This window comes from Methylophilus sp. QUAN (genome assembly GCF_015354445.1).
Classification (GTDB): Bacteria; Pseudomonadota; Gammaproteobacteria; order Burkholderiales; family Methylophilaceae; genus Methylophilus.
The window spans coordinates 115,343-346,028 of record NZ_JADKYT010000001.1; the positions used below are offsets into that span (position 1 = coordinate 115,343).

Genomic DNA, 230,686 nt, shown 5'->3' on the forward strand with positions numbered 1-230,686 from the left:
GTCCAGCTTGATGACGCCTGCATCTGCCATTTCGTGATAGAAGTCGTTACCTTCACGGGTACGCTCACCTACACCAGCAAATACGGACAAACCGGAGTGCTGTTTAGCGATGTTGTTAATCAGTTCCAGCATGTTAACGGTCTTGCCTACACCCGCACCGCCGAACAGACCCACTTTACCGCCTTTAGCAAACGGGCAAACCAGGTCAATCACCTTGATGCCAGTTTCCAACAGGTCAACAGATGGTGACAGCTCTTCGAAAGCGGGAGCTTTCTGGTGGATAGAACGGAATTCTGTAGAGTCGATAGGACCCACTTCATCGATTGGGCGACCCAATACGTCCATGATACGGCCCAAAGTACCTTCACCCACTGGTACAGAGATCGCTGCACCCGTGTTTTTGAATGTGGTACCACGTGCCAAACCGTCAGAAGAGCCCATGGCAATGGTACGGACCACGCCGTCGCCCAATTGCTGTTGCACTTCCAGTGTCAAACCGGCTTCTGCATTGCTGTCTTTTGCATCAATAATCAATGCATCGAATACTTTAGGCATTTGATCGCGTGGAAATTCCACGTCAACCACAGCGCCAATACACTGCACTACTTTACCTGTTACTGCTTGATTTGCCTTTGCCATTTTCTTTTCCTAACTGTATGAGTCAGATCTAATTGAATTCTTTCACGATGCTTTTAAAGCACGCGCCTTAGGAGGAAACCGCTGCCGCACCGCCGACGATTTCTGAAATCTCTTTGGTAATCGCTGCCTGACGGGCTTTGTTGTATACCAGTTTCAGCTCGCCAATCACGCTCTTCGCGTTATCGGAAGCAGACTTCATCGCCACCATACGGGCAGATTGCTCGGACGCCATGTTTTCGGCCACTGCGTTGTAAATCAGTGACTCGATATAACGCGTCATCAACTCATCTACCACTGGTTTTGCTTCAGGCTCATAGATGTAATCCCAATGGCCATTCGGGCTGCCCAGTTGCTCACCGGTCAATGGCAACAATTGTTGCATGGTCGGCTCTTGCTTCATGGTGTTGATGAACTTGGTATAGCAGATGTAAAGCTGATCAATTTCACCAGCGATGTACGCATCCAGCATGACCTTGATGGTACCGATCAACTTTTCCAGATGCGGAGTATCGCCCAAGCCAGTGATATGGGATTTCACTTGCGCGCCGATACGGTTCATAAAGCCGTAGCCTTTGTTACCGATTGCGCTAACGCTGATGCCTTTGCCTTCAGCTTCCCAGGCTTTCATCTGGTTCAGTGACAAACGCAATACGTTGGTATTCAAACCACCGCACAGGCCTTTGTCTGAACTGACCACAATCAGGCCGACATTTTTCACCACGTCACGTTTAATCAAAAACGGATGACGATACTCGGATTGTGCAAAGGAGAGGTGAGCCGCCACGTTACGGATTTTATCCGCGTAGGGGCGGGAAGCACGCATTCTGTCTTGCGCTTTACGCATTTTAGAAGCGGCTACCATCTCCATCGCCTTGGTGATCTTGCGTGTATTTTCTACACTCTTGATCTTGGTTCTAATCTCTTTACTACCTGCCATATTAGGTTCCTAAGTCGAAGTGTCAGAGATTAATAAGCGTTGGTTGCTTTGAAATCTTGAATCGCAGCTTCCAATGCTTTCTCGTTATCACCGCTCAGATCTTTGCTGGACTCGATAGCATCAATGATGTTCTTGTACTTGGAGTTCAGGAAACCATGCAATGCATTTTCAAATGCCAATACCTTGTTGGTTGGCACGTCATCAAAGAAACCTTTGTTCGCTGCAAACAAGCTTACGCCCATATTTGCCACGTTCAATGGCGCATATTGTGCCTGTTTCATCAACTCGGTAAACATACGACCGCGGTCCAGTTGTTTACGGGTAGCTTCGTCCAAGTCGGAAGCAAACTGCGCAAACGCAGCCAGTTCACGATATTGCGCCAAAGCCAGACGTACACCACCGCCCAGTTTTTTGATGATTTTAGTTTGTGCAGCACCACCCACGCGAGACACAGAAATACCGGCGTTGATCGCAGGACGAACACCCGCGTTAAACAAGTCAGTTTCCAGGAAAATCTGACCATCGGTAATTGAAATCACGTTGGTTGGAACGAATGCAGACACGTCACCGGCTTGAGTTTCAATCACTGGCAATGCAGTCAATGAACCTGTTTTACCTTTAACTTCACCGTTAGTGAATTTTTCAACATACTCTTCGTTCACGCGAGCAGCACGCTCCAACAAACGTGAGTGGATGTAGAACACGTCACCTGGGTAAGCTTCGCGGCCTGGTGGACGGCGCAGCAACAGGGAAATCTGACGGTAAGCAACCGCTTGTTTGGACAAGTCATCGTAAACGATCAATGCATCTTGGCCACGGTCACGGAAGTATTCACCCATAGTACAACCGGCATAAGGTGCCAGGAATTGCAGGGCAGCAGAGTCAGAAGCAGAAGCCGCAACGATAATGGTGTAAGCCATCGCGCCGTGCTCTTCCAGCTTACGTACCACGTTGGCAATGGTTGAAGCCTTTTGGCCAACCGCAACGTAGATACAAGTCATGTTCTGACCTTTTTGGTTGATGATTGCATCAACGGCAACAGCTGTTTTACCAGTCTGACGGTCACCAATGATCAATTCACGTTGGCCACGGCCAACTGGTACCATGGAGTCGATAGACTTCAGGCCAGTTTGCACTGGTTGTGACACAGATTTACGTGCAATCACGCCTGGCGCAATTTTTTCAATTTTGTCAGTCAGTTTGGCGTTAACCGGACCTTTGCCATCAATAGGCTGACCCAGCGCGTTCACTACGCGACCAATCAGTTCCGGACCGACTGGCACTTCCAGAATACGGCCTGTACATTTACAGGTATCACCTTCTGTAATGTGCTCGTAATCACCCAATACCACGGCACCTACGGAGTCACGCTCCAGGTTCAATGCCAGACCGAAAGTGTTGCCTGGAAACTCAATCATCTCGCCGGACATCACGTTAGACAGGCCATGGATACGCACAATGCCGTCTGTTACGGAAATCACGGTACCCTGAGTACGGGCTTCCGCAGAAGTAGAGAAGTTTTCCAAACGGCTCTTAATGAGCTCGCTAATCTCTGATGTAGATAACTGCATTTAATTCTCCTATGCCTTATGCTGTGAGCGTATAGGCTAAATTTTGTAACTGACCTTGGACAGACGCGTCGATAACGGTGTCGCCAACAATAATTTTGATGCCGCCGATGATTTCCGGATCTACGGAAACGCTTGCTTCAATTTTCTTGCCGAACTTGGCTTCCAGACGTTTTACCAAATCTTTAGTTTGCGTTGCCGTGATTTTGGCAGCGGCAATGATTTGTGCGTCCAAGGTGCCTTCATCTTGCGCTTTCAAAGCCTCAAAAGCTTCAGCAATGGCAGGCAATAAGGATAAACGGCCATATTCAACCAAGGTCTTGATCAAATTTTGACCATGCTCGGTAAGATTGTCGCCGCAAACCTTGAGGAATGCGGCTTCAATATCAGCGGCATTCAGCTTAGGGTCATCAATCAGGGTTTTCATTTGGTCATTTGCTGCGACTGCCGCGGCCAATGCCAACATTTCAGACCATTTTGCCAATGCTTTTTTCTCTTTGCCCAGCTTGTAGGCAGCGACAGCATAAGGCCTTGCAATGGTTGAGAGTTCAGCCATGTTTTATCCCTTTTACCTTAAAGTTCCGCAGCGAGTTTAGCCAACATTTCGCTGTGTGCTTTAGCGTCAATCTCTTTACGCAGGATTTTTTCAGCACCGGCTACGGCCAATGTGGAAACCTGTGCGCGCAAACCTTCTTTGGCACGGTTCACTTCCTGATCGATTTCAGCTTTGGCACCGGCAATAATGCGATCACCTTCAGCTTTGGCATTACCCTTAGCTTCATCAATGATTTGAGCGGCGCGTTTTTCGGCTTGCCCAATGATCTCAGTTGCCTTTTGTTTGGCCTCGTTCAGCGTGGTTTCAGATTTTTTGGCAGCCACTTCCAGGGCACTTTTGCCTTCCTGGGCAGCAGCCAAACCATCTGCGATCTCCTTTTGGCGCGCTTCGATCGCTGTTAACAGCGGCGGCCAAACGAATTTCACCGTGAACCAGATCAACACTGCAAATGCGATAGCTTGCGCGATGAGTGTGAAATTAATATTCATTTTGGATCCATCATACTGATTGGTTGAAAGGTTTAAGTCACACTTAAACCCTACCGGGCGGTATTTACCGAGTAAAAATTACTTAGCAACAACGCTCAACAATGGGTTTGCAAATGCAAACATCATTGCCAGACCAACACCAATAATGAAAGAAGCGTCGATCAGACCCAACAGCAGGAATACTTTACCTTGCAGGGCTGGGATCATTTCTGGTTGGCGAGCAGCGCCTTCCAGGAAACTTGCACACATGATACCAATACCGATACAAGCGCCAGCGGCACCCAAACCAATGATCAAACCGATACCAACGCCTGTGTAGGCTTGAATCAATGCTAATGCTTCCATTTAATACCCTCTCTTATAAAGAATTAAAAACAACTACAAAGTTAAAAACTAGTGTGACTCATGCGCCATGGCCAGGTAGACCACAGTCAGCATCATGAAAATAAACGCTTGCAATGCCACAATCAGGATGTGGAAGATAGACCAGCCAGCTCCCAGAATGGCACCAAACACGGTTCCGCTCAGGCCTGTGGCAGCCCACATACCCAACAGCAAGAAGATGATTTCACCGGCGTACATGTTACCGAACAGACGCAACGAGTGAGAAAGTGGTTTTGAAACGTATTCAATCAGGTTGAACAGGAAGTTGGCAGGCCATACCAGCGGATTGCTGCCGAATGGTGCACAGAATAGTTCGTGGATCCAGCCACCCAGGCCTTTAGCCTTGATGGAGAAGAAAATCATCAGGAACCAGACAGCCAATGCTAAAGCAAAGGTAGTATTGATATCGGAAGTAGGAACGATACGCCATTTTGCGTGTTCGCCACCGAAGAATGACACAATAGAAGCGACCCAGTCGACCGGCAGGAAGTCCATGGAGTTCATGGCCAGCACCCAGATAAACACGGTCAGGGCAGTTGGGGCAATAAAGGAATGACGGTCACCGTGGAAAATGTTTTTAACTTGATCATCGACAAAACCAAACACCAACTCAACAAAAGCCTGACGTTTGGTAGGCACGCCAGCGGTTGCACCACGTGCTACCCACCAGATCAAGCCCATGACCAGCAAGCCCAGCACAACTGAAGTCAACAAGGTGTCGTAGTGCAACACCCAGAAGCCTTCAGAGGCAGTGTTGCCGTTAACGCCCTGAGCATTAAAGCTCAAATGGTGCGCGATATATTCAGAAGGGGTGAGTTCTACGTTTTGTGCGTGTTCAGTTGTCATATCTTCAAACTATTTTTAAATTAACGTGTCTACACATCCACTTGTGATTTTGCCAGTGCCGCGCCAGAAAAAAGCGCCGCTGCCGCCAAGCCAGCAATGAGTGCGAAAGGCACCAATGCCTGATACAGCTTGAAAACCACAAACAGGATAATCGCGATGATCAATATTTTTACTGCTTCTGCCTTGAGTAAATTTAGCAACACAGCAGTGGGGTCTGTTTTTAAACGACCCTTTTCTGCAATTCTCGCTGCAAACCATGCACCGATGACCACAGAAACACCGCCCATAAATGCAGATAATGCAGCCGTTAAACCACCAACCGCATAGGCAATCAACGTGACAGCCGCCGTTGCCATGAGCTGCCAGCGCAGCACATTGCTATAGAGCGACATGCCAGCCGCAGTGTTTTGTTGACCACTCATGGGATGAGACCGCTAAAATTCAAGGCAAAATACTACAAAGACGCGAGATTTTGAATTATTCACTCGCCGAAGTCAAGCACCAAACAGGACTTAACTGTCTGAATGTTTGGGAAAAATCTGCTTTCGAATGGCTTATGTGCGATTTAACTTACGATTTCAGGCGATTATCGGTCAGTTTCGCTATCCAATCGTCCAGTTGATCAAGATTAGAAAAGCTCAACTTTAACACCCCAGCACCACTAGCTTTACTACTAATCACCACATCGGCACCCAATTGTTCGCTGAGTTGATTTTGCAAGGAAGCGACATCGGGATGCACGGCTGGCTTGGCCTTTTTACCTGTAGCGGGCTCTGATTGAATCAAGCGCTCCACCTCACGCACAGACAAACCATCCTGCACCACTTTATTGGCCAGCAAAATTTGTTGTGCTGGCTCACTACCTACCAACGCCCTGGCATGACCCATATCAATCTGGTTATCCAGCAGCATGTCTTGCACCATAGGCGTCAGTGTGAGCAGGCGCAGCAAATTAGACACCGCCACGCGTGAACGGCCCACAGCTTCTGCTGCCTTTTCATGCGTCATATCAAACTCATCAATCAGGCGCTTGATCCCCATGGCTTCCTCTAGGGGATTAAGGTCTTCACGCTGGATGTTTTCGATCAAGGCCATCGCCAGGGCGGCTTCGTCAGCGATCTCACGCACCAATACCGGCACTTCATTGAGCCCGGCTTTTTGCGAAGCACGCCAGCGACGCTCACCGGCAATAATTTCAAATTTCTCGGCCGCAATTTCGCGCACCAGGATAGGCTGCATGATGCCTTGTGCCGCGATCGAGTCTGCCAGTGTTTGCAATGCGTCCTCGTTCATATAAGAACGCGGCTGATACTTACCCGGCTGCAACTGACCAACGGGGAGGGTACGCAAAGTATCCGACTGGGCGATCGTTTCCGTATCACCTGACAACAATGCGTCGAGTCCGCGTCCAAGTCCTTTGGGCTTCACCATACTGCTACTTCCTCTTCAATGAGTCTCTAAAAACGTCGCTGATCGACAATTAATTCTTCTGGATGATTTCCTGCGCCAGCTCCAAATAAGCCTGCGCACCTTTGGAGGAGCGATCATACAGCAATACCGGCATGCCATAACTTGGCGCCTCCGCCAGCCGCACATTTCTCGGTACGATGGTTTGATATACCTTTTTACCAAAATGGCTGACCAGTTGTGCCGATACTTGCTGCGCCAGCATATTGCGGTTATCGAACATGGTCCGCAACAAACCTTCTATCTCCAGCACCGGATTTAAGTGAGCACGCACTTTCTTGACAGTATTGACCAGGTCTGACAAACCCTCAAGTGCGTAGTACTCGCACTGCATCGGAATCATCACCGAATGGGCGGCAGTTAAAGCATTCACCGTCACCAAATTCAGCGACGGCGGGCAATCAAGCAATACATAATCATAGGCATCATCGCCCAGTTTAAGGATGGCATTCTTCAAGCGTGTTTCACGCGCCATTTCATTCACCAACTCAACCTCAGCCCCTGCCAGGTCACGATTAGACGGGGCGACATCAAACTTGGCAGCCTCAGCATGCACGATTACCTCTTGCATGGTTTTATTGCCGATGAGCACCTGGTAAATACTGTCCTTTAAATGCGTTTTGTCAACGCCACTGCCTGTACTGGCATTGCCTTGCGGATCCAAATCAACCAACAATACTTTTTTACCATGCTCTGCCAGGCTGGCAGCCAGATTGACGCAAGTGGTCGTTTTACCAACGCCACCTTTTTGGTTGGTGATTGCGATTATTTTCATTATGTATTCTCAAACACAATTAAATGCCGTTCTGCCTGCAGGTTTGGCACCTGCAAACGGATGACCTCTGTGGGCAACACCGCAGCCTGTTGCAGCTCATCGGTTGGCACCACCCCCTTCATCGCCAACCAACGACCATGCGGCGCAATCAAATGCGTCGTCAACTGCTTAAACAAAGCAATATCGGAAAAAGCACGCGAGACAATCTGCGTAAAAGGCGAGGGTGGTTGATAAGCCTCCACCCGACCATGCACCACCTGCGCATTCGACAAACCCAACTCAGCCTTTACCTGACGCATGAAAATCGCTTTTTTCTGCACTGTATCGATAGTAGTCACCTCTACATCCGGTCGTGTAATCGCCACTACCAGCCCAGGTAAACCACCACCACTACCCACATCCAGCAGATTTCCCGGCTGAATATAAGGCAACACACTCAAACTATCCAGCAAATGCAACACCAGCATTTCTTGAGGATCGCGCACGGCTGTCAGGTTGTAGACTTTATTCCATTTTTGCAGCAACGCCAGATAAGCGAGACACTGCAGCTGCTTTTCCGGCGTCACTATAGATTGTAAACCAAGCGCCTCCACTCCGGCGGCTAATTGCGGCAACAAATCATCCATCATGCGGCTGCAATATCGCCAGACTGGCTTTGCTTTTTATGTTTACGCTTGAGATAAACCAGCAACAGTGAAATCGTCGCCGGCGTAATGCCTTGTATGCGGCTAGCCTGACCTATCGTTTCCGGTTTTTGTGCTAATAATTTCTGGCGCGCCTCATTACTCAGGCCATGCACATCGTTGTAATCGATCGCATCCCCCAGTTTGATATTCTCACTATTTTTCTGGCGCGAGATTTCTTCATTCTGCCTATCAATATAACCTTGATACTTGGCTGCGATTTCTACTTGCTCCAATACATCCTCAGCCAACACTTCTGGAGCAGGCACCAAGTCCAACAGTGACTGATAGGCAATTTCCGGCCGACGCAATAATTCGAACAATGAATACTCATGCTCCAAAGGCTTACCAAAAACAGCGACCTGTGTTTCACGTGAAACAATTGTATGTTGTCCTGCGGGTTGGCCATTATCCGGCTGCAAGAATGTACGTTTCAACCTGGCTTGTTCACGCGCAACCGCTTCCTGTTTTTTACAGAACGCTTCCCAACGCACATCATCGACCAAGCCAAGCTCGCGGCCTTTTTCCGTCAGACGCATATCGGCATTATCTTCACGCAACTGTAAACGATATTCTGCGCGGCTGGTAAACATACGGTAAGGCTCATTCACCCCAGTCGTAATCAAGTCATCCACCAGCACCCCAAGGTAAGCTTGTTCGCGCGAAGGGCACCAGCCTTCTTTGTCCTGCGCAAATAGTGCGGCATTTGCCCCTGCGAGCAAACCCTGCGCAGCAGCCTCTTCATAACCCGTAGTACCATTAATTTGCCCGGCAAAAAACAAGCCACGCACAGTTTTTGTTTCAAGAGTCGACTTCAAGCCTCTAGGGTCATAATAGTCGTATTCAATAGCGTATCCGGGGCGCAGGATGTGCGCATGTTCCAAACCGCGAATAGAACGCACCAACGCCAGTTGAATATCAAATGGCAGGCTGGTAGAAATACCATTAGGATAAATTTCGTGTGTGGTTAGGCCCTCAGGCTCCAGAAATACCTGGTGCGACTCTTTATCTGCAAAGCGATGAATTTTGTCTTCTACCGATGGACAATAACGCGGCCCCACACCCTCAATCACTCCGGTGTACATAGGCGAGCGGTCCAGACCACTGCGGATAATGTCATGCGTTTGTTGATTGGTATGGGTAATCCAGCAAGGTAATTGCTGCGGGTGTTGTGCTGCATTGCCTAAAAAAGAAAATACCGGTACTGGCGTATCACCAGGCTGCTCAGTCATGACACTATAATCAATGGAACGACCATCAATACGTGGAGGGGTGCCGGTTTTCAAGCGCCCGGCCGGGAGGCCAATTTCACGCAGGCGTGCAGCGAGCGAGATGGCTGGCGGATCTCCGGCGCGACCAGCACTGTAATTTTGTAAGCCCACATGCACCAAGCCGCCCAAAAACGTACCTGCCGTCAAGACAACGGATTTTGCGTAAAAACGCAGGCCAATTTGCGTAACGACACCGGCAGCACGATCACCTTCCAGAATAATGTCATCCACCGCTTGCTGGAACAGCCACAGGTTAGGTTGGTTTTCCAGGCGGTGGCGAATAGCGGCCTTATACAGGATACGATCAGCCTGGGCGCGCGTCGCGCGAACCGCCGGACCTTTGCTGGAGTTCAAGATACGGAACTGTATGCCACCCTCGTCAGTGGCCGCCGCCATGGCGCCACCAAGGGCATCAACCTCTTTCACCAGGTGACCTTTACCTATGCCGCCAATAGAAGGGTTACAGGACATTTGTCCCAATGTTTCAATGTTGTGGCTTAACAACAGCGTTTTCTGCCCCATACGGGCGGCCGCCAGCGCAGCCTCGGTACCGGCATGGCCGCCACCCACCACAATGACATCGAATCGATCAGGAAAGTCCATCATAAAGAATCTTGAACTGTTTGATTTAAAAAGAATTGTGATTTTAGCGTAAACTAATCAAATGGTCATTTAATTCGCTGCTTTGATACACTTGTTCCATGTTTTAATATGGATTGATACGGTCTTAATACAAAATTATTACGGTTTAATACAAATCAATTACAAGCAGGCCATATTTACTTAACATAAAAAGAATAGAATTTTTTAAAACAACCAAGGAGCTCTTACCATGAAAATCAAAACAATTATTGCTACATTCGGGGTCTTGTTTTCTGTACATGCAATGGCTGATGTGACCAATGCCGAAAAACTGGTATACAAGTACACCAACATTGCACACTCCGCTAATCCTATGTATGAAGCACCTTCTATTACAGACGGTAAAATTTTCTTCAACCGCAAGTTCAAAACACCTAGCGGTAAAGAAGCAGCTTGTGCATCCTGCCACACCAACAACCCAGCCAACGTGGGCAAAAACATTGTGACCAACAAAGAAATTCCACCATTGGCACCACGTGTTAACACCAAGCGCTTTACCGACATTGATAAAGTGGAAGATGAGTTCACCAAGCACTGTAACGACATTCTGGGTGCAGATTGCTCACCTTCAGAAAAAGCCAACTTTATCGCTTATCTGTTAACAGAAACTAAACCTAGCAAATAATCTAAATGCTACGGTATGTCTGGGATCCTTTCATTAGGATCTTCCACTGGTCTTTAGTGGCGGCGTTTGGGTATGCATTTTATACCCACGCCTCCATGTGGGACCGCCTACATCATGCTTATGCAGGGTATGTCGCTGGCACACTGATCGTCGCGCGTATTATCTGGGGATTGCTTGCTACCGGCTACGCCAGCTTTCGCAGCTTTCCACTGAACCCGGTGTGGGCAGTCAAACACCTATTCAAGCTACTCAAAGGCACCGCCCGGCACTACATTGGCCACAACCCAACAGGCTCAATTGCCATTTACGCCATGCTAGGCTTGGGTATCATCACTGTTGGCTCCGGTTGTATCGTTTACAACAATGGCTGGGGCATCATTGATGACGAGATGAGCCAGGTGCTACATCACTATGCCACTTGGACCTGGCTGGCAGTGGTGGTGGTGCATGTGTTCGGGGTTATTTTTGAAAGTTTTATTAATCACGACAACCTGATCTGGGCCATGATTACCGGCTGCAAGCGTGTGTGCAGCATTGATGAACGCTTTAATGAACGCAATACGCCATTCCCAAGAAAAAAAACCCGCTAATGCGGGTTTTTATTTGCCGATACAAAAACGACTGAAAATTTCCCCTAGTAAATCGTCGGGGGTGAACTCACCTGTAATGGTTCCCAGCGCCTCTTGCGCACAACGCAACTCTTCTGCCACCAACTCAGCCGCATGCATTTGCAACATGGCTTGGTCCAGATGCTGCTCAACTTCTTCTAGCGCTTGTAAATGACGCGCCCTGGCCATAAACACACCTTCGCCACCAGGCTGATAACCCACAATTTCCAGAAGCGTTTTTTGCAGGCTGGCAATACCATCACCTGTCTTGGCCGATAAAAACGCGTGTTGCTCATTTTCGTGTTTTTCAATGCGCGATGTTTCACGTGAAACATCTATCTTGTTATGCACCCAAACTTTTTTCACTTCTGGCGGCAGTTTGTGCAAAATGGCCTTTTCCTGCGCGCCAATGCCATGCTGGCTATCCACGAGCAACAACGCCACATGCGCAGTTTCTATCGCCTTCCAGGTGCGAGCAATGCCTACTTGTTCAACCGTGTCTTCAGTCTCGCGCAAGCCTGCAGTATCAATCACATGCAAAGGCACGCCTTCAATCTGGATCACGCTCTTAATGGTATCGCGCGTGGTCCCTGCAATCGGCGTCACAATAGCCACCTCTTCGCCAGATAGGGCGTTGAGCAAACTAGACTTACCCACATTAGGCTGCCCAATGAGCACAACATTAATGCCTTCGCGCAACAACACACCTTGCCTTGCCTGGTGAAAAATATGCTGCAAAGCGGCTTGATTAGCCTGCAACTTCTCAAGCACCCGGCCCTGGGTAATAAAATCAATCTCTTCTTCAGGGAAATCCAGGCAAGCTTCAACATACATACGCAAATCGACCAACTGTTGCAGCAAGGTCTGTATGGCATGTGAAAACTCACCAGAAAGAGAACGTACAGCACTGCGGGCGGCTTCTACCGTCGCCGCATTGATCAGGTCCGCAACCGCTTCTGCCTGCGCAAGGTCGAGTTTGTCATTTAAATATGCACGCTGGGTAAACTCACCAGCTTGCGCATGACGGGCACCGCATTCTATGCAACGTGCCAGCAATATTTGCATCAGCGCCGTACCGCCATGGGCTTGCAGCTCAAGCACATCTTCGCCGGTATAAGAGTGTGGGTTAGGGAAGTAAATGGCGATACCACGGTCAATTAACGTGGTATCCGCTTGCAAGAAAGGCAGGTAGGCCGCATGCCGCGGGGCAGGGCAGTGGCCCAGGATTTGTGTAGCGATATCTGCAGCCAACGGCCCAGATACCCGCACCACACCAATCCCGCCTGCGCCTGGTGCAGTCGCAATGGCGGCAATGGTGTCTGTAGTTAAAGCGACCTGATTATTTGCCATGCCCTTTTTTTGCCACAGCTTCAGCATGAATCATGCGGTTGATAGCCCATTGCTGCCAGATAGACAGAATGTTGTTCACCAACCAGTACAACACCAGGCCAGCAGGGAAGAAGAAGAAGAAAATACTGAATGCCACTGGCATGATTTTCATGACTTTGGCTTGAATCGGGTCGGTCGGTGGCGGATTCAAAAAGGTTTGAATAATCATGGTCGCGCCCATCAATACCGGCAACACAAAGTAGGGGTCAGTGGCTGACAAGTCTTGAATCCAGCCAAAAAATGGCGCATGGCGCAACTCAACTGAGCCCAGCAATACCCAATACAATGAAATGAACACTGGAATCTGCACCAGGATAGGCAAGCAACCCCCCATCGGGTTGATCTTCTCGGTGCGGTACATTTCCATCATGGCTTGCTGCAGTTTTTGCTTGTCATCGCCAAATTTGTCTTTCAGCGCTTGCATGCGTGGGGCAATTTCACGCAAATGCGCCATATTGCGGTAACCGGAAGCAGACAACTTGAAGAAGGCAGCCTTGATCAGAATGGTCAACACAATGATGGCAATACCCCAGTTTTTCACCAATTCGTGAATATGGGTCAACAACCACATCAATGGTTTGGCAATCACCGTCAGAATGCCGTAATCCACCACGTATTCCAGGCCAGGCGCAGCAGCTTCCAAATCCTCTTGGGCTTGTGGGCCACTAAACAGTTTTGCATCTACAGTTTTACTGTTACCCGCAGCAATTTCACCCACAGGCAAAATGGTACCGATAGAGAAATCATGTTCACTCAGCTTGGTCGTGTAGAACTTGCGCTCAGCTGTGGATTGCGGCACCCAGGCACTGACAAAATAATGTTGTACCAAGCCTACCCAGCCATCTTTGGCATTAATCGACACATCTTTTTTGGCCATTTCATCAAATTTGACCTTGTTATATTTATCCGCTTCGGTGAAATAAGCACCACCGGTAAACGTAGGCATCATTTTAGAGCCCTGGTTAGACTCATTATCATGAATAATCTGGTAATACACTGACGGTGAAATCGCTTTATCGCTGTTGTTTTTGATTTCATACTGCACATCGATCAGGTATTGGCCACGGTGGAAACGATACACCTTATCCACAGCCACACCATTGGTTTCTGGCGCAGTTAAACGCACTTCCAATGTGTCCTGGCCTTCTTGCAGGCTGTAATTGGTCTCAGCCGCAGTAAACGTTACATAATGCGTAGGTAAGCCATCACCTTTTAAACCGGTTTGCGCCACATACAACTTATCTGCACTGGCATCACTCATGAGCTCATAAGGGCCAGAGTTGTCATCTGCCTTATGCTCAAGCAAAGACAACTGACGCAGATCACCGCCCACCGTATCAATCACTGCCGCATAACGGTCTGTTTTCACCGCAATGCGTGAACCCTGGCTGAGTTTAAAACCATTTTCCTGTGGTTTGTCAGCAGGGGAAGTTTGCACCGCCTCTTGCTGTGCAACTGGCGCAGGCGCGTGTTGCTGCTGCCAGGCGTCCCATAGCAACATAATTGAGAAGGAAAAGATCACGAACAGAATTAAACGGCGAGTATCCATAAGGTTTCGTTTTTACAGGTCAGGGAAGGGGATCCACACCACCGGGATGCCATGGATGACAGCGGCCAATGCGGCGCAAAGCTAACAGGCTACCATGCCAGGCACCATAGCGCTGTAATGCCTCAATGGCGTAGTGTGAACAGGTTGGATGAAAACGACACTGACGGCCCAGCCAGGGGCTTAAGCCCCACTGGTAACATTTCACGAATGTAATCAGTATCGTTTTCATCAGTATCGTTAAGAAACGGGCGCAGTTTTTTTCAGTCTAGCCAGCAATTGTGACAAATCACGTTGTATGGCCGGAAAATCTTCGTGTTGAAAAGCCTTGCGTACTTGTAACACAACATCAAAGCCATGACCGGCCAGAGAGGGTTGTGCGCGCAACAATTCTCGCAAAACGCGCTTCATATAGTTGCGCTTGACCGCCAGTTTGGCGACTTTTTTCGACACGACCAAACCGTAGCGATGATGGTCTTGCTGGTTAGGCATGATGTTGGCAAACAGCCATTCACCATAAAACCGTTTCCTGAAACTAAAAACGGATGAAAATTCATCCGTTTTTTTTAGCTTGTACAATGTCATGCATTGAGTTTCAAGCAATGCATCCGTCAGGGATTACAGACCCAGACGTTTACGACCTTTAGCGCGACGAGCAGCAATCACTGCACGGCCACCTTTGGTTTTCATGCGTACCAGAAAGCCATGGGTACGTGCACGACGGGTTTTGGATGGTTGATAGGTACGTTTCATTATTAAACTCCTGCCAAAAGTGGCAATTAAACTCTAATCCGGCAACGCTGATTTAACAGTGAATATTTGCCGATTTCAAAAACCCTTAATTAAACAGCAAACCGCAACCTTATGTCAATGATTTTTTTTATTTTTTTATAGGCCATGGCTGTGGATAACTCAGGTCAAAACGTTTAGAATGTCTGCAACAGGTCAAGGTGATAATCGCCACACGGCCACGTCTTCTGCCACTCTTCCCGGCAATTATAACGAATAAACGCAAACAGCGCCTGAAACACGGAAACGGGCTGACTTTTTGCTGACACTTTTAAAAAGCACTGGAGCAATGGAAAATTTTTGGGCTTATTGTTTGCTCAAGTTCGAAAAAGAACTTTCGGCACAACAATACAATACCTGGATTAAACCCCTCAAAGCACGCGTCAATGGCGAGGCGGTGCAGATTGTCGCGCCTAATAAATTTGTCATGCAGTGGGTTAAAAGCAAGTTTTTTACCCGCATTGCCACCATTGCTACCGAATTATCTCCCACTGCCGTCGTTGAACTGATCGTAGATACCAGTGAGCAGGCTGCACCTGCACCAAGCACCCCTGCGGTTAAAGCTACCCCCTCCGCGCAATCTCCAGTAGAAGCAGTGGTAGCTGCTGCCACTCAAACCACCAGGGTTATTGATAAAAAACCGGTGAGCAACCGCGCGCCGGCCAAACACCTCAAATCAGAGAAAAGCAGTGGCTTGAATGACAGTTTCCTGTTTGATAACTACGTCACTGGCCGTGCCAACCAGTTGGCACGTGCTGCAGCGATTCAAGTAGCTGGCAATCCTGGTCAGGCGTATAACCCCTTATTTATTTATGGTGGCGTGGGCTTGGGCAAAACCCATTTATTGCAGGCGATTGGCAATGAGCTGAAAAAAGCCAAGCCGGAAGCCAATATACGCTACCTGCACGCTGAACGTTATGTGTCTGACGTGGTGAAAGCTTACGAAAATAAAGCGTTTGACGAGTTCAAGCAGCAATATCACTCTCTCGATTTATTACTGATTGATGATATTCAGTTCTTTGCCAAAAAAACCCGCACCCAGGAAGAGTTTTTCTACGCGTTTAACACGCTGATTGAAGAAAAAAAGCAAATTGTCATTACTTGCGATACTTATCCTAAAGAGATCGCAGACATGGATGAGCGCCTGCGCACGCGTTTTAGCTGGGGCCTGACCGTGGCCGTTGAACCGCCAGAGCTGGAAATGCGCGTTGCGATTTTGCGCAAAAAAGCCGAAAACCTCAAAATCAACCTGCATGAAGATGTGGCTTTCTTTGTTGCCAAACAGATTCGTTCCAGCGTACGTGAGCTTGAAGGTGCACTAAACCGTATTATTGCCATGGCCAACTTTACTGGCCACGCCATTGATGTGCACCTGGCCAAAGATGCTTTGCGCGACCTGATCGCTGTGCGCGGCCGCCAGATCACGATTGAAAACATCCAGAAAACCGTCGCTGACTACTATAAGATTAAAGTCAGCGACATGTTTAGCAAAAAACGTTCACGTAATGTGGCCAGGCCGCGCCAGGTTGCGATGTCACTGGCGCGTGAACTGACCAATCACAGCTTCCCGGAAATCGGGGAAGCATTTGGCGGGCGTCATCACACAACCGTGATGCATGCCTGTGAAGAAATTGAACAATTACGCTTAAATGACCAGACATTAGCGCGAGATATTGGTTTGTTGACACAGGTCATTCGTGACTAGCAAAAAAAATTTAACAAAATAAGCTGTGGATAAGTTGAGAATGACGTGTGTTTAAATATTGCGTATAGACTGGATAAAATCAGTTTACAATATCAGCCACAAATAATGCATGTTTAAACCGCAATTTATGCACAAGCTAAAATGTTTGTAAGTCTTTGAATTAAATTATTTTTTAGACTTACCCACAAAAAAGTTGCACATTACTATTAGTCTTATCTTTTATATATTGAAATAAAGTTATTAATCAGGTCAGGCCATGCAAATCAAAATCAACCGTGAGGTTTTGCTTAAACCCCTTAATAGTGTTACTGGCATCGTAGAGCGCAGACATACATTGCCTATCCTTTCTAATCTGCTGGTGAACATCAAGCAGCAGGAAATGCATCTGACAGCCACTGATCTGGAAATGCAGATTTCGCTGAAAGTGAATGGCGGGGTAGAGGGCGAATTAAGTACAACGATCTCTGCTAAAAAATTGCTAGATATTTGTCGCTCATTGCCAGATAGCGCATCTATTGAAATGAATAACCAGGACAACCGCATCACGCTCAAGGCAGGCAAGAGCCGCTTTAACCTGCAAACCTTGCCAGCCGCGGATTATCCTTTGATGAGTAAAGCCAGTGGCCAGAACATTAGTTTCAGCCTGGCGCAATCAGAGCTCAAGCGCTTGCTGAAACAGGTTGAATTTGCCATGGCGCAGCAAGATATCCGTTATTACCTCAACGGCTTACTGCTGGAAGTGAATGGCAACCAGTTGCACGTCGTGGGCACGGATGGCCATCGTTTGAGCTATACCAATACCACGCTGGATCAGAGCTTTGAAAAAACGGAAGTGATCCTGCCACGTAAAACTGTGCTGGAGCTGACCAAATTACTGGATGAGCAATCTGAAACACCAGTGGTGATTGATTTACTCAATGGCCAGGTCAGCTTTGAGTTTGGTGATATTCAACTGATCAGCAAAGTGATTGACGGCAAGTTCCCCGACTACAACAGAGTGATCCCAACTGGTCATCAAAATACATTTATGGTGAACCGTGTGGCAATTTTGAGTGCCTTACAACGGGCTTCGATTTTGTCCAATGAAAAATACCGCAGTATTCGCATGGTGATCACGCAAGGCCTGCTTAAGTTGATTAGTACTAACACTGAGCAGGAAGAAGCGGAAGAAGAACTGGAAATTGATTACAGCCAGGTTGCACTGGATATTGGTTTTAATGTCACTTACCTGATTGATGTGCTGAATAACCTTGGCGATGAGCAAATTGAGTTTGCGTTTGCCGATGCCAACAGTAGCTGCCTGATCACGGCGGCCAGCGATGCCAACTATAAATACGTTGTGATGCCAATGCGCATATAATGCCTGCACCCGTGTTTCACGTGAAACACGCCTGGCATGGATAATGTTGGACTTTTAAATCTCATTAAAGAAACTTTTGTTATGGCACAGCCACAAGAATATAACTCAGACAGTATCAAGATTTTGGAAGGTTTGGACGCAGTACGTAAACGTCCCGGCATGTACATCGGTGACACGTCAGATGGTTCTGGTTTGCACCATATGGTATTCGAAGTGCTCGATAATGCGATTGACGAAGCACTGGCAGGCCACTGTGACGATATTAAAGTGATTATCCATCCGGATAATTCCATCAGTATTTCTGATAACGGTCGCGGTATTCCTACCGATATCAAAGAAGACGACAAACACGAACCTAAACGCTCTGCGGCTGAAATCGTCATGACCGAGCTGCATGCCGGTGGTAAGTTTGACCAGAACTCTTACAAAGTCTCTGGTGGTTTGCACGGTGTGGGTGTCTCAGTAGTGAATGCCTTGTCTGACTGGCTGAGACTGAAAATTTACCGCAAGGGCCAAGTGCACCAGATGGAATTCCATCGCGGCGTGCCACAAGCCCCTTTAACCATCACTGGTACTACCGACAAAAAAGGCACGGAAGTCCATTTCCTGGCATCGGTTGAAACATTTACCCTGGTTGAATATCACTTTGAAATTCTGGCCAAGCGTATCCGTGAACTGTCTTTCCTGAATAATGGCGTGAAGATCGAGTTGATCGACCAACGCACAGGCAAGTCTGAAAATTTCGCCTTTAGTGGTGGTATCAAAGGTTTTGTGGAATACATGAACCGTACCAAAACGGTGCTGCATCCAAAAGTGTTTTATGCCGTCAGCGAAAAAGACAATATGACGGTTGAAGTGGCGATGCAATGGAACGACAGTTACTCTGAATCGGTACAGTGCTTTACCAACAACATTCCGCAACGTGACGGTGGCACCCACTTGACGGGTTTGCGTACCGCGATGACGCGTACCTTGAATCAATATATTGAACAAAACGAATTCGCTAAAAAAGCCAAGGTCGAGACTACTGGTGACGATATGCGCGAAGGCATTACCTGCGTGCTTTCCGTTAAAGTGCCTGATCCAAAATTCTCCTCACAAACCAAAGACAAACTGGTGTCTAGCGAAGTGCAGCCAGTGGTGTCCGAAATTGTGGCAGCCAAACTGGCAGAGTTTCTGGAAGAAAACCCGGTCGATGCCAAAATTGTTTGTGGCAAGATTGTAGAAGCGGCACGTGCGCGTGAAGCGGCACGTAAAGCGCGTGAAATCACCCGCCGTAAAGGCGTGATGGACACCATGGGCCTGCCAGGTAAACTGGCTGATTGCCAGGAAAAAAATCCGGCCTTGAGCGAACTCTACCTGGTCGAGGGTGACTCTGCGGGCGGTTCTGCCAAACAAGGGCGTGACCGTAAGTTCCAGGCGATTTTACCTTTGAAGGGTAAGATTCTTAACGTGGAAAAAGCGCGTTTTGACAAACTGCTGGGTTCACAAGAAATTGCCACGCTGATCACTGCCATGGGCACTGGCATCGGCAAAGACGACTTTAACCTGGAAAAACTGCGTTATCACCGCATTATCATCATGACCGATGCGGACGTCGACGGTGCCCACATCCGCACCTTGTTGCTGACGTTCTTCTACCGCCAAATGCCAGAGCTGGTTGAAAACGGCCATATTTACATTGCGCAACCACCGCTGTATAAAGTCAAACAAGGCCGCGACGAGCGCTACCTCAAAGATGAACACGAGCTGGATGAATACCTGCTTAACTCAGCCCTGCGTGATGCCGTGCTGGTGACCAAAGAAGGCGGCGACATCCTGAAGGACGACGCCCTGACCAGCATCGCCAAACAAATGGTGCTGACAGAAGCCGTGATCCGCCGCATCGCCAACCTGTATGACGAAAGCGTGTTACGCGCGATCCAGGATTTAGGTGACCTGGATTTGAGCACAGAGTCTGCAGCCAACACTGCCGCTGAAAAACTGCGTCCTATCCTGGGGGCGGTTGGTTCAGAAGTCATCGTGGCACAGGACACAGAAACCAGCGCCTACCGCCTGGAAGTGAACAAATACGTGCATGGCAACCTGCAAAGCTGCGTGATTGATGCCGAGTTTCTCAGCAGCGGCGATTACCGCCAGATCAACCGTACCTCAAACATGGTCAACAATCTGTTGGGCGAGGGCGCATTGATCAAGCGCGGCGAGAAAGAGCAAAAAGTCAGCACCTTCAAACAGGCACTGGACTGGTTGCTGGGCGAAGCCAAACATAACCTGAATATTCAGCGTTACAAAGGCTTGGGCGAGATGAACCCGGAGCAATTGTGGGAAACCACCATGGATCCAACCGTGCGCCGCCTGCTTAAAGTGCAAATTGAAGATGCCATCGGTGCCGATGAAATCTTCACGACACTGATGGGCGATAACGTGGAACCGCGCCGCGCGTTTATCGAAAGCAATGCGCTCAGTGTCAGCTCACTGGACGTTTAACGAAATCCGTTTTCACCTGGAATAAAAAAGCGCCCGAGGGCGCTTTTTTATTACTCACTTTAAAGCTTAAAAACATGCAAGACTCAAACCCGCGCTTCAATCATGCCACGCTAGTCGGTTGTTGCGCCGTGCTGATGTGGAGCGTGACTGTCGGCTTATTCAGGAGTGTGGCTGAAATTTTTGGCCCGATAGCGGGTGCGGCCATGATTTTTAGCGTTGCCGGGTTATTTGCCAATACGATTATCGGCGCGCCTAAGCTCAAAACGTTCCCCAGGCTATATCTATGGGTAGGCGGCGGCCTGTTCGTGCTCTACGAGGTCCTGCTGGCGCTTTCTATCGGCACTGCGACTGACAGATGGCAGGTACTTGAGCTGGGGATGATCAATTACCTGTGGCCCAGCCTGACCATTTTGTTTGCAGTGATAGCTCGTCAGCAACGCGGTCACTGGTTATTGCTACCGGCCATGGCGCTTTGTTTATTGGGTATTGCTTGGGTGATGAAAGGCGAAGGTGCCTGGTCACCCGCCACCTTCTTGCATAATGTCCAGCGTAATCCCATCGGCTATGGCATGGCATTGTTAGCTGCCATCATCTGGGCGGTGTATTCGGTATTTACCCGCCGCTTTGGCAAAGGTATCAACGGTGTGCCGCTATTTCTCGTCACCACGGCTGCGGTGCTATGGCTTGCTTACGGGCTTAGTGACGAAGTGACTTTGGTATTCAATCTGGCCGGGTTACTCCAGGTCTGTGTCATGGGCACGCTGATGGCCACCGCCTATTCGTGCTGGAACTACAGCATTCAGCACGGCAACCTGGCACTACTGGCAACGATGTCGTATTTCACCCCAGTATTATCGGTGTTACTGGCCTGCCTATGGTTAGGTGTCGCACCAGGCGCCGGATTTATGTACGGCGTGGGTTTGGTCACGCTGGGCTCATTACTCAGTGGCCGGGCCAGCCAGTAGTTCATGGTGACGACCCGGTAAATTGCCTGATTAACTGGCAAAGCGTGTCAAAAGCCGGGTGCTGCTGGTTGCTTACATTAAAAGCGCTGTCTTGCAGTCTTTGTACTTGTACCGGTACGCCCGCGAGCAGCAGTTTCGTGGCATAGGTTTCGGCTTCATCCCTGAGCGGGTTGCTGTCACTGCTGATGATCATCGCAGGGACCAGTCCGCCCAGCCGACAGGAATTCACTGGTGACACATACGGGTGCAAGGCATTACTCGCCACCTGCGTATAATCTGCCCAGGCCCGGCGGCACGCGCTATCTGCCACGGCTGTCAGTGACTTTGAGGTTTGTAGCGCGTCCAGCATGGGGTTGATCAGTATTTGCCCCTGAAGCGTGTTGCGGCAATTCAGGCCACGGTCGCGGAACAACATGGACACCACCGCAGCCAGGTTACCGCCAGCTTGCTCCCCGCCAACAAATATCCTTTTGGCATCTGCACCTATTGTTTTTGCGTGTGCGCACACCCACGCCAGCGCTTGGTAGGCGACCTCTATGGTGTCAGGAAACTGCATGGCAGGCGCCAAGGGATAAGCCACACACACCACTACCATGTGTTCAGAGAGTGCATGGGCCAAATCATATGCCGTTTCAATACTGCCGCAGTTAAACAAGCCGCCATGAAAATAAATCAGGGCAGCTTGCCTGCTTTTGGCATCGCCTTTGCCAAATACCTGCAAAGTAATTGGTGCGGCACTGGCCGGATATTCAAAGCTTGTGGTCCACATGGTTTAAAGTGTGGGCACCGCCATGCCCAGCTTCACTGCAGGGCGTTCGCCTATGCGCTTCAGCCAGCGTTGCAACGCCGGTTTAGTGTCAAACGAGCCTTTCAATGCCTCTTTAAAATAGACCGTGGCTGCTTGCACCCAAGGGTAACAGGCGATATCGGCGATGGAGTATTCTTCACCTGCCAGGTAAGCATGGCTTGCTAACTGCTTCTCCATCACGCTGAATAGCCTTTCTGCTTCTTCGATAAAGCGTGCGATGGCTAATGGCGATTTTTCCTGGCTACGCACCGCGAAAAAACCGAGCTGGCCCAGCATGGGCCCCAGCGCACTGGTTTGCCAGTGCAACCATTCCAGGGCGTTATAGCGCGCCTGCCCATGCGGTGCCAGAAACTGGCCGTACTTTTCGGCCAGGTAGGTCAAAATAGCGCCGCTCTCAAAAATCACGACCGGGTCACGATCTGGTTCGGTATCGATGATGGCCGGAATCTTGTTGTTAGGCGAAATCGCACTGAAGTGTGCAGAAAACTGCTCCAGCTTGCCCAGATCAACCGGGCTCACCGCATAGTCAAGTCCTAACTCCTCCAGCAGGATGGAGATCTTTCGACCATTTGGTGTGGCCCATGTGTATAAGTTGATCATCTGTTTGCTCTCTAAAATTAACGCAAGCCACCGCCTACCAGCAATTGCTCGCCAGTCAGCCAGTAAGAGTCTTCAGAGGCTAAAAAGGCCGCCACTGACGCAATATCATTCGGCTGGCCAGTGCGCCCCAGCGGTGTTTGTGCCACATAGCCACTCTCCATCTCTGAGCCAATCACGCCCGCCGTCTGTGTGCCTTCCGTGGCAACCAGGCCAGGGTTCAAGGCATTGACGCGAATCTTGCGTGGGCCCAGTTCTTTGGATAACGAACCGGTGATGGCATCTACCGCGCCTTTAGTGGCGGTGTATACCGCCGCGCCAGGAGGCGTTAAACGGCTGACCACAGAACCAATGTTGATAATGCTGCCACCTTCAGGCAGATATTTAACCGCCGCTTGCGTGGTGAGCAACAAGCCCAGCACGTTGATGTTGAATTGTTTGTGGAAGTGTTCAGGGGTGATTTCTTCGATGCTACCGAATTCATAAATTCCGGAGTTGTTGACCAAAATATCCAGCTTGCCAAAGTTGCTAATCGCCGCTTCGACAATCGCCTGTGCGTCTGCCGCTTCACTCACATTGCCACCCACGGCCACCGCCTTGCCACCCGCGGCTGTAATATCAGCCACCACTTTGTCGGCACCGGCCTTGCTGGATAAGTAATTGACGACAACGGCTGCGCCATCACGGGCAAAACGTTTAGCGATTTCAGCACCGATGCCTTTAGATGCACCAGTCACCACGGCTACTTTACCTTCAAGTTTCTTGCTCATAAAAATCTCCTAAATAAAAAGTAATGAAGTTGTTTGAAACTGGTGACCACTATAAATAAATAAAAAATACAGATAAATCACCTAAATATGCAATCACTGTGCTAATTTATTGGACAATAAGATTGAAAAGGGAGTGTATGGACCGCTTTGACTCCATGCTGGCGTTCACGCGAGTGGTAGAGCTGGAGAGCTTTACCAAAGCCGCCATGTCACTCAATTTGCCCAAAACTACCGTCTCGGCCCAGGTGCTGGCGCTGGAAAAACGTTTGCGCGTGAAGTTGCTGCATCGCACCACGCGCCGTATCAGCGTCACCACCGATGGCGCCGCCTATTACGAACGCGCCATCAGATTATTAAACGAGCTAGAAGAAACCGAAGCCGCCCTCAACCAGGCCACGGCCAGTGCAAAAGGGCGCCTGCGTGTAAATGTGCCCACGCCATTGGGGCGGTTAGTGATTATTCCGGCGCTGCCAGACTTTTTTAAAAAATACCCGGAGATACAACTCGAAATCGGCTGTGACGACAGGCCAATTGATTTGCTCGAAGAAGGCGTCGATTGCGTGATCCGCATCGGCAATTTGCTCGATTCCAGCCTGGTCGCCCGCCGTGTAGGCACCATGCAGTTTTTGCTCGTCGCCTCGCCAGACTACTTAAAAACCCACGGCACACCACAAACCCCAGACGACCTGCAACGCCACCAGGCTGTGCACTTCTTTTCCTCCAAAACCGGCAAAGTGCGCAACTTTATTCTTGAGCAAGATGGCGAAGTGCAGGAAATCCCCACCATACGTAAACTGGCCATTAATAATGGCGACGCAATTGTCGCCGCCGCGCTGGCAGGCATAGGCATCTGCCAGTTGCCCACGTTTATGGTACAAGGCTATTTAACAGAGGGTAAGTTAGATAAAGTGTTGGGCGACAACCCGGCAGGGAGTTTGCCGATTAACGCGCTCTATCCGCAAAACCGGCATTTATCCTCAAAAGTTCGGGCGTTTATTGAATGGGTGGCAGAGTTGTTTGCTGAGTGCGAGTTGCTGCAAAAGGTTGGCTAAAAAATTATTCTGGAATAATCTAGTTAAAAATATAATCGTCAACATAATTAAGAACAAACTCTATGATTGTTTATTCCGCTACTAAAAGAGAGTTTCTTGATGATGTCAGATCCAACAGAATTGCTGAAATCATCGAATCCGAGGTTTTAAGAAAACTCAATCGAAACTCACCAAGAAACGAAAAGCTTTCCTGGGAAAACTCCCTTCAGTATATGTCGCAGATTCTTTGGGATGAGGATATTCCTCCATCATCTCGGGTAGCGATTGAATATAACTTACCGATGACAAATCGGCGGGTGGATTTTATTCTTACTGGTAAGGATCAGGAGCACAATGACACCGCTATTATTGTCGAGCTTAAGCAGTGGCAAGAGGTTGAGAAAACAAATAAAGACGCTATCGTTAAAACATGGTTGCAGCGTGGCGAAGTAGAAACAAACCATCCCTCATATCAGGCGTGGTCATATGCTGCACTTATTGAAGATTATAACGAAACGGTTCGAAAAGAGTCCATTCGCTTGCAGCCTTGTGCTTATCTGCATAACCTAAAATCTAGATCGGTTATAGACGATCCTTTTTATGCAAGTCATACAGAAAAAGCTCCAGTATTTGTATCGCAAGACGCTATTAAGCTTTCCGAGTTTCTAAAGCAGCATGTGAAGTACGGTGATAGTAACAACGTCATGTATCGGATCGAACATGGTGTTATCAAACCATCAAAGAATTTGGCTGATGCTTTAGCTTCGATGTTGTCGGGTAACTCAGAGTTTTTGATGATTGATGAGCAAAAGTTGGTCTATGAAACTGCTCTGGATTTAGCGCACAAAGCTCAGCATGGTAAGAAACAAACGTTGATAGTAAAAGGCGGGCCAGGCACAGGTAAATCCGTGGTTGCTATCAATCTATTAGGCGAGCTCACAAATCGCGAAATGCTCGTGCAGTATGTTTCGAAAAATGCAGCGCCTCGAGCAGTGTTTAAGGAAAAGCTAACAGGTTCTAAAAAGAAAACTCACATTGACCAAATGTTTAAAGGGTCTGGCGCTTATATCGAAGTTGAGCCTAATCAGTTTGGAGCTTTAATTGTTGATGAGGCTCACCGACTGAATGAGAAATCTGGTCTTTACAGCAATCTTGGCGAAAACCAAATTAAAGAGCTGATAGCGGCATCAAGGTTTAATGTCTTTTTTATTGATGAAGCTCAACGAGTTACTTTAAGTGATATTGGAACTATCAATGAAATTACGCTTTGGGCAGACAAGCTTGGTTCCACGGTTACCGAGTTAGAACTAGTTTCACAATTTAGATGTAATGGTTCCGATGGTTATCTGGCATGGGTGGATAACAGCTTACAAATTCGCGAAACCGCTAATCCCACCCTTGAAGATATTGATTACGATGTCAAAATATTTGATGACCCGAATCAATTAAGAGCCGCCATAGTTGAGAAAAACAGAGTTTCAAATAAAGCGCGCTTAGTAGCCGGATATTGCTGGGATTGGGCTAGCAAAAAAGATAAATCAGCCTTCGATATCATTATCTCTGAGTTTAGTTTCAAAGCTCGATGGAATTTAGATGAAGATGGAAGTTTGTGGCTGATAGCTGCTCATTCAGTAGAGCAGATTGGATGCATCCACACCTGTCAGGGATTAGAGCTTGATTATGTCGGTGTGATTATTGGCGATGACTTTGTCATCCGTGATGGTGTTGCAATCACAGATGCCGGAAAACGTTCTTCAAACGATAAATCAATACGTGGCTATAAGACACTATTAAAAAATGAACCCTACAAAGCCAAACAACTAACTGGCGAAATTATCAAGAATACCTATCGAACATTAATGACTCGAGGGCAAAAGGGTTGTTATATCTTTTGTACCGACGAAGAAACAAGAAACTACTTTAAAAAGGTAGTAAGTTGCCAAGAGCAAGTCATAAATGATGTGACTACTGAGTATTCCGGTTTGGATTTAAACGTGGTTTCATTTGAGCAAGCAAAACCATATAAAACGCATGTACCAATTTACGATTTAAAAGCTGCGGCTGGTGGCTTTAGTGATTTTCAAATGATGGAAGAATATCAGTGGGTTGAATTACCTAGCCATATCAACGTCAGCGAAGGCATGTTCGTGATGCAGGTTGTTGGCGAGTCAATGAATCGTCGTATACCTAATGGATCATGGTGTTTATTTAAAGCTAATCCAGGCGGTACTCGCAATGGAAAAATTGTGCTTGTTCAGCATCGTGAAATTGAGGACCCTGATCACGGAGGCGAATACACAGTAAAGGTTTATAGCAGCCAAAAAACTTTTGTTGAAGATATCCCAAAAAACACAAAGATTGTCTTAAAACCAGACACTTCTGCATATGGATATAAGCCAATTGTTTTTGAAAATGATAATGAAAGTTTAGTCGTACTTGGTGAGTTTCTAACTGTTATTAATTGAAGGGGTAAAAATGTGTACTTCACAATATTTAGTATTCCCTAGCTTGAAAGTATAACAAGTACAATTTAAGCTGCAGGGGACTCCGCGGCGCACAACACGAAGTCCAGCTGGTTAGCACACAGTCTCATCGGTATCCCTCTCGGAGTGAATAGTTACTCCGACTGTGATACTTCGCTTCTCGCAATGATCCTATGAAGTCACTTCGTTAAGAATCCTTGTTAAAACATCCTCTTCTGGATTAGCTTGATCTGCAAGAATCTTATCTAGCATTTCAATCAAATCCGCATCCATTAGTGGGATGATCAAACCTTGACCAGCACCGTAAGCATCTCGACACCGCTTAATCAAAGTGTCTCTGTCTTGAACGGTTCTACATATAAGCATTCCAAACTTGCCACGATTGACATGAAATCTGCTTATCAGTTGGTCGACTTCAGGATTTGCAACATCATTTCTATAATTTTTACATTCAATCATGATGTAAGCACAAGGTATTTGATGGTGTGTTGATAGTCTCCAAAAAATTCCGCTTGATGCTGAATTGTCGAATGTAATGTCAATTCTTTTTCGCCCCTCATTAATTACTTTTTCAACCGTTAAACAAGTAAGTCTTGGATAAAAGAGCAGCTCAAGAATTGCGGCAACTGTTTTATGATATATGGAGGCATTTTCGCTACCAACTCCCAGTGAGGCTAATTGTTCCTTTAAATGTCTTACTAAATCATTAACTTCAGTTCGTGAATCGAGCTCATTATTGCCTAATGACTGCATGCCTTTAGCCTGATATTGTCTGAAGCGAGCAAAGACTTCTCTATGACTTTGAGTAAACTGTGACAAGAAATCTTTATCAAGGGGTGCCTCTGCTTCTTTGATGCTTTCTTTAGTTACCCATCTCCTAACCTCCCCATTTCTGTTTCTTTTGCTTTGTACCAAAGCTGAGTTCAATCTTAGATGCTCGCTTTGTTTGAAGTTAAGGACAAAGTGCTGATGAAATTGTTGATGTGTATATCTTTTCGCATAAGAGACAATGGCCTTAGGAACCAATAGAATTTTTCTCTCTTGAATTACAAGCATTTCTGTATGAGTTTGCTCCCAACGTCGAGTTTGTCTGTTCCAATACTCACCAGACGCTACTCCATTCTGTAAAGGAAAGCTCCACAATTTAGCTTGGCTTTGAGTGTATGCTATGAGCTGCTCTCGAATGATATTTGTTGTCATATCTGAAACCTTATCTTTATCGATATTTTCAACAAAAATTCTAAAATCTTCTAAATGTTCAAGTAACCCAGTTTGCAATGCTCTGCTCTGGCGAATGCTTTCAAATATTGCATCAGCATTTTGAGAGCCAATGCCATTACCCCTAGGTGTTCCAACAGATAACCCCAAACAAGTTTCATTAGGTTCATGTAGGTGATTGAATATCTCTCTTGCATTATTGATTTCACCTGCTTGCATCAAATCTATAAATGTTTGAAAAAAACTACCAATAGTTCTTGTAGCTTCTACACTGAATGAATCTGTCCGGTGACTAAGGAAGTATGGGTCAAGAAACAATCTTGTGTCTCGTTCAATGTCAATATCTATAAAATCCAGTTCGTATTGAGTTCTGTTGAGACCAAATATTTGGCTAATCTTCATTACTTTACCTCCCTGAAATTTTTTAGCACCCAAAGTTAATTGAAATTGTTTTGAAGTTGGTTAAATCTAATAAAGAGCTTAAATAGAATTACTTTCTATTGTTTTCACCTTCTATCAGTGCTTTTCTAAGCGTCTCAATTTGGGCTTTAATCCAGCTATCTTGCTGGTCAGTCATGGTGATGGTTTTGCGTACAGTTGCCATAATGGAGCCTTTAAAAATGACGCGTTGAACACGAGGGATGTGTTAATACTATGAAAATATCATACGCACGGCAAGCGGATGTACAGAGCTGCTGGCGAGAACCGTCAAAGTATCGGTATGATGTAGGAATACACTAAGAGTAAGTTGAAATCTTTGGCTATAAACCACTAGGCGTTTTTATACGGAGTATCGTTGGCGTGGATGTGAATGCAGCTTTGACGATGCTGATATGAAGAAGGTGATTCAGTTGGTGGGCGAGGTGAATGAGAATGCGTTGGTCAGGGTTGGATAGTTGGAAAAAATGACTCAGTTAATTCTATATACAAGTGAAGATGGTCAAGCCCAAGTGCAACTTAGAGCTGATCGGGGTACGGTCTGGCTGACTCAGAGGCAAATGGCAGAGTTGTTCGATGTTTCCACAGATAATGTAAGTCTTCATCTAAAGAATATTTACGAAGATAGTGAGTTAGTCTTGGAGGCAACTACCGAGGATTCCTCGGTAGTTCAAATTGAGGGTGGTCGTGAAGTGCGGCGAAACGTTTCGCTCTACAATCTTGATGCCATCTTGGCCGTAGGTTATCGCGTCCGTTCACCGAGGGGTGTGCAGTTTCGCCGCTGGGCCAGCACTGTTTTAGCTGAGTATTTGCGCAAAGGTTTCGTCATGGATGACGAACGCCTGAAAAACCCGGATGGTCGCCTGGATTATTTTGATGAAATGCTGGAGCGCATCCGGGATATCCGTGCTTCGGAAAAGCGTTTTTATCAGAAGGTACGTGACCTGTTTGCGTTAGCCAGTGACTATGACAAAACGGATCAGGCCACGCAGCAGTTTTTTGCTACTGTGCAAAACGTGTTGCTCTATGCCGTCACACAACATACTGCTGCTGAGATCATTCTTGCACGTGCAAACCCGGATGATCAGCATTTTGGGTTGTTGACCTGGAAAGGTTCGCAAGTACGCAAGCAGGATATTGTTGTGGCGAAAAATTACCTGACCGAAGACGAAGTTGATACGCTCAACCGCTTGGTGGTGATCTTTCTGGAAACTGCAGAATTACGCGCTAAACGCCAAACTATCACCACTATGGCTTTTTGGCAGCAGCATGTGGGGCAGATTATTACCAGCAATGGCTTTCCGTTGCTGAGTGGCGCTGGCAAGAAAACCCATGCATATATGGAGTCCAAGGTGGGTGAGTTGTTTGCTGATTATGATCAGCGCAGGAAATTGTACGAGGCTCAAGCTGCGGATCAGCAGGATGAGGCAGAGCTGAATGCTTTGGAAAAAAGGATCAAGAACCGTACGGGTAAGCCAGCATAAAAATAAACATTGGGCATTTAAAGGGTTTATTCAGCACTCGTACTTTCCATTTCCAGCAGGGTTTTCAGATCCTGGCGGCCTTGTTCCATGACGCTGGATAACGCTTTTCTGTCATGCCTGATTTTAAGTGTGACTTCCAGTTGTTCCAGGTCGTGTTTTTCAAATTGCTTGATGATTCTGGCCGCGGCGCTGGCGGTTTCGCCAATGGCGACCAGGGATTGTTTGGCGGCTTCTAGTGAGGAGTAAAACGTTTCCCGGATAGGGTGTAAATCGAGCTCGCGTAAATCAAAGGCTTCGGTTCTGCTTCTGGCCCTGGCGACAATGGCCACCTGCGGCCAGCGTTGTTTGACCAGTCTTGCCATCTCTAACGCCGCATGGGAGTCATTAACGGCGATCACCAGTAGTTTTGCTTGGGCAATGCCTGCTTCTTCCAGCAGGTCTAGTCTTGAGGCGTCGCCATAGTAACAGCGCCAGCCAAACTGGCGGGTTAAATCAACCTGGTTGGGGTCGTTATCAATCAGGGTGGGGGTGATGCCTTTGGCCATGAGGACGCGGCCGACGATTTGCCCAAAGCGGCCAAACCCGGCAATGATGACGGCGTTATTTTCGGGAATGGCGTCTTTGGGGCGTTCGCTGCATTGCAGGCCGACAAATGCGTCATACAGCAACAGCAATATCGGCGTGGTCAGCATGGAGACGGCGACCATGGCGTTGAGGATATTGTAGGTGTCGCGTGAAATGGAGTCTTGCGCGAGCGCCAGGCCAAAAATCACAAAGGCGAACTCGCCAATTTGTGACAGTGATGCGCCGAACAGCAGCTTGTCACGCAGCGGGTATTGAAACAGCCAGCCCAGGCCGACCAGCACCAATAGTTTGGTGAGTACGATAAGCAAGGCACCGCCAAAAATCAGCAGTGGCTGGTTGGCCACCAGGGCTAAATCGACGGTCATGCCCACGGCAATAAAAAACAGGCCGAGCAGCAAGCCTTTGACCGGTTCGATGTCTAACCTCAACTCATAGCGGTACTCAGAGTCGGCCAATAACACCCCGGCCAGGAACGTACCCAGCGCCATCGACAGGCCGACTGATTCCATGGCAAGCGATATACCAATCACCAGCAATAATGAAAAAGCGACAAAAATCTCGCGCACACCGGTTTGTGCGATCACGCGCATCATGGGGCGCAACACTGTGCGGCTGGCGAGGATAATGGCGACAATCACGGCAATCGCTTTAGCGACAGCCAACAGGTCAACGCTGGCGCCTGTATGGTTGGGTGCGATAAACGCCAGCAGCATAAACAGCGGAATCACCGATAAATCTTGGAACAGCAAGGTGGCAAACGCGGCCTGGCCGCCTGTGGTGTGCAACTGTTTTTTCTCAATCAGCGCGGTCAGCCCAATCGCGGTGGATGACATGGCGACACCCATGCCGATAATCAGTGCTTCAGGCCAGCTAAAATGCAGGCTATGTGCAATGATGGTGACCAGGCCTATGGTCAGCGTCACTTGCAAGCCCCCCAGCCCAAATAGCAGCTTGCGTAACTCCCATACTTTTTGTGACTCGAGTTCCAGGCCGATCAGGAACAACATCAGCACCACGCCAAACTCGGCAAAGTGCAGCACATGTTCTGGGTCGGCAATCAGTTTTAAGGCATAAGGGCCGATGAGAATGCCTGCAATTAAATAACCCAGCACCGAGCCTAGGCCCAGACGCTTGAATACGGGCACTAAAATGATGGCGGCAGACAGGTAGATTGCGGCCTGGACGAGAAAGCTGGAGGTATTCATTGGTGCCTTTATGCGTGCGTGATTTTCAGGCGAAATTATCACACTCGCCGGTGAGATGGAAGGTATGTGTATGGCCTGATTTAGCAGCCAAGCATGACAGATTCGCGTACGATAGTCATCAAGATGGAAAACTTAGAGCCTACACGCGAAGAAGTGAACACCCTCCCGGGCGCCACCATGCTGGAGTTTGGCGCCAGCTGGTGCGGCTATTGCCAGGCCGCGCAGCCGACAATTGTGTCTGGACTGGCCCAGTTTCCCCATGTCCGCCATATTAAAATTGAGGATGGCAAGGGCCGCAGGTTGGGGCGGTCGTTCCACGTGAAACTATGGCCTACGTTGGTTTTTATGAAAGACGGTGTTGAGTTCAAACGCCTGGTCAGGGACATTGACGCGAGCGAGTTGAGGTTGGCATTACAAGAGCTTTCAGCGTAGCTGGCGTTTATATAGCTTTATTTTCGTGAACAGCAGGCGCCCACGATGCCTGCATATCAATTTCATCAAACGGCTTGGGTTTACTATAGAAGTAGCCTTGCACCACTTTACAGTCACAGCTTTCTAAAAACTTGGCTTGTTCGGCCTTCTCCACGCCTTCTGCCACCAGTTCTTTACCCAAGCTTTTCGCCATGGAAATAATTGCCTGCACAATGAGCCGGTGATCATTGTTGTCTGCGATGCCTTGCACAAATGATTGGTCAATTTTGATTTCGCTGACGGGGAATTTGTTGAGATAACTCAGCGCTGAATAGCCAGTGCCGAAGTCATCCAGGGAGATTCTGAAGCCCAGGTTATCCAGGCTTTTTAGGGTTTTTCTAATATGCAGGCTGTCATTTAGCAGCAGGCTTTCCGTGATCTCTAAGGTGATCCAAGCCGGGTTGCAGTGGGTTTTCTTTAACAGGTGCTTGATGGAGTTGAGCAGGTTGTTATGGATAAACTGGCGGCTGGATAAATTGATGGCGACACTAATGGGGTCTTTGCAGCCAGTGTTCCAGCGGACGGCGTCTTTAAATGCCGTTTGCATGATCCATTCACCAATCTCGACAATCAAGCCTGAGTCTTCTGCAATGCTGATAAAGCGATTTGGCGGGATCATTTCGTTGTGGTTACGGTTCCATCTGAGTAGCGCTTCTACGCCGACGATTTTATCGGTCTCTAAATTCACTTGTGGCTGGTAGTGCAGCAAGAACTCGTCGTTTTGCAGGGCGGTGCGCAGTGAGCGCTCTATGTCTATGCGTTCAATCGTGGTTTGCGATAAGTCGGCGGAATAATATTGGTAGTTATTTCTGCCTTGTTTCTTGGCTTTGTACATGGCGATATCTGAATACTTCACAATATCGCTGACATCGCTACTGTGGTCGGGGCAAATCACGATGCCAATGCTGGCGGAAATAAACAGTTCTGTGCCACGGATTAAAATGGGTTGCTTGATGGATTCGAGAACTTTTTTTGCCACACCCCCGGCATTTTTGGGGTCTTTGACGTCTGACAGCACAATGGCGAATTCGTCGCCGCCCAGTCGGGCAACGGTATCGGTTGGCCTCACCGAGCGTTCAATGCGTCTTGCCATTTCATATAGCAACAAGTCACCTTCGGAGTGCCCAAGCAAGTCATTGACTGCCTTGAAGCCATCTAAATCCAGCATCAGAAATGCAAATGAACAGCCTGAGCGGTGCGATTTTTTGATGCATTGCTCCAGCACTTCCAGCAAAGAAATACGATTGGGCAGCTTGGTAATAGAGTCGAAATACGCCAGGTGATGGATGCGGTCCAGGTTTTCATATGACTGCGTCATGTCCTGGCCGATGGCGATGACGGCTTGTACTTCGTGGATGGCGTTAAATTCGGGAGTTAATACCGTGTGCATGATTTTGTGCTTGCCATGTTTGGTGGTCAGCTTGAATGCAACATGTTGATTTTCCCCGTTTTGAAATACTTCTTGTATGCTTTTCTCAAGGGCTTTGGCGGAGGTGCCACCGGGATATTGCGACGGCGTTTTGCCTATCAGGCTGGTGGAGTCGACTTCATAAAACGAGGAGTTGGCTTTGTTGAGAAAGATGCGCTCGCAATCGCGGTTGTATTTGGCGATGCAGTTCGATGAATTTTCTACAATGGATTTGTATTCGTTTTCTTTCTGGATGCTTTCGGTCACGTCTCTGGCGTAACCAAGCGAGCCGACCACTTTGCCGTCTACAATCACTGAGGATTTGTAAGATTCTATCCAGTAGTACTCGCCTTCTGCGTTTTTAATCGGCACCGTGACCGCGCTCGGCGTGGTACTCAGCATGGCTTTTTTATCACCATCGACATACTCTTGCGCTAAATCTGGCGGAAAAAAATCAAAGTCTGTCTTGCCAATCAGTTCAGTACTCGAGTGAACACCCACCATGTTGGCGTAGGCTGTATTCGCCACCAGGATGCGGCTGTTCACATCCTTGAGCCAGACCATGAATGGGAAGTTATCGATCAAGGTCTGGATGTATTGATTATTTTCAATATTCTGATTTTTAATATTTTTCATAAAATGAACGAATATTTCTAATATTGATTTATCTGACGCTTCCCATAATAAAATTAATTTACATTGTAATAAATTGTTTTCGGTAATATTTAAATTTTCTTAAATATCAAAATACCTAGCCGCCCATGAACGCGGTTTTTAAGGCCAGTACCCCTTTCTCTAACTCGGCGGTAGTGAGACTGCCAAATCCCAAGCGTATGGCATGCACGCTTTGCTCTGTCTCAGAAAACAAGGTGCCAGGCAAAATGCGCACATGATGTTTCAACGCCTGTCCGGCAACCTGTTCTACGTCGTAACCTTCTTTTAAACGTAGCCAAATGGCGAGCCCGCCATCGGGGGCGTCGAAGGTGACGTATTCTTTGAGTTCTTTTTTAATCAGCGCAATCAGCAGGTTTCTGCGCTCGTTATATATCTTGAACGTACGGCGGATATGGCGTTTGATTTCGCCGGAGTGCATGAGTTCGGCCACGGCGAGTTCGGTGATGGAGTTGCCCTGACGGTCTATGAGCATGACTTCTTGCGCACAGCGATCTATGAGGTTGGGGGTGGCGACCAGGTAGCCCACGCGCAAGCCGGGCGCGAGCACTTTGGAGAGCGAGCCAACATAGATCACGCGGCCGCCGTGGTTGGTGCTGGCCAGCGGGAACACCGGGTGATATGAAAAGTGGAACTCGTGGTCGTAGTCGTCTTCGACGATGGTGAAGTCGTATTGCTCGGCCAGCATCAGCAGTTTTAACCGCCGCTCGGCGGTCATGATGACGGTGGTGGGGAACTGGTGGTGCGGCGTGACATAAATGGCGCGGATAGGGTGCTGCTGGCAGAGTTTTTCCAGCGCAACGACATCGATGCCATGCTTGTCTTGTTTGACGGTGAGGATGTTGGCGCCGCAGGACCTGAAGGCTTCTTTGGCGGCCGGATAGCTGAGTTGTTCGACGACAATATTGTCGTTCGGGCGTGTCAATACACGTGCGGCCAGGAAGATGCCCATCTGGCTGCCACGCGCAATGCAGATCTGGTCGATATCCACACTCAGGCCTCTTTCCATATTGAGCATGGTAGCGATGGATTGGCGCAGGGCCAGCGTGCCGCGTGGGTCGCCATATCCTAGGCTTTTGCCTTTGCTGGAGCCGATCAAGGCATGGCGGAATGCCCGCGACAGGATATTGAACGGGATCAGCCGTGCATCGGGGATGCCGTCATTAAAATCAATCACGCCATCGACCGGCGATTGATAATTGAGTAGCGGGTGCGTCGGGCCTTCCACCACATTGGCGGGTTGATGACTACTTTTAGAGGTTTGCGCCTGAGTACTAAAGTTGGGCAGGTTGGCAGAGACAAACGAGCCTCGGCGTTGCTCAGACACCAGCCAGCCCTGCGCGATGAGTTCGTCATAAGCCAGGATCACTGTTTTGCGGTTTACATTGAGTTTCTCGGCCAGCTCCCGCGTGCCTGGCATGGCGGTGGAAGGCGCTAAGCGGCCACGCTGAATTTCCTCCATGATTTGCTGGGCAATTTGCAGGTACACCGGCAAGCCTGAGGTGTCGGTAATTGTGAGTTTAAGACTCCACGAACGTAGCATTGCGCTCTCCATCAGTCACACCAAAAACATGTCATGTCAGGAAGAAATCCCTTTCTTTTACGGGAAATCTGGATTACTCAATCGGCACTATATCGCAAAAATAACTGGACCAGTGAAGTTCTTGAAACTGGAGGATTGTGGACTAGTGTCACTCTGTTACATTTTTGAAACATTTTGTACGTTCAGATAAATCGTTCGGGGAGATCTTCTCCATGAGCGTATTTTTAACCGTGGTTAGAAAGGAAGAGTCATGTCACCTCCATTAGATATCCAACTGACAGATTGGCGCCATCATGCGCTGGAACTTGAAAAGCAGGTGAACCAGGTGATTGTCGGGCAGAGCAAAGCCATCCGCTTGATGAATATTGCGATTTTTGCCCGCGGCCATGTGTTGCTGGATGGTGGCGTAGGTGTGGGCAAAACCACCTTGCTGCAATCGATTGCGCGCGGCATTGGTGGCGCGTATGAGCGGATTGAAGGCACGGTTGACCTGATGCCGAACGACCTGATTTACCACACCTTTTTGGGGCCAGATGGCAGGCCGCAAATTGATGAGGGTCCGTTGTTGCGCGCCGGGGAAGATTTATCCGTGTTCTTTTTTAACGAGATCAACCGTGCGCGGCCGCAGGTGCATGCCCTGATGTTGCGGGTGATGGCGGAGCGCCATATCAGCGCGTTCAAAAAAGAATACCGCATGCCGCACATGATTGTGTTTGCTGACCGCAACCAGGTGGAGAAAAACGAGACGTTTGAGATTCCGTCTGCGGCGCGCGACCGCTTTATGATGGAGATTCCGATTGATATTCCGGCGGACCGAGAGTTGAAAAAGTCGCTGGTGTTCAATACCAAGTTCCAACACGCCGAAAAACTCACGCAACAGGTGGATAGCAGCATTTTGAAGTTTGACCAGTTAAATGCGTTTTCTGACCGACTGCAAAATCATATTCAATCCAGCGATGTGCTGGAGGAATACACCATGGATTTGTGGGAGGCCACACAGCATCCGGAGAAGTTTGGTGTGACCATGGAGAGTGTGGATGTTAGTCGTGTGATCCAGACTGGCGCCAGTCCACGCGGCATGGGTATGTTGATGAAAGCGGCGCGTGTGAATGCCTGGCTGAATGGCCGCGACAGTTTGTACCCGGAAGATATTCATGCCGTATTTCACGAGGTGATTTCACATCGCCTGGTGTTTAACGCGGCCTATGAAAACCGCAGGACAGCCTTGGCCAGGGAGCTGACGAGCAATATTATCCGCACGGTGGCGGTGCCTAGCCTGTCCTTTAGCAAAGCGGCTTAAGCATGCGTGCCACACTCAAAAACGCCTGGAAAAAAGCCGAGCAGAAAACGCCGCGGTATGACGAAGAGGCCGGTTACGCGCGGCCCTTTGAATATGTGGTTGGCTGGAAGTCTGACAGCATCCAGCTCGGTGATCATCCCGGCACCCAGCGCGGGATAGGCTCTGACTACCGTGGCACCATCAACCTGGTGGATTACCCGGATGCCAGGCGTATGGATTTGCGGCAGACGATACGCGACCCGTTTGAGCAGGTGCAGGTGCGGCAGTTTAACCAGGACAGCACAACGCCGATTTATGCCGTGTGTGATTTATCCGGGTCCATGCAGTTCAGGGGGAGCCAGCGTAAGCTGGATACTGCGGTAGAAATCGCCACGGCGGTGGCGAATTCGGCTTATAACATGGGCGATTTGTTTGGTTTTATTGGCTACAACCAGCAGGTGCTTGAGGATTTCACCTTGCCGCTGAGCCGAAATTATCACCAGAGCAAACAGACCATCGCCTTGCTGCATGAGTATCACTCGCTGCGTATCGGCATGGAGGGCGTCACCGACATGCCTAATTTTCTGGGGCAGACGCGCGCCCTGGTGTTCTGGATTTCGGATTTTCATATGCCCATGCAGGTGATCGAGAAAACCTTGCTGGCGATGTCTGCCCATAAGGTGGTGCCGATTGTGCTGTGGGACGATGAGGAATACAAAAAACTGCCCAAGTTTGGTTTTGGCACCATGATAGACCTGGAAACCGGGCGCAATCGCACGCTGTTTTTCCGCAGCGAAGTGAAAGCCAAATTCATTCACGCCTTTCATGCGCGCAGGCAGGCATTAGAAGCTTTATTCATGCGTTTTGAGAGTCCGGCGCTGTTTATGCATGGCGACTACAGGCCAGAGCTGATGACGCATTATTTTGAACAAGCAATGTGATGGTGAAAAAACAATCATGCTAAAACAGATTTCAAACATAACCGTTCGCAGGGGCATGCAATGCCTGTTACTGGCCGCCAGCGTATTGCTCACGGCCAATAGCAGCCTGGCAGCTGCCCCTACTTTAAGTGTGGTGAACCCACCCTCGACTTATGGGGTGCATATTGGGGATGTGCTGACCAGAACCCTAGTGGTTGAGGCTTCCGGCGGAGACACGCTGGCAAAAAACACCTTGCCTAAAAAGGGCCGCAAACAGAATGGCATCGAGCTGGTTGGTATCGCCGTACAAAGCCAGGCGCAGTCCGGGCATACCCGTTATACCGTGCAATTTGATTATCAGGTATTTGCGGCCAGTGCCACGCCCAGCGTGATGTATTTGCCCGCAGAAAAACTGACCGTTGCAGCCACTACAGTGGATATTCCCGCCTGGGGATTCTGGTTTTCACCACTGGTGACGGGCGGGACGACCACCGCCAGGAAGAATATCTTGCCCGAAGTGAAAACACCCCTGATTGACAGTCATGTGCATCAGCAAGGGTTGGTGGTCAGTCTGAGCATGACGGTGATCAGCTTGCTCGCCTTGCTGTATATCAATGCCGATGGCCAATGGTTGCCATTCATGGGGGGGGCATTTGCACGGGCGCACAGGCAACTCAAGCGCCTGGCAAAATCCGCCAAACCAAAAACTGCGGCAGAAGAGAAAAAAGCGCTGGTCTATTTGCATCAGGCCTTCAACCAGCATTATGGCGCGAATATTTTTGCGCGCGATGTGGATGAGTTTGTGCGCTTGCGACCAGGCTTTAAAGGCCTGCAGCAGGAGATTACGCAATTTTTTGAGGCGTCCAATCAATCGTTATACGACGTGAAAAACCGCGATAGCCGCCAGGTGATTGCGCAACTGGTGCAGCTCAGCAAGCGTTTGCGTGATTGTGAGCGGGGCGTGTCATGATCATTTTAAATCCATGGGCATTTGCCCTGTTGCCCATCGCGCTGCTGCCTTTCTGGTTAAAAGGCCATCAAGGCCAGCATTACAGCTGGCTGGAGCTGATGCCGGAAGACCTGTTTTCTGACCGGCTCAACCTGGCGGTGAAGGTCATTATGTCTTTGCTGTTGCTGAGTATCGTGATTGCACTGGCGGCCCCGCGAGGTTCAGATGAACAGGTACCACGCGTAGGCAAGGGTGCCCAAACGGTGATGGTGATAGACCGTAGCGTGAGTATGGACCACCCGTTTGCGGGCGATGCTACGGGGGGGCATGTGGCGGAAATCAAATCTGCCGCGGCGCGCCGTATCATCACGCAATTTATTGACTCACGTCCGAATGACATGATGGGGGTGGTGGGGTTTACCAACTCGGCGTTGTACGGCATCAAAATCACCACTAACCGTGATGCCATTCATGCAGCGATTCTTGCCGCCACCAGTCCTTCGCTCAACCAGACCAACATTGGCGCTGGGCTCACTGAGGCGGTTGGCTTGTTCGATAACATCCAGAGTTCAGGCTCACGCGCGGTGATTCTGCTTTCGGATGGCGCTGGCAAACTGAGCCCGCGCGTGAAGTATTTGCTCAGCGAGCGCCTGAAAAGCCGCAAGTTGAGTATTTACTGGATCATGCTGCGTGAACCAGGCGAGCCGAGTATTTTCTCCAAAGATGAATATGAAGAAGACCGCACGCCTAACTCCATCGTGCTGCACAAGTATTTCCAGTCACTGGGCCTGAAATACAAAGCCTATGAAGCCGATGACCCGGAAACCTTGCAGTCGGCGATTAACGATATCGACTCGCGGGAGAAAAAGGCCATTAAATACCACGAGACCATTGCCGGCTATGACTATTCCAAGGTGTTTATGGTCTCTGCGCTGGTGTTGGTGTTGCTGATTCTGGTGATTAAAAATGTAAGGGTATACGAATGAAAAACCATTTAACGCGCAAAAACCAGGTGCTGGGATTGCTCTTCATTGTCGGCGTGCTAGGGAGCGCGTATGAAGGCTATCAGGTGCATACCATCTCTGCGGCCAACGGCCTTTTACAGGCGGGTGAAGTGCTGGCAGGAGACCCGTTTCCTTTTCACCAGAAGTTTGCCGATGCATATCAGCAAGGCAAAACGGGTAACTACAAACATGCAATACAGAATTTTGGCCAATTGCTGGAGGCGCCGAAACAGCAGGATGCCTCGGTGTTTAAACCCAGCCAGGCATTAAAGTCGCAGATTCATTTTAATATTGGCAATCATTTGTTCCGCTCTGGTTTGCAGCGCCTGGTCGAGGCGGATGGCTCGATTCAGGAGCAAGCCAAGTTTGATTATTTACAGGCGCGTGCCGCGTATGAGCAGTCACTCAAGCTCGACCCTGGCAACCAGGCAGCCAAATTCAATTTGAGTTTATTGCACGGCGTGATTCCCAAACACATTAAAACCGTGCCGCAGGATCCTTCCGGCATGGAGATCAGCAATCTGCCACAGGGGTTACCATGAAACGCTTTTTTTCACTGCTTAAAGCACATTATGAAACCAGTTTATTGTTGGGCGCCATGCTGTTTCTGGTGCTGGCCATGGTCAAGCCGGAGATACAACTCAAACAAGAAGTGCATAACTATTTGTTGCTGGCAGATATTTCGCAAAGCATGAATGCCGAGGATATGCACGTTGCCAATAAACCGGCGACGCGCCTAGCCTACACACAGCATCTGATGCGGCAAGTGGTGAAAACATCGCCCTGCGGCACGTATGTGAGTGTGGGCGTATTTGCGGCTGAGAATGTCGCGTTATTGTTTATGCCATTAGAAGTGTGCGCTAACTTTGACATTATTAATGACAGCATTAATCACCTGGAATGGCGCATGGCCTGGAGTGGTAACAGCCGCATGACGTTTGGGGTGAAGGCCGCTGAAGCCACGTTTGATTACCTGAATATTCCGGCGCAAATGCTGTTTTTTACCGATGGTGACGAAGCGCCCAAAGCCAATGGCATTAACAAGCTGGATATCAGCGATGTGCGCATAGGCAAAAACGTGATTTTTGTGGGTGTCGGCGGTAAGGAGCCTGCACCAATCAAGCGCTTTAATGCGAATAACCGCTTTGTCGGCTATTGGGGCACCGATGCGGCGGCCGAAAGCGCTGGCGGCGGCGTCAATTACAGCGATGCCAGCAAGGATGATCCTGATCCACCGGTCGCGTATGCCGAGTTTGACCGCTATTTATCCAGCCAGGATGTGGACCATTTGAAAGACATGGCGACAGAGATCAAGGGCCAATATATCGAAGGCATAGACGAACCGGCATTTTATCAGTTTGTGCAGTCGCAAACGCCCGCTGCTAAGTTTGTCACCAGCTATTCGGTGAAGTGGCTGTTTTTAACCCTGGCGGCATTGATGGTGATTGCGACTTACTTGCCGGATGTATGGGCATACCGCCTGCGTGACCGCCAGACCGCCTAGGCTGTGTCAGTCTGGATGATGTGTGCTCAGCACAAATCATCCAGACTGGTCGGCTCATGCACCGGCGCGCCTGCGGGGGCCGCATTCAGGTTTCTGGACATTTCATAGCTCATTTTTCGCAGCCGCATGACCGAGCCTAGCGGCCGGTGCGATTGAATGCCATGCCATGGCGAGAACATCATGCCCTCATCAACGACATGCGAACGATAGGGACTCCAGGCGATTTGTGGTTTGGCCGTAATGCGGGCAATCGGGATATAAGGCGATACATCTGCCGACCAGATCACCGTCGAGTCCTCAATAGGCATTTGCTTGATGTCGGTGCACAGTTGCACGCGTAACTCCCAGACGGCAGTGTGGGCAATAAAGTAATCGACGATAGACTTCCTGAGACCATCGGAAGCGAGGGTATCAATCGGTTTGTTAGTGAGTGTGATCAGGTCAGGGGATATCGGTACAAAGGCGATTTTGGCCATGTAGTTGCCGTATAGAATCGGGTCCTGGCTAAAATAGGTTTCACCTAAGATATTGGTTTCTTGTGGCTGGTGCAGGTTTCTGATCAGGGTTTGCTGGCCACTTTTGAGCGATTCGACCAGCTTGGCCGTTGAGCGGAAAATTTGCGACAAAAAATGCCTGAATTCAGTGCTGGTTTCGGGCGTGGAGGCGATGTGTTTCAGGTTGGAGAGAAATACCTGTACGCTGGATGACAGGAAGCTGGCGCCGTTCACAAATAAAAAATCCTGCGTGATGGCTTTTTCGCTGCCAGGCAGCCGGTCGCCATCAACGCCAAGTACCTTGATGGCCAGGCTGCGCGGCGTGCAGGTTTTGTCGTGCAAAATATCACCCGGCACCGTTGAAAAGCGCATGACCAACGGCAAGGTTTGCGCTTTGGCAAACATGCCCTGGGCCAATGACGGGGGAAGGTTATCGTAAATCTCCATTTCGGCAGAGATCAGGCCATGACTTTTCACATGTACGCTACGGGCGCTGTAGGCGGCATGCCTGGCTGTGATTTCGGAGATTTTGCGCAGCGTATATTGCAGGTTTTCCCGGCTTTTGGTTTCGCTTTCGGCCAACACCTCATAGGCTGGTTGGTAGTTGAGTGGTGAAATTCCAATATCAGCAGTTTGTTGCATAATAACCCCCATTTTTTAAACAGGTCTGGCAGGGGCGTTATAGCAATGACCCCATCAAACCTGCATGGATCTTATTGAACATTGGTTGAACATGGCACTGTGTTGATGCATTAAGAACCGCGCGATTCAGGATGAGTTATCCTTGGTTTCACCCGCTTGTTTGCGTTGCTTGTTGACGATACGGGCGGCGACTTCTTCTTCGCGGCCGGGGTAGCGGTGGTCTTTCTTGAACTCGTGTTTGAGGGTTTCGTATTCTTGTTCGCGCTTCGGGTTGGATCCTCTAGGCATATGCATACTCCTTCATTCGTTGAGTACAAACGGCAGCCGTGAAGGCTGCCGTATTTGTCTTGTTATGAATGAAACTCGAAATGCATTCGACACTTCATTTCAAACGCGACAATTGCAGATTACGCTAATTGACCTGAATACTTAATAAGCAATGTTCCTATTGTTGTGTAGGAAATGCTTTATGGCGTGGCGCAAAGAAATGCCATGCAACTATTAGACAAAAAGTATCCAAAAAAAGTTCCGTGTAGTTCTGCAATTTGCCAATTTTTTACCTGGCTTGTTGCGCATTGAATGCAGTCATCAAGTTGCGGTAGTCTGGAATATGATTGGCGCACAGGGTACCCAGGCCTTCGATATCGTTGCGCCAATCGCGATGCAACTCGCAGGCCACGCCAAACCAGGTCATCATTTGTGCACCGGCTGCCTCCATGCGGCGCCAGGCGGCATCGCGCGTCAGTTCGTTAAAGGTGCCTGAGGCATCGCCCACCACAAACACTTCAAATCCTTCTTCAATCGCTGACAGGGCAGGGAAGGCTACACACACTTCGGTGACGACGCCAGCGATAATCAGTTGCTTTTTACCCGTGGCTTTAATGGCTTTGACGAAGTCTTCGTTATCCCAGGCGTTGATCTGGCCAGGACGCGCAATATAAGGCGCATCCGGAAACAGTGCTTTTAACTCTGGCATCAACGGGCCATTGGGGCCGGTTTCAAAGCTGGTGGTCAAAATCGTCGGCAGGTTAAAAAACTTGGCGGCATCGGCCAAGGCCAATACATTGTTCTTAAAACGGTCTGGCTCAATGTCGCGTACCAGCGATAACAGGCCAGCCTGGTGGTCTACCAGCAAAACGACAGCGTTGTCACGGTCCAGGCGTACATAAGGTTTGTTGTTCATGATGAATATCCTCTCAATGGATTTAGTCGGGTGGAGATCATGGCCGTCAGCGTAACGCGTGAATGCTGACGGCCGTGTTTCCTTTTTTTAAAATGTTGGACTACTTTACAAGCCGTTATGCGGTGACAAAACGGCCTTGGTTAAAGTCATTAATGGCCTGGTCAATTTCTTCCCAGCTATTCATGACAAACGGGCCATGACCCACCACAGGCTCATTCAGCGGCTCACCGTTGAGTAACAGCAACACGGTGTCTTGCTGTGCCTGCAATACCAGTTCATTGCCTTCGCGTTGCATCACCGCCAATTCAGCCGGGCGGATGGTATGCACTTCACCGGTTTTCACCGCGCCATGCAGCACAAAAATGGCGGTGGTGTAGCCTTCCGGCAAGGTGAAGGTGGTGCGTGTACCGGCATTCAGGCGCACATCCCACACATTCATCGGGCTAAATGTATTGGCTGGGCCTTTTTGGCCTGCATATTCACCGGCAATCACGCGTACTTTACCCGCCTCTTCCGGCAAAGCGACCTCCGGGATCTGCTCACGGGTAATGCCTTGATAGCCAGGTGCGGTCATTTTGTCCTTGGCCGGCAAGTTGACCCATAACTGGATCATTTCAAACGGGCCACCGCTGCGTGCATAGTCATCGCCGTGATATTCCTCATGAATAATGCCTTTGCCTGCGGTCATCCACTGCACTTCCCCTGGGCCGATAGTGCCACCGGCATTGGTCGAGTCGTGGTGTGAGACCTGGCCGTCATAGACAATGGTCACGGTTTCAAAACCACGGTGTGGGTGTTGCCCGACGCCGCGTCTGTGTGTGGTTGGCTCAAAGCTGGCAGGCCCGGCGTAATCCATCAACAAGAATGGTGAAATATCATTGGCAATGTCACGGTAAGAAAAAATACTTTGTACCGGAAAACCATCACCCACCCAGTGGTTGCCGTTGCTGCGTTTGATAAAAGCCAGTTTTTTCATGATGCTTCCCTTTCAGAAATGTTTGCGTGTTTGCATGGTTCACACTATAAACAGATGACTTTTAAGGTACTAGATGGTTAAATGTGAAATCACTTTTCAATTAAATGAATAATCATTCATTCAGCATGGACTTTAACGAAGCCGCAGTGTTTGTGAAGGTGGTGCAGGCGGGCAGTTTCAGTGCTGCCGCGCGCCAGCTTGGTTTACCCACGTCTACCATCAGTACACGTGTGGCCAGGTTGGAGCAGCGGCTGGGCGTCACCTTGTTGCAACGCACCACGCGCCGCTTAAACCTGACAGAGGCAGGTGCCATGTATTTTGAGCATGCGTCTACCGGCCTGGGCTACCTGCTTGAGGCAGAGGCCGCACTGGATGAAGCGCGCCAGCAACCGCAAGGTGTGCTCAAGGTCACGGCACCTGCTGACCTGGGTGATGCCTTGCTTGGGGGCGTGATGGCGCAGACACAGCTGACTTATCCAGCATTGTCGCTGGAGTTGATGCTCACTGAGCGCTATGTGGACCTGGTCGCGGAAGGCGTGGATGTGGCGATTCGGACCGGTGAATTGCGTGACTCGAGCTTGATTGCCAAATCGCTGGGCACCATACAATGGGCCTTATTTGCCAGTCCGCAGTATTTGCAGTCTGCCGGGCAGATTGAGACGCCGGTTGATCTCAGCCAGCATCAATGTGTGCAATTCACGCCTATGGGTCGCCACCAGTGGGATTTGCAACTAGGCACCACGGCCATACGAGTGCCGCTGGCTGCCCGCACCCTGGTGAACAGTATAGGCGTGGTGCGGGCGATGGCCGAAAATGGCCACGGTGTGGCCTTGCTGCCGACCTTTATTTGTCAGCCCACCGTGCAAGCGGGCGGCTTGCAACATGTATTACCCGAATGGCGCGGACGCGCCGATGCCGTGCACCTGGTTTACCCCAAGCAACGCTTTATGCCGCCCAAGCTGCGCGGTTTTATTGATCTGGCGGTGGCTGAGTTAAAACCCTTATTCAGTGCGTCATAATGGCAGGTGCAATGATGATTTTCTTTCCGGCAGGAGCCATGTCATGACTCAACAGGCATTATCCCCAGCGCTACAAGGTGCCAGCGTCGTGATTACCCATCACGTCAGCCCGGCCTTGCAGGCAGAATATGAAATCTGGCTACAGGAGATTGGCCCCTTATGCCGGGCGTCCGAAGGCCTGCTCGATTGGCATATTATCCGGCCTGTTGCAGGTTACACCGACACTTACTCCGTGATGATTCGCTATCAAACGGAACAGCACCTGACGCAATGGCTGGATTCGCCCGCCCGCAAAGCCTTGATCGCAAAAGCGGCTCATTTGCTGGCCGGGCAAGATGAATACCAGATCAGTAGTGGGCTGGACTTCCTGTTTGCACAAAGCAACCTGCCCGCAGCCAAGCCGCCGGTGCGCTGGAAACAGTTCTTGCTAACCTGGTCGGCGATTTTCCCGCTGGTAAGTGTGGTGCCCCTGCTGGTGGTTCCGCTGTTGGATGCCAGTGGCCTCCCGCAATCCCGTGTGTTACATACCTTCTTTGTGACGGGCGTGGTAGTGGCACTGATGGTGTATGTGGTTATGCCACGTTATAGCAAGCTCATGCGACACTGGTTGCACCGCTGACATTTCTTAGGTTATTTTTGCCATTCTTCGATGAGAAACAAGCCGTTGGATAGTGTTTTTTTTCAATTTTGAGCGCATGATAAGTGTGTAAACTTAAAGTATCAGCCTGACATAACCGTTGTTAAGAGATTAACAATAATATATATAGGGGATACGTGCGTTGAACACGACGGCGGAATCATCGGCATTGCACGCAGAAATTGTCGGCATGCTGTATGCAAACAATCGAAGATCATTGATGGCTGCCATCGTGGTCATGATTGCGCTTTTGCTAGTGCAATGGCACCTCATCGACCATGCTATCCTCGCCGTGTGGTCCAGCATTTTCTTGGTGGCTTATGGCATTCGTGCTTACCTGACCTATCAATACGAAAAAGACCAGCAACGTGAACTGCATAGCCGCCAATGGCTACAGTGGTTTCGCGCCAGCACCTGTTTTTGCGGCCTGGCCTGGGGCTTGGGTGGCATCCTTCTTTTCCCAGAAGCCGACACCGCACATCAGGCGTTTCTGATTTTCGCGCTGGTTGGGGTGTCTGGGGCGGGCATCATTATTTATTCAGTCGACACCTTAAGCACCAACCTGTTTAGCGGTGGCATCGTGTTATTCATGATTCCGCGCTTTTTGATTCATGGCAGCTCAGTCTCCCTGGCGCTCGCCGTGTTGTTTATGGTGTATGTGTTCTATGTGACGGTGGCAGGCCGCAGCCTGGCTAACAGCTTACGTGAAAATATCTCGTTGCGGATTGCCTCCAATCTGGATAACAAAAAGGTACATCAGCTGGCTTATTATGACTTTTTAACCGGCCTGCCAAACCGCCGTTTACTGACAGACCGCTTGAATCAGGCATTTGCCCGCTGTGTGCGCCATCAGAGCTATGGCGCCGTATTGTGCCTGGACCTGAATAATTTCAAAGGCCTGAACGACAGTAAAGGGCACCAGGCGGGAGATGAGTTGTTGCAACAAGTCGCTTTTAGGCTGCAACAATGCTTGCGTAAAAAAGACACCATTGCCCGCATGGGCGGCGATGAGTTTATTGCCGTGCTCGACGAGTTATCTACCGACAAGGCAGAAGCGATTACTGCTGCGCAGACCACTGCCGAAAAAATGATGGCAGTGTTTTCACAGCCTTTCGAGCTGCAAAACAGTAAATACCGTACCGCTCCCAGCATTGGTATTTGCCTGTTTCTGGGCGACTTGTTGAAAGAGGATGAAGTGTTACGGCGCGCCGATATTGCTATGTATCAGGCTAAAAAATCGGATAACCTCAACAGTATCCAAATGTATGACGAGGCCGTGCACCCGGCGGTAGAAATGCGTGCCACCTTGGAAAATGATCTGGCATTTGCCTTGCAGAGCAGGCAGTTCTTGTTGTATTACCAGGTGCAAGTCAATGAGTTACAACAGCCTACAGGCGCGGAAGTATTATTACGCTGGCAACATCCGACGCTGGGCATGATTCCGCCAGACCAGTTTATTCCGATTGCCGAAGAAACCGGTGAAATTGTCTCGATTGGGCAATGGGTGCTGGCGCAAGCTTGCCAGCAACTTAAGCACTGGTCACAGTCTGTGCATACTGCCCAGCTTAAATTGTCGGTCAATGTCAGTGCCATCCAATTCAGCCAGCCGGACTTTGTGCAGATGGTGAAAGAAACCGTGTTGGCGAGTGGTTGCAACGCAAGCTGTTTGCGGCTGGAGTTGACCGAAAGCCTGATTGTGAAAAATATCGATGAAGTGATCGAGAAAATCAATGCTTTAAAAGTGCTGGGCATCACTTTTTCGCTGGATGACTTCGGCATTGGCCAGTCTTCGTTGTCGGTCTTGAAGCGGCTGCCGCTGGACGAATTAAAAATAGATCGTAGCTTTATCAAGGACATCGTCCATAACAACTACGATTCATTTATTGTGCAAACCATCATCAACATGGGCAAAAACCTGAGCCACAGTGTGATTGCTGAAGGGGTGGAGATGCAGCAGCAAATGGTCATGCTGCAAAACATGGGTTGCCACGCCTTTCAAGGTTATTTGTTTAGCCGTCCGCTGCCTTTGCACGAGTTTGAGGCCAATTTGCAAGCGGCGCTGCATGGCGGCACCGTGTCATCTGCTACCAGTCAGCGTAAAGTATTACGTAGCCGACTCAGCTAGACCTTGATCCACTCTTCGCCCTGGCTTAACCAGCGCTGCAGGTGCGCAGCGACGGCAGCAGGGTCGCGTTTCAATAGTTGATCCGCCTGGATCTTGGCTGTCTCCAGTAATTGCATATCGCGTTCCAGATCGGCAATTTTAAGCATGGGTACACCACTCTGGCGCGTGCCCAGCAATTCGCCGGGGCCGCGGATATGTAAATCGGCCTGGGCAATTTGAAAACCATCGTTACTCTCAAAAATCACCTTCAATCGCTGCCGCCCAATTTGCGAACATTGCTGTTTGCTATAGAGCAAAATGCAGGTACTCTTGGCTGCGCCACGGCCGACGCGGCCACGTAGCTGGTGTAACTGGCTCAGGCCCATGCGCTCAGCATGTTCGATCACCATTAAACTCGCATTCGGTACATCGACACCGACTTCAATCACGGTGGTGGCGACCAGCAGGTGAATCTCATTGGCAGAAAAGGCCTGCATCACCGCCTGCTTTTCTGCCGATTTCATGCGGCCGTGCACCAGGCCGACTTTGAGTTCCGGGAATGCCTCTTGCATATAGGCAAAAGTGTCATTGGCGGTTTGCAGTTGCAGCGCTTCCGACTCTTCAATCAGCGGGCATACCCAGTAGGCCTGATGGCCTTGGGCGCAGGCATCATGGACGCGCTGCAAAATTTCATCGCGCCTGTCATCGGCCACCAGTTTGGTCACAATCGGTGTGCGGCCAGGGGGCAGTTCATCAATCACCGACACGTCGAGATCGGCGTAATAGCTCATGGATAAGGTACGCGGAATCGGCGTGGCCGACATCATGAGCTGGTGTGGTTCCAGTAATTGACCACGACCCTGACTGGCCGTGCCCTTTTTGCGCAGTGCCAGGCGTTGGCCGACACCAAAGCGGTGTTGTTCATCGACAATCGCTAACCCTAATTGTTTGAACTGCACCTCATCCTGAAACAGGGCATGGGTGCCGACGGCGAGCATGGCTTCTCCACTGGCAATGCGTGACAGTGATTGCTCACGTTCTTTTTTCGGCTGGCTGCCGGTGAGCCAGGCGATGGTGATGCCTAATGGTTGCAACCAGTCGCTGAGTTTTTTGTAATGTTGTTCGGCCAGAATTTCGGTGGGCGCCATCATGGCCACTTGCCAGCCGTGTTCTATGAGTTGCAAGGCTGCCAAGCAGGCAACAATGGTTTTACCACTGCCGACATCGCCTTGTAACAGGCGTTGCATGGGGTGTGGCTGGCTCAGGTCGTGTTCAATTTCTGCCACCACTTTTTGCTGGGCGGCCGTCAGTGTAAACGGCAGGCTGGCCAGCAGGCGGGCAACCAGTGTGTGTGAGGCAGAGATGGCAGGTGCGCGCGATTGCTTGCGACGCGCATAATGCTGGCGCATGGACAGCTGTTGTGCCAGCAGTTCGTCGTAAGCCAGGCGTTGCCAGGCCGGATGCGAGTGGTCCTCCAGTGTTGCCAGAGATATTTCTGCTTGGGGTTGGTGCAGCAACTGCAGGCTGCTGGCGAAGTCGGGCAATTGCATGGACTGGTATACCCAGCCTGGCAGGGTTTCTTGTAAATACTCTGCTTGTAATACACGGTTGACGGCTTTGCGTATGGTGGACTGGCTTAAGCCGGCGGTAGTTGGGTAGACGGGCGTCAGCGCACTGCTGACCGGGGTATCTTCACCGACTTTACGTTGAGTCGGATGCACCATTTCATAGCCGAAAAATCCCGGCCGCACTTCACCAAACACGCGCAAACGCTGGCCGGTTTGCATGGCGGCTATCTGGCTGGGATAAAAATGCAGAAAGCGCAGGTTGATGATGCCAGTGTCATCCTGCAACCTGACATTGAGCATTTTGCGTGGCTTGTAGGCCACTTCGTTGTGTACTACCACGCCTTCGATTTGCGTTTGCTCACCCAATCGTAAATCGCGGATGGCCGTGATGCGGGTTTCGTCCAGGTAGCGCAGCGGTAAATGCAGCAACAAGGCCTGCACTGAATGAATATGCAGTTTTGCCAGCTGGCTGCACACGGCGGGTGTGAAGCCTTTGATGTCGTTCAAGGGACGCATGCTGGCATCACCGCTGGTTTACTGGATACGTTGTTCCAGCTGGTTGCCTTTGACCCGGTTGATGCGCACGATTTGCTGAATTTTGCGCAGGTTGCGGATCAGGGTCGCCAGGTGCACACGGTTATGCACTTGCACCGTAAAGTTCACATTGGAGTACTGGCTGCCATCACTGGATTCAACACTGACATTATCAATGTTGGCATCTGCATTAGAGATGGTTGCCGCAATTTTGGCCAGCATGCCGCGCTCGTCGACCACCGTAATGCGCAGGTTGACGCTGAACAGTTTTTTCGGGTCGGCATCCCACTCCACATCCAGCCATTTTTCCGGATCCAGCCTGAACTTGCGGATGGCCGGGCAATCGTGGGTATGAATGACCAGGCCTTTGTCTTTATTAATAAAGCCCAGGATAGGGTCACCTGGAATCGGGCGGCAGCAGGGCGCAAACTGTACGGCCATGCCTTCCGAACCGCGGATGGTAATGGTATCCAGCACTTTGCCGGACTTCTCTTCTGCATCTGCCGGATGCGCCAGCAACTGGTGTGCCACCATCAGGCTGTTGCGCTTGCCGAGGCCGATGTCGGTCAAAATGGCCTGGCGGGTTTTGCTGCCATAGTCGTTCATGACTTTTTGCCACTGCTTGTCGGTAATTTCTGCCGGTTCGATATGCATGGCGCGTAAAGCCACATTTAGCATGCGTTCGCCTAGCTGTGCCGACTCCTCCACCTTCACCGTTTTGAGGTAATGGCGGATATGCGAGCGCGCCTTGCCGGTGACCACATAGTTGAGCCAGGCCGGATTGGGTTTCGCCAGCGGCGCGGTGATGATTTCGACATGATCCCCGTTGCGCATCTCGGTACGCAGCGGGGCCAGTTCATTATTGATTTTCACTGCGACACAACTGTTACCGACATCAGAGTGCACGGCGTAGGCAAAGTCGACCGCGGTCGAGCCGCGTGGCAAGGCCATGATGTTGCCTTTAGGCGTGAACACATAGACTTCGTCCGGGAACAGGTCGACTTTAAAGTTCTCCAGGAACTCGTGGCTGTCGTCACTCTCGGTCTGGATTTCAACCAGGCGTTGCAACCACTGGTGGGTTTGCTGTTGCAATTTGGTCAGGTGTGCATCGGTGGTTTTATATAGCCAGTGCGCGGCCACGCCAGCATCGGCAATGTTGTGCATTTCCTGGCTGCGGATTTGTACCTCGATGGGCGTACCGAAGGGGCCGAACAGCGTGGTATGCAGCGATTGGTAACCGTTGGCTTTAGGGATGGCAATATAGTCTTTGAAGCGGCCTGGAATCGGCTTATACAAGGCATGCAATGCGCCAAGCGCCAGATAGCAGGCGGCCGTGTCTTTAACGATGACGCGAAAACCGTAAATGTCGCCAATTTGCGACAATTTCATCGATTTCTCAGCCATTTTCTTATAAATGCTGTAAAGGTGCTTTTCGCGCCCCTGTACATCATATTCAATCTGGTATTGCGTCAGCTGGTTCTCAATAGCGTCCTGGATTTTGCTGATGACTTCTTTGCGGTTGCCGCGCGCCAGGCGAATCGCCTTATCAATCACCCGGTGGCGATTAGGGTACAGGTACTTGAGGCTAAGGTCTTCCAGCTCATGGTAAATCGGGTTCAGACCCAGCCGGTTGGCAATTGGCGCATAAATTTCCAGCGTTTCGCGCGCGATGCGTTTTTGTTTTTCCGGGCGCATCGCCTCCAGCGTTTGCATATTGTGCAAGCGGTCGGCCAGTTTGACCAAAATAACGCGCACATCCTGGCTCATGGCCAGCAGCATTTTGCGGAAATTTTCGGCTTGCGCCTGGGTGGCGGTTTGCAGTTCCACCTTGTCCAGCTTGGTCAGGCCGTCCACCAGGTCAGCCACCTGTTTGCCAAAGCGCTCGGCAATCGCCGCACTGTCGACCTCTGTATCTTCCACTACATCATGCAGCAAAGCCGCCAGCAGCGTGGGCAAGTCGAGATGCAGTTTGGCCAGGATGCAGGCCACAGAAATCGGGTGGGTAATGTAGGGTTCGCCGGTTTTGCGGGTTTGACCGGCATGCGCCTGCTCGGCATAGCGATACGCTTGCCAGACCAGTTGCACTTCTTCTTCATTGAGATACTTGCGGATCAGCTGGGTAAGGGGGGAATCCTCACGGTCAGCAGGGAGCAAGTCCACTTCCTCCAGAGGAGGCCTGGACTTGCGATGGGCAGCGTCGCCTTGGCTTTGCGGCATAACTGTTTATGCTTGGCCCTTTTTCTCTAACAGCTCTACGCCTACTTTACCGGCGGCGATTTCACGCAGTGCAATCACGGTTGGCTTGTCTTTTTGTGAATAACCGCTGACTAATGGGTCTGAGCCATTCGCCAATTGTCTGGCGCGGTAAGCGGCGACCAAAGTCAATTGAAAACGGTTAGAGATGTTGTCCAAGCAATCATCGACAGTAATACGAGCCATAAAAACCTCTTAATATATGAGCCTGCACACAGCGGCAGGCGCGCTGGGTCAGGTAAGTGATTGAATCAATGACGCGTGGCAGGCAACCTGGCGGTTTAACTGCAAGCGCTGGGCGCGAACAATCGCCATCAGATCCTGCAAGGCCACGTCAAAATTATCATTAATTGTAACATAATCAAACTCATGCACGTGACGCATCTCCTCACGTGCTGCGGCCAGGCGTTGCGTAATCACGGCTTCACTGTCCTGGCCACGATTGTTCAGGCGGTGCGCCAGCGCTTCAATCGAGGGCGGCAAAATAAAGATGGAGGTGACTTGCGGGAACAGTTTGCGTATCTGCTGTGCGCCTTGCCAGTCGATTTCAAGAATCACATCACGGCCGGATGCCAGTGCATTTTCCACTTCGCTTTGTGCCGTGCCATAGCGGGCACTGTGTACATGGGCGCTTTCGAGAAAGCCGCCGTTATCCAGAATGCCCAAAAACTCGGCTTCTGAGACAAAATGGTAATGGATGCCGTCTTCTTCGCCCGGGCGCGGGGTACGGGTGGTGTGTGATACCGACAGTTTTAGAATCGGGTCTTGCGCCAGCATGGCACGTACCAAGCTGGTTTTGCCAGCACCAGAGGCAGCGGAAATCACATATAAATGACCATGGCTCATGATGCACACCATTCCGGGTTAGGCAGTGAAGAAAAAACGGATTTCAGGCCTTCGCCCCAACCTTTGCGGATGCAGGCGTAATAAGGATCATCTTCCGTCAGGCGTTGCCGACAATCGGCGCTAAAGGTGTCAGTGCGGTATATCATCAAGTCAATCGGTAAAGCCACAGAAATATTGCTGCGGATGGTGGAGTCAAATGAAATCAGCACGCATTTTACCGCATCTGTGACATTGGTTTGATGTTTGATCACGCGGTCGATGATTGGCTTGCCATATTTGGTCTCGCCGATTTGCAGATAAGGCGTGTCCGAGGTGGCTTCAATAAAATTGCCTGCCGCATAGACATTAAACAGGCGCGGCTGCTCGCCTTTGATTTGCCCGGCTACCAGAATGCTGGCGCTAAAGTCTATGCTATGTTCCTTGAGGGCTTTGCCATCGCGCTGATGCACGGTGCGCATGGCTGCGCCGACGACACTGGCTGCTTCAAACAGCGACTGCACGTTATGCAGGTGGGCGTGTGGTTCAGGCGATTTGAGCTGTTCACGGCACAGGTTGACCACCGATTGGGTAATCGCCAGATTGCCCGCCGTCAGCAGTACAATCATGCGCTCGCCCGGCACTTCAAATAGGTGCATTTTGGGCGCAATCGCTACCTGGTCGACACCAGCGTTGGTGCGCGTATCAGAAGCCAATACCAGGCCTTGTTGCAGCAAAATACCGACACAATAAGTCATAAGAAAAGAAGAAGGTTAATGTTTAAAAGTCATCATAGCATGCACGGGCAAGCTACTGCTGCGCACTTTGTGCCTGCTGCCGTAGCTGTTGTTTATGCTGCTCGCGCTGTTTATCTGTCAGGCCAATGTGCTGGTTGACACTGACCATGCTCGCCATGCCCTCTGTGCCGCCACCGATACGCGAACCCGTGATCGGACTGGCGCTACGATAGTCCAGGCCAGAGGCCAATCTGACATGCGTTTCGTTTACCAATGTGCCGTTAGACACATCCAGCCCTAGCCATTGATCGTGTTGCCACACATCCACCCAGGCATGCGTTTGCATCAGGTTGCCGTTTTCGGTGAACAGATAACCGCTGACATACCGTGCGGGCAGCCCCAGGCTATGGCAACAGCCAATAAAAGCATGCGCATGGTCCTGGCAAACCCCTTTGCCAAGCCTGAAGGCCTCGGCTGCCGAGGTATCGACCTGGGTCGCGCCTGAGATGTATTGCATCTGCGCGCGCAGTGCCTGCATCATGTCTGTGAGTGGGGCATTGGCAAAACGCTGGGCAAACGTCGTCATGGCGGCATCGGCCTGGGTCAATGGCGTATCGCGCAGAAAAATCTCCACTGGCAATGGTTGGTGCGCGTCCATATCCGCCACGCCGGTTTCTACTTCGCCGCATACGGCGATGAGCAATTCATTATGCGGCTGGTCGATGACCAGGGTATGCGCCAGATTGCCAAAGGCATCCTCAAACGCAGCCAGCTGCCCATTGACCTTGATTTGCCAATGGTTGACTTGCTGGCCGTGACCATTGCGTGGTGTCAGGCGCAGTTGCTGAATGGTGTATTGCGCCATATCACTGAAAGCATAGTGGGTCTGGTGTTCAATATTGAGCAGCATGTGTGTGGTGTGCCAAAGTAAAAAAGCGCAGCGCTGTGTTAAACAGTCTGCGCATGAGGGGGTTCATGGCAATCTATTGTCGTTGTCAGGCCGTCGCACTTAAAAAATTGCGTTGTATTTCTTCACCCAGTTTGCGGTTGGCCAGAATAAACTCATCCAAAAAGTGGTGTACGCCATCTTTGACGATATCCAGCATGCGGCCGTAGTGCAGTTTGGCATGCATTTGTCCGGCCAGGCGCTCGGCCTCGGTTTGGCGGCTACCGGCCACCTGGCGCAAAATCGGCATGATTTCAGCGTAACAGGCGTGCAGTGAACGTGGCATGTCTTCACGCAAAATCAGTAGTTCAGACACTTTCATCGGCTCAATCGCATCGCGGTAGACTTTCTGGTAGGCCTGGAAGGCTGATACCGAGCGTAGCACGGCACTCCATTCGTAATAATCTACCGCGCCGTCATTGGCCTCCTGCATGGGGATTAAAAACTCATATTTCACATCGAGCAGGCGTGCGGTATTGTCAGCACGTTCCATAAAGGTGCCCAGGCGCACAAAGCTAAATGCTTCATCGCGCAGCATGGTGCCAAAGCACACGCCGCGGAACAAGTGCGAGCGGCTTTTGACCCATTCACAAAACTCGCTCAAGCCAGTCTGTGTCAGGTCCTGCTTGATATATTGGCCAAATTCCAGCCACAGCGTATTCATGTTTTCCCAGGTTTCTGTGGTCATGGCCACGCGTACGGCACGGGCATTTTCACGTGCGCTACGCAACGAGCTGTAGATGCTCGAAGGATTACTGCTATCCATCACCAGATGTTTAATCACATTGGCGGCATTAAGCTCTTTATAGGTTTTGTCATAAATGTCGCGAATACCTGCAATTTCCAATACCGTATCCCAGAGTTCTTCTTCGTTGCTGCTGTCAGAAGGCAGTAACGACATGTTGTAAGTCACATCCAGCACGCGTGCAACGTTTTCGGTGCGCTCGATATAACGCGCCATCCAATATAAATGATCTGCGGTACGACTTAACATATCACGGCCTCTTGATTCGCTTGTTGTGCAGCCATTTGCGACTGCATGGTTTCTACACTGACATCATCGCGTTCCAGCACCCAGGTATCTTTGGTGCCGCCGCCTTGTGAGGAGTTAACCACCAATGAGCCTTCCTTGAGCGCCACGCGCGAGAGGCCACCGGGCACCACACTGACGGTTTTGCCCGACAGCACAAAGGGGCGCAGGTCGACATGGCGCGGTGCAATGCCCTGGTCGACCAGCGTTGGGCAGGTAGACAGCGCCAGCGTAGGCTGTGCAATGTAATTGGACGGTTTGGAGACAATCCGTAAACGGAATTCTTCGATTTCCTGCTTGCTGGCAGTCGGGCCGACCAGCATGCCGTAGCCGCCGGAGCCTTGTACTTCTTTCACGACCAGCTCGGGCAGATGATCTAGCACGTAGGCCAGATCATCTTCCTTGCTGAGTTGATACGTAGGCACGTTCTGCAGGATGGGAGACTCACCCAGATAGAACTTAATCATCTCCGGCACGTAGACATACGTCGCCTTGTCATCAGCCACGCCGGTGCCTACGGCGTTAGCTAACGTGACGCCACCATTGCGGTAGACGGAGAGCAGACCTGGCACGCCCAACAGGGAGTCGGGCTTGAACACCAGAGGGTCAAGGAAGTCGTCGTCGATGCGGCGGTAAATCACATCCACCCTTTGCGGGCCTTGTGTGGTGCGCATGTAGACGGCGTTATTACGGACAAACAAATCTTGGCCTTCCACCAGCTCGATGCCCATTTGCTGGGCGAGGAAGGCATGTTCAAAGTAGGCGCTGTTATAAGCGCCTGGAGAAAGCAGGACCACTGTCGGGTCAGTGACACCGGTTTGCGCGACCGAGCGCAAATTGTTGAGTAACACGTGTGGGTAATGCTCGACCGGTGCAATCGGGTATTTTTTAAATAAATCCGGGAATAACCGCATCATCATTTTGCGGTCTTCCAGCATGTAAGAGACGCCTGAAGGCGTGCGCAAATTATCTTCCAGCACATAAAACTGCGATTCGCTGGTGCGCACCAGGTCGATACCGGCCACATGCGCATAGACCTGGTTAGGCACATTGACGCCCACCATTTCCGGGCGGTATTGCGAATTGCTTAAAATACTATTGGGGACGATGCCGGCTTTGATGATTTCCTGGTCATGATAAATATCATGCAGAAACATATTGAGTGCGCGCACGCGTTGCACGGCGCCTTTGGCCAGGTGTGCCCACTCACTGGCAGAAATCATGCGTGGAATCACGTCAAACGGAATCAAACGCTCGGCACCGTCTTCTTCACCATAAACGTTAAATGTAATGCCCACGCGGCGAAACAATACTTCAGCTTCGGCACGCTTGGCTGCCAGCTGTTGTGTGGGTACATCGCTTAACCAGCGGTTATACGCCTGGTAAATCGCCCGGACATTGCCCCCATAGCCCTGCATTTCATCGAAAAACTGTTTGGCCGATTGCGTCATGATGCTGGACCTTTGCCTTACTTGTAAAATTCAATTAAATAAGAGCAAGCCGTGTGCCAGCAAAGAATAGTGTTTTAAATCATATTGTTATTGATTATTCGCTGTTGCTAAAAAAGCAAAACGCACCATTTCGGTGCGTTTTGGTGTCACGATTTTGGTGCAGTGTGAGGTGTTTATTCAATGTTCTGGATTTGCTCGCGCATTTGTTCGATCAGCACTTTGAGCTGCATGGAAACTTGCGTGGTTTCAATCGCGACCGATTTTGACCCCAGCGTATTGGCTTCACGGTTCATTTCCTGCATTAAAAAGTCCAGTTTTTTGCCCATGGCCCCACCAGCACTGAGGATGCGGTCCATTTCAGTGATGTGAGATTGCAGGCGCGCCAGCTCTTCGTCTACATCAATACGTTGCGCGTAGAGTACGATTTCCTGGCGCACACGGTCGTCATCGGCTTGCATGGCTTCGCGCAGTTTGGCCGTGAGTTTTTCCTGGTATTGGCTCACCAGCGCTGGCAGCAGGGGTTTCACAATGCTGATTTGCTCACGCACGCCTTGCAGGCGGTCGAGTAATACCTGTTTGAGCTTTTCGCCTTCACGTGCGCGTGCAGCAATCAGTTCATCAATGCCGCGTGACAGGCCGGTTTGTACGCCTTGTGCCATGGCTTCGGCATCCACCGCTTCGGTTTGCAAGACGCCGGGCAGTTTGAACACGTCGACCAGGTTGATTGGTTGCGCCTGCGGAAAATGCTGTTGCAGCTCGCTGAGCGTTTGTGCAATTTGCGCCACCATAGCCGGGTTGAGCGCCAGTGTGGTGGCTGCGTTGTCACTCTTGAGGCTCATGCGGCATTCGATTTTGCCGCGACCGAGCCTTGTCTGTAATTGTTCGCGAATTTGCGCTTCGAACTGGCGCAGGCTGTCTTCAATTTTGACATTGAGTTCAAGGTAGCGATGATTCACTGCCCGCAATTCGATCAGCAGCAGGCCACCAGGAAAGCGGGCTTCACTTGCAGCAAAGCCGGTCATGCTTAAAATGGGCTGTGCGTTTTTGGTTTCTTTTTCTGTGGTTTTGTTGGCAGTCATTATCGCGCTCCGGGCAAACGGGACGATTGTATCAAATGCGCTATCGATATGCGAAAATAGCGCATAGATAAAAGAAACCTGCTTTTATGCGTGCCGGGCACGCGACTGAATGCAAGGTTTCCCTTAAAAAAGCCATGATTGTGACGTTAAAGCGTTAGTGAAGCTCTCTAATAAATTTGATTTTGCCTTGCCGGTAGGCACTGCGCTGCATGACTACACCATTACACGGGTGTTGAGTCTGGGCGGGTTTAGTTTCGTCTATCTGGCGCAAGATCCGCAAAAAAACACCGTTGCCATTAAAGAATATATGCCGGTGACGCTGGCAGAACGTGACGAACATACGCATATCCGCTCCAATGGTAAAAATGAAGCCGCCTACAAACATGGCATGAAGTGCTTTTTTGAGGAAGGCCTGGCGCTGGCCAATATCGAGCACAAGAATATCGTGCGAGTGAAAAACTTCTTCCGTGCCAACAATACCGTTTACATGGTCATGAAGTATGAGCGTGGCAAGTCGCTGCAAGATTACATCATGGCCTTGTCGCAGCCGGTGCCTGAGAGTTTCCTGATCCGCATGTTTGTTGAGTTGCTCAATGGCTTGCGCGAGGTGCATACACGCAAATTACTGCACCTGGATATCAAACCCGCCAATATTTATATCCGTCTCGATGGTTCGCCTATGTTGCTGGACTTCGGATCGGCACGCCAGGCCTTGTCTGAGGTGACATTGGCGCCGACTTACACACCGGGCTTTGCGCCGCCGGAACAATATATAGACCGTAAACACCTGGGCCCGTGGAGTGATATTTACAGCATAGGCGCCAGCATGTATGCCTGTTTGCAACGTGCATCGCCCATTTCGGCCAATGCGCGCCTGAAAGATGATACGCTGGTGCCTGCGACTGAGCTCGGTAAACAGATATACTCTGAGAAATTGCTGGCGATTATTGATGAATGCATGCAGCTGGACTACCTGTTACGGCCGCAAAGCGTGTTCTCATTACAGAAAAAAATGATCGGCATCCGCGTGGTAGAAGACCCTCGCGGTTCGCTGGTGGATAAAATCATCAAGGTATTGAATAAACCGCTATGAAATTCACCATTGCACAAGGTAGCCGCCAGGGGCCGCGGCCTTACAATCAGGATCGGCTGGCATATTCTTATCACAGGCACGCCATTTTTATGGTGTTGGCCGATGGTATGGGCGGCCACCAGCATGGCGATGTGGCCGCCGAAATCGCGGTGAAAACCATGATAGAGGCCTTCCAGCGTGAATCGCAGCCTTTAATTACCCAACCTGCACAATTTCTGCGTGAGCAAATTGCCCGTGCGCATGATGTGATCGAAAATGTGCGTTTGCAAAAACGTTTGCTGGAATCGCCACGCACCACCATTGTTGTCGCGCTGATCCAGCACAACAAACTGTTTTGCGCCCATGTGGGTGACTCCCGCTTATACCTGTATCGGAACGGCCTGGTCGAGCACCAGACCGAGGACCACTCAGTTGTGCAATCGTTATTGCGTGAGGGAAAAATCACGGTAGAGGAGATGGATCATCACCCGCACCGTAATAAAATTTATAATTGCGTGGGTGGAGAGCGTCCGCCCAAAGTAGAACTGGCGGCGCCGATTCCGCTGCGCGAAGGCGATGTCATTATGTTGTGCTCGGATGGCGTATGGAACACCGTGCCTGATATCAGCATGGCGCAGCATATGCTGGCAGCCGATATCAATGATGGCGTGAACCGTTTATTGGATGATGCCGATGCCGCCAGCATTACTGTCGGCGATAATATGAGCGCGATTGCCCTGCAATGGGGGCAACGTGTGACCAGTCCGTTGACGATTTCAACACTGGATTTACCAGTAGACGTCACCACCACCATGATGAACGAAACCACGGCCCCGCCCAGCCAATATGCGCTGGATCTGACCGATGACGAAATTGAAAAGGCGATTGCCGAAATACAGGAAGCGCTGGGCAGGACCCGGCAACATATTAAATAGCAGAAAGTTGTAAACCATGATCAGACCAAGCCAGCGTGCCAATGACCAATTGCGCGCCATCGAAATTATCCGCCATTACACCAAGCACGCCGAAGGCTCAGTGCTGGTGAAGTTTGGCGATACGCACGTGATTTGCACTGCCAGCGTAGAAGAAAAAGTGCCTGGTTTTTTGAAGGGCAAAGGCCAGGGTTGGGTGACGGCTGAATATGGCATGTTGCCACGTTCAACAGGTAGCCGCATGGACCGCGAAGCCGCACGTGGCAAGCAAAGCGGCCGTACACAAGAAATTCAGCGCCTGATTGGCCGTAGCCTGCGCGCGGTGATTGACCTGCAAAAGCTGGGAGAGCGCACCATCCATTTTGACTGTGACGTCATCCAGGCTGATGGCGGCACCCGTACTGCCAGCATCACCGGCGCTTATGTCGCCATGGTGGATGCAGTGGGCACCTTGCTGCAAAAAGGCCTGCTCACCGAAACGCCCATCAAAGACTCGGTGGCAGCAATCTCAGTCGGTGTCTATCAGGGCACGCCAGTGCTGGATCTCGACTATATCGAAGATTCAGACTGCGATACCGACATGAATGTGGTCATGACCGGCAACGGTGGCTTTGTTGAAATTCAGGGCACAGCCGAAGGTGAGCCATTTAGCCGCGATACTATGAACCAGATGCTGGACCTGGCTGCCAAAGGCATTCATGAGCTGGGCCAACTGCAAACCCTGGCATTGGCAAAATAACCATGGCCTTGCCATTTAATAAACTGGTCATTGCCTCTGGCAATAAAGGCAAAATCCGCGAGATTGCGCATGTGCTGGCGCCGCTGAATATCGACATCGTGTCGCAATCAGAATTTAATGTGCCGGAATGCCCCGAGCCCTACGGCACCTTTATTGAAAATGCCTTGGCCAAAGCGCGTCATGCCAGCCAGCACACAGGCTTGCCTGCGTTGGCCGATGATTCCGGCCTGTGTGTCGATGCTTTGCAAGGCGCGCCGGGTGTGATTTCGGCGCGCTATGCTGGGCCGCAACCGGCCAATAGCCTGCTCACGCAAGATGAACGAAACAACGATAAACTGCTCACAGTATTGTCACGTATCAGCGAGCGCCAGGCGTATTTTTACAGTGTGCTGGTGCTGGTGCGTTCGCCACAAGATCCGCAACCGATTATTGCCGATGGCCTGTGGCGTGGAGAAATTTTGCGCGAATTTCGCGGCACAGAAGGCTTCGGCTATGACCCGTTATTTATGGATCTTGAAACCCGTAAAACGGTTGCCGAATTACCATTGGAAGTGAAAAGCCGCATGAGCCATCGCGGTCAGGCTTTGGTAAAATTGCTGCAAGCCTTGGAAAGAGTCAGTGTATGAAAAACGAATGGCCAAAATGGGTACGCGATGACGGTTCGGTGGTCTCTTGCACCGAAAAGGTCAAAGTCATGGCCGAAAATTTTGATGAACTCAAGCAAATCGCGCAGGATGCAATGGAAGACGGTTTGCTGATGGAAGTCAGCGAAGAGCAGATGCGTGCTGCGTTGCATGCGCTCGTCGATACTCTGGTTAATCCTTACAACAAGCTATAGGCTTGCCAATATGGCAGGTCTCTCACCGCAGCAAATCCTCCACGACGTTTTCGGTTACTCGCAGTTCCGTCACCAGCAGCAAGCCATCGTTGAGCACGTGATCGACGGGCGCGATGCGCTGGTGCTGATGCCTACGGGTGGCGGCAAATCGCTGTGTTACCAGATTCCTGCCCTCGCACGCGAAGGCCTGGCCATTGTTGTTTCACCGCTGATCGCCCTCATGCAAGACCAGGTCGAGGCTTTGCAGCAATTAGGCGTCAACGCCGCCTTTTTAAACTCCAGTTTAAGCGCAGAAGACAATAGCCGCATTACGCGTCAAGTGCTCGCAGGCGAAATAAAGCTCTTGTACGTCGCCCCCGAGCGGCTCATGGTCGGCAGCTTTTTAAGCTTGCTCGACGAAGTGCACCAGCATGTGGGCCTGGCGCTGTTTGCCATCGACGAAGCCCATTGCGTGTCGCAATGGGGGCATGATTTCAGGCCAGAATATCGCCAGTTGACTGTGCTGCATGAGCGCTTTCCGCAAGTGCCACGCATTGCGCTCACCGCCACGGCTGATGCGCCTACGCGCGCCGAAATCATCAGCCAGCTCAACCTCGAGAACGCCGCCCAGTTTGTCTCCAGCTTTGACCGACCGAATATCCGCTACCACGTCGGGATCAAGAATAATGCGCGCCAGCAATTGCAGGCCTTTCTTGAGCGTGAGCACCCAGATGATGCCGGCATCATTTATTGCCTGTCGCGCAGAAAAGTCGAAGAGACCGCCGCCTGGCTAGTCGAAAAAGGCTGGTCAGCGTTGCCTTATCACGCTGGTTTACCCGCGCAATTACGTGAACATCATCAGCGCCGCTTTCTGCGTGAAGAAGGCATTATCATGGTGGCGACCATTGCATTTGGCATGGGTATCGATAAACCTAACGTCCGCTTTGTCGCCCATTTAGACCTGCCAAAAAGCATGGAAGGCTATTATCAGGAAACCGGCCGCGCCGGTCGCGATGGCCTGCAAGCGAATGCCTGGATGGTCTACGGCATGGGCGATGTCGTCTCCATGCGGCAAATGCTTGATAGCGGTGAAGCTTCCGAAGAGCGCAAACGGCTTGAACGCCTGAAGTTGGATGCCTTGCTCGGTTACTGCGAATCCACCGCCTGCCGCCACCAAACCATTCTGCGCTACTTTGGCGAAAGCCATCCTGGCGCCTGTGATCAATGCGACAACTGCCTGCACCCGGTCGAAACCTGGCAAGCCACGCAAGTCGCCCAAATGGCACTTTCCTGTGTTTACCGCACTGGTCAGAGATTCGGTGTCGGCCATTTAATCGATGTGCTCATCGGCAAACTCACCCCGCAAGTTGAGCGCTTCGGCCATGACAAAGTCAGCACCTTTGGTATAGGCAAATCCCTCAATCAAGCCCAATGGAGTGGTGTGTATCGTCAACTGATTGCGGCTGGCATGCTTGAGGCCGACATGGCTGCGTATGGCGGCTTAAAACTGACCGAAGCGGCAAGGCCAGTGCTCAAAGGCGAGCAAGAAGTCTGGCTACGCCGCGATGCAGAACCCGAAAAACGCATGAGCAAAGCCGAGCGCAGCGCCCGCGCCAAAGAAGCCTTCGCAGGCGCCAACGATGACCCACTCTGGCAAGCGCTTAAAGCCAAACGGTTGGAACTGGCAAGAGAGCAGGGCGTACCGCCTTATGTGATTTTTCACGATAGTACTTTGCTGGAAATCCATAACCGCAAGCCGCAGACATTGGATGAAATGGGGCAGATTAGTGGCATAGGACAGGCGAAGTTACAGAAATATGGGGATGCGTTTTTGCAGGTGCTTGAAGAAATGGCTTAAATCAAAAAACTCATATGCATTAAAATCTCCGTTCTACAACGCGTAAAAATCAACAGCACTTTTTAGCCCATCATTTTGTTAACATATTTTAATAATTGCGTTTAAGATATGAAAGCAAAATATTCCATTGACGGAATGTTTGAGGGGGGCTACGATGGCATGGTTGGTTGAATATACTGATGAGTTCGAAGCTTGGTGGCATTCACTGAATGAAGACGAGCAAGTCTCTGTTGCCGCTTCTGTAGGCTTGCTTGAATCGTTAGGCACCCAGTTACCTTTCCCACATTCATCAGCAATTAACCAGTCACGGCATGGCCACATGCGTGAGTTGAGAACACAGCACGATGGGCGTCCATTCAGGACACTGTATGCATTTGATCCTCGCAGAGTGGCAATTTTGCTGATAGCTGGCGATAAAACCGGGGATGGTAGATGGTATGAAAAATATATTCCGGTTGCCGATCAACTCTATGATGAACATATCAAGGCATTGATAAAGAAAGGACAGATAGATGGCAAAAAACTTTAGTGCACTTAAAGCCGCGCTCTCGCCAGAAGCGCAATCCAAAGTGACTCAAAAAACGGAGCAAATGCTGCAAGAAATGCCTTTGCATGAGTTGCGCCAGGCACGTGGTTTGTCGCAAAAAATGATGGCAGAAGCACTGCATATTCAGCAACCTGCTGTGGCGAAAATCGAAAAACGCACCGACATGTATTTATCAACCCTGCGTAGCCATATTCAGGCTATGGGGGGGGAGTTGGAGATCGTAGCAAGGTTTCCAGAGGGTTCGGTCAAGATTCAGAGCTTCTCGGATTTATAAGTTTGTAGAGCTAGATTCATAAAATGAATGGTGCTTACGAGGGAGATTTAATCAGACCATTAGGCCTTGTGACTTTGTATTTTGGTTATGCAGAGTTCGAAGTAAATAGCCTCATTAAATTATTGGGTCAATATGGTGTAAGCATAAAGATCTCTGAGACAGCGTCTTTAGGCTTAAGGGTGGAAGCATTGATTAATGCGCTTGAGCCACTAAAGTGCGACGGTGTGGTTGAGGTACTAGAAATTTTGGCAGAAGCTAAAACGCTTTTAGAGCATCTTAACTCCAAAATTCAACGTCGACTCATTCCTGCCCTGTGCAATCAATAGGGATATTAACTTGCTTCGCTGAAGTTTGCGAAGCTTGGCTAACCCGAGATGCTGAATCCGAAAAAACGCATGAGCAAAGCCGAACGCAGCGCCCGAGCCAAAGATGCTTTCGAAGGTGCTAACGACGATCCGTTATGGCAAGCACTTAAAGCCAAGCGGCTGGAGTTGGCAAAAGAGCAGGGCTTGCCACCGTATGTGATTTTTCACGATAGTACCTTGCTGGAGATTCATAATCGCAAGCCACAGACATTAGATGAAATGGGGCAGATTAGCGGGATAGGGCAGGCGAAATTGCAGAAGTATGGAGACGAGTTTTTGGGTGTGTTAGAGGAAATGGCTTAATCTGCATCAATCCTGACTTTGCCGGATTTCAATTATAGGGTTACAGGTTAAAATGTCCGGATGATCCCGATTTACCCTGCCAATAGTCTTAAAGATGCACCTTTGCAAGGTGATGTCACTTTGAGTGGCCTCACCAACCCACCACCACTTTCGCTGTATATCCATATTCCCTGGTGTGTGCGCAAATGCCCTTATTGCGACTTTAATTCGCATGAGGCTCGCCAGGAAATCCCGGAAGCAGCGTATGTGGACGCACTGATTGCAGATTTGGAGCAGGCGACGCCGTTGGTGTGGGGGCGCAAAATCCGGAGTGTGTTTTTTGGTGGCGGCACGCCCAGCATTTTCTCCGCTGAGGCGATTGATAAGATTCTGAGTCATGTGCGTATGCTGACGCCGCTGGAGTATGCTGCGGAAGTGACGCTAGAGGCCAACCCGGGTACGGTGGATATCGCTAATTTTCAAGGCTATCGCCAGGCAGGTGTGAACCGGGTTTCGCTGGGGATTCAGAGTTTTCAGCCGCAATATCTTAAAGCACTAGGGCGTATTCACGATCGTGAACAAGCACTGGCAGCGGCAGAATTGGCATTAAATACCTTTGATCAGGTGAATCTGGATGTGATGTATGCATTGCCGGAGCAAAGCCTGGAAGATGCATTGAAAGATGCCGAAACGGCTTGCCAGATCAAACCGGCGCATTTGTCGTTTTATCACCTGACGCTGGAGCCCAACACGCCGTTTCACCGCACGCCACCGAGTTTGCCGGATGACGATACCAGTGCCACCATGCAAGAGGAAATTGAGAAGGTTCTTGCCAGCTATGGGTATCAACATTATGAAACTTCTGGTTTTTCACAGTCTGGTCGGCAGTGCCAGCACAACCTCAACTACTGGACCTTTGGGGATTATTTGGGCATAGGCGCTGGTGCGCATTCCAAGCTGAGTTTTCACGACAAAATTATCCGCCAGAGTCGACATAAGCATCCTAAAAAATATCTGGAGAGTGTGGCCAAAGGCCAGATGGTCGATAGTGAGTGGCAGATTGGCCGCGAGGATTTGGCGTTTGAATTTATGATGAATGCGTTACGGCTGGTGGATGGTGTGGAAGCGGATTTATTTCAGCAGCGCACGGGATTGCCGTTACGGAGTATCCAATCTACTTTGCAGGAAGCACAGCTGCAGGGATTGTTGGCGCAAACGAGTGGCGTGATTGCGCCGACGTTAAAAGGGCAGCGGTTTTTGAATGAGTTACTGGGGATGTTTTTGCCGTAACTCCTGAAATAGCAAACGAGGCGCAACTCTCAGCACGCCTCGTTTTTAAGTCACCTGCATTTTTTAGATTACACGTGCTTCCGCGCCAATCTCGCCCAACCGCGCAACCAGCCCAACAAATCATCGACATAGGTATACAACACCGGAATCACCACCAGGCTGAGCAAGGTTGAAGTAATCAACCCACCAATCACCGTAATCGCCATCGGCGAGCGGAAACTGGGGTCAGCACTCCAGCCAAGAGCAATCGGCATCATCCCCGCCGCCATGGCGATGGTGGTCATGATAATTGGCCGGGCGCGTTTGTGGCAGCCGTCGATAATGGCGTCAAATCGGCTTAACTGCCGCTCTTTTCGCGCCATAATGGTGTATTCCACCAGCAAAATGGAGTTCTTGGTCACCACGCCCATGAGCATCAAGAGGCCAATCACACTTGGCATGGAGAAACTGTTATGCGTCACCAGCAAGGCGAAGAAAGCGCCACCTAATGACAAAGGCAGCGCGCCCAGAATCGTCACTGGCTGCAAGAAGTCGCCAAACAGTAATACCAGCACGACATAGATGCACATGACGCCGATAATCATCGCGCCGCCAAAGCTGCTGAACAATTCGTTCATACGTTTGGCGTCACCTGCCTCAAGCTGCTTCACGCTAGGCGGCAGATTTTGCATGGCAGGCAGTTGCTGCACTTCGCGCATGACTTCGCCAATCTGACGCTTGTTGAGCTCAATATCAAAGGTGACATTGCGCATGCGGTCCATGCGGTCGATTTGCTGCGGACCGCTGCCCATACGCACAGTGGCGACGGTTTCCAGACTGACGCTACCGTTGCGTGAAGGCACGCGCAATTGCGCAATCTCCTGCAGGCTGGTACGCACACTCGGGCCCAGACGCACACGAATCGGCACCTGGCGCTGCGGCAAGTTTAATTTAGGCATGGTGTTGGTAAAGTCGCCCGACGTCGCCACACGGATCACTTGCGCAATGGACTCCACCGTCACACCAAGCTCAGCAGCTTTGTCGACATCAGGGATAATCTGTACCTCCGGCCGTTGCAAGCTGGCACTGGAAGTAATATTGCCGACGCCCTTCAGGGTGCGCAATTGCTGTTGCAACTGCTGGCTGGCACTGGTTAAGGCATTGGCATCATCACTGGCCAAGGTGATTTGCAGCTTCTCGCCGGATTCGCCGATACCGACGGTCACGCGCGCACCGGGCAGGTTTTTCAGTCGTTCACGCAAGTCCGCTTCAATCTCGGATTGCTTTTGTTTGCGCTCGCTACGGTCAGTCAGGCTAATCACCAAACTACCTTTACGCACATCAGTCGTGTTTTGTGACGCATTTGGCCCGCCGCCGCCCGTGCTGGCAGAGCCTGCCGCGCTGAATACCGCTTTCACTTCAGGATGTTGCTTGACGATCTGTTCGGCCATCTGCACCACATGCCGCGTTTGCGCCAGCGGCGTGCCTGGTTGTAACTCAATATTGACCTTGGTCTGGCTACTGTCAGAAGAGGGCACAAAGCCTTTAGGCAACAGCGGCATCAGGCTCAACGAACCAATAATAAACAAGATGAATCCTGCCACCACGGTTTTTCGGTGTTGCAAGCACCAGCCTACCCAGCGCAAATAGACACGCATGGAAGAGGAATCCTCTTCCTCTTGAGCCGCATGCGGTTTGAGCAGGTAAGCCGACATCATGGGCGTTAACAAGCGCGCCACCACTAATGAGCCCAGAATAGCGATGGCTGCCGTGATGCCAAACTGTTTGAAAAATTTGCCCGGAATGCCGCCCATAAAGGCGGTCGGCAAAAAGATCGCGACCAGGGTAAACGTGGTTGCAATCACGGCAAACCCGATTTCATCAGCAGCCTCCATGGCCGCCTGATACGGCGTTTTGCCCATGCGCAAATGGCGCACAATATTTTCAATCTCCACAATGGCATCATCGACCAGAATACCGACCACCAAGGCCATGGCCAGCAAAGTCAGTACATTGAGTGAAAAACCAAAGTACTGCATAAAGGCAAAGGTAGGAATCATGGACAATGGCAAGGCCACCGCAGCAATAATGGTGGCACGCCAGTCGCGCAAGAACCACCACACCACCAGAATCGCCAGCAGTGCGCCTTCATACAACAGGCGCATGGAGCCTTCGTAGTTATCTTCTACCGGCTTGACCATGTTAAATGCTTCGATAATGCTGACCTGCGGATGTAATTGTTCAAACTTTTGCAATGCCTCACGCACATCTTTAGCCACGGTGACTTCGCTGGTGCCTTTGCTGCGCGTGATTTCAAAACGGATCACCGGCTTGCCATCATAGCTGGCATAGGTGGTGCGCTCGGCATAGGTATCCAGCACCTCGGCCACTTGTGACAACTTAATATGGCGGCCATCGCCGAGCGGAATATCGAGATTGCGCACTTCGTCTGCACTGTGCAAGGCCCCCAAGGTACGTACAGACTGGATATTGTCGCCAATATCGCCACGGCCACCAGAGGCATCTTGCTGCACGCGCTTGAGCTGTGCCGACACATCACTGACATCCACATCCAGCCCAGCCATCAAGGTCGGATCCAGGTTCACCTGCACTTCGCGGTCTACCCCGCCAGTACGCGTGATTTTGCCGACCCCATTGACCGCCAGCATGGCTTTGCTGACTTCGTTATCCACAAACCAGGACAGTTCGCCCTCATCCATATTATCGGCCGAGGCGACAAAGGTGAGAATGGCGTTGCCTGAGGTCGTGACCTTGGACACAGTGGGCGTTGTGACGGCGGCTGGCAACTCGGAACGTGCGCTATCCACTGCATTACGCACCAGGTTGAGTGCCTCTTCACTTTTGGTATCAATGGTGAACTGCACGGCGATGCTGACACTACCATCAGTGATGGTGGTGGTCATATGCTCAATGCCACCGATGGTCGCAATTTTGTCTTCAATCTTGCGTGCCACTTCGGTTTCCAGCTGCGGCGGCGCCGCACCTTCCAGCGCAGCGCTAACGGTGATGACCGGCAATTCAATATCAGGAAAGTTTTGTTTGCCTAACTGGTTGAGCGATTTCAGGCCGAGAAAACTCAGCACCACAAACAGCAAAATCGCCGGAACCGGGTTACGGATAGACCAGGCCGAAAAATTCATACTTAAGCCCCGCTACGCTTGCTCAGGGTGACCACTTGCACAGTGTCGCCATCGTTTAAAAATGCGCCACCGCTCAGTACCAATTGGGCGTTTGCATTCAGGCTGCCCAGTAACTCAATTTGTTCGCCTCGGGTACGGCCGGTTTGTACCTTGCGCTGAATCACTTTGTGCAAGCCTTGGGCATCCGCTGCCGTCAACTCAAACACATAGGCAAAGCCATCGCGATAAGTCACGGCACTTAATGGCACGGCCAAGCCGTGTTGCTGACCAATATCCACTTGCCCCTGCACATACATGCCAGGCTTGGCGCTGTCTTTAGGAATATCCACATATACCAGCGCATTGCGCGTATTGTTATCCACCGTCGGCGAAATCAGGCGCACCTTGCCGGTCACCGCGTTGCCACCAGACAAGGTTAAACGCACCGACTGTCCAGCACGTAACGCCGTTTGCTGATCGGCATTCACCTCTCCGCGCCATTCAATCCGGCCCTGACGCACCAGCCGGAACAACTCGGTACCAGAAGACACCACATTGCCCAGGTTGGCCGAGCGTGACGAAATCACCCCATCATCCGGCGCAACTACTTTGGTCTGGCGCAAACGGATTCTCTGGTTTTCCAGCTCAGCCTCGGACAATGCCAGGTTTGCTTTCGCGGTTTGCTCGGCAATCAGGTATTCATTAATTTTTTGGGCCGACAAGGCGCCGCTGTCTTTAATTTCACGTGCACGGTCTGCATTGCTTTTCGCCTCTGCCAGTGCCGCTTTGTCTTTTTCAACAGTCGCCAACTGTTTTTGCAAATCGGCTTTGACTGTTTCATCGGCCAGCATGACCAAGGCCTGGCCTTTGCTCACTTGCGCACCCACATCGGACAACACTTGCTGAATACGCAAACCAGAGATTTCTGCACTCACCAGCGCTTCTTGCCAAGGATAAATGCTGCCGTTGAGCACCAGCGTCATTGGCCATTGCACCACCGCGGGCTGTGTCACCTCCACACTCAAAGCAGCTTTAGAGGCCGGCGCCTGTGTGGCTGGGCTAGCCGTCGGCGTGGCAGCCGTTTGGCGGTTACCACGTTTTTCTGCCAGCTCGGCCTGGTGTAAAGGGTGTTGCCAGAACCACACGCTCACCCCCACCAGTAACGCAGAAATAATGAGAAATGTTGTTTTTTTTGTCAGTTTTTTTGCCATCATGCTTACCTTTTTTCCATGGGCTTCAGAGGTTTGCCAGTCTGCTGTGTGCCCTGCTGCGTTTCTAGCCAGTCGCCGCCAAATGCTTTATACAAGGCGATCCACTGTAATACTCGGTTCTTTTGCTGCGTAATCACATTGAGTTCAGCGTTGATTTTCTGACGACGCGCATCTTCCAGCGACAGCAGATCCAGACCGCCGGATTTCCAGTTAATTTCAGCCGCTTTAAAATATTGCTGGTATTGCTGCGCACTGGCCTGCTCAGACTGTGCACGGCGCGTGGCGCTGTCCAGGTTAACCAGTGCCTGCTCGACTTCTTTGACGGCAGTTCGCACGTCTTGTTTGTAAGTCGCGAGCAAGCTGTCAAAGTTAGCCCGCGCCTCGGCGAGATCTGCACGTAAGGTGCCACCATCAAAAATAGGCAACTTGAGCGATGGGCCATAAGACCAGGAATCTGTACGCGTCACCATGCCGTTAAAATTGGTACGGCGGTAGCCAATCGAACCGGTTAACGTCAAGCTAGGGTACATTTGTGCTTTAGAGACACCAATATTGGCACTGGCTTCGGCCAAGTTGCGTTCATCTACCGCCAGGTCCGGGCGACGGGTCAGCAAGTTTGCAGGCAGCGCACTGACATCAAACATCGCTGGTTCCGGCATGCCTTTGCCTTTGGCCAAAGCATCGCGTAACGCAGGTTCGGGCAGATTAGTCAGCTCAACCAATGCCTTGATTAAACCATCACATTCCGCCTGCTGGCCATCCAGCGTCGACTCACTGGCACGCGTTGCTGCCTCTGCCAGCGCCAGGTCAGATGGGGCAGAGAAACCAGCCTTGGCTGAAATACCTGTCAAACGGGCCGTCTCGGCACGCGAATCGTAAGCCTGCTGCAATGCCTGCACCGAGGCCTGGCAAGCACGATAATTCACATAGTTATTGGCCACTTCTGCCGCCAGCGTCAGGCGCGCGTCATGCCAGGCAATCTTTTTCGACTCGAGCTGGGCCTTGGCTGCCTGCTTGGCCGCTTTCACCTTGCCAAACAGGTCGACTTCCCAGCTGGCATCCAGCGACACAGAGTCAATTTCTATGGTGCTGGATGGAAAAGCCGCGTTACCGCCGCCGCCTTTGCTCTTGGTGACACTGCCGGTGCTGGTTAAATCAGGAATGCCTTGCGCACGCGCCGACAGTACATTGGCACGCGCCACACGGATATTAGCCAATGCAATTTCCAGCGAAGGGCTTTCTTTTTGCGACTCAGCCAACAACTGGTCGAGCACCGGATCCTTGAATTGTGCCCACCAGTCTTTTAATGCGACCACACTACCGCTATGTGGCAAAGGCGCCTGCCATTGCTCGGCAATCACAGGTTTGGGACGAATATATTCATCAATCACTGAACAGCTTGCCAGTGGCAAACACAGTAATAGCCAGGCCCAGTGTTTATGACGCTGCATGAACTGGCTCCATTCCTTCTAATCCACGTAAAAACAAACTCACCACAAATGCCACATGCGCCTCGGCATCCCAGTCCGGCTCGAGCACCCCAAACAGTGCCTTGGTCCGTGGGGTCGCAATCAGCAACTCACAATACGACTCAGCCGCCCGCATAAAGTCTTGTGTTGGCAACACTCCCTGCGCCGCATAAAAGCGGAAAATATCGGCCAGCATCTGGTGGATACGCTGCGGGCCGACGGTTTTCATTGCACGTGACAGCTCGGGGATATGTGACGCCTCAGCAATGCCGATACGGAAAAAAGACAGCATGCGTGGCTCCATCACGCGATTGAGCGCGAAGCGGCCAATATCGGTCAGCACCTGCTGCAATGACTTGTTGTGCAAATCTTCTACCTTAAACATGGCAGACACATCCTGCTCAACCATGTGCCGCATGGCTGCAATCAGCAACTCATATTTATTGCTAAAGCGCTCATAAATGGTCCGCGTAGACACGCCGCACACAGAGGCAATATGCGCCACACTGGTTTGCGCCACGCCCTCAGTCATAAACAGCTCCAGCGCCTGCTCCAGTAACAATACATGGCGCTCTTGCTCAGTCCCTGACTTGGGGCGGCCGACTTTGGTTTTCACTTGTATAGGTTCCAGCATAAAATAAAAATAAAACGTTTCATTTTTATTTTACCTGTCACTTTGTCAAACTAGCAAGCGATTTGTTGTAACCTGGCAGATACATGCACGCTACGCGCCATGTTCGCGCACAGGTTTGCTATACTCGCAGCACTTTTAATTCAAACTGCACTGCACAGGCATGGCCCTTAAATCCACCATTTATAAGATAGACGTCAATATTGCCGACATGGATCGACATTATTACCAGCAACACCACCTTACACTGGCCAAACACCCGTCAGAGACAGATGAGCGCCTGATGGTGCGCCTGCTGGCCTTTGCGCTATATGCCGATGAGTCGCTGCTGTTTGGCAAGGGCTTGAGCGAAGACGACGAACCCGACCTCTGGCAAAAAGACCTGACCGGTGCGATTGAGCGCTGGATTTGTGTAGGCCTGCCAGATGAACGCGACATCCGCAAAGCCTGTGGCCGCTCGGCGCAGGTAGTACAAGTGCTTTATGGCGGCAGGACGGCGGACATGTGGTGGGAGCAGAACCATAAAGCGCTACTCAAGCTCGATAATGTCACGGTGATTAACCTGCCCGAGACTGAGCAATTAGCTGCCGCCGCTGCACGCGGGCTCAGCATCAGTTTCACCATTCAGGATAGGCAAATCCTGGTCAGTTATGAGGGCGGTAGTTTTGAAATCAGCCCGGTATGGTTAAAAGAAGCCAGCTAAACAAAAAGCCAGCATTGCTGGCTTTTTTCATATGAGGTCAGTTTAAGGAAAGAGCCGGTGTTCTGCTGGCCAGACACCACTATACATAGCCTCCGGGTGATGTCGCATCAGCCGTTGACGCACCTCACTCAATCTGCGCAAGGGCACAGACACAATCATCAAGATATTGCCCTGCTCAATTTGGGCAGAATATGATTTGATCCGGTAACTGGGCGCGGCTGTCGCCACCGTCGCTGCCCAGGCAGCACATGACAAGGCGCCTAATACCATGCAATACGGGATCACCATCAACGTGACCTCACCAAACCACCAGGGCACCAAATAAGCCAGCATGCCGCCAAACAGCCCGAACACAGCCCCAAACACAAAGCCCGCCAGTGCGCTGTAAACCACATCAGACTTTTCTACCGCGTTGGCTTTTGGCAAGTTACCCAGTGCCTGCTCATTTTTTGCATGAAAGTGAATGTGATCTTCATCAATTCTCTCCAGCAGCAACTCATTCATCATCGCTTGCGCACTTCTAATATTGGGTAAAACAAAATAGAGCCTGCGTCTCATGTCGTTCTCCTATCAATATTGCCAGTCGTTTGCTGGTAGAGTTTTGATAGTGTTTAAACGCAAAGATTCACTTTTTAACACCTGTAGTGCTGGGCGGCCTTGCCACCAATAACGCAAGATTTATCTGTCATCCAGCTTACCGACCCAGACACTGCGCAACTTGGCCAGTTTATAGCGCAAACCAGCGCCCTCGTTGGAAAGTGCATCCAGAAACAATGACAGCCGCCTGGATTTAATGACCGTGTAAAACGTGAGCAAGCTGACCGGGATAAACACGACTGAGAAATAAGCCAGTTTCTCCAGCGTGCTGGCTTGCGTGAGGTCAATCAGGTTCATACCCAGCAAGCCTGTTGTCATGGTGCCAATCAGGCCTAAAATGGTCACCACTGTGAGGCGGACAACCGTATCCGCCTGGCGCTTGATTTCTTCGCCTTCCAAATACTCGGCCATGTCCATAATACGGCGACGGGTTTTTTCAAACAGGCTGACGGAATCCAGTTGTTTCAGCATCAGTGTAAACAGGTCTTTGGCCACGGCCTGGTCAGACACATTTTCAAACCAGTAGCGATGGGTAAAGCGTAAAAACACGGCGGTAGCATTGCGGATACGGTTACGGAAATTTTTAACCGAGTCTTCGCTTTGGATATCCAGGCGACTGATGGCCTGCACCATGCGGTCTGACAACATGAGCAAAGCCGCTTTCTGGAAATGTGCAATTAAAAACAACAGGAAATACTGGTTCTGGTAATGACGCTTGATGCCTGTGCGCTCATTGGTAAACACGCGATGCTGGTGGCTGCCAACGACGACAAAATTCTGCCCGGTACACATGATGCGGGTGGTGCTCCAGGGGTCTTGCCGGGCTTCGTCCCAATAGCGGTCATAACAGTTATTTTTTTCAAACTCCTGCAAGAAGTGTTCGGTAAACGGCAGGGTTTCCGAATGCCAGGGCTGGCAGACCAGGCCTAGCCGGATCAGGTCGCCACGACTCAGCTGGCTCACATCGTCAAACGACAAATAAGCCATCAGCGGCATGCGCTGGTATTCAATTTCACGGTAGCGTAACTCGCCCTGCTGGCCGGAGTAATGCGGCACCAGCGGATGCAACAACGCCAACCAGTGCAACGACACGCAAGGCACATGGTTTTCTTTCACATAAGCCAGGTAGCGCGCCTTGTCTTCATAATCCGAGCGCGCAATTACTTGTCCTTGCTGATCCAGCCACTCAATCAATTGTGCGCAGTGCCCACCCTCGCCAGTATCATCCCAGTAATTAGGATAGGTGCGGCCCAGGCGGTACATTACCTCCATAGCCGACTTGAGTGGCAGGTCTTTGCCCGTCACTTCAAACGCCAGCATGGCCACATCAATATCAAAAAAGAAGTACAACTCGACATGGGAGACGCGCAAGATGAGCGGCTCCGCCTCGCCATGCAGCGTGATGCGCACCTGGCTAATATCACTGCGGGTAAAAATATGAATGGGCGATTCACCATAGCCACCAGACTCGCGGCCATGCTTGCCTTCGCCATATAAAAAACGCTGGGCAAACGGTAAAAAGGTGACGAACTCCTGATACCTGGTTTCACTCAGATGCGGGGAATCCTGCAAAAACTCGTCTTGTATCTCGACCCAGGGCGAATCAGGCGCGGCTTTGAGTAGCTGCCAGGGACGATGCACGGCACCCGCACTGTGATCGGTCATCAACTGTATCGGCCACAACAGTGTTTGCCGAAAATCTCGTACGATACTGCTTTGCAGGTTGTCCGCCATGATGGATGCCCTTTAGCCGCTTGCGTGGAATGTGGACTATACCGCGGGTTGGCAATACAGAATCAGATAATAAGCGCCGCAAATACCCGCCAAATAATTTAGCCGCAATGTCGATACAAGTCCATCATGGTACGCCCCGCATTCACCAGTTCGTACACCAGCGTGCCCGCACCGGTGAATACAACCAGCAATACCGTCGCCAATATCAGCTTGCCAGTACTGAGTGCATGGCCTTTGAGATACATCGCCCATAACCGGGCTGACCAGATCAGCAGAATCAGCCCTGTCAGTAACTGCAGGCCTGCGGCCAACTTAAATAATGGCCTGTCGGTTGCCTGCATGTAAATCGCCTGCAAGGCTGTCAATTGTGTTTGCAACTGTGCGCCCAAGGCTGCGTTTGGCCGCACTTCACCACTGCTGGCATCAGTTGCGCAAAGCACGTTTTGCTCAACCAGCGGTTTGAGCGTCGCCATGCCTTTTTCCAACTGTATCCATGCTTTTGCTGTGACCGGGTCAGCCAGGCTGATATTGGTGAGCGAAGCGGCAAACACCTGTATCACCAGCATGACGCCACAAGCCGTGCATATCAGGCCAAAAAAGCGCTGAAATCCGCTTTTGACGCCTGCCACTTTGGCCGCCAGGTAAGCCAGTGCCGACAAGCCCAACAACTCAAACAACAACCGTATGGCGGCAAATGCATGGGCAGCCATGCCTGCATCATCACTCGCCAGTTGCACCGGGTTAGTCATTTCAGGAAACACCACGGCCAGCACCAGCGCAATGGTGAAAGACAGTAATAAAAATGCGATGGACTGCTCCAGTTTGGCACGACTATCTTCAGCCTGCAGATGATCATGCACCAACTGCGCCGGTTGCGACAGCAGGTGGGTGAACTTGCCCAAATAGGCAGGCAGCTCCTTTAATACATCGTCCAACAATGCCATGGCGCACCCCTTTTACACAGACAGACATACCTTAACACCGTTGTGACGACGGCGGCTACTTCTGGCAGTGTTTGCAAGCAGCGTCGAGCAGCAGGCTGTCTGTTGCACGCCACACATAATAAAAAAGCCAGCATCGCTGCTGGCTTTTAAGCGTTCATCAGATTGCTTACACCTTCTGATAAACTTCACTCCCTTTTTTCACGAATTCAATCGCTTTTTCCTGCATGCCTTTTTGCAGGGCGGCTTGTTCATCAACCCCCAGCTTATCCGCATAATCACGTACGTCTTGTGTGATCTTCATCGAGCAGAAATGCGGGCCGCACATGGAGCAGAAATGCGCTTGTTTAGCGCCCTCTTGTGGCAAGGTTTCGTCGTGGAATTCCTTGGCTTTTTCCGGGTCCAGGCCGAGGTTGAACTGGTCTTCCCAGCGGAATTCGAAACGTGCTTTGGACAAAGCGTTGTCACGAATTTGTGCGCCTGGGTGGCCTTTTGCCAAGTCTGCCGCGTGTGCTGCGATCTTGTAAGTGATGATGCCTACACGTACGTCTTCTTTGTCTGGCAAACCCAAGTGTTCTTTCGGGGTGACGTAACACAGCATGGCACAGCCGTACCAGCCGATCATGGCGGCACCGATGCCGGAGGTGATATGGTCATAGCCTGGCGCGATGTCAGTGGTCAATGGGCCTAAGGTGTAGAACGGGGCTTCACCACAGTGCTCCAGTTGCAGGTCCATGTTTTCTTTAATGAGGTGCATAGGCACGTGGCCTGGGCCTTCGATCATGCACTGTACGTCGTGCTTCCAGGCGATTTGGGTCAGTTCACCCAATGTTTTCAACTCGGCAAACTGCGCTTCGTCGTTAGCATCATAGATAGAACCAGGACGCAAACCATCACCCAGTGAGAAGGACACGTCATACTGCTTCATGATTTCGCAGATTTCTTCGAAATGCGTGTAGAGGAAGGACTCTTTGTGATGTGCCAGACACCATTTGGCCATGATGGAGCCGCCGCGCGACACGATACCGGTCATACGTTTTGCGGTCATCGGGATATACGCTAAACGCACACCGGCGTGAATGGTGAAGTAGTCCACACCTTGCTCTGCCTGCTCGATCAGGGTATCGCGGAAGATTTCCCAGGTCAGGTCTTCAGCCTTGCCGTTTACTTTTTCCAGCGCCTGGTAAATAGGCACGGTACCGATAGGCACTGGTGAGTTACGGATAATCCACTCGCGCGTTTCATGGATGTTTTTACCGGTAGACAAATCCATCACAGTGTCGCCACCCCAACGTGTACCCCACACCATTTTCTCAACTTCTTCGCTAATGGAAGAGCCCAGCGCAGAGTTACCGATGTTGGCGTTAATCTTGACCAGGAAATTACGGCCAATAATCATCGGCTCGATTTCAGGGTGGTTGATGTTGGCCGGGATAATGGCGCGGCCACGGGCCACTTCGTCACGCACAAACTCTGGCGTAATCACGGTTGGAATGCTGGCGCCATAATTCTGGCCTGGATGCTGGGTTTGCAGCAATTCGCTCATATTTTCACGGCGCTGGTTTTCGCGGATAGCGATAAACTCCATCTCAGGCGTAATGATGCCTTTGCGCGCATAGTGCATCTGGCTCACGTTCTGGCCAGCTTTGGCACGCAATGGTTTGCGGTGCAAGTTAAAGCGCATTTCAGCCAGTTGCGGGTCGACCAAGCGTTGATGACCAAATTCTGAGGTCGGGCCATCCAGTTGCTCCACATCGCCACGCTCCATAATCCACTGGGCACGCAGTGCTGGCAAACCATTACGGATATCAATCTCGACCGTCGGGTCAGTGTAAGGGCCTGAAGTGTCGTAGACCACGACGGGTGGATTGGTGTCACCGCCAAAGCTGGACGGGGTATCACTCAGGGAAATTTCACGGAATGGCACCTGAATATCAGGGCGGGAACCTTCAACGTAGATTTTGCGCGATTTGGCAAATGGTTTGGTAGCAGCTTCGTCAACTTTGGCATCAGCGTTGACGAACTTGATATTTTTATCAATAGCGTTCATTGGCATCCTTAAAAGAAAAAGACGTAAGGATGCATATGGAGGTTTGCATTCCCTACGGTGGTCTCAACCACATCAGGTTCGAAGGGTAACTCTCACTGCAAAACCTGGAATAAATCAAGGATGTACAGACCCCTAGCAACGGACGGATTGTGCGTGAAAACGCTTGATAAGGCAAGCAAAACAAAGTTTTGCATGTGCCCGCCATTGACAAATAGACAGACCTGTCTACAATCACAGCACCCGACTACAAAAACATACGGGATTTATTTCAATCAGGAACTCAGGAGAGATCATAATGGAAGCTTTACTCATAGGGGCCGTGGCCTGTACTACCGCTTTAATTTTGTCAGCATGGTTGATGACATTCGCGCGCTGGTTTCCCATCAAAGGCATAGATGGCGACTTTCTGGTCGACTACAAAACCATGATACGTGCCCACGTCGACTACGCCTTAATGGCCTTGTTTAACCTGGGATTCTTTGGGGCGGCCAAAGCGGCGGGCGTTGAGTTGCACTATTTTGCCTGTGTCTGCGTGGCGATTGGTGGCTTTACCAACCCGACCGTGTTTGTAATTGCGGCGTTTGACCCGGATTTCTGGAGCAAAACCAAGTGGAAAGTATTCTCTGCGATCAGCTTTGTCATCACCACGGTTGGCTTTATGACGATTTGCTACCAGCTGATTTGTCATGCCTTGTGTGCACAATAAGGCCTGTCACATCCCTACCTGAAACCCTGCTGCGGCAGGGTTTTTCAATCAGGCTGATCGCAATATCAATCAAAACGAGCAGTAATTTAAAAAACTAAGCACCGAACCTGCAATTATTCCGCCATTCACTGCAAACCTGTACCCGCTAGACTATACGTGGGAAGTAGTCAACAGGGACTCACAAGGCAAATCAAGCATGGATTGGTACGGTATTTTCTTTTTCAGGGCAGGCACTCCGACTGCACTGCTCTATGGCAGCTATGATGATTGGCTGGTGGTCCTATCTGCGCTGGTCGCCATTGGCTCCTCCATACTTGCCCTGCAATTGACGCGCCTGTCACAGAAGCAGACGTCAGTCGTTTCACGCCGGTTTTCGATCATTGCCAGCTCAGTATCATTAGGTGCCGGCATCTGGGCCATGCACTTTATCGGCATGCTGGCCTATCAAATCTGCACGCCGGTTTCTTACTATCCGGATGCCACCCTGGTCTCCATGATGCCAGGCATCCTGGCGTCACACTATGCGCTGAGCTTGATGTCTGAAAACCAGATCGACTACCGCAAGCTGATCAAAGGCGGATTTGCCGTCGGCGCAGGCATTGGTGCCATGCATTACATCGGCATGCTCGCCATGCGTATGGAGCCCGTGCTCAAGTTTGACCTGGTATGGGTATTGGTTTCAGTGGTGGTCGCCGTGGCCTTATCCACACTGTCACTATGGACAGGCATCTTTTTAAACCAGAAAGGCAAAATCCCGCCCAAAGTGAGCATCATCCTGGGCGGTGTGCTCATGGGCAGCGCTATCACTGCCATGCACTATACCGGCATGGCGTCTGCGCGTTTTCTGGGTGAGGCGAAACCAGGCTTCAACCCGGATGACAATCAATCCATCACCATGGCGCTGGGCATTACGCTGGTCACTATCCTCATCGGCATTATCGCCACAGCCATCAACGCATTGATACGCTACCGGCAAATGCTGGCCACCATCCAGGCCAGTGAAACGCGCTTATCGACCATTCTGGATACGGCGGTAGATGGTATCGTCACCATCAATACCACCGGTGAAATGATTGCCTGCAATGACGCAGTCGAAAAATTATTCGGCTGGAAAAAAGCGGAAATGAAGGGCAAAAACATTTCGCTATTAATGCCAGAGCCTGACAGCTCCAACCACCTCTATTACCTGAAAAATTACCAGGCAACAGGCGATGCAAAAATCATCGGCGAAGGTCGTGACCTCGATGCCATGCGCAAAGATGGCTCAACCTTTCCGATTCGACTGGCGATTGGTGAAGTCAAGCTGGCCAATGAAACCTTATATGTGGGCTTCATCACCGACCTCAGCCACCGCAAAGCCATTGAAGAGGCGGTGCGCGAAAAAGACCAGCAGATTCGGTCCATGATGAACAATATTCCCGGCGTGACTTTCCGCGTCAGCCTGGCGGGCGACTGGAGCATACAACTGATCAGCGACGCCGTGCTACAGATGACAGGCTGGCCCGCCCAAGATTTTCTCAGCGGGCAATTACGCTTCTCGCCCTTGATGCACCCTGACGATATCGCACGTGTGCGCCCGATTGCAGCAAAAGCCATTGCCAAGCTTGAAAGCTTTGAAGTGGAGTTCAGGATCACTGATCGCAACGGTAATGAAAAATGGGTATCAGCATTCGCTTCACCGCTGCTGAATAAAGACGGCATGCCATATGCCATGGATGGCGTCTTGCTGGACATCACCGAGTCCAAGCAGAAAAACGCCGAATTTGAAGGCATCGTCAACGCGATCAATTACTCCACCAGCGTGGCCGAATTTACCATTGATGGCTTTGTCATTACAGCCAACCAGAACTTTCTTGACCTGCTGGGCTACCAGGCGGAAGACATCGAAGGCCGCCATCATTCTATTTTCTGCCCCCCCGGCTTTGCCCAGACGGATACCTACCAGAAGAAATGGTCGTCCTTGCGCCGGGGTGAGTTCGTGCATGGCGAGTTTTTGCGTTACGGCAAAGCAGGTAAGCAAATCTGGATCAATGCCTCTTACAGCCCGGTGCGTGATGTAGACGGCAAGGTCGTTAAAGTGTTGATGTTTATGATGGACATCAGCGAACGCAAGCAAATGGAACAGGAAATGCGGCAGGCAAAAGAAACCGCCGAGCAAGCAGCCAACGCCAAAAGTACATTTCTTGCCAATATGAGCCATGAGATTCGCACACCGATGAACTCTATTATCGGCTTTAGCGAATTGTTGCTGGATACCCCCATGCAACCGGAACAGCGCAACTATTTATCAACCATCAGCCAGTCAGCCAAGTCTTTGCTGCACTTGCTCAATGACATCCTGGATAGCGCCAAGCTGGAAAAAGGCATGTTGGAACTGGAAATGCTGGATTTCTCCATGCGCGAAATGGTCGATAGCCTGATTTCATCCCTCTGGTTACAGGCGCGCAAAAAACAGCTGGACTTGCGGCTGAACCTGGCCCCGGAAACCGCTGGTTACTACACCGGTGCCGAACACCGCATTCGCCAGGTGCTCACCAACCTGCTGGGTAATGCCATCAAATTCACCGAGACCGGCCATGTTGAACTCAATGTGCACCTGACACCGCAAGGTGAAGTGCAGTTTGACATCATTGATACCGGCATTGGTATTGATGAAGACCGGCTGGATGTGATTTTTGAACCATTTACCCAAGCGGACGCTTCGATGAGCCGACGCTTTGGCGGCACCGGCCTGGGCACCACGATTAGCAAACAGTTGGTAGAGTTAATGGGAGGCCGCATTACCGCCAGCAGCAAAATTGGCAAAGGCAGTTGCTTTTCAGTGATTTTGCCACTCACAGAAGGCAACGCACCGGAAAATACAGTGCAAAACAATGCTTCGGTATTCAGCTTACCCGCACTGAAAATCCTGGCCGCAGATGATATTGAACAAAACCGCAGATTGCTAAACATTGTGCTCGAAAAACAAGGCCACCAACTCACCCTGGCCAGCAATGGCCAAGAGGTAGTCGATGCCTGGCAAGCACAATCCTACGACGTGATTTTGATGGATGTACAAATGCCGGTCATGGATGGCCTCAGTGCCAGCCTGCATATCCGCGCATTAGAGCAGCAATCCGGTAGGGCCAGAACACCGATTATTGCATTAACCGCTAGCGTGCTTGAGCAAGATCGGCTGGCCGCTGCAGAAGCCGGCATGGATGGCTTTGCGTCCAAACCCATTGAGCTGCCATTATTACTGGCAGAAATTCAGCGCGTGTTGCAGCTGGAAGCGGTCGTAATCAGCACCGACACTAGCCCATCCATACCTGCAACGACCCATTTTGACCTGAAAAAAGGCATCCAGTTATGGGGAGACCAGCAAACCTACCTGCATGAAGTCAATGTATATGTGCAGGAATCCCGCAAACATATCACCACACTCAAACAGGCGATCGCTGCACAAGATCACGCTACGGTGAAACAAATTGCCCATGCCAACAAAGGCGTGAGTGCCAATCTGGCGCTATTGAATATCCAGGACAGTTACCACGCCCTGGAACAAACCGGCGATGATCAATGGCATACCTGCTCAGCACTGGTGGCACAGTTGCAAATTGACGTGCAATCGCTACATGCATCCATCACGCCTTTGCTATCGCAGCAAGCAGTGATTCCAGCCATAGACGAGACTCAATTGCCAACCGTACAATTGCTCGATTGGCTGCAAGCGCTACGTACGCTGGTTGTCATGAACGAACTGGATGATGCACTCGTCAGTAAACTTGTCCAACATGCCCCGGCTGCCTGGCGCAATGCATTGAACACCATTGCACAACTATTGAATGACTTTGACTTTGAGCAAGCGACCGTGCATATTGATCAGCTACTGGAAATCGAGAGCCAGGAGGCCTCCTCATGATGGATAACACCGCGCAACAAGCAAAAATCTTGGTTGTTGACGATGAGCCACTCAACCTTAAAGTATTGAAACAGGTGCTGCAGGACAATTACCGTTTAAGTTTTGCCAAAAACGGCATGGACGCATTGGAGTTGGTCAAAAAAGAAAGACCCGGCCTGATTTTACTGGATGTGATGATGCCAGGTATGACTGGTTTTGAGGTTTGCCGACAGTTAAAGAGCGACCCCGAAACAAACACCATCCCGGTGATTTTTGTCACCGCATTGGCGGATGAAGCGGATGAATCTGAAGGTTTTGCTGCTGGCGGTGTGGATTACATCAATAAACCGATTTCCCCGGCTCTGGTGCGTGCGCGCGTCAAAACGCATTTATCGCTGGTACATATCGACGAACTGAAACGCACCCATCTCGAACTGATCCAGCGTTTAGGCCGCGCTGCCGAGTTCAAGGATAATGAAACCGGCATGCACGTCATGCGCATGAGCCATGTGTCAGGCAGGCTTGCCTTGCAACTGGGCATGGATCCCTATTTTTCAGAACAACTGATTCATGCTGCACCTATGCATGACATCGGCAAAATCGGCATCCCTGACCATGTATTGCTAAAACCGGGTAAATTGAATGATGAAGAGCTGGCATTGATGCGCAAACACCCGGAAATGGGCGCAAAAATCCTGGATAACTCAACATCACCATTGATCAAACTGGCACATTCGGTCGCACTCTATCATCATGAAAAATGGGATGGCAGCGGCTATCCCTTTGGCTTAAAAGGAGAAGCGATTCCGATTGAGGCGCGCATCGTCGCCGTCGCTGACGTGTTTGATGCTCTGCTGAACAAACGCCCTTACAAAGAGGCTTGGCCAGTAGAAGCGGCCGTAGCAGAAATCGAAAGCAATCGCGGTAAGCACTTTGACCCGGCAATTGTGGACGCCATGCTGCAATGCCTACCGGACCTGCTGGCGATTAACAACAACTGGCTTGAGGAAGATTAGGTGACAGGCGGGAAGCTGCCATTAAGACAGCATCCCGGTTTAACCCAATTTGGCTTTAAGTAGCTCGTTGACTTGTGCCGGATTGGCCTTGCCTTTAGACGCTTTCATGCATTGACCCACCAGCGCATTAAAGGCTTTCTCTTTACCGGCTTTGTATTCATCGACCATGGCCTGGTTAGCTGCCAGCACTTCATTGATAATCGCTTCAATGGCGCCAGTATCAGACACCTGCTTGAGGCCTTTGGCTTCAATGATGGCATCAACTTCGCCCTCACCGGCCCACAAGCCTTCAAACACCTGCTTGGCCGCATTGTTAGAAATCGTGTTATCGGCAATACGCTTGAGCAATGCCGCCAATTGCGCGGCAGACACCGGGCTATCTACAATGGATTTTTCTTCGGCGTTGAGCTTGGCTGACAACGCGCCCATCACCCAGTTTGCCGCTTGCTTGGGCTCTGCGCCTGCGGCCACGGTCGCCACAAAATAATCGGCCTGACTGCGAGAAGCAGTCAATGTACTGGCATCATAGCTCGACAGTTGGTATTCACTCACCAAACGTGCCTGCAAGGCTTGCGGCAACTCAGGCATTAGCGCTTTTACACGTGCTTTATCCGCCTCAGTGACTTCCAATGGCAGCAAGTCAGGGTCAGGGAAGTAGCGATAATCGTTGGCTTCTTCCTTGCTGCGCATGGCGCGCGTTTCCCCCGTATCCGGATTAAACAGCACGGTGGCCTGCTGGATAGTGCCGCCATCTTCCAATGTTTCAATTTGCCACTGGGTTTCATACTCAATCGCCTGTTGCATAAACTTGAACGAGTTGAGGTTTTTGATTTCACGGCGCGTGCCTAATTTATCAGACCCTTTGGGGCGTACTGACACGTTCACATCGCAACGGAAACTGCCTTCCTGCATGTTGCCATCACAGATCCCTATCCATTGCACCAGCTCGTGCAGTTTTTTGGCATAAGCCACCGCTTCGGCTGCGCTACGCATATCCGGCTCGGTGACGATTTCCAGCAACGGCGTCCCGGCGCGGTTCAGGTCTATCCCAGACATACCTTCAACGGCGCCGTGTACAGATTTACCTGCATCTTCTTCCAGATGCGCCCGCGTGATATTGATCACTTTTTCATAAGCTTCGGTATTTTTAGTCGCAGGCACCTGGATGGTGATTTTGCCTTTACCAACGACCGGCAACTCGAACTGGCTGATCTGGTAGCCCTTGGGCAAATCAGGATAAAAGTAATTCTTGCGCGAAAACACGCTACGTGGAGCCATTTCAGCCTCAATCGCCAAACCAAACTTGATGGCGCATTCAACGGCCTCTTTGTTGAGTACTGGCAACACACCTGGCAAAGCGATGCTCACTTCACAGGCCTGCGTATTTGGATCAGCCCCATAGGTGGTCGAAGCACCGCTAAACTGTTTGGATTTAGTTTGTAACTGAGTGTGGGTTTCCAACCCGATGACGACTTCCCACTGCATTATGCGATTCCTTCAGGCATTTGCGTATGCCAATCCGTGACTTGTTGATAGGCGTGGCCAATCTCCAGCATGCGCGCCTCATCAAAATAATTGCCGATAATCTGCAAGCCTACCGGTAGCGCTTTACCTTCACTATTTTGCGCAAAACCAGCCGGAATACTCATGCCAGGCAAACCGGCCAGGTTGACAGCAATGGTGTACAGGTCTTCCAGGTACATAGCCACCGGGTCACTGGTCTTCTCCCCGGCTTTAAAGGCTGTCGAAGGGGCAGCCGGACCCATGATCACATCACAGTGCTTGAAGGCTTCGACAAAGTCCTGCGCAATCAGGCGGCGGATTTGCTGCGCCTTGAGATAGTAGGCGTCGTAATAACCGGCGCTCAGCACATAGGTACCGATCAGGATGCGGCGTTTAACCTCCGCACCAAAGCCTTCGGCGCGCGACTTCATGTACATTTCCATGAGGTCGTTGTATTCGGCAGCACGGTGACCGTAACGCACACCGTCGTAACGTGACAGGTTGCTCGAGGCTTCTGCAGGGGCCAGTACGTAATACACCGGAATCGACAGGTTATTGTTAGGCAAGCTGACTTCCACAATCTCAGCACCCAGTTTTTTGTATTCGGCAATGGCCGTTTCGATCACTTTGGCCACATCAGCACTCAGGCCTTCAGCAAAGTATTCTTTAGGCAAGCCGATACGCAAGCCTTTGAGCGGCTGCTCGCCAGTCATGGCCGCCAGGCCACGCGTGTAGTCTTCTTTTTCACGGTTAACGCTGGTGGAGTCACGCTCATCAAAACCGGCCATGACGTTGAGCATTAAGGCACAGTCTTCGGCAGATTTAGCCATCGGGCCAGCCTGATCCAGAGAAGAGGCAAACGCGATCATGCCGTAACGCGAAACCAGGCCATAAGTCGGCTTCAAACCAGTAAAGCCACACAAGGAAGCGGGCTGACGAATTGAACCACCGGTATCGGTACCCGTTGCTGCCGCACATAAACGTGCGGCGACGGCTGCGGCAGAACCACCCGAGCTACCTCCCGGTACGCGGTCAAAGTCCCACGGGTTCTTTACACCACCAAAATAACTGGTTTCGTTGGAAGAGCCCATGGCGAACTCGTCCATATTGGTTTTACCCAGGTTCACCGCACCCGCAGCATCAAACTGGCTGATGACATGTGCGTCATAGGGGGAGATAAAGGTCTCCAGCATTTTTGAGCTACAGGTGGTGCGCCAGCCTTTGGCACAGAAAATATCTTTTTGCGCCAGCGGGATACCGGTCAACGGACCGAAATCACCAGTTGCGATGCGTGCATCAGCGGCCCTGGCCTGCGCCAGCGTTTTGTCTTCGTCTATGGTGACATAGGCATTAATGGTCGGGTTAAGCTGCGCCATGCGCTGCAAATAGGCTTGCGTCAGTTCGACACTGGATACTTGTTTGCTGGCCAACTGCTGGCCTAGCTGCTTGAGACTACTGTTAATCATAATGAGAACCGTAAAATCGCGTAGAAAGACCGCTGTTATTCAATGACTTTGGGCACCAGGTAGAGGCCATCCTGTGTTGCCGGGGCAATAGACTGGAACAGCTCGCGCTGGTTGGTTTGGGTGACCACGTCTTCACGCAGGCGCTGCGTCACGTCTTGCGAGTGTGACATAGGCGTAATGCCCGTGGTGTCGACGGCCTGCATTTGCTCGATCAAACCGAGGATGCCAGAAAGTTTGTTCAGGGTTTCCTGCGCTTCGCTATCGCTGACCTCAATGCGGGCCAAATGCGCGATACGCTTGATATCATCTAGATTCAGTGCCATGTCTGGTTAATTGTCTGTAAGATTTTGAAAGCACATCTTAATTTCATGTGCGTTTTGCGCTATTATACCTTGATTTTATGCCGCACTTAGCGAGCAGTTCTAAAGTCGGAAACTTCACAGGATAAAACATGTTCGGTTCACTCAACAGCTACTTCTCCAATGACCTTGCCATTGACCTTGGCACCGCCAACACCCTGATCTACGTGCGTGGTAAGGGCGTCGTGCTGGATGAACCGTCGGTGGTGGCGATTCGTACCGAAGGCGGCCCCAATGGCAAAAAAGTGTTGTTAGCCGTTGGTTCAGATGCGAAAAGCATGCTGGGCCGTGCGCCTGCAAACATTCAGGCCATCCGCCCGATGAAAGATGGTGTGATTGCCGACTTCACCATCACCGAGCAAATGCTCAAGTTTTTTATCCGCAAAGTACACGAATCCCGCTGGTTCTCTCCTAGTCCGCGCATCATTATCTGTGTGCCGGTTGGCTCCACCCAGGTTGAGCGTCGCGCGATTAAAGAGTCCGCCGAGCGCGCCGGTGCCAAACAGGTATTCCTGATTGAAGAGCCGATGGCCGCGGCAATTGGCGCCGATATGCCAGTGGCTGAAGCAACAGGCTCCATGGTGGTGGATATCGGCGGCGGCACCACGGAAGTCGGCGTGATTTCGCTGGGCGGTATCGTTTACGCCAAATCTGAGCGTGTTGGTGGTGACAAGTTTGACCAGGCGATTATCGACTACATCCGCCGTAACTACGGCATGCAAATTTCCGAGCCAACCGCTGAAGCCATCAAGAAAAGAATCGGCTCTGCCTTCCCGGGTTCTGAAGTCCTCGAAATGGAAGTCACCGGCCGCAACCTGGCAGAAGGCTTGCCACGTAAATTCACCATTTCCAGCAACGAAATCCTCGAAGCCCTGACTGAGCCACTGAACTCTATCGTCGGTGCGGTGAAATCTGCCCTGGAGCAAACCCCTCCAGAACTGGGTGCCGACATTGCCGAAAAAGGCATGGTACTGACCGGCGGTGGCGCCCTGCTGCGCGATCTGGACCGCCTGCTGGTAGAAGAAACTGGCCTGCCAGTCATCGTTGCAGAAGACCCACTGACTTGCGTTGCCCGAGGCTGTGGCCGTGCGCTGGAAGAAATGGATAAGCTGGGCAACGTTTTTGCTAGCGAATAATTCGGGGCAACGTTGGCGCGCACCCGATCATGCTAAAAGGCATACACCAACAGCTTGACCCTCAGGAGTCCCCGGCTTTTTTTATCCAGGGACCCAAGCCTTTCTCACGCCTGATGTTTTTTTGCACGCTGTCACTGGTAATGATGGCCGTGGATGCGCGCTTTGATTACCTGAGCCAGGTTCGCCAATGGTTCAGCACCGCCCTGCACCCGCTGGAGGTGCTGGCCAGCGCCCCTAATGAGTGGGGGCGCAACATTAACACCTACTTCACCTCACACAACCAGCTCATTCAGGACAACTTCAAGCTCAAACAACAAGCCTTGATAGACCATGCCGCCTTACAGCGACTGGCAACCGTGGATGCCGAAAACGTACACTTACGCACGCTGCTCGCGGGTGATTTGCCCATTATCCCGCAAGCCACACTAGGCGAAGTGTTGCACATGGGGCGCGACCCGTTCAGCAACATCATCACGCTTAACCGTGGCAGCCGCCATGACATCACCCCCGGACAAGCCGTGGTGGATGAACAAGGGGTGGTAGGGCAGATTACGCGCGTCTATCCATTCACCAGCGAAGTAACACTGATTACCGATAAAAAACTGTCGATTCCCATCCAGATTGAGCGCAACCAGTTACGTGCGATTGCGTTTGGTGAAGGCAAGCGCAACACGCTGGATATTCCATACCTGCCAACCAGTGTGGACATCAAGGTCGGCGACAAACTAGTCACCTCCGGCATTGATGGCGTGTATCCGGCAGGATTGGCGGTGGCCGTCGTCACCCAGATCAAGCAAAGCCAGGACTCGCCGTTTGCCAAAATCATCAGCCGTCCGATTGCAGGCGTCAACAACCATAAACACGTACTCATCCTCAAGATGCCGGATACGCCCGCCATGAACCAGGCCAGCGAAAACCGCCCTGTGCTGCCGCGCAACAATGCGCAGCACCTGGACCAGTCAGTGGTGGAAGTACTGCAAAAAAACAACGCCGCCGTTGATCCGCATCCGGCCACAGAAACACCCGTTTTAGATGCGGCCCCTGCCAGCCCCGACAGTGGCGCAGCAGCAACACCTGATAACACGCCTGCCACACCGGAGCACCCATGAAGCCGGTTAAATTCAGCACATTCCTGTTTACCATGCTGGTCGGGCTTACCTTCCAGCTTTACCCCTGGTCCAATACCGGCATCATTATCCGCCCAGACTTTTTGCTGGTGATTATGATTTACTGGCTGCTGCAAGCGCCCTACCATTGCAACATTGGCTGGGTCTGGTTTGCCGGGCTATTGGTCGATTTATCGACGGGCAGCCTGCTCGGACAGCATGCACTGACCTTTGCAGTGACCGCTTTTCTGGGCCTGATTTACCAGCGCAGGCTGGTACTGTTTAACCGCTGGCAACTTTATTTATATGTCATCTTTCTGTTTGGTGCGCAACGCGCGCTGATTTTGCTGCTGAAACTGTTTGCTGGCGGCGAATTGCCGGACTGGACTTACGGCTTGCCCGTGATTTCCGACCTCATATTGTGGCAATGCATGATTATCTGGTTTGGCGAACTGACCCGCCCGAAGAAGTTATAAGCAATGGGGTATAGTACCGAACTCAAAAACCACCAAAACGAACAGCACAAGTTCCGGGTTCGTCTGGTGTTTCTGATCCTCATGGTCCTCAGCGCATTCTCTGCGCTGCTTGGCCGTTTTTACTACCTGCAAGTCTTCCGCTATGACTACTACCAGACCCTGGCGGAGAATAACCGTATTTCAATTGTCCCGATCACGCCCAACCGCGGCCTGATCTCAGACCGTAACGGCATCATTCTGGCGCATAACTTTTTTGTCTATACGTTGGAAATCACACCCTCCAAAACAGATGATTTGCAGGACACGATTGCCGAACTGGGTAAGCTGGTCGAAATTTCTGCTACCGATTTAAAACGCTTTAAAAAACTACGCGCGCAAAGTCACACCTTTGAGAGCATTCCCATCCGCACCCACCTCAATGAGTACGAAGCGGCCAAGTTTGCCGTCAATCGCTTCCGCTTCCCGGGTGTTGAGCTCAAATCACGACTTTTTAGACATTACCCTTATGGCACGCTGGGTACGCATGGGATTGGCTATATCAGCCGCATCAATGAAAATGACCTCAAGCAACTCAAAGAGAGCAACCAGCTTTCTAACTACAAAGGCACCGAACATATCGGCAAAGCCGGAGTAGAACAGGCCTATGAAGCAGACCTGCATGGCATTACCGGTTTCCAACAGGTGGAGATTGATGCCGATGGCCGCGCTGTGCGTGTGCTTTCAAGCGCGTCCCCCACCTCTGGCAACAATATTGTGCTGTCCATGGACGCCAAGCTGCAGGAAATCGTCGAGCATGAGTTCGCCGGTCGCCGGGGTGCACTAGTGGCCATACAACCTAAGACCGGTGAGGTCTTGGCCATGGTCAGCATGCCATCATTTGATGCCAACCTGTTTGTGGATGGAATTGATTACGACAACTGGAACAACCTGAACAACTCACCTGACAAACCGCTGATTAACCGCTCACTCAAAGGGATTTATCCACCAGGCTCTACCTTCAAGCCGTTTGTGGCATTGGCCGGGCTGGAGTCCGGCAAGCGTCAGCCGCCCTTCACTATCAGCGACCCGGGCTATTTCATGCTGCCCAACAGCCGCCACCGCTACCGCGACTGGAAGCCTTCCGGCCATGGCGCCGTTGATATGCGCAGAGCCATTACCGTGTCTTGTGACACGTTTTTTTATGGCCTGGCCGTTGAGCTGGGGATTGAACGGCTGACGGACTTTGTACGCCACTTTGGGTTTGGCGAGAAAACCAATATTGATATCCAGGGCGAGCTGTCAGGCTTGCTGCCCACCCCGGCCTGGAAGCAAAAGCGCTACAAGCAACCATGGTATATGGGCGAAACCGTCATCGTCGGCATTGGCCAGGGCTATACCCTGGTCACACCTATGCAGCTGGCCTACGCCACAGCCACCTTGGCGAATAGTGGTAAAGCCATCCGTCCGCACCTAGTCAACGCCATCGTGGATGCCAAAACGAATCAGGTCAAGATGCTGCCACACACCGTTGCCGACCAGCTTCCGCTCAATACGCAGAATCTGGATATCGTCAAATTGGGCATGATGGACGTGACCCGTCCTGGTGGCACTGCTGCAGCCGTCGGTGCCAATGCAGGCTATGACATTGCTGCCAAAACCGGGACTGCGCAGGTGGTTGGTATCAAACAGAATGAGAAATACAACGAAAAACTGATCGCCGAACGTCATCGCGATCATGCCTGGTTTATTGCCTATGCTCCGGCAGAAGACCCGAAAATTGCCATCGCCGTCATTGTCGAGAATGGCAGCCACGGTGGCTCGACAGCGGGCCCGATTGCACGCAAGGCCATGGATTATTATTTGCTAGGCAAAGTGCCGGTAGACCCCAATGCAGCCCCCGTGCCTGAAACCACGGTCACCAATGCGCCTGAAGTAGAGGAGGAGCCTCATGATTAGACAATGGATAGGCCACTTTATCCGGCATATCGACTCCATTTTACTGGCCACCGTGCTCATGGTGCTGGTGGTCGCACTGATGGTGCTCTACAGCGCGTCCGGGCAGTCTATGCTCAAAGTCAATGCACAGCTCGTCAATATCGTGGTCATGATGGGCGTCATGTTACTGGTGGCCAACACACAACCACAGCATATAGAGCGTATTGCCTTACCGGCCTACCTGCTAGGCCTGTCCTTGCTGATTGCTGTCGCCCTGGTGGGAGATATCAGCCATGGCGCCAGGCGCTGGCTCAACCTAGGCGTGACCAAAATCCAGCCATCCGAACTGATGAAACTGGCCGTGCCTATCATGCTGTCCTGGTATTTCTCCAAGCGTGAGAGCATGCTGCGTACCGCAGACTATGTGGTTGCAGGGGTCATTTTGCTGGTTCCAGTCTTGCTGATCGCCAAACAACCCGACCTGGGCACCGCCACACTGGTGTTTGCTGCCGGTTTTTATGTCATCTTTTTGGCCGGACTCAGCTGGAAGTTTATTTTTGGCAGCGCCATTGCATTTGGCGCCGCATTGCCAATTTTGTGGTCCATGCTGCACGACTACCAGCGCCGCCGGGTAGAGATTCTGATCGACCCGAGCCAGGACCCGCTGGGCGCCGGTTACCATATTATCCAGGCCACCATTGCCATTGGTTCTGGCGGCAGTACCGGCAAAGGCTGGCTCAATGGCACACAGTCGCAACTCGACTTTGTGCCCGAGAGAACGACCGACTTTGTGTTTGCCGTCTTTGCTGAAGAGTTTGGCCTGGTCGGCTGCAGCCTGTTATTACTGCTATTTACCATTATTATTGGCCGCGCCTTCATTATCGCGTCACAAGCCAAGAGTACCTTTTCACGCTTGCTGGCAGGCAGCATTGCGGCGACTTTCTTTACCTATTGTTTCGTGAACATGGGCATGGTGAGCGGCATTTTGCCCGTGGTCGGGATTCCATTACCGTTGGTCAGCTATGGTGGCACGTCACTATTAACCCTAGGCCTGAGCCTGGGCTTGTTAATGAGTGTGCAATCACACAAACGCCTGGTCGCCACAGATTAGGCGCGTCAATACCGATTAAGGAACTGGATGTTTTTTCACTTGCAACGGTTATGCATCATCACACTGACAATCTGGCTGGCCGCCTGTAGCAGCAGCATGCCGCCGCGGCAGACCGCGCCTTCAACGCCGCCGACAAAACCAGCAGCGAGCAACCCTGCCAACAGCGCACCCATGCCGGCCACTAATGCTCCGGCCAGCAATGGCTCAATCATGGGTGGCCCCAAAGTGATTAACATAGACCCCAAACCTGAAAGTAGCGGCAATGCCACCGATGGCATAGACCCGAATATTCCGCTCGAAACCACCATCACACCTAAGGTGGAGCCGATTGTCAAAGGCACGACCAAGCCGTATATCGTCAACGGTGAAACCGTGACGCCTATGTCTGACCTCAGCACGCCATACACGCAAACCGGGCATGCCTCGTGGTATGGCAAGAAGTTTCATGGCCGCAAAACCGCCAGTGGTGAACCTTATGATATGTTCAAACTGACCGCGGCACACCGTACGTTGCCGATTCCGAGCTATGTACGCGTTACCAACCTCAGCAATGGCAAAACCATCATGGCGCGCGTCAATGATCGCGGGCCCTTTGGCCGTGATCGTATCATCGACTTGTCTTATGCCGCCGCCAAACAGCTGGATATCACCCGCCACGGTTCGGCCCAGGTACAGGTGACATTAATCGACCCCTCGCAGCCATCAGAGAGCACGGCCACAACTGCGCCACCCATAACAAACACACAAGCACTTCCGCAAGAGACAGTGCAGGTCACGCGCACCATTACCACGGCAAAACCATTGTCGACCTTGGATGCAAATGGCGTATATGTGCAGGTAGGCGCTTTCGGCCAGGAAGAGAACGCAGACCGCCTGCAACAGCGCATCTTCAGCGCCCTGCCCGAAACACAATCCATGCTCAACAAAGTGTATAATGGAAAAGTGTTCCAGATAGTTCTGGGGCCTTATCCAGATCACGCATTGGCGACCCAGGCCGCCAACCAGATGCGTGACCAATTGCAGTTACCCGCGCTGATATTTTCGCGCTAGTATTTTCCTGTGAGCTGTTTTCTCATTAAGTTTTTTTCTCGTTAAATGATGACCATGTGGCGTTCTTGTATTGCTTTTCTACTTTCGATTCCTTTGATGACCGTGGCGGCAGAAGCCATCACTGGCAATGTGCCGACCCCAACGCTGGCGGCCAAAGCCTTTGTACTGCGTGATGCCAACACTGGCAGCCTGCTGGCGGCTAATAACCCGGATATGCCGGTGGAACCAGCCTCGCTCACCAAGGTGATGACGGCTTACCTGACTTTTGAGGCGGTGAAGCAAAAACGCCTGGCACTGACACAAACCTTGCCAGTCAGCCAAAAAGCCTGGAAGGTCGAAGGCTCCAAAATGTTTATCGACACCACCATGACGGTGACGGTGGATGAGCTGCTGCATGGCCTGATTATTCAGTCCGGCAACGATGCCGCCATTACGCTGGCAGAGGGCATTGCAGGCAGTGAAGAACTGTTCGCAACCCTGATGAACAAAAAAGCCGCGGCGCTGGGCATGAAAAACAGCCACTTCGTCAATGCCACTGGCCTGCCAGACCCGACCCACACAACGACGGCGCGTGACTTGTCCATCCTGGCCAACGCCCTGATCCGCGACTATCCGCAGGACTACGCACGTTTATACTCACAGAAGTCTTATACCTATAACAACATCACGCAGCCTAACCGCAACCGCCTGTTGTTTATCGACCCGACCGTCGACGGCATGAAGACCGGCCACACCGAATCTGCTGGCTACTGCCTGATTTCTTCAGCCAAGCGTAGTGACTTCCGCTTGATTTCTGTAGTACTCGGCACCACTTCAGATAATGTACGCGCGGCCGAAAGCCAGAAGCTGCTGAATTTTGGTTTCCAGTTTTATGAATCCAAACTGATTTATGCGGCTGACAAAGCCATTACGCGTCAAAAAGTCTGGAAAGGCACCGAAAGCGAAGTTGATTTAACGGTCGCCAAACCAGTCTATTTAACATTACCGCAAGGTGAGTATGCCAATATGAAGGCGAACCTGCGCATTGCCAAACCACTAGAGGCGCCATTAAAAGCGCATCAAACCGTGGGCGCGGTGGACTTTAGCCTGGGTGGCAAAGTGGTGCATAGCGTGCCACTGGTCACCGTGCATGCCGTTGAGGCCAGCAATATCTTCTCACGCATGATCGACCAGGTGCGCCTGTATTTGCAGTAAACCCTTGTTGTCATAACGCTGAACGAACACAAAGGTAGGTGACCCCATGACCCAGCAAGAGCAAACGCCTGCGGCGGAAGAAACCCTGATTGAGTTTCCAACCAACTTCCCGATCAAGGTCATGGGTGAAACGCATGATGACTTCACCCTTGAAGTCACCCGTGTTATCCAGGGCCATTGGCCAGAGTTCGATACGCACCTGATCGAGATGCGTGGCAGCAGCAATGGCAAATACCTGAGTTTGACCTGCCTGGTGTATGTGACCTCCAAACCACAACTGGACGATATTTATCGCAGCCTGACCTCGCACCCGATGGTCAAGGTCGTGCTGTAACCAGCCTTGCCTCCATGCTTGCTCTGCAAATCCGCCAGCTGGGCCTGACTGATTATGCGGCCACGCTGGCTGACATGCAGGCCTTTACCGCAGCACGTAGCCAAGACACCCCCGACCAGCTATGGATCACCGAGCATCCACCCGTCTATACCTTAGGCCTTAACCGCCGGGGGGTACGCCTGCCGCAAAACGACATCCCTGTGGTCAATGTAGACCGTGGCGGCAAGATTACCTACCACGGCCCCGGCCAGCTCATTATCTATTGCCTGATTGATCTGGCACGTAGCCACTTGAATGTGCGGCAACTTGTCTCCATCTTGGAAAACAGCCTGATAGAATTTTTGGCCGCGCATGGCATTGCCGCCGTCGCACGTGCAGATGCCCCCGGCGTGTATGTGGCAGGAAAAAAAATCGCCTCGCTGGGACTACGCCTGAAAAACCAGTGCTGCTATCATGGCCTGAGTTTGAATATAGACATGGATTTACAGCCGTTTGCCGACATTGACCCGTGTGGTTATGCTGGCATGCAAATGACGCAAACCCGGGATTTAAATATCGCGCTGAATATGGCAGAGATCGCAGCAGATTTAACCCAACGATTGAAAGAGAAACTGACGCATGTCAGATAATTCCAACCAAGAGCATCCGGTCAGCGTACGCCCGGCCAAAAAAGTGGCCGGTGTCAAAGAGATAGACGCCGCCAAAACATCGCGCATCCCGATTAAAATCGTGCCGCAACCCATGCTGCGCAAGCCGGAATGGATACGCATGAAAGTGCCAGATTCGGCACGTTTCCAGGAAATCAAACAGGTGCTGCGCGATAACAATCTGCACACCGTCTGTGAAGAAGCCAGCTGCCCCAACATAGGCGAATGCTTTAGCGGCGGCACGGCCACCTTTATGATTCTGGGCGACATTTGCACCCGCCGTTGCCCGTTTTGCGACGTGGCACATGGCAAGCCCTTGCCACCTGACCCGAACGAACCGGAAAACCTGGCGCGCACGATTGCACAGATGAAACTGCGTTATGTAGTCGTGACCTCGGTCGACCGTGATGACTTGCCTGACGGTGGCGCCCAACACTTTGTCGATTGTATCCGCGCCATTCGCGCGCAATCGCCGCAGATTAAAATCGAAATCCTGGTTCCTGACTTCCGTGGCCGCCTGGATGTGTCACTCAAAATCCTGCGTGAAGCGCCGCCGGACGTCATGAACCATAACCTGGAGACCGTACCACGCCTCTACAAACAGGCGCGCCCCGGCTCTGACTACCAGCACTCGCTAGACCTGCTGAAGCAATTCAGCCTGATGTACCCGGATGTGCCTACCAAATCTGGCCTCATGCTAGGACTGGGTGAAACCGACGAAGAGATTATTGAGGTTATGCGTGACTTGCGTGCGCATAACGTCAGCATGCTCACGCTGGGGCAATACCTGCAACCCAGCGTGCACCATTTACCCGTGTTGCGCTACGTCACGCCGCAAACCTTCGACTGGTTTAAACAACAGGCCGACGCCATGGGCTTTGACAACGCAGCCAGCGGCCCGATGGTACGCAGCAGTTATCATGCGGATCAACAAGCCCACGCCGTGATAGAACAACCATCAGCATAAATAGCGCCGACAACCCGGCCCACCAATAACAAGCACAGGAGCAAACATGGTTCCACATTTAACAACGGCTTTGAGCGGTCCACTATACACGCTGGAAAAACGCGTGTTGCAAGCCATGCCGGATATCGAGCACTGGTTTCGCAGCAAATGGCAGGAAATCCCCGCCCCGTTTTACGCCAGTGTAGACCTGCGCAATGCCGGGTTTAAACTGGCACCTGTTGATACTAACCTGTTCCCTGGTGGTTTTAATAACCTCAATCCTGAGTTTCTGAGCCTAGCTGTGCAAGCGGCCCAAGTGGCGGTCGAAAAAATCTGCCCGGACGCACGCCGTTTGTTGCTCATCCCGGAAAACCATACCCGCAATACCTATTACTTGCGCAACGTGGTTGAACTGTGCAATATCCTCAAAGCCGCAGGCATGGAAGTACGCGTCGGCAGCCTGTCACCTGAGATTACCGAAATCACCAAACTGGAAACCCATGACGGCCTGCCATTGATTCTGGAACCGCTGGTGCGCGTCAAAAATCGCCTGCAATTAAACGCGGCTTCGTTTGAAGGCGTGGATTATCCGGCCTTTGATAGCTGTGCTATTTTGCTCAACAACGATTTGTCCGGCGGCGTGCCAGACATGTTGCAAAACCTGGAACAAACCCTGATTCCGCCCTTGCATGCAGGCTGGTTTACCCGCCGTAAATCACAGCACTTTGCCGCTTATGACAAAGTGGTCGACGAGTTTTCGCAATTACTGCAGATCGACCCCTGGTTGCTGAATCCGTATTTTGACATTGCTAGCGGCATTGATTTTCATGCCCGCGTCGGTGAAGACTTACTGGCAGACAAAGTCGATGCTATCCTGAAAAAGATTCAGGCCAAATATGACGAATACGGCATCACACAACAACCGTTTGTCATCGTCAAAGCCGATGCTGGCACGTATGGCATGGGCATCATGAGCGTCAAATCGGCGGATGAAGTGCGCGACCTCAACCGTAAAGCGCGCAACAAAATGTCGGTGATTAAAGAAGGCATGCAGGTGTCTGAAGTGATGATCCAGGAAGGCGTGTATACCTTTGAGAACATCAATGATGCCGTGGCCGAACCGGTGGTGTACATGATGGATCACTTTGTGATTGGTGGTTTTTACCGCGTGCACACCAGCCGCGGCATTGATGAAAACCTCAATGCGCCCGGCATGCATTTTGCCCCTCTCGCGTTTGAAAAACCCTGTACCCTGCCCGACTGTGCGGGCGCACCTGATGCGCCGCCAAACCGTTTCTATGCCTATGGCGTGGTCGCGCGCCTGGCACTGCTAGCCGCAGGCATGGAGCTGCAAGAAAACGACCCGTTGAATGATTAAATACCGCCGAGGCGCATAATGAAACTGCTGTTTATTCTGGATCCGCTGGCATCACTCAAAAGCTACAAAGACACCAGCCTCGCTATCATGCGCGCCGCCCAGGCACGTGGCCACGCAGTCTATGTGTGTGAACAGCACGACTGGCACCTGCAACGCGAAACCGTGCGAGTAGATGCCCAGTCTTTTGCCTTTGTTGAAGATGGCGGTTGGCAAACCGGTGAAAAAACCACGCAAGCACCGCACAGCTTTGATGCCGTGCTCATGCGCAAAGACCCGCCGTTTGATAACGAATACCTCTACAGCACCTATTTACTCGAACTGGCGCAACAACAAGGCGCACGCATCCTCAACGACCCGGCCGCCATTCGTGGCTGGAACGAAAAATTATCGGTGACCCGTTTTGCGCAATTCACGCCACCGTTTATCGTCACCAGCAAACAGGAAAAAATACTGGCCTTTTTGGCCGAACATGAGGACATTATCGTCAAGCCTCTTGATGGCATGGGCGGCAGTGGTATTTTCCGTTTGCGTAAAGATGACCCGAATATCTACGCCATCCTCGAAACGCTGACCCGATTTGAAACGCAAACCATTATGGTGCAGCGCTATATTCCCGAGATTAGCAAAGGTGATAAACGCATCCTGATCATCAATGGCGAACCGCTCCCCTACGCACTCGCGCGCATCCCCAAAACAGGCGAGACCCGTGGCAACCTGGCCGCTGGCGGTAAAGGGGTTGCCCAAGCACTAAGCGCACGCGACCAGGAAATCGCTGAAACTGTAGGCAAAATACTCAAACAACACGGCCTGTTTTTAGTCGGGCTCGATGTGATTGGTGACTATTTAACCGAAGTAAATGTCACCAGCCCCACCGGCATGGTGGAAATTGCCGCGCAAACAGACTGTGACCCCGCCAAGGTGATGGTGGAAGCGCTGGAAAAACTCACGGCCTAGGGCGATAAAAACATAACCCTTACGCAAACTTGATTATCAAGTTTGATAATATGGCTGATGTCATTTAAAACATAAGTGATATCGTCAGTTGCAGTCGTAGGAGTGTCATCATGCGTGTGTTGGTGCTGGGTTCTGGTGTGATTGGTGTAACAAGTGCTTATTACCTGGCATTAAAAGGATTTGAAGTCACCGTCATCGACCGCCAGCCAGCGGTTGGCCTGGAAACCAGCTTTGCCAATGCAGGCCAAATCTCACCGGGCTATGCGGCGCCTTGGGCAGGCCCAGACGTTCCGCTCAAAGCCCTCAAATGGCTGTTTCAACGCCATGCCCCACTCTCGCTCAAACCCGATTTCAGCTTATGGCAACTGCAATGGATTGCGCAATTTCTAGGCAATTGCTCCACCGCGCGTTACGACCTCAACAAATCACGCATGGTGCGCCTGGCAGAATACAGCCGCGACTGCTTGCGCACCTTGCGTACCAATACCGGCATCCAATATGAAGCGCGTAGCCGCGGTACGCTGCAAGTCTTCCGCACACCTAAACAACTGGCCGCTGAAGCTAAGGATATTGCCGTGCTCAGCCGCATGGGCGTGCCTTTTGAGCACCTGGACCCTACAGGCTGCACGCGCATTGAGCCTGCACTGGCGCACGTGCAAGACCAGTTGCTGGGTGGCTTGTATTTGCCCGGTGATGAAACTGGCGATTGCCAGCTATTTACCTCACGGCTGGCGCTAGAAGCACAAACACTAGGCGTGCAATTCAGGCAAGACATCGCTATCGAGCGCCTGATCACACAACAAGGCCAGTTACTTGGTGTAGAAGTTAAAAATGCGCATGGTACCGACACTTTGATGGCAGATCATTATGTGGTCGCCCTGGGCAGCTACTCACGTCAGCTCATGCAAGGATTAGGCTTGAATCTGCCGGTGTATCCAGTCAAAGGCTATTCCCTGACCGTACCGATTATGCATGCTGATGCTGCCCCTGTCTCGACAGTGATGGATGAAACCTACAAAGTGGCGATTACCCGCTTTGATCAACGTATCCGCATAGGGGGCATGGCGGAACTGGCTGGTTTTGACCTGACCCTCAACCCACGCCGACGCCAAACACTGGAGATGGTCTTAAATGGATTATTTCCACATGCAGGGGATATATCACAAGCGTTGTTCTGGACTGGATTACGCCCAATGACACCGGATGGCACCCCTATTATTGGCCAGGCAGATTCCCGCTATCCGAATGTATGGCTGAATACCGGCCATGGCACTTTGGGCTGGACCATGGCCTGCGGTTCTGGCCAAGTGCTGGCTGACCTGATGGCGCATGAGAAAACTGCCATAGAGACGCAAGACCTGCCCCTTTCACGCTACCAAAAGTAAACGCTACACAAATAACCACTCACCCTTCCAAAGCATCATTTTCTTTAGCTTTTCGATATTCCCTATTGGGTATAACGATGCTAAAATCCATGATGGCTTAAGGGGTAAGAAAGATCAACGCTCATCGCGCCACACGCTATTCCCATATGGATATATTGAAGATTTTTCTTATAAAAACAATACTGCAACGAGAGGACAACCATCGTGACAGCGTCACATCAACAAAAAATTGCGGGCATCATCGCTTGTCTGCTGGGAGGCGTCAGCGCTCAGGCGCTGGCAGAAGAAAATAGCGAGATATTCACCTTGGGCGAAATAGCGGTAACTGGTAAGCGCGATTCAGAAAGCCCCCTGGGTACAGCAACTCTTGACCGCGAACAACTCTGGGATTTTAGTAAGAATGGTGTCGCTGATGCACTTAACCTGATTCCTGGCGTAGCCACCACGCAAGTTTCCGGGGCAGGCCGACGTAATGAGTCGGATATTAGCTTGCGCGGTTTAGATCGTACACGTGTTCCGTTGACCATAGATGGCATCCGTCTTTTTCTGCCTGCAGACAGTCGTATCGATTTCGGTCGTTTCTTGACACCCGACCTTTCGGAAATTCAAGTCGCCAAAGGTTATGTCTCGGTCATCAACGGCCCAGACGGCATGGGTGGCGCCATCAATTTGGTGACGCGTAAGCCCGTCAAGAGTTTTGAAGGTGAAGTACGTTACTCAGCGCTAATGGGTGGAAGTGGCCAGCATGATGGTGATATCTGGTATGCGAATTTAGGCGGCAAGCAAGAAAAATTCTATTGGCAAGCCAACCTCCAGCAACGTGACATTGACGGTTGGCGACTGTCCAAGGATTACCGCTCCGAATTACCAACCACTGCGCCTAACTATCAGGGTAGCGGCATTCGTAACTTCTCCGATTCGAATGACTGGCGTGGCAGCCTAAAGCTTGGCTTCACCCCAAACGAAACAGATGAATACTCGCTCAACTATTCCAAACAGAGCGGCGAAAAGCATCGTGCCCCACCCGTACGAGGGAATGATGATGTGCAAACTAGCGGCGGCGTCACTCGTCTCTGGGATTGGCCTGTATGGGATACCAGCAGTTTATATTTTTTGTCTAGCACCAAACTTGACGCCAAAACTTATCTGAAGACTCGCATTTATTACAATACCTTTGATAACCAGTTAGATTTCTATACTGTCGCTCCAGGTGGCGGAAATCGCCTCGGCATCTTGGCGAACTCGAGTATCTATGATGATAATTCTAAAGGGTTTAGCATTGAACTTGGCACCCACCATCTTGCACAGCAAACCCTGAAAACATCGTTACACTACCGTCGTGACGAGCATATTGAATGGAACACGAATCGAACCAACAACTCGGCAGTCGCAGCTAACAACAACCCGCCTGAACCGAAGCAGAGCAATATCGAATCAACTTGGTCATTTGCGGTGGAAGATACCTGGCATGTAACAGAAACAGTTGACCTCGTTGGCGGCATCAGCTTCGACAAACGCGCCCCCACAAAGGCTGAGGATTTTACCGCTGGCGCCATGGTCAACTACCCGCTGATTGATAACAGTGCGACAAACTACCAGGGGGCTGCAATCTGGCGCTATCGTCCAGGTGGCAAAGCACATTTCTCGGTTTCTGATCGTACGCGCTTTCCAACCATCTTCGAACGTTACAGCACTCGTTTCAACAGTGCGTCCTCAAACCCTGGTCTCAATCCTGAACGCGCAAACAATATCGAACTCGGATTTGAAGATACGCTGCTGCCAGGCATACGCGGAACTGCCGCGATCTTCCATAACAAAATTAAGGACTATATCCAGTCGGTACCACTGGACCTCAATGGAAACGGAACCATCGACAGCAACGAGAACCAGAACCGTAATGTGGGTACAGCCACGATCAAGGGTATAGAACTAGGGTTAGTAGCCTCGGTACGGTCGACACTCGAAGTAGGTGGTAATTACTCTTGGATAGACGCCGAAATTACACCTCCGCCAGGCACGGTTACCCTGTATCCTTATCTGGCGACACCCAAAAACAAAGGCTTCCTCTATGCAAAATGGAATCCAACAGACAAATGGAACATTGTGCCGAGCTATGAGGTTGCCGACAGCCGTTGGTCACAGCAGCTTGGCGGAATTGCTGGGCCAAGCTTTGTGAAAACGGGCTCCTATGACTTACTGAACCTCAAGGTTGATTACATGATCGTTCGCAACTGGGCAGTGTCTTTTGCTGCCAATAATCTGCTCGACAAGAATTATGAGTTGTCGGCAGGCTATCCTTCTCAGGGGCGTAACTTCCTGTTATCAAGCCGTTACCAATTCTAATCGGTCCTATTGCCATGACTAACCGCCACCACCTTGCAAAAATGTTCAAAAAACTACTGCTGGGGGGTGGCCTGCTACTGGGCAGCTTAGTCGCGACCGCCGCCGACAAGGTGGTGGTCATGACCAGTTATCCGCAGGAAATGATTTCACAATTTGAAGCGGCTTTTGAGAAGGATTTTCCACAATACCGGCTGGAGGTGTTGTGGAAACAATCGAATGACGCGTTCAGCTATCTCAGCCAACACCCGGGCGAAGTGGATGTCTACTGGACGCCTTCACGGCAAAACTTCAGCCGACTGGCAAAACAAGGGTTGCTGCAAAAACTGGACCCGGTATGGATACACGCGCCTGCCAGTTTGCATGGTACCTTGCTCAATGACCCACAAGGTTTTTATGCCGCGACGGAAATCGCCGGCTTGGGCATGGTGATTGCGCCAACTGCATTGGATAAAGCGAAGCTTCGCCAGCCACAAGACTGGCAAGACCTCACCAATCCAGCGTTGCAAGGCATGATTGCTTTTCCCCTGCCGACAAAAGTCGGGTTTGCAGCGGGTCTGATTGATGCCATGTTACGCGGGAAATCCTGGACAGACGGCTGGGCCATGCTGAGCAAAATTGTACTAAATGCACGTTTTATTGATAACGGCGCCACGTTTATCACAGACGAAGTGGTTGCCGGACGCGCCACGGTCGGCATTACCATGGACTTTTTTGCTGCCTCAACCATTGCCAAAGGCGCACCGCTGCAATACGTTTACCCGCCTATCGTCGCCTACTCCCCGGCCCATGTCGCCATCATGCAAGAGGCACCTCACCAGGCTGCCGCTGAAGCATTTGCACAATTCACGCTCTCCCCTAGCGGGCAGCAATTACTGTTTGCGCCTGATATCCGCAAATTGCCTGTAGACCCTAGCGCCTATGCACACAAACCACAGGGCTACTTTACCCCCTATGCCGCCCCCGCGCTCAAGGACGAGCATGTACGCGATGTGGCTGAACAAAACATACTGAATGCTTTTTTTGAAGCCAACCTGGTCAAACACCAGGCATTGCTGCAATCGCTGTTTGTGAATATCACTTTTGCGCGCCATTTGAAGCGTGATCCAGACAAAATCAATGACATTGAGCGGCAACTGCTGCAACCACTGCTGGCAGAACCAGCCTTATTCACTGCTGAACATCTGGCCGCATTCCAGGCGGCCCAACCCAGCGAGCGCGAAAGCTTGACCAAACAATGGGGCGAGCTGGCAAAAGCGCGCTACCAGGCAGCGGCCAATGCATTACAAGCGTTACTGGTTAACCAGTAAGACCATGGTCACTTTTGGCATGAGGCTGCTGCTATGTTGGCTATTCAGCCAGGTAGCCATGGCCCAAGAAGCGACCATCCCACATCCACCACGCACGGCTGATGCCTATACATACCCTATTGCCAGCCTCACAGACACCGCGGCTTTGAATACATTCCAGGCCGGGCGTACCCTGTTTCGCCAGGTCTGGACGCTCCACGGCAGCGAAGATAGCCGCTTTAATGGTTTGGGTCCGCTATACAACCGTTTTTCCTGCGTGGCCTGCCACCCCGGCAATGGCCGTGGATTTGCACCGGATGGCCCACATCAATCTATGAAAGCCATGCTAGTCAGGCTAGGCACTCCGGGCCCACAGAACACCTCGCTGCCGCATCCAGTCTATGGCGACCAGTTAAATGAGTTTGCGGCACCCGGCGTTGCCAGCGAAGGGATGGCGCAGATTGACTATGAGCCACTGACGGTGACTTTTGCCGATGGTGAGAAAATTCTTTTGCGGCGACCCAAGCTCAGCTTCCGCGACCTGGCGTATGGCCCGCTTGATGCAGTGCAAACCTCTGCCCGTATTGCGCCGGCAGTGTTTGGCCTGGGCTGGCTGGAGAATATCAGCGAGGAAGACATTTTACGGCAGGCTCAGCGCCGTAAACCGGCAGGCATTGGCGGTCGGCCAAACCGGGTGTGGGACATTGCTCAGCAAAAAGTGGTGATCGGCAAATTTGGCTGGAAAGCCAATGTGCCCAATTTACGACAACAGATTGCCAGCGCTTTTCATGGTGACCTGAGCATTACCTCTAGCCTGTTTCCACATGAGAATTGCAGCGCACAACAAGCCGCTTGTCTTGCGCAAACCCGCAAATCCCCCGAACTCTCAGATCAGCAATTAGACGATATCCAGTTTTATTTAAGCATGCTGGCCGTGCCGCCACCTGCCCTTGTTACCCCCGAAATCACGCGTGGGTCTGCCTTGTTCAAACAAGTACAGTGCATTGAATGCCACACAGATCAATTGCACAGTGGGCCAAACTTGGCCGCACTCAAGCAGCAGCGCTTAAGCCCTTATACTGATTTGTTATTACATGATATGGGGGAAGCGCTGGCAGACCAGCGGCCGGATTTTATCGCCACTGGCCGTGAGTGGCGCACCCCGCCACTATGGGGCATAGGCTTGGCAAAAGCCGTGCATGCCAATGCTGGCTTTTTGCATGATGGACGTGCACGCACCTTACAGGAAGCAATCCTATGGCATGACGGAGAGGCCGCGACTGCCAAAGAGCGTTTTCTGCACCTGAACAAAGAAGAGCGTGCTGCCTTAATCAGGTTTTTAGAGTCACTTTAGCTACATCAGCACAAAGTCTTTAGGCAGCGGTGAAGGTGGAATATCACTCTCACGTAACGCCTCTTTGAGGTCGATTTCTATCATATCGGTCAGGGCATTGATCGGTAAGGCATTGGCGCCCAAAGAAAAAGGTTCTTCCAGCTCATTACCCAAGGCGTCGAGGCCAAACAGGGTATAAGCTGCCAGCGCGGTCACAAACGGCGTCGCCCAACCCAGGGTATTGGCAAAACAAAACGGGAGCAAAAAACAAAAGGTATAAGCGGTTCTATGCAGCAACAGCGTATAACCAAACGGGATAGGCGTATTCTGGATACGCTCACAAGACGCCTGCGCCAGCGCCAACCGCTGCAATAACTCATCCAGCATTTGAAACTGAATCACCTCAATTTTTTGGTTGCGCAAAGCTTCTACCAGTAACTGTTGCATGGCCCGCAAAATGACTTCTGGCGGGTTGCGGCTGGTACGCACGGTCTGATAAAGTGCCTCTGGCAGCATGGCCTGTAGCTTGAATGATGAGCTGGCCGGACGTAGCTGGATCAACAATGCGTGCGCATAGGCAATGCCATATTTCAACAGGCTTTGGCGCTGGCTGCTGATCGCGCCACCTGGCTCATCCAGCACCACACTTAAACGCCCCAGACTTCTGCAGGTCAGTACAAACTCCCCCCAGATTTTACGTGCCTCCCACCAGCGCTCATAACAGGCATTGTTTCTAAAAGCGAGAAAGATGGACAAGGTGATTCCCAGCAAGGCAAATGGCCCGCCATCAAATTTAGGCAACCAGTCTGGCCTGAAGGTATACACCGACACCACCGCCGCAGACAAAGTCGCTACGAATACCAGCAGCGGCATGATTCTGAGCACAATCGAGCCTTTAATGATGAAAAACAGCTCAAACAAATGTGGTCTGGATCTGACGATCAAGGGAAGCCTCCTGCCTGGCGAACCATTGCGATAATGTTATACTCGATAGTCTGTAGTCTATCTGCCAGTGCCGCACCTGTATGTTTGAAAAAGACAGGGGAAACCACTGGTTAAGCATTTTTTGTCGTCTGCGCCGTGCATCATCGCTAATGGATTAACATCATGTTGAAATGGAAAGATATTCTCAAACTCGCCAGAGAAGGCAACCTGGCACCTGATCACAAATTACAAAAATCCATACGCGCCTGGCGCGAAATTCTGGATGATGAAGTATTTGCGATTACCCGCCTGAGTGCGACCGAGCGGCCGTTTTCTTCTGAAATGTGTGTCGCTTTTACGCCGGGGCGCTACGCCTGTACCTGCTGTGAGCAAGTGCTGTTTGATTCAGGGCAGAAATTTGAATCCGCTTCTGGCTGGCCCTCATTTGACCAACCGTTGGCCAGCAATGCGATTGCCTACTTTGCTGACGAGAGCCACGGCATGCAGCGCGTTGAAGTGAAATGTAATGTGTGTGACGCACATCTGGGGCATGTGTTTCCAGATGGCAAAACCGAAAGTGGCTTGCGTTATTGCATTAACGGTAAAGCCATTACGTTTGTCGCCAATTAAACCACAAAAAAATGCGCGGCCTGACACCCCGGCCGCGCAGGACTCACTTTAAGATTAATGGGCTAAACGCCTGCCGAAACTCACGGCATAAGCAGTTGGCCGTGCCAGCAAGATAGGATCCTGGCTAGGCGCAATACCGTCTGTCAGTTGCAGCGGGTTAAACATAATCGGTTTTTCTGCAGCTTTGCTGTCTGCGACCGCTTTATTTAAAGTCAGCGTACCCAGCTCTACCGTTTTCCGGCTGTCTGGCCATACCACGGTCGCATTGTTCACCTCATCCCCTGGCTCAGCCAATTGAAGCAACAGCTTATATTGCACACCTTTGGCCTGCACGCGCTCAACAATGTCTGTCATCAGGTAGTCGGGGGCCGCTTTATCAGCAACTTCCTGACTTAAATATTGTGCGCCAGCCACCGGCACAATCTGGTAGCGGCCATACACTGCCTTACCCGCTGCATTGGTAAACTGAAATGCATTCACCCCAAAAAATGGCTGCGTGGCAAAACTCACCGGCGCTGGTTTGGGGGTGGTGACAAATTTAAGCGCTGCCGGATGTGATCCTAAAAACTGCTCCACCGGGCTAGGTTTAGCCGTGCTACCTTGTGAATCACGTACCGCATTGAGCAAACCCAAAAAGTCCTCAGGCGTGGCAGCCGGAAAACCATTCACAGAAATACTCACAATGTCTGTCGCTGTGCCATCTGGCAATTGAAAGCGGATGGCGATGCCTTTAGGGAAAGCATTGCCATTCGCATCGGGGATATTAGGCACACCAGTGGCATTAGAAAAACGCACCAGTACTGGCAACGCTTTCTGGAAATGCGCGGCCTGGCTAATCCCGGCTGCCTGTGCAGTCGGCGTAAATGTGCCCTCCACCATCACGCCCTTGGCATGGTTGGCGCGATAACCAGCATGCGGCCCACCAGACAAGGTCGTTAACGTATTCACCAGCTGTTCGGTCACCGGTGTATCATCCGCCAGAGCTGGATGGGCTGCGGTGAGTGACGCGGCAAATAACAGACTGACAACGGCGCTTAATTTCATCTTCATTCCCTTCGGTTAAAAAATGTTCCCATTAAAAAATAATTTCTAGGTTGATAACGCAAAATTAAATCGTGCACTACTTAAATGTCAAAAAAATGAAACCCCTGTTTTTAGGCCCTGAGGCTCAGGCAACGTGCTGAATCAAATGATTGCGCAGGCTATTGAGGCGCTCACGTAACGCACCCAGCTCCTCCAGTGAACAGCCCATGGCACACAGCATGTCATCCATAATGCCTGCTGCTTGCTGGCGCAGTTGCCGCCCTGGCTCAGTCAGGCAAATAATCACCTGGCGCTCATCCTGGCTAGAGCGCACACGCTGCACCAGTTCCGCCACTTCCAGTCGCTTTAACAAAGGCGTTAAGGTGGCTGAGTCGAGAAACAGTTGCTCACCAATATCACTGACGGTGCGCTGATCGCCTTCCCACAATACCAGCATGACCAGGTACTGTGAATAAGTGAGATCCAGCTTTTTTAACAATGGCCGGTAAACCTTGTTAATCGCCAGCGACAGCGAATATACCGAAAAGCATAATTGCTCTTGTAATACCGGTGTTTTATTTTTTACTGGCTCATTCATATGTTTCGATTATAAATAGCACACTATTTAATAGCAATAGATTTAAAACTTATTTATGAAAATAATTAATCACATAGTGAACAATAAAATTGGCTTTTTTATGCATTCTGATCTGGCTCATATCAATCTCCTGTGGATATAGGTCACCATCATAAGCCCGATATTTAGTGAAATAAAGTTGAATGTTTTTATGAGACTGATTAATAAAATTGATGCATAGGAAAACGGACTGATAGCAAAACAAAAGCCCCACGTCAAAGTAGGGCTTGTGTCTGCGCAAAAGGGTATCTAGCCGAGATTATCCAGCTTGAAAGGATCTTGTGTCTGCGGGTCGATATCCAGCGGATTAATCTCGTAGGACAGGTCGTCGCCAATATCAATGTCGATCTCGTTTTGACCTTCCCAGCGCTCCAGCCAGATAGAAAAATCTTTTTCCGGCATAGGTTTGCCAATAAAGTAGCCCTGACCTTCGTTACATCCCAATCGGGCCAACTGGTTCAGCACAACTTCATTTTCTATGCCCTCTGCCACCACGATCAGGCCCATATTGTGCGCCAGGTCTATGGTCGACTTCACAATGCTGGCGTCGCTGCTATTTTTGTCCATAAACATGACAAATGAGCGGTCAATTTTAAGCTCTTGCACAGGCAACTGGCGCAAATAAGCCAGCGATGAGTAGCCAGTCCCAAAGTCATCAATCGACAGATGCAGCCCCATCGCAGCCAGTTTTTTCACTACCACCTCAGCACGTTCAGGGTCCTGCATCAAACTGCCTTCGGTGATTTCCAGCTTCAATGCTTTGGCATCCAGACCATGTGAGGACAATAAATGGCCAATCTGTTCTGGTAACTCCATATTATTGAGGTCACGCGTGGAGAGATTCACCGCCAGCGTGATGTGCAAACCCTGTTTTTTAAAGCCAGCCAAGACCTGGCAGGCACGCAACAGCATCCAGTTGGTGATATCACTAATCACCCCGGTTTGCTCGGCAAACGGAATAAACTGATCCGGGAAAATCATGCCTTTTTCAGGATGCACCCACCGGATAAGTGCCTCGCCGCCTAGCGCGCGGCGCGTTGCCACATCAATTTTTGGCTGGATATACAACAACAACTGATCATGCTGGATAGCTTCCTTCAAATCCGAAATCAGGGTCAAGGTTTCTGACTGGTCAATTTCCAGCGCTGTGTTATAAACAATCCAGGGCGATTTTTTGGCTCTGGATTCCTGCAAAGCCGTTTCCGCATGGTTCAGCAATGACTCTTCGTCCAGCCCATGATCCGGATACAAGGCAATACCGATGCCAGTACGCACATCTATCGCCTGGCCTTGCACGCTGACCGGCCGCTCAAACACCTGCTGAATCTTGTCGGCATAACGCGTGGCCTTGGCCTGGTCTGTTTGCTGCAATAACACGGCAAATTCATCTGCATCCAGGCGCGCGACCATATCCTGCGCACCAAGGACATTTTGCTTTAACACCTGGCCGACATGGCGCAGCAAGTCATCGCCAAAATCACGTCCCAGCGTTTGATTAATGGGTTTGAATCGATGGATATTGATCACAATGACGCTCAGCTTTTGCTGGCTGTCCGCATGTGTCATGATGGCCTGATGCACGCCCTGATTGAATGCCAGGCGGTTAGAAAGGCCGGTCAGTTCATCGTTAAACGCCAGGCGCTGAATGCGCAAGGAGCGTTGCAACACTGCTTCGCGCATGCTGTTAAGCGCTTTTGCCAGATGGCCAACTTCATCAGTACTATTGATCTGGATTTCTTTTTCGTAATCGCCCATGGCAATGGTATCGGCATCGTTGACCAAGGCAGCAATAGGCTCCGTCGTTTTACGCGACACATACCAAATCAGCGCAGCAAAAATCAACACGCCAATAAACGTTAATAACACCATTACCTTGAACAGCGTGTTCAAATCCTGTGTGAAAGGCTCAACGGAGCCTTGCAACACCACCAGTAACGCATCATCTTTGGTTTCATGCAGCGAGCGGATTTTTAAATGATAGGCCTGGCCGTTGAGATCCACACTGTGTAATGACAGCTTCTGGCGATAAATATCGGCGACCGTTTTCACCAGTAAATTAGACAGTTCACGGGTGGAGGTGCTACTCACAAGTTGCCAGTCACGTTGATGTGTTTTCTGCACAAAGGTAACGTCGAGGTGTGTCAGTTGCTTGATCTGGTCGGCCAAGCGGCCATCCACGGCAAAACCCATGACAATCCAGCCGATGGTCTCTGGCGCTTTCACTGGCACCGTAATCAACTGGTACGGTTTGCCTGAAATAATATCGAACTTAAGCGTGCCACTTTGGTTTTCGAGCATCGCTTGCCGGGCATCTTCTTTGGCATTCGAGCCAAACAGTGCCTGCTCGTTATCCGTGGTGCCAATCACCAGATTGTCATTATTGCTGATGTAATAGGCAATCTGCGCGCGAATACGCCCCTGGTAACTCTCCAGCGCAGACTCAATGGTCTCGGCATCATTGGTTGCGACGGCTTCCCTAAAAGCAAAGTCAGCCGCCAGCACCTGTGTCGCCTGCTTCAGGCTTTGCGTGTTATGTTGCAACAAGCTCACAAATACGCGCTCACCGACATTGATCTGCTCTTCAGCCAGCGTATCGGCATGCTTACTCAGCGCATATTTAAGCGGAAGCAGCCCGGCCAGCTGAATGGCAACCACCACTGTCAGAAATGTGAAAGCGATGCGCGAGCGGATATGTTTGAACTTGATCATGCAGTGTGATTGTTATGGGAGGGTGATCTTGACTTCGGTCGCACCCTCTATGGTTATCTTTTGTTCTACGCCAGGTTTGTTCTGGCCCGGTAGCCAGGCCTGGTAACTGTACTGCCCGTCATTTAACTTGAGGACAGCTTTGCCTTTTTCATCCGTTTTGGCGAAAAATGGCGTATCCACGACATAGATGTACCCTACCATAGAATCGTGAATGTTGCACCCCAAGGTCACCACCCCCGCCTGCTCAAACGGTACCGGATTAGTGGGTACACCTGCATAGAGTTTCAATTCAAATTTCTTGGCAGGTGAAAAAGAATACACATGATGGCGGACGGTATCTTCATTGGGAAAATTAATGCTGGTCCCGGTTTGCACAATGGTCACTTTGGGATTGAACATCTTGTTTTTTTGCACGATCTTTCCAGCAGCATTCGGGTTGATAGCTGGCGTCTTGCCATCATAAAAAGCCACCACCGCATCGGTCACCGGCTTACCACCGGCATCGCTCACCAGCAGCGTGACCTCTGCCGCCAACGCCGATCGGCTCATGGCTATCAACAGCATTCCTGCACATCCCAGCCGAAACATCACGCGTAACATCCACATTCCTTATATCAGGTGATTAATTGGTCACAACATCGCGCTTCATGGGCGCCAGGATCTTCAACAATTCGTTTTTTTCTTTAGTACCGACCCCGTTTATATCCAACCGTTCGCGCAACACCTCTACCATCAGCTCAAATTCGGCAGTGGTGATATGCAGGTCAGCATGGGAGTTCTTCATGGTTTCACCTTCGTAAACGCATTCACCACCGGTTTTCACACACAAAAAGTTGGTCAGGCTTTCTTTGAGTGCTTTCATTTTCACATCTTTAAACGAGCGGCTGGTGCGCGGGTCTTTACTGACAATATCCAGCGTCTGGTTGGAGATTCTGCTCAACATGGGCAAGCCCCCAATGCGTTCAAACAAACTCGCCTCTGGTTTAGGTTGCGCGATACAACCGCATAAAAACAAGGCAATTGCCAAAACATAAAAACGCATTCCATTCTCCATTACTTGGGTCGACTATCGCATACTACGTGAGCTGACAGCGTTATTAAGCGTCAATCAACCAGCGGAATGCGGCTTTTTTTGAGCAATTGTGCTTATCGTGAAAATGAAACAATGCGATAACTAAAGTACCCATATATTCTTATGCGCCTATTTACATCAAACTTGTCACGACTGATCACAATATTCGCCTTGACTGCACTCGCACTCCTTGCGCACGCCGGAGACCGCCTGTTAGCCACGGGCGGCGTCACCCAGATTGAAGGTGCTGCAGGCGGTGGCCTGATGCCATGGGCAGTGATCAGCGGCTACGGCACGGACAAGCAAATCGGTGGCTCACTGTTTTATACCCATGCCGAAACGCGGGGTGACTTCAAACTTGATACCACAGGCGTTTCGCTAGGCTTTTTCAATCGCGTCGAAGTCAGCGCCAGCCAGGCACGTTTTGGCCTGAGTGATACCGTGCCGGGGGAACAAATCCGTTTGAATACGCTAGGCATCAAACTGCGTGTATTGGGCGATGCTGTGTACGAGCAGGATAGCTGGCTACCTCAGGTATCTTTAGGTGCGCAGTATAAATATAACGAAGACTTTAACTTTGTGCCTAAAGCACTAGGGGCCAGTGATCGCAGCGGGGTGGATTATTATGTCGCTACCAGCAAGTTATTTTTAGGCGCCATTAATGGCTATAACCTGTTGCTCAACGCCAACCTGCATGCCACCAAGGCTAACCAGTTTGGTATTTTGGGCTTTGGCGGTGACAGGCATGATCGCTACCGCATTCTGCCAGCCGTGTCCGCCGCGGTCATGCTGTCAGATAATTGGCTGATTGGTACAGAGTTTCGAGATAAGCCGAATAATCTATCGGCTTATAAAGAAAACAGTGCCCACGATATTTTCATGACTTGGTTCCCGCACCGCAATGTGTCAATTACCGGCGCCTATATCGACCTTGGCCGCATTGCCAACAAAGACAATCAAACCGGCTGGTATCTCTCCGGCCAGATTAATTACTAAACTAAAAAGCACCGCAGAAAATAAAAACGGGCGCCTGAGCGCCCGTTCATGTCATTAAGAACAAATTATTTGTTCATAACGTACATAGTTACTTCGAAGCCGAAACGCATTTCGGTAGCAGCTGGTTTAGTCCACATAGTCATTCTCCTTGATCTTAAATTCGTGTTAGCGATTGCTATCAACGTGTGACCATATTAAAACTGCCCGCCACAATTGTCGTGATTAAACTGCGCAACATGCATTCATGATTTTCATGAGTCTGGCCTGATGCCTGCTTTAAGCAAAGCGGGACTTGATATAGCGCAACAGCTTGCGCATGCCTTTGCGGCCGACGGTACGCTTGAGCCAGACTTTGGCATCATAGACATAAAACGGCCATAAAAACTTCCACTGCAGTCGGCGGCCAGTCATGCCGAGGTACATCTGCAGAAACTGCTTGCGGCCATCCCAATGCAACTTGTGCAAGGCCCGTGTCAAATCAGCCAGGCGTTGCTTGATCATAGTCGCGGTGGGCGTTGCGTGCAGGCGCGCCGTGTCAATCAAGACAAAATTTAATTGCTCGCCCTGGCGCTGCACCAGGATATTGCCACCAGAAAAGTCGCGGAAATAAATACCCGAGTTGTGCATATGCAAACAAAAGCGGGCAAAGGCGTGATACAGGGTGTCGGCAGCAATGCCTTCAAACTGGCTATCACCGTTTCTAAACGCCAAAAAGGCTTTTGAAATCGCAAAGTCATGCGGCACAAACGCCGAAATATAAAAATTGTGGCGCAAGGTGGTGTCATTGGCATGCTCAATGTAGGCCAGCGGCATCGACGTGCCAACCCCACGACGCAGCAGCTCCATGGCCCCATTCCAGCTACGTTTAGCTTTGCTCGGCTTATGTTTGTCCAGCCAGGTTTTGTGCCAATACATGCGCACCGGTTTTTTAACGGTGACCTGTTGCGTGGCATCGCGCGGATCGGGCAGTGACCAGATGGCGTTTCTCGCATGGCGCAAAGCGTTTTCCTTGGCTGGCGGCAGCAAGGTTTCTGGGTGCCAGGCCTGCCACAACTGTTGCGCCTGCTCAGCATTCGCCGCCAAAATCATGCCGCGCCAATCGCCCTCTTCAATCGGAAAATACTGCTGACCCGCGATATGCGCGTGAATCACTGTACCACTCAACACAGGCCGTGGCGTGCGCAAGACAATCTGTTCAGCTTGTGGCCAAACCAGGTATAACGGCGACTCAGTGAGCATTTGCTTACCCTGCGCCGGTTCACCATCGCGGTTAAATAGTTGCGCTTGCTGCAAACTGTGCGGTGAGTAAATCTGGTCCAATAAGGCGCATTGGCCGTTCACAGTCCAAGCAATATGCACGGTCTGCCCATGCTGTTGCAGTCGGTGAATTTCAAGGCCATTGCCGGTGCTGACTGGCGCAATATACTGTGCGCCATTGAGCCAATGGCTGACCATTTTAAAGGCGGCAAAACTCGGGTTCTGCTGGTAATCAGCCACCACGCCATCGGCTGACTTGTAATAAGCCACGCGCTCCAGCGCTGGATAATCGGCATCTTTCAAGCCATCATCAATCAAGCCTTCGCGGTGACAGACAAATGCCCCCCAATTGGCATGCCGTAATGCCCCCGCCGCCGCGAGCAAAGTGAAATAACGCGTGACATAATCGGCCTGCTTCTGTGCGCCATCCGGAAAACGACGCTTGATACGGTAAATCGCCCAAAATGCCACAGGTGACACCAGCGTAGGCACGCCGAAATCCTCTCCGATTTTTTGCAGCAATTTGGCTTTTTTAATCAGGTTAAATTTGAGAATGCGCGTCCACTTGTGCTTGAGAATACGGAAATCTGCCAGCTCGGGCTCAACCACGCGCTCTACAAACAGATTATTGCTATGCACATCGGGCAAGCGGCGCTCTGCGCCCAAGGTCTTGAGCAGACTGATGTTATAGACAGGCTCAAAGTCTTGGATATTCGGACCCACCACCACGACCCGATATTCTCTGGCCAGGTCGTAAGCAATTTGCCAGGCAACCATAAAGCCAGGCATATCATAACCAGCCCATTTTTTGCGATTGACCGTATTGCCTATCTCCAGTGCAGCAATACTTGCCGCATAACTTTGCAGCAGCTCGCTGATAAACTGCTTCCAGCCCGCCTGCGCCTCGTTGCTACGCATATTTCTGGCCGCCTCATAAGGCTGTACGGCATGCAGCGTCACCGAAAATTCCGCTGCCAGTAACCGGCGCAAAAAGCGCTCCTGAAATGGTCGAGCATCGTCATCGCTGATATCCAGGCGCACGCGCTTCACACCCAAGGCCTGCAATTGCGCAAGCACATAGTCATCGGTGGCCGGGTCAGCATTGCTCGCCACGCATAGACCGGTAAAATCCTCAGGAATCGTATGCGTGATCGCGGGCAAGTGACTGTTCTTGAGCCATAAACCACCCGCGGCGATATATTTCAGGCCATCTATCATGACCTGGCGCGTGAGCATCGAAGGTTGTGTCTTCTTCAAAACGAGTTTTACTCCGGCAAGCGATAACGCTGCTCTTTATACAACAGCGCGGGCAACAGGCTATTCGCCAATGCACGCTCAGCTAACGCAGCGCCATCAGCAGGCGCGGCCGTATTTTGCAATTGCTTGCTGGCAGGATCGTAACGTCCGAATGCAGCGGGTTTACCTTCGCGCAGCACCACGACCTCATTCTCAACCACCGTTGCCCCCATTTGCTGCATCCAGCCAAAATTGTAGTTGTACTGCATCATGGCGCGGCCACGGTAGTCAGCACTCACACTCGACAAATCATGCCCGGTCATTGGGTGTTGGACCTCTATACCCATTAATGACAACACCGTCACCGGCAAATCAATCTGGCTGGCAATCGCATCCACCGTTTTCGGCTGCACGGCCCCGCCCAGAATCAGCGCCGGGATATGGAAGTGCTCAATCGGCACCAGTGAATCGCCACGCACGCGGATATCGTGGTCAGCCACCACCAAAAACACCGTATCGTTCCAGTAAGGGCTGGCCTTGGCTTTTTTAAAGAACTCGCCTATCGCGTAATCAGCGTATTTAACCGCATTGTTATCAGTCGCTTTTGGCTGCTCATACAGCTCAATACGGCCATCTGGAAATTCAAATGGCGCATGATTGGAAGAACTGAACGCCAGGGTAAAGAATGGTTTGCCGCTGGCATGGTGCGCCATCAGTTGCTCATGGGTTTTATTCAGCAAATCTTCATCTGATGCACCCCAGCTGGCAACAAATACCGGATTCTTGAAGTCAGGCTGGTCCGTGATTTGCTGGAAACCATTGCCCATGAAAAAGCTGCGCATATTATCAAAATGGGATTCGCCACCATAAATAAACTCAGTGAGGTAGCCACGCTTAGACAACAAAGAGGCTAAAGTAAAAAAGTTTTTCTGGCTTAAATCCAGTTTCACCGTGCTGTCCGATGGCGTTGGTTGAAAGCCGGTGACAACGGCCTCAATGCCACGCACCGAACGCGTGCCAGTCGCATACAAGTGCGTGAACCAGATACCATCTGCTTTGAGTTTTTCCAGATTCGGCGTCACCGGCTTGCCGCCCAGTGATTCAACAAAACCCGCACCCAGACTTTCTTGCAGCAAAATGACCAGATTCAACGGTTTGTCGCGTTTGACGCTAGGCACCAGTGTTGTCAGCGTAGGGATATCCGCCGCTTGCGCGCCGGTCAGGGCAAAGATTTTTTCGCGTGGCATCTTGCCATAAATCGCACTCGACTTTGCTTCGTGCTGCAAACTATAGGCTGCGTAAAAAACAGAATAGGTCGAATTCAATATCAGGCTGTTCACCATGCTGTCTTGCGTAATGGCAAACAGGGCAGGATTGGCTGGGCGATGTGTCAGCGTTGAACGTATCCCTAACACCGTTAACACCAGTATCAATGGCCACACCAGCCAAACCGCCGGGCTTGCCCACTTGGCCTCAGCCTGACGCCAGGGTTTAAGCAGTTTAGCAACCGCAGCAAAAGCCACGAGGGTCATGACCAGACCAAACACCAACTCGGTCTTAAAACCTTGCCACAACATGCCAAACACTTCGTGTGGATATTTAAGGTATTCGACAAAAATACGGTTAGGCCGCACATCATATTCGAGAATAAAGCCAGGCGTGGCCGCTTCCAGAAACACCAGTAATACCAGTGATAACAATACCCACCAGTAAGTGAAGCCACGCCAAACCTTGAATAATTTCCGCGTCGCCAATATGGGTGACAGCAAAACGGGAATAATGGCCAGCAAACCCAGCTGGATAATATCCACGCGCACACCTTGCAGCAGAATCTGGCATAACTCGCCCGTGGCTTGTACGCGTTCCCATTTCCAGGCGACCAGGCCCAGGCGAGTGAGAGAAAGCAACACCAACCCACTGATAAACATGACGATGAGCGGTGCATAAGGGCCAAACCAATGGCCGATTGCCCATAATTTTGAAGTGGAACGTGGCTTGCCGAAGTAACTTGATTGCATGTTTGCTTAATCAGATTGATTCAAGCGTGTGATTATAACGGGTTATTCACAATTGTTCGCGCAGGGCCGAGGCTAGCCAGGTAAAACAGAATTCTTGCGCAGATCGAGATACACCGCGGACAGCAATCCCACCGGAATCACAAACCCGACCAGCAGCGGTACCAAGTCAACCAGCATATCGACAATACCGGTCTGGCTGGTCAATAAACTCCAAGCTTTTGCCAGCAGCGGAATCACTGTAAACAATAAAGTGGGGATTAAAAACCAGATCGTGCTGGTCGCCCCGCGCTTCGCCAGGCGTGCACAGACATAAGACACCACGGCGACAATCACCGCCGCGCCTGCACCCCACACCGCGCCTGCCACAATGGTGATCCAGGTACCTACCTGGTAGAGCAATAAACAAATGATCGCGGTCAGAATCAGTTTCCGTTGGCTAGCCAATGACATAAAGCGCTTCTTTTTGTTGAGTTAAAGCTAAGACAGGTTTTCATTATAAAAGTGCAGGCGATGCCATGGCATCGCAGCAAAATGGGATTGCCCAAGCAATCCCATTATACCCGCCACCTTAATTGGTCGTCGCTGGCGGTGCTGCTTCATATTCAGTCGGTTGCACAGGATTTCCGTGCGTCGTCCCGGCTTTTTCGTCTTTATTCCTCAGCACTTTGTTTTTGTGCCTTTTCATGGGTCGATCGGCCGAGCCCTTGTCCGTGCGTTGGGCCTGGTCTTTAACCTGAGGGCTCTCCGAATTGCCCAAGTTGCTAGCATCATTAGACACTCCATCTTGACTGCTACCAATAGGCCCTTTGTCTGTCCGGCTTTGCTGCCTGTCGACTTGCGGGCTTTTAGACGTCCCTAATGTTGCGCCATCATCTTTGCTTTCAGCCGCATAAGACGACGTGGTTGAAATCACAGAAACCAATAATGCAATCAGTAATTTATTCATGTTTTGTCCTTAAATAAAAAATGTGGTCTGGCATTTTTATTTAAAAGGGAATCATGATGTCTGCTTATCCGTGCCTTGCTTATTTTGCTGTAGGAAGAGCGCGCCTTAACAAGTGCCTCGGTCCTTTCAGCAATACCCAGGCGAGACCAATCACACTGATTAAAAACAGAATCGCCGGTATCGGTAATACCGCAGGCGTCTCTGGCTTGCGCGCCAATCCCTCTTTTAACGGCTCAGGCAATGGATTTGGCGTGACCGGGATAATTTGCCACTGGTTTCTGTCTGCCGGAGCTTGTTGCAAGTATTGCGCAAAGCTATACACAGGTGCCAACCCATATGCCCGGCTGGATGGGATCTGTGGGATGCGTACAAAATAAATGGCTTCAAGCTGCTCTGGCATTGCTTGCATAGCAACAGAGGTCAATGTTGACTGATTGCCTGTTTGGGCGATTTTAAGCAAATCGTTGCCTATCGCATCAAACGCCACGGCTGGAAACAGCCTGGTCATTTCGGTATTCAGGTAATCATAAATAGCGCGGCCTTTTTGCAAGCTGCGCTCAGTCGCCGCCACATACCAGTAAGCTGCACTGGCTTTGAGCAGGCTTTCTACACCACGTTTTGGCACTTGCCAGCCCAACTGACGCAGGGTGTCTATGCTGATGCCAGCGCAGTTTTCCAGCGCATGGTCATAGACAAAGTCATTGCGATAAAAATGCTGGAATACCCTGTTATTCAGCGCTTGTACCTGCTTGGGAATCTCAGGCTGACTAAATACCGCCACCAGCATATACGAAGGACGATAAAACGATTGCCCGCTATTGAGATCGCCCATGTATTTATCAAACGGCGTCACCCCGGCAATAATGCCTTTTTCACTGTTGCTGGCCAGGTTGTAATAGTTATTCACCAGCCACGTATCATAAGCACCGTCAGCCCCCACCCGCCCTGTGGCCAATGCAAAATGCCCGCCATGCGCCTCGTCGTCATCGCCTTGTGCGCCGTTGAGCAAAATACCTAACGCTGCTTTGCCGGACGACTGCTGCCCGAGTCCGGGTGACTTCTCCCATAGCAAGCGACTTTGATAGAGGCTTCGGGCACCGCCATGGGCAAACTGCACCAGTGATTGCAGGCTTTCACCTGCTTGCAACGGCTGTGTGCCCGCCGTGAGGTCGAGTTTAAATGCCTGCGGCCAGACTGTACGCACCACCAGCGTTTGCTTCTCCAGCTCACCACGGATGGCTAGTGGGTCCTGGTTGAAAAAATGGCTGGTGCTAGCGTTCCAATATGAGCGATTGCTGGCGATCTTGGGCACTAATTTAAATCCAAATCGCTCCCCTTCTGCGCTTGTGATCGTCGTTGCTTCAGCATGCAAGGTCAACCCTGACCAGTGCTGACTGGCCCCTGTCCACACTAAAGCAGGTAAGGCCTCAGGAGTTAATCCTTGCGTATCGTCAACGCCACGCTTAGTGGCGTCAAAATGGGTCATCAATGCATTGCTGTGCGGCAAGGCAAAGGTTTCCTGACGAAAATACCATAATGCTTGCGGCAAGGCCTCACATGGTTGGCAATCACCATGCATCGTTTGAAACTGGTCTTGTGCATATAAGCCGAGCTGACCGCTACCAGGCTCGCTACAGGCAAACGACGAAATCAGGCCTAAGCCCACACCCATCATGCGACGCATGCTTACCCTTTCAACCCACGCAGGTAATCGCGCACGCTGTGCCAATATTCCGGTTGGCGAAAACACAGATAAATAGCCACCAGCACATTGACCGCCGCTGTGATGGCAAACAATTGTGGAATGCTGACGCCCATGCCAAACAGCAACACCGAAAATCCGGCCGAGAGCACCATAAACAAGGCATTCATAATATTGTTAGCCGCGATCACGCGTGACTGATACCCCGCCTCAGCGCGGCTTTGCAGCAACACATACAGCGGCACGATATACAGGCCGCCGCTCACGCCGAGCAAGCCCACATCGAGCAACATGCGCCAATAATCCAGGCCACCTAATGTACGCAACGTGAGTGCCGGATTCGCTAACAGCTGTTGCTGAATACTGCCGGTAGTGCTGGCAAAATCCCAAGCGAATAAGGACATCCCTGCCGCCCCCAGCATGACCAGGCCCAGCTCTTGTTTACCCTTGGACAACTTTTCACACCAGACCGAACCGACACCGACGCCGACCGAAAAAATCGACAGCAGGCTGATAAAGTCACGCTCACTGCCTTGCAACACATTTTTTGCCAGATTAGGGAATTGCGCCAGCAAAGTCGCCCCAAAAAACCAGAACCACGAAATGGCCACAATCGCTACCCACAAAGTTTGCTGCGCCCAGAACGTGCGCACACTCTTGATCGTTTCGGTGATCGGGTTCCAGTTAATGTTGATGTCAGGCACAGGCGCCGGTGACAACGGAATACCGCGGCTCAGGTGATAGCCGGAGACAGCGACCAGCAATACACTCAAACTGGTAAACAAGGCATGTTGCTCTAAACTACCCAACCAGGCGCCAAGCACCTGCCCCAGTAAAATAGCCACAAAGCTGCCCATTTCAACCAGGCCGTTACCCGCCGTGAGTTCGTTAGGCTGTAAATGCTGTGGCAAATAAGAATATTTCACCGGCCCAAACAGGGTGGAATGCACTCCCATTAAAAACAAGGCCAGCGCTAGCATGACCAAGCTGTGGCTTAAAAAACCGATGCTGGCAAACAGCATGATGCAAATCTCAAGCACCTTCACCAGCCGGATAATTTGTGATTTTTCGTATTTATCTGCCAATTGCCCAGCCGAGGCCGAAAACAGGAAAAACGGCAAAATAAACAGGCCAGGTAGCAAGGTCGCTAATGTCGCGCCATCCAATGTGGTCAGGCTGGCGGTGTTAAAGGCTACTTGCGTAATCAATGCGGTTTTAAACACATTGTCATTAAAAGCGCCTAACCCTTGTGTCCAGAAGAAGGGCGCAAACCGTTGCTGGCGTAATAAGATGAATGGGTTACTCATGCTGCTTGCTCCGCCATCTGTTTCAATGTCACATAATCCGTTTTACCCGTGCCCAGCACCGGGATTTGCGCCACCACAATAATTTTGCGGGCGATGGCAATTTCGGGCGCCCCCATACTTTTAGCCACAATCTGCAAGTCTTCACGCTTGAGTTTGGCATCGGTGGTAAATAGCACTATGCTTTCACCGCGGCTGGCATCTGCGACCGTGGTAGCGGCGTGTTGTTGTTCGGGGGCGGCGGTAGTCGCCATTTTCTCCACTACTTCGAGCGAGACCATTTCACCAGCCACTTTGGCAAAGCGCTTGACCCGACCTTTGATATGAATAAACCCTTCACTATCTATTTCAACCACATCGCCCGTGTCATACCAGCCATCTTGCGGCGCAACCAACACACCAGGGTTGTCATACAGGTAATAGCCCTGCATGATGTTATCGCCCTTCACCAATAAGCGGCCGCCCTTTTCTATGCCTGGCACAGGTTCCAGTTTGTGTTCAATGCCGGGGAACAACTGTCCTACCGTGCCATTACGGTTAGCCATCGGCGTGTTGGCCGCGACCACGGGCGCACACTCGGTGGTGCCATAGCCTTCTAAAATGCGGATGCCAAATTTTTCGTGGTAAGTCTTGCGCACCTCTTCATTCAGTTTTTCAGCGCCAGCAAACACCACGCGCAATTTATAAAAGTCGTACGGGTGCGCATATTTGGCGTAGTTGCCCAGAAACGTGCTGGTGGAAAAAAATACCGTGCAGCCTTTGTCGTAAATCACTTCCGGGATCAACTTGTATTGCAACGGTGAGGGGAACAGCAGCATGGGGATACCGTTTAACAATGGCAGCAACGCACCGGTAAACCCAAAGGCGTGAAACAGCGGCAAGGCCATCATGAATTTATCCGCCGGGCTAAAATCCAGTGTTGCCAGAATCTGGTGCGTATTGGCCAAGATGGCTTTATGGCTATGCACCACCCCTTTGGGTTTGCCCTCTGAACCTGAGGTAAACAACACCACCGCTGTCTCTTCGGCAGTGACCAGCTCCATGGCAGCACGCGGGTAATGTAAGGCATAGCCCATGAGCCAGGCACGGTCTAGCATGCCAAATTGGCTACGCAAGTCTTCGAGGTAAACAATATTCAAATCGCTCATTTTGGCGACCGTCTCCTCCAGCTTGGCCGCTTCAATAAACTTGCGCGAACTGATTACCGTACGGATATTGGCGGCGTGGCAAGCATTACGCATACCATCTGCGCCTGCGGTGTAATTGAGCATGGCAGGGATTCTTTTAAATGCGCTCATCCCCAGCACCAGTGCCAGCGTATTGGTGATATTCGGCATCAATACGCCAACCACTTCAGCAGGCTGACTCACCTTGGTGGCGATACGTCCCAGTGCCAGGCTGCGCTTGAGCACTTCCTGATAGGTATCTTCAACCTGGTTCATATCCTCGATCATGCGCGACTTGGCACCGTATTTATCCATGGCGTCCAAGAACGCTTCGAACAGGCTTTTGCTTTGCTGCGTTTTAAACAGCATATGCTGCATGATGCCGCGCATGGCCTCACCCGCGATCCGGCGGCGCTGCTTGGCCGTGAGCGGTGCGTGGTGTCCGTGCTGCTCAATGCGGATGTCAGTGGTGGGCAAAATCTTCAGGGTCACACGAGGCAACAATTTGCGTGGATGCGCATCGGATAAACGGCCAAAATAAGACTGGGCTGCACCTTCAACCCTGACTGGCAAGATTTTGACACCCGTTTTAGCCGCCACAAAGCCAGGGCCGTCATACACCTTCATCAAGGCGCCGGTCAGGGTAATGCGGCCTTCAGGAAAGATCACCACATTCTCCCCTGCATTCAGACGCTGCACGACTTTCTTCATCGCCAGCGGGCTGGCCGGGTCGACAGATAAATGCGGCGTCAGCTTTAACCACCAGCGAAAAAAGATATTTTTTAGCACACCGGTATGCACCACAAAAGTCGCGCGCTTGGGCAAAAACAAGCCCAACAACAAACCATCCAGAAACGACTCATGGTTGGCAATAATCAACAACCTGTCTTCCTGCGGCACGTTCTCCAGCCCTGTCACCTGCACGCGGAACAGCAGACGGCAGATCCCCCTTAATACACTCACCAGCATTGTTTGCTCCCTGTTAAATTCTTTTTATATTTCGTCTTTGATGTAGTCCAGCACGTTTTGCAGTGCCAGCTGCATGAATGATTGATTGACCCAGAAATAGACTTCGCGGCCGATTTTCTCGCTCTGCAAGGCCCCACCACGTTCGAGTACTTTTAAATGATGTGTGACCGCGGTGCGGCTCAGTTGCGAGCCCTCCACAATTTGCAGAATCGTCAGTCGCTCGTTTTTTTCGAACGATAGCAAAATCCGTTGCCGGTGGGCATCACCCAGCGCAACGAAGAGCTCTGAAATAGCGTTCCAGGGTTCTGGAACTTGGGTCACTGTTTTCATATAACTACATAATTAGTTATTTAGTTTGTTTTGTCAAGCATCATATAATCCCGCCATCCCCATGGACTAGTCTGCGCTTCACTAAAGCATCATCCAACGCTCACACCTGCCCCGCTACACTGCCATGCCTTATGCACAAGGAGTGTGAGATGTTACGCCTGTCAGTATTATCCTATTTGCTGGCCTGCCTGCCATTGGCGAGCCACGCCAGTGCACAAATCAGCCTGGCAAACACAAACTGCTCAGGGGACATGGCGCTCTCATCAGGCAGCAGCATCTCATTAAGCTGTACAGGTAACCTGAGCCTGGATGGCGGCTGGCTAAAGTCTGACAGCCAAATATCACTGTTCGCCGGTGGTGACCTGACACTCAACAACCTTAGCCTCTACGCGCCGGAAATCAGCTTATCAACCCTGACCGGCAACCTGACTATTGGCAGCAACGTGCTGCTCGACATCACACATACGCCCGTACTCACCAGCGGCGCCATCCATATAAACAGTTGGTTACCACGCCCGGTGATTGCATGGCAGGACTTTGATATCGGCTTGCAACCCGGCGCCGTCATTAGCGTGAGTAACAGCGCGGGTGCCGCTCACCAAACCATCGTTCATAGGCCAGAGCTGGCAGGTAGTCTGGTACTCACACCCGCACAAAGTCAGATGCTCATTCATGAATCGCGGATCACATTGATCAACAGCGCAGGCATCAATGTCTCTGCGGTGCCTGAACCTGATGGTTATATGATGATATTAGCTGGCTTAGGGCTGATGGCTTGCAGACGCAAGACCAAAAGATTAGCTAGTGGAGGCTGAAAGATGCGTTTGCAGCAGACTGAGCATGGCGACATCGCCAGATTGGTCTGCGCTAAACGCGGTCAAACCGGATTCACGCGCCTGCTCGGCGATGCGTGCATGGTTAACGAATACAGGGGTCGCTTTTAGCCAGTCACCCTCGCCCGCCAGTGCCAATAAAAAACGCAAGGCTTCGCTGCTGGTGACAACGATGCCATGTAATTGGCCTTGGGCATAAGCTTGTTGCAATCGTTGGGCGCTGCTTTGCGGATTCACACGGCGGTAGCATTCACCAAACACCACTTCCGCGCCACGCTGTTTTAAGGTGTCGGCTAATACTTCACGCCCACCCACGCCACGTACAATCAGTACGCGCTGTCCTAGCATCTGTTGCAATGCAGGTAATGCCAGCAAGGCTTCGCTGTCAAATCGCTCGCTCGGTGTGAGCACCTCTGTCACGCCAAAACCTTGCAAGCTGGCGGCTGTGGTTGGGCCAATTGCAGCAAATTTTAACGCAGGCGAAATATCTGCCTGTTGCAACAAAGGCATGCCATATTGCACGGCATTGCTGCTGATAAACACGGCCCAGTCAAACTGGCTTAGCGGCGTCACCGCCGCATGAAAAGCACTCAGGTCGTCGAGGCCTTTAATATCCAGCAGCGGAAAAGAAATCACAGTGCCGCCTGCGCCAGTGATCGCCGCAGTGAGCTTGGTAGCTTGCTCGGGTGGCCGTGTGACCGCGATATGCATCCCGGCCAAGGTCGCTGCCGATGGCAGGGTCATTTCACCCCATCCAGCGTGGCCAGGATTTTATCGGCACCACGTGCCACCAGTTGCAGCGCCAATTGCTGGCCCAGCTTTTCAGCTTCTGCCGCATGACCAGTGACGGTTTCTTTAAGCATCTGCTTGCCATCAACGCTGGCGACAAACCCCTGCATGGTGATGGTGTCACCTTGTTTGGTGGCATAAGCACCCAGCGGCACCGTGCAACTTCCTGCCAGCGCACGGCTGAATCCTCGCTCAGCTTCCACGCACAATTGCGTATCCACATGATTCAACGGCGCCAACACAGCCATCAGGTCACTGCGGTCAGCATTGATTTCGATACCCAATGCGCCCTGACCCACGGCCGGAATACTCTCTGCCGGACTAATAAAGCTTTTAATGCGATCGCCTAACTCCAGGCGGATGAGCCCGGCTGCTGCCAGAATAATCGCCGCATATTGACCTTCATCCAGTTTGCGCAAACGGGTTTGCACATTACCGCGCAATGACTCGATTTTTAAATGCGGAAAGCGCGCCTGTATCTGGCTTTGGCGACGCAAGCTGGAGGTACCCACCACGCTGCCCTCAGGTAAGGCTTCCAGATTCGCATAGTCGTTAGAAACAAATGCGTCACGCGGGTCTTCGCGCTCACCGGTCGCCGTCAGCACAAAGCCTTCGGGCAAATGCATGGGCACATCTTTCATGCTGTGCACAGCCAGGTCAGCCCGGCCATCGGCCAGCGCATTTTCCAGTTCTTTCACAAACAAGCCTTTGCCGCCTATGCGGGACAACGGGGAATCCAGAATCTGGTCGCCAGTGGTGGTCATGCCTAAAATGCTGACCTCACATTGTGGATATAAAGCCTGTAACCTGGCCTGGATATGCTTGGCCTGCCACATGGCAAGCGCACTCTCACGTGAGGCAATAACGAGCTTGGCAGGAGGATTGAATGTACTCACAACGATCTTACCTTTAATGGATTTAGCGCAACATTTTAGCACGGCAAGACGATTGTTCCGTGCGCATTACCGGCCCGATACAGATGAACCTTTTGCTCCCCAAGGCAGTCGGATTGAGTTATGCTGACACCTGCATAGCAACCCGAAGTGGCTAGAAAAGTCGCTATTCAATGATAAAAATGGAGGACTATCCATGCAATACCAAATCGACATTTTCCTTTCATCTCTCAATCAATTCTGGGTCGAACTGGTCCATTTTGTGCCTAAATTACTGGCTGCCATGGTCATCCTGTTTTTCGGCTGGCTGGTCGCAAAAGCGGTGAGGCTCGGTGTGAAACGCATTCTTGAATTGACGCATTTCGATACCTTTGCCCAAAAGTCTGGCCTTGAGGCCTTTATGCGCAGCGCCAATTACAAAGTCACGCTGAGCGGCATCATCAGCCAGGTTGTCTATTGGCTAGTCATTTTGCTGTTTGTCATTACCGGCGCCAACTCACTGGGCCTGACAGAAGTGGCCTCATTACTCAAAGAGCTGGCTAGTTACCTGCCGCATATTATTGTCGCCATCCTGGTGGTGATTTTCGGCACCCTGTTTGCCCGCTTTATCAACCGCCTGGTCTTTGCCTGGCTGCATAGCATCAAATTTGAGCAAGCGCTGATCATCAGCACCTCTGCGGAATATTGCATCCAGATTCTGGCCATTTTCATTGCCCTGGAACAACTGGGCATTGGCATGCAATTAATTCATTCACTGTTTGTGATTGTGTTTGGCGCCGTATTCTTGGCACTGGCCATCGCGTTTGGTCTGGGCGGACGCGACTGGGCAGCCAAAGTGATTGATCAAGCGCAACAGAAGAAAAAGTAACTCCTCAAAAAGGCCACCCTCAGGTGGCCTTTATCACATGCTGGTGGCGACGACTCACCACCAGCGTCTCCGGAACCCCTTTCACCAGCACCACCCATGCCGTCTCCCCGGCCTCTTCGCCTTCGGCAATTCGTTGCTTTTCAAATCCGCCAATGGCATTGCGCGCCACCAGCGCATTGCGGTGGATACGCACAAACTGCGCTGCATAGGTGTGCTCAAGCTGGTTAAGCGAGGTTTCAAGCAAATAGCTTTTATCACGCGTGCGTACGGTCACGTACTTCAACTCAGCCCTTAAATAAAGCACATCTGCGATAGGCACCAGCACCACTTTGCCACGCTCGTGTATGCTCAAATGATCATGCGTTTGTTGCAAAGACACCAACGCTTGTGACTGACTAGTCTGCAGCGGCTTGGCCTTGGCCAAGGCTGCCGCCAGGCGCTCACTGCGTATGGGCTTGAGCAAATAATCAATCGCACTGAGCTCAAACGCCTGCACCGCATAATGATCATAAGCGGTGGTAAAAATCAGATTGGGAGGTTGCGGCAAGCAGCGTAAATGCTGCGCTAACTCAATGCCATCCATGACAGGCATGCGGATATCCACTAGCACAATATCCACTGTAGCGTCTTGCAGCAACTGCAACGCTTCCACGCCGTTCGCGGCTTCGCCCACGACGTCGTAGCCGCCCACATCGCCGACCAAATCCCGCAAGCGCTGCCGGGCCAACGGCTCATCGTCTACAATTAACAAGCGCTGGTTAGCCATGCACAACCTCGGACAGCGGGCGCGTTGGGATCACGATTTCTACGATGTAACGCTGGTCGGCCTCATATTGCCGCAATTGCGCCTCCAGGTCGTAGTGCAGGCGCAAGCGCTCACGGATATTTTTGAGTGCCATTTTATTGCCGCCAGACTTGTCACTGCGTGGCGGCAGCGGATTACTGATACGCAACAACAAACTTTTGCCGCTGGGGTGGATTTCAATCACCACCACCCCGCCCTGCGATTGCGGCTCGATACCGTGATACACCGCGTTTTCCAGCAAAGGTTGCAGAATTAGCGGCGGGATCATCATCTCGGCAGGAATGTCAGACAGTTGCCAGTCACATTGCAACCGCTCGTCTAGCCGTAGTTTTTCGATATTCAGGTATTGCTGGCATAAGGCAATTTCTTGTGACAACGGCACCAGATCGCGGTTATCGGCCATCAGCACGCGGAACAGTTCGGCCATGTCTTCCAGCGCCGTTTCGGCTCGTTGCGGTTGGCTGCGGATCAGCGACAAAGCCGCATTCAGGCTATTAAACAAAAAATGGGGGCGGATACGGGCCTGCAAAGCCTGCAAACGCGCCTCGGCAATCGCCGGTGAATAAGCGCGCTGCAATAAATCCAGGTAATACAAACACATCAGCACATCGGCCACACACAGCAGCATCACCTGCCAATATTGTGCGGCGCTCAATGGCGCAATCCAGCGCTGGTAACCATAGCTGGATAATGCAGTGATGCCAATCGCCAGCAAAAACAGGGCCGCCAAGGCTTGTCGATAAGGCCAGCGACTAATCACAGGGTATGCCAGCGTCAGCGCCCCCAACACCAGCAACAGGGGCGGCAACCACTGGCTGCCTATACGCGCCAGGTCACTGGCCCACAACGTGACATTCCAGCCAGACTGGCCGTCATACACAGTGAGCAAGGCCAGCAAACACAGATGCAACAACAATACACGTAAGTGTATGCCCAGATTGCGAAAATTGGGGATGCGGCTACTTTTACGCACGGCGTGATGTTCGTTTATAATATCGTGCCAGCATCATAAGTATTAAGTGCCACTGGCGCAAGCACGCGCTGTGCGCCCTATTTCTGGCAGAAAGAATTTTTGTTTTGACAACGTCCAATTCCAATACACAGTCATCTTTGCACCAAAAAGACCAAGCCTGGTCCGGCCGCTTTAACGAGCCAGTCGCCGAGCTGGTCAAACGCTACACAGCGTCTGTCGATTTCGACAAGCGCCTGGCCACATTCGACATTCAGGGCTCAATTGCCCACGCCACCATGCTAGGCGCACAAGGCATTATTTCGACGCAAGATGTCACCGACATTAAGCGCGGCCTGGGCGAGATTCTGGCAGAGATTGAGGCCGGACAGTTTGAATGGCTGCTGGACCTGGAAGATGTACACCTCAACATTGAAAGACGCCTGACCGAGAAAATCGGCGACGCTGGTAAACGTCTGCATACTGGCCGCTCACGCAACGACCAGGTGGCGACCGATGTGCGCTTGTGGCTGCGCAGTGTGGTCGATGATGCCATTGCCGGTATCCGCGCACTGCAAACCTCGTTGCTGGATCTGGCCGAACAACATGCCGCCACCATCATGCCAGGCTTTACCCACTTGCAAGTGGCCCAACCCGTGACGTTTGGTCACCACCTGATGGCCTATTTTGAAATGCTCAACCGCGATGCCGAGCGCTTTGCCGATGCACGCAAACGTATCAACCGCTTGCCGTTGGGCGCCGCCGCACTGGCAGGCACCAGCTACCCGATCAAACGTGAATTAGTAGCAGAATTATTAGGGTTCGACAGCGTCTGCCAAAACTCGCTGGATGCCGTGTCTGACCGTGACTTCGCGATTGAATTTAACGCCGCGGCGTCATTGCTCATGATGCACTTGTCGCGCTTTTCTGAAGAATTGATTTTATGGATGAGCCCACGCTTCGGCTTTATTGATATTGCCGACCGTTTTTGTACCGGTTCCTCCATCATGCCGCAAAAGAAAAACCCTGACGTACCAGAGCTGGTACGCGGCAAAACTGGCCGCGTGTATGGCCATTTAATCGGCCTGCTGACTCTGATGAAAGGCCAGCCACTGGCCTATAACAAAGACAACCAGGAAGACAAAGAGCCGCTGTTTGATGTGGCTGACACCTTGCTGGTGACCTTGCAGATTTACGCCGACATGCTGCGCGGCATCACCGTCAAAGCCGACAATATGCGCCAGGCCGCACTCGAAGGCTTTGCCACCGCCACCGACTTGGCTGATTACCTGGTGAAAAAAGGCATGCCATTCCGTGACGCGCACGAAGTGGTCGCCCACGCCGTCAAAGCAGGCGTGGAATCAGGCCGTGACTTGGCAGAATTCAGCCTGGCTGAGTTGCAAGCTTTCAGTAGCACCATCAGCGACGACGTGTTTGAAGTGCTGACGCTAGAAGGCTCCGTCGCCAGCCGCAACCACACCGGCGGCACCGCGCCCGAGCAAGTGCGCCGCGCCATCGCCCAAGCCAGGCAGCAATTAGGACACTGATGCCCCACCGCCATCATCCACCGAGTAAGTGCAAATCACACCCGGTAATGATGGGGCTGGTGTTAGCTATCAGCCTATTAGCGACCCAGCCCACGCAAGCAGCGCTTGGCATCGCCAACCCCAAACACGAACAAGCCATGCTGTGGCCGCTGTTGCCAGGTGAAAGCGTCAACAGCCTGGCCGCCAAACTTTATCCACAAAGCCCGGTGCTACAGCAGCGCTTTGTGCAGCAATCCATCACCCTCAGCCGTGGGCGCGGTATTTTGTTACGCCCGGATGAACGCAGTGAAACCGCACAACTCATCGCCGTACCCAATGCGCAAACCTTGCACACCCTCACCCACCGTATTAAAAAAGCCGATGAAGTCGACACCGACGCATTTGTCACACCAGGCTTGGTGATGAGTGTGCAACTCACACAAGCATCGCAGCAAAACGCGACCGGGTGGCATTTGCCAAAGCTGAACCTGCCAGAAGGACTCGCGTTAAAAGGGTATTCTTTTTCTGTGTCGAATTTGACCGGACGAATTGCAGCCGCAAAGTCACATATTGTGGAAACCTATCAGGCCAATGCACGGGCGATTGCGCGGACGCCAGTAAAGAAGCTTTATCAAACACCGCAATTGGCGGTGATTGTAGTGAGTGCGATCTTGTTGCTGGTGTTGAGTTTGAGTTGGGGTGTTTTGGAAGAGCGGTGTAATAATCGATAGCGTTTTGTAGCCGTATTTTTGTAGATAATTGATGTACTTTGGCCGTGATGGCTGGGTGACTTCCTCTTTGGCCACTTTCTGAGGGGCAAGCATCAGAAAGTAGCTCGCCGAGAGGCGAAAAAACGGCTACAGTCGGGAAATGTTAGCCTTTAAGCGCACATTCCACACGCTCAGCCACTACCTTTTGTAACTGATCTCTAATCGCAGTACTCAGTGGCTGCACCTCGGAGTCCCGCACAGGTTCTCCCCAGTGGCTATTCGGAAAGTGCCTATCACTCTCGAATCTAGGCAATACATGCCAATGCATATGCGGCGTTTTATTGCCCAAACTTGCCAGGTTGATTTTGTCCGGTTGGATGACTTCACGCACTGCGGTTTCCACCGCAAACACCACTTTCATGGTACGGGCGCGGTCAGCAGGCGGCAGATCGGTCATTTCTTTGACGTGTGCAAGTAACTCGACACGGCAATAGGCAGGGTAGTCTGCGTCATGCAGTAACACCACGCGGCAGAAATCGTCTTGCCAGAGTAGGTCCTGTGGTGTGGGCGTGCAAAGTGCGCAATCAGCCATTACGAGACTGCCAGCATTCTGTCCAAGGTCAGCTTGGCCAGTTTGGCTTCATGTTCTGGCACTTTGATCTGGTTGACCACATTGCCTTCGGCCAGGTTTTCCAGGCACCAGGCCAGGTGTTGCGGGTCGATACGCGCCATGGTTGAGCATTCGCAAACGACGTGGCTCATGAATTGCACCAGTTTGTTTTGCGGTTTCATTTCTTCGGCCAGGCGGGTGACCAGGTTGAGTTCCGTGCCTACCAGCCATTTGGTGCCGGGTTCGGCTTCGCTGACAGTGCGCAGGATATATTCGGTAGAGCCGACATAGTCTGAGTTAATGCAGACTTCGAATGCCGTTTCCGGATGGGAAATCACTTTGCCATCCGGGTGCTGGGCGCGGAATTGTTCGATATTCTGTTTGCGGAACATCTGGTGTACTGAGCAATGGCCTTTCCACAACAGGATTTTGGCGTCCCTGATTTGTTGTTCTGTGAGGCCGCCCATAGGCAGGTCAGGGTCCCACACTGGCATTTGTTCCAGTGGAATACCCATTTTGTAGCCGCTCCAGCGACCCAGGTGCTGGTCAGGGAAGAACAGGATTTTTTCGCGCTGGCTAAAGCCCCATTCCAGAATTTTTGGTGCGTTGGTACTGGTGCACACAATGCCGCCGTGTTCGCCACAAAATGCTTTTAAATCGGCTGCCGAGTTAATGTAGGTGACTGGGGTGATGGTTTCATCAAAGTTGAGCACCTTATTCAGCTCACGGTAGCTACGCTCGACTTTTGCCAGGTTGGCCATGTCTGCCATCGAGCAGCCAGCAGCCAGATCAGGCAACACTACAATTTGCTCAGGGCGGCTAAGGATGTCAGCCACTTCGGCCATGAAATGCACACCGAGGAAGACGATGTATTCCGCATCCAGGCTGTCGCAATATTTGGACAGCTTGAGTGAGTCGCCGGAATAATCTGCATGTCGGTAGACGCTTTCATGCTGGTAATGGTGACCTAAAATGACCAGGCGTTTGCCCAGTTTCTTGCGGGCAGCCAGAATACGCGCCTGACAGTCGTCGTCTTGCGCGGCTTGAAATTTCTCAAATTGGATGGTGGCAGTTTGCATGCTTTCCAGACATCGGGCCAAGCCCGGTTCTCACAAAAATGATATTTTACAACCGATTAGGATTTATCCCAATCAAAGCGGTTGCTCATAAACTAAGATGGTGGTGCTCCCCTAGTTTTTTCAAGGCGTCGACATTGGTCCAGCTGAATACTTTTTTAGCCGCCTCTCGCCAGTCTACCCATTCGTAACGGGTGTGCTCGTCTGGGGCCAGTGTGACGGGCAGGGTGGCTGGCAAACAGAGCCCAAACAGGTGCTCGGTGTTTTCTGTCACCCCGGGGGCGTAGCGGTAACGCCAGTGTGGGTAAATCTCATAGAGATTACTGGTTTGCCAATCCTGAAAATCATAAGCCAGCGCATCAAGGCCGGTCTCTTCTTTCACTTCGCGAATCGCGGCGTCATAGGGTGTTTCACCTGCTTCTATGCTGCCGGTGACTGATTGCCAGAAGCCTGTTTTGTCAGCGCGCTCGAGCAGCAGTACCTGCAAATCCGGAGTGTGAATCAAAATCAGGGCTGAAACGGGAATCTTATAGGGGTGTGTCATACAAATATTGTCTATAAATGCCAGCTTCTTGTCCATGGCGGCATGCGATTGAATATTTGATGTACTGAAAGATTGTCGTAAGCCGTAGTCAGTATTATCATCAAAAAAACAACATCATAGAGAACATAGGGAATGATTCAATGTTGAGGCGTCAGCTAGGCTGGGCATGCGTGATGCTGATGATGAGCGTGCAATGTTTACTGGCTGCAGATGCCGCAGCGGGCGGTATTGGTGATCTCGTTGCATTAAATCAATTGTCTTTACAGCAGGCAGAGCAGCTATTTGCTGGAGGCAACCGTGAATTGCTCGCCGCCAAGCGTGCCGTGGAAGGGGCTGAGGCGGATACCCTCATTGCGGGCCAACGTCCTAATCCTGTCTTATCGCTGGGGCTCTCCAGCGTCAATGTCAATCGCGGCCAGGGTAATCAAAACCAAAGTGGTGCCAATGGCCTCTGGGACAAAACCTATAACTCCGCTTTACAGGTCAGCCAGCTTTATGAGCGCGGCAACAAGCGCGAGCTGCGTACGGCGGTCGCCGAAAGTGCGGTCAAGGCCTCTGGTTTTGACCTGAAAGAAACTTACCGCCAGCAGGCACTGGCGATGGCCACCGCTTATTTTGACCTCAAGCTGGCACAGGAAACCCTGTTAATACAGCAGGCCAATGTGGGCTCTTATGACAAGACTTTGCAGGCTGCGCAGTTGCGGCTCAAGGCAGGTGATGTGGCCTCTGCCGATGTTGCGCGTATCCGTGTTGATGCCTTGCGTGCCAGCAATGATTTACGGCAGGCGCAAGCTACCTTGCAAAAGGCGCAAGCCATGCTGGCCTATTTGCTGGGTAAAGACCAGGATGCTTCTAAACTTTATGTGACCGACCCTTGGCCTAGCCTGCTGGCCGACCAACTGGCCGCGACAGAAAACAGCTGGTTGCCGCAACGCTCAGACGTGCAAGCCGCAGAGGCGCGCATGGAGCAAGCGCAACAGGCAAGAAAACTGGCTGAATCCCTTAAAACCCGTGACCTGACCTGGTCGCTGGCTTACCAACACTTTCCAGGGCAGGAGCCAGGCTCTGCACCAGATACGGTGGGCGCCTCGGTGAGTATTCCCTTGTTTACCAATTATCAATATGAAGGTGAGGCGGCGCGCGCCGAGGTCGGTTATACCAGCGCGATGGAAGCCAAAGAACAGGTCAGAGCCGCTGCCGTGGCTGAAATGCGCAGGGCCAAAGCCGATTTAGAGGCGGCCGTCGATAAAAACCGCCGCTTTGATCAGAGCATCCTCAGTGAAGCGCAACAGGCAGCAGATGCTGCCGAATTTGCTTACCAGCATGGTGCCATGAGTGTGATGGACCTGCTGGATGCGCGACGTATTTTGCGCGCCTTGCAACTGGAGTCTGTCAGTGTCAAAGCCGACTATGCCAAATCCCTCTCTGCCTGGCTGGCAGCCACCCGCCAGGCGTTCATCCCTCAAGACTAACTGCCTATGACCATGCCCAAATTCAATCCTGACACGACATTGACCGCCGCAGCCAAACGCAGCGTTGCGTTGGCCGTACTGGCTCTGGTGATTGCCGGTCAGGCAACTGCCGCAGACAAAAATGCTGGGAGTGCCCGTGACGCCAATGAAATCGTGCTTACCGCAGGGTCGCCACAGTTGAACAGTCTGAAAGTGGAACCTGTGAATGAGATTCCGGTGCCCGTGACTGAACCGTTGAACGGCAAGATTGTATTTGATGAAAATCGGACAGCACGCATTTTTTCCCCGGTGGCCGGGCGGGCGTTGAGCATTAAGGCCCAGGTTGGGGATGCCGTAAAAGCGGGTCAGACTTTGCTGGTGATGGACTCACCCGATGTAGGTGGCGCGGTAGCCGATGTGCGTAAAGCCCAGGCTGATATGCAACTGAAACAGCAGGCGCTGGAACGTAGCCGCATGCTGGTGGATCACGGCGTGCTGGCGAAGAAGGAAGTAGAAGTAGCGCAGGCCGATTGGGCAACGTCACGTGCAGAATCGGAGCGGGCCGGTGCGAGATTAAAAAACCTGGGGGTTTCAACCGCAGCCAATGATAATTATGCGGTGCGCTCGCCGATTGCTGGCATTGTGGTCGACCGTAAAATCAATCCTGGCAGTGAGGTGCGGCCGGATGGTACAGATCCTTTATTTATTGTCACGGATCCTGGCTATTTATGGGCCAGTATCGACCTGCCTGAGCGAGAGTTGAGCCGGATTTCGCAAGGGCAGAAGCTAAGTGTGCAGGTCGATGCTTATCCTGACGAAGTGTTTAATGGTGAAGTGAAAACCATAGGTGTCATGGTCGACCCGACCACACGTCGCATCCCCGTGCGTTGCACGGTAGATAGTAAAGGCAAACTCAAGCCGGAAATGTATGCGCGCATCACGCCGCTGGATAATAGCCAGCATCGCGTGATTCGTTTACCCAACAGTGCGCTGATTACTGAAGGTTTATACAGCTATGTGTTTGTGGAAGAGCGGCCGTTGCACTTTAAAAAGCGCAAAGTCACGCTGGACTTGCAACGTCGGGAATACGCTACGGTGAAAGACGGCTTGAAAGCGGGGGAGCGTGTGGTGGTCGGTGGTGCAATTTTATTGAACTCTGATCTGTCGGTGAGTAAATAGAGCATGCTAAGAGGCTTAATTACTTTCTCGCTGCAACAACGGGTATTTTTACTCATAGGCGCAGTCGTGCTGACCATTTTTGGTTGGGTCGCGGTGCAAAACCTGCCGATTGAAGCGTTCCCGGATGTAGAAGATGTACACGTGATTATTGTGACGCAGTCACCCGGCATGGCACCCGAAGAGGTAGAGCGCGTCGTCTCGCTACCCATAGAGCACGGCATGAGCGGTGTGCCTGGCCTGGCACAAATCCGTTCGGTGTCTATCACCGGCCTTTCCGTGGTCACGCTGACATTTGCCGAGCGCACGGAAGATTATTTTGCCAGGCAGCAGGTGCTGGAGCGCTTGCAGGGCGTGAGCTTGCCAACTGGCCTGCAACCCACCTTGGCGCCGTTGACAACCGCGGTCGGTGAGGTCTACCGCTACCTGGTCGAAGCGCCTAAAGACATGCCACAACGTGAGATCCGCGCCATACAAGACTGGAAAATTATTCCACAATTGCGCATGGTGCCTGGCGTCGCCGATATCACCAGTTTTGGTGGCACGGTCAAAGAATACCAAATCAAGCTCGATCCTTACCGACTGAAAAAATTTGCCGTCAGCATAGACCAGGTGAACCAGGCGGTTGGTAACAACAGTAGCAATGTGGGTGGTGGCCTGATGCACCGGGGCGATGAGTCGCTGGTGGTACGCGGTATCGGGCTCTATCACAGCCTGGATGATATTGCGCAGTCGGTGGTGGATACGCGCGATGGCAAGCCTATCCTGGTGAGTGATCTTGGCCAGGTGGTGATTGGCGACCGGCCGCGTTCGGGCATTGTCTCGTTTAACCAACAAGATGACATTATCGAAGGCATTGTCTTGATGACCAAAGGCCAAAATGCGGCCAAGGTGATTGAAGCGTTGCGCGAAAAAGTGGATGTGGTGAATCAATCCCTGCCAGCCGGGGTCAAGGTGGTGCCTTTTTATGACCGCACTGGCCTGGTGCAGCACACCGTGCATACCGTGTCTGAAAACCTGGTTGTTGGCGCTTTGCTGGTGGTGACGATTCTGGTGGTGTTTTTGCGTAACTGGCGGGCTGCGCTGATTGTGGCTTCTGTCATCCCGTTGTCTTTGTTGTTTGCGTTTATCGTGATGGACCTGCGAGGCGTTTCGGCCAATCTGATTTCGCTGGGGGCGGTCGACTTTGGCATTATTATCGACAGCGCGGTGGTGCTGGTCGAGGCGCTTATGGTGCGGCTGGCTATGGCAGAAGTGGATAAAAACCCGACGCACACGGGCCTGGCCTGGCGCATGCAAACCCTTAAAAGCACGGCTATTGATATGGGGCATCCCATCCTGTTCTCCAAGGCTATTATCATCACTGCCTTTCTGCCTATTTTTACCTTTCAGCGGGTGGAAGGCAAAATTTTTTCCCCTATGGCGTTTACACTCAGCTTCGCTTTACTAGGCGCGATTATCCTGACCCTAACCCTGGTGCCCGCGTTGCTGTCCTACACCATGAGCCGCGAAGACATGGCTGAAAAACATAGCGACTGGATGCATCGCCTGCAGGAAGCCTATCGCAATATCCTGCTCAAAAGCAGCCAATCCCGGGCACTGGTGGTGATTGCCTCAGTCGCCATTCTTGGCGTGTCTGTGGTCTCTGCCCCTATGCTGGGGTCTGAGTTTTTGCCCAAGCTGGACGAAGGTAATATCTGGCTCACGGTCGATTTACCGCCTTCTGCCAGTCTCGAGAAAACCAAGGACGTCGAGCGCGAAATCAGGAAGATTCTCAATAGCTACCAGGAGGTACGTCTGGTGGTGGCGCATGTCGGGCGGCCAGATGATGGCACGGATCCTAAAGGGCCGTATCACATGGAAATTCTGGCTGATCTCAAGCCGCATAGTGAGTGGAAGTTCGTTGATAAAGAAGCGCTGATTAAAGATATGTCGCGCCGCATCCATGAGATTCCTGGCGTGCCGACCAACTTTTCACAAGTGATTCAGGATAGCGTGGAAGAGGCGCTGTCTGGCGTGAAGGGCGAAATCGCGGTCAAGATTTTTGGCCCCGATTTGGCGATTCTTGAGCAAAAAGCCGCTGAGGTCGTTGATGCCATGAATACCGTGCAGGGGGCAACCGATGTGGCGGCGGTGCGTATTTCAGGTAATTCAGAACTGGATATCACGCTCAACCGTAATCAGTTATCACGTTATGGTTTGATGGTGGGCGACGTGAATACTACTGTGCAAACGGCACTGGCCGGTAACCCAGCCAATACGTTTTACGATGGTGACCGCCATTTTGATGTGACCCTGCGCCTGGATAGGCCTTTCAGGGATTCTGTCGATGATATTGATGAGTTACCGATTGCTTTGCCTAATGGCGGCGGCAGTATCCCGTTGAGCGAAGTGGCAGAGGTGACGATCAAGCAAGGTGCTTCGCGCGTCAGCCGTGAGGCGGGCGCACGCATTGTGTCGATCAAGGCCAATATCACAGACAGGGACCAGGGCAGCTTCGTCAAAGAGGCGATGCAAACGGTGAAGGCGCAGGTCAAATTGCCGCCTGGCTATACCATGACCTGGGGCGGCCAGTTTGAAAACCAGCAACGTGCCATGAAGCGCCTGATGGTGATTGTGCCATTGTCTGTGCTGCTGATTTTTGTGTTGTTGTTCTGGGCGTTCAAGTCGGTGAAAAATGCCTTGCTGGTGTTATTGATGATTCCGTTTACGCTGGTGGGTGGTTTGGCCGGTTTGGCTGTGGCAGGCCTGCATTTGTCAGTGTCAGCGGCGGTGGGTTTTATTGCGCTGGCCGGTATTTCGGTGCAAAACGGTGTGATTATGGTCGAACAGATTAAAAACCTGATGCGTGAAGGGCGCAGTGTGGCGGAGTCCGTGATTGATGGTGCCGTGGCCAGGTTGCGGCCGATTTTAATGACAGCATTGATGGCCGGGCTGGGCTTGATGCCAGCGGCGCTATCGCATGGCATCGGCTCTGAAACACAGCGGCCTTTTGCCGTGGTGATTGTCGGCGGTTTGATCACGGCCACCTTGTTCACCTTGCTGCTGCTGCCTTTGTTGTTCCCACTATTCTCAGATGTACGTCGTCGCAAATCCTGATGGGCTGGTTTTAAGAAACCAGTATGGTGGTTTATTTCAGCCAGTCAGCGCGCTTGAATATGCATGAAAGTAATTAATTGTCTAAAAATCAATGGGTTGCGGTTTTTGGGGAGTTGGCACGTTAAATGCAGTAAGGAAGATAGTCACTCAGCTTGCAGGTTGGGCGATCATCTCCAAAATGTCAGTATTGAAGCAACTGCATATAACCATAACAACGAGCAATCTTTCCCCGATTATCCTTTCCCGAGGATATTGCTTGCCCCAAGCTCTCGAGCTTGGGTTTTTTTTGCCCAGAATGCGGGTGAATTACCCGTTTGACTGACCTTGATTGCGTTTTTCGGCGTTGACCAGGTTTTTGGGTAACTGGAATACGACGTTTTCAACCACGCCTTGCAGCTCTTCAACGTGGGCCGCCCCCATGTTTTGCAAGGCTGTAATCACTTCTTTCACCAGCACCTCAGGCGCAGACGCCCCCGCAGAAATGCCGACTTTGCGTTTGCCTATGAGCCACTCGGCTTGCAAATGGCTGGCGTTGTCGACCATATAGGCTTCCACGCCCTGGTTTTTGGCGACTTCGCGCAGGCGGTTAGAGTTTGAGCTATTGGGTGAGCCGACAATAATCACCAGATCGCAATCTTTGGCCATGATTTTGACCGCATCCTGGCGGTTTTGCGTGGCGTAACAAATGTCATCGCTTTTAGGCGCTTTGATCGTTGGAAAGCGTACTTTCAAGGCATTGATGACCTGGGTAGCGTCATCCACTGACAGTGTGGTTTGTGTGACATAAGCCAGTTTGTCAGGATCTGCCACTTGCAGTGCGTCCACATCTTCCGGCGTTTCGACCAGATGCATGCCTGCTTCAGACTGACCCATGGTGCCTTCGACCTCGGGATGGCCTTTGTGGCCAATCATGATGATTTCCAGACCATCTTTGCGCATCTTGGCGACTTCGATGTGCACCTTGGTGACCAGCGGGCAGGTGGCATCAAAGGCAGTCAGTCCGCGCGACTCTGCCTCTGCGCGCACGGCTTTGGACACGCCATGGGCACTGAAAATGACAATGCTGCCTGCCGGAATCTTTTCCAGTTCATCGACAAAAATGGCCCCTTTGTCACGTAACTGGCCGACGACAAACTTGTTGTGTACCACTTCATTACGCACATAAATCGGTGCGCCGAATTTCTCCAGTGCTTGTTCAACAATAATGATGGCGCGGTCCACGCCAGCACAAAAGCCGCGTGGGTTGGCGAGTACGATGTCGGGTGTAGCGTGTGTTTGCATAAATCAATTCCGTGAAGGATGCTGCTGCATCGCGCGGGTGAAAACCAATGTCAACCACAAGGTCTGGCAGGCATCAGGTATAATCTGCATTTTTGTCGCTCGTTGAAGCCCATGTTATGAAAAACACTGCTACTTTGCTGATTACCTGCCCGGATACCAAAGGGATTGTGGCGGCGATTGCGCAATTTTTATATGAGCACAATGCCAATATTTTACACGCAGACCAGCATCAGGATGCGGAAAATAATCTGTTTTTGATGCGCGTGGAATGGGATCTGAGCGATTTCAATGTCGCCGTGGCCGATTTTGAACAGGCGTTTGGCCCGGTAGCGCAACGTTTTGACATGACCTGGCAACTCAAATTGTCTGAGCAGAAAACACGCATGGCGATCATGGTGTCGCAATACGATCATTGTCTGGTTGACTTGTTGCATCGTCATCACAGTGGTGAGTTAGCGTGTGATATTCCGCTGATTATCAGTAATCACCGTGATACAGAAAAGCTGGCGCAATTTTACGGCATTGATTTCCACTATCTGCCCATGACCAAAGATACCAAGGTCGAGGTCGAAGCGCAGCAATTTGCCTTGTTTGACCAATATGGTGTGGATTTAATTGTGTTGGCACGTTATATGCAGATTTTGTCGCCGGACTTTGTCGCGCGTTATCCGCAAAAAATCATCAATATTCACCACTCATTCCTGCCCGCGTTTATTGGTGCACGCCCTTACCACCGTGCATTTGAACGTGGGGTGAAGTTGATTGGGGCGACCAGCCACTATGTGACGGAAGTGCTGGATGAAGGGCCGATTATTGAGCAGGATCTGGCGCGTATTTCTCACCGCGACCAGGTAGAAGACCTGATCCAAAAGGGTAGAGACTTGGAGCGTGTAGTACTCTCCAAAGCTGTGCGCTGGCATATCGAGCACCGTATTTTGCTCTACGCGAACAAGACGGTGATTTTTGATTAAATCATATGTATTGCAAATAAAAAAACCGAAGCTTAAAGCTTCGGTTTTTTTATTGGGTGCCGTGCGTCTTATGGCAGCGTGCGTTCCAGTTTAAACAGGTCAGCAATCTGCTCGCGTTCGCGGATCACATGCACCTGGTCACCATCCACCAAGACTTCTGCCGCACGGGCACGCGTGTTGTAGTTGCTGGCCATGCTCATGCCATAGGCGCCAGCAGAATGAATCGCCAGGTAATCGCCTTCCTCAATTGACAATGTGCGGTCATGACCTAAAAAGTCACCGCTTTCACACACCGGGCCGACAATTTCATACACTTGCGCGGTAGCCGTTGATGGCGCAATGGTGGTGATGTTGTGGAATGCGTCATACAGGGCAGGGCGCATCAGGTCGTTCATGGCCGCATCGACAATGGCGAAGTTTTTCGATTCGCCCGGTTTGAGGTACTCGACCTTGGTCAGCAATACACCGGCATTGCCGACCAGTGCGCGGCCTGGTTCAAACAGCACTTTCACGTTTCTGCCCGCCAGTTTTTGCAAAATAGCAGCGGTATAGGCAGCAAAGTCTGGTGGCGTTTCATCGCTGTAAGTAATGCCGACGCCGCCGCCCACATCAATATGCTGGATATGAATGCCTTTGGCAGCCAATGCATCTACCAGGCCTAGTACTTTATCCAGTGCATCGAGGAAAGGCGAGAGCTCGGTGATTTGCGAGCCGATATGGCAATCCACACCATGTACTTCAATGTTAGGCAGTTGCGCCGCCTTTTCATACAGGCTCAGCGCATCTTCAAACGCCACGCCAAATTTGTTGTTCTTCAAGCCGGTAGAAATATAAGGGTGGGTTTTGGCATCCACATTCGGGTTCACCCGCAATGAAACCGGCGCTTGTTTGCCCAGGCTGGCCGCAACTTGCTGGATGCGATCCAGTTCATTCACGGACTCGACGTTAAAGCAAAAAATACCCGCTTCGAGTGCGGCTTTAATTTCAGCATGTGATTTGCCTACGCCCGAGAACACCACTTTTTTCGGGTCACCGCCTGCTGCCAATACACGCGCCAATTCGCCGCCAGACACAATATCAAACCCGGCCCCTAACCTGGCAAACAGGTTCAAAATTGCCAGGCTGGGGTTGGCTTTTACGGCAAAACATATCAAATGATCGTGGCCGACCAAGCCAGCCTGAAAGCGCTCGAAGGCCTGAGTTAATGCGGCACGTGAATAGACGTACGTTGGTGTTTGATGGGCGTGTGCAATGTCACGCAGGGCTACATTCTCGGCATGCAGCAAGCCTTGTTGGGTCAAAAAAGCGGTCACGATGTTGAGTTACTTGGTTGAGGTTGAGGGTATTGGCGTTCAGGAATGTACAAGTCTCCCTTGAGGCCGCAGGCACTCAGTTGGGCCAATAACAGGGCCATTGCCAAGAGTCGTATCCAGCCGGAGCACATGATATGCATGTCCAATATAAACCAAAGACTGAATTTTACCACTAAACCCATGCCTGACCGATTGAAACACATTTGAGGGGATTAACGCTGTGTAGATCGGATAGGACGACCGTTTGTCGGCCAGATGTCACCACTGGTCGGCTAACACTGGACATGACAATGTCAGCTTTGCATGATAAGCCTATCTAAATAGGGAGCCTATCATGCAGCATACAAGCCAACAGGGATTCAGCCTGATCGAAGTCATGATTGTGGTCGCAATTATCGGCCTGCTGGCCAGTATTGCAGTGCCTGGCTATCAGGACTATGTGAAGAGTGGCAATGCCGCAGAGGCCCCTGCAAATTTGGCAAATTGCCGAGTACAGGCCGAGCAGTTTTATCAGGATAACTTTACCTATGTGGGATTTGTATGCAATCCAGCAGATGCCAAATTTTTTGACTACGCGGTGAATGACCAGACGGCGACCACCTACACTTTGACTGCGACAGGAAAGTCCACACAAAACATGGGTAATTTTGGGTTTACTGTGAATCAGGACAACCTTAAAACTTCCACCTATGATGGAACCGCGGGCGCAAGCTGCTGGTTGACCTCATCTTCTGGGAGTTGCTGATGCGGCAGCATGGGTTCACGTTGATCGAGATGGTCGTCACCGTGGCGGTACTGATCGCGGTGAGTACCATTGCGATTCCTGCTTTTCAAACCTCGATAGGCAATGCGCAAATCCGTACCGTTGCCGAGTCCATACGGAATGGCTTGCAACTCGCTAGGGGGGAGGCTATCAAGCGCAATGGTCGGATCAGATTTACATTACAAAACAGCGGTGCTTGGCAAATTGGTTGCGTCACCGTCGCGGCAGATTGCCCCGCGGTAATTACCCAGAAAAGTGCCGTTGAGGGGGCATCAAGCAATACAACAGTGAGTGCCGATAACAATAGCGTCGTGTTTAGTGGCTTTGGAACCCGTGACCTTGCTGCGGCGGCTGCTTTAACCGTCGTCAATGTCACGAATGCACAAGTAAAAAACGAGGAGCGAAGAGCCTTGCGTGTCATGTTGAATGCCGGTGGCTATGTCAAAGTCTGCGATCCCACTGTCACTGCAGCGGGGGATACAAGAGCATGTTAAAACATATTGCAAAAGCCGTGCCGACCACACCTGGTACGCAAACAGGGTCGATTCTAATTGAGGCCATGGTGGCGGTGACCATTTTTAGTATGGGCGTGCTAGCGTTGGTTGGTTTGCAGAGCGCCATGATTAAAAATAGTAGTGATAACCGCTATCGTGCTGAAGCGCAACTGATCGCTCAAACACATATTGCTAACATGATGGCCTACGGCGCAGATGCCGCCACTTATATTGCTCAGGTCGATAAAGATAAAATCAAAACCCAATTGCCCAATGGTACGCTCACCTTTTCTGCACTCACCAATAGCATGGTGACGGTGAGTGTGGCTTGGCAAGTACCCGGCGGCAACCGCCATCAAGTGAATGCCTCCAGTTATCTGTTTGAGGTGATGCCGTGATGGGGTCTATCAATATTATGCGCTGTCAATCACGGGCGCACAGGCAGGCTGGCATGAGCCTGGTAGAGCTGTTGGTTGGTCTTCTGATCGGGTTGGTAGCCACCTTGGCCATCAGCAACCTCTTCAGTGGTTTTGAGGCGCGTAAACGTGTGATTGCCGGCGGTGCTGATGCTCAATCCAGTGGCGTATTAGCCATGTATTACATGCAGCGTGATGCGCAGAATGCCGGTTTTGGTTTGCCTTTATATAACAGCAGCGATCCGTCGCCATTGCTGTGCCCTATGGACACCTCTATCAATCAGGCGGGGGTCGTCATCAATTTGTCACCCGTGGTGATTGTAGATGGTGGAGCGGGTAACGATACGCTACGTATCCGTTACGGTAATCCTGCCAGCGGCGGTGCATCCTTGCGCGCGACAGGCAACATGGCTGCGCCAACATTGGATGGTCGTTTGATTGGTTGCCAAGAGAACGATGTTGTCCTGTTTCATCAGACACCGGATAACCCGAACTGCAGCATGGCACGTTTGCAAAAACTTAATCCTGACCGGGCAATTAATGCACTCTCAGAGTTAAATACCATGCCTACCGAAAGGCCCGTGACGGATCTGAACGGCGCAGATTGGGTCAGGTTCTCGTGTCTCGGTGTGTGGAACCAATACGAATATACCGTCAATGCCAATTTTGAGTTAAACAGAACGGGGGGCACAGCTGGTACTAATCCTTTTCCAAACAGCGCACCTGTCCCTGTAGCAAGTGACATTGTCTCTTTGCAAGCACAATACGGCGTCACTACGACACCCGATCCTGCGTCTACCTCCGCCACAGGCGCGGGCTTTTTAAATCGCGTAGATCAGTGGATGGACGCCACCGGCACCTTTGGCCCAGGCATGGCGCTGATTGACAGAAACCGGATTCGTGCGATCAGGATTGCAGTCGTGTCCAGGGATGGCAATTTGCAAAAAAACAATGTCAGCCAAGCGTGTAATGGCAACGAGGCCGGCTTGAGCAGGGTCTGTATCTGGCGCTCTGATGCGACGCCAGCCAATGTCAACTTGGCGACGATTCCTAACTGGCAACGCTATCGTTATCGTGTGTTTGAAGCCACGATTCCCCTCCGAAATATTCTTTGGAATCGCGATGCACTATAAACATTCAAATTTCATTCATTACCACCAATCCGGAATTGTTTTGTTTTTTGCATTGCTGGCGCTGGCGGTGATGTCTATTGCAGCTGTTGGGCTCATCCGTAGTGTGGATACAAACGCACTGCTGTCTGGCAACCTGGTCTTTAGGCAATCAGCGAACACAACGACCAACGTTGCCCTTGAAGGTATCACCGAGACCATTGCTACAAATGTGTCACTCACCGCCAGTACCGCCAATCACCCAGCTCAGGGGTATTACGCTAACTGCAGCCAGTTTGATACCCAGCCTGATGCGCAAGCCTGCGATGGTGCCAGGTTGACCACGGTGACCTGGGATAACAGCAATAGTGCGATCGTCCCTACGCAAACAGATGGCAATGACGAAATCCGCAATGGAGTGGATCGGCAGGGCAACCAAATCCGCTATGTGGTAGAGCGCATGTGTAACTACACGCAAGCAGAGTTAAATAACGGAAACGCGTTAAGTGATGCCTCACGCTGCATGATGGCGAGTTCACCAAGTAACGGCCAGAAATGCTCTCACAATGCTAACAATCGCGAGCTTTTCAAGCAGTGCATTACCAGCTCGGACTCCCCGCTTTATCGCGTGACCTTGCGCATCACAGGACCTAAAAATACTGTGACTTACATGCAATCCTTTATTTCCAACTAAACAGGTGGAATGATGACTAAACATTTTACGATTCCTACACTCATCTGGCTGGGTACTTTGTTGCCTCTGCTCGCGCAGGCTGAATTTCTTGACCTAGCAAGTACACCGCTGCAAACCTCTGGTAGTTCAGATGTGAAGCCCAACCTGATGTTTATTTTGGATGATTCGGGGAGTATGGGTAATACGTACACCCCTGACTGGGCTTCTACCAGTTACAACCCGTTATTTGAGAACGCATCGTATAACACCCAATACTACAATCCTAATGTGACTTATCTGCCAGCAGTCACTGCAAATAATGTCTCTATGGGTAGTCAAACTACTTTTACCGCTGTAAAAGTAGATGTGACGGATACTGGAGCAGCCAAAGGCGGCACGGTGAATTTAACAGGTAGCGCAGACTATTTTGGGTTTGTGGCCGGAGAGTATTGCACGACTGCAGCCTTGACCAGTTGCCAAAAAAACAGCCAGCAAACCGCGGCGAATATGTTTCCAGCAGACGTTCGCTGGTGCAACTCCTCTGCTGAGGCTAGAGCTGCCACTCCAACTGGCTCGTTGACATGCCAAGGTATTAATGATCAGAGCACCTACAAATACTTAAGACAGCCACGTGCAGCCTACACGCTGAGAATTACAGGTGTCAGTGGGCAGGTCTATGTCGATAGTATCAAGATTAATAATATTGAGCTATTGTCCGGTACCGTTTCGGCAAGCAGTAACAACAACCTCGCAAATGCAATCGTGCAATCAGCTTCAAATAGTACGAGAGGGTTGTGTGACTCTGCCAGTTCGTCTGCCGTGACTGCGACATCCACCATCAGAGTGTATGGTAATTGTCAGGCTGCCCAGACGGCTGTCAGCAGTAATTCGTCAGGGGTCATTAAATTTACGACCATTGTTGGCGCACCGATCAATCCCAATACACCTGTACAGATTACATTCAGGGGAAACGCATCCATCGTGGGTACCTGGGATCAATCAAGCGCAGATGTACCAGGCAGCCTGGTGTACGTCAAAATTGCTGATACCTTAGATAAATACACGGCACCAGGTTCGGTAGAGAAGAGTCCAGATCGGACTGATTGTAAGGGGGCTACTTGTACCTATCAGGAGGAAATGGCTAATTATGCAAACTGGTATACGTATTATAAAACCAGATTGCAGGCAATGAAAACAGCTGCCAGCTTGGCATTTAGTAACATGGACTCGCGCTATCGTATTGGTTTTATGAGAATCTGCGATCCAGGCAATTCCAGTACTTTTTTGCCCGTTGCACCATTTGATAGTACACAAAAGTCGACTTGGTATAACAGATTATATGCAGCCTCTGATGTGTGCGGTTATACGCCGATTAGGATTGCCTTGTCGCAGGCAGGACGCTATTTTGCTGGCGAAAAAAAACTGAATTCTGTTGACCCCATGCAGTATGCATGCCAATCAAACTTTACGTTGTTAACAACGGATGGTTATTGGAATGAGGATAGCTGGAGTGGTAAACCCACTCCAAAAAAAATCTTGGGCTTGGCAGATATAGGTAATTTAGATGGTGGTTCCACGCCTAGCCCTCAATTTGATAGTAGTAGTGCAGCCAACACGCTCGCGGACACTGCCAAGTATTTTTATGACACTGATATCAGAGATGTTTCACTCTCAAATTGTAATGGGGCTTTAGGCAGTTCTGTATGCGGCACTACAAATGATTACCCTAAACAAAATATGGTTACACTCACATTGGGGCTAGGTATTGATGGTACCTTGGTCTATACAGATAATTATAAAAACCAATCAGTGGGCGATTACAACGACTTGAAATTAGGGAATAAAAACTGGCCTAACCCCTTGCCTAGAGCCGATGGTACCCGTATTGATGACTTGTGGCATGCCGCAGTCAATGCAGGGGGCACTTACTACAGTGCTAAAAACCCTAAATTACTACGCGAATCACTGGCTAAAGGCTTGTCTGAAATTAAAGCCATACAAGGGGCGAGTGCCGCCGCTGCCGCCAGTAGCCTGGCCCCTACCACAGGCGATAACTTTCAATATGTGGCGAGCTATCAAACCGTCAAATGGATAGGTAATCTTGAGGCGCGCACCGTTGATGTGAAGTCTCTAGAAACTTCTACAAATGCGGTCTGGTGTGTTGAGAATGTCACTGCTACTGCATGCCCAGCCACCACAGAAGAAGCGCGTATTACTGGTAACGGCAGTACTTCTATTTACTGTAAATCCAGTAATTCAGATCAATCCAGTTGCGATAAAGCTGGCGGTATTTTAGGGGCTGTGCTTGGCACAAGCGAGACATCTTCTTGTTATGTAGAGGTCGCGGGTAGTTGTAAAGGCCGCTTGCAGACACAGGTAGCAAATGGCACACGTAAGATATTATTTAATTCAGGCAATAGCCTGGTGCCGTTTACCGCAGATAGTTTGTCGGCTGATCAGCGGGACACTTTATCTAAAGGATATCTGGCTTTGAGTCAGATGAAAGGCCTGCCAGATTCAGATACGAAGATTAAGGATCCTAACAAGGTCTCTAAACTGGTTGACTACCTGCGCGGCAATAAAACCTATGAGGACACCAGCATCAACACTGTGGCCGCCAACCGTCTCTTCCGTGAAAGGCAAGCCACTCTGGGGGATATCTCGCAGTCTCGCCCGAATTATTTCAAGACCTCTAATGTTGGATATCTTGATGGTAATTACAAAGCGTTTAAAGCATCTACCGTTAGCCGCACCCCCGCGGTTTATGTAGGGGCCAACGACGGCATGTTGCATGCATTTAATGCTAATACGGGTGATGAACTGTGGGCGTTTATTCCGACACCGGCCATCGCTAACTTGGCTAACTTAGCCGACAAAGAGTATGGCGCTAGTTACCACACTAATTTTGTAAATGGTAATCCTGAAGTCGCAGATGTGTGTGTATCAGGTTGCAGTGGAGGTAGTGCCGTATGGCGCACTATTTTGGTGTCAGGATTAAATGGCGGTGGTCGTGGTTATTTTGCACTGGATGTCACTGTGCCTGAGGCCCCTGTGTTTCTATGGGAGTTTAATGCGCAACCCTCTGGTGCAAATAGCAATCTGGGCTTTACTTATGGTAATCCTGTGATCACTAAAATGCTGGATGGTCGCTGGGTTGTTGCATTTACCTCGGGGTATAACAATGGTGATGCCGCTGGTAAGCTTAGCGATGGCAATTTAAAGCCTAACAGCCCTAAAGGGGATGGTCGAGGGTATTTGTTTGTGCGCGATGCTAACACAGGCGCAGAAGTTAAAACCCTGACCAGCAGTGAAGGCAATGCAGCTGCGCCTAGTGGCTTGTCGCGCATTTCAGCATATGCAGACCAGATGTTTGAGAATAATACTGCTGTCAATATCTATGGAGGTGATTTGAATGGTAATGTCTGGCGCTTTAACATTAACACCGGTGCCGTGACCAAAATTGCAACGTTGTCTATAGGTACAGAGGCGCAAAAAATCACCACTCAACCTGAGCTGGGTAAAGTCGACAAGAGTGTGGTGTTGATGATAGGCACTGGTAAATTCTTAGAGCCTGCAGATTTAACCAATACCCCCGTTAACTCAGCGTATGTCATTAAAGATAGTGGTCAAACTTCACCTATTTCGCGTGCGCAGTCCAACGCATTGACTCCTGTTTCGCTGAGTGCTGACCGTAAGGTGACATCTAGCAAAACGCCAGATTTCGACACCGGATATGGCTGGTATGTTGACTTTCCGGCAGGTGAGCGGGTCAATCTTGATCCGTTATTATTAAACGGTGTGCTGCTAATGCCTACTTTAGTGCCTAGTAGTCAAGCATGCAGTGGCGCTGGCTATGGATGGTTTAACTATTTTGATTATAAAAAAGGCAGCTCATTATTAGCGAGTGGCATTGTCTCTGAGAAAATGACCACGCCAGCTGTAGGCTACAATATTGTGTATGACAGTAAAGGAGTGCCGCATGTGGTGGTCACTGGAAGCAATGATCCTACGCCGCAGCAATTATCCATGGACGATCAAGTGTTTGGATTGTCTGGTGCAGGCACTACGACTGAAATCTTCAAGCAAAAAGCCAATGGCAGTTATGGCACCAAGCAAAGCTGGCATGAGCTCATACAGTAAGTAGCAAATAAAAAAGCCCCGAAAGGGGCTTTTTTTATCTCAGCGAGTTACTTCACTCGTTTTGCAAACACATACAAAATCAGACAAATCGCTACAACAACGCCAATCAGGGTATAGATGCCTACCGCGCCTAAAAACATGGTTGCCTCCAGTGATGGTGATGGTCGAAGGTTTATTTTAGGCAAACACTGAGTCAGTGTCTAGGCGTGGTCGAGACGCGTGGATGGAAGGCTGTGTGGCAGAGGTGCTACGTGGGTTTGGTACGGATTAGCCGCGGCTGGTTGCCGGGCAACACTCTGGGTGTTATACCACTTCCAGAGAGAGCTCTGCAGGTTTGTAAATTGCTTGAATATTATTGTCAGCCACAATATCTTCTGCCAAGTACATAATGTCCTGTGCAGTCATCAGCTCAGGCATGCTGGCGGTGTAGGTCAGTGGCTCATCTTGCCATTCGCTCATGATTTTTCCTTTATTGGCGGGTATGTATAACTGTATTAACGTCATGCTTGCTCCATTCTTAAGTCGGGCATCCTGATTTATGGCGGTCATTCATGTCGCCATCGGTTAAAACTATGTTAACCAGCCTGTGTGACGCTTTCGTGAAGTGCATGCATTGTTTAGATGACAATTCCCTTGCTATCTATCTGCCATGAAATGGCGCACAATAAATGCAATTGGAGCGAGGGTTGGCTATGAAAACTGCAAGAGTGTTGGTTGTGCTGGTGATTGGTTTGCTGGGTTATGCCGGGTTTTGGTACTGGCAATCGCTGGCCGAGGTTGAGCCAGCTCACCAGCAGAGTGATGTCGCGCAGGCGATTAATCAGTGTGATTTGATTGCCAGCAAGGCAGCGGCTGAGCTGCCTGAAGTGTTGCCGTTTCAAAAGCTGGAAAAAGCGGCACGGCAGTCACGCGTACTGGATCGCTGCATGCAAGATCGCGGGTATGCGCAGAATCCAGCCTGGGTGACTGAGGCCAATCAGCAAGCGCAGCGTATCGCGCACGAGCAAGGGGTTTCCGAGGCTGAGGCGTATGAAACGCTGCGGCGCCAGGCCATGTTAAAAGCGCAGCCAAACGTCGTTGGCTATTGGCGCAAACCTGCTTGAGCGATTAGCGTTTTTGGCCGAGGTAGTCGGTTTTACCAAGCGGCACGCCAAGGTGGCGCAATATGTTATAGGCCGTGGTGGTGTGAAAGTAGACGTTCGGCATCACCCATTTCTCCAGATAGTCGAGCCCGGTAAATGTCAGGTCGACCTTGCGGATTGTCAACACGACTTCTTTACTGGCCGCGCCTTCCAACTGTTCTGGTTTGATTTGCGCCAGAAAATCTACGGTTTTATCAATTCTGACATAAAGCGTCTCGAAGCTGGTTTCATCATCGGCATATTGCGGAATCTCTAATCCGGCCAGTCTTGCGCCCGCGCCTTTGCTCATATCGCTGACCAGTTGTACTTGTTTGATCAGTGGGTACATATCGACAGCTAGGCGGCTATCCAGCACGACTTCAGGCGCCACTTTTTTCTGCTCAGCGTACAGCTCGCCTTGTTGCAGGATGTGTTTCAGGTTTTGTAAGGTGCGCAACAATGGCGTGATACTGACGTCGTATAAATGCATGGCGTAACTCCTTTAATAGTCATAACGCCGATATTGTAACGCTTCTGCAATGTGGGCATCGCTGATGTGTTCTGTGCCTGCCAGATCGGCGATAGTTCTGCCAACCTTGAGAATGCGATGATAACTACGGGCAGACAGGGAAAATTTTTGCATGGCGCTTTGTAGTAGCTGGCTGGCTTGTTCGCCGAGTTGGCAAACCGCTGAAAGCTCCAGTGGTCCCAGTGTTGCATTGGGTTTTTGCTGGCGTTGCATTTGCCGCTGTCTTGCCAGCATTACGCGGGAGCGCATGCTGGTACTGTTTTCTCCGGGATGATGCTGGCTCAATTCCTCAGGTTTCAGCGCGGGCACATCAATATTCATGTCAATGCGGTCTAGAAGCGGCCCGGAAAGTTTGTTTTTGTAACGTAAAATTTGCTCTGGCGTACAGCGGCAGCGTTGGTTGTAATGGCCAAAATAGCCGCAGGGGCAGGGGTTCATGGCGGCAATCAGTTGAAATTGTGCCGGAAAAGTCGCCTGCCTGGCGGCACGCGAAATCGTAATGTGGCCGTTTTCCAGCGGCTCGCGCAATACCTCCAGTACTTTGCGGTCAAACTCCGGCAACTCGTCCAAAAAAAGCACGCCATGATGTGCGAGGCTGATTTCACCAGGGCGAGGCACGCTGCCACCGCCAACTAATGCGACGGCGGAGGCGGTATGGTGTGGTGCGCGCGAGGGGCGTTTTTTCCAGTCTGCTACCGGAAATTGTCCGGACAGTGACAATATGGCCGCGCTTTCCAGCGCTTCCTGCGTCGTCATCTCGGGCAAGATGCTGGCGAAGCGGTGGGCCAGCATGCTCTTGCCTGTGCCGGGTGGCCCACTCATGAGCAAACTATGCTGGCCTGCTGCCGCAATTTCCAGTGCGCGCTTGGCACGTAGTTGCCCTTTGACCTCGTTGTAGTCTGGCTGCTCGTGTTGCGGGTCGGTAGTGACTGCGGGATGCTGGGGTAGAGATTGCTTGCCTGACAGGTGGGCGCACACCTCGAGCAAGCTGTTCGCTGCAAAAATGGTGCAGCCTTCTACTAAACTGGCTTCGTATGCACTCTCTTGGGGCAGAATGGCTGCTCTGGCGTTGGATTTATCCTGAAGCAGTTGATAAGTCATGGCTAATGCGCCACGAATCGGCCGCAGTTCACCTGTCAGCGCTAACTCGCCAGCAATCACATAGTTGGCAAGATGTTGCCTCGGTAATTGCCCGGAAGCGGCCAGTATGCCCAGTGCAATGGGTAAATCATAGCGACCGCCTTCCTTGGGTAAGTCGGCAGGCGCCAGGTTGACCGTAATGCGGCGGGCAGGAAACTCAAATTGTGCGGTCTGTATCGCTGCACGCACACGATCCTTGCTCTCTTTGACTTCTGTTTCAGGGAGTCCGACGATCGTAAAACTAGGCAAGCCATTTGCCAGATGCACTTCTACCACCACCTCTGGCGCGTCCATGCCGCTCAATGCACGACTGTATAGCACCGCCAGACTCATGTCGCATCCTTCATATCAGAATGCTAACAATTGTAAATTAATTTTTACTTTTTGGCTGCGTGCGCCTGTTCCAGCTGGGTGATTTTTTCTTCAAGTGTTTTTAATTGCTGCTGAGTACGTGCCAGTAATGCGGATTGAATATCGAATTCTTCCCGCGAAACAAGTTCCATTTTGGTGAGCGCGCCCTGAAATAGTGCATTCAAATTGGTTTCTAGCTCTGAAATGGGGCTTGAATCCACTAGTTGTTTGATTTTAAAAGATAATTCTTTGATTTTTTCATTGGTGAATAGCATGATGAAGGCTCCTTTGCACAATATTTTAGCATGTATGACGGGCTTGAAAATATAATTACCTCAATATATAAACGTCATTTTCAATTAAAAACAATTTATTGCGATGTTATTTTAATATTTTAGATGTAATTTATTATTTAAATATATGATTTAATTTGTTTATATGGATTGGCACGTGCCTTGCTTTGTGGTCAATGTTGTTTCATTCTCGTTTACAACAATTCGATCAAAGATTTTCACAGAGAGAGGACTCATAAATGCGTCAATCTATTTTGCTCACAGCAGTTTTGGGTGCATTATCTTTTGCACAAAGTTCATATGCAGCTGAAGAAGCTGCGCCAGCGTCCAATTGGGATGCGACAGCAAACATCAGCTTTGTATCTGACTACTACTTCCGTGGTTTGTCACAAACATGGCACAAACCAACCGTACAAGGCGGTATGGATATTACTCACTCCAGCGGTTTCTATGCCGGTATCTGGGGTTCAGGTGTAACACCAAACACTTATCCTGATGCACAAACTGAAATTGACGTGTATGCAGGTTACAACGGTACGATCCCAGCTGTAGAAAAGTTAGGCTATACCGTTGGTGTATATTCATATATGTATCCGGGCGGTTCCTGGAAAAAGTATGATGGCTTGACTGCTGACCAAGGTAAAAAATCCGGTGGTAAATGGGATACGACCGAGTTGAACTTCGGTTTGTCTTATGACTGGATCAGCGCTAAAGTTTCTTATACATTAACAGACTGGTTTGGTGCTGAGAAAGCAACTGGCTGGGATGGTAGCACCAAAGGTTCTATGTATTTGGAGTTGAACGCGGCTTATCCATTGCCATGGTGGGATCTGACATTGGTCGCTCACGTGGGTCATATGAATGTTGCTGGTAAATTGCAGGCAAGTGGTTTCCCAACTGCAAACGGTGCGCCAGGCACATATGAAACCAACCCTGACTACACTGACTGGAAACTGGGTTTGAGCAAAAGTTTTGCAGTGGGTAAGTCTGAGGGCTGGTCTGCTGGTTTATACTGGGTTGAAGCCAGTAACGACAAATACTGGGGCGGTGGCTACGGCGGTACAAGCTTTAGCCGTTCCATCAACGGTACTACCGAAACTAAAGACCTGAATGATGGTCGCTTGGTGTTCACATTGGGCCGTACATTCTAAAAGTTAGTCAGAAGTAAGTAAGTTTAGATCTGGCGGGCATTGTGTCCGTCAGAGTTAACAACGGGAGAAGCAAATGAAATTTGTATCCGCAATAATCAAGCCATTTAAGCTTGATGAAGTGCGTGAGGCTTTGTCCAACATTGGCGTACAAGGCATCACAGTCACTGAGGTCAAAGGGTTTGGCCGTCAAAAGGGGCATACCGAGTTATATCGTGGGGCAGAATATGTCGTTGATTTCTTGCCTAAAGTGAAGCTGGAAGTCGCCATTAAGGACGACATGCTGGATCAGGTCGTTGATGCGATCGAGAAAGCGGCTGCAACTGGCAAAATCGGTGATGGCAAAGTATTTGTCTTCGATCTGGAACAAGTTTACCGTATACGTACCGGCGAAACCGGTCCGGATGCGCTATAAGAAAGGGCTTCAGCTATGAAGAAAATTCTTTCCATGTTATCGCTGGTTGCCTTGATTGGCCTGGCGGCAACCCCAGTCAGCTATGCTGAAGAGACTGTGACAGAAACCATCACAGTACAAGAAACAGTTACTCCTGATGCAGCACCGGCGGCTGAAGCCCCTGCTGCTGCAGAAGCTGCACCTGCTGCCGCAGAGGCTGCACCAACCTTGGACGTGGGTAATACCGCATTCATGATTGTCGCTACTGTGTTGGTGATTTTGATGACTATCCCTGGCCTGGCTTTGTTCTACGGTGGTTTGGTGCGTCAGAAAAACATGCTTTCCGTGTTGATGCAAGTCTTCGTGGTGTTCTCTCTGGTGTCTGTGCTGTGGGCGGCTTACGGCTACAGTATGGCGTTTAGTGAAGGCAATGCCATTGTTGGTGGCTTGAGCAAGGCATTCCTGTCTGGCATTACGACAGATAGTTTGTCTGGCACGATCCCTGAGTATGTGTTCCTGACTTTCCAGATGATTTTTGCTGCGCTGACACCTGGCCTGATCGTAGGTGGTTTTGCTGAGCGTATGAAGTTCTCTGCTGTCTTGTTGTTCACAGCATTGTGGGTGACTTTTGCTTACATCCCAATCGCACACATGGTGTGGGGTGGTGGCTACCTGGCTGAGCTGGGTGCTAAAGACTTTGCTGGTGGTACGGTTGTGCATATCAACGCTGGTGTGGCTGCGCTGATTGGTGCCTTGTTGTTGGGCAAACGTATCGGTTACGGTAAAGAAGCGATGCCTCCGCATAGCCTGGTGATGACCATGATTGGTGCTTCATTGCTGTGGGTGGGTTGGTTCGGTTTCAACGTCGGTAGCGAACTGGCTGCGGATGCGACTGCCGGTATGGTATTGGTCAACACACAGTTGGCAACGGCTGCTGCGGTATTGGGCTGGATTTTTGCCGAGTGGTTGTTCAGAGGCAAGCCTAGCATGTTGGGTGCTGCATCCGGTGCGGTTGCTGGCCTGGTTGCGATTACGCCTGCTTGTGGTTTCATCGGACCGATGGGTTCCATCATCCTCGGTTTCACCGCCAGCTTTGTCAGCCTGTGGGGCGTGACCAAGTTGAAAGGTGCGCTGGGTTATGATGACTCACTGGATGTATTCGGTGTGCACGGCCTGGCCGGTATCTGGGGTGCGGTGGGTACTGGTGTACTGATGTCTCCTGGCCTGGGTGGTGTGGGTTATGCCGAAGGCGTGACCATGGGTGGTCAAGTGACGACTCAAATCATCGCTGTGGTGGTGACATTGATCTGGACTGGTATCGTTAGCGTCATTCTTTACAAAGTTGTAGACGCTGTTGTAGGCTTGCGTGTAAGTGAAGAATACGAGCGCGAAGGTCTGGATACGACAGAGCATGGTGAGCGTGCTTATAGCATCTAATCCATGATGTGAAAAAGAAAACGGCTCATTGAGCCGTTTTTTTTTGAACTTAATAAAATACATTGTTATCCATGTAGTGGGCCTGAACTAAAATAACTCTTACCATGGCAAATCTGACTCCCTCCTTGTTGAGCCCCGTACAACGGGTATTAAAACTCGCCACCTTTGAAAAGCAGGATATTCTGCTGCTGGTTTACCTGACGCTTGCCTATGGGGTGTTGGGCATCGCGACGCCGGTGGCGGTGCAGACCATGGTCAATATCGTCACCATGGGCGGTGTGCTGCAGCCATTGTATGTGGTCGGCTTTATCCTGTTTTGTCTGCTGGCTTTGTCGGGGGGCATTTACGCGATTGAGAGTTTCCTGGTTGAGCTGATTCAGCGCCGGGTATTTGTGCGGCATAGTTTGCTCATTGCGCAAAACACACAACAGATTCATGTCTCTGTTTATGACCAGCACAATCCAGTCGAGCTGGTAAACCGCTACTTTGATATCCAGACCGTGCAAAAGTCTGTGGCGACGCTGCTGACTGTTGGTCTGACCGCCTTGCTGCAAGGCCTGATCGGCAGCGTGGTATTGCTGTTTTACAGCTTGTATTTCGGCATCCTGGTGATCCTGATGCTGATCGTATTGTGGGCGGTCGTATTTCTGCTGGGCAAACAGGCAGAAACCACCGCACTCAAGGAGTCCAAGGCCAAGTACGATATGGCCGCCTGGCTGGAAAACATTGCACGTAATAAATGGTTATCCAAATTTTATGGTGCCAAGCAACGCACCACAACCAATACCGAGGTGCTGGCGCAGGACTATCTGGATGCCAGAGTACAACATTTCCGCGTATTAATGACGCAGTTGATCGGCGCGGTGGGTATGTATGCGGTCATAGGTACCGGCATGCTGATTCTCGGCGGGACGCTGGTGATCAAGGGGCAGATTAACCTGGGCCAGTTTGTGGCGGCAGAGCTGATTATTTTTGGCGTATTGTCTGCTTTTGTGCGTTTTGTGACCAAGCTGGAGTATTTCTACGATTTACTGGCTGCGGTTGATAAATTGGGCGTGCTGGAAACGTTGCCAGTAGAGGCCGCAGGTGAGCATCAATCCAGCCTGGAGGGGTATCACCCGCTGAAAGTGGCCGGCTTGGGATTTAGCCATCATGGCCAGCCAACCTTGATGAGTCAGGTCAGTTTTGAATTGCAGCGTGGCCAGAGTCTGGCCATTCTGGGCGCATTGGGCAGTGGTAAAAGTACCCTGCTCGAATTACTGACCGGCCTCAGGCAACCGGTGCAAGGCTATGTCAGTTATAGTGGCATAGACCTGCGCCAATTGAACCTGGATCACCTGCGTGACCATATTGGTATTGCCAACAAGGTGGAGTGGCAGCACGGCTCGATTCTGGATAATCTGCGCCTGACCCGCACGGAGATCCCTCTGGATACCATGGTTGATATATTGCAAATGCTGGGCTTGTGGGAGGATATCAGTCAGTTACCTAAGGGCATGGATACGATATTGACTGATTATGGTGCACCCATGACCTATACCCAATTGCAACGCCTGATGCTGGCCAGGGCGATGATAGGGCGCCCGGAGTTGCTGATGATTGATGGCTTGCTGGATGGGCTCGGTCAGCAGGAGCTGGATCAGGTGCTGACCTTGCTTAAGCGTCACCAGTCAAATTGGATGTTGATTGTGACCACCCGTTTCCCCCATATTGCACAGCAATTCCAGCAGGTGATGACGCTGGATAGCCCGCGCGGCCAGGCGGGAGACCAGCATGCATAATCAACTGCAGCAAACATTGATGGGCACGGTGCAAACGCCGCAGCGTTTGCGCGTCTGGATTAAACGACTGGCCTGGTTGCTGGTTGGTTTACCGACGATGTTCCTGTTTTTACCCTGGCAGCAAAACGTAACAGCCTTGGGTAAGGTGACCGCCTACTCGCCTTCTGAACGTGTGCAGACCATTGATGCGCCGGTGAGTGGCATGATTAATCGCTGGCATGTGCAAGAAGGCTCGCAGGTCAAAGAGGGCGATTTGCTACTGGAGATTGCCGATACTGACCCTAATTTTAAGCAGCGTCTTGAAGCACAGCGGGATAATTTGCAAAGCAAGCTGGGTGCGAAACAGGATGAGTTGCGTAATTACGAGTTACAAAAACAGAACCTGGCCGCTGCGCGCGATGCCAAGATTTCTGCGGCGCAATACAAACTGGATGTGGCTAACCAGAAAATCCGCAGTAGTCAGGAGGCGGTGAATTCGGCACAGGCAACACTGGATGCTGCCAGCCAGCAAGTGCAGCGCCTGCAACGCCTGTTTGGCGATGGCCTGGTATCCAAGCGTGACCTGGAAGTCGCCGAGCGTGACCATATTATCGCCAGTCGCAGTCTCAACAGTGCGCAAGCGCAATGGCAGTCGGCTAAAGCGGAGGCCAGCTCTGCCGCGGCGGATATCCAGCAAACCCGTTCTGATACCCAGGCATACCTGGACTCGACGTCTGCGGTGATCAACAAAATCCGTGGCGAAACCGCAGACAGTGAAAATAGCCTGCACAACTCCGAGATCTCACTGGCGCGGCAAAATATGCAGCGTATTGTTGCCCCCAGGGATGGCACGATTTTCAGGCTGCCAGTGAATTCACAATCGCAAATCATCAAGCAGGGCGATCCCTTGCTGGTGATTGTGCCGCATACCTCTCAGCGTGCGGTCGAGTTATGGGTCGATGGCCGCGATGCGCCGTTAATCACTTCCCGCAGCAGTGTGCGATTGGAGTTTGAAGGCTGGCCTGCGATACAGGTGCCGGGTTGGGCACAGGTTGGCGTCGGCACTTTTGAAGGCGAAATCTCCTTTGTCGACCCGACGGACAATGGCTCTGGCCATTTCCGTATCATGGTAGTGCATAAAGCCGGTACGCCTGAGTGGCCGTCTGCCAGGTTTTTGCGCCAGGGCATCAGTGCCAAAGGCTGGGTGTTGCTTGAGCGTGTGACCATAGGCTACGAGTTGTGGCGCTTGCTGAATGGCTTCCCGCCACGCATCCCGCCAGAGCCTGTACCTTTGCAGCAGGCCGGAGGCAAAGCCGCATGACGCGCTTGCTGGTCACCCTGTTAGCCCTTGCCTCGCCATGGGCGACGCTGTGGGCGGATGACGTCACGGATACGCGGGCGCGGCAACGCCTGGAAAAAACAGAGGGGCGTTCACTGGAAACCTATAGCCCGCAACCGGGCGTGCCGCTGCACGATGCGGTCAAGCAACAGCAGCAACGCAAATCGTCGGTGACGGTTGATTTAAAAAGTGCGTTAAAGCCGTTTGATAGCCCGGAAAGTGAAAGTATTGTGCCAATGGCGCAAGGCTCTCAAGTCAGCATTGCCGATATTCGCCAGCGCGCCCTGCAAAACAATTTGCAAATCAAAGTGGCAAAAATGGACCCTGAGCTGGCGAGGCAATCGCTACGAGAAGAGCAGGCCAAGTTTGACCAGGTGATTTTTGCCTATGCCAAATATGCCGAAAAAGACACGCCCGCCATGTCTGGGGATAAAATCATTATCAAGTCAGACAATGCTTTGCTGAATGGCGAGCTGGCCAAGCTCAACCTGGATGCGCAGAAAAAGGAATTCTGGGATGTGGAGGCGGGGGTCAAAGTACCTTTGCGTACCGGCGGCACGGTGACTTTAAGTGCACCGTTGGAAAACCGGCAAAGCCTGGGCAAGTTTGCCAGCGACCAGTACCGCAGTGCCTTGCGTTTCTCGTTTAGCCAGCCTTTGTTGCGTAATGCTGGCACGCAGGTCAATGAAGCCAGCATCCGTGTTGCCGAGCTGGACCGTGACAGCGTACAACTGAAAACGCGATTGCAGACGATACGCATTGTGGCAACCGTAGATAAGGCCTACTGGGAGCTTTACGAGGCGTGGGCGGCACTGGATGTACGCAAGAATCAGTATGAATATGCCAGCCAGAACCTGGCCATGGTCAAGCGCCGGGTGCAAGAAGGCTTGACCGCGGCGGTTGAAGTGAACCGGGCGCAAATTGGTGTCGCTGACCGTATGGAAGCGCTGATTGTGGCTGAAACCAATCTCAAGCTGGCACAACGGCAATTACAGTTTTTGCTTAATGATTTGCCTGACGATCAGGCAGGACAGTCACCCTGGGTGCCGATGACAGCACCTAACCTGGTTAGGTTTGAATTTGACCGCGCGCACTTGATCCGCGATACGCTGGATAGCCGTATTGAGTTGCTAGACCAAGAGTTGAAGTTAAGTGCTGATCTGGTGCAGATTGATTACCTGCAAAACCAGACCTTGCCATTGTTTACCCTGGATTATCAATATGGTGCCCTGTCAGGTTCTGGCGAGCGGTTTGGTGATATTGGCCAGGACTTATTTGATGGCCGCTATCGTGACTGGTCGGTGGGCTTGAAGTTTGAAATGCCAGTGAGTAACGAGGCCCGCAAAGCCAAGCTGGACCGGGCCGTGGCACAACGCATGCAACGCCTGACGACCAAAACGCTGCAAACATTAACCGTGAAACGCGAGATTCATGACGCGCTGGATAAAGTCGAGCAAAACTGGCAGCGCATTATTGCGGCGCGCCAGCAGGTACTGGTCGCCGGGATTAATTACGAGGCTGAACTCAAACAGTTTAATGAAGGCTTGCGCACCATGACCGAGGTGCTGGAAACGCTGACGCGTTTAGGCGAGGCACAACTGAAAGAAATCCGCGCGATCAGTGATTATCAAGTCTCTTTGGTCGATATGGCCTATGCTACCGGCACTGTGCTTGGGCACGGCCAGATCAGCTTGCAGTAAAGCTTATTCACTGGCGGTTTTACCTGGGGATAGAGCTTCGGTCAGTTGCAGCAGGTTCATGCGATGTATGCCAGCCTTTTCGCCATTTTTACGCGGTGAGGTGCGGATATCATCGGTTTCAAACACACTGATGCGTTGCGTACCAAAACGCGTCTCCACCAGTAACACCGGCACCCGTTTGCGTACCAGGTCATGCTTTTGCTTGCCAGGGCGGTCAGACATGCGGAATTGCTGTTCATCCAGCCGGTAAGGCACGTTCTGGTTGAGCAGGTAAATCTCCAGTTCTTTACCACTTTCAGCAAATACATGAATGTCGGTGTCTGCGTAAGGGCCAGCCGTGCCCTCCATCACCGAACCAATCAGGTGTGGGTTAAACTTTTTGAGTAACTGCATGGTGTGCAAGGCGGCTTGCCTTAACTCCAGCAGGTGCGCTGCATCATTTTCATCAGCGTATAAGGCGTGATACTCGCGCAACGCTGAGTCAATTTCGGCATTGGTCGGCAGCGGGGCATCCTGTTGTATGCCCATGAGCTTGACCGCCTTACGCTTGGCGCGGCCATAGTCACTGATGCCTTCCTCAAACATCAGGCGTGCGGCGGACTGTGCTATTTCTTGCCTTAGATCACTTGAAAAGTCGTCAAACATCGCATCAGGCTTTAAGTTGAATTCGTTTCTAATTAGGGCTGAGTAACTTTGCTGCCGGGTTTACCTGCAGCTTTTTGTCCTCATTGTTGCCACCGCTATGATCGCCAATCAGACGCTCCAGAAAAGATGGTTCGTTGTCCTCTGGCGCATGCTCTGCCTCTGGGTCAAATAAGCCTGGCAGGTTTTCCGGTTGTGATTGCGGCAAATGTTCTTCGTAAAAGTATTCATAAATGCCAGGGTCATCTTCACCGACTTGCGTGCCAGTGTAAGCATCCACTTTCAGTTGCAATACGCCATCAGGCACTTTGTACTGGTAGATCGGCAAGCCGGTCAGGGTTTGCTGCATATAGTTGATCCAGATTGGTAATGCGGCACGGCCGCCAGTCTCACCACGCCCCAGGTTGTGCGGATTGTCATAACCGACCCAGGCCACGGCGACCTCTTTCGGATGGTAACCCGCAAACCAGGCATCAAACTGGTCATTGGTGGTGCCAGTTTTACCGGCAATGTCAGGGCGACGCAATGACAGCGCGGCCCTGGCAGTGCCGTCACGGACCACGTCTTGCAACATGGTGGTGATGATAAAGGCGTTACGCTGGTCGATCACACGTTGTTGCGACACATGTTTGCCAGCCTGTACTGCTTGAATGACTTTGCCGCGGCTGTCGATAATCTTTTCAATCAGGTAAGGATGCACCTGGTAACCGCTGTTGGCAAAAGTGGCATAGGCAGCCGCCATTTGCCAGACCGAGGAAGAGCCCGCGCCTAAGGCGGTCGACAGGTAAGCCGGATGATCTTTGGGGTCAAAGCCGAATCTGCGCAGGTAGTCTTGGGCATAGCGGGCACCAATGGCATTCATCAGGCGGATGGAAATGGTGTTTTTTGACTGTGCCAGGGCTTCGCGCAAGCGCATCGGGCCTGCGTATTTCTCATCGTAGTTACGCGGCTCCCAGCTGCTATTGCTACCGGTTTCGGTAGAGGTGAAGCTGATAGGCGCATCTTCAAATACGCTGGCCGGACTATAGCCTTTTTCGAGTGCCGCCGAGTAGATAAATGGCTTGAAGCTGGAGCCAGGCTGGCGGCGGCCTTGCGTCACATGGTTGTATTTGTTGCGCTGGAAGCTGAAACCGCCAATGAGGGCCTGTACCTGCCCGGTTTCAGGGTTGAGTGCCATAAATCCGCTTTCCACCTCGGGTAATTGCACCACTGACCAGCTGTCATTTTGCTGATAAACACGGATCACCGCGCCAGGCACCAGCGACAATGGCGTGCGTTTGGCGGGTGGCATATGGTTTTTCACCAGCAAAATGGCTTTGTCCTGCAATTTGAGCACTGTGCCACGGTTAGTGACCAAAGTGAGCAGGTTGGGCTCAACCTTGGTGACCAAGGCGGGCACAAACTGGTTATAAGTGACAAAATCCCGCAATAGTTCGCTGGCACCGCTGGCGGTCAGTTTGCCGGTTGGCAGGGAAATGACCTGCTCTGCACCACGGAATCCATGGCGCAATTCAAAATTGATAATGCCCTGGATCACGGCGGTGTTCGCCGCTGCCTGGTGCTTGTTATTGATGGTGGTGTAAACACGCAGGCCGCTGGTATAGGCCTTCTCGCCATAACGTTTATAAAGGGTCGCCCGCACAATCTCAGCCACGTATTCCCCTCCCAGGGCTTGCACTTGTCGTCTCGACGACTGGAACTTGAGTGGCGTATTCATCGCCTGCTCGAATTCACGGTCGCTGATCATGCCGTAGCGGTGCATATCGCGTAGCACTTCATGCTGGCGCTTGATCGCGTAGTCGGGGTGAATATACGGGTCGTACTTGCTCGGTGCTTTCGGCAAGCCTGCCAGCAGGGCGGCCTCCGCCAGGTTGAGTTGCTTCAGGTCTTTGTCGTAATAGGTTTTGGACGCCGTGGCAAAGCCATACGCGCGCTCACCAAGGTAGATCTGGTTCAGGTAAAGCTCAAGAATTTTGTCTTTGCTGATGGCGTTTTCAATCTTGATTGCCAGCATGGCCTCTTTGATCTTGGTCCAGATATTACGCGGTGTATCCGGGCTGCTGAAGAAGTTCTTTGCCACCTGCATGGTGATGGTGCTGGCGCCTTCATGGCCGCGGCCGGTCAGGTTGTTGCGGATGGCGCGCAAGATACCGGTGGTATCAATACCGTTGTGCTGGTAAAAACGACGGTCTTCAATGGCCAAGATCGCGTCTTTCATGACCTTGGGAGTTTGCTCAATCGGCACAAAGGCGCGGCGTTCCTGGCCAAACTCGGCAATCAGGCCACCTTCGGCATCGTAAATGCGCAACGGTAATTTCGGATGGTAATCCGTGAGGGCATCCAGTGAAGGCAGTGACGGATAGAGGATGCTGATCATCAGCACCAGCAGGGCGGCGACGATCAAGCTGCCGGTAATGGAAAGAAAAAGAAGGGACTGCAACCAGTTTCTTGAGTTCATGCGTCTTGCTGCCATCGTGAGAATTACCCATGAATTGTAATCTTTTTTTGCCAATTCAATGGCAGTTAATTATGGAATCATGTAAATAATCAGCATTCTTCTGGCTACCATGAAGGCCGGGAATTTGCTTGTCGCCATGAAATGGTGTGAGTTGGCATGGTTGATGCATAAGCCAACGAGCATCCAAATATTAAAAAAGGGCAATACAGTTGAGTCTGGGCTTTTTACAACGCAAAAAAACCAGTTTTATTGGTGTAGATGTCAGCGCAACCGCCATCAAAATGGTGGAACTGAGCGCCGTGGGCAAACAACAATTCCGACTGGATGGCTACGCCAATGTGACCCTGCCTAAAGGGGTCATCAGTGATGGCAATATTAACGATTTAGCGCTGGTGGCTGACACCATGCGCTCAGCTTGGCGTTTACTCGGGTCGCGCGCGCGACAGGTGGTGCTGGCATTGCCAACTGCTGCGGTGATTTCCAAACGTGTGATCATGCCAGCTGGCATGCGTGACGAAGACCTGGAGTTGCAGGTGGAGTCAGAAGCCAATCAGTATATTCCTTTCCCGCTTGAAGAAATGAACCTCGATTTTCAGGTGCTGGGTCCTATGGGCAAAAGCACAGATGAAGTTGAAGTGTTGATTGTGGCGGCCAAGAAAGAAAAAATTGATGACCGGGTTGCCGTGGCAGAGGAAGCTGGTCTGAAGGTGAGCATTATGGACGTGGATGCTTATGCCACCGAAACTGCCTATCGTCAGATTCTCAAACAGTTGCCGCAACACAGCAAAAAGACCGTCACCATGATTCTGGATATCGGTGCGCATGTGACACATGTCAATGTCATGGTCGGTACACAGTCGATTTATGCACGGGAACAGGCCTTTGGTGGCGCCATGCTGTCGCAAGAGATACAGCGCCGCTTTGGCCTGTCGCCTGAAGAGAGTGAAATCGCCAAGCGTCAGGGCGGTTTGCCTGAGTCTTATGAGGCGGAGGTATTGCAACCTTTCCTGCAAAACCTGGCGGGTGAGGCGGCGCGTGCCGTCTCCTTTTTCACCAACTCTACCCAATATAACAAGGTCGACCATGTGTTGCTGGCCGGTGGCGTTTCAGCGACCGAAGGCCTGGCGCCATTGATAGAGCAGAAAACCGGTGTGCATACGCTGGTGGCCAATGCTTTCAAGGGGATGGCGCTGGCAAACAAGATCAAGTCTTCACAGCTTGAAACAGATGCGCCAGCACTGATGATTGCCTGTGGCCTCGCCCTGCGGGGAGTGGACGCATGATTAAAGTGAACCTGTTACCTCACCGTCAGATCAAGCGTGCTGAGCGCCAACGCGAGTTTGGGCTTATGGCGTCGCTGGTGGCCATTGCCGCTGCGGCCATCCTGTTTGTGAGTTGGAGCTATATTCATAGCAAAATTGATGCGCAGCAGACACGTAACCAGCGCTTGCAAGATGAGATGGCGCGCCTGGACAAGGAAATTGCCATTATCAGTAATCTGAAAGAGCAGATTAAACATGTGTTGGAGCGCAAGCAAATTGTCGAGGGCTTGCAGAGTGACCGTAACCAAGCAGTGTCGATTCTGGATGAGTTGGCCAGGCAGTTGCCAGAAGGTGTTTTTCTCAAAAGCGTCAAACAACTGGAGGATGAGATTGAACTCAAGGGGGTGGCTGACACCAATGCCAGGATTGCCACGCTGGTACATAATCTGGGGAGCTCGCCAATTATGCACAACCCTAACCTGGTTGAAATCAAGGCCAACACCAATGCACTCTCTGTTAAAGAGTATGAGTTTGTGTTGCGGGTGTATTTAAAACGCGAAACTGCCAAAGAGGACCCCGCTAAACATAAGCCTGTCGGGGCCAAAGGATAAGCGAGAAATGCAACTTTCAGATTTTAATAATATTGACTTAAAAACGGCCGGTAATTTACCGCTGCCGATGAAAGCCGTGTTGCTGGCCATTTTGGCTGGTGCATTGCTGGTATTGGGCTATGTGTTTTTGCTCAGCCCTAACCTGAAGGCATTGAAAGCCGAACAAGAAAAAGAGCAGGGCCTGCGTGACGAATACCTGGCTAAAAAAGTACAGGCAGTCAAAATTAAAGCCTATGAGCAACAGGTCGTTGATATCCAGCGCACCTTTGGCACCCTGCTCAAGCAGTTGCCGGACAAGTCTGAAATGGATGGCTTGCTGACCGATATTAACCAGGCTGGCTTGAGCCAAGGCTTATCGTTTGAAGGCTTTGTGCCGATGCCAGAAATTTTTGCCGATTTTTATGCCGAGAAGCCCATCAATATCAAGGTGTTGGGGCATTACCACGAGCTGGGGGCTTTTGTGACAGAGGTGGCCAAGCTGTCACGTATCGTGACACTACACAATTTGCAGATACAGCCTGCCGGTAAAGAGGATAAGCAGCCACACAAGGATATGCTGGTGATGGAGGCTGTGGCGAAAACTTACCGTTACCTGGATGCAGAAGAGGTTGCTGCACGTAAGGCCCAGGAGAGTAAGGCAGGGAAGAAATGATGCGTAACCAGTACTTAATTGCCCTGATCCCAACGCTATTGCTGTCTGCATGCGGGTCATCACAAGATGACGATTTGACCCGCTTTATGGAAGAGGCAAGCCAGACCATGGGGGCACCGGTAGAGCCGTTGCCACAAGTGCAAGGGTTTGCCCCCAAGCAGTATAACGCGGATAGCACGCTGCATGACCCGTTTGTGCCCCGCAAAGCGGCAGTGCAGAACACTAACCAGCCTGACCTGACGCGGCGCAAGGAGCCCTTGGAGGCTTATCCGCTAGAGAACCTCAAGTTTGTCGGCGTATTAAGCAAAAAGAACAGCATGTTTGCCACTATCCAGACCCCGGATAACCTGGTGTATCAGGTCAAACCTGGCTCGCACCTGGGGGAGAAGTTTGGCGTCATTACGGCACTGACAGAAAACCGTCAGACCTTGAAGTATGAATTAAAAATCAAAGAGACGATTCAAGACCCTGGGAGCGGTGAGTGGTCTGAGCAAATGACAACATTGGAACTGCAGGAACATCAATGATGAAAAATTTAAGCTATTTTATGGCCAGGGTGGCATTCTTGTCTGTGGCGCTGGCGCTACAGGGTGTTGGCATGGCGGCAGAGGTGTCCACGGCCAGTAACCAGTTGCAGGCGGTGGATGTCACAGCACAGCCAGGAGGGCGCCTGGATGTGCAACTGCAAATGTCGCAGCCATTGGCGGCGGCACCGGTCAGTTTCATCTTGAGTAATCCGCCCAGAATCGTGTTTGATATTCCCAATACCATCAACGCTACCGGTAAAAATGTGTTGCCGGTGAATCAGGGGGTATTGAAGTCAGTACAGGTTGCACAGGCGAGTGATCGCAGCCGTGTTGTATTAAATTTATCCAAGCCGGTCCAGCATCAATTACAGTTGCAGGAGCAAACCTTGCTGGTAGGCCTGACCCAAGAAGGCGCTGAGGTGCCTGTTGCGGCTGTGGCCGCCAAGCGCTTTTCTGAGCGGGAAGTGTCCGCTGGACACAAAATCCAGAAAATTGATTTTGTGCGCGGTAAAAATGGCGAAGGTCGCATTTTGGTAGACCTGTCTGATAGCCGTGTGGGGGTTAATGTACGCAATGCAGGCAAAACAGTGGTGATTGATTTTGCCGATACTGAGTTACCAGAAGCCTTGCAGCGTCGCCTGAATGTGATTAACTTTAATACGCCTGTATTATATGTGGATGCTTTGCGGCATCACAATCAGGCACAAATCGTGATTGAGCCGCAAGGTGATTGGGAGCAGTCTGCATACCAGACTGATAAGCGCCTGGTGGTCGATATCCGCCCATTGGCAAAGGACCCTAACAAACTCATTCAGGGCTCCAAGCAAGGCTATGCTGGTGAAAAATTGTCTCTGAACTTCCAGCGTGTAGATGTCAGGGATGTATTGAAAGTGATCGCTGACTTCACCGGTAAGAACATCGTCGTCAGTGATTCAGTGTCTGGTAGCGTAACCATCGGCCTGAAAGATGTGCCATGGGACCAGGCGCTGGATGTGATCATGAAAAGCAAGGGCTTGGACATGCGCGTCAACGGTAGTGTGATTTCGATCGCGCCAGCAGAGGAGTTTGCCGCCAAAGAGAAAGCGCAGCTCACTGCTGAGGCGGAGCGCGAGACGCTGGAAACCTTGCGTACAGAGGTGTTTTCATTGAAATACCAGAAGGCAGTGGACTTCAGGAATATGCTGCTTGGCGGCGGCACCAGTGGTGCAGGTGGCTCGACGTCTGGCACGTCTACCGGTTCGTTAGGTGGCGCATCGGCTGGCCGTATGAACCGCATTCTGTCGCAACGTGGTAGCGTGACATTTGATGCGCGCACCAATACGATTTTTGTGCAGGATACGCCAAGAAAACTGGAGGAAATCCAGACTATCATCAACAAAGTGGATGTGCCTGTGAAGCAGGTCATGATCGAGTCACGTATGGTGATTGCTTCCAATACCTTCTCTAAAGCATTGGGTGCGCGATTTGGTATTTCGCAAACTGGCACGCCAGGAAGTAATAGTGCTTTGTCGATCGGTGGGTCGCTGGGCAATAAAACCACTGCAGTGAGTTCGACAGGCGGTTATACCATGGGTAACCAGGGGGGGACTGTACAGGCAGTCACGGGCCTAGACAAGATCACTGGTACAGGCCAAGTTGATCCAAATGCTTATTTGGTAAGTTCAAATGGTCAGCCTGATTTGATGTCCAACCTGCCAGTGACCAACGCTTATGGCGGCATTGCGCTGAGTTTGCTTAAGTTGTCGGCCAATTTATTGCTGAACCTTGAGTTATCCGCTTTGGAAGCAGATTCACGTGGTAAGGTGATTTCCAGTCCGCGCGTGACCACGGCCAACCAGCAGAAAGCGCGTATTGCGCAGGGGGTGGAGATTCCTTACCAAAGTGCCACCAGCAGTGGTGCAACTGCGGTCAGCTTTAAAAAAGCTGAGCTTAGTTTGGAGGTGACCCCGCAAATCACGCCAGACCAGAAAATTATTATGGATCTTGATGTACGCAAAGACAGTCGTGGTGAAACCTTGCCCGGTGGTGTGGCGATTAATACGCAAAACGTACAAACGCAGGTCCTCGTTGGCAACGGCGAGACAGTGGTACTGGGCGGGATTTACGAACAGGTTTCCCGCAAATCTACCGACAAAGTGCCTTTCTTTGGCGACTTGCCTGTGGTCGGTTATGCGTTTAAACGCAACACCAAGCAAGAAGATAAAACCGAGTTGCTGATTTTTATCACCCCTAAAGTGATGGATGAAACGCTGGCTTTGAACTAATTAGCGCACGCAAACGTGCGCGATTACTGACAGCCGACAGGCTTTGCCTTAAAATGCCCAACTGAAACAGTTGGGCTTTTTTATGGGTGCGCAAATACCAAACAACATATTTTTGATCGGTTTGATGGGGGCAGGCAAGACCACGGTTGGCAAATTGATTGCCAAAAGTCTGGGCAAGACCTTCTACGACACGGATCATGTGATTGAGCAGCGCACCGGCGTCAAGATACCGACTATTTTTGAGCTGGAAGGGGAAGCCGGCTTCCGTAAGCGCGAAACCTCGACCCTGGAAGAGTTTGCGCAGCAGGATAACATTGTCCTTGCCACTGGCGGAGGGGCGATTATCGCGCCGGAAAACCGTGACATTCTCAGACGTTATGGCTATGTGATTTACCTGCGGGCCAATGTCAATGAGTTGTATCTGCGCACGCGCAACGATAAAAACCGTCCTTTACTGCAAAATGTGGATGTGAAAGCCAAGCTGGAGCAATTGTTTCACGCACGCAATCCACTTTATACCGAAACTGCACACCTGATTGTTGATACCGGACATCAACCGGTGTCGGTGATTATCCAAAAAATTGAAAACGCCCTCAATGCGTTGGAGCCATCATGCAAACCTTAACTGTCAGCCTGGCTGACCGTAGCTATCCTATTCATATCGGCAGTGGCCTGCTGGGGCAGGCAGAGCTTATTTTGCCCTACCTCAAACGCAAGCAAGTGGCCATTGTCAGTAACACCACGGTAGCGCCATTATATATGCAAGCGATTGCGCAGCCCTTGCGCGATGCCGGTGTCAGCGTGATTGAAATTATTCTGCCGGATGGTGAGGCGCATAAAAATAACCAGACCTTGCAAATCATCTATGATCATTTGCTGCAAAATCGCTGTGAGCGGAATACCACTCTAATCGCCTTGGGCGGTGGTGTGATTGGAGATTTGACCGGCTATGCCGCGGCCACTTATTTGCGAGGCGTGCCGTTTATCCAGGTGCCGACGACCTTGTTGTCACAAGTGGATTCCAGCGTCGGTGGCAAAACCGGCATCAATCATCCACTGGGCAAAAACATGATAGGTGCGTTCTATCAGCCCAAACTGGTGTTGGCTGATATTGATACCTTGAAAACATTGCCACAACGCGAGTTGTCAGCCGGGATCGCCGAAGTGATCAAGTATGGTCTGATTCGCGATGCGGATTTTTTTGACTGGCTGGAAATCAATATGTCCGCCCTCATGAATTTGGACACTGCTGTTGCCAGTTATGCGATCTATCGCTCGTGCCAGAATAAAGCTGAGGTGGTGGTGGCTGATGAGCATGAGCAGGGTGAGCGAGCGTTGCTCAACCTGGGCCATACTTTCGGTCATGCCATTGAGAATGCCATGGGTTACGGGGTTTGGTTGCATGGTGAAGCTGTGGCGACAGGCACGGTGATGGCGGCAGATTTGTCGCAGCGTATGGGCTGGCTCAATGCGGCGCAAATTGCTCGCATTAAAACCATTATGCAGGCAGCAAAGTTGCCCATAGACGCGCCAGACCTGGGGGCGGACGAGTATCTGCGCCTGATGCAGCTGGACAAAAAAGTGTCCGATGGCCGCATCCGGCTGATCTTGCAGCAGGATATTGGCAAGGCGGTGATGACGGCAGATTATGACGCTGATAAATTAAAACAGACGCTGTCACTCGCAGTGTAGTCACAGAGACTCGACATGACCTTAGCCCGCTTTGCCGCCCATCCTGAACAGACGCGAGGCCGCAAGGTCGGTGAGCAAGAGTCACCATTGCGTAATGTGTTTCAGCGCGACCGCGACCGTATTATCCACTCCACGGCTTTCCGCCGCCTGGAGTATAAAACACAGGTGTTCGTCAATCATGAAGGCGACCTGTTCCGCACCCGGCTCACTCATAGTATCGAGGTAGCACAACTCACCCGGGGGATTGCGCGTACACTGGGGCTGCATGAGGACCTGGCCGAAGCGATTGCGCTGGCGCACGACCTCGGTCACACGCCATTTGGTCACGCCGGGCAAGATGCACTCAATCATTGCATGCGCGACTACGGTGGCTTTGAACATAACCTGCAGTCCTTGCGCGTCGTAGATGTGCTGGAAAACCGCTATGCCAGTTTTGATGGCCTGAACCTCACTTTTGAAGTGCGTGAAGGCATCCTCAAGCATTGCTCACGCAAAAATGCACAGTTGCTAGGGGATGTCGGCGAGCGTTTTTTACGAGGCGAATCACCCAGCCTGGAGGCGCAAGTCACCAATTTTGCCGATGAAATTGCTTATAATAATCATGACGTAGACGACGGTCTTCGCTCAGGCTTGATTACAATTCAACAGTTGTCCGGTATCCAGCTATTTGCCGAAAACATGGCCGAAGTGAAAAAGCTGTATGGTGACATAGAAGAAAAACGGCTGGTGCATGAAACCATACGCCGCATGATTAATGTGCTGGTGGTCGACTTATGCCAGCACAGTCAGCAGGCCATTGCCGCTTTGAATCCAGACAGTATTGAAGATGTACGCAAGGCGCCTGACTACCTAGTTGGGTTTAGCCAGGCGCTGGATGAAAAAAATCTGGAGCTCAAGCAGTTTTTGCGCAAGCATCTTTACCAGCACTACCGAGTCAATCGCATGAGCGCCAAGGCGCGCCGCATTATTGAAGAACTGTTTACGGCGTTTATGGATAATCCAGCCTTGATGCCGGATGAATATCAATTAGCTGCCAAGCAGAATCAGGCGCGTGCCGTCGCTGACTATGTGGCTGGCATGACTGACCGCTACGCAATTCGGGAGCACCGCCGCTTGTTTGCAGTGGAAGAAAGCTGGTAGCACGGCATTAATAAAAAAAGGCTGCAATACATTGCAGCCTTTTTTATGATGGATTGCTTATTGGCGTTATTTTGCGACTTGTTTTTCGCGCATTTCGTCCAGTGTTTTGCAATCAATACACAAGGTGGCCGTCGGGCGGGCTTCCAGGCGTTTGAGGCCAATTTCAATGCCACAACCTTCGCAGTAACCATAGTCGCCACTGTCGATATTGCGCAGGGTCTCGTCAATTTTCTTGATCAGTTTGCGTTCGCGGTCGCGGTTACGCAATTCCAGCGCCATGTCAGACTCCTGGCTGGCGCGGTCATTCGGGTCAGCAAAGCTGGTCACTTCGTCCTGCATGGTATGCACGGTACGGTCAATATCGTGACTCAGTTCGGATTTCCAGTCATTCAGGATTTTGCGGAAGTGATCCTGCTGCTTTTTGTTCATGTATTCCTCACCGGCGGCTGGCTGGTAAGGGGTGAAGGATTTGTTAACGGTATCTGCCATGATGGTTCCAAACAACGAAACTACTGAATAGTTATTGCCAAAAAAGGCGTGGTTTACTGCATTACGTCAATCAACAATCGCGCGAGTGTACACCAGTTTAACCACCATGCAAAGTTTCTTTTATGGGCGTTAAACTGGCAGCGGCTAGACTTGCTCGCGCAGTTCCAGCGCTTTTAATGTGTTTTCCATCAATGTGGCAACGGTCATCGGGCCAACGCCGCCTGGCACCGGGGTGATATGGCTGGCACGCTGGCTGGCAACAGCAAAATCCACGTCGCCGGTAATCTTGCCATCTGGCAAGCGGTTAATACCAATATCGACCACAATCGCGCCAGGTTTAATCCACTCCCCTTTGATCAGGCCGGCTTTGCCCGCTGCGGCCACAATTAAATCTGCGCGGCCAATATGCGCAGCCAGGTCTTTGGTGTGGCGGTGGCAACTGGTCACGGTGCAACCGGCCAATAGCAACTCGAGGCCCATGGGGCGGCCGACATGATTGGATACGCCCACCACTACGGCATCCAGGCCCTTGAGCACGATGCCACTGGCTTGCAGCATCTTGATCACACCATAAGGTGTGCAGGAGCGCAGTAAAGGCTGGCGTACCGCCAGGCGGCCAATGTTATAAGGGTGAAAACCATCGACATCTTTGGCTGGATCAATCAGGGCCAGGATTTCTGTTTCATCTATATGGTGTGGCAAGGGCGATTGCACCAGAATGCCATCCGTTTCATTGTCCGTATTCAACTGCCTGATCAGCGCAAACAATTCTTCTTGTGACGTGCTGGCAGGTAAGTTGTGTGCGACTGAAACGATGCCTGTTTTTTCGCAAGCCAGGCGTTTGTTGCGCACATAAATAGCAGAAGCAGGATCGTCACCTACTAAAATCACCGCGAGGCAGGGCGCACGTTTTCCGGCCTGCACACGTTGGGCGATGTTGGCTTTAATATCCTCTAGCAGTTGACCGGCAATTTGTTTGCCATCAATAATATGAGCGCTCATGAACAAAATATTTGTCGTAAAAAATAGAATTTTATCACATCGACATTGACACAAATTCAGAAAATCGGTTATATTTCCGTCTTCGGCGTGTAGCGTAGTCTGGTAGCGCGCCTGCTTTGGGAGCAGGATGTCGGGAGTTCGAATCTCTCCACGCCGACCAGTTTTCTCTGGATTGCCTGATCGGCATGTAACTACTTTATCTGCTCGTAGCTCAACTGGATAGAGCACCAGCCTTCTAAGCTGGGGGTTACAGGTTCGATTCCTGTCGGGCAGGCCAAAATCTTTCCCAGTGGTGGCTATAGCTCAGTTGGTAGAGCCCCGGATTGTGATTCCGGTTGTCGTGGGTTCGAGCCCCATTAGCCACCCCATTCTTATTTTCTCCTGTCTTAAATTCAAAAATAGTCACTAAAATTGGCTCTGTTTACCAATAGGTCAACGCCATGCTTTTGATAAAGTGTTCGAAAAAACAATTGTCGCGAACATGAATACACCTTTGAATTTGAAAAAATTTATGCAAAGCCTGATTGACCTGACCAAGGTCAGGGAAAGCCTTGCACTCGATCCGGCGCTGCTATCATTAATGCAGCACTGGATGTCCGTGTTTGCGGCCCAGGCACAGCCGGTCAGGATGCAGGTGTTGTCCAAGCGGCAGCTTGTCTCGGTGATGGATACTCAGGAGTCCAGTACTGACCCAACCTTTGAAGCCTGGCCGCCAGAAGTGTATACCATGCTATTGGGTTATTTGAATCAAGAGCATCGTCAGCATGCCTGTTTTGATACCGTCAGCGGTAAGCTGCATGTGTTCCCGCTCAAACAAAGTATCTCTCATAAAAATGCCATCCTGCTGATCCAGCACGAATCGCTCTCGGCTGAAGAGATTGACCTGGTAGAACAATGCTTGCAGATGTTCCAGCATTACGCCGGGTTGATTATTGAAAACGAACGCGATGCCTTAACCGGCCTGCTCAATCGCAAAACATTTGATCAATGCGTTGGCAAAATTCTGCTTAATGACTATAAGCCGGAATACAGATTCCCTTTGCACCACTACCTGGTAATCTTCGATATTGATTTCTTCAAGAGAATTAACGATACCTACGGCCACTTGATTGGTGACGAGGTGCTGCTGCTGTTATCGCGTCTGATGCAAGAGGCTTTTCGGGATGGTGACTTGCTGTTCCGTTTTGGCGGGGAGGAGTTTGTCGGCGTATTCTCTTGTGCCGAAGAGCATGACATCGTCGCATTGCTCGACCGGTTTAAAGAGGCGCTGGCAGCATATACATTCCCACAGGTAGGGAAAGTCACAATCAGTATCGGCTGCTCAAAAATGGCGCTGAATGTGTTGCCGAATACGGTGCTTGAGCACGCAGATGAAGCTTTGTATTACGCCAAAGAGCACGGTAGAGATCAAATTTGCTACTATGAAACGCTGATTGCGCAAGGCCTGCTCACAGACAGTGTGATTACCGGCGAAATCGAATTGTTCTAATTTCTCACTGCCATACTTTTAGTATGGCCACTAAAATAGTGTCTGTTGACTGACAATTGATCGACACTTTCGCCAGAAGCCTGCGTTTTCTCTCATGATGATTTGACATTGCATATTGATTTTAATTAATATGTGTTAAAAAATGTCAATATCGTAACGGGGGACGTGGATGCGCTTCGCTATCATCCTGCTTTGTGTTTGGCTTGCTGCATGCGTACGGCAGCCGCTGGATGCGTCTACTCACGCTGCATTACATTTGCCAGATATCAGCGTGTCAGAAACGCCACCTGTAGCAACTTACCCTGAAGTCGATATCTCTGAAATTGAATCCGCCCGCATTATTAAGCCACCATTAAAGTCGGCCACCCCCACCTTACTCATTAACCTGGTCGTGCATGATGCGCCCGTTCAGGAGGTATTGCTGGCGATTGCGCGTGAAAGCGGGTTGAATCTTGATGTGCATCCAGGCTTGCGAGGCAAGGTGAGTTTGAATGCGATCCAGCAGTCAGTGCCGTCCATTCTGGCACGTATATCTAAGCAGTTGGATATGTACTACGAGTGGTCGAATGGCGTGTGGTTAATTACGCCAGACATGCCTGTCATCCGTAGTTATAAATTGAATTACGTCAATATGAGTCGGGACACTACTGGCTATATCGGGGTCGCCAGTGAAATCAATAGCGCTGGCAGAGCTGCGACAGGTGCTGCAGGTAATGGTGGCGCGCAAGCCGTAGTGGCGCAGCAGGGCGGTAATAGTAATAGCTCAAGAACGGCTGTCACTTCACAATCGCGTTATCACTTGTGGGAAAGCATCGTTGAAAATATACAGACGTTGTTAGAGGAGACGGATAAGGCCAGTATCGCCCGTGACGAGGTATTGGAGAGCGCGGCATCAGGCCTGGACTTACCAGCACAAGCTAATGCCGCAGTCGAAAGCATGCAGGCCATCCGACAACCACGTGAAGCGTCAGATCAAGTATCGGGCAGTGCGCCTATTGCCTCTGAAAAAATCAAACAGGCGCATGTACGTTGGCATGCTTCGCGACTGATTGCCAATCCTGAAACCGGCATTTTGACGATCCGGGCATCGCAAAGCCAGCAGGCACAAGTCAGGTCGTATCTGGAGTCGGTGATGCAGGTCGCCGCCAGGCAAGTACTGATTGAAGCCACGATTGTAGAAGTTGAGCTGGGTAAAAGTTTTCAGATGGGCATAGACTGGAGCCGGTTGTCAGCCTCTGCGCAGCAGCGTGGATGGCAGTTGGCGCAATCGCTGGGCAGTGATGCGGCACAGTTCAATCGCGCTGCAGGTACCTGGGAAAGTAATAACAGTAAGAATGCACTAGGCCAGAATAATGGCAGCGTGGCATTCATGCTCGGTTACTTTAATCCGCTTAGTCGCCTGGGTAATTTAAGCGCCAGCGTGACCTTGCTTGAGCAATTTGGCAAAACACGCGTGTTATCCAGCCCTAAATTAATGGTGCTCAATAATCAGACCGCGATTCTCAAGGTCGTCGATAACTTGGTGTATTTCACGATTCAGTCGCAAATTTCCCAAAGTAGCAGCAATAGCGGCAGCAACTTACAGGCAGTCACCACGACTGCCAATACAGTCCCGGTAGGGCTGGTGATGGCCGTTACCGCACAAATTAACAGCCATCAGCGGGTGAATCTGAATGTACGCCCTACGGTGTCCAAGGTGTTGCGTTATATCGAAGACCCCAATCCGCAATTGGGCAGCGGCAGTACGCGGATCGTCAGCAGTATTCCTGAAATACAGGTGCGTGAAATGGAGTCTGTGCTGAATATTGCCAGTGGCAATATCGCTGTCTTGGGCGGCCTGATGCAGGAGGATCAACGCGAATTCACCGACCGCGTGCCTGGCGTATCCAGGTTGCCAGTGCTCGGGCAAGTGTTTACCGGCAAAAATCAGGCAGCGAGAAAGACGGAGTTGATTGTGTTTCTCAGGCCGACGGTCATCGGGCGAGCCGATGTGCGGTCTGGGGATTTGCAATCGTTTCAGCCATTATTGCCTGATGAGTTACCTGCCGATGCATTTGAAACCAATGTGGGGGAGCCATCATGAATCAAGCCTTTCATCGTTACATGAGGTCGCTGGTTTCGTGGCGGGTGCCAAGACGCGCAGCCCTGGACGCTTACCGCAACGCATTGATACACACTGGCCTTAAACGCATTGAGGTGGGATTAAGTTACTTGTCATGGGCTTGTGTGGTGTTGATGAGTGGCCTGGTCTGGCCAGCGGGCTATCACTTCTGGTTTGGTGGTGACGATGGCCTGGCCGGAAAAAGACCTGCTGGCTTGAGTCAGTCTGTCAGCGGGTTTAACCCACCCCAAGTCCCCGTGTTGGCAAAGGTCGCTCTATCCAATCAATTGCCCAGCCTGTTTAGATTTAAACCCGTGGGCGCACATTCTCCTGTGGCCGCCAGCCTTCCAGCACTTGAGGCTCAGATGGTGCATCCAACAGCAAAGCCTGTCGCACAACCACTGCATCTGGCGTTGCATATTCAAACGCTGCCGCAATTACACGCCAGCCTAAAACCAGCACTCAATATAGCGGTACAACAACTGCTTTCAGGCCAATTGGCGCAGGCGAGTGACTCGTTTGAGCGGGTGTTGCAGCAAGATCCGCATCAAGTGATTGCCCTGGCGGGCATGCTCGTTGTCACCAGTCAGCGCGGTGAGATTCAGCAGCGTGAAGACTACTTAAGCAGAATCCGTAGTGAGATTCCGGATTATGCGCCCGATGACGACCTGTTTTTAATGCAGTTGGAGGAGTGAGCATGTTGGCCGCCGCAGACAAAACCCGTCTTGGAGAGTGGATGTTGGCAAAAGGCATGATTACCGCAGATCAACTGGAGATCGCTTTAATTGAGCAACAAAAACACCAGCTTCTGTTAGGGCAGCAGTTAGTCAGACTGCATTTTGTCACAGACGCCATGATCCGGGATGTGTTGGCGCAGCATCACGCGCAGGAAAGCATTGACTTACAGCAGGTGATTGTGGATCCCGAAGCGCTGGCGCTAGTGCCGGAAGCTTTTGCCCGCCAGCATAAATTGTTACCGCTGGATTTATCCGCAGACAAGCAGGTCATGCGTGTGGCCCTGTCTGGCCACAATCATATGCTGGTGTTAGATGCGCTGCGGCATATGTTGGGCGGCAGCATACAGCTTAAATCGGTATTGGCAACCGAAGCACATTTGGAGCAGGCGCTGGATAAGTGTTATGGGCATAGCTTGTTGCTGGACAGTCTCTTGCGTGAAATTGAGCAGGAAGGTAACGCGCCAGCCTCGCTCGCCGCGCAGCAGGCATCCCGGCCAGTGATCAGGCTGGTCAATGCCGTGTTGATTGATGCAGTCAAACAAGGCGCGTCGGATATCCATTTTGAGCCTGAACATGCTTTTCTGAGGATACGTTACCGAATCGATGGTGTGTTGTGGCAGATTCGCTGCTTGCATGACCGCTATTGGCCTGCCATGTGTGTACGGTTAAAAATATTGGCGGGGATGGATATTGCCGAGCAGCGCACGCCACAGGATGGCCGGGTCAATATGTTTTTATGTGGGCGGCAAATTGATTTCAGGGTGTCCAGCCACCCGACATTGCATGGTGAAAATCTTGTATTGCGGGTATTGGACCGCGACAAGGCAATTATCCCGCTGGCGTCCATGGGGTTACGCGCGCCACAATTGCTGCGTGTCAAAAATATGCTGGAAAAGCCGGAAGGCTTGCTGATTTTAACGGGCCCGACGGGCAGCGGGAAAACGACCACTTTGTACTCCATGCTGGGGTACCTTAATCATGAGCACGTCAATATCATGACGCTGGAAGACCCGGTCGAGTATCCCCATTCGCTCATGCGGCAGACCTCGGTCAATGCGGCAAACAAAGTCGATTTCATTAATGGTATCCGGGCCATTTTACGGCAGGATCCTGACATCATCCTGATCGGCGAAGTCCGCGATGAGTCTACCGCGGCTATGGCCGTGAGGGCGGCAATGACTGGCCATTTGGTGATGACTACCTTGCATACTAATAGTGCAACCGCTGCTTTTTCGCGGCTGCAAGATCTGGGGGTCAGCCCGCATATGATGGCGGGTTGTCTGGTGGGGGTGATTGCGCAACGCTTGCTAAGACGTTTATGCCGTCACTGCAAGCGCCAAATGGTGGCTGATCGTGCGCTGGAGCAGTTGTTACGCCACACTTGCGCGCCAGCACAGACCTGGTCAAGGCCAGTGTTTGAGGCAGAAGGGTGCGTGCATTGCCGTATGAGTGGATATCACGGCAGGTTGGTCATTATGGAGGTGCTGACCATGCACGCCGAGATGCATGCCATGCTGGCGCAACCCATGGCCATGTCGCAAATACAGCAACAGGCGCGGCTGCATGGCTATACAACGCTGGCTGAAGAGGGGCTGCAACTGGTCAACGCGGGAGAGACCAGTGTGCAGGAACTGCGCCGGGTTGTCGATTTAAGTGCGCTTGAGACTGGGGTGGCTAGTCCATGACCAGTTATCGCTATATTGCCATCGACCAATATGGCCAACGGCACCGTGGGGTGCTGGAGATGCCCAATGAGCAGATGCTCACGGCGAGTTTGCAGCAACAGGGCCTGGAGTTGCTGACTTTCAGGATGGGCCAGCCATGGTTTTGGCGGCAACCCAGGGTCAATACGCAGACGCTGATTTTATTTTGTGTGCAAATGGAGCAATTACTGCAAGCAGGAGTGCCGTTGTTGCAGGCGCTTGCCGATCTTGATGAGCAAAACGAACATCAAGGCATGAAGGCGGCATTGCGCAACGTACAACGTGATCTTGAAGCTGGCAAGTTATTGTCGCAAGCGTTGCAAGCGCAACCCAAAATCTTTCCGCCTTTGCTGGGTCAGCTGATTGATGCGGGTGAGCGTACTGGCCAGTTACCCGAGATTTTCGGGCATTTGACACGTACATTATCGTGGCAGGCCGAGCTGCGGTCACAGGTCCGTCGTGGGCTGACTTACCCGGCGGTGTTGTGTGTCATGGTGGCAATTGCTGCCTATGTCATGTTGACTTTTCTGGTGCCGCAAATGGCCAGTTTTTTACAAAGCCTGGGCCAGGCACTGCCTTGGTCTACCCGTTTATTGCTGGCACTGTCTGACGGAGTGATGGCTTATGGTGGATGGTTGTTGCTAGGCATCATCGCCATGGTGACTGTATTCACGCTGGCGATACGCCGTTCACCGGTCTTTGCCTTTTTTCTGGACCAACAGCTGTTGCGGTTACCGGTGGTTGGGCGGTTGGTGCATCAACTGGTGTTGGCCAGGCTTTGTCGCTTTCTTGGCTTGATGTATCAGACGGGAATCCCTTTATTACAAGCCTTGGCCTGGTGCCAGCCCTTGTTGCAACAGCGCGTCATGGAGCAGGCGCTGGCTGAGGTCTATCAGCGCGTTCAGGCCGGGGAAAGCCTGACTGCAGGGTTTGCCGCCACCCAGCAGTTCCCGCCCCTGATGTTGCGTATGTTGAGTGTCGGTGAAACAACGGGTGCGCTAGATCGCATGTTATTCCAGCTGGCAATGGTTTATGACCGGGAGGTGCAGTCACAACTGCAGATGTTATTGCGGTTGCTTGAGCCTGCACTCACCATCGCACTGGGCATGATGTTGTTGTTTTTAATGGCCGCAGTGATGTTGCCGGTGTATGACAGCTTTTCAAGCCTGCGCTATTAAATATGGCAAGCCATCATTTCATTGTCCTGGTCGATCAAACGTGCTGGCGTGTGGTGCATGTGCGCGGTCAGCAAGCGTTAGCCATGCGCACGTTTGAGTGTGACGATAGTAGTCGCCAGGAAATCTTGCGTTGGTGGCAACAGTTTCCGCAGGCAAGAGTCTCGTTCCTGGCCAATCATGCGGATGAACATTATCACGTGGAAACCTTGCCGCAGGTGCGTGGGTCGGCCGGGCGCCAGTTGTTACTGCGTAAGCTGGCAGCATGGCCTTTTTCGCAAGGCATGCATGCGGTTTGTCGTTTGGGCCATGTGAAAACATTACGCCGGGAGAGCCGCTTCCTATTCGTGGCACTCACTTATCCAACCCTGGTTCACTGGCTGTCGGTGTTGCAAGCACAGTCTATTCGCGTCCAGGGGGTATACACACAAGCCCTGTGCCTGGTTTGCTGGCTACCCGCGACACTGCAAGTGATGCGCGGGTTGTGTGTGCAATATATGGCACAACAAGTCCGTATCAGTTATATCTACCAGCAGCGCTTATTCTTTAGCCGCCTGATTTCGTTGCCGTCAGATACGCTTTCTACGCCAGAGGATTTTGTGAATCGGATTGTGTATGAGGTGGCGCAAATACGTATGACTTTAATTCACCAGCATTGGCTACAAGAGGCAGATGTATTATCGCTTGTCTGGCTGGGCCAGGTGCCTGTAGATCTGCCATTGTTAAAAGCGCAGTTGCCTGCTGGGTGTATATGGGCTGAGGACTCAGGGGTGGCGGGACATTTCAGTGGCAGCGACTTGCCATCGGGGCTGCATGCCATGGAATGGGCGGCGATACAGCCTATATTAAAGGGTCGGCCGTTACCTAATCTGGCCCCTGAGGCTGTGTTGTTGCTGGATAGCAGCGCGCGTATAAAGCGTCACTTGCATTGGGCAGGGGCAACGATGGTTTGTTTGATGATCCTGATCTGCTGGGTCAGCATGCAGGCTACCCACCAGGCGCAGGTGCAAATGCAGCAGGTGAAGCGCCAGCTACAAGTTGGGCGGCGTACACCCGCTGTGCATATCAATCAGGCACAGTTGTCAGGCATGCGCGCATTGACGCAAGCAGTGCAAGGGTTACAGGCTTCCGTGCGATTGCCAGAGCGTGCCTTGGCCCTGATGCAGCAGGCGTTAACGGGCATCTCTCACTGGCAGGTAGCCGCACTGGCGTGGGATTTTTCAGAGAGATCTTCGCAGGCTGATGCCGTCACTCAGCATCCCTCTCGTTGGCGGGAAACGCTCACTGTGACATGGTCGCAGGGTGGTCTTAGCGAACAGGCGGCGATGGAATGGCAGCAATTGCTCACGCGATTACGAGGGTTGCCTGAGATCGAAAAAGTAGAGCTGCTCACGCCTTCAGCATCCGCAAGCAGCGCTCAGCGGCAAGGCAATACAGGTCAGGCGCCAGCGCCGGATCACCCACCCGTGCTTAAGCTATATCTGCGGGATGTGAATGAGGCGGCCACCTGATGAAAGCCACTGCTTACCGGCCAGTGTTACGCGCGACTTTGATCAGTTGGCTGGTCGTACTATGCCTGCTTGTCGCTGTGATGGCCATCACATTAAATGACCAACGGGTTGCTGAAGATGGCTTGAGTCAGGCCAGACGTCAATGGCGGCAACAGCAGCAGCAAACAGAGCTTGAAGCTAGTTATCAGCCTGATATGCATTACTTTCTTGCGCATCGTATCGGTTGGCAAGCCCATGGCTTAATGCAGTCGCCGGATTTCGATCGTTGGGATGGCGATTTGGTCTCCATGCAGCAACGGTTTACCTTGCCACATGTTGCTTATGAAATTGCACCGACGGTGTCGTGTCCGGCAGATGCCTGTCGGGTGCAATGGCCGACCAGCCAGCCGCCGACCTTGAATTTCACGGTGACGTCCATACAACTGCGTTGGTCAGTGCCTCATGAGTCTGCTGTCATAGATTGGTTGCAGCAGCTTGAGCATGCATATGGCGGATTGTTGCTGGTGCGTCGTTGCAGTTGGATATTGGCGGAAGGCGCCGAAATGATCGCTGCGCAATGCGATCTGGACCTGTTTAATTTTCCTCATGTGTTGCCCGCTGAGCTGATAGGCGCGCAATGATAAGGTCTGCCCATGTTGCTCGAGGAGTGCAAACCGGTGTCGCTATCTGGATGGTGTTGCTGTTGTTGTCTGGCATGGGTACATGGATGCTATATAAAGTACCTGGAAGTTATCCTGCCCGGCAGCGAGCGATGCAACAAACAATCGCAGCATTGGCGATGGCGCAGCAAGCCTTATTGTCTTATGCACAGCAGTCTTTGGGGACGACTCCGTGTGAATTGAATTGTCCGCGACCTGGTGATTTGCCCTGCCCGGACCGCAATAATGATGGCATTGCTGAAACCTCATGTAGCAATACCTCACGTATGGGGCGGCTGCCGTGGAAAACACTGGGGGTGGGCGATGTGCGCGATGGCAGTGGCGAGCGCTTATGGTATGCCGTCTCCGAGCGCTACAAAAACAATCCGCGCCTGCGACCCTTAAATCTGGATACGGCAGGCACATGGAGTGTGGTTTCGTCAGGAGGTGTGGTGTGGGATGCGACACAAGGCAATGGGGTGGTTGCCGTGTTAATTGCGCCCATGCAGCCGCTCACGCGGGAGGATGGCTGGGTACAGCAACGTATAGACGCGACCAGTGAGGTAGCAAAGCATTACCTGGATATACAGGGGGCTACCGATAATGCCAATCCGCAGGAAAACGCAGCACGTAGCTTTGTCAGTACATCATCCAGCATACATTTCAACGATGTTGTCTGGCCAATCACCACCAGTCAAATGCATCAGGTCATGCAAAAACAAGTGCTGGCAGAGGTGAGGCGCAGCCTGCGCTGTGTTGCGTTATCTTGCCTTAGTTACCCGCCGCCCGCCGCCGTTGGCGATAGTAGTTGTTTGGGCAACCAAGCCTTGAGTGCCGGACAATGCTTTTCTGCGGCGGTCAGTATCGGCCGCTTACCGCTCGATGCGAACGCGCACTGGCCATGGGCGACACAGCATGTGCTGGACGGTAACCCACAACATCATTGGTTTCAGCAGAATGCATGGCGCGAACAAGTGTTTTACCTGCCAGGTCAAACGCAGGCCAGTATTATCCTGGCGGGTGAGCGCTTGGCCGGGCAGATCCGTGACAGTGCTACGGATAAACTGCATCTGAACGCCTATCTTGAGGCATCCACCTTGCTTGCGCTGCATGTGCAAGATGCCTCTGTGCTTAATCTGCCGAGCAATGACTTGCAGGATAAGGCGAGTCGGCCATGAATCTGGCGCCGCAAACTCGCCCAATTTGCCTCAGGTCCGTCATTTCTGGGTTTAGCTTGCTAGAAATGGCGCTGGCATTGGTGATTTTAAGTTTGATGATGGGCTGGCTGATGACGCCATTGCGTGTGCAGCAAGCCTTGCAAAAATATCAGCAAACAGAGCAACGGCTTTATGCAGCACAGCAGGCATTGCTTGGCCACGCGATTATTTATCATTACTTGCCCTGCCCGGATACCGACCAACCGCCAGATGGCTTGGAAAATGTATCGGCAAACCAAAGTTGTGTAGGGGATGAAGGTGTGCTGCCATGGCTACAACTAGGCCTGGTGGCGACCGATGCCTGGGGACGTTTTTTGCGCTACCGTGCTGATAGTACCTTTACGCACCACGCACAATGGTTCTCTGTGTCCGCGGCCGAGAATGCCAGCAATATTCAAGTGGTGGGGGACGCCGGAGCGTTAATCAGTGCGCCCAGCCGCCCCGCAGCTATTATCCTTTCGCATGGCGAAAACGGGCTGGGTGGCATACAATCGGTGTCTGGCGGGCAAGCCTTTGTGATGACTGCCCCTGTGCATGTAGATGAGCAGGAAAATGTTGATGGCGACCTGGTTTTTGTCGATAAAGCCCAGCAGCAGGCGGGTGGTGCGGTGTTTGATGACCGCTTGGTCATGTTGTCGCCCAAAGTGTTAATTCAGCAAATGGTGCAGGCGCAGCGCCTGCCTTGAATAAACGGATTTTTAATGCAAGACGATTTATTGTTACGTTACAGTCGGCACATCATGTTGCCGCAGGTTGAATACGCCGGGCAGGAAAAGCTCACGCAAAGCCATGCGCTGATTATCGGCGCCGGAGGCTTGGGTGCGCCAGTTGCCATGTATCTGGCTGCTGCTGGCGTGGGTACTTTAACCATTTGCGATTTTGACCACGTGGATTTAACCAACCTGCAACGGCAGATTATTCACACCACTGCTGCGGTCGGGCAGAACAAAGCCCTGTCTGCGCAGGCGACGATTGCTCGCCTGAATCCTGAGGTCAAAGTGAATGTCGAGACAACGCGGCTTAATAATGACGCGCTTGCCGCACGTGTTGCCGAGGCAGATGTAGTGATTGACTGCTCGGATAATTTTGCTACGCGCTACTTGCTGAACCAGCTTTGCTTTAGCCACAAAACACCACTCGTTTCGGGCGCTGCCATCCGTTTTGAAGGGCAGTTAAGCGTATTTGATTTTCGTCATGACGAAAGCCCTTGTTATCACTGTCTGTATCCCGATGTCGGGGATGATCAGGCCTTGCGTTGTGCCGATAACGGGGTTTTTGCGCCGCTGGTGGGCATGATAGGCACCGCGCAGGCGGCGGAGGCGATCAAGGTTTTGCTTAATATTGGCCAAACCATGCAGGGCCGATTGCTGCTGCTGGATGCGCTGAGTGCCGAATGGCGCACGATACGCCTGAAAAAAGACCCGTCTTGCACGGTGTGCGCGCATTAGGTCTTGGGTGCTTGTGTGGGGTGTTTTGCGTTGAGGGCATTCACCAGTTCGGTAATCTCCCATTCACAGCCGCCACAGCCGCTGAGGGCACCCGAGTAGCGTGAAATGCCTTCAATATCTTTGCCTTGCGCGACCAGGTCGGTAATTAGCCCGCGCGTCGTCCCGCTGCAACTGCACAGAACTTCTTTCGGGTTTTCTTCGTCTGCTTCAGGCATCTTGCTATCCTTTAAAACATCATTTTAACGGCAGATGCTGGGCTTGTGTCAGACTTTGGCTTGCTGCTGGGCTCAAAGCCCGTTAGCATCGATAAACATCCAATCAGGAGCTGCTGATGAATAAAGGTGTTCGTTTATCCGAAAAGTGGTTTAACCGTGCATTGTGGGCGGTGGCTTTTATCTTCGCCTGGTTTTTAACCGGTTTAGGAAAGAATATTATCGGCGACCTGCCGCGGGTGGAGGCTGAGTACACCACCGAGCACTTTGTTAACCATCGTGCCATGGAGCCTTTGCGCACTGAGTTGGGCGATCTTGTTCAGCAACGGCAACGATTGGCAGATCAACTGGAGCAAGCCAGTTTACAGCTCACAATTCGACAAAAGGATTACCAAGCGGCGCGCAGTACTTTTGATAATTGGGTAGCCACGCGAGACGTGACGCAGTTATCAACGCAGGATGATGAGTTGGTCAGGCGCACACAGCAATTGGATGCGCTGAAAGTGCAGGAGCGCAACGCTGAAAAGGCGGTAGAGCATATTCAGCAGAAGCAAACAAACCTGTTTCAGCATGAGGCGCAACTGCAAACACAGATCAATGCCATGGAAGAGGTGGCGCGTAAAAAATTCGATGAGGCTTACCAACACAAGGCAACGCGGGTATTTTTGTATAGGCTGTTGCTGACGCTGCCTTTGCTGGGGCTCGCCGCCTGGTTGTTTGTGAAACAGCGCAAATCCCAGTACTGGCCTTTCGTATGGGGCTTTATTATCTTTGCATTGATGGCATTCTTCGTTGAACTGGTGCCGTATTTGCCAGATTATGGTGGTTATGTGCGCTATCTGGTAGGTATCTTGCTCACGGTGGTGGGTGGGAAATATGCCATTGCTGCCCTGCAGCGTTATCTGGCGCAGCAGCAGTTGGCAGAGTCGCAACCTGAATTTCAGCGTCGTGAAGAGTTGGGGTATGACACCGCGCTAGAGCGCTTGGGCAAGGGTATTTGCCCAGGGTGTGAGCGGCAGGTAGACCTGAAAAATGAACATAATGATTTTTGTATGCATTGTGGCATTTGTTTGCACAATTATTGCGGTGGCTGCAACGCAAGAAAAAATGCCTTTGCCAAGTTTTGCCACAAGTGCGGCACCGTCGCCTGAGGCGGCAACGGTGCCGGTGTGTTTACATTATTTCAATTTTGCCAATTGCGCTTGCAGCTTATCCAGGTTGGCACTGAACTCTGCCAGGCGGGCTTTCTCCTGATCAACCACGGCCACAGGTGCTCGGGCGACAAAGCTTTCGTTGCCCAGTTTGCTGTTGGCTTTGGTAATTTCACCCTGCAAACGCGCAATTTCTTTACCCAGACGCTCTTTTTCAGCGGCAACATCAATTTCCACTTTGAGCATCAGCTTAAAGTCAGCCGCCAGCATCACTGGCGCATCGGCTTCTGGGAGTTCAGCCACAATGTCGACGTTCTCCAGCTTGGCCAGTGACTTGAGGTAAGGCGCAAAAGCGGCCAGTTGTTCAGCGTCACCAGCGGCAATCAATGGCACTTTGGCAGCGGGTGAGATGCTCATTTCACCACGCAAGCTCCGGCAAGCCTCAACCGCCGTTTTCAGGGTGGCCACCCAGGCTTCGGCCTGCACATCAATTTTTTCCAGGTCCGCTTTCGGGTAGGCTTGCAGCATGATGCTGTCAGTGCCGCGTGACTTGTCTTTCAGCTCAGTCATCGGCGCGATGGTCTGCCAGATTTCTTCGGTAATAAACGGAATAATTGGGTGCGCCAGGCGCAAGATCGTTTCTAATACGCGCAGCAAGGTGCGGCGTGTAGCACGTTGCTCAGCCTCACTGCCGCCCTGGATCTGTACCTTGGCGATTTCCAGGTACCAGTCGCAATACTGGTCCCAGACAAACTCGTAAATGGCCTTGGCAGCCAGGTCAAAGCGGTAATCGTTAAAGGCACGCTCGACTTCAGCTTCAGTGCGCTGCAGCAGTGAGACTATCCAGCGGTCTGCCTGGCTGAACTTGCGGCCGCCATCCTCACAACTTTCCACGCCAAAGCCATTGTCTTGGCCTTCTGTGTTCATCAGCACAAAACGGGTGGCGTTCCACAGTTTGTTGCAGAAGTTGCGATACCCTTCGCAGCGTTGCAGGTCAAATTTGATGTCTCGGCCAGGCGAAGCCAGGCTGGCAAAGGTAAAGCGAAGTGCATCGGTGCCGTAAGCGGCGATCCCTTCCGGGAATTCCTTACGCGTGCGCTTCTCGATTTTTTCGGCATCTTTCGGGTTCATCAGGCCGGTGGTGCGTTTTTTCACCAATGACTCCAGGTCGATACCGTCAATTAGATCTATCGGGTCCAGCACATTGCCTTTGGACTTGGACATTTTCTGGCCTTCCGCATCGCGGATCAGCCCGTGCACATAGACGTGCTTGAACGGGATTTTGCCGGTGATGTGCTTGGTCATCATGACCATGCGCGCTACCCAGAAGAAGATAATATCGAAACCGGTGACGAGCACTGATGATGGCAGGTATTGCTGTAAAGCCTGGTTTTGCGCGTCAACCGCGTCATTGCCCGTCCAGTCCAGTGTAGAGAATGGCCACAGGGCAGACGAGTACCAGGTATCCAGCACATCGTTATCACGTGTCAGGGCCCCGGTGTCACCGTCTTTAGCGGCTATGGCTTTTGCTTCAGCCTCATCGTGCGCTACATAGACTTTACCGTGTTCGCTATACCAGGCCGGGATCTGATGCCCCCACCACAGCTGGCGAGAAATACACCAGTCTTGAATGTTGTTCAGCCACTGGTTGTAAGTATTCACCCAGTTTTCCGGGTAAAACTTGATTTCGCCATTAGCAACCACTTCTAGCGCTTTTTCGGTGATGCTCTTGCCGTCATCTCCGGCTTTGCTCATTGCCACAAACCACTGGTCGGTGAGCATGGGCTCAATCACCACATTGGTGCGGTCGCCACGTGGCACTTTCAGTTTGTGTTTTTCCACTTTCACCAAGAAGCCGGCGGCTTCCAGGTCGGCCACAACTTGTTTGCGCGCAGCAAAACGCTCCAGCCCGACCAGGTTGGCTGGTAGGTTGATCGCTGCTTTGGCGCTGCCGTCAGCGGCGTAGACTTCAGCGCTTGCAGGCACAAAGCCTTGCAGGTTGAGGATGACGACTTTGTCCAGGCCCTGGCGTTGACCGACCATATTGTCGTTAAAGTCGTGGGCTGGCGTGACTTTTACCACGCCGGTACCAAATTCTTTGTCCACATACTCGTCGGCGATGACCGGAATTTCGCGGGAGCACAACGGAAGAGTGACATTTTTGCCAATCAGGTGTGCATAGCGCTCATCTTCCGGGTGCACCATCACGGCGACGTCGCCCAGCATGGTTTCCGGACGAGTTGTCGCCACGGTCAGTGAGCCTGAGCCATCCGCCAGTGGGTAATTGATATGCCACATGGAGCCGTCTTCTTCTTCCTGGACTACTTCCAGGTCGGACACGGCAGTGCCCAGTTTCACATCCCAGTTAACTAATCTTTTTCCTCTGTAGATCAGGCCTTCGTTATAGAGGCGTACAAAAGTTTCGGTGACGACTTTGTTGAGGCCTGCGTCCATGGTGAAGCGCTCACGCTGCCAGTCAGGCGAGGTGCCCAGGCGACGCATCTGTTTGGTGATGGTGCCGCCGGAATATTCTTTCCACTCCCAGACCTTTTCCAGAAACTTTTCACGACCCAGGTCATGGCGGCTCACGCCTTGTGCATCGAGCTGGCGTTCCACCACAATTTGCGTGGCAATGCCTGCGTGGTCTGTGCCTGGTTGCCATAAGGTGTTGTCGCCACGCATGCGGTGGTAGCGGGTCAGCGCGTCCATGATGGTCTGGTTAAAGCCATGGCCCATGTGCAGCGTGCCGGTGACGTTGGGTGGGGGCAGCAAAATGCAGAAGTTATCCTGCACTTGCGGGTTCATGCCGGCGGCGTAAAAGCCTTTACCCTCCCAAAAAGCATACCATTGGCTTTCTATGGTTTTTGGGTCGAATGATTTTGCGAGTTCGCGGTTGGTTTGAGTGTTTGATGTCGGAGTATTCATGCGCGGGATTTTACCACGCCACACAGGCTCGCAGCGCAGGCGCAGGCGCTAGTTTGTGCAAAGGCCGCGCGTGAGGGTGGGTTCTACCGCTTTCCAGTAACGGCTGAAACGCATGAGTTGGTGGTCGCTTAACGGTGTTTCTGTCAAAACAGGCTCGGTACGCCACTCAATATCAAGTCCTGCTGCTGCTTGTTTGAGTGCCTGTTGCGGAGTGTTTTGGGTGATGATGCGTCCCTGCGCGAGCCGCGCCAGTACTTGATTGGTCTGTCCTATCCAGATATCTACCCCTGGCATTTCAGCCAGGCAGTCAGCCATAAATTGCAAGCGCTTGAGTGGCCAGTGCTGGTACAGTGCCGGGTCGAATATAAATACAGCGGGCAGGTTAAAGACGCATAGCGCATGCGTTGGTGACAGCATCTCGTCGTGTATCCATACCAGGCTCGCGACGCCTTTGGGCGTGGGTTCAGGCGGGTTCAGATGATGGACGGGTTTTTTTGCGACCACTGCATCAGTAAACAGTTGTTGGTGCAATTGTTCATAACTGCCTTCAAACGGGCAGGTGACCCGGCATTGCTGGCACCAGGATTCACCGCCAAACTTGATCAGGTTTTCTTTGTTAAAAAGATAAGGTTTATTACTGAAACTGGAGGCGATCCATTGCCAGGACAGATGGTTGGATGCCGTGTCGCCATCCAGTAGTTGTGTTTCAAACCAATCCGCAGCCTGTCGCCAGTCTACTTTGAGCCAATGCACGACATAAGCCGCAAACCACATGCGTGCGTGGTTGTGTAAATAGCCATGTTGCTGCAATTGACGCACGATTTCATCCATGCATACCAGCCCGGTGAAGCCTTGTGCAATAAAGTCTGGCATGGGCCTATCGCCTAAGCCCACTTTGGGAGACTCCATGGGCTGCATGATAGCTTCACCAAACCGGTACCAGACCTGGCGGAAATAATCGCGGTAACTCAATTCGGCGGCGAGTTTGTGCGCGTGTTTGCCAAATCGTGCCCGCACGTCCGCCATGGTTTCTGGTAGCGACAGGCAGCCATGGCGCAGGTAGGGCGATAACCCGGTCACTGCGCCTGTGAGCTGGTTGCGGCTACGCGCGTAGTCTTCAGCGTCCACTGACGATAGCCGTGCTAATGCAGACGCACGTCCGCCTTGCCAGGCCGGGGACAAGTCTGGCCCCGAGGCTTGCGGAAAATATTCCCTGATTTGCTGCAGGCGCGTGACGCGGTCTGCAGCGAGCGTGATGAGGGCTGGCGGGTTCATAGCGCACCATTTTGACACAACTAGTGATACCATGAGTTGCAATTTCGTTGGAAAGGTGTGCGAATGACGACATTATGGTGGTGGTGTGGGCTGGGGCTTATACTGCTGTGCATGGAAATGCTGTTAGGAACCCTGTATTTTTTGTGGCTAGGCATCGCTGCTTTGGTGATGGCGATGTTGTGCGCTGTTTTTACCGAGATGCCATTAGCGTTACAGGCATTGAACTACGCGGTGTTGTCTGCGGTTGCCCTCGGCGTGATGCGTAAGCTGGAAAAGCGTAAGCCTGCGTTACGTGTGGGCCAGGCACAAGGAGAGGAAATCGGTCGTGAAGGCATTGTGACGGTCGCGATTTCACCCCAGCAAGCAGGCAAGATACGCTTCAGCCAGGGGGTGCTAGGCAGCCGCGAGTGGGTGGCCTATGCCGATACTGCAATTGCCGAACAGCAAGCAGCGAAGGTCGTTGCGGTAGAGGGTAACAGTTTGCGTGTGGTGCCTGTCTAGCCAAGCATTAACTTAATTGAATCAAGGGAGTAGTCATGACCGAAGTCAGTGTCATTGTGATCGTATTAGTAGTGATTGCCATCGTTAAAGGCGTACGTATTGTGCCGCAGGGCGAGGAGTGGGTAGTTGAGCGCCTGGGTAAGTTTGCTGGCATTTTAACGCCAGGGTTACATGTGATTAACCCGATTTTGAGTACTGTCAGCTACAAAGTGACTACCAAAGACATTATTCTGGATGTGCCAGAGCAGGAAGTGATTACGCGCGATAACGCGGTGATTCTGGCCAATGCGGTGGCGTTTATCAAAGTCACCAATATCGAACGTGCCGTGTATGGCATTGAAAACTTCCGCGAAGCCATGCGCAATATGGTCCAAACCAGTTTGCGCTCGATTATTGGTGGCATGGACTTAAACCATGCATTGACCTCGCGTGACCGCATCAAGGCAGAGTTGAAAGAGGCGATTGCCGATGAGGCGCTGGATTGGGGGCTGACCGTGAAAAGCGTTGAGATTCAAGACATCAAGCCCTCTGCCAATATGCAGGATGCCATGGAGAGGCAGGCCGCTGCTGAGCGTGAACGTGTGGCGGTGGTGACCGAGGCTGAGGGTGCCAAACAATCCCTGATTTTGAATGCAGAGGCGCGCCTGGAAGCGGCGCGCAAAGATGCAGAAGCGCAGATGGTCGGTGCCAAGGCGTCGGCCGAGGCGATCAAAATGATTACGGAAGCGGTGAAAGAAAATAACGCCTCGGCGACGTTCTTGCTCGGTGACCGCTATATTCAATCCCTGCAAAAAATGGCGGATTCCAATAACAGCAAAATCGTGGTCATGCCGGGTGATGTCGTCAGCGCTGTGAAAAGCCTGGTGGGTGGCGGCAAATAAGCCATCCCTCACTTTCGCCTGTTTCTTGTGTTTTCCAGCTGCGTCGTGGCCTGTTTGCCCGCAGCTGGCATATTTCCTGCATCTTCACTGCCTAAAATCATAATTCCTAAAAGGAGTGGCAGTGGCTATCCGTGTCGCTTTACATCACCGCACGCGTTATCAGTTCGACCGACTGGTCAATTTATCTCCACATGAAGTCCGCTTAAAGCCTGCCGCGCATGCGCGCACGCCTGTGCTGTCATATTCATTGACGGTGAATCCGGAAAAGCACTTTATCAATTGGCAGCAAGACCCTTACGGCAACTATATTGCCCGTTTTGTATTCCCCGAAATGGTGCGTGAGCTCGATTTTACGGTCGATTTGGTGGCAGACATGACCGTCATCAACCCGTTTGATTTCTTTGTGGAGAAGTATGCTGAGCACTTTCCATTCAGCTACGCCGAGCAACAGGCTTTTGAACTGACCGCCTATTTGCAAGCGGAGCCCATGGGGCCTTTGCTCACGGAATGGATGGACGTCATACGCAGTGAGGTGGTGCAGCCGGAGGTTGGTATTGTCGATTTCTTGGTGGCGGTGAACCAGCGCCTGCAAGGGGCGATTGGTTACACCGTGCGCATGGAGCCAGGCATACAGACGCCGGAAGACACCTTGCAAAAACGTACGGGTTCCTGCCGTGACTCCGCCTGGTTGCTGGTGCAAGTGATGCGCCAGCTTGGCCTGGCGGCGCGCTTTGTTTCTGGCTACCTGATACAGCTAAAAGCTGATATTGAGGCGCTGGATGGCCCCAGCGGCACGGATAAAGATTTTACCGACTTGCATGCCTGGACTGAAGTGTTCATCCCCGGCGCTGGTTGGGTCGGGCTGGACCCGACGTCCGGTTTGATGGCAGGCGAAGGGCATATTCCGCTGGCTTGCACGGCGTTACCATCTTCGGCCGCACCAGTGATGGGATTTACCGATGTCGCCGAAGTGACGTTTAGCCACGAGATGCGTGTCACCCGTATTCACGAAGATCCGCGTGTGACCAAGCCTTATAGCGAACAAGACTGGCAAGCCATTGTGAAGCTGGGCGAGCAGGTCGATAAACAACTGAACAAGATGGATGTGCGCCTGACGCAGGGCGGTGAGCCGACCTTTGTCTCGATTGATGATATGGATGGCGCGCAGTGGAACACCTTGGCGCTGGGGGAGCATAAGCGCCAACTGGCAGGAGATCTGGCATTGCGGCTCAAGGCCCAGTTCGCGCCTCACGGCTTTTTGCATTACGGCCAGGGCAAGTGGTATCCCGGTGAGCCGTTGCCGCGCTGGGCGATTAATATCTACTGGCGGCCTGATGGCAAGCCGGTATGGCGTGATGCCAGCCTATTTTCTGCCGAAAGTGGTCAGGATGGCTACACTGCGAAACAGGCGCAGGCATTTGCACGGCATCTGGCCGATATGCTGGGATTCCCGCCTGCCTGTCTGGTGCCTGCCTATGAAGATGTGTGGTCGCTGGCACAGCAAGAGCAGCAGTTGGCGCACAATATTGACCCGCTCAAGGCTGACTTGAAGGATGGTGCCGAGCGTAAACGGCTGGCCAATGTGCTGAACCAGGGCTTAGGCTCGGTCGTCGGTTACGTCATGCCATTGAAACCAATAGAGTCGCAAGTGGCCGGTGAATGGCTGACCAGCAAGTGGCCATTGCGGCGCGAGCATCTCTATTTGCTGGCGGGCGATTCGCCCATGGGGTTGCGCTTGCCGCTTTCTTCATTGCCATGGCAACTGCCTGCGGAGATTGAACCGGAATTTGCGCTGGACTCGTTTGCTGAGCAGGCGGCGCTGGGTGATGCCAAGGTGCCCAAAGTCAGGTTAAAACACAAAACAAGCCAGCCCACCGCGCGCGAAGTCATTCATACCGCCTTGTGTGTGCAGGTCAGGCAAGGCCGCTTATATGTATTTATGCCACCGGTGACACGGCTGGAGGATTACCTGGATTTGCTGAGTGCCATTGAGCAGACCGCCAGTGACCTCAAGCTCAAGCTGTGGCTGGAGGGCTATACGCCACCGCGCGATAGTCGCCTGAAGTTACTCAGTGTGACACCAGACCCTGGCGTGATTGAAGTCAATATTCATCCGTCCAGCAGTTGGAAGGAACTGGTCGCGAATGTCAGCACCTTATATGAAGCGGCGCGTGTATGCCGGTTAGGCACAGAGAAATTCATGCTGGATGGCCGCCACACGGGGACGGGCGGTGGTAACCATGTGACGCTGGGCGGCGAAACAGCCGCCGACAGCCCGCTGTTAAGACGGCCGGATGTGTTGCGCAGCCTGATTACCTACTGGCAAAACCACCCTGCACTGTCTTATTTGTTTTCCGGTACATTTATTGGCCCCACCAGCCAGGCGCCGCGGGTGGATGAGGCGCGCGACGATAATTTGTACGAGCTGGGCATTGCTTTCCAGCAGATGGAGAAAATGCTGCCGCCGGGCAAAGAAAGTGCGCAGCCCTGGCTGGTCGACCGCTTGTTGCGGCATTTGCTGGTCGATTTGACCGGTAACACGCATCGCGCCGAGTTTTCTATCGACAAACTATATTCGCCAGATGGCCCGACCGGGCGGCTGGGGCTGGTGGAGTTCCGAGCGTTTGAAATGCCGCCGCATGCGCGCATGAGCCTGCTGCAAAGTTTGTTGTTACGTGCCCTGGTCGCACGCTTCTGGAAAACGCCTTATACCGGCAAGCTGGTGCATTGGGGCACTGAATTACATGACCGCTGGATGTTGCCACATTTTGTGGCACAGGATATGGCCGATGTGGTGGCCGACTTGCGTGCGGCAGGTTATGCCTTTGAGCAGCGCTGGTTTGAGCCGTTTGTCGAGTTCAGGTTTCCGCGTTATGGCACCGTGGCTTATCACGGCATAGAGCTGGAGCTGCGGCAGGCCATAGAGCCATGGAACGTGCTGGGTGAGGAGGTGTCTGGCGGCGGCACAGCGCGTTATGTGGACTCATCCGTGGAGCGCATGCAGTTGCGTGTGCGTGGCCTGACGGACGGCCGACATGTGGTGACCTGTAATGGCCGTCCGTTGCCCTTGCAGGCAACCGGCAATGCGGGCGAGCATGTGGCGGGTATCCGCTTCCGCGCCTGGAACCCGTGGTCAGCCTTGCATCCGACCATCCCGGTACAAGCGCCTTTGGTGTTCGACCTGGTAGATACCTGGAGTGGCAAGTCATTAGGTGGGTGCACCTATCATGTGTCGCATCCGGGTGGGCGCAATTACAATACTTTCCCGGTGAATGCCAATGAGGCAGAGGCGCGCCGATTTGCCCGTTTCTGGGCGCATGGACACACGCCGGGCGAGATGTGTGTGGTAAAAGAACCACCTAACCCGCGTTTTCCGTTTACGCTGGACCTGCGTTGGCAGGCCAATGGGTGAACATCCTGTTACACTCATTGTCTTGTAATGTAATGTATTTTTTCTCCTGATCTCGCATGCAACCAGTGCTTAACCAACTGTATTTTTCTGACCGCTACAACGAACTGTTGGATAGCAGCGGTCAGGCACGTCCGCACTGGCAGGCCTTGCTGGCACAGCTGGAGTCTGAAGAGCCGACCGCCATGCGTAAACGCGTGGAAGCCGTGCAGCGCCAGGTGCGGGATAACGGTGTCACTTATAACGTCTATGCCGATACCCATGGCGTGCAGCGGCCCTGGGATCTGGATGTCCTGCCACTGATTATTCCGCAAGACGAATGGCAGCACATTGCCGCTTCGGTTGCACAGCGTGCTACCTTGCTTAACCGGGTATTGCTGGATGTTTATGGCGAGCAGCGGCTGTTGGCCGATGGTCAATTGCCCCCGGCATTGATTTACGGGCATAACGGCTTTTTGCCGTCTTGTGTCGGGATTCCACATTATGACAATATTGCATTGCATAGCTATGCCGTCGATATTGCACGCGCGCCTAACGGCCAGTGGTGGGTGGTGTCTGACCGCACGCAAGGGCCGACTGGCGCGGGCTATGCGCTGGAAAACCGTACCATTATTTCGAGTGCGTTTCCCGAGCTGTTCCGTGACCTGAATATTGAGCGCCTGAGCGGCTTTTTTGCCAGCATGCGCGATAGTCTGGCGCACTGGGGACACCGCGTGGCGGATAACCAGGCACGAACGGTACCCGGTATCGCCGCGCTGGGTCAGGGGGAGCCGCCATTGGTGGTTATTTTGACCCCCGGGCCTTATAACGAAACCTACCACGAGCAGTCCTTCCTGGCGGGCTACCTCGGTTATCCGCTGGTACAAGGTAGTGACCTCACCGTACGCAATGGCGTGGTGTGGCTAAAAACCATTGCCGGACTCAAGCCCGTGCATGCGATTTTGCGGCGTATTGATGACGACTACTGTGATCCGCTGGAACTGAATGCCGAGTCCTTGCTGGGTGTGGCTGGCCTGACGCAGGCCGCGCGATTGGGCAATGTGTTGATTGCCAATGCCCTGGGTGCTAATTTGCTGCAATCTGGCGCCTTGCTCGGTTTCTTGCCTAACTTATGCCAGTCAGTGTTAGGCGAAACCTTACGCATGCCTTCGGTGGCGACCTGGTGGTGTGGTGAACCAGCCGCCCTGGAATATGTGATCCAGCACCTGGATGACCTCGTCATCAAACCGGCTTATCCGCAAGTGCGGTCATCCCCCATTTTTGGGGAGGATTTGAACCCGGGCCAAAAAGAATCGCTGATTGCCAAGTTGCGGGCGCAACCCGACCACTATATTGCGCAGGAGCAAGTGGATATTTCGCATGCGCCGGTGCTGACCAGCCACCAGAGCCATCCGCAAATCGGCTCGCTCGCCGTGAGTTTGCGGGTGTATGCCTTTGCGACGCCTAACGGCTATGCCATCCTGCCAGGCGGCTTGTCTCGCGTGGCCAGCGGTAAAGATGCCCGCGTGGTCACCATGCAGCGTGGCGGCACCAGCAAAGATACCTGGGTGCTGTCGCATGACAGCCAACCGCCGTTCAGCCTGTTACGTAAAACCAGCTCCAGCCAGGACCTGGTGCGTGAAAATGCCTACCTGTCCAGCCGCATGGCAGAAAACCTGTTCTGGTATGGCCGTTACTCAGTGCGTAATCTGCAAAAAGCCATCATGTTACGTGCCACCATCCGCGCCTTGCTCGAGTACACGCCGGAGATGCGCGACGGCGAGTGGTCGACCATGCAGGGCTTGTGCCAGTGGTTTGACCTGTTACCCAACCCGGAAGACGAAGAGGCCATTGCCAGCTGGCAACCCTGGACGGATGATGATATTGAACCGTTGCTGATTCAGGCCGTGTTCTCACAACAGTCCAGCAGTCTGGCTACCAGTGTGCAGCAATTGTTTCAGCAGGCATTCAACCTGCGTGAACGCATTTCGAATGACCATTGGCGGACGGTGAACGTATTGTCACGCCTGTTTATTACCCGTCACCAGCATGCCACTCTCCAGGATGCCTTGTCTTATATTGAGCAGGCCATTAATCATTTCGTTACCCTGACGGGCTTTGCCATGGACTGGATGACGCGTGACCTGGGCTGGCGTTTTATGTCCCTGGGGCGACGCATAGAGCGCTTGCAGTTTATGTGTGTGCTGTTGAGCCGTGCGCTCAGCATGCCACAGCACAGCAACCTGGAGTGGTTGTTGCAGGTCACCAATAACCTGGTCACCTATCGGGCCCGTTATGCTGCACAGCCAGAGTGGTTACCGGTGCTGGATTTGTTGTTGATGGATGATAATAACCCTAATTCTGTGGTGTTCCAGATCAAGGGCCTGGTCAAATACTTGGAAGAAATGGACGCGCAGGACAATGCAGGCGGCATCGCCACTGAGCTGAATGATTGCTGGCAGGCATTGTTGCAACTCGATCCTGATCAATGTTTTACGGCAGGAAATACTGCTTTGGCCGAGTGGCTTAACCGCACCTATGCGGTGACGCTCACCTTGTCAGACCGCTTGAGTCTGCGTTTTTTCAGTTATGCCAGTCCGCTGGTGACACCTGGGCATTAAGGGAAAGTGATGCGCTACCAGGTCGAACATCAAACCGTGTATAGCTACGATACGTGTGTGATCCAGTCGCAACAGTTATTGCATATGATGCCGCGCCAGACGGACTTCCAGCAGTGCGTTTCTTATACCCTTGCGTGTGAGCCATCGCCTGCCGAGCAATCGCGGCGCTGTGATTCTTTTGGCAACCATAATGACTATTTGACACTGCTGACCCCGCATCAGTCACTGGAAGTCACTTCACGTTTTCAGGTTGATGTACAGCCACGCCCCACCATGCAAACACTCATGCAAAGCCCCGCTTGGGAGCAGGTGCAGGCTATGTTGCAATTGCAGGGGACGCAGCATCTCGAAGCCACGCCGTTTATTTATGCCACGGCAAGAGTGAAATGCAGTGAGGCGTTGGCCACGTTTGCACAAACGTGTTTCACGCCGCAACGTCCGTTGCTGGAGGCCGCAATGTCATTAACGCAGCAGATCTACGCCGAGTTTGAGTTTGATGCGCAGGCAACAGACATTTCAACGCCGCTGGACGAAGTACTCAAAGGCCGCCGTGGCGTCTGCCAGGATTTTGCTCACCTGATGATTGGTGCTTTGCGTTCATTGGGCCTGGCATGCCGTTATGTCAGTGGCTATATCCTCACACATCCTCCCGCAGGCCAGCCACGGCTGGTGGGCGCAGATGCTTCACATGCCTGGATATCCGTCTATTGCCCGGTCAATGGCTGGGTGGACTTTGACCCGACCAACAATTGCCTGGTGCAGCAGGAACATATTACCGTGGCCTGGGGGCGCGATTTTGGGGATGTGTCGCCCATGCGCGGCGTGGTGCTGGGGGGCGGCCAGCAGCAACTGACAGTCAGTGTGACGGTGACGCCATTAGCGTACGCCGCCGCCTAGCGTCATTTTCAGTGCTATTTAGCCGTTGATTTGATATTGATCAACTCTCGGCGTTCGTACAACGTTTAATCTACGCCCTGTGAGGAGTAGGTAAGTAGTAAAGTCCACGTTAGCCCCGACTTGTCGGGGCATTTTTTCATCTGTCGCTGTTAGCCATAGCGTTTCTTATACTCGTCTTTAAGTAGTTGCCTGAATTCAGACATGGTCATCGACAAGGCGCCGCCAGGGTCATTTTTACGCCAGCGGCCTATGCCTTTGGGACCTGCCGCTTCGTCATGGCCGAGGACATAATCAAAATCAAAGACGCTGGGATTGTTTGCCTTGGCCCAGAGCAAAAACTCAAGCAGAGTGGTTTCCTGCGCTTTGGTGTAGGGGAGATAAGCCCCAGCCAGGATGTTGTCGGTATTTTTATCAATCACACGCACTTTTTTGGCGTCTATTGGTTGCTTATGGCTGGTATCCCAATAGGTGTAATACTTACCGTTATGCACCTCTAGCCGCCCCGGGTTGGTGATTTCTATGCCGACCAGAAAATTGGACACGCCATTACGTTTCGCACCAGCAATGGTCCAGGCACTTTCCCCAGCGTGGTAGCCCCATTGGTTGAGCGGGTTTGCCTGTACCAGTTTGCCATCGGTGCTGATGCAGCAAAAGAAATACGGGCTGCTAGTAATGGCGCTCACCGCGTTTTCCAGCCCTTTGGTGTATTGCCCGGCTGTGAAGTGCACAATCGCGCCATAAGGATAGGCTTTCGGGTATTCACCCTGGGCGGCGCGTTTAATGTCGGTGCGTATGACGGCTTCCGGGTACCACAGTTTTCTTTCGCCGACCGGATAACGCTTTTTTTCTGGGGAAGCTTCCTCAGGATGCAGGCTGGGGCGCGGTGGCTCGGGTGGCCTGAACTCTTCGGGGACCGGCTCTTCCAGCAGTTGTGACAGGATTTCAATCTGGCTGAGCGCCAGTGCATCGACTTTGGGGTCGGCAGACAGCCTGGCAATTTGCATGGCTGACCAGCGCAAGGTATACAGTTTTGCTTTATCCATGGAGGGGCTCCTTGATTGTTTAAGTGCCGCCACCTGTTCATCCACGCTGCTGTGGCGATCTCTGTATGGCATGAGCAGCCTCTGCTGCTGTCATGTAGTTTTATATTAGCCGCTCTTTGTTAAGTTGTGTTTGTTTGATGGTGTGTTGGCAACAAATAAACCCATGTCTGCCAGCAAGTGTGTGTTTAGCCGCAACGCAGTCGCGGTAAAATGGTGTTTTATTTCATCAATGAGCGTTGTCAGTGATTAAAGCGGCTATTTTTGACATGGACGGTCTGTTGATCGACTCTGAGCGCATTATTATGCAAGGCTGCATACAGGCGGCGGCCAGCATAGGCATTACTTATACCCAGGCCGAATATGTCGAATTGGTTGGGCGAGTATGGTCTGACTCGACCCGGCTGATGACGCAGCAGTTAGGGAGCGAAGCCAATTTTCAGCACGTGATGCAGGGCCTGAATGCTTTTCTCGACGCGCGCGACCATGCGTTTCCACTCAAAAACGGCGCACATGCCTTGTTGCAGTACTATCAGTCGCAAGGCGTTGTGTGCAGCGTGGCGTCTTCTTCGCCCATGCCGCATATCACACATCGTTTAACCCACACTGGCGTGCTGGATTACTTTAGCCATGTCACCAGCGGGCAAGAGGTGAAGCGCGGCAAACCCAATCCGGATATTTATCTACTAGCGCTGGAAAAACTGGGCTTGCACGCAGACGAATGCATTGCCTTTGAAGACAGTGAGCTGGGAGCACAGGCGGCGATTGCTGCAGGTTTGCGCGTGGTGGTGGTGCCAGACCTCAGGCAACCTAGCGAGCAAGTCCGTGCAGGGGCACATCAGGTGGTTGAGAGTTTGCAGCACTGGCTGGCGCACCATGAGACGCTCGCGGGTTGTGTCATTTAGTTCGAGCTTCTCGGGCTGAGTAACCAGGCCGTTTCTTCAGCAGGATATTGCCCTTTCAAGCCTTTTTCCATGAATACACTGGTCAGTAATGTGCACTGGTAATGCGCCTGGTAGTGCGCGCCAACTTCTTCTTTGTTGACGCTAAACGGCGGGCCTTGCAATAGCGATTGGTCATAGGCAAAGCTAATCAGGAGTTGCGGTGCGGTGTGCGTGAGATTGATTAAGTGCTGGCTGTACTGCCGACGCATTTCATTCGGCAGCGCAATCAGGGCGGCACGGTCATATACGGCATCCACAGGCCCAAGCAGCGTCCGGTCCAGCGCGAAAAAATCACCTTGAAAGACTTCTAACTGGGCTGTGCGGTAATGCTTGAGTGTGCCTGTCTGCGTGATTTCAGGAACGAGGTTGAGTTCAGCAAACAAGGCACTTACGGCTATGGCGCTGAGTTCGGCGCCCACCACTTGCAGGCCTTGCGCCAACAGCCAATGGATATCCAGCGTTTTGCCACAGAGCGGCACCAATATACGGTGGCCGGGCTGTAATTTGAGTGCCTCAACATGGGCCAGTAAAAACGGGTTGACCTCATGTAAGTGAAAGCCGATTTGCTGGTGTTGCCAGCGTTGATGCCAGAAGTCGTGATGCATGATATGCGGGTCATGAAAGCAGCGCATAGTATAAGGCAGATATGCCTGCCAGATTACTTGCCCGCTAACTGGCTCAGTTTGGCTTGTGCTTCCAGTACCCCTTCTTCTACCCCGGCGGCTTCTGTAAGCTTGGCGACATTGTCTCGCGTGAAAAAACCATCAAAGCCATCATAACGTTGCACGTATTCAATAATCAGTGACGAGTGCTCAGAGGCATTGGAGAAAATCTGCTTCAGGCCTTCTTCTTTTGAGCCTATCACATCCAGCAAAAAGCCCTTGCCCTGGCTGGCGATGGCATTGACGACAAAGTCGATATTTTCTTTGCCATCGCGCGTGCCGTCTTTCACCGACAAGGCAATATGATGCAGGCGCGGGCCATAGTTGCGCACAAAGGTTTCAGTAGGAGAGGGCAATTTTTCCAGGTGATTGACGAAGTAAGGCGTGTTGTTGGCGGTGAACACTTTGGCCGGGCTCTTGGTTTCGGCAAAGCCGTGCACGCTCTTGGTCACATTGGTAGAGGAGTTCTGGTCCCAGATATTGTAAGCGCCCCAGAAAAAGTAGCTGGACCAGGATAAATATTCCAGGATGGCCACTTCGCGGTTTTGGCTATACACGCGCGTGGCCAGGTGGTCTACCGGCAAAATCAGGTCGTCGATACGTAGCTTGGCTTGCTGGTCTTTGGCTTGCTCATAGGCGGCCTGTACATCCGCGCGTATGGTGCTGATACCTAGCGAGTATACCCGCAGTTCGCCAGGCTCGCGTTTCATATAGCCGACGATATTGTGCGTGTACGGTGACGGCTTGCTGATGGCCACATTGCCTGGTAATTCCAGCTTGCGCACCTCGTCTTGCGTGAAGAAGCGGAACTCGCGTTCTTCCTGTAATTTCACCACTTCATGCATATTGCTGACGCGGATTATTTCACCCATATAACGGCTGTTAGGTTTGCGCGCGCCCACCGGGTAAATCTCATTCAGTGAGCGGAAAATACCACGCAGGTTGGGGTCTTTGACCTCACGTACCAGCAGATCTGGCGAGTTGAGGTCTATGCGTAATACATGGGTCCAATGTTTTTCACTCTCCAGCGTGACCAGGTAGTGGTAGGAGGTCATCAGCGACAATTCAGCGATATATTGAATTGAATGATCCGGGTCCACCGTAATCATTAACGCATCAATTTCCTGAATCATCTCGGTCAGGCCCATCTGGTCACGCTCTTCCAGCAGTTTTTGCAGATACTCCTCAAAGAAGGCGGAATTTTGTTTATCGCCGTGGCGGGCAAAGTCGAGAGAGTTAATCATCATGCGCAAACGTTAAATGTAAAACCATGTTTAAGCAAGCGGCGTACCTGACCTTGATTGTATGGCCAAAAAACAGGCAAATGGCGCAGGCGCACGCTTGGGTGTCGCGATAAACCTGATGTGCGGCTGATGAAAAAGCAACAGGGCAGCCATGGCTGCCCTGTTTTAGTGCCTGATACTTGTCGTGTTAACGGCCTTTGCCACTCAAAGAGCCGCGTTTTAGGATGGGGTCATCATAAGAAATGCAACGCCCCATGCCGAGAAAGCTCGGGCGCATGCCGATCGGGCAACCATTGCTACGCTCAAATTCTTCTACCTTCACTTTGGCGACTGCGGCTTTCTTGGCATCTTTAAACTCCCAATAGCCATTCGAATGCAGGATCACTTCATCGCCTTCTGGTGTTTTGGCTTGAATATCGTCAGCCTCTTCCTTGGCGGCAAACGCATACGATGAAGACAGGCATAACACAATCAATAGCCAGCGAGCGGTGGGTAGCATAAAGGTATCCTTGAATGATTCTATGTATGAATATTAAAAAGCCAAGCCTGGATGGGCTTGGCGATGAGGAGGATTATTGTGTCATACCGTTATGTCTGAGCAAAGCATCCATGCTCGGCTCACGGCCTCTAAAGGCGACAAACGATTCCATGGCCGGGCGGGCGCCACCTTGGGCCAGGACTTCATTTTTAAAGCGGCTGCCAGCGGTTTCAGATAGCACTCCCAGCTCTTCAAACAGGCTATAGGCATCGGCAGACAGCACTTCAGCCCATTTGTAGCTGTAGTAGCCTGCGGCATAACCGCCGGCAAAAATATGACTGAAACTGTTCGGGAAGCGGTTCCATGAGGGTGGTCGCAGCACGGCGACCTCGTTACGCACTTGCTCCAGGACATCCAGCGCGGTTTGTTTGCTCGCCGGGTCAAAGGTGCTGTGCAAACGCATATCGAACAGCGAAAACTCGATTTGGCGCACGGTCTGCATGCCGGCCTGGAAGTTTTTGGCGGCCACCATTTTGTCGAACAATACACGCGGCAACTGCTCACCACTGTCCACGTGGGCAGTCATATGACGCAAAACATCCCATTCCCAGCAGAAGTTTTCCATAAACTGGCTGGGCAGCTCTACCGCATCCCATTCCACACCTTTAATGCCAGACACGCTGTATTCATCCACTTGCGTCAGCATGTGGTGCAAGCCGTGACCAAACTCATGGAACATGGTGATGACTTCGTCGTGTGTAAACAGGGCAGGCTTGTCGCCGACGGGTGCCGAGAAGTTACAGGTCAGGTAGGCGACAGGCAGTTCAACGCCGTTGGCGGTTTTGCGGCGCGTGATGCATTCGTCCATCCAGGCGCCGCCTCGTTTGCCTTGGCGGGCGTATAAATCCAGGTAAAAGTAGGCGATCGGCTGTCGCTGCTGGTCGCTGATCTCGTAAAAGCTGGCGTCTTTATGCCATAGCGGGGCATCAGTTTTGCGTACTTGTACGCCAAAAATAGTTTCCACCACTTTAAACAGGCCAGCCAGCACTTTGTCTTCGGGAAAGTATTGTTTCACTTCCTGGTCAGAGAAAGCATATTTTTCTTCGCGCAGTTTTTCGCTGATAAACGCCACGTCCCAGGCTTGCATATCGCTAAAGCCGAGTTTTTCAGCATAGGCTTTTAACTCGGCCATGTCTTTTTCAGCGTAGGGTTTGGCGCGTTTTGCCAGGGTGTCCAAAAAGTCGATCACTTGTGCTGGAGTATCGGCCATCTTGGTCGCGAGCGATAGCTCTGCATAGTTGCCAAAGCCCAGTAGTTGCGCTTCTTCGCGTTTGAGTTTCAGCAGGTCGGCAATCAGGTGCGTGTTATCCCACTCCGGTTTGCTAAACTCTGAGGCACGCGTGGCATAGGCACGATAAAGCGTTTCACGCAGTGCGCGGTTTTCGCAATACTGCATGACTGGCATATAAGAGGGAAAGTGCAAAGTGAACAGATAGCCTGTTTTGCCCTCTGCCTTGGCGGCCTCAGCCGCCGCTTGCAGGGCATCTTCCGGCAGGCCACCCAGTTCGTCTGCCGTTGCAACCAAGTGTTTGAAGTCGTTGGTGTTGTCGAGAATGTTCTCTTCAAACTTGCTGCCCAGCTTGGATAATTGTTCGGCAATTTCTTTAAAACGCACTTTCTCTGCGGCTGGTAACTCAGCACCACCGAGTTTAAAACCACGCACTTCATTGTCTATGATTTTTTGCTGCGCACGGCTGAGTGTGGCATAGCCTGCACTGGCCTGGATGGCTTTGTATTTGTTATACAGGCGCTCATCTTGCGACAGGTCGCTATAAAAGTCAGTCAGTTTGGCCAGGTTGTCATTGTAGGCCTCGCGCAACTCTGGTGTGTTGACCACGGCGTTCATATGGCCGACCGGGCCCCAGCTACGCGATAATTTTTCAGAGTAATTCTCAATTGGCTGCACAAAATTCTGCCAGTCAGGTGTTTCGCTGGCGGTCGCTAATTGCTCAACCAGGGCACGGCCTTCGGTCAGCAGGCTGTCTATCGCCGGAGACACATGCTCGGGACGGATATCATTGAATTTTGGCAGGCCGTTAAAAACGAGTAATGGATTAGTGCTCACAACGGTATCCTTTGAGGGTTTGCAATATCTGATAGAGGCCTATTATTGGCCAAATGTTCGCGTTTGGGTGATTGTATATATTGATGATGGTGATGAGTTTACTAAATGCAAGAGGCTGTGCGCCTCTTGCTAAAGCAGCTCACCGTTATATTTTTTAATCAGCGGGACAATTTTTTCCAGGTCATTGAATGACAGGATTTTTTTGGCCTGCTTGGCCAGTACACTCTCTTCGCTCTGCAGGATTTGCGATTTCACGCTCAGGATATGGGCCGGGTGCATGGACAACTGGCGCATACCCATGCCGACCAGCAGGCGCGTCAATTTGATATCGCCCGCCATCTCACCACAGACCGAGACTGATTTGCCATATTTGGCAGCGGCCTGAATCGTGATCTGGATCAGGCGCAGCACTGCCGGGTGCAGTGGGTTGTACAAATGTGCGACGGCGTCATCCGCGCGGTCAATCGCCAGCGTGTATTGAATGAGGTCGTTGGTGCCTATCGATAAGAAGTCCAGTTCTTGTGCAAAAGCGTCTGCATTAATGGCGGCAGCCGGGATTTCTATCATGCCGCCGAGCTGGATCTGCTCGTCAAACCGAATTTTTTGCTGGCGTAACGACTCTTTGGCTCGTTCCAGCAATAGTTTTGTTTGGCGTAATTCAGCCAACGTCGACAGCATGGGAATCAGGATTTTAACTTGCCCGTAATGCGACGCGCGCAACAGCGCGCGGAACTGCGTATGGAAAATATGTGGCTCGGCCAGGCAATAGCGCACGGCGCGCAAACCTAGTGCGGGGTTGGTGGCGGTGACCACTTCATCCGGGTTGAGTTGTTTATCGGCACCGATATCCAGAGTGCGGATAGTCACCGGGTGGCCTTTCATGGCCTCGGCCACGTGTTTGTAGGCCTCGAATTGTTCCTGCTCGTCTGGCATTTCTGCACGGTTCATAAACAGAAACTCGGTCCGGTATAAACCGACCCCCACCGCACCGGAGGCTTTGGCGCTAATCACGTCTTCCGGCACTTCAATGTTGGCGAATAAATCAATCGCCACGCCATCCACCGTCACTGCTTTGGTCGTTTTGATCAGTTGCAGTTTTTGTTGCGCCAGTTGCCACTGGTTTTGTTTGAGTTGATACTCGGACAGGACTTCCGGGTCTGGATTGACGATGACCACGCCTGCGGCACCGTCTACGATCATCAGCTCGCCATCGTTGATTAAATCACGGGCACGTTGCAGCGCCACAATGGATGGAATATTCAGGCTGCGTGCGAGGATGGCGGTGTGCGAGGTGACGCCGCCGACATCGGTGATAAACGCAGCAAACTGGTGGTGTTTAAACTGGATGGCGTCGGCTGGTGACACATCATGTGCGACCAGGATCATGGCGCGCTCTTGCCGCGCTTGCAGTTTCTTTTCGCTGGCAGCCAGTTGGTCACGGCCCAGCAATACCTTGATCACGCGCTCAACAACTTGCACCACATCCTGTTTGCGCTCACGTAAATAAGCGTCTTCAATGGCGTCAAACTGGGCAACAATATCGTCCATTTGTTGCTTGAGTGCCCATTCGGCATTGCACAACTCATTGCGGATAATCGTCTTGGGTGCCTCGGAGAGTGACTTATCCGTTAGCATGGCCAAATGTGTATTAATAAATGCACTCAGCTCGGCAGGCGCATTTTTGGGTAGTTGTGCTTTCAGTTGCTCCAGGTCCTGCTTGACCAAGCCAATGGCACGTTCAAAACGCGCAATTTCTTCATCGACGCCATCGGCATCAATTTTAAAATGCACCACCTCCAGCAAGGCATGGGAGATCAGGTGTGCATGGCCAATGGCAATGCCACTGGACACGCCCACACCGTGCATGCTGAAACTGGTCAATTATTCGCCCTCACCAAAGTAGTCATTCACCAGCGCCTGCAGCGCTGCAATTGCTTGCGCTTCATCTGCGCCGGTGGCTTCGATATCAATGATGCTACCTTTGGCAGCAGCCAGCATCATGACCCCCATAATGCTTTTGGCATTGACGCGTCTGCCGTTTTTTTCCACCCAGACCTCACTCTTGAACTGGCTGGCAGTTTGGGTGAATTTAGTGGAGGCACGTGCGTGCAAGCCGAGTTTATTAATAATTTCGAGAGAGAGTTTTGCCATAGATGTTTAAGTTATTGGGCGTGGTGACAAGTGGTTTTGGTAAAGTGGACGACGCCATCGCGACCGCCACTCAGGGCTTTCTGGATACAAGAATGCAGGCCTTCATGGCGGTAATTCAACACACGTACCAGCATGGGCAGGTTGACCCCGGCGACGCCTTCAATTTCATCAGGCGTTAGCAAGCGAGTGACAATGTTGCAGGGCGTCGCGCCATAAATATCTGACAAGACCAGTACACCCTGACCACTATCCAATTGCTTCACCAGTACCTGCGCCTTGGGCAATACGCTGGCCGGGTCGTCATGTTTGGAAATTTCCAGGAAATCCAGCTGTGCCGGGCGATTACCCATCACATGGGTTGCGCAATCGATCAGGCTGGGGCCCAGGCTGCCATGCGCAATAATCAATACACCAATCATAATTTTGCTCTCAGACTCCGTAATTTAAGGGCTAACCGTGGCATGGGCATCCTGTAATTCACGATGACGGATCATGACCTGATGCTGTTGCTTGAAATATGCCCCCAGTTGTTCCACCAGATAGACGGAACGGTGTTGCCCCCCTGTGCAGCCAATGCCGATGGTGACATAGCTGCGATGGTCGTGATAAAAGCTTGGTAGCCATTTTTCTATATAGTGCTGAATGTCACGCTGCATTTCAAGCACCATGGCTTCGTTTTGTAAAAATTGCTGGATAGGCGCTTGTTTGCCATTGTAAGGACGCAAAACTGGGTCGTAATGCGGGTTGGGCAGGCTGCGCACATCAAACACAAAGTCGGCATCCAGTGGGATGCCATGTTTGAAGCCGAACGAAATAAACGATAACACCAGCGAGTGCGGCCGTGCTTCTTGGTAGCCTTGCTCAATTTGCAGCATCCAGTCGCGCGTATGGTGGCGCAAGGCATTGGCTGACAAATTGCTGGTGTCTACATGATGCCCCAGGTTATTCAGGCCAGAGAGCAGGTCGCGTTCGTGGTTAATGCTTTCAGCCAGCGCCTGATCAGGTGTGCTGAGTGGATGTTTGCGGCGTGTTTCAGAAAAGCGTTTGACCAGGGTTTCCAGGCTGGCATCCAGAAACAGCAGATGCACGGCAATGCCTTGTGTTTTCAGGGCTTGTACGATGTCGGCCAAAGATTCAATGGCAATGCTGCGGCTATCAATGCTGACGGCTACCTTGGCGGCATCGCGGTCGGCAACGTGGCTTTGAATATGCGGCAGCAGGGTGGCGGGCAGGTTATCAATACAGTAATAACCGCTGTCTTCAAACACACGCAGCGCGATGGTTTTACCCGAGCCTGATAAGCCTGTGACAATCACCAGTTGCATGCGCGTGACCACTTTTTGTTCATCGTAATTTGCTTTCTCTGAGCATGATTTGTTTTTGCCGCTGGGTGAGCTGCTTGGTGGCATTGACGCCGCGCAGCAACAGCATATGGTTACGCACGGCGGCTTCAACCAGCACCGCAATGTTTCGGCCAGCCGCAATCGGGATAATGACCTTGCTGACCTCAACATCCAGCACATGCTGGGTTTGCCGGTTTGCACTCAAACGGTCCAGGTCTTGCGGCTTCATTTCATCGGCCAGTTCCAGCTGTATCATCATATCCAGCGGTTTAGTCGGTTTGACCGCATTATCGCCATAGAGTGCGCGGATGTTCAAAATGCCCAGGCCGCGCACCTCCAGAAAATCCTGCAACAACTCGGGGCAACGCCCTTCAATGCGCTCGGGGGAGATACGGTAAAAGTCGACAATATCATCTGCCACCAGCCGGTGCCCGCGTGAAATCAGCTCCAGCGCGAGTTCGCTTTTACCAATCGCCGCACTACCGGTAATCAGCACGCCAAACCCCTGCACTTCCATAAACACGCCGTGCATGCTGGTGGTTTCTGCGGTGGACACCGCCAGATAATGGCTGAGCAACTCCATGAGCTGCGGGCTGATCATGGGCGTGGTAAATAAAGGGGTTTGTGTTTGCTGGGCGGCTTCCAGCATGATGGGCGGCACTTTTTCACCGTTGGCGATGACTACCATGGCCAGGTCGGTTGAAAATAAATTGCTCACCGCCTGTTGCAGCGCGAGGATGCTCAGGCCCGCCAGGTAATCCATTTCGGCACAGCCTAGCACTTGCACGCGGTTAGGGTGCACAAAATTCAAATGCCCGACCAATGCCAATGAAGGTTTGGTGACAGTGCCGGAATTCAGTATTTTTTGACTGCCAGACTCGCCTGCCACCCATTTCAATTTGAGTTTGCTGCGAATCTGTTTGTACAAATCAGCGACTGAGATTTGCGCCATACGCGTTATCAACATGTAAACATGGAATTGACAGCCATTTTACAACTGAATGTGGTGTGTCGGGCGTGAATTGACGTAAAAGCGGTGAAACGACGTAAAAGTGATGTGCTGAGGGGTGGGGTGAATTCTCTACCCGTACGGGTAGAGAATCGTAGGCAAGACTTAGGAACTTAACTGGTGTTTGACTGCGCCACCAGATTTATGGTGGTCACCGTTTTTTTCCTTATGTTTCAATACCTGACGGTCAAGTTTGTCAGTAAGCATGTCGATGGCACTATACATATTCTCGTCGCTGCAAGCCGCGTGCAAATCGTTGCCTGGTACATGCAGTGTCGCTTCAACCTTTTGGGCAAGCTTTTCAACAGACATGGTGACTTTGACATCAATCACATGATCGAAGTGATTGCTGATGCGGGAGAACTTGGATGACACGTACTCACGCAGTGCCGGAGTGATTTCTAAATGATGTCCTGTAAGTTGTAAATTCATGACAAACTCCTTTTTCTGAAATTATCCCATCGGATTGTTTCACCTATAAAAAAGAAGTGAAAGTTCGATAAGACAGTTTCAGTTTACTCTTTTGAGAAACAGATGCAACCCGGAAGTGAGGCGGATTTTTGATGTTAATCAGAAGTTGTGCAGACTTTTTTGCGGGTGTATGAGCGTCTGCGGGGCGGTGATTGTGGGTTACTTTGCTTTTCTTAATGTGAGGTTAATACGCCTGTTGCCTACGAGCGGGTGCTGGTTGGGTTTGATGGCAGCCACACCGTGATAATAGCGCCGACTCTCACCTCCCCATACCACCACATCGCCATGTTGCAGGGGAATACGCACTGCTTTGTCACTCCGTTGGGCGCCGCCAAACAGGAATGTCGCTGGAAGGCCTATGGATACGGAGACGATGGGCTGTGAAAAGTCTGTTTCGTCTTTATCCTGGTGCAAGCCCATTTTGCTGCCGGGCGCATAAAGGTTGATCAGGCAGCTATCGGGGGTAAATGTTGGGTAGCCTGCCTTTTCGGCAGCTGCTGCAGCCAGGGCCATGATCACTGCCGGAATCGCTGGCCATGGTTGTTGGCGCACCGGGTCATGTGCGCTGTAACCATAGCCTTGCGGGCTGCTGACCCAGCCCCAGTGGCCCATGCTGCTGGTCTTGACGGACATGGGATGCCCCATGGGCGTCATCATCTGCTGTGCTGGGTGTGCAGACAGGTGTTGCTGCAGGCAAGGCCACAGCGCTGGCATATAGGGCAAGGCAAATCCTGGTAACCAGACAGCCCCCTCGGCGAGAGGGATGTGTGCTGCCGCTTGTTCAGCAAACAAATCCATAGCTTAAGGCATCCATTCGATACGCACATTTTTCTGTTTGGCCAACTGTTCCATACGCGGGATGGTGCGCTCCAAACGCAATAAATACTCCGCGGCAGATTCCTGGTGAAAGCCCATCACCATCACTGGCCGTTGGGTGCTGAGTAATTGCTCAAACTGGCTCAGTAATTGTTTGGTGCTGGTGTAATCGGCCATGGCGGCGTTATCCGGATACTCCATCAACTGATAGCCCAGCGCATAGGGTTGGTCGAAGGGCGTGCTTTGCGGGTGCAATTGCTGTAGCAATTTTACTAAGGGGCTGTCAGCATGCCAGCGTGTGGTGAGCAAGTTGGCATCAATACGCGAGCTGTCCCATAAGAAATGATTGGCTTCCAGTGCCGCTTGCAATTTGGGGCCAAACTGCCAGGCGCCTGCCCGAAAATGGCGCGGATATTTGAAGCCGTTGCTGACCATCAACTCGCTGGCGCAACTGACCAGGCGTGTCAGTTCCGTCTGGCTATAAGCATATTCCAGGCTGACGGTGTGGCCGCAACTGGCCTGTGTGCAGTGCTCGTCAGCGCCGGAAATGGAAGGCTCGGCTTGATAGCTGATTCCGCAATATTTCACCAGTGTGCGCGTGGGGTGTATATGCAGGCCGATGGTGTCGTGTGGCAACAAGGTGCTGCGAATCTGGCTGCCAATTTGCGCGCGGTTGACGCCTGGCTGGATAAAGTAAGCAGGATTAATCAGGTGCAGTAATGGTACCTGCGGAAACTGCTGCCTAAACTTTTGTATGGCTTGCAGGTTGTCGTCTTCTAGTGACAAACCTTCCCAGTCGACCGTCACCCACACCTGCATCACCTCTTGTGCCTGCACCGGCATTGGCAAGCCGAGAGCTATTACGGTTAATAGTGTGCTTAGCAAACAGTGATAAAGGTGGCGCATAGTAGCGTTCCTGACAAGCGGTCCGGGCGGGTGCGCCTATTCTCTTCGTTTGACTGAGGCGGGTGCGCCTCATCTATATCGGCAGGGTCGCACGAGGTCAACGACGGCTCATCAGCGTTGCCGCCTACTGCCTGATTCACTGCACCCGCCTGGCTATTTTAGGGGATTCTGCGGCAAGATGCCAATACACAGGCCGCTGGTAGGGATAGCGTATAATAGACGCCATGTCCTTATCCGTTCGTCAGATTCTTGCCCATCAGGGCTATGCGTTCCCCAAGTTGCTGACCTATCGTATTTTTATGGTGCTGTCCTACCAAATGATGATGGTTGCCATCGGCTGGCATATTTATGAAATCACCCACGACCCCTGGTCGCTAGGCCTGATCGGTCTCGCTGAAGTCATCCCTTATATGGGTAGCGCCCTGTTTGCCGGGCATGCGGTGGATCATTATTTTTCGCGGCGTGGCTTTGCCGTGGTTTCGGCTTTATTCCTATCGGTGAATGCGGGTTTGCTGGTGTTGATTGCACAGCATCATCCACAGCATACCGAGTGGTGGATTTATGGCACGGTGGCGCTTACCGGCTTTGCGCGGGCGCTGATTTCTCCCAGTTACAACACCCTGTTTGCGCTGATTATTCCGCGTGCCTCCATTGCCAAAGCTTCAGGCATTGGCAGCTCCATGTTCCAGATTGGCTTGATTGTCGGGCCAGCCATCGGTGGTCTGCTCATTGGCTTTGCCGATAAGTCGATTGCTTATGGCTTGTCAGCGATATTGGCGCTGGCGGCGGCGATTGCCGCAACCACATTACGCGTGCAAGAACATCACAACCATGAGCCCATGAACGTGTTTGCCAGCATAGGCGAAGGCTTGCGTTTTGTACGGCGCACGCAGGTGGTGTTGGGTGCGCAATTGCTGGATATGTTTGCCGTGTTGTTTGGCGGCACGGTCGCCATGTTGCCTGCGTTTGTACATGATGTTTACCAGATGGGCCCGGAAGGTCTGGGCGTGTTGCGTGCGGCGCCTGCGCTGGGGGCGATTGTGACCGGCCTCTGGCTGGCAAAACACCCGATTCATGAGCACAGTGGCCGCTGGTTATTATTGGCGGTGGCCGGGTTTGGTTTATGCATGATTGCCTTTGGCCTATGCAATACTTACTGGCTGGCGATTGTGATTTTAGCGATTTCCGGCATGATGGATGCGGTATCCGTGATCTTGCGGCAAACCATTCTGCAACTGGCGACGCCGGATAATATGCGTGGCCGTGTGTCAGCGATTAACGGTATTTTTATTGGCTCATCCAATGAACTGGGCGCGTTTGAGTCTGGCCTCACAGCCAGGCTCATGGGCCTGGTGCCGTCCGTCATATTTGGCGGCTGCATGACGATTGCCGTGGTCGGTGTCACCGCCATCAAGGCGCCTAAATTGCGCGACCTGCATCTTTCTCATCTGCATTAAAAAATCATGCGCGATCTGGAGTCGTTGTTTCAAGCCCTGCAACGCTCTACCTTTCGTACCGGTTTCCGCTTAAACGCAAAAGACCTGCACTATTTGCAGCAAAAGGGCCTGCCTACGATACTGGATCATGCTGAAAGCTTTATCGCTGATAGGCTGGCGCCCGCAGTGGTGGCCAATGACGGCCAGCAAACGCCAATGCGCGGCCACCCGGTGTTTGTGGCTCAGCATGCCACCGCAACCTGTTGCCGTGGCTGTTTGAGCAAATGGCACCGCATTCCTGAGGGCAGGGCACTGACGTTAGAAGAGCAGGCCTATGTGGTTGTGGTGATTGAGCGCTGGTTGATCAACTTGGTTGAGTACAAAAAATAAGGGAGAAGGCCAGCGGCGCTTCTCCCTATTGCGGCAACGAATAAAGCTTATTGCTTGGTTGCCGTTGTTTCCGCCGTCTGCCAGCCACCGCCCAGCGAGCGGTATAAATCCACCACGGCAGCCACTTGTTGCTGCTTGGTTTCAATCAGCTCCATTTTGGCATCCAGCGCATCACGTTGTGTCAGCAAGACTTCCATATAGTCGGCACGTGCGGCTTTAAACAGCTGGTTGGCCACGTCAATCGATTGCGTCAATGCTTCTACCTGCTTGTTTTTTAGCTGGTAGTTTTTATCCAGGTTGTCGATATTGGCAATCTGGTTCGCCACTTCCATATAGGCATTGATAATCTTTTGCTCATAGTCGTACGCTGCCTGGATCTGCACGGCATTGGCGCTCTTGTATTGCGCTTCAATCGCGTTCCGGTTGATCAGTGGCGCGACCAGTTCACCGCCGAAGGAGGCCATGACCGAAGCCGGGATATTGAGCAGGTATTTAGGATCAAACGCCTGAAAGCCCAGCCCTGCCCGGATCGAGAACGATGGGTAGAAGTTGGCTTTGGCCACATCAATATTCAACTTGGCTGCAGAGAGTTCCAGCTCGGCCTGGCGGATATCCGGCCGGTTGGCCAATAGCTCTGAAGGCACGCCGGTTTGCATCACTTTGTTTTGCATGTGCATAAAATCGGCTGAGGCGCGCTGAATCGGTTGCGGAGTACGTCCTAACAGGTAGTTGATGCGGTTTTCGGTTTCAACAATGCTTTGCTTCAACACATACTGGCGACTCTGGTTCTTTTCTACCTCAGCTTCAAACCGTTTCACCGCCAGTGAGTTAGCGCGCGCATACTGCTGCAATTCCTTGACCACTTCCAGCGCATTTTGCTGAATCTTGATATTCTGATCCAGCGTGCTCAGCTCGTTGTCCAGTGCAATCAACTCATAGTAGGCATGCGCAACTTCGGCCACCAGGTTGGTGACCAGGAAGTTTTTTCCCTCAATGGTGGCCATATATTCCATGACCGCCACTTTGGTGGCATTACGCAGTTTTTTCCATACGTCCAGCTCCCACGACGCCACCAGGCCAAACTGGTAGTTGCCGAGGAACCTGGGGTTGGAACGGCCTTCCTTGATATCCAGGTTTTCTTCAACGGCGCCATTGCGGGTGTACTTGCCGACCTTCTCTTTATCGGCGCTGGCGCCGATGCCGACAAATGGCAAATATTCACCTTTACGGGCCTGGATTTCATTCTGCGCCACAGTGATCCGTTGCGCCATGATATGAATTTCCTTGTTGTTGTTCACCGCGGTATCAATCAGCGCCACCAGGTTCTGGTCATCGAAAAAGTCCTGCCATTTGACGCTGGCGCTATTGCCTGCCGGGGTGGCAGTTTCTTGGTACTGCGTAGGCAGCGTGGTGTCTGCCTGCTTGCTGGTGATAAATGGGATGGCGCATGATTGCAGCATCAACGACACTGCACCAGCGACCATCCAGGTTAAATGCTTATTCTTCATCGTCATCATCATCCTGATGGGAGTTGTATTTGTAGGTCTCGGTCAGAGGCTCTGTCTCTTCTTTGCGGATCAGTGATTTACGATCAGCCAGGGTACCAAAAATATAATACAAGCCTGGAATCACAATCACCCCGAAGATGGTGCCGAACAGCATGCCACCCATGGCTGAGGTACCAATGGTGCGGTTGCCCACTGCGCCTGCGCCTGTTGCAATCACTAATGGAATCAAGCCTGCAATAAAGGCAAACGAGGTCATCAGGATAGGGCGGAAACGGGTTTTGGCGCCTTCAATCGCCGCATCGCGGATAGACATGCCCTGGCCATGTTTCTGCACGGCAAATTCCACAATCAATACGGCGTTTTTACCCAGCAGACCAATCAGCATAATCAGGCCAACCTGCGCGTAAATATCGTTGGCTAGTCCCAGTATCTTGAGCAGAAACAGCGAGCCAAAAATACCGGCAGGCAAGGACAGGATCACCGCGAACGGCAAGATAAAGCTTTCATACTGCGCGGCCAACACCATGTAGACAAATACCAGTACCACGATAAAGATCATCAGTGCTTCATTGCCACGTTTCTCTTCGTCGTAAGACAGGCCTTCCCATGCAATATCGTAGCCTTTAGGCAGCGTGGCGCGTGCGACTTCTTTCACGGCATTGATGGCCGATTCCGTGGTGTAACCCGGTGCCGGTTCAGCACGGATCGCCGCTGAGTTGTACAGGTTGTAACGGGTGATCTCGTTAGGGCCCTGGCGTTTCTTCAGGGTCATGAAGGCGGAGTAGGGCACCATTTCACCCTCTTCGTTTTTCACAAAATAGTTCAGCACGTCACTGGGGTAACGACGGAACTCAGGTCCGGCCTGGGTATACACCTTGAAGAAGTTATTAAAGCGGATAAAGCCTTGCTCGTAAGTACTGCCGATCAGGATGTCCAGGTTGTTCATGGCATCTTCGATCGATACTTTCTTCTGCATTGCCAACTGGTTGTCGATAATCAACTCATACTGCGGGTAGTTCGCTGCGTAGAATGTGAACAGGCCAGTCAATTCCTTGCGCTTGCCCAGGTTCTGCATGAACTCCTTGTTGATCTTGTCAAACACGTAGTAGTCCGCGCTGGTGGTTTTATCCAGCAAGCGCAGGGATAGGCCAGACGCCGCACCATAACCAGGCACGGCTGGCGGTTGGAAGTACTCCACCACCGCACCGAAGTTCTTGGTTTTTTCTTCCAGCTCTTCGATGATCTGTTTCACTGACTGTTTACGCTCAGACCAGTCCTTGAGGTTGATAATACACGTCCCCGCGTTGGAGCCACGGCCCTCGGTCAGTACTTCATAACCCGCCAGTGAGGAGACAGACTCCACGCCTTCCACTTGCTTGGCCAGTGTTTGCAGGTGACGTGCTACCTTGTTGGTGGTTTCCAGTGTTGAGCCTGGAGGCGTCTGGATAATGGCGTAAATCATGCCCTGGTCTTCACCTGGGATAAACCCGGCAGGCAGGATTTTGTCGACATAGAAAATACCGGCTGAGAACAGCGCCAGCACGACAAAGGTCACGGTACGCAGGGTGACCACTTTTTCCAGGAAGTTGGTATAACGGCCGGTGACCTTTTCAAATACCCAGTTAAAGCCATCCAAAAACACCGAAATGGGTGTTTTGCGTTTGGGCTGGCCGTGGGTGTCTTTGAGAATCATGGCGCACAGTACCGGCGTTAATGTCAGCGCCACAATACCGGACAACACGATTGAGGAGGCCATGGTAATGGCGAACTGGCGGTAGAACACGCCGACCGGGCCTGGCATAAAGGTGATCGGGATAAATACGGAGGTCATCAATAATGTAATGGCCACAATGGCGCCGCCGATTTCACCCAGCACGCGTTGCACCGCTTTGTAGGGGCCGACATGGTCAGAGGCCATTTTGGCATGCACGGCTTCCACCACCACAATGGCGTCATCCACCACCACGCCAATGGCGAGCACGAGGGCGAACAGCGTGACCAGGTTAATACTGAGCCCAAATGCCTTCATGACAAAGAAGGCACCAATCAGCGAAATAGGCACTGCCAGCGTGGGGATCAGCGTTGAGCGCCAGTCACCGAGGAAGATAAACACCACCAGCGCGACCAGGACAAAAGCTTCTGCCAGCGTGTGAATGACTTTTTCAATCGAGGCGTCGAGGAACTTGGAGACGTCGTAATTGATTTCGTAATCCATACCAGCCGGAAAGCTTTGCTTCAGCTCTTCCATTTTGGTTTTTACGTCAGCAATCACTTCACTGGCGTTAGTGCCATAGTTTTGCTTGAGCACAATCGCGGCAGATGGGTAGCCGTCTTTGTTGGAGTAAATATCAAAAAACTCACTGCCTAACTCAATCTTGGCAATATCCCTGAGGTGCAGGATTTCACCATTGGAATCGGCGCGGATAATAATGTTTCCATACTCTTCAGGCTTGTTGTAGCGGCCTTTGTAAACCAGTACATACTCTTTGGATTGGGCGTAAATCCCCGAGCTCTGGCCCAAACGACCTGGGCGGCCAATCACGCTCTGGCTGCTGATGGCATCCATCACGTCTTTGGACGAGATCTTGTAAGCCCGCATGCGTTCCGGGTTGAGCCAGATACGCATCGCAAACTGGCGGCTACCCAGGTTCTGCGCTTGCGCAATACCGTGGACACGCTGAATTTCAGGAATGACGCTGACGTTGACGTAGTTAAACAGGAATTTCTCGTCGGCATTTTTATCTTTACTGTACAGGTTCACATACATCAGCATGCTCGGCTGTACGGTGTTGACGATCACCCCCTCTAACTGCACCAGGGGCGGTAGTTTACTCATGACCTGGTCCAGCCTGGTTTTCACCAGCACCATGGCCGCGTTCGGGTCTACGCCGAGGTCAAAAATCACCTGTATCGTCGCTTCACCGGCGCTGGTGGCGTCAGACACAATGTATTTCATGCCTGGCACCCCGTTGATGGCGCGCTCGATCGAAATCAGGGAAGACTGCACCAGGACGTCGGCACTGGAACCTGGGAAAGCCAGCGTGACGATCACGCGCGGCGGGGCAATTTCCGGAAACTGCGAAATCGGCAGGGTTTTGATCGACAGAAAGCCGAGGAAAATCATGACCAGCGATAGCACAATCGCCATCACCGGTCGTCTGAGGAAGATGTTTAACATGTTTTTTTCACCTTAAGATTATTCTGCGTACAGTTCCAGCTCAGGAACGACTTTTTCAGGTGCTCTGTAGTCGGTGTCGATTTTTTGTCCGTTTCTGACGCGGCGCAAGCCCTCCAGCAACACCGTGTCGGTGTCTTTGAGGCCGGATTTCACGATAAACAAATGGGGCAGTTCAGCGGCAATTTGAATCATGCGCTGTTCGATCTTGTGGTCTTTGTTCACCACATAAACGAAGGTCTTATCCAGCACTTCAAAGGTGGCTTTTTGCGGGATCAGCATGGCATTCGGGTAAGGGACTTCCAGCAAAATAGTGCCGGTTTCGCCATGACGTAATAAACCGTGCGGGTTAGGGAAGTCGGCCCGGAACTCAATGTTGCCGGTTTTATTGTCAAAGTCGGCTTCGACGGTTTCAATCGCACCAGCCTGGTCAAACAAGGCGCCATTGGCCATGCGCAATTGCACCGGCACACCTTTTTCGTTTTTTTGGTGAATCTTGAAGTCTAGGTATTCCGCTTCAGGCACGTTGAAATACACCCACATGCGGCTGTTGTCAGACAAGGTGGTCAGCAAATCACCTTCGTCCAGCAAGCTGCCTTTTCGCACCAGCAAATGGTCCATGATGCCGGTGAACGGCGCATTGATATTGGTAAAGTTGAGGTGGGTTTGTGCCAGCTGCACTTCGGCATTGGCTTTATCCAGTTTGGCTTTGCCCAGGGCCAGTTCATTTTGCGAGACAATGTTTTTCTCAGCCAGTGCCTTGGTGTTTTCATACTCGATTTGCACCGTTTTGGCTTCTGCCTGTGCTTTCAGCAAGTCGACCTGGTAGACATTGGGCATAATCTTGAACATGGGTTGCCCCTGTTTGATGACCTGGCCTTCACCGGCATAGACGTCCTGCAAATAGCCGCGCTCCAGCGCGCGTAATTCAATATGCTGGATGGCATGAATCTGGCAGACATATTCCTTGGTAATCATGGTGTCTTTGTGCCATGGCGTTGTGACCTCTAGTTTTGGTGGCGCTTCTTCGTGCGCCTCTTCCTGATGACAAGCGCTGAGCAGGGAGCCAAGCAAGCCTAAAACGATTAAGTTCTGTTTAATCATAGTGTGTTCTTATCTTAAAAAATGAAGAGAAATACTTGCAAAAAACAGGTGGTTGGCGAATGCCTGGCTGCAGGGGCCTGTCTTGATCGTCAGACTATCCTTTCTTGTTGCAAACCACAACCGCTAGCCTAGGCGCCGTCCTGGAAGGACGCTTATGAGAGTGCTGGTAACAACGAGGGGAAAAGTGGCAATCAGCGGCGTTGTGCAGGGCGCAAACGCGGATTACACCTGGGTGTTGGCGGGTGGTGCGCGCGAGTGCAGGTGACGAACAAACACCGGGCGTGGGGTCACGCGACGGCGAGGCAAGGCCAGCAACGCAAACAGAATCACGCAAGCAACTGTCATGCTTGCGGGTGGGGAAATCAGTGGGGTAAGGGAAGAAAAGGGTGTTTCACCATCACCGGAGTATTCAACGACTTCGGCCACGCGTACACGCACGGTGTCGTCACTGTAGCTGGAGTGATCTGAAAACTCAGCGACCAATGCAAAGCCGAGCACGGCCAGCAGCACTGTGACGACCCACAGTCTGAGCTGCAACGCGGCGGTGTTCAGATGTTTTTGCATGCGATGAGTGTATGGAAAGAAATCAAAAGCCAATATTAAAAACAAGCAGGAGTTGAGCCTTGGTAATACGGAGATAAAGCTCTTTACATTGCTTACAATGTACCCTTATGCATAGCGAATGACAATACGCTGTCGCGCCGAGTTCGAAGAAAAGTGCCTTTTGTAAGCTGGCTGTCAGTTTTGATTGCACCAAGTTGGTGCGGTCGTTTGCGCTGTTTTGGAGATGATCACCTACTTTTTCGCCTTGTCGGTGAGTCTGTCTGGTGCTTGTCCTTAAGGCAAGTAGCTAAAGAAGTCGTCGTAGGGTGGGCATCCTGCCCATGCGGGCTTTGTGGTGGTTGGAAGGATGCTTTTCGCCCTTTCGGCGAGTTACTTTTCTTTGCTTGCCCAAAGAACAAGTAACCAAAAGAAATGCACCCCAGCTTCCGCTTATTTCCTGTGCTACTCGGCTTGACGGGCGGCAATCAAAAACTCGCTCCTACGGAACTCAAACAGTTGCTTGCCGAAAGCCCCCGTCAACCCTGCGTTGCTCGGCGCGGCAGATGGGGACCCCGAACACCAACTGAGCGCCACCATTAGTGCTTTTAACAAACCAATCTGTTTTTGCAACTGTTCAAATTGTTACGCTGTGAGTTTGGCGAGACAGCTCCCATTCCATCACGCTGAGTAGCGCAGGCGAAGTGGGGGAAGTCGGCCATCGGCTGTTTGAGTTCCGCAGTGGCTTGCGGGGTGTGCAAGCCGCCAGGGCGAGTTTCGATGGGCGCCCACTTTGTTGAGCAACGCAAGGGAGCCGAAGGCCGTGATGGCTGGGTGTCTTCCTCTTTGGTTACTTTCTGGGGGACAAGCACCAGAAAGTGACTCGCCGAGAGGCGAAATAGAATGTTTTATTAGTGGCTAAAACCCCAGGTGTGGCCGCAAATAAGTCAAGACGATAGGCAGCCCGATCGCACTAATCACCCCGTTGAGCCCCATCGCCATGCTGGCATAGACGCCAGCCTCTTCGTTGACGCTAAACGCGCGCGTAATGCCCAGCCCATGCGCGCCGACGCCAATGGCGGTACCACGTATCCACCATTGATGCACTTTCACGCTATTTAATATATAGGGCGCCAGAATCGTCCCTAGCATGCCGGTGATTACGGTAAACACTGCGGTTAGGGTGGGAGACACATTGAGTCGCTCGGCTATGCCCATGGCAATCGGTGCGGTGACCGATTTGGCATACATGCTGCCGATAATATTGTCGCTTGCGCCCATCCATTTGGCGATGGCCACCGCGCTGACGATAGACACCGTACTGCCAACCGTGAGTGCCACCCAGATATGAAAAATCTTGCCCTGCATGCGCTTAAAGCCATTGTAAATTGGCACCGCTAAAGCCACCGTGGCTGTGCCGAGTAAGAAGTGCACAAACTGCGCGCCTTCAAAATATTTCTCATACGGCATGTCAAGCAATGCAATGGCCAGGCAAGTCAGTACCACCGAGATGGCGACCGGGTTGACCAGCGGATTGCGCTTGGCGCGCACATACAGCAGGTAGCCAATCTGGTAAGTGGCCAATGTAATAATCAGCGCAAATAGCGGGTCGCCAGACAGGTAGACCCAGATCTCGGAAATCGGGATACGCTTATTCATGGCGTTGCCCCTTGTTGATGGTGATATGTTTGTGACGCTTGAGCGAGAAATACCAGAACACTTTGAGTACGATGGCGGTCACCGCAATGGTCAGGATCACGCTGACTACCAGCGCGGTGCCGACTGCCAATGCATGGGTTTGCAGTTCGGGCAAAAACAGCAATACACCTACCGAGGCAGGCACAAACAAGAGTCCCAGGTGCTGGCGAAAGCTGTCGGCCACCATGGCCAGGTCGCTATTGACTTGGCCTTTCAGGCATAAAAATGTCAGCAGCAAGAGCAGGCCGAGTACCGGCCCCGGAATGCCCGGCAAAAAGAACTTGCTCAGCAGTTCGCCCAGGCCTTGCCATAAAAAGAGTTGAACCAAACCTGATATCATGCGATCCCCTATAGGTCTGTCCGTCCATCAGACGGGCCCATTCTTACAATTGTTGATTGCCGCGATGTTAATGTCATTTTTCCGATTCAGCTATATTTTTTTGAGCCGCATTTTGTTCATGTTTGCCGTGTGTGGACTGCCACAGGCGCTGGCCGACACTGAAGAGGATGGTCGTTACTGGCTAAGCATCTACACCCAGGGCAAGCTGCCTGCCGACAACTTTTACTGGAGCATGGACACGCATCCGCGCTGGCGTGACGAGGGCCAGCATTTTGACCAGTTGATTTTGCGGCCATCGGTGTTTTACAAGTTCAACGCGAACAGCAGCGTCTGGTTAGGCTATGACACCATTATCAGTCATCCATCCGGCCAGTCTGCGCAGCGTGAAAACCGCCTGTGGCAGCAGTTTCAACACCAGTTTGACGAGGTGGCCAACGTTACTTTCACCAGCCGCACGCGCTTTGAGCAACGTCGCCGCGAAGACTTTCAGGATGTCGGCCACCGTTTGCGGCAGATGGTCAGGGCGACCACGCCTAGCCAATGGCATCCACAATTGCAGTGGGTTGTTTATGACGAGTTATTTATCAACCTGAACCAGACCGAATGGGGCGTGCGGCGTGGCATAGACCAGAACCGCTTGTTCCTCGGCGTGAATTGGAAGTTTAGTGATTTTTCCAATGTTGATGTTGGTTACCTGAATCAGTTCGTGAATACGCGTACCACGGACCGTGAAAACCACGTGCTGATGACCACCTTCCGTTTCAATTTCTAGCCGCAGCGCCAGAAAGCCCTTGTGTTAAAATATCGCTTTTGTTTTCAAGTTGATACGCATGACGCAACTGTCGATTTCCGCCACTGAACAATGGTTACGTGACGCGCTTTCAAAACGCATCCTGATTCTGGATGGCGCGATGGGCACCATGATTCAGCAATACAAGCTGACGGAAGCGGATTATCGCGGTGCGCGTTTCAAGGACTTTCAAGGCCCGCCGGGCGAGCGCGAGCTGTTTGTCAAAGGCAATAACGAGCTGCTGACGCTGACACAGCCGCATGTGATTCAGGAGATTCACGAGAAATACCTCGCCGCCGGGGCCGACATCATCGAAACCAATACCTTTGGCGCCACCAGCGTCGCGCAAGACGACTACCATATGGCGCACCTGGTGTACGAGATGAACGTCGAGTCGGCCAAACTGGCCAAAGCCGCTTGCGTCAAATACAGCACGCCAGACAAACCACGTTTCGTCGCGGGCGCATTAGGCCCGACGCCAAAAACGGCTTCCATTTCGCCTGATGTCAATGATCCGGCTGCACGTAATGTCAGTTTTGACCAACTGGTGACGTCATACATGGAGCAAATTCGTGGCCTGGTCGATGGTGGCGCGGATATCCTGATGGTGGAAACCATCTTCGATACGCTTAACTGTAAGGCGGCGTTGTTTGCTATTGAGAGTTTCTTTGATGAACAGGGTAAGACCTGGCCGATCATGATTTCCGGTACGGTGACCGACGCGTCTGGCCGTATCCTGTCTGGCCAGACCGTAACTGCATTCTGGCATTCGGTGCGCCATGTCAAACCGCTCACCGTGGGCCTGAACTGTGCACTCGGTGCGACGCTGATGCGCCCGTATGCCGAAGAACTGAGCAAAGTGGCCGATACCTTTGTTTGTATCTACCCCAACGCCGGTCTGCCTAACCCGATGTCTGACACCGGCTTTGATGAAACACCAGACGTGACTTCCAGCCTGGTCAAGGAATTTGCGCAAAGCGGTTTTATCAATATTGCCGGTGGCTGCTGCGGCACCACGCCACCCCATATCAACGCCATTTATAACGCGATTAAAGACCTGCCACCACGCCAGGTGCCTACACTACCGATCACGACCAAACTGTCCGGTTTAGAGCCATTTATCATCGATGAAAGCTCACTGTATGTGAACGTCGGTGAGCGGACCAATGTCACCGGTTCCAAAGCGTTTGCGCGCATGATCATCAACGAGCAATACGAAGAAGCACTCAGCGTGGCACGCCAGCAGGTCGAAAACGGCGCGCAAGTGATTGATATCAACATGGACGAAGGCATGCTGGATGCGGTCAAGGCGATGACGCACTTCCTTAACCTGGTTGCCTCTGAGCCTGATATTGCGCGCGTGCCTATTATGATCGACTCCTCCAAATGGGCGGTGATTGAGGCGGGCCTGAAGTGCGTACAGGGCAAAGCGATTGTGAACTCGATTTCGATGAAAGAAGGCGAAACCGAGTTTTTACGTCAGGCCAAATTATGCCAGCGCTATGGCGCCGCCGTGGTGGTGATGGCGTTTGACGAAACCGGCCAGGCAGATACTTTTGCGCGTAAAACCGAAATTTGCAAACGGGCTTACGACTTGTTAGTCGGCACCGGTTTCCCGCCGGAAGATATCATCTTCGATCCGAATATTTTTGCCGTGGCGACGGGTATCGAAGAGCATAACAACTACGCCGTATACTTTATTGAAGCCACGCGCTGGATCAAACAAAACCTGCCATACGCCCGTATTTCCGGCGGTGTGTCTAACGTGAGTTTCAGCTTCCGCGGCAACGAACCGGCACGTGAAGCCATCCATACCGTGTTCCTCTATCACGCCATCCAGGCGGGCATGACCATGGGTATCGTCAATGCTGGCATGGTCGGCGTCTATGACGATATTCCGGCCGAGTTGCGTGAGCGCGTCGAAGACGTGGTGCTCAACCGTGTGGTTGACCCAGACAATCCGCTGGCCGCAACTGAGCGCATGATTGAAATCGCCGGGACCTTGGTCGCCGGTGGCAAGAAAGCCGAAGCCACATTGGCTTGGCGTGGCACGCCAGAGCAACCTGTGCCTGCGAGCAAGCGCCTGGAATATGCGCTGGTACATGGCATTACCGATTTTATCGTCGCGGACACCGAAGAAGTGCGCCAGGGCATTATGAACAACGGTGGTCGCCCGATTCACGTCATCGAAGGCCCGCTGATGGATGGCATGAACGTGGTCGGTGACCTGTTCGGCCAGGGCAAGATGTTTTTGCCGCAGGTGGTGAAATCCGCTCGCGTAATGAAATCTGCCGTCGCGCATTTGATTCCATTTATTGAAGAAGAAAAAGCCGCCGAAGAGCGCCGCACCGGTATGGTGGCCAAGCCTAAAGGCAAGGTGGTGATTGCGACGGTGAAGGGTGATGTGCACGACATCGGCAAAAACATCGTTTCGGTGGTGTTGCAGTGTAACAATTTTGAGGTCGTGAACATGGGCGTGATGGTGCCCGCGGCGGAAATCCTCGAAATGGCCAAGCGTGAAAACGCCGACATTATTGGCCTGAGCGGCTTGATTACGCCGTCGCTTGAAGAAATGGCCTATATCGCCAAAGAGATGCAGCGCGACCCGCACTTTGTCGAAAACCAGACGCCGTTGCTGATTGGCGGCGCCACCACTTCCCGTGCGCACACGGCGGTGAAAATTGCACCTAACTATGAAGGTCCAGTGATTTACGTGCCGGATGCCTCGCGCTCCGTCAGCGTCATGCAAAACCTGCTCACGCCAGAAACGCGCGGCGCTTACCTGGCCGAGATTCAAGCCGATTACGAAAAAGCCCGTCATCAGCATGCCAATAAAAAAGGTGTGCCGATGCTAAGCCTAGCCGATGCGCGCGCCAACGCCGCGAAATTGGAGTTTACCGGCGCTGCTGCGCCAGTGAAGCCTAAGTTTATCGGCCGCCGCGTCTTTAAAAATATCGATCTCGCGCTGATTGCGCAATACATAGACTGGGGCCCGTTTTTCCAGACCTGGGATCTGGCAGGTTTCTATCCGGCGATTTTGAAAGATGAAATCGTTGGCGAAGCCGCGACCAAAGTGTTTGCCGAAGCACAGGTCATGCTCAAGCGTATTATTGATGGCCGCTGGCTCAGCGCCAATGGCGTCATTGCTTTGTTGCCCGCCAACCAGGTCAATAGCGACGATATCGAGATTTATACCGATGACACCCGCAGCCAGGTCGCACTGACCTGGTACGGCATGCGCCAGCAAACGCAAAAACCGGTGATTGACGGCGTCGCCAGACCGAACCAGTGTATGGCTGACTTTATTGCGCCTAAAGGCACCGATGATTACATTGGCCTGTTTGCGGTGACTGCTGGCCTGGGCATGGAAAAACGCCTGGCTGACTTTGAAAAAAATCACGATGACTACAATGCCATCATGTTCAAGTCACTGGCCGATCGTCTGGCTGAAGCCTTTGCCGAGTACATGCACGAGCGCGTGCGTAAAGACCTGTGGGGCTATGCGGCAGACGAAGACTTAAGCAATGAAGCGCTGATTAAAGAGCAATACAAAGGCATC

Annotated in this window: 205 protein-coding genes, 3 tRNA genes, 1 pseudogene and 1 riboswitch (2 of these 210 cut by a window edge); of the genes and pseudogenes, 105 read left to right on the plus strand and 104 right to left on the minus strand. The window is 51.7% G+C overall.

Annotated elements, in window-relative coordinates:
- From atpD to mnmG, 12 genes are all read right to left on the minus strand, one after another.
- Window positions 1-639, minus strand: partial view of a F0F1 ATP synthase subunit beta gene (atpD, locus tag INP79_RS00515; protein WP_194752514.1) — the start only. The gene continues 798 nt to the left of window position 1, outside the view; 639 of the gene's 1,437 nt are visible here — the first part of the coding sequence; its start codon is at window positions 637-639; its stop codon lies off the left edge, out of view.
- Window positions 640-706: 67 nt separating this feature from the next.
- Window positions 707-1,576 (minus strand): F0F1 ATP synthase subunit gamma, encoded by an 870-nt coding sequence (gene atpG, locus INP79_RS00520; protein WP_194752515.1) that lies wholly within the window; start codon window positions 1,574-1,576, stop codon window positions 707-709.
- Window positions 1,577-1,605: 29 nt separating this feature from the next.
- On the minus strand, window positions 1,606-3,147 hold the full coding sequence (atpA, locus tag INP79_RS00525) for a F0F1 ATP synthase subunit alpha (RefSeq protein WP_024930194.1): 1,542 nt from the start codon (window positions 3,145-3,147) through the stop codon (window positions 1,606-1,608).
- 16 nt (window positions 3,148-3,163) lie between these two features.
- The gene (locus INP79_RS00530; protein WP_194752516.1) at window positions 3,164-3,700 is read right to left on the minus strand and encodes a F0F1 ATP synthase subunit delta; all 537 of its coding nucleotides are present in this window, start codon (window positions 3,698-3,700) and stop codon (window positions 3,164-3,166) included.
- 17 nt (window positions 3,701-3,717) lie between these two features.
- Window positions 3,718-4,188, minus strand: a complete 471-nt coding sequence (locus INP79_RS00535) for a F0F1 ATP synthase subunit B (RefSeq protein ID WP_019880765.1) — start codon at window positions 4,186-4,188, stop codon at window positions 3,718-3,720.
- Window positions 4,189-4,266: 78 nt separating this feature from the next.
- Window positions 4,267-4,533: a F0F1 ATP synthase subunit C gene (atpE, locus tag INP79_RS00540; protein WP_018987204.1), complete on the minus strand. Its 267-nt coding sequence runs from the start codon at window positions 4,531-4,533 to the stop codon at window positions 4,267-4,269.
- 48 nt (window positions 4,534-4,581) lie between these two features.
- Window positions 4,582-5,418: a F0F1 ATP synthase subunit A gene (gene atpB, locus INP79_RS00545; protein ID WP_194752517.1), complete on the minus strand. Its 837-nt coding sequence runs from the start codon at window positions 5,416-5,418 to the stop codon at window positions 4,582-4,584.
- 29 nt (window positions 5,419-5,447) lie between these two features.
- A complete protein-coding gene (locus INP79_RS00550; protein ID WP_194752518.1) occupies window positions 5,448-5,840 on the minus strand; it encodes an ATP synthase subunit I in 393 nt (130 codons plus the stop codon).
- 148 nt (window positions 5,841-5,988) lie between these two features.
- Window positions 5,989-6,849: a ParB/RepB/Spo0J family partition protein gene (locus INP79_RS00555; protein ID WP_194752519.1), complete on the minus strand. Its 861-nt coding sequence runs from the start codon at window positions 6,847-6,849 to the stop codon at window positions 5,989-5,991.
- A 49-nt stretch (window positions 6,850-6,898) separates the two neighbouring features.
- Complete coding sequence (locus INP79_RS00560) at window positions 6,899-7,660, minus strand: ParA family protein (RefSeq protein WP_228519651.1); 762 nt, start codon at window positions 7,658-7,660, stop codon at window positions 6,899-6,901.
- Complete coding sequence (rsmG, locus tag INP79_RS00565) at window positions 7,660-8,289, minus strand: 16S rRNA (guanine(527)-N(7))-methyltransferase RsmG (RefSeq protein ID WP_194752520.1); 630 nt, start codon at window positions 8,287-8,289, stop codon at window positions 7,660-7,662. The genes INP79_RS00560 and rsmG overlap by 1 nt, the downstream gene beginning before the upstream one ends.
- Entirely contained in the window at window positions 8,286-10,217 is a 1,932-nt protein-coding gene (gene mnmG / locus INP79_RS00570; RefSeq protein ID WP_194753784.1) for a tRNA uridine-5-carboxymethylaminomethyl(34) synthesis enzyme MnmG, read from the minus strand. Before mnmG ends, rsmG begins: the two co-directional genes overlap by 4 nt.
- 229 nt (window positions 10,218-10,446) lie before the next feature.
- Here mnmG and cycA point away from each other — a divergent pair, with 229 nt between their 5' ends.
- Together cycA and INP79_RS00580 are read left to right on the plus strand one after the other, a co-directional pair.
- Complete coding sequence (cycA, locus tag INP79_RS00575) at window positions 10,447-10,881, plus strand: cytochrome c'' (RefSeq protein ID WP_194742271.1); 435 nt, start codon at window positions 10,447-10,449, stop codon at window positions 10,879-10,881.
- Window positions 10,882-10,886: 5 nt separating this feature from the next.
- Window positions 10,887-11,471 (plus strand): cytochrome b/b6 domain-containing protein, encoded by a 585-nt coding sequence (locus INP79_RS00580; RefSeq protein WP_194742270.1) that lies wholly within the window; start codon window positions 10,887-10,889, stop codon window positions 11,469-11,471.
- 9 nt (window positions 11,472-11,480) lie between these two features.
- On the opposite strand, the gene mnmE is transcribed toward INP79_RS00580, so the two are convergent.
- Genes mnmE through rpmH form a run of 5 tightly spaced genes read right to left on the minus strand, consistent with a single transcriptional unit; the run spans window position 11,481 to window position 15,177 of the window.
- Complete coding sequence (mnmE, locus tag INP79_RS00585) at window positions 11,481-12,839, minus strand: tRNA uridine-5-carboxymethylaminomethyl(34) synthesis GTPase MnmE (RefSeq protein ID WP_228519652.1); 1,359 nt, start codon at window positions 12,837-12,839, stop codon at window positions 11,481-11,483.
- Complete coding sequence (yidC, locus tag INP79_RS00590) at window positions 12,829-14,427, minus strand: membrane protein insertase YidC (protein WP_194752522.1); 1,599 nt, start codon at window positions 14,425-14,427, stop codon at window positions 12,829-12,831. The genes mnmE and yidC overlap by 11 nt, the downstream gene beginning before the upstream one ends.
- A 19-nt stretch (window positions 14,428-14,446) precedes the next feature.
- A complete protein-coding gene (gene yidD, locus INP79_RS00595) occupies window positions 14,447-14,656 on the minus strand; it encodes a membrane protein insertion efficiency factor YidD (protein WP_228519653.1) in 210 nt (69 codons plus the stop codon).
- A gap of 8 nt (window positions 14,657-14,664) precedes the next feature.
- Window positions 14,665-15,009 carry a ribonuclease P protein component gene (gene rnpA / locus INP79_RS00600; RefSeq protein WP_194752523.1) on the minus strand — a complete coding sequence of 115 codons (345 nt, stop codon included), beginning with the start codon at window positions 15,007-15,009 and terminating at the stop codon, window positions 14,665-14,667.
- 33 nt (window positions 15,010-15,042) lie between these two features.
- A complete protein-coding gene (rpmH, locus tag INP79_RS00605) occupies window positions 15,043-15,177 on the minus strand; it encodes a 50S ribosomal protein L34 (RefSeq protein WP_018987191.1) in 135 nt (44 codons plus the stop codon).
- A 325-nt stretch (window positions 15,178-15,502) separates the two neighbouring features.
- Between rpmH and dnaA the strand changes: the two genes are divergently transcribed.
- From dnaA to yddG, 4 genes are all read left to right on the plus strand, one after another.
- Window positions 15,503-16,918 (plus strand): chromosomal replication initiator protein DnaA, encoded by a 1,416-nt coding sequence (gene dnaA, locus INP79_RS00610; RefSeq protein ID WP_194752524.1) that lies wholly within the window; start codon window positions 15,503-15,505, stop codon window positions 16,916-16,918.
- Between the two features lie 256 nt (window positions 16,919-17,174).
- The gene (gene dnaN, locus INP79_RS00615; protein ID WP_194752525.1) at window positions 17,175-18,278 is read left to right on the plus strand and encodes a DNA polymerase III subunit beta; all 1,104 of its coding nucleotides are present in this window, start codon (window positions 17,175-17,177) and stop codon (window positions 18,276-18,278) included.
- Window positions 18,279-18,359: 81 nt separating this feature from the next.
- Window positions 18,360-20,765 carry a DNA topoisomerase (ATP-hydrolyzing) subunit B gene (gene gyrB, locus INP79_RS00620; RefSeq protein ID WP_194742263.1) on the plus strand — a complete coding sequence of 802 codons (2,406 nt, stop codon included), beginning with the start codon at window positions 18,360-18,362 and terminating at the stop codon, window positions 20,763-20,765.
- Window positions 20,766-20,839: 74 nt separating this feature from the next.
- Window positions 20,840-21,730 (plus strand): aromatic amino acid DMT transporter YddG, encoded by an 891-nt coding sequence (yddG, locus tag INP79_RS00625; protein WP_194752526.1) that lies wholly within the window; start codon window positions 20,840-20,842, stop codon window positions 21,728-21,730.
- A gap of 1 nt (window position 21,731) precedes the next feature.
- Here the strand turns inward: yddG and INP79_RS00630 are convergent, their stop codons facing one another.
- From INP79_RS00630 to INP79_RS00640, 3 genes are read right to left on the minus strand one after another with little or no spacing between them, the layout of a single operon-like run.
- Window positions 21,732-22,499, minus strand: coding sequence for an alpha/beta hydrolase (locus tag INP79_RS00630; protein WP_194752527.1), 768 nt, complete (start codon window positions 22,497-22,499; stop codon window positions 21,732-21,734).
- A 3-nt stretch (window positions 22,500-22,502) separates the two neighbouring features.
- Window positions 22,503-23,138: a glutathione S-transferase family protein gene (locus tag INP79_RS00635; RefSeq protein WP_194752528.1), complete on the minus strand. Its 636-nt coding sequence runs from the start codon at window positions 23,136-23,138 to the stop codon at window positions 22,503-22,505.
- A 17-nt stretch (window positions 23,139-23,155) separates the two neighbouring features.
- Window positions 23,156-23,905, minus strand: a complete 750-nt coding sequence (locus INP79_RS00640) for a glucose 1-dehydrogenase (RefSeq protein WP_194752529.1) — start codon at window positions 23,903-23,905, stop codon at window positions 23,156-23,158.
- A 137-nt stretch (window positions 23,906-24,042) separates the two neighbouring features.
- On the opposite strand from INP79_RS00640, the gene INP79_RS00645 reads away from it, so the two are divergent.
- Both INP79_RS00645 and INP79_RS00650 read left to right on the plus strand, forming a co-directional pair.
- Window positions 24,043-24,957, plus strand: a complete 915-nt coding sequence (locus tag INP79_RS00645; RefSeq protein ID WP_194752530.1) for a LysR family transcriptional regulator — start codon at window positions 24,043-24,045, stop codon at window positions 24,955-24,957.
- Between the two features lie 62 nt (window positions 24,958-25,019).
- Window positions 25,020-27,401 carry a DNA/RNA helicase domain-containing protein gene (locus INP79_RS00650; protein ID WP_194752531.1) on the plus strand — a complete coding sequence of 794 codons (2,382 nt, stop codon included), beginning with the start codon at window positions 25,020-25,022 and terminating at the stop codon, window positions 27,399-27,401.
- A gap of 189 nt (window positions 27,402-27,590) precedes the next feature.
- Here the strand turns inward: INP79_RS00650 and INP79_RS00655 are convergent, their stop codons facing one another.
- Entirely contained in the window at window positions 27,591-29,039 is a 1,449-nt protein-coding gene (locus INP79_RS00655; RefSeq protein ID WP_194752532.1) for a hypothetical protein, read from the minus strand.
- A 503-nt stretch (window positions 29,040-29,542) separates the two neighbouring features.
- On the opposite strand from INP79_RS00655, the gene INP79_RS00660 reads away from it, so the two are divergent.
- A complete protein-coding gene (locus tag INP79_RS00660; RefSeq protein WP_194753786.1) occupies window positions 29,543-30,559 on the plus strand; it encodes a virulence RhuM family protein in 1,017 nt (338 codons plus the stop codon).
- A 26-nt stretch (window positions 30,560-30,585) separates the two neighbouring features.
- Here INP79_RS00660 and INP79_RS00665 read toward each other — a convergent pair whose 3' ends face one another.
- Window positions 30,586-32,349 carry a monovalent cation:proton antiporter-2 (CPA2) family protein gene (locus INP79_RS00665; RefSeq protein ID WP_194752533.1) on the minus strand — a complete coding sequence of 588 codons (1,764 nt, stop codon included), beginning with the start codon at window positions 32,347-32,349 and terminating at the stop codon, window positions 30,586-30,588.
- A 93-nt stretch (window positions 32,350-32,442) separates the two neighbouring features.
- On the opposite strand from INP79_RS00665, the gene INP79_RS00670 reads away from it, so the two are divergent.
- Entirely contained in the window at window positions 32,443-32,781 is a 339-nt protein-coding gene (locus INP79_RS00670; RefSeq protein ID WP_370583199.1) for a thioredoxin family protein, read from the plus strand.
- Between the two features lie 7 nt (window positions 32,782-32,788).
- Here the strand turns inward: INP79_RS00670 and INP79_RS00675 are convergent, their stop codons facing one another.
- Together INP79_RS00675 and INP79_RS00680 are read right to left on the minus strand one after the other, a co-directional pair.
- Entirely contained in the window at window positions 32,789-34,864 is a 2,076-nt protein-coding gene (locus INP79_RS00675) for a GGDEF and EAL domain-containing protein (RefSeq protein ID WP_194752534.1), read from the minus strand.
- A gap of 115 nt (window positions 34,865-34,979) precedes the next feature.
- Window positions 34,980-36,443 (minus strand): PLP-dependent aminotransferase family protein, encoded by a 1,464-nt coding sequence (locus tag INP79_RS00680; RefSeq protein ID WP_194752535.1) that lies wholly within the window; start codon window positions 36,441-36,443, stop codon window positions 34,980-34,982.
- 250 nt (window positions 36,444-36,693) lie between these two features.
- On the opposite strand from INP79_RS00680, the gene INP79_RS00685 reads away from it, so the two are divergent.
- From INP79_RS00685 to INP79_RS00710, 6 genes are read left to right on the plus strand one after another with little or no spacing between them, the layout of a single operon-like run.
- Window positions 36,694-37,743 (plus strand): MoxR family ATPase, encoded by a 1,050-nt coding sequence (locus tag INP79_RS00685; protein WP_194742251.1) that lies wholly within the window; start codon window positions 36,694-36,696, stop codon window positions 37,741-37,743.
- A gap of 2 nt (window positions 37,744-37,745) precedes the next feature.
- Complete coding sequence (locus INP79_RS00690) at window positions 37,746-38,663, plus strand: DUF58 domain-containing protein (protein ID WP_228519654.1); 918 nt, start codon at window positions 37,746-37,748, stop codon at window positions 38,661-38,663.
- A gap of 55 nt (window positions 38,664-38,718) precedes the next feature.
- Window positions 38,719-39,612, plus strand: coding sequence for a hypothetical protein (locus INP79_RS00695; protein ID WP_228519655.1), 894 nt, complete (start codon window positions 38,719-38,721; stop codon window positions 39,610-39,612).
- Entirely contained in the window at window positions 39,609-40,577 is a 969-nt protein-coding gene (locus tag INP79_RS00700) for a VWA domain-containing protein (protein ID WP_194752537.1), read from the plus strand. Before INP79_RS00695 ends, INP79_RS00700 begins: the two co-directional genes overlap by 4 nt.
- On the plus strand, window positions 40,574-41,137 hold the full coding sequence (locus INP79_RS00705) for a hypothetical protein (RefSeq protein WP_194752538.1): 564 nt from the start codon (window positions 40,574-40,576) through the stop codon (window positions 41,135-41,137). Before INP79_RS00700 ends, INP79_RS00705 begins: the two co-directional genes overlap by 4 nt.
- Window positions 41,134-42,099, plus strand: coding sequence for a vWA domain-containing protein (locus INP79_RS00710; protein WP_194752539.1), 966 nt, complete (start codon window positions 41,134-41,136; stop codon window positions 42,097-42,099). Before INP79_RS00705 ends, INP79_RS00710 begins: the two co-directional genes overlap by 4 nt.
- Before the next feature lie 26 nt (window positions 42,100-42,125).
- Here INP79_RS00710 and INP79_RS00715 read toward each other — a convergent pair whose 3' ends face one another.
- The 4 genes from INP79_RS00715 to INP79_RS00730 form a co-directional block, all read right to left on the minus strand.
- Entirely contained in the window at window positions 42,126-43,235 is a 1,110-nt protein-coding gene (locus tag INP79_RS00715; protein ID WP_194752540.1) for a catalase family protein, read from the minus strand.
- A gap of 126 nt (window positions 43,236-43,361) precedes the next feature.
- Window positions 43,362-43,523, minus strand: a complete 162-nt coding sequence (locus INP79_RS00720) for a hypothetical protein (RefSeq protein WP_194752541.1) — start codon at window positions 43,521-43,523, stop codon at window positions 43,362-43,364.
- Window positions 43,524-43,791: 268 nt separating this feature from the next.
- On the minus strand, window positions 43,792-44,418 hold the full coding sequence (gene ycaC, locus INP79_RS00725) for an isochorismate family cysteine hydrolase YcaC (RefSeq protein WP_194742244.1): 627 nt from the start codon (window positions 44,416-44,418) through the stop codon (window positions 43,792-43,794).
- A gap of 115 nt (window positions 44,419-44,533) precedes the next feature.
- Window positions 44,534-45,394 carry a pirin family protein gene (locus INP79_RS00730; RefSeq protein ID WP_194752542.1) on the minus strand — a complete coding sequence of 287 codons (861 nt, stop codon included), beginning with the start codon at window positions 45,392-45,394 and terminating at the stop codon, window positions 44,534-44,536.
- A gap of 125 nt (window positions 45,395-45,519) precedes the next feature.
- Here INP79_RS00730 and INP79_RS00735 point away from each other — a divergent pair, with 125 nt between their 5' ends.
- From INP79_RS00735 to INP79_RS00745, 3 genes are all read left to right on the plus strand, one after another.
- Window positions 45,520-46,413: a LysR family transcriptional regulator gene (locus tag INP79_RS00735; protein ID WP_194753789.1), complete on the plus strand. Its 894-nt coding sequence runs from the start codon at window positions 45,520-45,522 to the stop codon at window positions 46,411-46,413.
- Window positions 46,414-46,456: 43 nt separating this feature from the next.
- Window positions 46,457-47,032 (plus strand): antibiotic biosynthesis monooxygenase, encoded by a 576-nt coding sequence (locus tag INP79_RS00740; protein ID WP_194752543.1) that lies wholly within the window; start codon window positions 46,457-46,459, stop codon window positions 47,030-47,032.
- 160 nt (window positions 47,033-47,192) lie between these two features.
- Window positions 47,193-49,175, plus strand: coding sequence for a bifunctional diguanylate cyclase/phosphodiesterase (locus tag INP79_RS00745; RefSeq protein WP_228519656.1), 1,983 nt, complete (start codon window positions 47,193-47,195; stop codon window positions 49,173-49,175).
- On the opposite strand, the gene recG is transcribed toward INP79_RS00745, so the two are convergent.
- From recG to INP79_RS00790, 9 genes are all read right to left on the minus strand, one after another.
- Window positions 49,172-51,238, minus strand: a complete 2,067-nt coding sequence (gene recG, locus INP79_RS00750; RefSeq protein WP_194752544.1) for an ATP-dependent DNA helicase RecG — start codon at window positions 51,236-51,238, stop codon at window positions 49,172-49,174. The two genes, INP79_RS00745 and recG, sit on opposite strands and share 4 nt — an antisense overlap.
- An 18-nt stretch (window positions 51,239-51,256) precedes the next feature.
- Window positions 51,257-53,473, minus strand: a complete 2,217-nt coding sequence (locus INP79_RS00755) for a bifunctional (p)ppGpp synthetase/guanosine-3',5'-bis(diphosphate) 3'-pyrophosphohydrolase (protein ID WP_228519657.1) — start codon at window positions 53,471-53,473, stop codon at window positions 51,257-51,259.
- A 6-nt stretch (window positions 53,474-53,479) separates the two neighbouring features.
- A complete protein-coding gene (gene rpoZ / locus INP79_RS00760) occupies window positions 53,480-53,695 on the minus strand; it encodes a DNA-directed RNA polymerase subunit omega (protein ID WP_194742240.1) in 216 nt (71 codons plus the stop codon).
- A 48-nt stretch (window positions 53,696-53,743) separates the two neighbouring features.
- Window positions 53,744-54,355, minus strand: a complete 612-nt coding sequence (gene gmk, locus INP79_RS00765) for a guanylate kinase (RefSeq protein WP_194742239.1) — start codon at window positions 54,353-54,355, stop codon at window positions 53,744-53,746.
- A complete protein-coding gene (locus tag INP79_RS00770) occupies window positions 54,352-55,089 on the minus strand; it encodes a proteasome-type protease (protein WP_019880816.1) in 738 nt (245 codons plus the stop codon). The genes gmk and INP79_RS00770 overlap by 4 nt, the downstream gene beginning before the upstream one ends.
- A 52-nt stretch (window positions 55,090-55,141) precedes the next feature.
- A complete protein-coding gene (locus INP79_RS00775) occupies window positions 55,142-55,978 on the minus strand; it encodes a transglutaminase family protein (protein WP_194752545.1) in 837 nt (278 codons plus the stop codon).
- A gap of 85 nt (window positions 55,979-56,063) precedes the next feature.
- Window positions 56,064-57,008 carry an alpha-E domain-containing protein gene (locus INP79_RS00780; RefSeq protein WP_194752546.1) on the minus strand — a complete coding sequence of 315 codons (945 nt, stop codon included), beginning with the start codon at window positions 57,006-57,008 and terminating at the stop codon, window positions 56,064-56,066.
- A complete protein-coding gene (locus INP79_RS00785; RefSeq protein ID WP_194752547.1) occupies window positions 57,002-58,495 on the minus strand; it encodes a circularly permuted type 2 ATP-grasp protein in 1,494 nt (497 codons plus the stop codon). The genes INP79_RS00780 and INP79_RS00785 overlap by 7 nt, the downstream gene beginning before the upstream one ends.
- Before the next feature lie 173 nt (window positions 58,496-58,668).
- Window positions 58,669-59,574: a YicC/YloC family endoribonuclease gene (locus INP79_RS00790; protein ID WP_194752548.1), complete on the minus strand. Its 906-nt coding sequence runs from the start codon at window positions 59,572-59,574 to the stop codon at window positions 58,669-58,671.
- Window positions 59,575-59,731: 157 nt separating this feature from the next.
- Here INP79_RS00790 and INP79_RS00795 point away from each other — a divergent pair, with 157 nt between their 5' ends.
- From INP79_RS00795 to hemW, 11 genes and pseudogenes are all read left to right on the plus strand, one after another.
- Window positions 59,732-60,667 carry a serine/threonine-protein kinase gene (locus INP79_RS00795; RefSeq protein ID WP_194752549.1) on the plus strand — a complete coding sequence of 312 codons (936 nt, stop codon included), beginning with the start codon at window positions 59,732-59,734 and terminating at the stop codon, window positions 60,665-60,667.
- The gene (locus tag INP79_RS00800; protein ID WP_194752550.1) at window positions 60,664-61,581 is read left to right on the plus strand and encodes a PP2C family serine/threonine-protein phosphatase; all 918 of its coding nucleotides are present in this window, start codon (window positions 60,664-60,666) and stop codon (window positions 61,579-61,581) included. The genes INP79_RS00795 and INP79_RS00800 overlap by 4 nt, the downstream gene beginning before the upstream one ends.
- A 16-nt stretch (window positions 61,582-61,597) precedes the next feature.
- Window positions 61,598-62,317, plus strand: coding sequence for a ribonuclease PH (gene rph / locus INP79_RS00805; RefSeq protein WP_019880823.1), 720 nt, complete (start codon window positions 61,598-61,600; stop codon window positions 62,315-62,317).
- A 2-nt stretch (window positions 62,318-62,319) separates the two neighbouring features.
- Window positions 62,320-62,943, plus strand: a complete 624-nt coding sequence (gene rdgB, locus INP79_RS00810; protein WP_019880824.1) for an RdgB/HAM1 family non-canonical purine NTP pyrophosphatase — start codon at window positions 62,320-62,322, stop codon at window positions 62,941-62,943.
- The gene (locus INP79_RS00815) at window positions 62,940-63,155 is read left to right on the plus strand and encodes a hypothetical protein (protein ID WP_019880825.1); all 216 of its coding nucleotides are present in this window, start codon (window positions 62,940-62,942) and stop codon (window positions 63,153-63,155) included. Before rdgB ends, INP79_RS00815 begins: the two co-directional genes overlap by 4 nt.
- 10 nt (window positions 63,156-63,165) lie before the next feature.
- Window positions 63,166-64,992 carry a DNA helicase RecQ gene (recQ, locus tag INP79_RS00820; protein ID WP_194752551.1) on the plus strand — a complete coding sequence of 609 codons (1,827 nt, stop codon included), beginning with the start codon at window positions 63,166-63,168 and terminating at the stop codon, window positions 64,990-64,992.
- Window positions 64,993-65,146: 154 nt separating this feature from the next.
- Window positions 65,147-65,521, plus strand: a complete 375-nt coding sequence (locus tag INP79_RS00825) for a type II toxin-antitoxin system RelE/ParE family toxin (protein WP_194752552.1) — start codon at window positions 65,147-65,149, stop codon at window positions 65,519-65,521.
- The gene (locus tag INP79_RS00830; protein WP_194752553.1) at window positions 65,505-65,813 is read left to right on the plus strand and encodes an XRE family transcriptional regulator; all 309 of its coding nucleotides are present in this window, start codon (window positions 65,505-65,507) and stop codon (window positions 65,811-65,813) included. The genes INP79_RS00825 and INP79_RS00830 overlap by 17 nt, the downstream gene beginning before the upstream one ends.
- Before the next feature lie 23 nt (window positions 65,814-65,836).
- Window positions 65,837-66,139, plus strand: coding sequence for a hypothetical protein (locus INP79_RS00835; protein ID WP_194752554.1), 303 nt, complete (start codon window positions 65,837-65,839; stop codon window positions 66,137-66,139).
- 29 nt (window positions 66,140-66,168) lie between these two features.
- A pseudogene (locus tag INP79_RS00840) lies at window positions 66,169-66,481 on the plus strand (HRDC domain-containing protein); the annotation flags it as partial.
- Between the two features lie 60 nt (window positions 66,482-66,541).
- Window positions 66,542-67,750: a radical SAM family heme chaperone HemW gene (gene hemW, locus INP79_RS00845; RefSeq protein ID WP_194752555.1), complete on the plus strand. Its 1,209-nt coding sequence runs from the start codon at window positions 66,542-66,544 to the stop codon at window positions 67,748-67,750.
- A 68-nt stretch (window positions 67,751-67,818) separates the two neighbouring features.
- Here hemW and INP79_RS00850 read toward each other — a convergent pair whose 3' ends face one another.
- The 4 genes from INP79_RS00850 to INP79_RS00865 are packed head-to-tail and all read right to left on the minus strand — an operon-like array spanning window position 67,819 to window position 74,165.
- Window positions 67,819-70,890, minus strand: a complete 3,072-nt coding sequence (locus tag INP79_RS00850; protein ID WP_194752556.1) for an efflux RND transporter permease subunit — start codon at window positions 70,888-70,890, stop codon at window positions 67,819-67,821.
- A 2-nt stretch (window positions 70,891-70,892) separates the two neighbouring features.
- Complete coding sequence (locus tag INP79_RS00855; protein WP_228519658.1) at window positions 70,893-72,083, minus strand: efflux RND transporter periplasmic adaptor subunit; 1,191 nt, start codon at window positions 72,081-72,083, stop codon at window positions 70,893-70,895.
- Window positions 72,084-72,085: 2 nt separating this feature from the next.
- The gene (locus tag INP79_RS00860) at window positions 72,086-73,531 is read right to left on the minus strand and encodes an efflux transporter outer membrane subunit (RefSeq protein ID WP_194752557.1); all 1,446 of its coding nucleotides are present in this window, start codon (window positions 73,529-73,531) and stop codon (window positions 72,086-72,088) included.
- Complete coding sequence (locus INP79_RS00865; RefSeq protein WP_194752558.1) at window positions 73,518-74,165, minus strand: TetR/AcrR family transcriptional regulator; 648 nt, start codon at window positions 74,163-74,165, stop codon at window positions 73,518-73,520. Before INP79_RS00865 ends, INP79_RS00860 begins: the two co-directional genes overlap by 14 nt.
- A 178-nt stretch (window positions 74,166-74,343) precedes the next feature.
- Between INP79_RS00865 and INP79_RS00870 the strand changes: the two genes are divergently transcribed.
- Entirely contained in the window at window positions 74,344-74,883 is a 540-nt protein-coding gene (locus INP79_RS00870; protein ID WP_194752559.1) for a YaeQ family protein, read from the plus strand.
- A 42-nt stretch (window positions 74,884-74,925) separates the two neighbouring features.
- On the opposite strand, the gene INP79_RS00875 is transcribed toward INP79_RS00870, so the two are convergent.
- From INP79_RS00875 to thiC, 4 genes are all read right to left on the minus strand, one after another.
- Window positions 74,926-75,441 carry a hypothetical protein gene (locus INP79_RS00875; RefSeq protein ID WP_194752560.1) on the minus strand — a complete coding sequence of 172 codons (516 nt, stop codon included), beginning with the start codon at window positions 75,439-75,441 and terminating at the stop codon, window positions 74,926-74,928.
- A 120-nt stretch (window positions 75,442-75,561) separates the two neighbouring features.
- Window positions 75,562-77,214, minus strand: a complete 1,653-nt coding sequence (locus INP79_RS00880) for a hypothetical protein (RefSeq protein ID WP_194752561.1) — start codon at window positions 77,212-77,214, stop codon at window positions 75,562-75,564.
- Window positions 77,215-77,312: 98 nt separating this feature from the next.
- Entirely contained in the window at window positions 77,313-78,158 is an 846-nt protein-coding gene (locus INP79_RS00885) for a hypothetical protein (protein WP_194752562.1), read from the minus strand.
- Between the two features lie 166 nt (window positions 78,159-78,324).
- Entirely contained in the window at window positions 78,325-80,205 is a 1,881-nt protein-coding gene (gene thiC, locus INP79_RS00890; RefSeq protein WP_228519659.1) for a phosphomethylpyrimidine synthase ThiC, read from the minus strand.
- 31 nt (window positions 80,206-80,236) lie between these two features.
- Window positions 80,237-80,349, minus strand: a riboswitch (TPP riboswitch).
- A gap of 151 nt (window positions 80,350-80,500) precedes the next feature.
- Here thiC and INP79_RS00895 point away from each other — a divergent pair.
- From INP79_RS00895 to INP79_RS00905, 3 genes are all read left to right on the plus strand, one after another.
- On the plus strand, window positions 80,501-80,911 hold the full coding sequence (locus tag INP79_RS00895) for a hypothetical protein (RefSeq protein WP_194752563.1): 411 nt from the start codon (window positions 80,501-80,503) through the stop codon (window positions 80,909-80,911).
- Between the two features lie 196 nt (window positions 80,912-81,107).
- Window positions 81,108-84,812: a PAS domain S-box protein gene (locus INP79_RS00900; RefSeq protein WP_194752564.1), complete on the plus strand. Its 3,705-nt coding sequence runs from the start codon at window positions 81,108-81,110 to the stop codon at window positions 84,810-84,812.
- Complete coding sequence (locus tag INP79_RS00905; protein WP_194752565.1) at window positions 84,809-85,807, plus strand: two-component system response regulator; 999 nt, start codon at window positions 84,809-84,811, stop codon at window positions 85,805-85,807. The genes INP79_RS00900 and INP79_RS00905 overlap by 4 nt, the downstream gene beginning before the upstream one ends.
- 39 nt (window positions 85,808-85,846) lie before the next feature.
- On the opposite strand, the gene gatB is transcribed toward INP79_RS00905, so the two are convergent.
- The 3 genes from gatB to gatC are packed head-to-tail and all read right to left on the minus strand — an operon-like array spanning window position 85,847 to window position 89,099.
- A complete protein-coding gene (gatB, locus tag INP79_RS00910) occupies window positions 85,847-87,292 on the minus strand; it encodes an Asp-tRNA(Asn)/Glu-tRNA(Gln) amidotransferase subunit GatB (RefSeq protein ID WP_194752566.1) in 1,446 nt (481 codons plus the stop codon).
- On the minus strand, window positions 87,292-88,776 hold the full coding sequence (gatA, locus tag INP79_RS00915) for an Asp-tRNA(Asn)/Glu-tRNA(Gln) amidotransferase subunit GatA (protein WP_194752567.1): 1,485 nt from the start codon (window positions 88,774-88,776) through the stop codon (window positions 87,292-87,294). The genes gatB and gatA overlap by 1 nt, the downstream gene beginning before the upstream one ends.
- A gap of 35 nt (window positions 88,777-88,811) precedes the next feature.
- The gene (gene gatC / locus INP79_RS00920) at window positions 88,812-89,099 is read right to left on the minus strand and encodes an Asp-tRNA(Asn)/Glu-tRNA(Gln) amidotransferase subunit GatC (RefSeq protein ID WP_194752568.1); all 288 of its coding nucleotides are present in this window, start codon (window positions 89,097-89,099) and stop codon (window positions 88,812-88,814) included.
- Between the two features lie 128 nt (window positions 89,100-89,227).
- Between gatC and INP79_RS00925 the strand changes: the two genes are divergently transcribed.
- The 5 genes from INP79_RS00925 to rodA are packed head-to-tail and all read left to right on the plus strand — an operon-like array spanning window position 89,228 to window position 94,878.
- Window positions 89,228-90,271 carry a rod shape-determining protein gene (locus INP79_RS00925; RefSeq protein WP_018985380.1) on the plus strand — a complete coding sequence of 348 codons (1,044 nt, stop codon included), beginning with the start codon at window positions 89,228-89,230 and terminating at the stop codon, window positions 90,269-90,271.
- A gap of 29 nt (window positions 90,272-90,300) precedes the next feature.
- Window positions 90,301-91,380, plus strand: a complete 1,080-nt coding sequence (gene mreC, locus INP79_RS00930) for a rod shape-determining protein MreC (RefSeq protein WP_194752569.1) — start codon at window positions 90,301-90,303, stop codon at window positions 91,378-91,380.
- The gene (gene mreD, locus INP79_RS00935) at window positions 91,377-91,853 is read left to right on the plus strand and encodes a rod shape-determining protein MreD (RefSeq protein ID WP_194742474.1); all 477 of its coding nucleotides are present in this window, start codon (window positions 91,377-91,379) and stop codon (window positions 91,851-91,853) included. Before mreC ends, mreD begins: the two co-directional genes overlap by 4 nt.
- A 3-nt stretch (window positions 91,854-91,856) precedes the next feature.
- A complete protein-coding gene (gene mrdA / locus INP79_RS00940) occupies window positions 91,857-93,788 on the plus strand; it encodes a penicillin-binding protein 2 (protein WP_194752570.1) in 1,932 nt (643 codons plus the stop codon).
- Window positions 93,781-94,878, plus strand: coding sequence for a rod shape-determining protein RodA (gene rodA, locus INP79_RS00945; RefSeq protein WP_194742476.1), 1,098 nt, complete (start codon window positions 93,781-93,783; stop codon window positions 94,876-94,878). Before mrdA ends, rodA begins: the two co-directional genes overlap by 8 nt.
- A gap of 35 nt (window positions 94,879-94,913) precedes the next feature.
- On the opposite strand, the gene INP79_RS15420 is transcribed toward rodA, so the two are convergent.
- Complete coding sequence (locus INP79_RS15420) at window positions 94,914-95,090, minus strand: hypothetical protein (protein WP_228519660.1); 177 nt, start codon at window positions 95,088-95,090, stop codon at window positions 94,914-94,916.
- Here INP79_RS15420 and INP79_RS00950 point away from each other — a divergent pair.
- The 11 genes from INP79_RS00950 (at window position 95,089) to INP79_RS01000 (ending at window position 107,749) form a co-directional block, all read left to right on the plus strand.
- Window positions 95,089-95,928, plus strand: a complete 840-nt coding sequence (locus INP79_RS00950) for a septal ring lytic transglycosylase RlpA family protein (protein WP_228519661.1) — start codon at window positions 95,089-95,091, stop codon at window positions 95,926-95,928. The two genes, INP79_RS15420 and INP79_RS00950, sit on opposite strands and share 2 nt — an antisense overlap.
- A gap of 96 nt (window positions 95,929-96,024) precedes the next feature.
- Complete coding sequence (locus tag INP79_RS00955; protein WP_194753794.1) at window positions 96,025-97,122, plus strand: D-alanyl-D-alanine carboxypeptidase family protein; 1,098 nt, start codon at window positions 96,025-96,027, stop codon at window positions 97,120-97,122.
- A 46-nt stretch (window positions 97,123-97,168) separates the two neighbouring features.
- Window positions 97,169-97,456, plus strand: coding sequence for a YbeD family protein (locus INP79_RS00960; protein WP_019880868.1), 288 nt, complete (start codon window positions 97,169-97,171; stop codon window positions 97,454-97,456).
- A gap of 14 nt (window positions 97,457-97,470) precedes the next feature.
- Complete coding sequence (lipB, locus tag INP79_RS00965; protein WP_194752572.1) at window positions 97,471-98,085, plus strand: lipoyl(octanoyl) transferase LipB; 615 nt, start codon at window positions 97,471-97,473, stop codon at window positions 98,083-98,085.
- Window positions 98,075-99,070, plus strand: a complete 996-nt coding sequence (lipA, locus tag INP79_RS00970) for a lipoyl synthase (protein ID WP_194752573.1) — start codon at window positions 98,075-98,077, stop codon at window positions 99,068-99,070. Before lipB ends, lipA begins: the two co-directional genes overlap by 11 nt.
- 46 nt (window positions 99,071-99,116) lie before the next feature.
- On the plus strand, window positions 99,117-100,427 hold the full coding sequence (gene gshA, locus INP79_RS00975) for a glutamate--cysteine ligase (protein ID WP_194752574.1): 1,311 nt from the start codon (window positions 99,117-99,119) through the stop codon (window positions 100,425-100,427).
- An 18-nt stretch (window positions 100,428-100,445) separates the two neighbouring features.
- On the plus strand, window positions 100,446-101,381 hold the full coding sequence (gene gshB / locus INP79_RS00980) for a glutathione synthase (RefSeq protein WP_194752575.1): 936 nt from the start codon (window positions 100,446-100,448) through the stop codon (window positions 101,379-101,381).
- A 110-nt stretch (window positions 101,382-101,491) separates the two neighbouring features.
- Window positions 101,492-102,766: a D-amino acid dehydrogenase gene (locus INP79_RS00985; RefSeq protein WP_194752576.1), complete on the plus strand. Its 1,275-nt coding sequence runs from the start codon at window positions 101,492-101,494 to the stop codon at window positions 102,764-102,766.
- A gap of 204 nt (window positions 102,767-102,970) precedes the next feature.
- Window positions 102,971-105,109 carry a TonB-dependent receptor plug domain-containing protein gene (locus INP79_RS00990; RefSeq protein ID WP_370583201.1) on the plus strand — a complete coding sequence of 713 codons (2,139 nt, stop codon included), beginning with the start codon at window positions 102,971-102,973 and terminating at the stop codon, window positions 105,107-105,109.
- A 41-nt stretch (window positions 105,110-105,150) separates the two neighbouring features.
- Window positions 105,151-106,416: an ABC transporter substrate-binding protein gene (locus INP79_RS00995; protein WP_194752577.1), complete on the plus strand. Its 1,266-nt coding sequence runs from the start codon at window positions 105,151-105,153 to the stop codon at window positions 106,414-106,416.
- Complete coding sequence (locus tag INP79_RS01000; RefSeq protein ID WP_228519662.1) at window positions 106,385-107,749, plus strand: di-heme oxidoredictase family protein; 1,365 nt, start codon at window positions 106,385-106,387, stop codon at window positions 107,747-107,749. The genes INP79_RS00995 and INP79_RS01000 overlap by 32 nt, the downstream gene beginning before the upstream one ends.
- Here the strand turns inward: INP79_RS01000 and INP79_RS01005 are convergent, their stop codons facing one another.
- On the minus strand, window positions 107,750-108,673 hold the full coding sequence (locus INP79_RS01005) for a bestrophin family protein (protein WP_194752578.1): 924 nt from the start codon (window positions 108,671-108,673) through the stop codon (window positions 107,750-107,752). It abuts the gene before it with no gap.
- A 162-nt stretch (window positions 108,674-108,835) separates the two neighbouring features.
- On the opposite strand from INP79_RS01005, the gene msrB reads away from it, so the two are divergent.
- The gene (gene msrB / locus INP79_RS01010; RefSeq protein ID WP_194752579.1) at window positions 108,836-109,282 is read left to right on the plus strand and encodes a peptide-methionine (R)-S-oxide reductase MsrB; all 447 of its coding nucleotides are present in this window, start codon (window positions 108,836-108,838) and stop codon (window positions 109,280-109,282) included.
- A gap of 54 nt (window positions 109,283-109,336) precedes the next feature.
- On the opposite strand, the gene INP79_RS01015 is transcribed toward msrB, so the two are convergent.
- The 5 genes from INP79_RS01015 to INP79_RS01035 form a co-directional block, all read right to left on the minus strand.
- Window positions 109,337-110,326, minus strand: coding sequence for a catalase family peroxidase (locus tag INP79_RS01015; RefSeq protein WP_194752580.1), 990 nt, complete (start codon window positions 110,324-110,326; stop codon window positions 109,337-109,339).
- Window positions 110,327-110,450: 124 nt separating this feature from the next.
- A complete protein-coding gene (locus tag INP79_RS01020) occupies window positions 110,451-110,903 on the minus strand; it encodes a MarR family winged helix-turn-helix transcriptional regulator (protein WP_194752581.1) in 453 nt (150 codons plus the stop codon).
- Between the two features lie 288 nt (window positions 110,904-111,191).
- The gene (locus INP79_RS01025) at window positions 111,192-113,651 is read right to left on the minus strand and encodes an EAL domain-containing protein (protein WP_194752582.1); all 2,460 of its coding nucleotides are present in this window, start codon (window positions 113,649-113,651) and stop codon (window positions 111,192-111,194) included.
- 12 nt (window positions 113,652-113,663) lie between these two features.
- A complete protein-coding gene (locus INP79_RS01030; protein ID WP_194752583.1) occupies window positions 113,664-114,251 on the minus strand; it encodes a methylamine utilization protein in 588 nt (195 codons plus the stop codon).
- A gap of 22 nt (window positions 114,252-114,273) precedes the next feature.
- Window positions 114,274-114,693 (minus strand): group 1 truncated hemoglobin, encoded by a 420-nt coding sequence (locus INP79_RS01035; RefSeq protein WP_194752584.1) that lies wholly within the window; start codon window positions 114,691-114,693, stop codon window positions 114,274-114,276.
- 153 nt (window positions 114,694-114,846) lie between these two features.
- On the opposite strand from INP79_RS01035, the gene INP79_RS01040 reads away from it, so the two are divergent.
- Window positions 114,847-115,719, plus strand: a complete 873-nt coding sequence (locus INP79_RS01040) for a DUF3034 family protein (protein ID WP_194752585.1) — start codon at window positions 114,847-114,849, stop codon at window positions 115,717-115,719.
- A 65-nt stretch (window positions 115,720-115,784) separates the two neighbouring features.
- On the opposite strand, the gene pqqA is transcribed toward INP79_RS01040, so the two are convergent.
- The 9 genes from pqqA to INP79_RS01085 form a co-directional block, all read right to left on the minus strand.
- Complete coding sequence (pqqA, locus tag INP79_RS15560; protein WP_081624291.1) at window positions 115,785-115,856, minus strand: pyrroloquinoline quinone precursor peptide PqqA; 72 nt, start codon at window positions 115,854-115,856, stop codon at window positions 115,785-115,787.
- A gap of 139 nt (window positions 115,857-115,995) precedes the next feature.
- Complete coding sequence (locus INP79_RS01050; RefSeq protein ID WP_370583202.1) at window positions 115,996-118,233, minus strand: lipopolysaccharide kinase InaA family protein; 2,238 nt, start codon at window positions 118,231-118,233, stop codon at window positions 115,996-115,998.
- An 8-nt stretch (window positions 118,234-118,241) separates the two neighbouring features.
- Window positions 118,242-120,230, minus strand: a complete 1,989-nt coding sequence (locus tag INP79_RS01055) for an LTA synthase family protein (protein ID WP_194752586.1) — start codon at window positions 120,228-120,230, stop codon at window positions 118,242-118,244.
- Between the two features lie 72 nt (window positions 120,231-120,302).
- Window positions 120,303-120,680, minus strand: coding sequence for a hypothetical protein (locus INP79_RS01060; RefSeq protein WP_194752587.1), 378 nt, complete (start codon window positions 120,678-120,680; stop codon window positions 120,303-120,305).
- Between the two features lie 118 nt (window positions 120,681-120,798).
- Entirely contained in the window at window positions 120,799-121,176 is a 378-nt protein-coding gene (locus INP79_RS01065; RefSeq protein ID WP_194752588.1) for a hypothetical protein, read from the minus strand.
- Between the two features lie 79 nt (window positions 121,177-121,255).
- Window positions 121,256-122,860, minus strand: coding sequence for a hypothetical protein (locus tag INP79_RS01070; RefSeq protein ID WP_194752589.1), 1,605 nt, complete (start codon window positions 122,858-122,860; stop codon window positions 121,256-121,258).
- Between the two features lie 2 nt (window positions 122,861-122,862).
- Complete coding sequence (locus INP79_RS01075) at window positions 122,863-124,185, minus strand: MFS transporter (RefSeq protein ID WP_194752590.1); 1,323 nt, start codon at window positions 124,183-124,185, stop codon at window positions 122,863-122,865.
- Window positions 124,182-126,317 carry a bifunctional acyl-ACP--phospholipid O-acyltransferase/long-chain-fatty-acid--ACP ligase gene (aas, locus tag INP79_RS01080; protein WP_194752591.1) on the minus strand — a complete coding sequence of 712 codons (2,136 nt, stop codon included), beginning with the start codon at window positions 126,315-126,317 and terminating at the stop codon, window positions 124,182-124,184. The genes INP79_RS01075 and aas overlap by 4 nt, the downstream gene beginning before the upstream one ends.
- Before the next feature lie 24 nt (window positions 126,318-126,341).
- A complete protein-coding gene (locus INP79_RS01085) occupies window positions 126,342-126,647 on the minus strand; it encodes a helix-turn-helix transcriptional regulator (RefSeq protein WP_194752592.1) in 306 nt (101 codons plus the stop codon).
- A 149-nt stretch (window positions 126,648-126,796) separates the two neighbouring features.
- Here INP79_RS01085 and INP79_RS01090 point away from each other — a divergent pair, with 149 nt between their 5' ends.
- Entirely contained in the window at window positions 126,797-127,462 is a 666-nt protein-coding gene (locus INP79_RS01090; RefSeq protein ID WP_194752593.1) for a PEP-CTERM sorting domain-containing protein, read from the plus strand.
- Here the strand turns inward: INP79_RS01090 and INP79_RS01095 are convergent.
- Together INP79_RS01095 and hemC are read right to left on the minus strand one after the other, a co-directional pair.
- Entirely contained in the window at window positions 127,445-128,224 is a 780-nt protein-coding gene (locus INP79_RS01095; protein ID WP_194752594.1) for a uroporphyrinogen-III synthase, read from the minus strand. The two genes, INP79_RS01090 and INP79_RS01095, sit on opposite strands and share 18 nt — an antisense overlap.
- Window positions 128,221-129,165 carry a hydroxymethylbilane synthase gene (gene hemC, locus INP79_RS01100; protein ID WP_370583203.1) on the minus strand — a complete coding sequence of 315 codons (945 nt, stop codon included), beginning with the start codon at window positions 129,163-129,165 and terminating at the stop codon, window positions 128,221-128,223. The genes INP79_RS01095 and hemC overlap by 4 nt, the downstream gene beginning before the upstream one ends.
- 193 nt (window positions 129,166-129,358) lie before the next feature.
- Between hemC and INP79_RS01105 the strand changes: the two genes are divergently transcribed.
- Window positions 129,359-130,030: a hypothetical protein gene (locus INP79_RS01105; protein ID WP_194742502.1), complete on the plus strand. Its 672-nt coding sequence runs from the start codon at window positions 129,359-129,361 to the stop codon at window positions 130,028-130,030.
- A gap of 19 nt (window positions 130,031-130,049) precedes the next feature.
- Here the strand turns inward: INP79_RS01105 and INP79_RS01110 are convergent, their stop codons facing one another.
- On the minus strand, window positions 130,050-130,796 hold the full coding sequence (locus tag INP79_RS01110; RefSeq protein ID WP_194752595.1) for a LytTR family DNA-binding domain-containing protein: 747 nt from the start codon (window positions 130,794-130,796) through the stop codon (window positions 130,050-130,052).
- Window positions 130,789-131,808, minus strand: a complete 1,020-nt coding sequence (locus INP79_RS01115; RefSeq protein ID WP_194752596.1) for a histidine kinase — start codon at window positions 131,806-131,808, stop codon at window positions 130,789-130,791. Before INP79_RS01115 ends, INP79_RS01110 begins: the two co-directional genes overlap by 8 nt.
- A 104-nt stretch (window positions 131,809-131,912) precedes the next feature.
- Here INP79_RS01115 and argH point away from each other — a divergent pair, with 104 nt between their 5' ends.
- Window positions 131,913-133,331 (plus strand): argininosuccinate lyase, encoded by a 1,419-nt coding sequence (gene argH, locus INP79_RS01120; protein WP_194752597.1) that lies wholly within the window; start codon window positions 131,913-131,915, stop codon window positions 133,329-133,331.
- A 59-nt stretch (window positions 133,332-133,390) separates the two neighbouring features.
- Window positions 133,391-134,041 carry a hypothetical protein gene (locus INP79_RS01125; RefSeq protein ID WP_194752598.1) on the plus strand — a complete coding sequence of 217 codons (651 nt, stop codon included), beginning with the start codon at window positions 133,391-133,393 and terminating at the stop codon, window positions 134,039-134,041.
- 142 nt (window positions 134,042-134,183) lie between these two features.
- Here INP79_RS01125 and INP79_RS01130 read toward each other — a convergent pair whose 3' ends face one another.
- The 3 genes from INP79_RS01130 to nudB all read right to left on the minus strand — a co-directional run bounded on the left by INP79_RS01130 (window position 134,184) and on the right by nudB (window position 136,250).
- Entirely contained in the window at window positions 134,184-134,612 is a 429-nt protein-coding gene (locus INP79_RS01130; RefSeq protein WP_194752599.1) for an HIT family protein, read from the minus strand.
- Complete coding sequence (gene nadA / locus INP79_RS01135) at window positions 134,612-135,709, minus strand: quinolinate synthase NadA (RefSeq protein ID WP_194752600.1); 1,098 nt, start codon at window positions 135,707-135,709, stop codon at window positions 134,612-134,614. Before nadA ends, INP79_RS01130 begins: the two co-directional genes overlap by 1 nt.
- 85 nt (window positions 135,710-135,794) lie before the next feature.
- On the minus strand, window positions 135,795-136,250 hold the full coding sequence (gene nudB, locus INP79_RS01140) for a dihydroneopterin triphosphate diphosphatase (protein WP_194752601.1): 456 nt from the start codon (window positions 136,248-136,250) through the stop codon (window positions 135,795-135,797).
- 140 nt (window positions 136,251-136,390) lie between these two features.
- Here nudB and INP79_RS01145 point away from each other — a divergent pair, with 140 nt between their 5' ends.
- Genes INP79_RS01145 through INP79_RS01155 form a run of 3 tightly spaced genes read left to right on the plus strand, consistent with a single transcriptional unit; the run spans window position 136,391 to window position 141,976 of the window.
- On the plus strand, window positions 136,391-137,722 hold the full coding sequence (locus INP79_RS01145; RefSeq protein WP_194752602.1) for a TolC family protein: 1,332 nt from the start codon (window positions 136,391-136,393) through the stop codon (window positions 137,720-137,722).
- 6 nt (window positions 137,723-137,728) lie between these two features.
- The gene (locus INP79_RS01150) at window positions 137,729-138,880 is read left to right on the plus strand and encodes an efflux RND transporter periplasmic adaptor subunit (RefSeq protein WP_228519663.1); all 1,152 of its coding nucleotides are present in this window, start codon (window positions 137,729-137,731) and stop codon (window positions 138,878-138,880) included.
- 3 nt (window positions 138,881-138,883) lie between these two features.
- The gene (locus INP79_RS01155) at window positions 138,884-141,976 is read left to right on the plus strand and encodes an efflux RND transporter permease subunit (protein ID WP_194752603.1); all 3,093 of its coding nucleotides are present in this window, start codon (window positions 138,884-138,886) and stop codon (window positions 141,974-141,976) included.
- A gap of 306 nt (window positions 141,977-142,282) precedes the next feature.
- On the opposite strand, the gene ispH is transcribed toward INP79_RS01155, so the two are convergent.
- Window positions 142,283-143,257, minus strand: a complete 975-nt coding sequence (ispH, locus tag INP79_RS01160; RefSeq protein WP_194752604.1) for a 4-hydroxy-3-methylbut-2-enyl diphosphate reductase — start codon at window positions 143,255-143,257, stop codon at window positions 142,283-142,285.
- A gap of 116 nt (window positions 143,258-143,373) precedes the next feature.
- On the opposite strand from ispH, the gene purU reads away from it, so the two are divergent.
- A complete protein-coding gene (gene purU, locus INP79_RS01165; RefSeq protein ID WP_194752605.1) occupies window positions 143,374-144,228 on the plus strand; it encodes a formyltetrahydrofolate deformylase in 855 nt (284 codons plus the stop codon).
- A gap of 68 nt (window positions 144,229-144,296) precedes the next feature.
- Here purU and lysA read toward each other — a convergent pair whose 3' ends face one another.
- Window positions 144,297-145,541 (minus strand): diaminopimelate decarboxylase, encoded by a 1,245-nt coding sequence (gene lysA / locus INP79_RS01170; protein ID WP_194752606.1) that lies wholly within the window; start codon window positions 145,539-145,541, stop codon window positions 144,297-144,299.
- Window positions 145,538-145,744: a lipoprotein gene (locus tag INP79_RS15610; protein ID WP_370583204.1), complete on the minus strand. Its 207-nt coding sequence runs from the start codon at window positions 145,742-145,744 to the stop codon at window positions 145,538-145,540. Before INP79_RS15610 ends, lysA begins: the two co-directional genes overlap by 4 nt.
- Window positions 145,745-145,875: 131 nt before the next feature.
- On the opposite strand from INP79_RS15610, the gene INP79_RS01180 reads away from it, so the two are divergent.
- Genes INP79_RS01180 through INP79_RS01205 form a run of 6 tightly spaced genes read left to right on the plus strand, consistent with a single transcriptional unit; the run spans window position 145,876 to window position 153,136 of the window.
- Complete coding sequence (locus tag INP79_RS01180; RefSeq protein ID WP_194752607.1) at window positions 145,876-146,286, plus strand: type IV pilin protein; 411 nt, start codon at window positions 145,876-145,878, stop codon at window positions 146,284-146,286.
- Window positions 146,286-146,798, plus strand: coding sequence for a GspH/FimT family pseudopilin (locus INP79_RS01185; protein ID WP_194752608.1), 513 nt, complete (start codon window positions 146,286-146,288; stop codon window positions 146,796-146,798). The genes INP79_RS01180 and INP79_RS01185 overlap by 1 nt, the downstream gene beginning before the upstream one ends.
- Complete coding sequence (locus INP79_RS01190; RefSeq protein WP_194752609.1) at window positions 146,792-147,196, plus strand: hypothetical protein; 405 nt, start codon at window positions 146,792-146,794, stop codon at window positions 147,194-147,196. Before INP79_RS01185 ends, INP79_RS01190 begins: the two co-directional genes overlap by 7 nt.
- Before the next feature lie 17 nt (window positions 147,197-147,213).
- Complete coding sequence (locus tag INP79_RS01195) at window positions 147,214-148,347, plus strand: PilW family protein (protein WP_255520484.1); 1,134 nt, start codon at window positions 147,214-147,216, stop codon at window positions 148,345-148,347.
- A gap of 40 nt (window positions 148,348-148,387) precedes the next feature.
- The gene (locus INP79_RS01200; RefSeq protein WP_228519665.1) at window positions 148,388-149,017 is read left to right on the plus strand and encodes a hypothetical protein; all 630 of its coding nucleotides are present in this window, start codon (window positions 148,388-148,390) and stop codon (window positions 149,015-149,017) included.
- 9 nt (window positions 149,018-149,026) lie between these two features.
- Window positions 149,027-153,136: a pilus assembly protein gene (locus tag INP79_RS01205; RefSeq protein WP_194752612.1), complete on the plus strand. Its 4,110-nt coding sequence runs from the start codon at window positions 149,027-149,029 to the stop codon at window positions 153,134-153,136.
- A gap of 303 nt (window positions 153,137-153,439) precedes the next feature.
- On the opposite strand, the gene INP79_RS01210 is transcribed toward INP79_RS01205, so the two are convergent.
- Window positions 153,440-153,595 (minus strand): hypothetical protein, encoded by a 156-nt coding sequence (locus tag INP79_RS01210; RefSeq protein ID WP_019880917.1) that lies wholly within the window; start codon window positions 153,593-153,595, stop codon window positions 153,440-153,442.
- A 233-nt stretch (window positions 153,596-153,828) separates the two neighbouring features.
- Between INP79_RS01210 and INP79_RS01215 the strand changes: the two genes are divergently transcribed.
- Window positions 153,829-154,239, plus strand: a complete 411-nt coding sequence (locus INP79_RS01215; RefSeq protein ID WP_194752613.1) for a hypothetical protein — start codon at window positions 153,829-153,831, stop codon at window positions 154,237-154,239.
- 4 nt (window positions 154,240-154,243) lie between these two features.
- Here INP79_RS01215 and INP79_RS01220 read toward each other — a convergent pair whose 3' ends face one another.
- Genes INP79_RS01220 through INP79_RS01230 form a run of 3 tightly spaced genes read right to left on the minus strand, consistent with a single transcriptional unit; the run spans window position 154,244 to window position 156,552 of the window.
- Window positions 154,244-154,747 (minus strand): DUF1993 family protein, encoded by a 504-nt coding sequence (locus INP79_RS01220; protein WP_194752614.1) that lies wholly within the window; start codon window positions 154,745-154,747, stop codon window positions 154,244-154,246.
- A gap of 12 nt (window positions 154,748-154,759) precedes the next feature.
- Window positions 154,760-156,259 (minus strand): YifB family Mg chelatase-like AAA ATPase, encoded by a 1,500-nt coding sequence (locus INP79_RS01225; protein WP_194752615.1) that lies wholly within the window; start codon window positions 156,257-156,259, stop codon window positions 154,760-154,762.
- 44 nt (window positions 156,260-156,303) lie between these two features.
- Window positions 156,304-156,552, minus strand: coding sequence for an accessory factor UbiK family protein (locus tag INP79_RS01230; protein ID WP_194752616.1), 249 nt, complete (start codon window positions 156,550-156,552; stop codon window positions 156,304-156,306).
- 257 nt (window positions 156,553-156,809) lie between these two features.
- Between INP79_RS01230 and INP79_RS01235 the strand changes: the two genes are divergently transcribed.
- From INP79_RS01235 to INP79_RS01260, 6 genes are all read left to right on the plus strand, one after another.
- On the plus strand, window positions 156,810-157,721 hold the full coding sequence (locus INP79_RS01235) for a TorF family putative porin (RefSeq protein ID WP_194752617.1): 912 nt from the start codon (window positions 156,810-156,812) through the stop codon (window positions 157,719-157,721).
- Between the two features lie 73 nt (window positions 157,722-157,794).
- Window positions 157,795-158,133: a P-II family nitrogen regulator gene (gene glnK / locus INP79_RS01240; protein WP_018986930.1), complete on the plus strand. Its 339-nt coding sequence runs from the start codon at window positions 157,795-157,797 to the stop codon at window positions 158,131-158,133.
- A 15-nt stretch (window positions 158,134-158,148) separates the two neighbouring features.
- Window positions 158,149-159,549 (plus strand): ammonium transporter, encoded by a 1,401-nt coding sequence (locus tag INP79_RS01245; protein ID WP_194752618.1) that lies wholly within the window; start codon window positions 158,149-158,151, stop codon window positions 159,547-159,549.
- A 104-nt stretch (window positions 159,550-159,653) separates the two neighbouring features.
- Window positions 159,654-161,330, plus strand: a complete 1,677-nt coding sequence (locus tag INP79_RS01250; RefSeq protein ID WP_228519666.1) for a peptidase domain-containing ABC transporter — start codon at window positions 159,654-159,656, stop codon at window positions 161,328-161,330.
- Window positions 161,323-162,630, plus strand: a complete 1,308-nt coding sequence (locus INP79_RS01255; protein ID WP_194752619.1) for an HlyD family secretion protein — start codon at window positions 161,323-161,325, stop codon at window positions 162,628-162,630. The genes INP79_RS01250 and INP79_RS01255 overlap by 8 nt, the downstream gene beginning before the upstream one ends.
- Complete coding sequence (locus INP79_RS01260; RefSeq protein WP_194752620.1) at window positions 162,627-164,348, plus strand: TolC family protein; 1,722 nt, start codon at window positions 162,627-162,629, stop codon at window positions 164,346-164,348. The genes INP79_RS01255 and INP79_RS01260 overlap by 4 nt, the downstream gene beginning before the upstream one ends.
- Window positions 164,349-164,351: 3 nt before the next feature.
- Here the strand turns inward: INP79_RS01260 and INP79_RS01265 are convergent, their stop codons facing one another.
- Window positions 164,352-164,993, minus strand: a complete 642-nt coding sequence (locus INP79_RS01265) for a hypothetical protein (protein ID WP_194752621.1) — start codon at window positions 164,991-164,993, stop codon at window positions 164,352-164,354.
- Between the two features lie 28 nt (window positions 164,994-165,021).
- Window positions 165,022-167,448, minus strand: coding sequence for a penicillin-binding protein 1A (locus INP79_RS01270; protein ID WP_194752622.1), 2,427 nt, complete (start codon window positions 167,446-167,448; stop codon window positions 165,022-165,024).
- Between the two features lie 209 nt (window positions 167,449-167,657).
- On the opposite strand from INP79_RS01270, the gene INP79_RS01275 reads away from it, so the two are divergent.
- From INP79_RS01275 to INP79_RS01310, 8 genes are all read left to right on the plus strand, one after another.
- Complete coding sequence (locus INP79_RS01275) at window positions 167,658-168,731, plus strand: pilus assembly protein PilM (RefSeq protein WP_194752623.1); 1,074 nt, start codon at window positions 167,658-167,660, stop codon at window positions 168,729-168,731.
- Window positions 168,728-169,321 carry a PilN domain-containing protein gene (locus INP79_RS01280; protein ID WP_194752624.1) on the plus strand — a complete coding sequence of 198 codons (594 nt, stop codon included), beginning with the start codon at window positions 168,728-168,730 and terminating at the stop codon, window positions 169,319-169,321. Before INP79_RS01275 ends, INP79_RS01280 begins: the two co-directional genes overlap by 4 nt.
- 7 nt (window positions 169,322-169,328) lie before the next feature.
- A complete protein-coding gene (locus tag INP79_RS01285) occupies window positions 169,329-169,973 on the plus strand; it encodes a type 4a pilus biogenesis protein PilO (protein ID WP_194752625.1) in 645 nt (214 codons plus the stop codon).
- Entirely contained in the window at window positions 169,973-170,500 is a 528-nt protein-coding gene (locus INP79_RS01290) for a pilus assembly protein PilP (protein ID WP_228519667.1), read from the plus strand. Before INP79_RS01285 ends, INP79_RS01290 begins: the two co-directional genes overlap by 1 nt.
- Window positions 170,497-172,764, plus strand: coding sequence for a type IV pilus secretin family protein (gene pilQ / locus INP79_RS01295; RefSeq protein WP_194752627.1), 2,268 nt, complete (start codon window positions 170,497-170,499; stop codon window positions 172,762-172,764). The genes INP79_RS01290 and pilQ overlap by 4 nt, the downstream gene beginning before the upstream one ends.
- An 82-nt stretch (window positions 172,765-172,846) precedes the next feature.
- Window positions 172,847-173,389 carry a shikimate kinase gene (locus INP79_RS01300; protein WP_194752628.1) on the plus strand — a complete coding sequence of 181 codons (543 nt, stop codon included), beginning with the start codon at window positions 172,847-172,849 and terminating at the stop codon, window positions 173,387-173,389.
- Window positions 173,377-174,456 (plus strand): 3-dehydroquinate synthase, encoded by a 1,080-nt coding sequence (aroB, locus tag INP79_RS01305; RefSeq protein WP_194752629.1) that lies wholly within the window; start codon window positions 173,377-173,379, stop codon window positions 174,454-174,456. Before INP79_RS01300 ends, aroB begins: the two co-directional genes overlap by 13 nt.
- Before the next feature lie 15 nt (window positions 174,457-174,471).
- Window positions 174,472-175,596, plus strand: a complete 1,125-nt coding sequence (locus tag INP79_RS01310) for a deoxyguanosinetriphosphate triphosphohydrolase (RefSeq protein WP_194752630.1) — start codon at window positions 174,472-174,474, stop codon at window positions 175,594-175,596.
- Between the two features lie 66 nt (window positions 175,597-175,662).
- Here INP79_RS01310 and dksA read toward each other — a convergent pair whose 3' ends face one another.
- Both dksA and folD read right to left on the minus strand, forming a co-directional pair.
- On the minus strand, window positions 175,663-176,085 hold the full coding sequence (dksA, locus tag INP79_RS01315) for an RNA polymerase-binding protein DksA (protein ID WP_019880976.1): 423 nt from the start codon (window positions 176,083-176,085) through the stop codon (window positions 175,663-175,665).
- 144 nt (window positions 176,086-176,229) lie between these two features.
- Window positions 176,230-177,087 (minus strand): bifunctional methylenetetrahydrofolate dehydrogenase/methenyltetrahydrofolate cyclohydrolase FolD, encoded by an 858-nt coding sequence (gene folD, locus INP79_RS01320; protein ID WP_194752631.1) that lies wholly within the window; start codon window positions 177,085-177,087, stop codon window positions 176,230-176,232.
- Window positions 177,088-177,170: 83 nt separating this feature from the next.
- Here folD and INP79_RS01325 point away from each other — a divergent pair.
- The 13 genes from INP79_RS01325 (at window position 177,171) to INP79_RS01385 (ending at window position 189,106) form a co-directional block, all read left to right on the plus strand.
- Window positions 177,171-177,247 (plus strand) — tRNA-Pro (locus INP79_RS01325).
- A 40-nt stretch (window positions 177,248-177,287) separates the two neighbouring features.
- A tRNA-Arg gene (locus INP79_RS01330) sits at window positions 177,288-177,364 on the plus strand.
- Window positions 177,365-177,379: 15 nt separating this feature from the next.
- A tRNA-His gene (locus INP79_RS01335) sits at window positions 177,380-177,455 on the plus strand.
- A gap of 113 nt (window positions 177,456-177,568) precedes the next feature.
- The gene (locus INP79_RS01340; RefSeq protein ID WP_228519668.1) at window positions 177,569-178,576 is read left to right on the plus strand and encodes a GGDEF domain-containing protein; all 1,008 of its coding nucleotides are present in this window, start codon (window positions 177,569-177,571) and stop codon (window positions 178,574-178,576) included.
- Between the two features lie 169 nt (window positions 178,577-178,745).
- Entirely contained in the window at window positions 178,746-180,659 is a 1,914-nt protein-coding gene (locus INP79_RS01345) for a type II secretion system protein GspD (protein WP_228519669.1), read from the plus strand.
- Window positions 180,656-181,372, plus strand: coding sequence for a hypothetical protein (locus INP79_RS01350; protein ID WP_228519670.1), 717 nt, complete (start codon window positions 180,656-180,658; stop codon window positions 181,370-181,372). The genes INP79_RS01345 and INP79_RS01350 overlap by 4 nt, the downstream gene beginning before the upstream one ends.
- Before the next feature lie 2 nt (window positions 181,373-181,374).
- On the plus strand, window positions 181,375-183,099 hold the full coding sequence (locus INP79_RS01355; protein WP_194752632.1) for a GspE/PulE family protein: 1,725 nt from the start codon (window positions 181,375-181,377) through the stop codon (window positions 183,097-183,099).
- Window positions 183,096-184,295: a type II secretion system F family protein gene (locus INP79_RS01360; protein ID WP_194752633.1), complete on the plus strand. Its 1,200-nt coding sequence runs from the start codon at window positions 183,096-183,098 to the stop codon at window positions 184,293-184,295. Before INP79_RS01355 ends, INP79_RS01360 begins: the two co-directional genes overlap by 4 nt.
- A 2-nt stretch (window positions 184,296-184,297) precedes the next feature.
- Window positions 184,298-185,803 carry a hypothetical protein gene (locus INP79_RS01365; protein ID WP_194752634.1) on the plus strand — a complete coding sequence of 502 codons (1,506 nt, stop codon included), beginning with the start codon at window positions 184,298-184,300 and terminating at the stop codon, window positions 185,801-185,803.
- Window positions 185,803-186,423 carry a hypothetical protein gene (locus INP79_RS01370; RefSeq protein WP_194752635.1) on the plus strand — a complete coding sequence of 207 codons (621 nt, stop codon included), beginning with the start codon at window positions 185,803-185,805 and terminating at the stop codon, window positions 186,421-186,423. The genes INP79_RS01365 and INP79_RS01370 overlap by 1 nt, the downstream gene beginning before the upstream one ends.
- Entirely contained in the window at window positions 186,420-187,619 is a 1,200-nt protein-coding gene (locus INP79_RS01375; protein WP_228519671.1) for a hypothetical protein, read from the plus strand. Before INP79_RS01370 ends, INP79_RS01375 begins: the two co-directional genes overlap by 4 nt.
- Complete coding sequence (locus INP79_RS01380; protein ID WP_194752636.1) at window positions 187,616-188,344, plus strand: type II secretion system protein; 729 nt, start codon at window positions 187,616-187,618, stop codon at window positions 188,342-188,344. The genes INP79_RS01375 and INP79_RS01380 overlap by 4 nt, the downstream gene beginning before the upstream one ends.
- Window positions 188,345-188,359: 15 nt before the next feature.
- A complete protein-coding gene (locus INP79_RS01385) occupies window positions 188,360-189,106 on the plus strand; it encodes a molybdopterin-synthase adenylyltransferase MoeB (protein ID WP_194752637.1) in 747 nt (248 codons plus the stop codon).
- Here the strand turns inward: INP79_RS01385 and INP79_RS01390 are convergent.
- A complete protein-coding gene (locus INP79_RS01390) occupies window positions 189,103-189,321 on the minus strand; it encodes a (2Fe-2S)-binding protein (protein ID WP_194752638.1) in 219 nt (72 codons plus the stop codon). The genes INP79_RS01385 and INP79_RS01390 overlap by 4 nt on opposite strands.
- Before the next feature lie 116 nt (window positions 189,322-189,437).
- Between INP79_RS01390 and INP79_RS01395 the strand changes: the two genes are divergently transcribed.
- Window positions 189,438-190,469 carry a zinc ribbon domain-containing protein gene (locus INP79_RS01395; RefSeq protein WP_194752639.1) on the plus strand — a complete coding sequence of 344 codons (1,032 nt, stop codon included), beginning with the start codon at window positions 189,438-189,440 and terminating at the stop codon, window positions 190,467-190,469.
- Window positions 190,470-190,496: 27 nt separating this feature from the next.
- On the opposite strand, the gene INP79_RS01400 is transcribed toward INP79_RS01395, so the two are convergent.
- Window positions 190,497-193,394: a valine--tRNA ligase gene (locus INP79_RS01400; protein WP_194752640.1), complete on the minus strand. Its 2,898-nt coding sequence runs from the start codon at window positions 193,392-193,394 to the stop codon at window positions 190,497-190,499.
- Between the two features lie 48 nt (window positions 193,395-193,442).
- Window positions 193,443-194,669: an FAD-binding domain-containing protein gene (locus INP79_RS01405; protein WP_194752641.1), complete on the minus strand. Its 1,227-nt coding sequence runs from the start codon at window positions 194,667-194,669 to the stop codon at window positions 193,443-193,445.
- Window positions 194,670-194,732: 63 nt separating this feature from the next.
- On the opposite strand from INP79_RS01405, the gene INP79_RS01410 reads away from it, so the two are divergent.
- From INP79_RS01410 to INP79_RS01430, 5 genes are all read left to right on the plus strand, one after another.
- Complete coding sequence (locus INP79_RS01410) at window positions 194,733-195,170, plus strand: NfeD family protein (protein WP_194752642.1); 438 nt, start codon at window positions 194,733-194,735, stop codon at window positions 195,168-195,170.
- A gap of 35 nt (window positions 195,171-195,205) precedes the next feature.
- Window positions 195,206-196,051 carry an SPFH domain-containing protein gene (locus INP79_RS01415; protein ID WP_194752643.1) on the plus strand — a complete coding sequence of 282 codons (846 nt, stop codon included), beginning with the start codon at window positions 195,206-195,208 and terminating at the stop codon, window positions 196,049-196,051.
- A gap of 121 nt (window positions 196,052-196,172) precedes the next feature.
- Window positions 196,173-199,463 carry a transglutaminase family protein gene (locus tag INP79_RS01420; protein WP_194752644.1) on the plus strand — a complete coding sequence of 1,097 codons (3,291 nt, stop codon included), beginning with the start codon at window positions 196,173-196,175 and terminating at the stop codon, window positions 199,461-199,463.
- Window positions 199,464-199,519: 56 nt separating this feature from the next.
- Complete coding sequence (locus INP79_RS01425; protein WP_194752645.1) at window positions 199,520-202,060, plus strand: circularly permuted type 2 ATP-grasp protein; 2,541 nt, start codon at window positions 199,520-199,522, stop codon at window positions 202,058-202,060.
- 9 nt (window positions 202,061-202,069) lie between these two features.
- Entirely contained in the window at window positions 202,070-202,957 is an 888-nt protein-coding gene (locus INP79_RS01430; protein ID WP_194752646.1) for a transglutaminase family protein, read from the plus strand.
- A gap of 149 nt (window positions 202,958-203,106) precedes the next feature.
- Here the strand turns inward: INP79_RS01430 and INP79_RS01435 are convergent, their stop codons facing one another.
- Window positions 203,107-204,000, minus strand: coding sequence for an N-acetylmuramoyl-L-alanine amidase (locus tag INP79_RS01435; RefSeq protein ID WP_194752647.1), 894 nt, complete (start codon window positions 203,998-204,000; stop codon window positions 203,107-203,109).
- A gap of 242 nt (window positions 204,001-204,242) precedes the next feature.
- On the opposite strand from INP79_RS01435, the gene INP79_RS01440 reads away from it, so the two are divergent.
- Complete coding sequence (locus tag INP79_RS01440; protein ID WP_194753806.1) at window positions 204,243-204,902, plus strand: HAD family phosphatase; 660 nt, start codon at window positions 204,243-204,245, stop codon at window positions 204,900-204,902.
- Here INP79_RS01440 and tmpT read toward each other — a convergent pair.
- The 12 genes from tmpT to INP79_RS01500 form a co-directional block, all read right to left on the minus strand.
- Window positions 204,899-205,546 carry a thiopurine S-methyltransferase gene (gene tmpT / locus INP79_RS01445; protein WP_194753807.1) on the minus strand — a complete coding sequence of 216 codons (648 nt, stop codon included), beginning with the start codon at window positions 205,544-205,546 and terminating at the stop codon, window positions 204,899-204,901. The genes INP79_RS01440 and tmpT overlap by 4 nt on opposite strands.
- Window positions 205,547-205,599: 53 nt before the next feature.
- Window positions 205,600-206,847, minus strand: coding sequence for a hypothetical protein (locus INP79_RS01450; protein ID WP_194742406.1), 1,248 nt, complete (start codon window positions 206,845-206,847; stop codon window positions 205,600-205,602).
- Between the two features lie 187 nt (window positions 206,848-207,034).
- Window positions 207,035-207,346: a hypothetical protein gene (locus tag INP79_RS01455; protein ID WP_194752648.1), complete on the minus strand. Its 312-nt coding sequence runs from the start codon at window positions 207,344-207,346 to the stop codon at window positions 207,035-207,037.
- 73 nt (window positions 207,347-207,419) lie between these two features.
- Window positions 207,420-209,450: a M3 family metallopeptidase gene (locus INP79_RS01460; RefSeq protein ID WP_194752649.1), complete on the minus strand. Its 2,031-nt coding sequence runs from the start codon at window positions 209,448-209,450 to the stop codon at window positions 207,420-207,422.
- A gap of 129 nt (window positions 209,451-209,579) precedes the next feature.
- Window positions 209,580-211,331: a phosphoenolpyruvate--protein phosphotransferase gene (gene ptsP, locus INP79_RS01465; RefSeq protein WP_194752650.1), complete on the minus strand. Its 1,752-nt coding sequence runs from the start codon at window positions 211,329-211,331 to the stop codon at window positions 209,580-209,582.
- Window positions 211,332-211,601, minus strand: a complete 270-nt coding sequence (locus tag INP79_RS01470) for an HPr family phosphocarrier protein (protein ID WP_194752651.1) — start codon at window positions 211,599-211,601, stop codon at window positions 211,332-211,334.
- Window positions 211,602-211,612: 11 nt separating this feature from the next.
- Window positions 211,613-212,020: a PTS sugar transporter subunit IIA gene (locus INP79_RS01475; protein ID WP_019881015.1), complete on the minus strand. Its 408-nt coding sequence runs from the start codon at window positions 212,018-212,020 to the stop codon at window positions 211,613-211,615.
- A gap of 24 nt (window positions 212,021-212,044) precedes the next feature.
- Window positions 212,045-212,926, minus strand: coding sequence for an RNase adapter RapZ (gene rapZ, locus INP79_RS01480; protein WP_194752652.1), 882 nt, complete (start codon window positions 212,924-212,926; stop codon window positions 212,045-212,047).
- A 19-nt stretch (window positions 212,927-212,945) separates the two neighbouring features.
- Window positions 212,946-213,896 carry an HPr(Ser) kinase/phosphatase gene (gene hprK, locus INP79_RS01485; RefSeq protein ID WP_194742506.1) on the minus strand — a complete coding sequence of 317 codons (951 nt, stop codon included), beginning with the start codon at window positions 213,894-213,896 and terminating at the stop codon, window positions 212,946-212,948.
- 162 nt (window positions 213,897-214,058) lie between these two features.
- Entirely contained in the window at window positions 214,059-214,385 is a 327-nt protein-coding gene (hpf, locus tag INP79_RS01490; RefSeq protein ID WP_194752653.1) for a ribosome hibernation-promoting factor, HPF/YfiA family, read from the minus strand.
- 198 nt (window positions 214,386-214,583) lie between these two features.
- Window positions 214,584-215,222, minus strand: a complete 639-nt coding sequence (alkB, locus tag INP79_RS01495) for a DNA oxidative demethylase AlkB (RefSeq protein WP_194752654.1) — start codon at window positions 215,220-215,222, stop codon at window positions 214,584-214,586.
- A gap of 3 nt (window positions 215,223-215,225) precedes the next feature.
- Entirely contained in the window at window positions 215,226-216,146 is a 921-nt protein-coding gene (locus INP79_RS01500) for a hypothetical protein (protein WP_194752655.1), read from the minus strand.
- Window positions 216,147-216,370: 224 nt separating this feature from the next.
- Here INP79_RS01500 and INP79_RS01505 point away from each other — a divergent pair, with 224 nt between their 5' ends.
- Together INP79_RS01505 and INP79_RS01510 are read left to right on the plus strand one after the other, a co-directional pair.
- Window positions 216,371-217,603 (plus strand): MFS transporter, encoded by a 1,233-nt coding sequence (locus INP79_RS01505; protein WP_194752656.1) that lies wholly within the window; start codon window positions 216,371-216,373, stop codon window positions 217,601-217,603.
- Between the two features lie 6 nt (window positions 217,604-217,609).
- Window positions 217,610-217,972 (plus strand): DUF4186 domain-containing protein, encoded by a 363-nt coding sequence (locus INP79_RS01510; protein WP_194752657.1) that lies wholly within the window; start codon window positions 217,610-217,612, stop codon window positions 217,970-217,972.
- Window positions 217,973-218,019: 47 nt separating this feature from the next.
- Here INP79_RS01510 and INP79_RS01515 read toward each other — a convergent pair whose 3' ends face one another.
- From INP79_RS01515 to INP79_RS01540, 6 genes are all read right to left on the minus strand, one after another.
- Window positions 218,020-219,480, minus strand: a complete 1,461-nt coding sequence (locus INP79_RS01515; protein ID WP_194752658.1) for a TolC family protein — start codon at window positions 219,478-219,480, stop codon at window positions 218,020-218,022.
- Window positions 219,470-222,658, minus strand: coding sequence for an efflux RND transporter permease subunit (locus tag INP79_RS01520; RefSeq protein ID WP_194752659.1), 3,189 nt, complete (start codon window positions 222,656-222,658; stop codon window positions 219,470-219,472). Before INP79_RS01520 ends, INP79_RS01515 begins: the two co-directional genes overlap by 11 nt.
- Before the next feature lie 18 nt (window positions 222,659-222,676).
- Window positions 222,677-223,759, minus strand: coding sequence for an efflux RND transporter periplasmic adaptor subunit (locus tag INP79_RS01525; protein ID WP_194752660.1), 1,083 nt, complete (start codon window positions 223,757-223,759; stop codon window positions 222,677-222,679).
- Window positions 223,760-223,981: 222 nt separating this feature from the next.
- Entirely contained in the window at window positions 223,982-224,323 is a 342-nt protein-coding gene (locus INP79_RS01530; RefSeq protein WP_194752661.1) for a hypothetical protein, read from the minus strand.
- 894 nt (window positions 224,324-225,217) lie between these two features.
- Window positions 225,218-225,958 (minus strand): LrgB family protein, encoded by a 741-nt coding sequence (locus INP79_RS01535; protein WP_194752662.1) that lies wholly within the window; start codon window positions 225,956-225,958, stop codon window positions 225,218-225,220.
- Complete coding sequence (locus INP79_RS01540) at window positions 225,951-226,337, minus strand: CidA/LrgA family protein (RefSeq protein WP_194742882.1); 387 nt, start codon at window positions 226,335-226,337, stop codon at window positions 225,951-225,953. Before INP79_RS01540 ends, INP79_RS01535 begins: the two co-directional genes overlap by 8 nt.
- 118 nt (window positions 226,338-226,455) lie before the next feature.
- Between INP79_RS01540 and INP79_RS01545 the strand changes: the two genes are divergently transcribed.
- Both INP79_RS01545 and metH read left to right on the plus strand, forming a co-directional pair.
- Complete coding sequence (locus INP79_RS01545; protein WP_228519673.1) at window positions 226,456-227,109, plus strand: DUF2490 domain-containing protein; 654 nt, start codon at window positions 226,456-226,458, stop codon at window positions 227,107-227,109.
- Window positions 227,110-227,167: 58 nt separating this feature from the next.
- Window positions 227,168-230,686, plus strand: the 5' portion of a protein-coding gene (gene metH / locus INP79_RS01550) for a methionine synthase (RefSeq protein ID WP_194752664.1). It continues 270 nt past the right edge of the window; only the first 3,519 of its 3,789 coding nucleotides appear in the window; its start codon is at window positions 227,168-227,170; the stop codon falls past the right edge of the window.

What these genes read in the sequence shown, in the direction of transcription:
- INP79_RS01380 (WP_194752636.1), top strand. Translation starts at nt 187,616, where the DNA reads ATGAATCTGGCGCCGCAAACTCGCCCAATTTGCCTCAGGTCCGTCATT.
- dnaN (WP_194752525.1), top strand. Translation starts at nt 17,175, where the DNA reads ATGCAAATCAAAATCAACCGTGAGGTTTTGCTTAAACCCCTTAATAGT.
- atpE (WP_018987204.1), bottom strand. Translation starts at nt 4,533, where the DNA reads ATGGAAGCATTAGCATTGATTCAAGCCTACACAGGCGTTGGTATCGGT.
- INP79_RS01255 (WP_194752619.1), top strand. Translation starts at nt 161,323, where the DNA reads ATGCATAATCAACTGCAGCAAACATTGATGGGCACGGTGCAAACGCCG.
- mnmE (WP_228519652.1), bottom strand. Translation starts at nt 12,839, where the DNA reads ATGGCAAATAATCAGGTCGCTTTAACTACAGACACCATTGCCGCCATT.
- INP79_RS01025 (WP_194752582.1), bottom strand. Translation starts at nt 113,651, where the DNA reads ATGATCAAGTTCAAACATATCCGCTCGCGCATCGCTTTCACATTTCTG.
- INP79_RS01195 (WP_255520484.1), top strand. Translation starts at nt 147,214, where the DNA reads ATGCGCTGTCAATCACGGGCGCACAGGCAGGCTGGCATGAGCCTGGTA.
- INP79_RS00580 (WP_194742270.1), top strand. Translation starts at nt 10,887, where the DNA reads ATGCTACGGTATGTCTGGGATCCTTTCATTAGGATCTTCCACTGGTCT.
- INP79_RS00720 (WP_194752541.1), bottom strand. Translation starts at nt 43,523, where the DNA reads ATGCCTAGAGGATCCAACCCGAAGCGCGAACAAGAATACGAAACCCTC.
- INP79_RS00715 (WP_194752540.1), bottom strand. Translation starts at nt 43,235, where the DNA reads ATGCAACAAACTGCTGATATTGGAATTTCACCACTCAACTACCAACCA.
- INP79_RS00685 (WP_194742251.1), top strand. Translation starts at nt 36,694, where the DNA reads ATGTCACCTCCATTAGATATCCAACTGACAGATTGGCGCCATCATGCG.
- mreD (WP_194742474.1), top strand. Translation starts at nt 91,377, where the DNA reads ATGAAGCCGGTTAAATTCAGCACATTCCTGTTTACCATGCTGGTCGGG.
- INP79_RS01390 (WP_194752638.1), bottom strand. Translation starts at nt 189,321, where the DNA reads ATGCCTGAAGCAGACGAAGAAAACCCGAAAGAAGTTCTGTGCAGTTGC.
- INP79_RS00630 (WP_194752527.1), bottom strand. Translation starts at nt 22,499, where the DNA reads ATGTGGACCACAAGCTTTGAATATCCGGCCAGTGCCGCACCAATTACT.
- INP79_RS00680 (WP_194752535.1), bottom strand. Translation starts at nt 36,443, where the DNA reads ATGCTACGTTCGTGGAGTCTTAAACTCACAATTACCGACACCTCAGGC.
- INP79_RS01300 (WP_194752628.1), top strand. Translation starts at nt 172,847, where the DNA reads ATGGGTGCGCAAATACCAAACAACATATTTTTGATCGGTTTGATGGGG.
- INP79_RS01400 (WP_194752640.1), bottom strand. Translation starts at nt 193,394, where the DNA reads ATGAATACTCCGACATCAAACACTCAAACCAACCGCGAACTCGCAAAA.
- recG (WP_194752544.1), bottom strand. Translation starts at nt 51,238, where the DNA reads ATGCGTCCCTTGAACGACATCAAAGGCTTCACACCCGCCGTGTGCAGC.
- INP79_RS01130 (WP_194752599.1), bottom strand. Translation starts at nt 134,612, where the DNA reads ATGGCTGATTGCGCACTTTGCACGCCCACACCACAGGACCTACTCTGG.
- INP79_RS01060 (WP_194752587.1), bottom strand. Translation starts at nt 120,680, where the DNA reads ATGTCATTGGCTAGCCAACGGAAACTGATTCTGACCGCGATCATTTGT.
- INP79_RS00670 (WP_370583199.1), top strand. Translation starts at nt 32,443, where the DNA reads ATGACAGATTCGCGTACGATAGTCATCAAGATGGAAAACTTAGAGCCT.
- INP79_RS01070 (WP_194752589.1), bottom strand. Translation starts at nt 122,860, where the DNA reads ATGCGTCGCATGATGGGTGTGGGCTTAGGCCTGATTTCGTCGTTTGCC.
- INP79_RS00530 (WP_194752516.1), bottom strand. Translation starts at nt 3,700, where the DNA reads ATGGCTGAACTCTCAACCATTGCAAGGCCTTATGCTGTCGCTGCCTAC.
- atpG (WP_194752515.1), bottom strand. Translation starts at nt 1,576, where the DNA reads ATGGCAGGTAGTAAAGAGATTAGAACCAAGATCAAGAGTGTAGAAAAT.
- INP79_RS00555 (WP_194752519.1), bottom strand. Translation starts at nt 6,849, where the DNA reads ATGGTGAAGCCCAAAGGACTTGGACGCGGACTCGACGCATTGTTGTCA.
- INP79_RS00640 (WP_194752529.1), bottom strand. Translation starts at nt 23,905, where the DNA reads ATGAGCAAGAAACTTGAAGGTAAAGTAGCCGTGGTGACTGGTGCATCT.
- mrdA (WP_194752570.1), top strand. Translation starts at nt 91,857, where the DNA reads ATGGGGTATAGTACCGAACTCAAAAACCACCAAAACGAACAGCACAAG.
- INP79_RS01235 (WP_194752617.1), top strand. Translation starts at nt 156,810, where the DNA reads ATGCGTCAATCTATTTTGCTCACAGCAGTTTTGGGTGCATTATCTTTT.
- INP79_RS00870 (WP_194752559.1), top strand. Translation starts at nt 74,344, where the DNA reads ATGGCCCTTAAATCCACCATTTATAAGATAGACGTCAATATTGCCGAC.
- gatC (WP_194752568.1), bottom strand. Translation starts at nt 89,099, where the DNA reads ATGGCACTGAATCTAGATGATATCAAGCGTATCGCGCATTTGGCCCGC.
- INP79_RS00645 (WP_194752530.1), top strand. Translation starts at nt 24,043, where the DNA reads ATGGACCGCTTTGACTCCATGCTGGCGTTCACGCGAGTGGTAGAGCTG.
- cycA (WP_194742271.1), top strand. Translation starts at nt 10,447, where the DNA reads ATGAAAATCAAAACAATTATTGCTACATTCGGGGTCTTGTTTTCTGTA.
- INP79_RS01520 (WP_194752659.1), bottom strand. Translation starts at nt 222,658, where the DNA reads ATGTTAAACATCTTCCTCAGACGACCGGTGATGGCGATTGTGCTATCG.
- hemW (WP_194752555.1), top strand. Translation starts at nt 66,542, where the DNA reads ATGATCCCGATTTACCCTGCCAATAGTCTTAAAGATGCACCTTTGCAA.
- INP79_RS00925 (WP_018985380.1), top strand. Translation starts at nt 89,228, where the DNA reads ATGTTCGGTTCACTCAACAGCTACTTCTCCAATGACCTTGCCATTGAC.
- INP79_RS00690 (WP_228519654.1), top strand. Translation starts at nt 37,746, where the DNA reads ATGCGTGCCACACTCAAAAACGCCTGGAAAAAAGCCGAGCAGAAAACG.
- rdgB (WP_019880824.1), top strand. Translation starts at nt 62,320, where the DNA reads ATGGCCTTGCCATTTAATAAACTGGTCATTGCCTCTGGCAATAAAGGC.
- INP79_RS01515 (WP_194752658.1), bottom strand. Translation starts at nt 219,480, where the DNA reads ATGAAGAATAAGCATTTAACCTGGATGGTCGCTGGTGCAGTGTCGTTG.
- INP79_RS00860 (WP_194752557.1), bottom strand. Translation starts at nt 73,531, where the DNA reads ATGCAGCGTCATAAACACTGGGCCTGGCTATTACTGTGTTTGCCACTG.
- recQ (WP_194752551.1), top strand. Translation starts at nt 63,166, where the DNA reads ATGGCAGGTCTCTCACCGCAGCAAATCCTCCACGACGTTTTCGGTTAC.
- mreC (WP_194752569.1), top strand. Translation starts at nt 90,301, where the DNA reads ATGCTAAAAGGCATACACCAACAGCTTGACCCTCAGGAGTCCCCGGCT.
- INP79_RS00800 (WP_194752550.1), top strand. Translation starts at nt 60,664, where the DNA reads ATGAAATTCACCATTGCACAAGGTAGCCGCCAGGGGCCGCGGCCTTAC.
- INP79_RS01215 (WP_194752613.1), top strand. Translation starts at nt 153,829, where the DNA reads ATGAAAACTGCAAGAGTGTTGGTTGTGCTGGTGATTGGTTTGCTGGGT.
- INP79_RS00785 (WP_194752547.1), bottom strand. Translation starts at nt 58,495, where the DNA reads ATGACGCAATCGGCCAAACAGTTTTTCGATGAAATGCAGGGCTATGGG.
- INP79_RS01360 (WP_194752633.1), top strand. Translation starts at nt 183,096, where the DNA reads ATGACCAGTTATCGCTATATTGCCATCGACCAATATGGCCAACGGCAC.
- INP79_RS00695 (WP_228519655.1), top strand. Translation starts at nt 38,719, where the DNA reads ATGCAATGCCTGTTACTGGCCGCCAGCGTATTGCTCACGGCCAATAGC.
- INP79_RS00675 (WP_194752534.1), bottom strand. Translation starts at nt 34,864, where the DNA reads ATGAAAAATATTAAAAATCAGAATATTGAAAATAATCAATACATCCAG.
- INP79_RS00560 (WP_228519651.1), bottom strand. Translation starts at nt 7,660, where the DNA reads ATGAAAATAATCGCAATCACCAACCAAAAAGGTGGCGTTGGTAAAACG.
- INP79_RS00955 (WP_194753794.1), top strand. Translation starts at nt 96,025, where the DNA reads ATGACCGTGGCGGCAGAAGCCATCACTGGCAATGTGCCGACCCCAACG.
- INP79_RS01030 (WP_194752583.1), bottom strand. Translation starts at nt 114,251, where the DNA reads ATGTTACGCGTGATGTTTCGGCTGGGATGTGCAGGAATGCTGTTGATA.
- INP79_RS01385 (WP_194752637.1), top strand. Translation starts at nt 188,360, where the DNA reads ATGCAAGACGATTTATTGTTACGTTACAGTCGGCACATCATGTTGCCG.
- INP79_RS01270 (WP_194752622.1), bottom strand. Translation starts at nt 167,448, where the DNA reads ATGAACTCAAGAAACTGGTTGCAGTCCCTTCTTTTTCTTTCCATTACC.
- INP79_RS01455 (WP_194752648.1), bottom strand. Translation starts at nt 207,346, where the DNA reads ATGCTACCCACCGCTCGCTGGCTATTGATTGTGTTATGCCTGTCTTCA.
- INP79_RS01020 (WP_194752581.1), bottom strand. Translation starts at nt 110,903, where the DNA reads ATGAATGAGCCAGTAAAAAATAAAACACCGGTATTACAAGAGCAATTA.
- gyrB (WP_194742263.1), top strand. Translation starts at nt 18,360, where the DNA reads ATGGCACAGCCACAAGAATATAACTCAGACAGTATCAAGATTTTGGAA.
- INP79_RS01475 (WP_019881015.1), bottom strand. Translation starts at nt 212,020, where the DNA reads ATGATTGGTGTATTGATTATTGCGCATGGCAGCCTGGGCCCCAGCCTG.
- gshA (WP_194752574.1), top strand. Translation starts at nt 99,117, where the DNA reads ATGGTTCCACATTTAACAACGGCTTTGAGCGGTCCACTATACACGCTG.
- INP79_RS15610 (WP_370583204.1), bottom strand. Translation starts at nt 145,744, where the DNA reads ATGTGTTTCAATCGGTCAGGCATGGGTTTAGTGGTAAAATTCAGTCTT.
- INP79_RS01110 (WP_194752595.1), bottom strand. Translation starts at nt 130,796, where the DNA reads ATGGCTAACCAGCGCTTGTTAATTGTAGACGATGAGCCGTTGGCCCGG.
- INP79_RS01365 (WP_194752634.1), top strand. Translation starts at nt 184,298, where the DNA reads ATGGCAAGCCATCATTTCATTGTCCTGGTCGATCAAACGTGCTGGCGT.
- nadA (WP_194752600.1), bottom strand. Translation starts at nt 135,709, where the DNA reads ATGCAAACTGCCACCATCCAATTTGAGAAATTTCAAGCCGCGCAAGAC.
- INP79_RS01290 (WP_228519667.1), top strand. Translation starts at nt 169,973, where the DNA reads ATGCGTAACCAGTACTTAATTGCCCTGATCCCAACGCTATTGCTGTCT.
- rph (WP_019880823.1), top strand. Translation starts at nt 61,598, where the DNA reads ATGATCAGACCAAGCCAGCGTGCCAATGACCAATTGCGCGCCATCGAA.
- INP79_RS00755 (WP_228519657.1), bottom strand. Translation starts at nt 53,473, where the DNA reads ATGCCGCAAAGCCAAGGCGACGCTGCCCATCGCAAGTCCAGGCCTCCT.
- glnK (WP_018986930.1), top strand. Translation starts at nt 157,795, where the DNA reads ATGAAATTTGTATCCGCAATAATCAAGCCATTTAAGCTTGATGAAGTG.
- lipB (WP_194752572.1), top strand. Translation starts at nt 97,471, where the DNA reads ATGCTTGCTCTGCAAATCCGCCAGCTGGGCCTGACTGATTATGCGGCC.
- INP79_RS00735 (WP_194753789.1), top strand. Translation starts at nt 45,520, where the DNA reads ATGGACTTTAACGAAGCCGCAGTGTTTGTGAAGGTGGTGCAGGCGGGC.
- INP79_RS01085 (WP_194752592.1), bottom strand. Translation starts at nt 126,647, where the DNA reads ATGAAAACAGTGACCCAAGTTCCAGAACCCTGGAACGCTATTTCAGAG.
- INP79_RS00740 (WP_194752543.1), top strand. Translation starts at nt 46,457, where the DNA reads ATGACTCAACAGGCATTATCCCCAGCGCTACAAGGTGCCAGCGTCGTG.
- rsmG (WP_194752520.1), bottom strand. Translation starts at nt 8,289, where the DNA reads ATGATGGATGATTTGTTGCCGCAATTAGCCGCCGGAGTGGAGGCGCTT.
- INP79_RS00650 (WP_194752531.1), top strand. Translation starts at nt 25,020, where the DNA reads ATGATTGTTTATTCCGCTACTAAAAGAGAGTTTCTTGATGATGTCAGA.
- INP79_RS01155 (WP_194752603.1), top strand. Translation starts at nt 138,884, where the DNA reads ATGCTAAGAGGCTTAATTACTTTCTCGCTGCAACAACGGGTATTTTTA.
- INP79_RS01190 (WP_194752609.1), top strand. Translation starts at nt 146,792, where the DNA reads ATGTTAAAACATATTGCAAAAGCCGTGCCGACCACACCTGGTACGCAA.
- purU (WP_194752605.1), top strand. Translation starts at nt 143,374, where the DNA reads ATGAAAAACACTGCTACTTTGCTGATTACCTGCCCGGATACCAAAGGG.
- INP79_RS01470 (WP_194752651.1), bottom strand. Translation starts at nt 211,601, where the DNA reads ATGGCAAAACTCTCTCTCGAAATTATTAATAAACTCGGCTTGCACGCA.
- dksA (WP_019880976.1), bottom strand. Translation starts at nt 176,085, where the DNA reads ATGGCAGATACCGTTAACAAATCCTTCACCCCTTACCAGCCAGCCGCC.
- hpf (WP_194752653.1), bottom strand. Translation starts at nt 214,385, where the DNA reads ATGAATTTACAACTTACAGGACATCATTTAGAAATCACTCCGGCACTG.
- gmk (WP_194742239.1), bottom strand. Translation starts at nt 54,355, where the DNA reads ATGAGCCATGGTCATTTATATGTGATTTCCGCTGCCTCTGGTGCTGGC.
- pilQ (WP_194752627.1), top strand. Translation starts at nt 170,497, where the DNA reads ATGATGAAAAATTTAAGCTATTTTATGGCCAGGGTGGCATTCTTGTCT.
- INP79_RS00730 (WP_194752542.1), bottom strand. Translation starts at nt 45,394, where the DNA reads ATGAAAAAACTGGCTTTTATCAAACGCAGCAACGGCAACCACTGGGTG.
- atpA (WP_024930194.1), bottom strand. Translation starts at nt 3,147, where the DNA reads ATGCAGTTATCTACATCAGAGATTAGCGAGCTCATTAAGAGCCGTTTG.
- INP79_RS00960 (WP_019880868.1), top strand. Translation starts at nt 97,169, where the DNA reads ATGACCCAGCAAGAGCAAACGCCTGCGGCGGAAGAAACCCTGATTGAG.
- INP79_RS00830 (WP_194752553.1), top strand. Translation starts at nt 65,505, where the DNA reads ATGGCAAAAAACTTTAGTGCACTTAAAGCCGCGCTCTCGCCAGAAGCG.
- INP79_RS01185 (WP_194752608.1), top strand. Translation starts at nt 146,286, where the DNA reads ATGCGGCAGCATGGGTTCACGTTGATCGAGATGGTCGTCACCGTGGCG.
- INP79_RS01450 (WP_194742406.1), bottom strand. Translation starts at nt 206,847, where the DNA reads ATGATTAACTCTCTCGACTTTGCCCGCCACGGCGATAAACAAAATTCC.
- INP79_RS00825 (WP_194752552.1), top strand. Translation starts at nt 65,147, where the DNA reads ATGGCATGGTTGGTTGAATATACTGATGAGTTCGAAGCTTGGTGGCAT.
- INP79_RS00995 (WP_194752577.1), top strand. Translation starts at nt 105,151, where the DNA reads ATGTTCAAAAAACTACTGCTGGGGGGTGGCCTGCTACTGGGCAGCTTA.
- INP79_RS00710 (WP_194752539.1), top strand. Translation starts at nt 41,134, where the DNA reads ATGAAACGCTTTTTTTCACTGCTTAAAGCACATTATGAAACCAGTTTA.
- INP79_RS00880 (WP_194752561.1), bottom strand. Translation starts at nt 77,214, where the DNA reads ATGGCGGACAACCTGCAAAGCAGTATCGTACGAGATTTTCGGCAAACA.
- ispH (WP_194752604.1), bottom strand. Translation starts at nt 143,257, where the DNA reads ATGCAAACACACGCTACACCCGACATCGTACTCGCCAACCCACGCGGC.
- INP79_RS01375 (WP_228519671.1), top strand. Translation starts at nt 186,420, where the DNA reads ATGATAAGGTCTGCCCATGTTGCTCGAGGAGTGCAAACCGGTGTCGCT.
- INP79_RS01525 (WP_194752660.1), bottom strand. Translation starts at nt 223,759, where the DNA reads ATGATTAAACAGAACTTAATCGTTTTAGGCTTGCTTGGCTCCCTGCTC.
- rnpA (WP_194752523.1), bottom strand. Translation starts at nt 15,009, where the DNA reads ATGACATTGTACAAGCTAAAAAAAACGGATGAATTTTCATCCGTTTTT.
- INP79_RS01210 (WP_019880917.1), bottom strand. Translation starts at nt 153,595, where the DNA reads ATGAGCGAATGGCAAGATGAGCCACTGACCTACACCGCCAGCATGCCT.
- tmpT (WP_194753807.1), bottom strand. Translation starts at nt 205,546, where the DNA reads ATGCATCACGACTTCTGGCATCAACGCTGGCAACACCAGCAAATCGGC.
- INP79_RS01265 (WP_194752621.1), bottom strand. Translation starts at nt 164,993, where the DNA reads ATGTTTGACGACTTTTCAAGTGATCTAAGGCAAGAAATAGCACAGTCC.
- yidC (WP_194752522.1), bottom strand. Translation starts at nt 14,427, where the DNA reads ATGGATACTCGCCGTTTAATTCTGTTCGTGATCTTTTCCTTCTCAATT.
- INP79_RS01280 (WP_194752624.1), top strand. Translation starts at nt 168,728, where the DNA reads ATGATTAAAGTGAACCTGTTACCTCACCGTCAGATCAAGCGTGCTGAG.
- INP79_RS01340 (WP_228519668.1), top strand. Translation starts at nt 177,569, where the DNA reads ATGAATACACCTTTGAATTTGAAAAAATTTATGCAAAGCCTGATTGAC.
- gatB (WP_194752566.1), bottom strand. Translation starts at nt 87,292, where the DNA reads ATGCAGTGGGAAGTCGTCATCGGGTTGGAAACCCACACTCAGTTACAA.
- INP79_RS01530 (WP_194752661.1), bottom strand. Translation starts at nt 224,323, where the DNA reads ATGCAAAAACATCTGAACACCGCCGCGTTGCAGCTCAGACTGTGGGTC.
- atpB (WP_194752517.1), bottom strand. Translation starts at nt 5,418, where the DNA reads ATGACAACTGAACACGCACAAAACGTAGAACTCACCCCTTCTGAATAT.
- thiC (WP_228519659.1), bottom strand. Translation starts at nt 80,205, where the DNA reads ATGAACGCTATTGATAAAAATATCAAGTTCGTCAACGCTGATGCCAAA.
- INP79_RS01410 (WP_194752642.1), top strand. Translation starts at nt 194,733, where the DNA reads ATGACGACATTATGGTGGTGGTGTGGGCTGGGGCTTATACTGCTGTGC.
- gatA (WP_194752567.1), bottom strand. Translation starts at nt 88,776, where the DNA reads ATGATTAACAGTAGTCTCAAGCAGCTAGGCCAGCAGTTGGCCAGCAAA.
- INP79_RS00875 (WP_194752560.1), bottom strand. Translation starts at nt 75,441, where the DNA reads ATGAGACGCAGGCTCTATTTTGTTTTACCCAATATTAGAAGTGCGCAA.
- INP79_RS00665 (WP_194752533.1), bottom strand. Translation starts at nt 32,349, where the DNA reads ATGAATACCTCCAGCTTTCTCGTCCAGGCCGCAATCTACCTGTCTGCC.
- msrB (WP_194752579.1), top strand. Translation starts at nt 108,836, where the DNA reads ATGTTGAAATGGAAAGATATTCTCAAACTCGCCAGAGAAGGCAACCTG.
- INP79_RS01000 (WP_228519662.1), top strand. Translation starts at nt 106,385, where the DNA reads ATGCATTACAAGCGTTACTGGTTAACCAGTAAGACCATGGTCACTTTT.
- INP79_RS01245 (WP_194752618.1), top strand. Translation starts at nt 158,149, where the DNA reads ATGAAGAAAATTCTTTCCATGTTATCGCTGGTTGCCTTGATTGGCCTG.
- hprK (WP_194742506.1), bottom strand. Translation starts at nt 213,896, where the DNA reads ATGGCGCAAATCTCAGTCGCTGATTTGTACAAACAGATTCGCAGCAAA.
- rpmH (WP_018987191.1), bottom strand. Translation starts at nt 15,177, where the DNA reads ATGAAACGTACCTATCAACCATCCAAAACCCGTCGTGCACGTACCCAT.
- INP79_RS01095 (WP_194752594.1), bottom strand. Translation starts at nt 128,224, where the DNA reads ATGACCCTGCCATCGGCAGCGACCTTGGCCGGGATGCATATCGCGGTC.
- INP79_RS01425 (WP_194752645.1), top strand. Translation starts at nt 199,520, where the DNA reads ATGCAACCAGTGCTTAACCAACTGTATTTTTCTGACCGCTACAACGAA.
- INP79_RS01015 (WP_194752580.1), bottom strand. Translation starts at nt 110,326, where the DNA reads ATGAAATTAAGCGCCGTTGTCAGTCTGTTATTTGCCGCGTCACTCACC.
- alkB (WP_194752654.1), bottom strand. Translation starts at nt 215,222, where the DNA reads ATGGATTTGTTTGCTGAACAAGCGGCAGCACACATCCCTCTCGCCGAG.
- INP79_RS01545 (WP_228519673.1), top strand. Translation starts at nt 226,456, where the DNA reads ATGTTTGCCGTGTGTGGACTGCCACAGGCGCTGGCCGACACTGAAGAG.
- INP79_RS00985 (WP_194752576.1), top strand. Translation starts at nt 101,492, where the DNA reads ATGCGTGTGTTGGTGCTGGGTTCTGGTGTGATTGGTGTAACAAGTGCT.
- lipA (WP_194752573.1), top strand. Translation starts at nt 98,075, where the DNA reads ATGTCAGATAATTCCAACCAAGAGCATCCGGTCAGCGTACGCCCGGCC.
- INP79_RS01510 (WP_194752657.1), top strand. Translation starts at nt 217,610, where the DNA reads ATGCGCGATCTGGAGTCGTTGTTTCAAGCCCTGCAACGCTCTACCTTT.
- INP79_RS01145 (WP_194752602.1), top strand. Translation starts at nt 136,391, where the DNA reads ATGTTGAGGCGTCAGCTAGGCTGGGCATGCGTGATGCTGATGATGAGC.
- INP79_RS01505 (WP_194752656.1), top strand. Translation starts at nt 216,371, where the DNA reads ATGTCCTTATCCGTTCGTCAGATTCTTGCCCATCAGGGCTATGCGTTC.
- INP79_RS01055 (WP_194752586.1), bottom strand. Translation starts at nt 120,230, where the DNA reads ATGCAATCAAGTTACTTCGGCAAGCCACGTTCCACTTCAAAATTATGG.
- INP79_RS00655 (WP_194752532.1), bottom strand. Translation starts at nt 29,039, where the DNA reads ATGAAGATTAGCCAAATATTTGGTCTCAACAGAACTCAATACGAACTG.
- INP79_RS00705 (WP_194752538.1), top strand. Translation starts at nt 40,574, where the DNA reads ATGAAAAACCATTTAACGCGCAAAAACCAGGTGCTGGGATTGCTCTTC.
- rodA (WP_194742476.1), top strand. Translation starts at nt 93,781, where the DNA reads ATGATTAGACAATGGATAGGCCACTTTATCCGGCATATCGACTCCATT.
- INP79_RS00535 (WP_019880765.1), bottom strand. Translation starts at nt 4,188, where the DNA reads ATGAATATTAATTTCACACTCATCGCGCAAGCTATCGCATTTGCAGTG.
- nudB (WP_194752601.1), bottom strand. Translation starts at nt 136,250, where the DNA reads ATGACACACCCCTATAAGATTCCCGTTTCAGCCCTGATTTTGATTCAC.
- aroB (WP_194752629.1), top strand. Translation starts at nt 173,377, where the DNA reads ATGCAAACCTTAACTGTCAGCCTGGCTGACCGTAGCTATCCTATTCAT.
- INP79_RS00895 (WP_194752563.1), top strand. Translation starts at nt 80,501, where the DNA reads ATGGAAGCTTTACTCATAGGGGCCGTGGCCTGTACTACCGCTTTAATT.
- INP79_RS00835 (WP_194752554.1), top strand. Translation starts at nt 65,837, where the DNA reads ATGAATGGTGCTTACGAGGGAGATTTAATCAGACCATTAGGCCTTGTG.
- INP79_RS00635 (WP_194752528.1), bottom strand. Translation starts at nt 23,138, where the DNA reads ATGATCAACTTATACACATGGGCCACACCAAATGGTCGAAAGATCTCC.
- INP79_RS01150 (WP_228519663.1), top strand. Translation starts at nt 137,729, where the DNA reads ATGACCATGCCCAAATTCAATCCTGACACGACATTGACCGCCGCAGCC.
- INP79_RS01310 (WP_194752630.1), top strand. Translation starts at nt 174,472, where the DNA reads ATGACCTTAGCCCGCTTTGCCGCCCATCCTGAACAGACGCGAGGCCGC.
- INP79_RS01370 (WP_194752635.1), top strand. Translation starts at nt 185,803, where the DNA reads ATGAAAGCCACTGCTTACCGGCCAGTGTTACGCGCGACTTTGATCAGT.
- INP79_RS00660 (WP_194753786.1), top strand. Translation starts at nt 29,543, where the DNA reads ATGACTCAGTTAATTCTATATACAAGTGAAGATGGTCAAGCCCAAGTG.
- INP79_RS01285 (WP_194752625.1), top strand. Translation starts at nt 169,329, where the DNA reads ATGCAACTTTCAGATTTTAATAATATTGACTTAAAAACGGCCGGTAAT.
- INP79_RS00850 (WP_194752556.1), bottom strand. Translation starts at nt 70,890, where the DNA reads ATGAATTTTTCGGCCTGGTCTATCCGTAACCCGGTTCCGGCGATTTTG.
- aas (WP_194752591.1), bottom strand. Translation starts at nt 126,317, where the DNA reads ATGCTGGTGAGTGTATTAAGGGGGATCTGCCGTCTGCTGTTCCGCGTG.
- INP79_RS00815 (WP_019880825.1), top strand. Translation starts at nt 62,940, where the DNA reads ATGAAAAACGAATGGCCAAAATGGGTACGCGATGACGGTTCGGTGGTC.
- INP79_RS00700 (WP_194752537.1), top strand. Translation starts at nt 39,609, where the DNA reads ATGATCATTTTAAATCCATGGGCATTTGCCCTGTTGCCCATCGCGCTG.
- INP79_RS01230 (WP_194752616.1), bottom strand. Translation starts at nt 156,552, where the DNA reads ATGCTATTCACCAATGAAAAAATCAAAGAATTATCTTTTAAAATCAAA.
- INP79_RS01435 (WP_194752647.1), bottom strand. Translation starts at nt 204,000, where the DNA reads ATGGATAAAGCAAAACTGTATACCTTGCGCTGGTCAGCCATGCAAATT.
- INP79_RS00550 (WP_194752518.1), bottom strand. Translation starts at nt 5,840, where the DNA reads ATGAGTGGTCAACAAAACACTGCGGCTGGCATGTCGCTCTATAGCAAT.
- INP79_RS00905 (WP_194752565.1), top strand. Translation starts at nt 84,809, where the DNA reads ATGATGGATAACACCGCGCAACAAGCAAAAATCTTGGTTGTTGACGAT.
- INP79_RS01540 (WP_194742882.1), bottom strand. Translation starts at nt 226,337, where the DNA reads ATGATATCAGGTTTGGTTCAACTCTTTTTATGGCAAGGCCTGGGCGAA.
- dnaA (WP_194752524.1), top strand. Translation starts at nt 15,503, where the DNA reads ATGGAAAATTTTTGGGCTTATTGTTTGCTCAAGTTCGAAAAAGAACTT.
- INP79_RS00770 (WP_019880816.1), bottom strand. Translation starts at nt 55,089, where the DNA reads ATGACTTATTGTGTCGGTATTTTGCTGCAACAAGGCCTGGTATTGGCT.
- INP79_RS01180 (WP_194752607.1), top strand. Translation starts at nt 145,876, where the DNA reads ATGCAGCATACAAGCCAACAGGGATTCAGCCTGATCGAAGTCATGATT.
- ycaC (WP_194742244.1), bottom strand. Translation starts at nt 44,418, where the DNA reads ATGAACAACAAACCTTATGTACGCCTGGACCGTGACAACGCTGTCGTT.
- INP79_RS01395 (WP_194752639.1), top strand. Translation starts at nt 189,438, where the DNA reads ATGAATAAAGGTGTTCGTTTATCCGAAAAGTGGTTTAACCGTGCATTG.
- INP79_RS00780 (WP_194752546.1), bottom strand. Translation starts at nt 57,008, where the DNA reads ATGTTAAGTCGTACCGCAGATCATTTATATTGGATGGCGCGTTATATC.
- INP79_RS01105 (WP_194742502.1), top strand. Translation starts at nt 129,359, where the DNA reads ATGCAATACCAAATCGACATTTTCCTTTCATCTCTCAATCAATTCTGG.
- yidD (WP_228519653.1), bottom strand. Translation starts at nt 14,656, where the DNA reads ATGAAAACGATACTGATTACATTCGTGAAATGTTACCAGTGGGGCTTA.
- INP79_RS01075 (WP_194752590.1), bottom strand. Translation starts at nt 124,185, where the DNA reads ATGAGTAACCCATTCATCTTATTACGCCAGCAACGGTTTGCGCCCTTC.
- INP79_RS01260 (WP_194752620.1), top strand. Translation starts at nt 162,627, where the DNA reads ATGACGCGCTTGCTGGTCACCCTGTTAGCCCTTGCCTCGCCATGGGCG.
- INP79_RS01205 (WP_194752612.1), top strand. Translation starts at nt 149,027, where the DNA reads ATGATGACTAAACATTTTACGATTCCTACACTCATCTGGCTGGGTACT.
- INP79_RS01345 (WP_228519669.1), top strand. Translation starts at nt 178,746, where the DNA reads ATGCGCTTCGCTATCATCCTGCTTTGTGTTTGGCTTGCTGCATGCGTA.
- INP79_RS01415 (WP_194752643.1), top strand. Translation starts at nt 195,206, where the DNA reads ATGACCGAAGTCAGTGTCATTGTGATCGTATTAGTAGTGATTGCCATC.
- INP79_RS00855 (WP_228519658.1), bottom strand. Translation starts at nt 72,083, where the DNA reads ATGATGGCAAAAAAACTGACAAAAAAAACAACATTTCTCATTATTTCT.
- INP79_RS01355 (WP_194752632.1), top strand. Translation starts at nt 181,375, where the DNA reads ATGTTGGCCGCCGCAGACAAAACCCGTCTTGGAGAGTGGATGTTGGCA.
- yddG (WP_194752526.1), top strand. Translation starts at nt 20,840, where the DNA reads ATGCAAGACTCAAACCCGCGCTTCAATCATGCCACGCTAGTCGGTTGT.
- mnmG (WP_194753784.1), bottom strand. Translation starts at nt 10,217, where the DNA reads ATGGACTTTCCTGATCGATTCGATGTCATTGTGGTGGGTGGCGGCCAT.
- INP79_RS01040 (WP_194752585.1), top strand. Translation starts at nt 114,847, where the DNA reads ATGCGCCTATTTACATCAAACTTGTCACGACTGATCACAATATTCGCC.
- gshB (WP_194752575.1), top strand. Translation starts at nt 100,446, where the DNA reads ATGAAACTGCTGTTTATTCTGGATCCGCTGGCATCACTCAAAAGCTAC.
- INP79_RS01350 (WP_228519670.1), top strand. Translation starts at nt 180,656, where the DNA reads ATGAATCAAGCCTTTCATCGTTACATGAGGTCGCTGGTTTCGTGGCGG.
- rpoZ (WP_194742240.1), bottom strand. Translation starts at nt 53,695, where the DNA reads ATGGCTCGTATTACTGTCGATGATTGCTTGGACAACATCTCTAACCGT.
- INP79_RS01535 (WP_194752662.1), bottom strand. Translation starts at nt 225,958, where the DNA reads ATGAATAAGCGTATCCCGATTTCCGAGATCTGGGTCTACCTGTCTGGC.
- INP79_RS01220 (WP_194752614.1), bottom strand. Translation starts at nt 154,747, where the DNA reads ATGCATTTATACGACGTCAGTATCACGCCATTGTTGCGCACCTTACAA.
- INP79_RS01405 (WP_194752641.1), bottom strand. Translation starts at nt 194,669, where the DNA reads ATGAACCCGCCAGCCCTCATCACGCTCGCTGCAGACCGCGTCACGCGC.
- INP79_RS00900 (WP_194752564.1), top strand. Translation starts at nt 81,108, where the DNA reads ATGGATTGGTACGGTATTTTCTTTTTCAGGGCAGGCACTCCGACTGCA.
- INP79_RS01065 (WP_194752588.1), bottom strand. Translation starts at nt 121,176, where the DNA reads ATGAATAAATTACTGATTGCATTATTGGTTTCTGTGATTTCAACCACG.
- INP79_RS00885 (WP_194752562.1), bottom strand. Translation starts at nt 78,158, where the DNA reads ATGGCATTGTTGGACGATGTATTAAAGGAGCTGCCTGCCTATTTGGGC.
- INP79_RS00790 (WP_194752548.1), bottom strand. Translation starts at nt 59,574, where the DNA reads ATGACTGCCAACAAAACCACAGAAAAAGAAACCAAAAACGCACAGCCC.
- INP79_RS01225 (WP_194752615.1), bottom strand. Translation starts at nt 156,259, where the DNA reads ATGAGTCTGGCGGTGCTATACAGTCGTGCATTGAGCGGCATGGACGCG.
- INP79_RS15420 (WP_228519660.1), bottom strand. Translation starts at nt 95,090, where the DNA reads ATGATTGAGCCATTGCTGGCCGGAGCATTAGTGGCCGGCATGGGTGCG.
- folD (WP_194752631.1), bottom strand. Translation starts at nt 177,087, where the DNA reads ATGAGCGCTCATATTATTGATGGCAAACAAATTGCCGGTCAACTGCTA.
- INP79_RS00950 (WP_228519661.1), top strand. Translation starts at nt 95,089, where the DNA reads ATGGGTGGCCCCAAAGTGATTAACATAGACCCCAAACCTGAAAGTAGC.
- INP79_RS00775 (WP_194752545.1), bottom strand. Translation starts at nt 55,978, where the DNA reads ATGCTGCTCAATATTGAACACCAGACCCACTATGCTTTCAGTGATATG.
- INP79_RS01035 (WP_194752584.1), bottom strand. Translation starts at nt 114,693, where the DNA reads ATGCGTTTTTATGTTTTGGCAATTGCCTTGTTTTTATGCGGTTGTATC.
- INP79_RS01430 (WP_194752646.1), top strand. Translation starts at nt 202,070, where the DNA reads ATGCGCTACCAGGTCGAACATCAAACCGTGTATAGCTACGATACGTGT.
- INP79_RS01250 (WP_228519666.1), top strand. Translation starts at nt 159,654, where the DNA reads ATGGCAAATCTGACTCCCTCCTTGTTGAGCCCCGTACAACGGGTATTA.
- INP79_RS01500 (WP_194752655.1), bottom strand. Translation starts at nt 216,146, where the DNA reads ATGCGCCACCTTTATCACTGTTTGCTAAGCACACTATTAACCGTAATA.
- INP79_RS01090 (WP_194752593.1), top strand. Translation starts at nt 126,797, where the DNA reads ATGTTACGCCTGTCAGTATTATCCTATTTGCTGGCCTGCCTGCCATTG.
- rapZ (WP_194752652.1), bottom strand. Translation starts at nt 212,926, where the DNA reads ATGCAACTGGTGATTGTCACAGGCTTATCAGGCTCGGGTAAAACCATC.